207 protein-coding genes and 3 pseudogenes (1 of these 210 cut by a window edge) are annotated in these 224909 nt (G+C 71.8%); 100 read left to right on the plus strand and 110 right to left on the minus strand.

The annotated features are described in order from the left end of the window. Positions 1 to 991, minus strand: the 5' portion of a protein-coding gene (locus AC068Z_RS18480; protein WP_478556458.1) for an acyl-CoA synthetase. Its footprint begins 563 nt before the window's first position; only the first 991 of its 1554 coding nucleotides appear in the window; its start codon is at positions 989 to 991; the stop codon falls past the left edge of the window. Further along, positions 988 to 2097 carry an NAD(P)H-dependent flavin oxidoreductase gene (locus tag AC068Z_RS18485; protein ID WP_478556460.1) on the minus strand — a complete coding sequence of 370 codons (1110 nt, stop codon included), beginning with the start codon at positions 2095 to 2097 and terminating at the stop codon, positions 988 to 990. The genes AC068Z_RS18480 and AC068Z_RS18485 overlap by 4 nt, the downstream gene beginning before the upstream one ends. A gap of 213 nt (positions 2098 to 2310) precedes the next feature. Here AC068Z_RS18485 and AC068Z_RS18490 point away from each other — a divergent pair, with 213 nt between their 5' ends. Further along, positions 2311 to 4077: a serine hydrolase domain-containing protein gene (locus AC068Z_RS18490; RefSeq protein ID WP_478556462.1), complete on the plus strand. Its 1767-nt coding sequence runs from the start codon at positions 2311 to 2313 to the stop codon at positions 4075 to 4077. 276 nt (positions 4078 to 4353) lie between these two features. On the opposite strand, the gene AC068Z_RS18495 is transcribed toward AC068Z_RS18490, so the two are convergent. Next, complete coding sequence (locus AC068Z_RS18495) at positions 4354 to 4569, minus strand: hypothetical protein (RefSeq protein ID WP_478556464.1); 216 nt, start codon at positions 4567 to 4569, stop codon at positions 4354 to 4356. 96 nt (positions 4570 to 4665) lie between these two features. Continuing rightward, complete coding sequence (locus tag AC068Z_RS18500) at positions 4666 to 5517, minus strand: helix-turn-helix transcriptional regulator (RefSeq protein ID WP_478556465.1); 852 nt, start codon at positions 5515 to 5517, stop codon at positions 4666 to 4668. 87 nt (positions 5518 to 5604) lie between these two features. On the opposite strand from AC068Z_RS18500, the gene AC068Z_RS18505 reads away from it, so the two are divergent. Beyond that, positions 5605 to 6384 (plus strand): SDR family NAD(P)-dependent oxidoreductase, encoded by a 780-nt coding sequence (locus tag AC068Z_RS18505; protein ID WP_478556466.1) that lies wholly within the window; start codon positions 5605 to 5607, stop codon positions 6382 to 6384. A 34-nt stretch (positions 6385 to 6418) separates the two neighbouring features. Here the strand turns inward: AC068Z_RS18505 and AC068Z_RS18510 are convergent, their stop codons facing one another. The 5 genes from AC068Z_RS18510 to AC068Z_RS18530 all read right to left on the minus strand — a co-directional run bounded on the left by AC068Z_RS18510 (position 6419) and on the right by AC068Z_RS18530 (position 15203). Further along, positions 6419 to 7990, minus strand: a complete 1572-nt coding sequence (locus tag AC068Z_RS18510) for a phytoene desaturase family protein (protein ID WP_478556468.1) — start codon at positions 7988 to 7990, stop codon at positions 6419 to 6421. An 84-nt stretch (positions 7991 to 8074) separates the two neighbouring features. Then, the gene (locus tag AC068Z_RS18515; protein ID WP_478556470.1) at positions 8075 to 10312 is read right to left on the minus strand and encodes a serine/threonine-protein kinase; all 2238 of its coding nucleotides are present in this window, start codon (positions 10310 to 10312) and stop codon (positions 8075 to 8077) included. Further along, positions 10294 to 11241 (minus strand): oxygenase MpaB family protein, encoded by a 948-nt coding sequence (locus AC068Z_RS18520; RefSeq protein ID WP_478556472.1) that lies wholly within the window; start codon positions 11239 to 11241, stop codon positions 10294 to 10296. Before AC068Z_RS18520 ends, AC068Z_RS18515 begins: the two co-directional genes overlap by 19 nt. Positions 11242 to 11800: 559 nt before the next feature. Beyond that, entirely contained in the window at positions 11801 to 13975 is a 2175-nt protein-coding gene (locus tag AC068Z_RS18525; protein WP_478556474.1) for an FUSC family protein, read from the minus strand. Positions 13976 to 14099: 124 nt separating this feature from the next. After that, positions 14100 to 15203 (minus strand): hypothetical protein, encoded by a 1104-nt coding sequence (locus tag AC068Z_RS18530; RefSeq protein ID WP_478556476.1) that lies wholly within the window; start codon positions 15201 to 15203, stop codon positions 14100 to 14102. Between the two features lie 495 nt (positions 15204 to 15698). Here AC068Z_RS18530 and AC068Z_RS18535 point away from each other — a divergent pair, with 495 nt between their 5' ends. Further along, complete coding sequence (locus AC068Z_RS18535) at positions 15699 to 16148, plus strand: DUF1931 family protein (RefSeq protein WP_478557261.1); 450 nt, start codon at positions 15699 to 15701, stop codon at positions 16146 to 16148. An 82-nt stretch (positions 16149 to 16230) separates the two neighbouring features. Further along, entirely contained in the window at positions 16231 to 17424 is a 1194-nt protein-coding gene (locus tag AC068Z_RS18540) for a PP2C family protein-serine/threonine phosphatase (protein WP_478557263.1), read from the plus strand. A gap of 72 nt (positions 17425 to 17496) precedes the next feature. Here AC068Z_RS18540 and AC068Z_RS18545 read toward each other — a convergent pair whose 3' ends face one another. The 11 genes and pseudogenes from AC068Z_RS18545 to AC068Z_RS18595 all read right to left on the minus strand — a co-directional run bounded on the left by AC068Z_RS18545 (position 17497) and on the right by AC068Z_RS18595 (position 28307). Further along, positions 17497 to 17889: a DUF2267 domain-containing protein gene (locus AC068Z_RS18545; RefSeq protein WP_358314782.1), complete on the minus strand. Its 393-nt coding sequence runs from the start codon at positions 17887 to 17889 to the stop codon at positions 17497 to 17499. Positions 17890 to 18308: 419 nt separating this feature from the next. Beyond that, positions 18309 to 18586: pseudogene (locus tag AC068Z_RS18550) on the minus strand (Hsp20/alpha crystallin family protein); the annotation flags it as partial. Positions 18587 to 18745: 159 nt separating this feature from the next. Then, a complete protein-coding gene (locus AC068Z_RS18555; protein WP_478556479.1) occupies positions 18746 to 20527 on the minus strand; it encodes an FAD-dependent oxidoreductase in 1782 nt (593 codons plus the stop codon). Beyond that, the gene (locus AC068Z_RS18560) at positions 20527 to 20790 is read right to left on the minus strand and encodes a UBP-type zinc finger domain-containing protein (RefSeq protein ID WP_478556481.1); all 264 of its coding nucleotides are present in this window, start codon (positions 20788 to 20790) and stop codon (positions 20527 to 20529) included. The genes AC068Z_RS18555 and AC068Z_RS18560 overlap by 1 nt, the downstream gene beginning before the upstream one ends. A 5-nt stretch (positions 20791 to 20795) precedes the next feature. Next, positions 20796 to 21242, minus strand: a complete 447-nt coding sequence (gene trxA, locus AC068Z_RS18565) for a thioredoxin (protein WP_478556482.1) — start codon at positions 21240 to 21242, stop codon at positions 20796 to 20798. Then, positions 21239 to 23878 carry an ATP-dependent chaperone ClpB gene (clpB, locus tag AC068Z_RS18570; RefSeq protein WP_478556484.1) on the minus strand — a complete coding sequence of 880 codons (2640 nt, stop codon included), beginning with the start codon at positions 23876 to 23878 and terminating at the stop codon, positions 21239 to 21241. Before clpB ends, trxA begins: the two co-directional genes overlap by 4 nt. Continuing rightward, positions 23869 to 24276 carry a chaperone modulator CbpM gene (locus tag AC068Z_RS18575; protein WP_399900707.1) on the minus strand — a complete coding sequence of 136 codons (408 nt, stop codon included), beginning with the start codon at positions 24274 to 24276 and terminating at the stop codon, positions 23869 to 23871. The genes clpB and AC068Z_RS18575 overlap by 10 nt, the downstream gene beginning before the upstream one ends. Next, positions 24276 to 25223 (minus strand): DnaJ C-terminal domain-containing protein, encoded by a 948-nt coding sequence (locus AC068Z_RS18580; RefSeq protein WP_478556487.1) that lies wholly within the window; start codon positions 25221 to 25223, stop codon positions 24276 to 24278. The genes AC068Z_RS18575 and AC068Z_RS18580 overlap by 1 nt, the downstream gene beginning before the upstream one ends. Before the next feature lie 6 nt (positions 25224 to 25229). Then, positions 25230 to 25847 carry a nucleotide exchange factor GrpE gene (locus AC068Z_RS18585; RefSeq protein WP_478556489.1) on the minus strand — a complete coding sequence of 206 codons (618 nt, stop codon included), beginning with the start codon at positions 25845 to 25847 and terminating at the stop codon, positions 25230 to 25232. 9 nt (positions 25848 to 25856) lie between these two features. Further along, complete coding sequence (dnaK, locus tag AC068Z_RS18590) at positions 25857 to 27767, minus strand: molecular chaperone DnaK (protein ID WP_478556491.1); 1911 nt, start codon at positions 27765 to 27767, stop codon at positions 25857 to 25859. Between the two features lie 51 nt (positions 27768 to 27818). Further along, entirely contained in the window at positions 27819 to 28307 is a 489-nt protein-coding gene (locus AC068Z_RS18595; RefSeq protein WP_478556493.1) for a YflT domain-containing protein, read from the minus strand. Between the two features lie 223 nt (positions 28308 to 28530). Here AC068Z_RS18595 and AC068Z_RS18600 point away from each other — a divergent pair, with 223 nt between their 5' ends. Then, the gene (locus AC068Z_RS18600) at positions 28531 to 30303 is read left to right on the plus strand and encodes a PucR family transcriptional regulator (RefSeq protein WP_478556495.1); all 1773 of its coding nucleotides are present in this window, start codon (positions 28531 to 28533) and stop codon (positions 30301 to 30303) included. Between the two features lie 174 nt (positions 30304 to 30477). Here the strand turns inward: AC068Z_RS18600 and AC068Z_RS18605 are convergent, their stop codons facing one another. Next, complete coding sequence (locus AC068Z_RS18605) at positions 30478 to 31656, minus strand: acyl-CoA dehydrogenase family protein (protein ID WP_478556497.1); 1179 nt, start codon at positions 31654 to 31656, stop codon at positions 30478 to 30480. Positions 31657 to 31756: 100 nt separating this feature from the next. Further along, complete coding sequence (locus tag AC068Z_RS18610) at positions 31757 to 32131, minus strand: four-helix bundle copper-binding protein (RefSeq protein WP_478556499.1); 375 nt, start codon at positions 32129 to 32131, stop codon at positions 31757 to 31759. Positions 32132 to 32202: 71 nt separating this feature from the next. On the opposite strand from AC068Z_RS18610, the gene AC068Z_RS18615 reads away from it, so the two are divergent. Further along, positions 32203 to 32571 carry a DUF6479 family protein gene (locus AC068Z_RS18615; RefSeq protein ID WP_478556501.1) on the plus strand — a complete coding sequence of 123 codons (369 nt, stop codon included), beginning with the start codon at positions 32203 to 32205 and terminating at the stop codon, positions 32569 to 32571. 92 nt (positions 32572 to 32663) lie between these two features. Here AC068Z_RS18615 and AC068Z_RS18620 read toward each other — a convergent pair whose 3' ends face one another. Continuing rightward, entirely contained in the window at positions 32664 to 35048 is a 2385-nt protein-coding gene (locus AC068Z_RS18620; protein ID WP_478556503.1) for a phosphoketolase family protein, read from the minus strand. A gap of 49 nt (positions 35049 to 35097) precedes the next feature. Between AC068Z_RS18620 and ppk2 the strand changes: the two genes are divergently transcribed. Next, positions 35098 to 35901 (plus strand): polyphosphate kinase 2, encoded by an 804-nt coding sequence (ppk2, locus tag AC068Z_RS18625; RefSeq protein ID WP_478556505.1) that lies wholly within the window; start codon positions 35098 to 35100, stop codon positions 35899 to 35901. Positions 35902 to 35906: 5 nt separating this feature from the next. Here ppk2 and AC068Z_RS18630 read toward each other — a convergent pair whose 3' ends face one another. Then, the gene (locus AC068Z_RS18630) at positions 35907 to 36812 is read right to left on the minus strand and encodes a universal stress protein (protein ID WP_478556507.1); all 906 of its coding nucleotides are present in this window, start codon (positions 36810 to 36812) and stop codon (positions 35907 to 35909) included. A 245-nt stretch (positions 36813 to 37057) separates the two neighbouring features. On the opposite strand from AC068Z_RS18630, the gene AC068Z_RS18635 reads away from it, so the two are divergent. Together AC068Z_RS18635 and AC068Z_RS18640 are read left to right on the plus strand one after the other, a co-directional pair. After that, entirely contained in the window at positions 37058 to 37522 is a 465-nt protein-coding gene (locus AC068Z_RS18635; RefSeq protein WP_478556509.1) for a Crp/Fnr family transcriptional regulator, read from the plus strand. Between the two features lie 126 nt (positions 37523 to 37648). Further along, positions 37649 to 38368 carry a response regulator gene (locus tag AC068Z_RS18640; protein WP_478556511.1) on the plus strand — a complete coding sequence of 240 codons (720 nt, stop codon included), beginning with the start codon at positions 37649 to 37651 and terminating at the stop codon, positions 38366 to 38368. 31 nt (positions 38369 to 38399) lie between these two features. Here the strand turns inward: AC068Z_RS18640 and AC068Z_RS18645 are convergent, their stop codons facing one another. Further along, complete coding sequence (locus tag AC068Z_RS18645) at positions 38400 to 39281, minus strand: universal stress protein (RefSeq protein ID WP_478556513.1); 882 nt, start codon at positions 39279 to 39281, stop codon at positions 38400 to 38402. Between the two features lie 210 nt (positions 39282 to 39491). On the opposite strand from AC068Z_RS18645, the gene AC068Z_RS18650 reads away from it, so the two are divergent. Then, positions 39492 to 40295 carry a universal stress protein gene (locus AC068Z_RS18650; protein WP_478556515.1) on the plus strand — a complete coding sequence of 268 codons (804 nt, stop codon included), beginning with the start codon at positions 39492 to 39494 and terminating at the stop codon, positions 40293 to 40295. Positions 40296 to 40313: 18 nt separating this feature from the next. Here AC068Z_RS18650 and AC068Z_RS18655 read toward each other — a convergent pair whose 3' ends face one another. Together AC068Z_RS18655 and AC068Z_RS18660 are read right to left on the minus strand one after the other, a co-directional pair. Then, a complete protein-coding gene (locus tag AC068Z_RS18655; RefSeq protein WP_478556517.1) occupies positions 40314 to 42683 on the minus strand; it encodes a glycoside hydrolase family 65 protein in 2370 nt (789 codons plus the stop codon). Next, positions 42680 to 43420, minus strand: coding sequence for an HAD family hydrolase (locus tag AC068Z_RS18660; RefSeq protein WP_478556519.1), 741 nt, complete (start codon positions 43418 to 43420; stop codon positions 42680 to 42682). The genes AC068Z_RS18655 and AC068Z_RS18660 overlap by 4 nt, the downstream gene beginning before the upstream one ends. Positions 43421 to 43806: 386 nt before the next feature. Here AC068Z_RS18660 and AC068Z_RS18665 point away from each other — a divergent pair, with 386 nt between their 5' ends. Continuing rightward, positions 43807 to 44535, plus strand: a complete 729-nt coding sequence (locus AC068Z_RS18665; protein WP_478556521.1) for an SCO2400 family protein — start codon at positions 43807 to 43809, stop codon at positions 44533 to 44535. A 44-nt stretch (positions 44536 to 44579) separates the two neighbouring features. Here the strand turns inward: AC068Z_RS18665 and AC068Z_RS18670 are convergent, their stop codons facing one another. After that, complete coding sequence (locus tag AC068Z_RS18670; RefSeq protein WP_478556523.1) at positions 44580 to 46310, minus strand: sensor histidine kinase; 1731 nt, start codon at positions 46308 to 46310, stop codon at positions 44580 to 44582. Positions 46311 to 46460: 150 nt separating this feature from the next. Further along, positions 46461 to 47156: a response regulator gene (locus AC068Z_RS18675; RefSeq protein WP_478556525.1), complete on the minus strand. Its 696-nt coding sequence runs from the start codon at positions 47154 to 47156 to the stop codon at positions 46461 to 46463. Positions 47157 to 47398: 242 nt separating this feature from the next. Between AC068Z_RS18675 and AC068Z_RS18680 the strand changes: the two genes are divergently transcribed. Next, positions 47399 to 47845 carry a pyridoxamine 5'-phosphate oxidase family protein gene (locus AC068Z_RS18680; RefSeq protein WP_478556527.1) on the plus strand — a complete coding sequence of 149 codons (447 nt, stop codon included), beginning with the start codon at positions 47399 to 47401 and terminating at the stop codon, positions 47843 to 47845. Positions 47846 to 47981: 136 nt separating this feature from the next. On the opposite strand, the gene AC068Z_RS18685 is transcribed toward AC068Z_RS18680, so the two are convergent. Then, positions 47982 to 48848 carry a LysR family transcriptional regulator gene (locus AC068Z_RS18685; protein ID WP_478556529.1) on the minus strand — a complete coding sequence of 289 codons (867 nt, stop codon included), beginning with the start codon at positions 48846 to 48848 and terminating at the stop codon, positions 47982 to 47984. A gap of 69 nt (positions 48849 to 48917) precedes the next feature. Between AC068Z_RS18685 and AC068Z_RS18690 the strand changes: the two genes are divergently transcribed. Continuing rightward, positions 48918 to 49820, plus strand: coding sequence for an EamA family transporter (locus AC068Z_RS18690; protein WP_478556531.1), 903 nt, complete (start codon positions 48918 to 48920; stop codon positions 49818 to 49820). A gap of 18 nt (positions 49821 to 49838) precedes the next feature. Here the strand turns inward: AC068Z_RS18690 and AC068Z_RS18695 are convergent, their stop codons facing one another. The 4 genes from AC068Z_RS18695 to AC068Z_RS18710 form a co-directional block, all read right to left on the minus strand. Continuing rightward, a complete protein-coding gene (locus tag AC068Z_RS18695) occupies positions 49839 to 50129 on the minus strand; it encodes a DUF1876 domain-containing protein (RefSeq protein ID WP_478556533.1) in 291 nt (96 codons plus the stop codon). Between the two features lie 72 nt (positions 50130 to 50201). Continuing rightward, positions 50202 to 50624: a PPOX class F420-dependent oxidoreductase gene (locus AC068Z_RS18700; protein WP_478556535.1), complete on the minus strand. Its 423-nt coding sequence runs from the start codon at positions 50622 to 50624 to the stop codon at positions 50202 to 50204. 20 nt (positions 50625 to 50644) lie between these two features. Next, complete coding sequence (locus AC068Z_RS18705) at positions 50645 to 51529, minus strand: NAD(P)-dependent oxidoreductase (protein ID WP_478556537.1); 885 nt, start codon at positions 51527 to 51529, stop codon at positions 50645 to 50647. A gap of 33 nt (positions 51530 to 51562) precedes the next feature. Further along, on the minus strand, positions 51563 to 52078 hold the full coding sequence (locus tag AC068Z_RS18710) for an SRPBCC family protein (RefSeq protein ID WP_478556539.1): 516 nt from the start codon (positions 52076 to 52078) through the stop codon (positions 51563 to 51565). Positions 52079 to 52171: 93 nt separating this feature from the next. On the opposite strand from AC068Z_RS18710, the pseudogene AC068Z_RS18715 reads away from it, so the two are divergent. Next, positions 52172 to 53101: pseudogene (locus AC068Z_RS18715) on the plus strand (LysR family transcriptional regulator). Between the two features lie 5 nt (positions 53102 to 53106). Here AC068Z_RS18715 and AC068Z_RS18720 read toward each other — a convergent pair. Beyond that, positions 53107 to 53448, minus strand: a complete 342-nt coding sequence (locus tag AC068Z_RS18720) for an ArsR/SmtB family transcription factor (RefSeq protein ID WP_478556541.1) — start codon at positions 53446 to 53448, stop codon at positions 53107 to 53109. 94 nt (positions 53449 to 53542) lie between these two features. On the opposite strand from AC068Z_RS18720, the gene AC068Z_RS18725 reads away from it, so the two are divergent. From AC068Z_RS18725 to AC068Z_RS18745, 5 genes are all read left to right on the plus strand, one after another. After that, a complete protein-coding gene (locus AC068Z_RS18725; protein WP_478556543.1) occupies positions 53543 to 54520 on the plus strand; it encodes a quinone oxidoreductase family protein in 978 nt (325 codons plus the stop codon). A 64-nt stretch (positions 54521 to 54584) separates the two neighbouring features. Beyond that, the gene (locus AC068Z_RS18730; protein ID WP_478556545.1) at positions 54585 to 55718 is read left to right on the plus strand and encodes a PP2C family protein-serine/threonine phosphatase; all 1134 of its coding nucleotides are present in this window, start codon (positions 54585 to 54587) and stop codon (positions 55716 to 55718) included. Between the two features lie 79 nt (positions 55719 to 55797). After that, entirely contained in the window at positions 55798 to 56790 is a 993-nt protein-coding gene (gene dhaK / locus AC068Z_RS18735) for a dihydroxyacetone kinase subunit DhaK (RefSeq protein WP_478556547.1), read from the plus strand. Between the two features lie 47 nt (positions 56791 to 56837). Further along, positions 56838 to 57437, plus strand: coding sequence for a dihydroxyacetone kinase subunit DhaL (gene dhaL, locus AC068Z_RS18740; RefSeq protein WP_478556549.1), 600 nt, complete (start codon positions 56838 to 56840; stop codon positions 57435 to 57437). After that, entirely contained in the window at positions 57430 to 57840 is a 411-nt protein-coding gene (locus tag AC068Z_RS18745; RefSeq protein WP_478556551.1) for a PTS-dependent dihydroxyacetone kinase phosphotransferase subunit DhaM, read from the plus strand. The genes dhaL and AC068Z_RS18745 overlap by 8 nt, the downstream gene beginning before the upstream one ends. Positions 57841 to 57968: 128 nt before the next feature. Here AC068Z_RS18745 and AC068Z_RS18750 read toward each other — a convergent pair whose 3' ends face one another. Further along, the gene (locus AC068Z_RS18750; protein ID WP_478556552.1) at positions 57969 to 58607 is read right to left on the minus strand and encodes a TetR/AcrR family transcriptional regulator; all 639 of its coding nucleotides are present in this window, start codon (positions 58605 to 58607) and stop codon (positions 57969 to 57971) included. 129 nt (positions 58608 to 58736) lie between these two features. Here AC068Z_RS18750 and AC068Z_RS18755 point away from each other — a divergent pair, with 129 nt between their 5' ends. Further along, the gene (locus tag AC068Z_RS18755) at positions 58737 to 59489 is read left to right on the plus strand and encodes an SDR family NAD(P)-dependent oxidoreductase (RefSeq protein WP_478556554.1); all 753 of its coding nucleotides are present in this window, start codon (positions 58737 to 58739) and stop codon (positions 59487 to 59489) included. 9 nt (positions 59490 to 59498) lie between these two features. Here AC068Z_RS18755 and AC068Z_RS18760 read toward each other — a convergent pair whose 3' ends face one another. Next, positions 59499 to 60194 carry a glycoside hydrolase family 75 protein gene (locus AC068Z_RS18760; protein WP_478556556.1) on the minus strand — a complete coding sequence of 232 codons (696 nt, stop codon included), beginning with the start codon at positions 60192 to 60194 and terminating at the stop codon, positions 59499 to 59501. A gap of 414 nt (positions 60195 to 60608) precedes the next feature. Here AC068Z_RS18760 and AC068Z_RS18765 point away from each other — a divergent pair, with 414 nt between their 5' ends. From AC068Z_RS18765 to AC068Z_RS18775, 3 genes are all read left to right on the plus strand, one after another. Beyond that, on the plus strand, positions 60609 to 61607 hold the full coding sequence (locus AC068Z_RS18765; RefSeq protein WP_478556558.1) for a fibronectin type III domain-containing protein: 999 nt from the start codon (positions 60609 to 60611) through the stop codon (positions 61605 to 61607). A 170-nt stretch (positions 61608 to 61777) separates the two neighbouring features. Further along, complete coding sequence (locus AC068Z_RS18770) at positions 61778 to 62320, plus strand: hypothetical protein (RefSeq protein WP_478556560.1); 543 nt, start codon at positions 61778 to 61780, stop codon at positions 62318 to 62320. Positions 62321 to 62421: 101 nt separating this feature from the next. Further along, the gene (locus AC068Z_RS18775) at positions 62422 to 63027 is read left to right on the plus strand and encodes a DJ-1/PfpI family protein (protein ID WP_478556562.1); all 606 of its coding nucleotides are present in this window, start codon (positions 62422 to 62424) and stop codon (positions 63025 to 63027) included. Here the strand turns inward: AC068Z_RS18775 and AC068Z_RS18780 are convergent. From AC068Z_RS18780 to AC068Z_RS18795, 4 genes are all read right to left on the minus strand, one after another. Continuing rightward, a complete protein-coding gene (locus AC068Z_RS18780; RefSeq protein WP_478556564.1) occupies positions 63005 to 63547 on the minus strand; it encodes a PadR family transcriptional regulator in 543 nt (180 codons plus the stop codon). The genes AC068Z_RS18775 and AC068Z_RS18780 overlap by 23 nt on opposite strands. Before the next feature lie 42 nt (positions 63548 to 63589). Next, positions 63590 to 65605: an NADPH-dependent 2,4-dienoyl-CoA reductase gene (locus AC068Z_RS18785; protein WP_478556566.1), complete on the minus strand. Its 2016-nt coding sequence runs from the start codon at positions 65603 to 65605 to the stop codon at positions 63590 to 63592. Between the two features lie 89 nt (positions 65606 to 65694). Then, positions 65695 to 66066 carry a hypothetical protein gene (locus AC068Z_RS18790; RefSeq protein WP_451723214.1) on the minus strand — a complete coding sequence of 124 codons (372 nt, stop codon included), beginning with the start codon at positions 66064 to 66066 and terminating at the stop codon, positions 65695 to 65697. A 119-nt stretch (positions 66067 to 66185) separates the two neighbouring features. Further along, positions 66186 to 67058: a hypothetical protein gene (locus AC068Z_RS18795; RefSeq protein ID WP_478556569.1), complete on the minus strand. Its 873-nt coding sequence runs from the start codon at positions 67056 to 67058 to the stop codon at positions 66186 to 66188. A 703-nt stretch (positions 67059 to 67761) separates the two neighbouring features. Between AC068Z_RS18795 and AC068Z_RS18800 the strand changes: the two genes are divergently transcribed. Together AC068Z_RS18800 and AC068Z_RS18805 are read left to right on the plus strand one after the other, a co-directional pair. Beyond that, positions 67762 to 69798 carry a SpoIIE family protein phosphatase gene (locus tag AC068Z_RS18800; RefSeq protein WP_478556571.1) on the plus strand — a complete coding sequence of 679 codons (2037 nt, stop codon included), beginning with the start codon at positions 67762 to 67764 and terminating at the stop codon, positions 69796 to 69798. A 94-nt stretch (positions 69799 to 69892) separates the two neighbouring features. Then, positions 69893 to 70507 (plus strand): hypothetical protein, encoded by a 615-nt coding sequence (locus AC068Z_RS18805; protein ID WP_478556573.1) that lies wholly within the window; start codon positions 69893 to 69895, stop codon positions 70505 to 70507. Positions 70508 to 70758: 251 nt separating this feature from the next. Here the strand turns inward: AC068Z_RS18805 and AC068Z_RS18810 are convergent, their stop codons facing one another. Then, positions 70759 to 71538: a putative protein N(5)-glutamine methyltransferase gene (locus AC068Z_RS18810; protein WP_478556575.1), complete on the minus strand. Its 780-nt coding sequence runs from the start codon at positions 71536 to 71538 to the stop codon at positions 70759 to 70761. 202 nt (positions 71539 to 71740) lie between these two features. Between AC068Z_RS18810 and AC068Z_RS18815 the strand changes: the two genes are divergently transcribed. Then, positions 71741 to 72169, plus strand: a complete 429-nt coding sequence (locus AC068Z_RS18815; protein WP_478556577.1) for a MarR family winged helix-turn-helix transcriptional regulator — start codon at positions 71741 to 71743, stop codon at positions 72167 to 72169. Positions 72170 to 72188: 19 nt separating this feature from the next. Here AC068Z_RS18815 and AC068Z_RS18820 read toward each other — a convergent pair whose 3' ends face one another. Then, positions 72189 to 72899 (minus strand): GNAT family N-acetyltransferase, encoded by a 711-nt coding sequence (locus AC068Z_RS18820; protein ID WP_478556579.1) that lies wholly within the window; start codon positions 72897 to 72899, stop codon positions 72189 to 72191. Between the two features lie 140 nt (positions 72900 to 73039). Between AC068Z_RS18820 and AC068Z_RS18825 the strand changes: the two genes are divergently transcribed. From AC068Z_RS18825 to AC068Z_RS18835, 3 genes are read left to right on the plus strand one after another with little or no spacing between them, the layout of a single operon-like run. Further along, the gene (locus AC068Z_RS18825; RefSeq protein ID WP_478556581.1) at positions 73040 to 73645 is read left to right on the plus strand and encodes a sulfite oxidase-like oxidoreductase; all 606 of its coding nucleotides are present in this window, start codon (positions 73040 to 73042) and stop codon (positions 73643 to 73645) included. Further along, positions 73638 to 74390: a ferredoxin reductase gene (locus AC068Z_RS18830; protein WP_478556583.1), complete on the plus strand. Its 753-nt coding sequence runs from the start codon at positions 73638 to 73640 to the stop codon at positions 74388 to 74390. Before AC068Z_RS18825 ends, AC068Z_RS18830 begins: the two co-directional genes overlap by 8 nt. A gap of 22 nt (positions 74391 to 74412) precedes the next feature. Next, the gene (locus AC068Z_RS18835; RefSeq protein ID WP_478556584.1) at positions 74413 to 74994 is read left to right on the plus strand and encodes an Rv1733c family protein; all 582 of its coding nucleotides are present in this window, start codon (positions 74413 to 74415) and stop codon (positions 74992 to 74994) included. 257 nt (positions 74995 to 75251) lie between these two features. On the opposite strand, the gene AC068Z_RS18840 is transcribed toward AC068Z_RS18835, so the two are convergent. Next, a complete protein-coding gene (locus AC068Z_RS18840) occupies positions 75252 to 75461 on the minus strand; it encodes a hypothetical protein (RefSeq protein ID WP_478556586.1) in 210 nt (69 codons plus the stop codon). A 103-nt stretch (positions 75462 to 75564) separates the two neighbouring features. Between AC068Z_RS18840 and AC068Z_RS18845 the strand changes: the two genes are divergently transcribed. Together AC068Z_RS18845 and AC068Z_RS18850 are read left to right on the plus strand one after the other, a co-directional pair. After that, positions 75565 to 76533, plus strand: a complete 969-nt coding sequence (locus tag AC068Z_RS18845) for an acetylxylan esterase (RefSeq protein WP_478556588.1) — start codon at positions 75565 to 75567, stop codon at positions 76531 to 76533. 135 nt (positions 76534 to 76668) lie between these two features. Next, the gene (locus AC068Z_RS18850) at positions 76669 to 77412 is read left to right on the plus strand and encodes a GntR family transcriptional regulator (RefSeq protein ID WP_478556590.1); all 744 of its coding nucleotides are present in this window, start codon (positions 76669 to 76671) and stop codon (positions 77410 to 77412) included. Here the strand turns inward: AC068Z_RS18850 and AC068Z_RS18855 are convergent. Both AC068Z_RS18855 and AC068Z_RS18860 read right to left on the minus strand, forming a co-directional pair. Then, positions 77382 to 78125 (minus strand): class I SAM-dependent methyltransferase, encoded by a 744-nt coding sequence (locus tag AC068Z_RS18855; protein WP_478556592.1) that lies wholly within the window; start codon positions 78123 to 78125, stop codon positions 77382 to 77384. The two genes, AC068Z_RS18850 and AC068Z_RS18855, sit on opposite strands and share 31 nt — an antisense overlap. Positions 78126 to 78130: 5 nt before the next feature. Then, positions 78131 to 78694: a PadR family transcriptional regulator gene (locus tag AC068Z_RS18860; RefSeq protein ID WP_478556594.1), complete on the minus strand. Its 564-nt coding sequence runs from the start codon at positions 78692 to 78694 to the stop codon at positions 78131 to 78133. A gap of 69 nt (positions 78695 to 78763) precedes the next feature. Between AC068Z_RS18860 and AC068Z_RS18865 the strand changes: the two genes are divergently transcribed. The 4 genes and pseudogenes from AC068Z_RS18865 to AC068Z_RS18880 form a co-directional block, all read left to right on the plus strand. Beyond that, on the plus strand, positions 78764 to 79162 hold the full coding sequence (locus tag AC068Z_RS18865; RefSeq protein WP_478556596.1) for a nuclear transport factor 2 family protein: 399 nt from the start codon (positions 78764 to 78766) through the stop codon (positions 79160 to 79162). Positions 79163 to 79201: 39 nt separating this feature from the next. Further along, positions 79202 to 80029, plus strand: a complete 828-nt coding sequence (locus AC068Z_RS18870; RefSeq protein ID WP_478556598.1) for a class I SAM-dependent methyltransferase — start codon at positions 79202 to 79204, stop codon at positions 80027 to 80029. Between the two features lie 237 nt (positions 80030 to 80266). Beyond that, complete coding sequence (rho, locus tag AC068Z_RS18875) at positions 80267 to 81394, plus strand: transcription termination factor Rho (RefSeq protein WP_478556600.1); 1128 nt, start codon at positions 80267 to 80269, stop codon at positions 81392 to 81394. Positions 81395 to 81609: 215 nt separating this feature from the next. Further along, positions 81610 to 82305, plus strand: a pseudogene (locus AC068Z_RS18880) (D-alanyl-D-alanine carboxypeptidase family protein); the annotation flags it as partial. Between the two features lie 86 nt (positions 82306 to 82391). Here the strand turns inward: AC068Z_RS18880 and AC068Z_RS18885 are convergent. The 3 genes from AC068Z_RS18885 to AC068Z_RS18895 form a co-directional block, all read right to left on the minus strand. Beyond that, positions 82392 to 83768 carry a glycosyltransferase 87 family protein gene (locus AC068Z_RS18885; RefSeq protein WP_478556602.1) on the minus strand — a complete coding sequence of 459 codons (1377 nt, stop codon included), beginning with the start codon at positions 83766 to 83768 and terminating at the stop codon, positions 82392 to 82394. Then, positions 83765 to 85159: a polyprenol phosphomannose-dependent alpha 1,6 mannosyltransferase MptB gene (gene mptB, locus AC068Z_RS18890; protein WP_478556604.1), complete on the minus strand. Its 1395-nt coding sequence runs from the start codon at positions 85157 to 85159 to the stop codon at positions 83765 to 83767. The genes AC068Z_RS18885 and mptB overlap by 4 nt, the downstream gene beginning before the upstream one ends. A 197-nt stretch (positions 85160 to 85356) precedes the next feature. Further along, positions 85357 to 86655, minus strand: coding sequence for a tetratricopeptide repeat protein (locus AC068Z_RS18895; RefSeq protein ID WP_478556606.1), 1299 nt, complete (start codon positions 86653 to 86655; stop codon positions 85357 to 85359). Positions 86656 to 86906: 251 nt separating this feature from the next. On the opposite strand from AC068Z_RS18895, the gene AC068Z_RS18900 reads away from it, so the two are divergent. The 4 genes from AC068Z_RS18900 to AC068Z_RS18915 all read left to right on the plus strand — a co-directional run bounded on the left by AC068Z_RS18900 (position 86907) and on the right by AC068Z_RS18915 (position 92551). After that, positions 86907 to 88007: a UDP-glucuronic acid decarboxylase family protein gene (locus tag AC068Z_RS18900; RefSeq protein WP_478556608.1), complete on the plus strand. Its 1101-nt coding sequence runs from the start codon at positions 86907 to 86909 to the stop codon at positions 88005 to 88007. A 108-nt stretch (positions 88008 to 88115) separates the two neighbouring features. Next, positions 88116 to 90005 carry a glycosyltransferase family 2 protein gene (locus tag AC068Z_RS18905; protein ID WP_478556610.1) on the plus strand — a complete coding sequence of 630 codons (1890 nt, stop codon included), beginning with the start codon at positions 88116 to 88118 and terminating at the stop codon, positions 90003 to 90005. 35 nt (positions 90006 to 90040) lie between these two features. Further along, positions 90041 to 91063 (plus strand): UDP-glucose 4-epimerase GalE, encoded by a 1023-nt coding sequence (gene galE, locus AC068Z_RS18910; protein ID WP_478556612.1) that lies wholly within the window; start codon positions 90041 to 90043, stop codon positions 91061 to 91063. Positions 91064 to 91117: 54 nt separating this feature from the next. Next, entirely contained in the window at positions 91118 to 92551 is a 1434-nt protein-coding gene (locus AC068Z_RS18915; RefSeq protein ID WP_478556614.1) for a UDP-glucose dehydrogenase family protein, read from the plus strand. Between the two features lie 84 nt (positions 92552 to 92635). On the opposite strand, the gene AC068Z_RS18920 is transcribed toward AC068Z_RS18915, so the two are convergent. The 12 genes from AC068Z_RS18920 to AC068Z_RS18975 form a co-directional block, all read right to left on the minus strand. Next, entirely contained in the window at positions 92636 to 94273 is a 1638-nt protein-coding gene (locus AC068Z_RS18920; RefSeq protein WP_478556615.1) for a right-handed parallel beta-helix repeat-containing protein, read from the minus strand. Between the two features lie 165 nt (positions 94274 to 94438). Further along, on the minus strand, positions 94439 to 95380 hold the full coding sequence (locus AC068Z_RS18925) for a glutaminase (protein WP_478556617.1): 942 nt from the start codon (positions 95378 to 95380) through the stop codon (positions 94439 to 94441). A gap of 28 nt (positions 95381 to 95408) precedes the next feature. Then, positions 95409 to 96836, minus strand: coding sequence for an aspartate ammonia-lyase (aspA, locus tag AC068Z_RS18930; protein ID WP_478556619.1), 1428 nt, complete (start codon positions 96834 to 96836; stop codon positions 95409 to 95411). 115 nt (positions 96837 to 96951) lie between these two features. Then, complete coding sequence (locus AC068Z_RS18935) at positions 96952 to 97974, minus strand: asparaginase (RefSeq protein ID WP_478556620.1); 1023 nt, start codon at positions 97972 to 97974, stop codon at positions 96952 to 96954. Between the two features lie 166 nt (positions 97975 to 98140). Next, positions 98141 to 98827, minus strand: coding sequence for a FadR/GntR family transcriptional regulator (locus AC068Z_RS18940; RefSeq protein WP_478557265.1), 687 nt, complete (start codon positions 98825 to 98827; stop codon positions 98141 to 98143). A 144-nt stretch (positions 98828 to 98971) separates the two neighbouring features. Further along, on the minus strand, positions 98972 to 99808 hold the full coding sequence (locus tag AC068Z_RS18945) for an undecaprenyl-diphosphate phosphatase (protein WP_478556622.1): 837 nt from the start codon (positions 99806 to 99808) through the stop codon (positions 98972 to 98974). A 64-nt stretch (positions 99809 to 99872) separates the two neighbouring features. Further along, on the minus strand, positions 99873 to 100223 hold the full coding sequence (gene crcB, locus AC068Z_RS18950; protein ID WP_478556624.1) for a fluoride efflux transporter CrcB: 351 nt from the start codon (positions 100221 to 100223) through the stop codon (positions 99873 to 99875). Beyond that, on the minus strand, positions 100220 to 100672 hold the full coding sequence (crcB, locus tag AC068Z_RS18955; RefSeq protein ID WP_478556626.1) for a fluoride efflux transporter CrcB: 453 nt from the start codon (positions 100670 to 100672) through the stop codon (positions 100220 to 100222). Before crcB (AC068Z_RS18955) ends, crcB (AC068Z_RS18950) begins: the two co-directional genes overlap by 4 nt. 61 nt (positions 100673 to 100733) lie before the next feature. Beyond that, the gene (locus AC068Z_RS18960; RefSeq protein ID WP_478556628.1) at positions 100734 to 101696 is read right to left on the minus strand and encodes an SMP-30/gluconolactonase/LRE family protein; all 963 of its coding nucleotides are present in this window, start codon (positions 101694 to 101696) and stop codon (positions 100734 to 100736) included. A gap of 13 nt (positions 101697 to 101709) precedes the next feature. After that, positions 101710 to 101997: an ArsR/SmtB family transcription factor gene (locus tag AC068Z_RS18965; RefSeq protein WP_478556630.1), complete on the minus strand. Its 288-nt coding sequence runs from the start codon at positions 101995 to 101997 to the stop codon at positions 101710 to 101712. A gap of 229 nt (positions 101998 to 102226) precedes the next feature. Next, positions 102227 to 103786: a glycoside hydrolase family 53 protein gene (locus AC068Z_RS18970; RefSeq protein ID WP_478556632.1), complete on the minus strand. Its 1560-nt coding sequence runs from the start codon at positions 103784 to 103786 to the stop codon at positions 102227 to 102229. A 425-nt stretch (positions 103787 to 104211) separates the two neighbouring features. Continuing rightward, positions 104212 to 106233, minus strand: coding sequence for a beta-galactosidase (locus tag AC068Z_RS18975; protein WP_478556634.1), 2022 nt, complete (start codon positions 106231 to 106233; stop codon positions 104212 to 104214). Positions 106234 to 106417: 184 nt separating this feature from the next. On the opposite strand from AC068Z_RS18975, the gene AC068Z_RS18980 reads away from it, so the two are divergent. From AC068Z_RS18980 to AC068Z_RS19010, 7 genes are all read left to right on the plus strand, one after another. After that, complete coding sequence (locus tag AC068Z_RS18980) at positions 106418 to 107737, plus strand: ABC transporter substrate-binding protein (protein ID WP_478556636.1); 1320 nt, start codon at positions 106418 to 106420, stop codon at positions 107735 to 107737. Continuing rightward, positions 107734 to 108660: a carbohydrate ABC transporter permease gene (locus AC068Z_RS18985; RefSeq protein ID WP_478556638.1), complete on the plus strand. Its 927-nt coding sequence runs from the start codon at positions 107734 to 107736 to the stop codon at positions 108658 to 108660. The genes AC068Z_RS18980 and AC068Z_RS18985 overlap by 4 nt, the downstream gene beginning before the upstream one ends. Beyond that, a complete protein-coding gene (locus tag AC068Z_RS18990) occupies positions 108657 to 109562 on the plus strand; it encodes a carbohydrate ABC transporter permease (RefSeq protein ID WP_478556639.1) in 906 nt (301 codons plus the stop codon). The genes AC068Z_RS18985 and AC068Z_RS18990 overlap by 4 nt, the downstream gene beginning before the upstream one ends. Then, the gene (locus tag AC068Z_RS18995; protein WP_478556642.1) at positions 109559 to 110590 is read left to right on the plus strand and encodes a LacI family DNA-binding transcriptional regulator; all 1032 of its coding nucleotides are present in this window, start codon (positions 109559 to 109561) and stop codon (positions 110588 to 110590) included. Before AC068Z_RS18990 ends, AC068Z_RS18995 begins: the two co-directional genes overlap by 4 nt. 183 nt (positions 110591 to 110773) lie before the next feature. After that, positions 110774 to 111124, plus strand: a complete 351-nt coding sequence (locus tag AC068Z_RS19000) for a VOC family protein (RefSeq protein ID WP_478556644.1) — start codon at positions 110774 to 110776, stop codon at positions 111122 to 111124. A gap of 72 nt (positions 111125 to 111196) precedes the next feature. After that, positions 111197 to 111586 carry a MarR family winged helix-turn-helix transcriptional regulator gene (locus AC068Z_RS19005; RefSeq protein WP_478556646.1) on the plus strand — a complete coding sequence of 130 codons (390 nt, stop codon included), beginning with the start codon at positions 111197 to 111199 and terminating at the stop codon, positions 111584 to 111586. A 78-nt stretch (positions 111587 to 111664) separates the two neighbouring features. Continuing rightward, positions 111665 to 112663 (plus strand): AraC family transcriptional regulator, encoded by a 999-nt coding sequence (locus AC068Z_RS19010; RefSeq protein ID WP_478556648.1) that lies wholly within the window; start codon positions 111665 to 111667, stop codon positions 112661 to 112663. Positions 112664 to 112898: 235 nt separating this feature from the next. Here AC068Z_RS19010 and AC068Z_RS19015 read toward each other — a convergent pair whose 3' ends face one another. Then, a complete protein-coding gene (locus tag AC068Z_RS19015; protein WP_478556650.1) occupies positions 112899 to 113300 on the minus strand; it encodes an SseB family protein in 402 nt (133 codons plus the stop codon). 191 nt (positions 113301 to 113491) lie between these two features. Between AC068Z_RS19015 and AC068Z_RS19020 the strand changes: the two genes are divergently transcribed. After that, positions 113492 to 114070, plus strand: coding sequence for an AMIN-like domain-containing (lipo)protein (locus tag AC068Z_RS19020; RefSeq protein WP_478556652.1), 579 nt, complete (start codon positions 113492 to 113494; stop codon positions 114068 to 114070). Positions 114071 to 114131: 61 nt separating this feature from the next. Here the strand turns inward: AC068Z_RS19020 and AC068Z_RS19025 are convergent, their stop codons facing one another. The 3 genes from AC068Z_RS19025 to AC068Z_RS19035 all read right to left on the minus strand — a co-directional run bounded on the left by AC068Z_RS19025 (position 114132) and on the right by AC068Z_RS19035 (position 116399). Further along, positions 114132 to 114596 (minus strand): SRPBCC domain-containing protein, encoded by a 465-nt coding sequence (locus tag AC068Z_RS19025; RefSeq protein WP_478556654.1) that lies wholly within the window; start codon positions 114594 to 114596, stop codon positions 114132 to 114134. A gap of 18 nt (positions 114597 to 114614) precedes the next feature. After that, a complete protein-coding gene (locus AC068Z_RS19030; RefSeq protein WP_478556656.1) occupies positions 114615 to 115535 on the minus strand; it encodes a zinc-binding dehydrogenase in 921 nt (306 codons plus the stop codon). Between the two features lie 93 nt (positions 115536 to 115628). Beyond that, a complete protein-coding gene (locus tag AC068Z_RS19035; RefSeq protein WP_478557267.1) occupies positions 115629 to 116399 on the minus strand; it encodes an isoprenyl transferase in 771 nt (256 codons plus the stop codon). 220 nt (positions 116400 to 116619) lie between these two features. Between AC068Z_RS19035 and AC068Z_RS19040 the strand changes: the two genes are divergently transcribed. Genes AC068Z_RS19040 through AC068Z_RS19055 form a run of 4 tightly spaced genes read left to right on the plus strand, consistent with a single transcriptional unit; the run spans position 116620 to position 122348 of the window. Next, entirely contained in the window at positions 116620 to 117951 is a 1332-nt protein-coding gene (locus AC068Z_RS19040) for a hypothetical protein (protein WP_478556658.1), read from the plus strand. Next, complete coding sequence (locus AC068Z_RS19045; RefSeq protein WP_478556660.1) at positions 117948 to 119351, plus strand: radical SAM protein; 1404 nt, start codon at positions 117948 to 117950, stop codon at positions 119349 to 119351. The genes AC068Z_RS19040 and AC068Z_RS19045 overlap by 4 nt, the downstream gene beginning before the upstream one ends. 10 nt (positions 119352 to 119361) lie before the next feature. Beyond that, a complete protein-coding gene (locus AC068Z_RS19050) occupies positions 119362 to 121245 on the plus strand; it encodes a LodA/GoxA family CTQ-dependent oxidase (RefSeq protein ID WP_478556662.1) in 1884 nt (627 codons plus the stop codon). Then, a complete protein-coding gene (locus AC068Z_RS19055) occupies positions 121242 to 122348 on the plus strand; it encodes a hypothetical protein (RefSeq protein ID WP_478556664.1) in 1107 nt (368 codons plus the stop codon). The genes AC068Z_RS19050 and AC068Z_RS19055 overlap by 4 nt, the downstream gene beginning before the upstream one ends. A 72-nt stretch (positions 122349 to 122420) precedes the next feature. Here the strand turns inward: AC068Z_RS19055 and AC068Z_RS19060 are convergent, their stop codons facing one another. After that, positions 122421 to 123137 (minus strand): AfsR/SARP family transcriptional regulator, encoded by a 717-nt coding sequence (locus tag AC068Z_RS19060; RefSeq protein ID WP_478556666.1) that lies wholly within the window; start codon positions 123135 to 123137, stop codon positions 122421 to 122423. Between the two features lie 278 nt (positions 123138 to 123415). Here AC068Z_RS19060 and AC068Z_RS19065 point away from each other — a divergent pair, with 278 nt between their 5' ends. From AC068Z_RS19065 to AC068Z_RS19100, 8 genes are all read left to right on the plus strand, one after another. Continuing rightward, positions 123416 to 125932, plus strand: coding sequence for a cyanobactin maturation protease PatG family protein (locus AC068Z_RS19065; RefSeq protein ID WP_478556668.1), 2517 nt, complete (start codon positions 123416 to 123418; stop codon positions 125930 to 125932). A gap of 30 nt (positions 125933 to 125962) precedes the next feature. Then, positions 125963 to 126142 (plus strand): hypothetical protein, encoded by a 180-nt coding sequence (locus AC068Z_RS19070; protein ID WP_478556670.1) that lies wholly within the window; start codon positions 125963 to 125965, stop codon positions 126140 to 126142. 62 nt (positions 126143 to 126204) lie between these two features. Continuing rightward, positions 126205 to 126396: a hypothetical protein gene (locus tag AC068Z_RS19075; RefSeq protein ID WP_478556672.1), complete on the plus strand. Its 192-nt coding sequence runs from the start codon at positions 126205 to 126207 to the stop codon at positions 126394 to 126396. Positions 126397 to 126478: 82 nt separating this feature from the next. After that, on the plus strand, positions 126479 to 126688 hold the full coding sequence (locus AC068Z_RS19080) for a hypothetical protein (RefSeq protein ID WP_478556674.1): 210 nt from the start codon (positions 126479 to 126481) through the stop codon (positions 126686 to 126688). Between the two features lie 34 nt (positions 126689 to 126722). After that, entirely contained in the window at positions 126723 to 126923 is a 201-nt protein-coding gene (locus AC068Z_RS19085) for a hypothetical protein (protein WP_478556676.1), read from the plus strand. A gap of 64 nt (positions 126924 to 126987) precedes the next feature. Further along, entirely contained in the window at positions 126988 to 127287 is a 300-nt protein-coding gene (locus AC068Z_RS19090) for a hypothetical protein (RefSeq protein WP_478556678.1), read from the plus strand. Positions 127288 to 127378: 91 nt separating this feature from the next. Next, positions 127379 to 129382 (plus strand): trypsin-like serine peptidase, encoded by a 2004-nt coding sequence (locus tag AC068Z_RS19095; RefSeq protein WP_478556680.1) that lies wholly within the window; start codon positions 127379 to 127381, stop codon positions 129380 to 129382. 171 nt (positions 129383 to 129553) lie between these two features. Beyond that, the gene (locus AC068Z_RS19100; RefSeq protein WP_478556682.1) at positions 129554 to 129730 is read left to right on the plus strand and encodes a hypothetical protein; all 177 of its coding nucleotides are present in this window, start codon (positions 129554 to 129556) and stop codon (positions 129728 to 129730) included. A 98-nt stretch (positions 129731 to 129828) separates the two neighbouring features. On the opposite strand, the gene AC068Z_RS19105 is transcribed toward AC068Z_RS19100, so the two are convergent. The 4 genes from AC068Z_RS19105 to AC068Z_RS19120 form a co-directional block, all read right to left on the minus strand. Further along, positions 129829 to 131070 carry a serine hydrolase domain-containing protein gene (locus AC068Z_RS19105; RefSeq protein WP_478556684.1) on the minus strand — a complete coding sequence of 414 codons (1242 nt, stop codon included), beginning with the start codon at positions 131068 to 131070 and terminating at the stop codon, positions 129829 to 129831. A 178-nt stretch (positions 131071 to 131248) separates the two neighbouring features. Then, entirely contained in the window at positions 131249 to 131407 is a 159-nt protein-coding gene (locus tag AC068Z_RS19110; RefSeq protein ID WP_478556686.1) for a hypothetical protein, read from the minus strand. A 194-nt stretch (positions 131408 to 131601) separates the two neighbouring features. Then, positions 131602 to 132024 (minus strand): hypothetical protein, encoded by a 423-nt coding sequence (locus AC068Z_RS19115; RefSeq protein ID WP_478556688.1) that lies wholly within the window; start codon positions 132022 to 132024, stop codon positions 131602 to 131604. A gap of 109 nt (positions 132025 to 132133) precedes the next feature. After that, the gene (locus tag AC068Z_RS19120; RefSeq protein ID WP_478556690.1) at positions 132134 to 133330 is read right to left on the minus strand and encodes a serine hydrolase domain-containing protein; all 1197 of its coding nucleotides are present in this window, start codon (positions 133328 to 133330) and stop codon (positions 132134 to 132136) included. Positions 133331 to 133538: 208 nt separating this feature from the next. On the opposite strand from AC068Z_RS19120, the gene AC068Z_RS19125 reads away from it, so the two are divergent. After that, on the plus strand, positions 133539 to 134405 hold the full coding sequence (locus AC068Z_RS19125; RefSeq protein WP_478556692.1) for a class I SAM-dependent methyltransferase: 867 nt from the start codon (positions 133539 to 133541) through the stop codon (positions 134403 to 134405). Between the two features lie 212 nt (positions 134406 to 134617). Continuing rightward, positions 134618 to 135997, plus strand: a complete 1380-nt coding sequence (locus AC068Z_RS19130; protein WP_478556694.1) for an MFS transporter — start codon at positions 134618 to 134620, stop codon at positions 135995 to 135997. A gap of 43 nt (positions 135998 to 136040) precedes the next feature. Here the strand turns inward: AC068Z_RS19130 and AC068Z_RS19135 are convergent, their stop codons facing one another. The 4 genes from AC068Z_RS19135 to lnt all read right to left on the minus strand — a co-directional run bounded on the left by AC068Z_RS19135 (position 136041) and on the right by lnt (position 141070). Further along, positions 136041 to 137978, minus strand: a complete 1938-nt coding sequence (locus AC068Z_RS19135; protein ID WP_478556696.1) for a helix-turn-helix domain-containing protein — start codon at positions 137976 to 137978, stop codon at positions 136041 to 136043. Positions 137979 to 138056: 78 nt separating this feature from the next. Then, the gene (locus tag AC068Z_RS19140) at positions 138057 to 138860 is read right to left on the minus strand and encodes a 3-hydroxybutyrate dehydrogenase (RefSeq protein ID WP_478556698.1); all 804 of its coding nucleotides are present in this window, start codon (positions 138858 to 138860) and stop codon (positions 138057 to 138059) included. Between the two features lie 54 nt (positions 138861 to 138914). Beyond that, a complete protein-coding gene (locus tag AC068Z_RS19145) occupies positions 138915 to 139394 on the minus strand; it encodes an NUDIX hydrolase (RefSeq protein ID WP_478556700.1) in 480 nt (159 codons plus the stop codon). Between the two features lie 68 nt (positions 139395 to 139462). Continuing rightward, entirely contained in the window at positions 139463 to 141070 is a 1608-nt protein-coding gene (lnt, locus tag AC068Z_RS19150; protein ID WP_478556702.1) for an apolipoprotein N-acyltransferase, read from the minus strand. Positions 141071 to 141368: 298 nt separating this feature from the next. Between lnt and AC068Z_RS19155 the strand changes: the two genes are divergently transcribed. Further along, positions 141369 to 142361, plus strand: coding sequence for an O-antigen ligase family protein (locus tag AC068Z_RS19155; protein ID WP_478557269.1), 993 nt, complete (start codon positions 141369 to 141371; stop codon positions 142359 to 142361). Between the two features lie 2 nt (positions 142362 to 142363). On the opposite strand, the gene AC068Z_RS19160 is transcribed toward AC068Z_RS19155, so the two are convergent. Continuing rightward, complete coding sequence (locus AC068Z_RS19160; RefSeq protein WP_478556704.1) at positions 142364 to 142909, minus strand: hypothetical protein; 546 nt, start codon at positions 142907 to 142909, stop codon at positions 142364 to 142366. 87 nt (positions 142910 to 142996) lie between these two features. Then, complete coding sequence (locus AC068Z_RS19165) at positions 142997 to 143782, minus strand: glutamate racemase (protein ID WP_478556706.1); 786 nt, start codon at positions 143780 to 143782, stop codon at positions 142997 to 142999. A 39-nt stretch (positions 143783 to 143821) separates the two neighbouring features. On the opposite strand from AC068Z_RS19165, the gene AC068Z_RS19170 reads away from it, so the two are divergent. Beyond that, entirely contained in the window at positions 143822 to 145003 is a 1182-nt protein-coding gene (locus AC068Z_RS19170) for a glycosyltransferase (protein ID WP_478556708.1), read from the plus strand. Here the strand turns inward: AC068Z_RS19170 and AC068Z_RS19175 are convergent, their stop codons facing one another. Then, positions 145004 to 146284, minus strand: a complete 1281-nt coding sequence (locus AC068Z_RS19175) for a TerD family protein (protein ID WP_478556710.1) — start codon at positions 146282 to 146284, stop codon at positions 145004 to 145006. Between the two features lie 313 nt (positions 146285 to 146597). Between AC068Z_RS19175 and AC068Z_RS19180 the strand changes: the two genes are divergently transcribed. The 5 genes from AC068Z_RS19180 (at position 146598) to AC068Z_RS19200 (ending at position 151893) form a co-directional block, all read left to right on the plus strand. Further along, positions 146598 to 147026, plus strand: a complete 429-nt coding sequence (locus AC068Z_RS19180) for a DUF6643 family protein (RefSeq protein ID WP_478556712.1) — start codon at positions 146598 to 146600, stop codon at positions 147024 to 147026. 42 nt (positions 147027 to 147068) lie between these two features. Further along, complete coding sequence (locus tag AC068Z_RS19185) at positions 147069 to 147896, plus strand: MOSC domain-containing protein (RefSeq protein WP_478556714.1); 828 nt, start codon at positions 147069 to 147071, stop codon at positions 147894 to 147896. A 308-nt stretch (positions 147897 to 148204) separates the two neighbouring features. Then, positions 148205 to 148813 carry an Rv1733c family protein gene (locus AC068Z_RS19190; RefSeq protein ID WP_478556716.1) on the plus strand — a complete coding sequence of 203 codons (609 nt, stop codon included), beginning with the start codon at positions 148205 to 148207 and terminating at the stop codon, positions 148811 to 148813. A 181-nt stretch (positions 148814 to 148994) separates the two neighbouring features. Beyond that, positions 148995 to 151436, plus strand: coding sequence for a right-handed parallel beta-helix repeat-containing protein (locus AC068Z_RS19195; RefSeq protein WP_478556718.1), 2442 nt, complete (start codon positions 148995 to 148997; stop codon positions 151434 to 151436). A 70-nt stretch (positions 151437 to 151506) separates the two neighbouring features. Beyond that, positions 151507 to 151893 carry a VOC family protein gene (locus AC068Z_RS19200; protein ID WP_478556720.1) on the plus strand — a complete coding sequence of 129 codons (387 nt, stop codon included), beginning with the start codon at positions 151507 to 151509 and terminating at the stop codon, positions 151891 to 151893. 1 nt (position 151894) lies between these two features. Here AC068Z_RS19200 and AC068Z_RS19205 read toward each other — a convergent pair whose 3' ends face one another. Beyond that, positions 151895 to 154192 (minus strand): hypothetical protein, encoded by a 2298-nt coding sequence (locus AC068Z_RS19205; RefSeq protein ID WP_478556722.1) that lies wholly within the window; start codon positions 154190 to 154192, stop codon positions 151895 to 151897. 288 nt (positions 154193 to 154480) lie between these two features. On the opposite strand from AC068Z_RS19205, the gene AC068Z_RS19210 reads away from it, so the two are divergent. Both AC068Z_RS19210 and AC068Z_RS19215 read left to right on the plus strand, forming a co-directional pair. Continuing rightward, positions 154481 to 155317 (plus strand): DeoR/GlpR family DNA-binding transcription regulator, encoded by an 837-nt coding sequence (locus tag AC068Z_RS19210; protein ID WP_478556724.1) that lies wholly within the window; start codon positions 154481 to 154483, stop codon positions 155315 to 155317. A 51-nt stretch (positions 155318 to 155368) separates the two neighbouring features. After that, on the plus strand, positions 155369 to 155845 hold the full coding sequence (locus AC068Z_RS19215; RefSeq protein WP_478556725.1) for an SRPBCC family protein: 477 nt from the start codon (positions 155369 to 155371) through the stop codon (positions 155843 to 155845). Between the two features lie 4 nt (positions 155846 to 155849). Here the strand turns inward: AC068Z_RS19215 and cds1 are convergent, their stop codons facing one another. Beyond that, the gene (gene cds1 / locus AC068Z_RS19220) at positions 155850 to 156983 is read right to left on the minus strand and encodes an L-cysteine desulfhydrase Cds1 (protein WP_478556727.1); all 1134 of its coding nucleotides are present in this window, start codon (positions 156981 to 156983) and stop codon (positions 155850 to 155852) included. A gap of 372 nt (positions 156984 to 157355) precedes the next feature. Between cds1 and AC068Z_RS19225 the strand changes: the two genes are divergently transcribed. Both AC068Z_RS19225 and AC068Z_RS19230 read left to right on the plus strand, forming a co-directional pair. Continuing rightward, a complete protein-coding gene (locus AC068Z_RS19225; RefSeq protein ID WP_451732752.1) occupies positions 157356 to 157679 on the plus strand; it encodes a hypothetical protein in 324 nt (107 codons plus the stop codon). A gap of 185 nt (positions 157680 to 157864) precedes the next feature. Continuing rightward, the gene (locus tag AC068Z_RS19230; RefSeq protein WP_478556730.1) at positions 157865 to 158404 is read left to right on the plus strand and encodes an ATP-binding protein; all 540 of its coding nucleotides are present in this window, start codon (positions 157865 to 157867) and stop codon (positions 158402 to 158404) included. 289 nt (positions 158405 to 158693) lie between these two features. Here AC068Z_RS19230 and AC068Z_RS19235 read toward each other — a convergent pair whose 3' ends face one another. Beyond that, positions 158694 to 158978, minus strand: coding sequence for an SHOCT domain-containing protein (locus tag AC068Z_RS19235; RefSeq protein ID WP_478556732.1), 285 nt, complete (start codon positions 158976 to 158978; stop codon positions 158694 to 158696). Between the two features lie 186 nt (positions 158979 to 159164). On the opposite strand from AC068Z_RS19235, the gene AC068Z_RS19240 reads away from it, so the two are divergent. From AC068Z_RS19240 to AC068Z_RS19250, 3 genes are all read left to right on the plus strand, one after another. Beyond that, a complete protein-coding gene (locus tag AC068Z_RS19240; protein WP_478556734.1) occupies positions 159165 to 159734 on the plus strand; it encodes a TetR/AcrR family transcriptional regulator in 570 nt (189 codons plus the stop codon). 27 nt (positions 159735 to 159761) lie between these two features. Next, a complete protein-coding gene (locus tag AC068Z_RS19245; RefSeq protein ID WP_478556736.1) occupies positions 159762 to 160337 on the plus strand; it encodes a DUF4865 family protein in 576 nt (191 codons plus the stop codon). Between the two features lie 320 nt (positions 160338 to 160657). Then, positions 160658 to 160834 carry a DUF1272 domain-containing protein gene (locus AC068Z_RS19250; protein WP_478556738.1) on the plus strand — a complete coding sequence of 59 codons (177 nt, stop codon included), beginning with the start codon at positions 160658 to 160660 and terminating at the stop codon, positions 160832 to 160834. A 34-nt stretch (positions 160835 to 160868) separates the two neighbouring features. Here the strand turns inward: AC068Z_RS19250 and AC068Z_RS19255 are convergent, their stop codons facing one another. Continuing rightward, entirely contained in the window at positions 160869 to 161576 is a 708-nt protein-coding gene (locus tag AC068Z_RS19255) for an SDR family NAD(P)-dependent oxidoreductase (RefSeq protein ID WP_478556740.1), read from the minus strand. Positions 161577 to 161678: 102 nt separating this feature from the next. On the opposite strand from AC068Z_RS19255, the gene AC068Z_RS19260 reads away from it, so the two are divergent. Then, positions 161679 to 162518: a helix-turn-helix domain-containing protein gene (locus AC068Z_RS19260; protein ID WP_478556742.1), complete on the plus strand. Its 840-nt coding sequence runs from the start codon at positions 161679 to 161681 to the stop codon at positions 162516 to 162518. Here AC068Z_RS19260 and AC068Z_RS19265 read toward each other — a convergent pair. Together AC068Z_RS19265 and AC068Z_RS19270 are read right to left on the minus strand one after the other, a co-directional pair. Continuing rightward, positions 162504 to 163748, minus strand: a complete 1245-nt coding sequence (locus AC068Z_RS19265; RefSeq protein ID WP_478556744.1) for an ROK family protein — start codon at positions 163746 to 163748, stop codon at positions 162504 to 162506. The genes AC068Z_RS19260 and AC068Z_RS19265 overlap by 15 nt on opposite strands. A gap of 36 nt (positions 163749 to 163784) precedes the next feature. Continuing rightward, the gene (locus tag AC068Z_RS19270) at positions 163785 to 164474 is read right to left on the minus strand and encodes an alpha-ketoglutarate-dependent dioxygenase AlkB family protein (RefSeq protein WP_478556746.1); all 690 of its coding nucleotides are present in this window, start codon (positions 164472 to 164474) and stop codon (positions 163785 to 163787) included. Positions 164475 to 164540: 66 nt separating this feature from the next. On the opposite strand from AC068Z_RS19270, the gene AC068Z_RS19275 reads away from it, so the two are divergent. Next, a complete protein-coding gene (locus AC068Z_RS19275; protein ID WP_478557271.1) occupies positions 164541 to 165674 on the plus strand; it encodes a methyltransferase in 1134 nt (377 codons plus the stop codon). Between the two features lie 18 nt (positions 165675 to 165692). Here AC068Z_RS19275 and AC068Z_RS19280 read toward each other — a convergent pair whose 3' ends face one another. The 3 genes from AC068Z_RS19280 to AC068Z_RS19290 all read right to left on the minus strand — a co-directional run bounded on the left by AC068Z_RS19280 (position 165693) and on the right by AC068Z_RS19290 (position 167949). Further along, a complete protein-coding gene (locus AC068Z_RS19280; RefSeq protein WP_478556747.1) occupies positions 165693 to 166088 on the minus strand; it encodes a hypothetical protein in 396 nt (131 codons plus the stop codon). Between the two features lie 86 nt (positions 166089 to 166174). Further along, positions 166175 to 167047: a class II fructose-bisphosphate aldolase gene (locus AC068Z_RS19285; RefSeq protein WP_478556749.1), complete on the minus strand. Its 873-nt coding sequence runs from the start codon at positions 167045 to 167047 to the stop codon at positions 166175 to 166177. Positions 167048 to 167067: 20 nt separating this feature from the next. After that, entirely contained in the window at positions 167068 to 167949 is an 882-nt protein-coding gene (locus tag AC068Z_RS19290; RefSeq protein WP_478556751.1) for an SIS domain-containing protein, read from the minus strand. A 145-nt stretch (positions 167950 to 168094) separates the two neighbouring features. On the opposite strand from AC068Z_RS19290, the gene AC068Z_RS19295 reads away from it, so the two are divergent. Both AC068Z_RS19295 and AC068Z_RS19300 read left to right on the plus strand, forming a co-directional pair. Beyond that, positions 168095 to 168874, plus strand: a complete 780-nt coding sequence (locus AC068Z_RS19295; RefSeq protein WP_478556753.1) for a DeoR/GlpR family DNA-binding transcription regulator — start codon at positions 168095 to 168097, stop codon at positions 168872 to 168874. A gap of 77 nt (positions 168875 to 168951) precedes the next feature. Next, a complete protein-coding gene (locus AC068Z_RS19300; protein ID WP_478556755.1) occupies positions 168952 to 170790 on the plus strand; it encodes a glycoside hydrolase family 15 protein in 1839 nt (612 codons plus the stop codon). 2 nt (positions 170791 to 170792) lie between these two features. Here AC068Z_RS19300 and AC068Z_RS19305 read toward each other — a convergent pair whose 3' ends face one another. Beyond that, on the minus strand, positions 170793 to 171731 hold the full coding sequence (locus AC068Z_RS19305) for a hypothetical protein (RefSeq protein WP_478556757.1): 939 nt from the start codon (positions 171729 to 171731) through the stop codon (positions 170793 to 170795). Between the two features lie 165 nt (positions 171732 to 171896). Here AC068Z_RS19305 and AC068Z_RS19310 point away from each other — a divergent pair, with 165 nt between their 5' ends. Further along, entirely contained in the window at positions 171897 to 172118 is a 222-nt protein-coding gene (locus AC068Z_RS19310) for a heavy-metal-associated domain-containing protein (RefSeq protein ID WP_478556759.1), read from the plus strand. A gap of 27 nt (positions 172119 to 172145) precedes the next feature. Beyond that, positions 172146 to 174377 (plus strand): heavy metal translocating P-type ATPase, encoded by a 2232-nt coding sequence (locus tag AC068Z_RS19315; protein ID WP_478556761.1) that lies wholly within the window; start codon positions 172146 to 172148, stop codon positions 174375 to 174377. A gap of 437 nt (positions 174378 to 174814) precedes the next feature. On the opposite strand, the gene AC068Z_RS19320 is transcribed toward AC068Z_RS19315, so the two are convergent. Continuing rightward, entirely contained in the window at positions 174815 to 175834 is a 1020-nt protein-coding gene (locus AC068Z_RS19320; protein WP_478556763.1) for a saccharopine dehydrogenase NADP-binding domain-containing protein, read from the minus strand. Positions 175835 to 175977: 143 nt separating this feature from the next. Between AC068Z_RS19320 and AC068Z_RS19325 the strand changes: the two genes are divergently transcribed. Further along, positions 175978 to 177027 (plus strand): glycerophosphodiester phosphodiesterase family protein, encoded by a 1050-nt coding sequence (locus AC068Z_RS19325; RefSeq protein WP_478556765.1) that lies wholly within the window; start codon positions 175978 to 175980, stop codon positions 177025 to 177027. On the opposite strand, the gene AC068Z_RS19330 is transcribed toward AC068Z_RS19325, so the two are convergent. The 3 genes from AC068Z_RS19330 to AC068Z_RS19340 form a co-directional block, all read right to left on the minus strand. Continuing rightward, positions 177012 to 177266 carry a hypothetical protein gene (locus tag AC068Z_RS19330; protein WP_478556767.1) on the minus strand — a complete coding sequence of 85 codons (255 nt, stop codon included), beginning with the start codon at positions 177264 to 177266 and terminating at the stop codon, positions 177012 to 177014. The two genes, AC068Z_RS19325 and AC068Z_RS19330, sit on opposite strands and share 16 nt — an antisense overlap. A 1225-nt stretch (positions 177267 to 178491) precedes the next feature. Next, positions 178492 to 179343 (minus strand): helix-turn-helix domain-containing protein, encoded by an 852-nt coding sequence (locus AC068Z_RS19335; protein ID WP_478556769.1) that lies wholly within the window; start codon positions 179341 to 179343, stop codon positions 178492 to 178494. A gap of 9 nt (positions 179344 to 179352) precedes the next feature. Continuing rightward, a complete protein-coding gene (locus AC068Z_RS19340; protein WP_478557273.1) occupies positions 179353 to 180108 on the minus strand; it encodes a DUF6879 family protein in 756 nt (251 codons plus the stop codon). 176 nt (positions 180109 to 180284) lie between these two features. On the opposite strand from AC068Z_RS19340, the gene AC068Z_RS19345 reads away from it, so the two are divergent. Next, entirely contained in the window at positions 180285 to 180491 is a 207-nt protein-coding gene (locus AC068Z_RS19345; RefSeq protein WP_478556771.1) for a hypothetical protein, read from the plus strand. Between the two features lie 603 nt (positions 180492 to 181094). Here the strand turns inward: AC068Z_RS19345 and AC068Z_RS19350 are convergent. From AC068Z_RS19350 to AC068Z_RS19375, 6 genes are all read right to left on the minus strand, one after another. Further along, positions 181095 to 181847, minus strand: a complete 753-nt coding sequence (locus tag AC068Z_RS19350; protein WP_478556773.1) for a cupin domain-containing protein — start codon at positions 181845 to 181847, stop codon at positions 181095 to 181097. After that, entirely contained in the window at positions 181841 to 182770 is a 930-nt protein-coding gene (locus AC068Z_RS19355) for a DUF6807 domain-containing protein (RefSeq protein ID WP_478556775.1), read from the minus strand. The genes AC068Z_RS19350 and AC068Z_RS19355 overlap by 7 nt, the downstream gene beginning before the upstream one ends. Continuing rightward, the gene (locus tag AC068Z_RS19360) at positions 182767 to 183885 is read right to left on the minus strand and encodes a Gfo/Idh/MocA family protein (RefSeq protein WP_478556777.1); all 1119 of its coding nucleotides are present in this window, start codon (positions 183883 to 183885) and stop codon (positions 182767 to 182769) included. Before AC068Z_RS19360 ends, AC068Z_RS19355 begins: the two co-directional genes overlap by 4 nt. Before the next feature lie 253 nt (positions 183886 to 184138). Then, a complete protein-coding gene (locus AC068Z_RS19365) occupies positions 184139 to 184378 on the minus strand; it encodes a hypothetical protein (RefSeq protein WP_478556779.1) in 240 nt (79 codons plus the stop codon). A 480-nt stretch (positions 184379 to 184858) separates the two neighbouring features. Then, positions 184859 to 186088 (minus strand): DegT/DnrJ/EryC1/StrS family aminotransferase, encoded by a 1230-nt coding sequence (locus AC068Z_RS19370; protein WP_478556781.1) that lies wholly within the window; start codon positions 186086 to 186088, stop codon positions 184859 to 184861. A gap of 166 nt (positions 186089 to 186254) precedes the next feature. Then, positions 186255 to 187394 carry a GNAT family N-acetyltransferase gene (locus AC068Z_RS19375; protein ID WP_478556783.1) on the minus strand — a complete coding sequence of 380 codons (1140 nt, stop codon included), beginning with the start codon at positions 187392 to 187394 and terminating at the stop codon, positions 186255 to 186257. 278 nt (positions 187395 to 187672) lie between these two features. Between AC068Z_RS19375 and AC068Z_RS19380 the strand changes: the two genes are divergently transcribed. Beyond that, entirely contained in the window at positions 187673 to 189892 is a 2220-nt protein-coding gene (locus AC068Z_RS19380; RefSeq protein ID WP_478556785.1) for a WD40/YVTN/BNR-like repeat-containing protein, read from the plus strand. A 51-nt stretch (positions 189893 to 189943) separates the two neighbouring features. Here AC068Z_RS19380 and AC068Z_RS19385 read toward each other — a convergent pair whose 3' ends face one another. After that, complete coding sequence (locus tag AC068Z_RS19385) at positions 189944 to 191569, minus strand: thiamine pyrophosphate-binding protein (RefSeq protein WP_478556787.1); 1626 nt, start codon at positions 191567 to 191569, stop codon at positions 189944 to 189946. Then, on the minus strand, positions 191569 to 192351 hold the full coding sequence (locus AC068Z_RS19390) for a cyclase family protein (protein ID WP_478556789.1): 783 nt from the start codon (positions 192349 to 192351) through the stop codon (positions 191569 to 191571). Before AC068Z_RS19390 ends, AC068Z_RS19385 begins: the two co-directional genes overlap by 1 nt. 148 nt (positions 192352 to 192499) lie before the next feature. On the opposite strand from AC068Z_RS19390, the gene AC068Z_RS19395 reads away from it, so the two are divergent. Further along, the gene (locus AC068Z_RS19395; protein WP_478556791.1) at positions 192500 to 193009 is read left to right on the plus strand and encodes a hypothetical protein; all 510 of its coding nucleotides are present in this window, start codon (positions 192500 to 192502) and stop codon (positions 193007 to 193009) included. Here AC068Z_RS19395 and AC068Z_RS19400 read toward each other — a convergent pair. From AC068Z_RS19400 to AC068Z_RS19410, 3 genes are all read right to left on the minus strand, one after another. After that, complete coding sequence (locus AC068Z_RS19400) at positions 193004 to 193600, minus strand: TetR/AcrR family transcriptional regulator (protein WP_478556793.1); 597 nt, start codon at positions 193598 to 193600, stop codon at positions 193004 to 193006. The two genes, AC068Z_RS19395 and AC068Z_RS19400, sit on opposite strands and share 6 nt — an antisense overlap. A gap of 81 nt (positions 193601 to 193681) precedes the next feature. Continuing rightward, entirely contained in the window at positions 193682 to 195739 is a 2058-nt protein-coding gene (locus AC068Z_RS19405) for a galactose-binding domain-containing protein (RefSeq protein ID WP_478556795.1), read from the minus strand. A 425-nt stretch (positions 195740 to 196164) separates the two neighbouring features. Next, complete coding sequence (locus AC068Z_RS19410) at positions 196165 to 196611, minus strand: DUF6069 family protein (RefSeq protein WP_478556797.1); 447 nt, start codon at positions 196609 to 196611, stop codon at positions 196165 to 196167. Between the two features lie 220 nt (positions 196612 to 196831). On the opposite strand from AC068Z_RS19410, the gene AC068Z_RS19415 reads away from it, so the two are divergent. Continuing rightward, positions 196832 to 199429 (plus strand): NACHT domain-containing protein, encoded by a 2598-nt coding sequence (locus AC068Z_RS19415; protein WP_478556799.1) that lies wholly within the window; start codon positions 196832 to 196834, stop codon positions 199427 to 199429. 16 nt (positions 199430 to 199445) lie between these two features. Here AC068Z_RS19415 and AC068Z_RS19420 read toward each other — a convergent pair whose 3' ends face one another. Continuing rightward, a complete protein-coding gene (locus AC068Z_RS19420; protein WP_478556801.1) occupies positions 199446 to 199907 on the minus strand; it encodes a helix-turn-helix domain-containing protein in 462 nt (153 codons plus the stop codon). An 80-nt stretch (positions 199908 to 199987) separates the two neighbouring features. Here AC068Z_RS19420 and AC068Z_RS19425 point away from each other — a divergent pair, with 80 nt between their 5' ends. The 9 genes from AC068Z_RS19425 to AC068Z_RS19465 all read left to right on the plus strand — a co-directional run bounded on the left by AC068Z_RS19425 (position 199988) and on the right by AC068Z_RS19465 (position 213363). Further along, positions 199988 to 200821 carry a class I SAM-dependent methyltransferase gene (locus AC068Z_RS19425; protein ID WP_478556803.1) on the plus strand — a complete coding sequence of 278 codons (834 nt, stop codon included), beginning with the start codon at positions 199988 to 199990 and terminating at the stop codon, positions 200819 to 200821. Positions 200822 to 201042: 221 nt separating this feature from the next. Beyond that, positions 201043 to 201222 (plus strand): hypothetical protein, encoded by a 180-nt coding sequence (locus AC068Z_RS19430; RefSeq protein WP_478556805.1) that lies wholly within the window; start codon positions 201043 to 201045, stop codon positions 201220 to 201222. Positions 201223 to 201266: 44 nt separating this feature from the next. Beyond that, positions 201267 to 201914 (plus strand): RNA polymerase sigma factor, encoded by a 648-nt coding sequence (locus tag AC068Z_RS19435; protein WP_478556807.1) that lies wholly within the window; start codon positions 201267 to 201269, stop codon positions 201912 to 201914. Further along, the gene (locus AC068Z_RS19440; protein WP_478556809.1) at positions 201911 to 202885 is read left to right on the plus strand and encodes a CU044_5270 family protein; all 975 of its coding nucleotides are present in this window, start codon (positions 201911 to 201913) and stop codon (positions 202883 to 202885) included. Before AC068Z_RS19435 ends, AC068Z_RS19440 begins: the two co-directional genes overlap by 4 nt. Before the next feature lie 50 nt (positions 202886 to 202935). Beyond that, positions 202936 to 203676: a hypothetical protein gene (locus tag AC068Z_RS19445; protein WP_478556811.1), complete on the plus strand. Its 741-nt coding sequence runs from the start codon at positions 202936 to 202938 to the stop codon at positions 203674 to 203676. Positions 203677 to 203916: 240 nt separating this feature from the next. Next, positions 203917 to 209469, plus strand: a complete 5553-nt coding sequence (locus AC068Z_RS19450) for a glutamate synthase-related protein (RefSeq protein ID WP_478556813.1) — start codon at positions 203917 to 203919, stop codon at positions 209467 to 209469. Then, entirely contained in the window at positions 209466 to 211181 is a 1716-nt protein-coding gene (locus AC068Z_RS19455; RefSeq protein WP_478556815.1) for a diflavin oxidoreductase, read from the plus strand. The genes AC068Z_RS19450 and AC068Z_RS19455 overlap by 4 nt, the downstream gene beginning before the upstream one ends. Positions 211182 to 211183: 2 nt before the next feature. Then, positions 211184 to 212089 carry a hypothetical protein gene (locus AC068Z_RS19460; protein WP_478556817.1) on the plus strand — a complete coding sequence of 302 codons (906 nt, stop codon included), beginning with the start codon at positions 211184 to 211186 and terminating at the stop codon, positions 212087 to 212089. Positions 212090 to 212187: 98 nt separating this feature from the next. After that, entirely contained in the window at positions 212188 to 213363 is a 1176-nt protein-coding gene (locus tag AC068Z_RS19465) for an MFS transporter (protein WP_478556819.1), read from the plus strand. 6 nt (positions 213364 to 213369) lie between these two features. Here AC068Z_RS19465 and AC068Z_RS19470 read toward each other — a convergent pair whose 3' ends face one another. Further along, the gene (locus AC068Z_RS19470) at positions 213370 to 213936 is read right to left on the minus strand and encodes a DM13 domain-containing protein (RefSeq protein ID WP_478556821.1); all 567 of its coding nucleotides are present in this window, start codon (positions 213934 to 213936) and stop codon (positions 213370 to 213372) included. A 124-nt stretch (positions 213937 to 214060) separates the two neighbouring features. Here AC068Z_RS19470 and AC068Z_RS19475 point away from each other — a divergent pair, with 124 nt between their 5' ends. Further along, complete coding sequence (locus tag AC068Z_RS19475) at positions 214061 to 214801, plus strand: maleylpyruvate isomerase family mycothiol-dependent enzyme (protein WP_478556823.1); 741 nt, start codon at positions 214061 to 214063, stop codon at positions 214799 to 214801. Positions 214802 to 214849: 48 nt separating this feature from the next. Here the strand turns inward: AC068Z_RS19475 and AC068Z_RS19480 are convergent, their stop codons facing one another. Further along, positions 214850 to 215227 (minus strand): MarR family winged helix-turn-helix transcriptional regulator, encoded by a 378-nt coding sequence (locus AC068Z_RS19480; protein WP_478556825.1) that lies wholly within the window; start codon positions 215225 to 215227, stop codon positions 214850 to 214852. Positions 215228 to 215312: 85 nt separating this feature from the next. Between AC068Z_RS19480 and AC068Z_RS19485 the strand changes: the two genes are divergently transcribed. Next, positions 215313 to 216797, plus strand: coding sequence for an MFS transporter (locus AC068Z_RS19485; RefSeq protein ID WP_478556827.1), 1485 nt, complete (start codon positions 215313 to 215315; stop codon positions 216795 to 216797). A gap of 74 nt (positions 216798 to 216871) precedes the next feature. After that, positions 216872 to 217180 (plus strand): DUF6332 family protein, encoded by a 309-nt coding sequence (locus AC068Z_RS19490; protein WP_478556829.1) that lies wholly within the window; start codon positions 216872 to 216874, stop codon positions 217178 to 217180. Here AC068Z_RS19490 and AC068Z_RS19495 read toward each other — a convergent pair. The 3 genes from AC068Z_RS19495 to AC068Z_RS19505 form a co-directional block, all read right to left on the minus strand. Further along, positions 217141 to 217806, minus strand: a complete 666-nt coding sequence (locus AC068Z_RS19495; protein ID WP_478556831.1) for a response regulator — start codon at positions 217804 to 217806, stop codon at positions 217141 to 217143. The genes AC068Z_RS19490 and AC068Z_RS19495 overlap by 40 nt on opposite strands. Then, positions 217803 to 219083 carry a sensor histidine kinase gene (locus AC068Z_RS19500; protein ID WP_478556833.1) on the minus strand — a complete coding sequence of 427 codons (1281 nt, stop codon included), beginning with the start codon at positions 219081 to 219083 and terminating at the stop codon, positions 217803 to 217805. Before AC068Z_RS19500 ends, AC068Z_RS19495 begins: the two co-directional genes overlap by 4 nt. A gap of 188 nt (positions 219084 to 219271) precedes the next feature. After that, on the minus strand, positions 219272 to 220006 hold the full coding sequence (locus AC068Z_RS19505; protein WP_478556835.1) for a TetR/AcrR family transcriptional regulator: 735 nt from the start codon (positions 220004 to 220006) through the stop codon (positions 219272 to 219274). Between the two features lie 366 nt (positions 220007 to 220372). Between AC068Z_RS19505 and AC068Z_RS19510 the strand changes: the two genes are divergently transcribed. Continuing rightward, positions 220373 to 220822, plus strand: a complete 450-nt coding sequence (locus AC068Z_RS19510) for a nitroreductase family deazaflavin-dependent oxidoreductase (RefSeq protein ID WP_478556837.1) — start codon at positions 220373 to 220375, stop codon at positions 220820 to 220822. Here AC068Z_RS19510 and AC068Z_RS19515 read toward each other — a convergent pair. Beyond that, on the minus strand, positions 220819 to 222102 hold the full coding sequence (locus AC068Z_RS19515; protein WP_478556839.1) for a geranylgeranyl reductase family protein: 1284 nt from the start codon (positions 222100 to 222102) through the stop codon (positions 220819 to 220821). The genes AC068Z_RS19510 and AC068Z_RS19515 overlap by 4 nt on opposite strands. A 192-nt stretch (positions 222103 to 222294) precedes the next feature. On the opposite strand from AC068Z_RS19515, the gene AC068Z_RS19520 reads away from it, so the two are divergent. After that, positions 222295 to 223650 (plus strand): M20/M25/M40 family metallo-hydrolase, encoded by a 1356-nt coding sequence (locus AC068Z_RS19520; protein ID WP_478556841.1) that lies wholly within the window; start codon positions 222295 to 222297, stop codon positions 223648 to 223650. Between the two features lie 114 nt (positions 223651 to 223764). Here AC068Z_RS19520 and AC068Z_RS19525 read toward each other — a convergent pair whose 3' ends face one another. Then, the gene (locus AC068Z_RS19525; protein ID WP_478556843.1) at positions 223765 to 224802 is read right to left on the minus strand and encodes an NUDIX hydrolase; all 1038 of its coding nucleotides are present in this window, start codon (positions 224800 to 224802) and stop codon (positions 223765 to 223767) included. Positions 224803 to 224909: the final 107 nt, after the last annotated feature.

A 224909-nucleotide genomic window follows, 5' to 3' on the forward strand; every position in this document is an offset into this window, starting at 1 on the left:
TTCCCGGCTTCTTCAGCCAGTCCTCCGCGGTCGCGAAGGCGCCGCCGCCCTCGCTGGCGGCGTAGTACTCCTCCACGCACGGACCCCACCAGTCGAGCATCGCCCGCTTCACATGGTCGGGGCAGGGCGCGGCGCCGTGGATGGCGTGGCGCATGGAGGACACGTCGTAGCGGTCCTTCACCTCCTGCGGAAGCGCCAGCAGCCGGTGGAACTGGGTCGGGACCATGTGGGTGTGGGTGCAGCGGTGGACGTCGATGAGCCGCAGCATCTCCTCGGGGGTCCACTTGTCCATCAGCACCAGCGGGTGGCCGATGTGCAGGGACGCGCCCGCGAACTGGAGCACCGCCGTGTGGTACAGCGGCGAGCAGACGAGGTGCACATTGCCGTCGTACGGCTTGATGCCGAAGATGCCGAGGAAGCCGCCGAGGTAGGCCTCCTCGGGGGACTTGCCGGGCAGCGGGCGGCGGATGCCGCGCGGGCGGCCGGTGGTGCCCGAGGTGTAGTTCATCACCCAGCCGAGGGTGCGGTCGTCCGGCGCCGACTCCGGTTGTCCGCCGAAGAGTTCGGCGTACGGCCGGAAGCCCTCGACCGTGCCGACGCCGTACCGGTGGGTCGGCGGCAGGCCCGCCTCGTCGGCCGCGTGGCGGGCGGGTTCGGTGAACCGCTCGTGCGCGATGAGGACCTTGGCGCCGGAGTCGGCGACGATCCAGGCGATCTCGGGCCCGACGAAGTGGTGGTTGACGGGCACGAGATAGAACCCGGCCTGACTGGCGGCGAGATAGGCGGTGAGGAGCTCGATGCCGTTGGGCAGGACGACCGCGAAGGCGTCGCCGCGCTCGAGTCCCGCGGCGCGCAGTCCGTGGACGAGGCGGTTGGCGGCGGAGTGCAGCCGTCCGGCGGTCCACTCCTCGCCGTCCGGGGCGACGAGGACCGTGCGGTCGGGGTCCTGGGTGGCCTGGGCCCAGAAGCCCACGGGCGGTGTGCTGGTCACTGGCCGCTCCTTCCGGCGATGCGGTTGACGCGGTCCACCGCCTGCTCGAAACCCCGGGTGAGGTCGTCGAAGACGGCCTGGACACTGCGTTCGCTGGTCATCCGGCCGACGATCTGGCCGACGGGAGTGCCGAGCAGCGGCTCGACCTCGTGCTTCTGGATGCGCGAGACCGCCTCGGCGACGAGGAGCCCCTGGAGCGGCATGGGGAGCGTGCCGGGTCCCGCGGGGTCGTCCCAGGCGTCGGTCCACTCGGTGCGCAGCTGGCGGGCGGGTTTTCCGGTCAGCGCCCGGGAGCGGACGGTGTCGCCGGAGCCCGCGGCGAGCAGCTTGCGGGTCAGGGCCGGTGAGTGCAGATCGGCCTCCGTGGTGGTGAGCCACAGGGAGCCCAGCCACACCCCCTGGGCGCCCAAGGCGAGGGCCGCGGCCACCTGTTGTCCGCTGCCGATGCCCCCGGCGGCCAGGACGGGCAGCGGGGCGACGGCCTCGACGACCTCGGGTGTGAGCACCATGGAGGCGATCTCCCCGGTGTGGCCGCCGGCCTCGTAGCCCTGGGCGACGACGATGTCGATGCCCGCCTCCTGGTGCTTACGGGCATGACGGGCACTGCCCGCGAGGGCGGCGACGAGGATGTCCTGGTCGTGGGCACGGTCCACGACGTCGGCGGGCGGGGAGCCGAGGGCATTGGCCAGCAGTCTGATCGGGTAGTCGAAGGCGACGTCCAGCTGGGTGCGGGCGACCTGCTCCATCCAGCCCGTGATCCGCCACCCGGCCGCCTCGCCCGCGGCCAGCTCGGGCACGCCGAACTTGGCGAGGGTGTCCTGGACGAACTGGCGGTGCCCCTCCGGGATCATCGCCTCGACATCGGCTTCACTGACCCCTTCCACCTTCTTCGCGGGCATGACGACGTCCAGGCCGTAGGGCTTGCCCTCGACATGCGCCTCGATCCAGTCGAGGTCGCGTTTGAGGTCGTCGGGGGCGGTGTAGCGGACCGCGCCGAGCACGCCGAAGCCGCCGGCCCTGCTGATGGCCGCGGCGACGGCGGGGAACGGCGTGAAGCCGAAGACGGCGTGCTCGACTCCCAGTTGCTTGCTCAGCTCCGTCTGCATGGGCGCAGGATGCCGGAGTCCTCCGGAGGACGGAAGGGGTTTCCTGATGCATCGTCAGATCTGTCCTGATGCACGGCCGGGTCATTACTGATCGACCGTCAGATTTATGGGGGTGAACGCCCGGTTGACACGACCCCCGTCTGACACGAAAGTTTCAGCGCGCACGGTGATCCCGGAAAGATACTTTCAGGCGGACTCGCGGGAGGAACCCCGATGACCGACGACAGACGCGGCCTGACCCGGCGTCAACTGACCCGAGCGGCAATGGCCCTGGGCGGCGCGCTGGCCCTCGCCCCCTTCCCGGTGGGCCCGGCGGCAGCCGCTTCCCCCGACCGCGGCACCCTGCGCCACGGCTCCCCGGAACGGGCCGGCCTGCTCCCCTCCCACCTGCGGAAACTCGTCACCGACGCCGAGGCCTTCCTCGGCCCCTCCCCCAAGCACCCCTGGTACGCGGGCGCCGTGCTGCTCGCCGGGCGGGGCGGCACCGTGGCGCTGCACGAGCCGATCGGCATGGCGGTGCGCTACTCGGCGTACGACGAGAAGACCGACACCGGCGTCGAGTTCCCGGCCGGCCAGCAGATCCCCATGACCGAGGACACCGTCTTCGACCTTGCCTCGGTGTCCAAGCTGTTCACCTCGATGCTCGCCGTGCAGCAGATCGAGCGGGGCGCGCTGGAACTGGAGGCCACGGTCGCCTCGTACCTGCCCGAGTTCGGCGCCGCCGGCAAGCAGGACATGACCATCCGGCAACTCCTCACCCACACCTCCGGATTCCGCGCCTGGATCCCGCTGTACAGCGCGCCCACCCACGAGGCCAAGCTCCAGCTCATCTGGAACGAGGCCCCGTTGAACCCGCCCGGCACCCGGTACCTCTACTCCGACCTGAACCTGATCTCGCTCCAGCTCGTCCTGGAGAAGATCACCGGCCGGCCGCTCGACACCCTGCTCCACGAGGAGATCACCGGCCCGCTCCGCATGGACGGCACCCGCTACAACCCGCCCGCCTCCTGGAAACCCCGGATCGCCGCCACCGAGGACGCCCGCAAGCCCTGGTCGGGCCTGGACCGGGGTCTGGTGTGGGGCGAGGTGCACGACGAGAACGCCTTCAGCCTGGGGGGCGTCGCCGGACACGCGGGGGTCTTCTCCTGCGCCTGGGACCTGGCGGTGCTCGGCCGCACGCTGCTCAACGGCGGAGTGTACGGCCGCACGCGCATCCTCGAACCGGAGTCGGTGGAGCTGATGTTCACCGACTTCAACACCGCCTTCCCCGGCGACGAACACGGATTGGGCTTCGAGCTCTACCAGCACTGGTACATGGGCGCGATGGCCACTCCGCGCACGGCGGGCCACACCGGCTTCACCGGCACCTCGCTGGTCCTCGACCCGACGACCGACTCGTTCCTGGTCCTGCTCGGCAACTCGGTGCACCCCGTGCGCAGTTGGCGGTCCGGCTCGGCCCCGCGCGTGGCCGCCGCCAACAACCTGGCCCGAGCCGTACCGGTCCGTCCCCGCCACGGCCGTACGGCCTGGTTCTCCGGCATGGCGAGCTCCGCCACCGCCACCCTCGCCCTGCCCGCGCTGGACACCTCGGACGGCGGGGCGCTGCTGCGCTGCGGACTGTGGTGGGACACCGAGCCGCAGGCGGACGTCCTCGTCCTGGAGGCCACCACGGACGGCGGCGCGACCTGGCAGCCGGTGCCGTTCACCACCGACCGCCCTGGCGAACGGCCCCAGGAACGTCCGGCGGGCTCGGTCACCGGCTGGTCGGGCCGTGTCTGGCACCGGCTGACGGCGCGGCTCCCGGCCGCCGACGCGCTCGCGGTGCGCTGGCGTTACGCCACCGACCGGCTCTACGTCGGCCGGGGCGCCTACGTGGACGGGCTGCGCGTCGAGGACCCGGACGGCACCCTGTTCGACGAGACCCGACCGGCGGACGCGGCGCGGATCACGGCGACGGGCTGGACGGCATCCGCCGACTGAGGCGGGCAAGCGGCCCCTGGCCCGTCGGCGGGTAATTCAGATGCCGCCCGACAAGGCGCCCTCGTACTGTGGGCGTTGTTCAGGTGCGCAGGCTGCGGCTACTTCGCCTCTTCAGCGGGTGACGCGGGTTCGAATCCCGTCGCCGGTACCTTGCCGGTGTCGTCCAGTGGCCCAGGACGCCTACAGTGCGCCGCCGCCGAATCGGATCTCTGGACACCTCGTCACGAGCCGCCCGCCGAATCCCGGCGGGCGGCTTCGCGTACGTGGCGCGCCCTCTCAGGTCTCCCACACCTCCGGTCCGCCGCCCTGCCACTCGATCAGGGGGGACTGGACCACGTCCATCTCGTCCCAGTCCTGCAGCCCGGCCTCCTGGAGGAACGCCGTGACGTCGAGGAGGTGGTAGGCGATGCCGACGTATCGGCCGTCGATACGGACGCGTCGGCCGCCGTCCGAGGTGGGCGGGAGCACTACGACAGGGTGATCGGTGGCCATGAGCCCAACCTCGCCGCAGGACGGGCCGGGCGCACGACGGACTGGTCCGGATGCGGGAACGGCAACGGGCGGGCCCCCGGCGAGTTGAGCGAGTTCTCACCCAGGGACGTCCATCCGCTGGGTGCCGACCACCGAGAGCAGCCGCAGCGCCTCCTCGGAGCGTGAGCCCGGCTCGGCGGTGTAGATCACGACCCGCTGGTCGCGGTCGGTGATGTCCAGGACGTCGCAGTTGACGGAGACCGGCCCGACCAGCGGGTGGTCGAAGGTCTTGTGCAGGGCGGACCGGGTGATCACGCAGTGCTGGGCCCAGAGGCGGGCGAACTTCTCGCTGCCCGCGAGGAGTTCGCCGACGAGACCGGAGACTTCCGGGTCGCCCGGATAGCGGGCCGCGGCGGCGCGCAGGTCGTTGGTGGCCGAGGCGGCGAACTCGTCGGCGTCCGAGACGCCGTACAGCGGCCGCCCTTCCCGGTACGGGCCGAGGAAGCAGCGCCGGATCAGGTTGCGGTCTCGGCGGGGGAGCGCGGAGAAGTCCTCCATCAGGGCGGCGGCCAGGTCGTTCCAGGCGATGACCTCGTACGTCGCCGAGATCACGATCGCCGCCGCCTGCGGCAGCCGTCCCAGCAGGTCGACGATGCTCTGGCGGACCTCGCGCGAGGGGCCGGGCGGCGGCGCGGGCGGGGTGCCCGCGAGGTGGTGCAGGTGATCGCGCTCGGGGTCGGACAGCCGCAGGGCACGGGCGAGCTGGGCCAGCACCTCCCGCGAGGGGTGCGGGCCGCGGGCCTGTTCGAGCCGGGTGTAGTACTCGGTGGAGATGTACGCCAGCTGCGCCACCTCCTCGCGGCGCAGCCCCGGCGTGCGGCGGCGCGGCCCGGCGGGCAGCCCCACGTCGGCGGGGGTGATGCGCTCGCGCCGGCTGCGCAGGAAGTCGGCCAGTTCTCGTCGGTCCACGCCTCCAGTGTGCGCGGGCCCGGGTGAGCGCAGCCAGGTACTGGCGGTGCCTGGATGGGCGTCGCGCCCGGTCGCAGGCTCGACGGCATGACAGACACCACCGCAATCACTCCCCTGCTCGCCGGCAAGGTCGCCTTCGTCACCGGTGCCGGACGGGGCATCGGCGCGGCGGCCGCGAAGCTCTTCGCCCGCGAAGGCGCCCGCGTCCTGCTGGCGGCCCGCACCGAGTCCCAGCTCAAGGTGGTCACCGAGGAGATCACGGCGGCCGGGGGCGCGGCCGACCACTTCGTGTGCGACCTGGCGGACCCGGAGAGCCTGCGCGCCGCCGTGGACCGGGCCGTCGAGCTGTACGGACGGCTCGACATCGCCTTCAACAACGCGGCGACTTCCCAGCCGCCCGGCCCGATGGACCAGCTCCCCGAGTCCGACTTCGACCGGCTCTACACCGTCAACCTCAAGGGCGTCTGGCTCGCCATGAACGCCGAGATCGCCGCCATCCGGGCCACCGCCGGCAGCGGGGCGATCGTCAACACCTCCAGCGTCGGCAGCCTCATGGCCAACCCCTGGCTGCCCGCGTACGGCGCCCTGAAGCGGGCGGTCAACAGCCTCACCGCGTCCGCCGCCACCACCTACGGCCCCGAGGGCATCCGGGTCAACGCCGTCTCACCGGGCACCACACTCACCGAGATGCTCCACGAGTGGGACGCGAACACGCCCGGCACCATCGACCAGCTCACCGCCCAGGCCCCCTTGCGCCGCGCCGCCGCCCCCGAGGAGGTCGCCGAGGCGGCGGCCTGGCTGCTGAGCGACCGCGCGTCGTACGTCACGGGAACGGTCCTGCGGGTCGACGGGGGAATGTGGGCGTAGAGCCTGGGCGGGGGCCATGAGGGCACTGGGAGGCTCAGGAGCCCTCCAGCACCGCCATCGCCGCGTTGTGCCCCGGCACCCCGCTCACCCCTCCCCCGCGCACCGCGCCCGCCCCGCAGAGCAGGACGTTCGCGTGCTCCGTAGCCACGCCCCAGCGGCCGGTGCCGTCCTGGGCGTGGGGCCAGGACAGGTCGCGGTGGAAGATGTTGCCGCCCGGCAGGCGCAGGTCCCGCTCCAGGTCAAGCGGGGTCTTCGCCTCGATGCACGGCCGTCCCTCGGCGTCGGTCGCCAGACAGTCGGCGAGGGGTTCGGCCAGATGGGCGTCGAGCTGCGCCAGCGTCGACTTGAGCAGCTCCTCGCGTACGGCGTCGTTGTCCCGCGCGAACAGCCGGGCCGGCGTGTGCAGTCCGAACAGGGTGAGCGTCTGGTAGCCGCGGTCGACGAGGTCCGGGCCGAGGATCGTGGGGTCGGTGAGCGAGTGGCAGTAGATCTCCGCGGGCGGGGCGGAGGGCAGTGCGCCCGCGGCGGCCTGGGCGTGGGCGGTGGCCAGCTGTTCGTAGCCCTCGGCGATGTGGAAGGTCCCGGAGAACGCCTCGCGCGGGTCGACGGAACTGTCCTTCAGCCTGGGCAGCCGCTTGAGCAGCATGTTCACCTTCAGCTGGGCGCCCTCGGCGGGCTCCGCGGGCGTGCCTCCGGTCAGCGCGGCCAGTTCCTGCGGGGAGGCGCCCACGAGGACGTGCCGGGCGGCGGCGACGCCTTCGCCGTCGGCGGTGCGGTAGGTGACCTCGGCGGTGGTGCCGTCCGTGTCGATCCGTACGGCCTCGTGGCCGGTGGCGAAGACGACGCCCGCCGCGCGGGCCGCCCCCGCGATCGCGTCGGTGAGGGCGCCCATGCCGCCGACGGGCACGTCCCAGGCGCCGGTGCCGCCGCCGATGACGTGGTAGAGGAAGCAGCGGTTCTGCTTCAGGGAGGGGTCGTGGGCGTCGGCGAAGGTGCCGATGAGGGCGTCGGTGAGGACGACTCCGCGCACGAGGTCGTCGCTGAAGCGGTCCTCGATGGCCGCGCCGATGGGCTCCTCGAACAGGATCCGCCAGGCCTCCTCGTCGTCGACACGGCGGCGCAGCTCCTCGCGCGTGGGCAGCGGTTCGGTGAGCGTGGGGAAGACCCGCCGGGCGACCTCGCCGGTCAGGCCGTAGAAGCGCTGCCAGGCGGCGTACTCGCTCTCGCCGCCGGTGAGCTTGCCGAAGGCTTCCCGGGTGCGCCGTTCACCACCGCCCACCAGCAGGCCGGTGGACTGTCCGGCCCGCTCGACGGGGGTGTACGAGGAGATGGTGCGGGTGCGGACCCGGAAGTTCAGGCCGAGGTCCCGCACGATCTTCTTGGGCAGCAGGCTGACCAGGTAGGAGTAGCGGGACAGCCGAGCGTCCACGCCCGCGAAGGGGCGCGTGGAGATGGCGGCGCCGCCGGTGTGGTCCAGGCGCTCCAGCACCAGCACGGACCGTCCGGCCCGGGCCAGATAGGCGGCGGCGACCAGGCCGTTGTGGCCCCCTCCGACGATGACGGCGTCGTACGCGCGATGTCCCGGGTGGTCCTCGTGTGCAGGCATGGTCCTTCGTAACACGAGATGATCTAGGTCGGCCAGGGCTGCGGAGCGAACAGGTCCGGTCGGCTCCGGTGGCCGGAGCCGGGGTCAGTGCCCGCCCGTCGCCCCCTGCTGCCGCAGCGCCGCGACCCTGCGGTACAGGTCGACGGCCTCGGCGGCGCGGCCGAGTTGTTCCAGGCAGTGCGCCTCGTCGTTGCGGCTGGCGAGGGTGTCGGGGTGGGCCGCGCCCAGGACGCGCTCGCGGGCCTGGGCGACCCTGCGGTACTCGGTGAGCGCGTCGGGCCAGCGGCCGAGCCAGCCGAGGCCGACGGCGACCTCGCGGCGGCTGACGAGGGTGTCGGGGTGGTCGGCGCCGAGAACGCGTTCGCGGATCGCGCAGACGTCACGGGACTCGGCGAGGGCCTCCTCCCAGCGCCCGAGCCGGCCGAGGTTGACGCCGAGGCCGTGGCGGGCGCGCAGGGTCTCGGGGTGGGTGGGGCCGTGCACCCGGGTGCGGTCGTCGATCAGCTCGCGGTACAGCTGGAGGGCCTCCGCGCTGCGGCCGAGCCGGCCGAGGCTGATGCCGACCTCGTAACGGGCGGCGAGGGTATCGGCGTGGTCGGGGCCGAGCGCCCGGGCGCGCGCCTCGGCGACCTCGTGGTAGGTGTGCAGGGCCTCCGCCCAGCGGCCCAACTGACCCAGCGCGTAGGCTACTTCGTACCGGGTGACGAGGGTTTCCGGGTGCTCCGGGCCGAGCACCCTGGCCCGTGCGGCGGCGACCTCGCAGGCCATGCGGTACGAGTCCTCCAGGCGGCCGAGCCGGCTGAGGTTGAAGGCCAGGTTGTGGCGGCAGCGCAGAGTGTCGGGGTGGTCGGCGCCCATGCTCCGCTCCCGCGCGGCGAGCACCGACTGGTACACCTGGTGGGCGTCGAAGTGACGGCCCAACTGGCCCAGCACATAGGCCATTTCCTGGCGGGCGGCGAGGGTTTCCGGGTGGTCGGGGCCGAGCGCCAGGCTCCTGGCCCGGGCGACGTACTTGTACTCGCGCAGCGCGTCGGCGGCGCGGCCGGTGCGGCTCAGGGTGAAGGCGACCTCGAAGCGGCTGGCGAGGGTGTCGGGGTGCTCGGGTCCGAGCAGGTGCTCGCGCTCGGCGGCGACCGCCCGGTGGACCTCCCCGGCCTCCGCCCAGCGGCCGAGGCGCCCGAGGCTGAGCCCGGCGTTGTGGCGTCCGGCGAGTGCGGTGAGTGCGGCCGGGTCAGGGGCGGGCGGGTCCTGGATGACGGGTTCCTCGGGCCGGCCGCCGGACGGGCGGGGGATCCACTCTCCGGTCAGTCCGGCTCCGGCGTCGGGGGGTGTGGTGCGCAGCCCGGCGCCGGTGGCCTTGTGGCCGGTGGTCATGCCCTGGGTCCAGGACGGCAGCCGAGTCTCGCGGCCGGCCGGCTCGGGCGGGCGCGGCGCGGGGCGGGGGGTGACGACAGTCGGCACGTACGTCGGGGTGCCGCGCCCGAGGCCGATGCGGCGGCCCACCTCGCGGGCGTCGTGCGGCCGGTCCTCGGGGCGCTTGGCGAGCAGGTCGAGGATGACCTTCTCCAGGTGGGCGGGGAGTTCGGAGCGGTGTTCGCGGGGCGGTCGCGGCGGGGTGTCGCGGTGGCCGACGAGTACGGCCCAGGCGTCGTCGAGGTCGAAGGGCGGTACGCCGGTGGCGATCTCGTAGAGCACACACCCCAGCGAGTACAGGTCGCTGCGCTGGTCCACCTCCGCGCCGCCGATCTGTTCCGGGGACATGTAGTGCGGGGTGCCCATGGCGATGCCGGTGCCGGTGAGCCGGGAGGTGAAGCCGATGTCGGCGCCGAGGCGGGCGATGCCGAAGTCGCAGATCTTCACGGTGCCGTCGGTCAGCCGCACGATGTTCGCGGGCTTCAAGTCGCGGTGCACGATGCCCTGTTGATGCGTGTAGGCGAGGGCGGCGGCGACCTGGTCGGCGATGTCCACGACGGCCGGGACGGGCAGCGGGTGGTGCTTGTTGTCCTCCAGCAGCTGACTGAGGTTACGGCCCTCCAGCAGTTCCATGACGAGGTAGAGGACGCCGTCGGACTCGCCGAAGTCGTGGACGACGGTGACCCCGCGGTGCTGGAGCGCGGCGGCCACCCGGGCCTCCCGCCGGAACCGCTCCCTGAGGACGCGGGTGAACGACTGGTCGTGGTGCGGCCCCAGCGGCTTGAGGCACTTGACGGCGACGTGCCGGCCCAGCGACTCGTCGCGCGCCCGCCACACCTCGCCCATGCCGCCGCGCCCGATCGGATCCAGCAGCCGGTAGCGGCCCTGGATCAGCCTGCTGTCCCCCATCTCCCGCGCTCGCCCCCGTCGCTGTGATGGCCGCCCTCCCCTGGCTCGTCCAGTATGGCGAGCTGTCGTCCGAGTTTGTACGGTGCCGGGCGCGCGCCCGGGCCGAGCCGGTCCATGGCCCGCAGGATGTGTTTGGGCGGCAGTTGCCAGCGCAGCCGTGCGGGAATGCGCCGCAGCAGAATGCCCGCGGCACGCAACTGACGGGCGACGGCGGCCGGTTCGGGGGCCGGTCTGCCGTACAGCTCGTGGGCGTACGGCGGCAGGGCGGCGTACGCCAGATGCGCCACGCGGCCCCACACCAGGGCGCGCGCCGGGACCAGCAGGGGGTGCGCCGGCGGACGGAGCAGGAAGTCGTCCACGGCGCGTGCCTCGGCTCCGGCGGCCAGTTCGGGGCGCACCTTCTCGAAGTACGCCGCCATCTCGGCCTGGTCGGCGGGGACGTCCTCGGGGTCGAGCCCCACCAGCCGTGCGCTGACGCGCTGTTCACGGATGTACCGGTCGGCCTCGGCGTCGGTGAGCCGGAACCCCGAGCGCCGCGCCACGCCCAGGTACGAGTCGATCTCGGCGCAGTGGACCCACAGCAGCAGCTCGGGTTCGTCGACCCCGTACTCCTCACCGGTGTCGGGGTCTGTGGCCCGCAGCTTGGCGTGGATCCGCCGCACCCGGGCACCGGCCTTCTCGGCCGCCTCGCCGGTGCCGTACGAGATGGTCCCGACGAAGTTCGCGGTCCGCAGCAGCCGCCCCCACGCGTCGTGCCGGAAGTCGGAGTTCTGCATGACCCCGCGCACCGCCCTCGGGTGCAGGGCCTGCAGATAGAGCGCGCGGACTCCGGCGATCCACATCATCGGATCACCATGCATCTGCCAGGTCACCGAGTCCGGCCCGAACAGACCGGGGTCGGGTGTGCGGGAGTCGTCCACATGCGCCATTCTGTGCGGACCGCGCCCGGTCATCAAGAGCCGGCGAGGGGGCACCATCGGTGTCCATTTGGCGGTGCGGCGGCGCGGTTCCTCCCGCAGGCCGGGGCGAGGTCCCGGGCCGAATCGGAGGGCAGACCCCGGTCCGGCGCCAGGACGGGCCGCAGGTTCCTGCCCTGGCTGCCACGACAGTGAGGGATCCGCCCGTTCATCCGTTCGTCCAGCACGCAGCGTCTGCGGGCCGGGGCACTCCTGACATGGCGACTGGGCGACCCGTTCTCCCGAAGACCGTGGGCGGTCGGGTACCGGGCCTGCAGCTCATCGAGGACCGGACCGCTCGACGCGGAGCCGTTCCTCGTCGTCGGCCTGATTGCCGGCATCCGCGAGGTGCTCATCGTGACGGCCGAGGCGGAGAAGTCCTTCCGGTGGAACGTCGAGGGGATCGAACTGCTCGTCCTGGCGGGGGCTGATTCTCGTGACGGCGGCAGTGGTGTACGTGCGGCGGCGCTCGACACGGCCGGGAGACTGCGTCCCGCTCCAGGAGGCGCGGCGCTCACGGTCGTCGGAGCCGTCAGCCACCGCGGTGCGCGGGTCCTGATCCGTCACCTTCCCCAGCCACGGCCGCCCGCACCCGTTGCTCCTCGCGAGCGGAGTTGACGTCCCGTTCCAGGGGTGTGCGGCTCACTGCTGCCGCGAGGTCCTCGAGGGCCCGCTTCTGCAGCTCTGCCCCGCGCCGTAGCACCGGGCTCCGGTCGCCGGCGGCGCCCTCCCACGCGTCGAGCGCCTCCTCGACGCGCCCCCAGTCCGGATTCCTGTGCTCACGCACATCGACTGCCGCCCGTGCGGTATCGGCCTCCAATGCCTCGGCGAACCGCTCCGCCTCGGGGGCGAAACGACCGCCGGCCCGCGGGACGTGGCTCTCCATGAGCATCGCCGCCCGGTCAAGTCCCTTGAGCGCCTCCTGCGCCTCTTCCGCCTCGCGCGATGTCAGACCTCTGGGGCCGACCGGTTCCTGCCTTGCCTGGTCGTAGGCCGCCTGCCAGGCGGCACGTGCCTCCCTGCTCGCCAGCAAGGCCCTGCGCATGTCGGCGCGATGCTCCCGGGTCGGTTCGGCGTAGCTGCGGAGCACCGCGGCCGCGTAGCGGCCGTTGGCGGCGAGCCAGTCCGCCAGCCGTCCCGTTAGCCGGGGGGTCTCCCATGCGGGGAACACCACGTACGCCAGCATCGCCAAGGCCCCGCCGAGCAGGGTGAGCACCACCCGCTCCGGGACCGTCTGCTCCCATGCCTGGCCGCCCATGCCGAGCAGGAAGACGACGTACGCGGCAGTGAAGCACTGGGAGTAGGCGTAGCCGGTACGGAGCAGCGTGTACGACAGGGCCGCCGAGACCACCGCCAGTGCGCCGAACACAGGGGCGTCCGGGCCCAGGGCCTGCACCATCCCGGTGGCGAGCGCGACCCCCGCCAGGGTCCCGGCGAGACGGCCCACCGCACGCGCGTACGTCCGGTGGAAGTCCGGCCGCATCACCATCACCGAGGCGATGGGCGCCCAGTAGCCGTGCTCCAGGGGCAGCCGGGAAGCGATCAGATAGCCGAGCGTGGCCACTGCCGCCAGACGGACGGCGTGCCGGAACACGGGCGAGTCCCGGCGAAGCTCCCGGCGGACCGCCCGGACGACGACCGGGAGCAGCCGGAACATGGTCGGGCGCACCAAGAACTGGGCGCTCGCAGGCCCGGGCGGCGCAGGCGCCTTGTCGCGCGCCCCGCCGCTCCCGGCGATTTCCAACGCCTCGGCGAGCAGTTCCACGAGCCGTTCGGCAGCCTGCCGGGCGGGTCCCTCCAACACCTCGCCCTCCTCGTCGACGCGCAGGACCTCCGCGCTCCGGGGCGGTACCTCGGCGAGAGTTCCGCGGCGGATCGAACGGGCGGCCGCGTCCAGGACGTCGGCCGCCGCGTCGAGCAACTCCCGTGCGCGGTCCCGCCCGGATCCCTCCGCCGGGGCGCCGATGTCCGGGTCGGCGAGCGCGGCGACGACCGGCAGGATGCGCTCGGCGAGGCCCCGCGGGCCGTGCAGGACGGGGGGCCGGGTGCGGGCCTGTGATGGCGTCACGGCGGCCGCGTCCCGGGCTGTCATCAGCGGCTCCGGGTCGAACAGCGCGGTCGGGTCGTGCCGCAGCCGGCGGGCGTAGTCAGCCACTGCGGCCAGAGCGTCAGCCAGCGCGTCACGATGCGCACCCCAGCGGCGAATCGGGAACAGCAAGATCAGCACGGCCTGCGCCAGGCCTCCAAGCGCGATGACCCCGGCATGTTCCAGGGCACGCCCGACGCTGGTGGGCAGGGTGATGGTCACCAGCATGCTGCCGACCGTCGTCGCTGCGACGATCCCAGCAGTCGATCCGAGGGACCACGCCATCCCTGCGGCAAAGGCCCATACGGCCAGCAGCGGGAGGAGTGTCACGAGTCGCCCCGCCGCCAGGTAGCCCACGAAGGTGCTGAGCGCCAGACCCGCGCCCGCGCCGAGCGCGATCACCTTGCGCGGACGCCAGTTGCGCTGGAAGGTGGCCGCACCCGCGGAGTAGGCACCGAGGGCGGCGGACGCGGCGTACGCAGGCGAGGCCAGCCACAGCGCCGGTCCGATGACGATCGCCACCCCAGCAGCCGTACGCAGCGCGAGCAGGGGCTCCAGCCGCGCCTCCTCGATCGTGAGCCCGGATCGCACGACCTCCCCGAAGGTCCGCAGCCACCTCACCCGTGTGAGCCTAGCCGGAACGTCCCGCCGGGGCGCGTCGGCCGCGCCGCCGCCTCCTGACGGCACCGCGCCCGGACGCGCGGCCCCGGGCCGACGTCGCGCTGCCGGTTGCGCCGGTATCGGTTCACGTCGAAGGCTGGTCACCGTGGTCGTCTTGGAGGGCGTGACGACGTTCCTGTTCGCGCTTGGAGTAGGCGGCTGCGCGGATCGCGTCGTCGCTCTCCAAGCCTGATCCCAGCGCGCCGCCCACGGTGGCGACCGAAGCGACGAACCAGGACAGCGTCAAGTACTCCGTGGCGTGGAGCGGGGTTCGCGTCATGGAAGCGAACACTTGGTCGTTGAGGATGAACAGTGCCCACACCAAGTTGATGACCATCAAACCCAGGTAGCAGACGAGCACGCCGATACCCACGGTCGCGACCGTCGAGGCGTTGTAGAGCCTGGCCCTCTGCCTCGCCTCCGGTGAGCCTTCTGTTGATCGATGCCACAGCTCCCCGTCCACGATCAGCCAGCCGATCATGAGCCCGACGGACCCGACCATGGCGATCACAAGGCGTGGCGCGCTCAGGGCCCCAGCGAGGCTCCAGGTGGTGGAGTCCAGGGTGGCGATGGCCCCCGTGGCGAGTGCGGCCGCCAGGGCTTTCGACAAGCCCGTCACCAATCGCCACGGCCGATTGGCGCGAACCATGCCGAAGAGCACTCGCAGGTAGCCGCGCGGCCCGCCGACGACGTACCGAAGACCGTCGGTCTCCCTCTCACCGAGCGGGCCCGGATGAACAGGCGCGAGACGATTGACGAAGGGCCCGAGAAACGGCCTCCTTCGCGGGGGTGCTTCAGCCCCAGTGGCGTGCGGGCCTATCAGGTCGAGCACGGCATCTTCGACGGCCCGCCGGGCCCTCGTCTGCAGCCGCAGACCCCCCAGTGAGGGAAGAGAGAGCAGCGCCAAGCCGCGTTCGTGATTCAGATTCACAGCGAGCCTGCGTCCGTGTGAGTGCAGCGGAAGGTCGGTGAGGGCAACGACGACGTCCCAGTTCTCCGCACTGCCACGGTCCATGATCCGGCGCATCAAAGTGGGCGGGTCCTCCGTCCCGGAGGTGAAGGGCTCACTGACCACCTCGACGTCGAACCGTCGTCCCTGGCCCGACTTGTCGGCGAGCCGAGCGGAGAGTGTCCGGGCCATGCGCTGCGCGATCTCCGTCGGCGCGTCCGGATCCGCCAGGAGAGCCACGACCGTAACGCCCTGAGACGACACTCGCATGAGGGAACCTTCCTCGTCGGCTGCCCCGCGATCCCAAGGGCCCACAGACGCCACCGAGGCAACGACGACAGCCGCGTGACACGCTGACCTCCGCCAGCAGGTGCGGGCGCTACGGCCGGATCTCCTCATCTTCCCAGCACAGGGCCCGCTCCCACGACCGGGCACGATCGCGTGGCAGGACTTTGCCGGACTCGGGCTCCGGGACAGACACCGAAGCGGGGTGGTCGGTGGCGCGGCGTGCGGGCGTGCCGGGGGCGCGTGAGCGGGTGTTCGCGGTGGCGGACGCTGTCGCTCCGCACGCCGTCCCGACAACCCGGGCAGTCGGACGTCTGGGCCTGGCAGGGCAATACAGGGAGGGCAATTGGGCCCGACATGCGCATGCGTTCGCGCGCCCTCGTCGGCCAGGCTGACTGGGAAGCCCTGGGGCCGGGAACCGCCCGGCTCCCGCAGCCGGAGGTTGCCGTCATGACCGTGATGTCCATTGCCAGGTTCGAAAGGTTCTTCCGTGCGGCCGCAGGGCTGGACGTCGACAAGAACGATCTCAAGCGCCACAGCGACTTCGTCGACGCCAAGCTCTACGATCTGCTCACCGTCGCCCAGGCCACGGCCAAGGCCAACGGGCGCGACATCATCCGGCCCAGCGACCTGCCGATCACGAAGGGCCTGCAGGAGAGCATCCACCACTTCCGGAAGATCGACCAGGAAATAGAACTCAAGCCGATCCTGGAACGGCTCGCCACCCATCCCGCTCTGGACCGCACGCCCGATGAGGAGACCGAGGCGGCCTATCCGGACATCATCGGCGGACTCAGCCTGGCCCTTGCCCAGAGCTTCAAGATTCTCCACCCCGACCTGAAAAACCCCCAGACCCAGCACTGGGACGAGGCTCGAGCCGTCTTCGACCTCCTGCTGTGAGTGGCGACCGGAAGGGGCGGTGCAAAACACGGGCGAGCAGCGTCAGCGCGTGACGTCTCGTCTTGAAGGGATCATCGAAAACATGGACAGGGACATGTCCGTCGGGTCCGGTGAGCGGCTGCTGGAGGAACTGGTCAGAGCAGCCCAGCCGGCATCACCTGCGGAGCTGGCCGTGGCCCTGAACCGGTATGCCGAGGCCATGGGTATGGGCAGGGCGGTTATCTACCTGATCGACATCCAGCAGAGACTGCTGTTGCCGCTCGTCGAAGGCGAGCCGGAACTGCAGCTCGACACTTCGCTGGCCGGATGGACCTACCGCACCGACTCTCTCCGAGTGGAAGAAGTGCCCTCCGGCGGGCTGAAGGTATGGCTGCCCCTGGCCTACGGAGCGGAGCGGCTGGGCGTCGTGGAGCTGAACATGAGCACCCTGGACGGGCTCAAGCTACGGCGCTGCCGAACGACGGCGCTGCTCCTCGCACTGATCATCACGTCCAAGCGCACCTACAGCGACACCCTCGCGCAGCGCATGCGTACCAGGCCGATGCACCTGCCCACGGAGATGGTGAGGGCATTTCTCCCTCCCCGGTCGATCGGCACCGGGCGGGTCGTGTCGACGGCGGTTCTGGAGCCCGCGTACGAACTGGGCGGCGATGCTTTCGACCATGCGTTCACCGAGGACGTTCTGCACGCCGCGGTACTTGAGGGCATGGGGCACGACCTGGCCTCCGGACTTGCCACCTCTGTCGCCATGGCAGGCTGCCGTAACGCCCGGCGCAACGGGGCAGACCTGAACGAACTCGTGGACACCATGGACGAGGCGTTGGCGAAATGGCTTCCGGACCAGTTCTGCACGGGTGTCTTCACCCAGTTGAACATGCCCACGGGTGTGCTGCGCTGGTGCAACTGCGGCCACCCGCCTCCGTTGCTCATCCGTCGACACCGCCTGCTCCACAAGGCCTTGGAGCGGCCACCGGAGCCTCCTTTGGGTCTGCCCGCCAATCTCGCCGGGACCGCCCGTCAGGTGCACGACGTCAGCCTGGAACCCGGTGACCGAATACTGCTCTACTCGGACGGCGTCGTGGAGTCACGCGACGAGGCGGGCGAGGAGTTCGGCCTGGAGCGCTTCACCGACTACATCATCCGGTCGACCGCAGCAGGGCAGAGCGCCCCGGAAGTGCTGCGCCTGCTCATCCATGCCATCCTCGAGCATCAGCACAACGAACTCAGCGACGACGCCACGATCTTGCTGTTCGAGTGGCAGCCCCCTGATCCGTGACCGCCCGCGACCTGGTACTGGGGCGGCCGGGGCGCCGCTGCGTGGGCCTTTCGTTCTGAGCGCTGCACAAGCTCAGTCCGCGAGGTCAGCCTTTCCGAACAGGACCGCGTAACTGGAGGGGAGTTGGCTGATGATCTGATTCAGTTCTCCGCCGGTCACAGCGTCGGCGACGGTGGTCAGGACCGCGCTGGCGTCCCACTGTGCCGTACGCGGCCGGGCACCCGTGCGCTCGGCGACCCGGCGGTAGAACTCTTCGATCCCGAAGCTCTGCGCCCGCTGGGGCGTTGCATGATCCAGAACCTGTCCCAGCGGGCCGGGCATCTGGGATGCGAGGTCCTTGACCTCTCCCGGGCTGATCCGTTGGGCCAGCACTTCCAGCACGGCGTTGGTGACGTCTGCGGCTTCGTCCGGGTTCTTGTATTCGCCTCGTTCGCGTACGTGGGCGAGGAATCCGTCGTATTTCATCGCTGCCTCCTTCTGCGCCGGTCATCGCTGGTCATGGGGTCGCCTGGTGCGCTGTCGAGCCCGCCGAGTGCTTTTGGCATGGGGGCGACACGATGCTCTGGCACTGCGCGCGCGGGTGCGGAGCGGAGGGCAGCAAGCGATATCCCACGGCCCAGGACGCCGAGCGTTACGCACGGGCATTCGACCGCGAGGACCAGGCGGACATGGGCCGGCGAGCACCGCTGGGTCTGCTCCCCCTTCGGCTGCTGCGCGCCTGGCGTCTGCGGCGCCGAAGGGAGGCCGGTGGGGAGCCGGCTCCCGAGTCTCCGCCGCGGTGAGGGCTTGTGATACGGGACGTCATTCATGGGTCACCCCGGATGTCGAGCTCGCCGACCCGGCCGCGGTGCCGGACGGGTGTCCGGAACCGCGGCGTTCGCGTCTCAGCCGCTGCTCCCGGTGCTTTCACTCGTCTCGCTGATGTCGACGTGCCGGGGCTTTGCGACCTCGGCCTTGGGGACGGTGATGGTGAGCACCCCGTCCGACATCCGCGCGTTGATCTTTTCGGTGTCGACTTCTCCGGGCAGCCGCAGCCGGTACTCGAAGGCTCCGGTGCGGCGGGTGCTCCGTCGCAGGACGCTTCGCGTTCCTTCTCCTTGATCTCGCCGGTGACCACCAGCTGCTGGCCGTTCGCTTCGACGTCGATGTCCTTGCTCTTGAGCGGACGTCACGGAGGCCGACGACGCCTTCCTCATTGGGATTGAACTCCCCGGCGCGTGCCCAGCCAAGCGGCCTGACCTGCATTGCGGCACCCCGCTGGTGCCGGACGGGCGTAGTCATTACCGTCGCCTTCTTCTCGTGATCTCGTCTCTCTTTGAAGTCATCCGAGCCAAGCGGATTCCTTCGGGCGGGTGTGCGGGGAGCTGTCGGTGCCACCGGGCGCGGCCGTATGGCCCAGGTAACGGTGGACGAAGTGGATGCTCATCGCGCCTTCGCCGACCGCGGAAGCCACGCGTTTCACCGAGCCGCTGCGGACGTCGCCGGCGGCGAAGACGCCCGGCAGGCTGGTCTCCAACGTCAGGCAGTCACGGCCCTGGCTCTGCCACAGTCCGGGGACGGAGCAGGCCTGCGCCTCCGCCCCGGTGAGGACGAAGCCGCGCGCGTCGAGGGCGAGCGCGTCGGACAGCCACTCGGTGTGGGGCTCGGCGCCGGTGAAGACGAACAGGGCGCGCACCGCGAGGTGCCGATGCTCGCCCGTACGGCGGTCGACCACGGTGACCGCCTCCAGCACCTTGTCGCCGAGTGCCTCGGCAGTCTCGGTGTGCAGCAGCACGCGCACCCGCGAGTGGCGCTCGACCTGATCGATCAGATAGCGGGACATGTGTGCCTCCAGGCTTGACCCACGGACGAGCAGATACACCTGCGGTGCGTACCCGGCCAGGAAGAGCACGGCCTGGCCCGCGGAGTTGCCTCCGCCGACGACGGCCACCGGGTCGGTGCGGCACTGCTGGGCCTCGTAGACGGTCGCCGAGTAGTGGACGCTCGTTCCCTCCAGGCGTTCGATGCCGGGCACCTCAAGGCGGCGGTAGCGAGCGCCGGTGGCCAGGACGACTGTGCGGGCGGTGATCTCGCTGCCGTCGGCGAACCCGACGGCGTAGAGCCCGCCCCGCGGTTCGAGCCGAGCCGCCTCCGCCGGGACGCTGATCCTGGCGCCGAACTTGTCGGCCTGGAGCACGGCGCGTTCGGTGAGTTCGGCGCCGGAGATGCCGGAAGGGAAGCCGAGCAGATTCTCGATGCGGGACGACGTGGCGGCCTGGCCACCGCTGGCCATGGCCTCGACGACGGTCGTGTCCAGGCCCTCCGAGGCGGCGTTCACCGCGGCGGCGAGACCGGCGGGGCCGGAGCCGACGATGAGGAGATCGCCGCGGCCGTTGCCCGACGGCAGGGGCGGCAAGCCGATCAACCGGGCCAGTTCGGCGTTGCTCGGATTGCGCAGCAGGGTGGTGTCACGCCAGATCACCAGCGGTGTCTGCTCCGGACCGACCGCGAAGCGGCGCAGCAGTGCCTCGGCCTCCTCGTCCGTCTCCAGATCGATCCAGCGGTGCGGCAGCCGGTTGCGGGCGGCGAACTCGCGCAGCCGTCGGGTGTCGGATGAATAGCGCGAGCCGATGATGCGGAAACCGGCGCCCTGCCCGACGAGCAGGGCACGGCGGCCCAGGCAGGCGCGCAGCACCACATCGCCGAGGGCGGAGTCCCGGGTCACCAGGTCACGCAGCTGGTCCATGGACAGAGCGAGGACTTCACCGAGGTCCCTGACCAGGGCGGTGTAGAAGGACACCTGTCCGTTCAGGAGGCCGAGTTCGCCGATGAAGCGGCCGGGGCCGTGCACACGCAGGAGGCGTTCGTCGGGCGTGCCGTAGCCCTCGACGATGGCGACCGAGCCACTGAGGACGACGTAGAAGGTCTCGCACCGCTCCCCCTCCCGGATCAACACGTCACCCACGTCGACCGCGCGCCGCCGGCCATGCTGCGCCAGGCGGTCCATCTGGTCGTCCGACAGGCGGGGATAGGCGCCGTAGATGTCGGGCGTCTCGAAGGGGACGCTCTCCTCCGTCTCGTCCGGCACAGGCGCTGCGCTCGGCCGCGTCTCGTCGCCGGGCATCAGACGAACGCCTCGTGGACGTAGCACCAGCGCCAGTCCTCGCCGGGCTGGAACGACCGCACGATCGGATGGGCGTCGGCGGCGGCGTGCCTGCGAGCGTGCTTGTTCGGCGAGGAGTCACAGCAGCCGACGTGGCCGCAGGTCAGGCAGAGCCGGAGGTGGACCCACGGGGATCCGAGCCGCAGACACTCCTGACACCCCTGGGGGGTCAGTGGCTGGACCGGCCGGACGAGCGCGAGGTGGGGGTCTGCGTGCAGGGTCATCCGGATCACCCTTCCCTGGGCGTGATCGACTTCTCCACCCACTGGCGCAGAACGGGGGCGGGCGCCGCCCCCGCCTGCCGGGCGATGGTCTGCCCTTTGTCCAGGATCAACAGCGTCGGTACCGCCTGGACCTCGAACCGCTGCGCCAGGCGCGGGTTCTTGTCGATGTCGACCTTGACGAGTTTGATTCGGCCGGCGAGATCGGCGGCGACCTTCTCCAGCGCCGGGCTGACCATGCGGCAGGGGCCGCACCATGTGGCCCACAGGTCGACCACGACGGGCACGTCGGCCCGCTCGACGACCTCGGCGAAGTCGTCGTCGCCCGCGTCCACCATCCACGGCAGCGGCTGCTTGCAGTTGCCACACCTGGGGCGGCCCTCGGCGGACACGGGCACCCGGTTCTTGCGCCCGCAGTGCGGGCACGTGACGTTGGTGGCCTGAACGGTACTCATGCCGTCTGCGCTCCCTGCACGTCCTCGGGCTGGTCGTAGGTGACCACCAGCTCTCCGGCCTGGGCGTCTACGCGGACCGTGGCGCCGTCCTGGACGTCGCCGCGCAGCAGAGCGCGCCCGACGAGTGTCTCGACCTCGTGGGAGATGTAACGCCGCAGCGGCCGGGCCCCGTAGACCGGGTCGTAGCCCTGGTGGGCGATCAACTCTGTGGCTGTCTCGGTCAGTTCAACGGTGATGCGACGCTCGGCGAGGCGGCGTCGCAGCTCGTCGAACTGCAGCTCCACGATCCGCTCGATCTGCCGCTCACCGAGCGGCTTGAACAGCACGATGTCGTCGACGCGGTTGAGGAACTCCGGGCGGAAGTGCCCGCGCAGCTCACCCATCACCAGGGCGCGGGCGTCCGGCTTGATCTCGCCCTCGGCGGTGGCGCCGTCGAGGAGGTGCTCGGAGCCGATGTTGGACGTCATGATGATCACGGTGTTACGGAAGTCGACGGTGCGGCCCTGGGCGTCGGTGATGCGGCCGTCGTCGAGGATCTGCAGCAGGGTGTTGAAGACATCGGTGTGCGCCTTCTCGATCTCGTCGAACAGCACGACCGAGTACGGCTTGCGGCGTGCGGCCTCGGTGAGCTGACCGCCCTCCTCGTAGCCGACGTATCCGGGCGGGGCCCCCATCAGCCGGCTGACGGTGTGCCGCTCCTGGTACTCGCTCATGTCGAGGCGGACCATGTTCTCCTCGGAGTCGAACAGGGCTCGGGCCAGGGTCTTGGCCAGCTCGGTCTTCCCGACGCCGGTGGGGCCGAGGAAGATGAACGAGCCGATGGGGCGGCGAGGGTCGCGGATCCCGGAGCGGGCGCGGATGATGGCGTCGGCGACGAGCTGAACGGCCTCGTCCTGGCCGATGACGCGCTCGCGCAGGATCTCGTCGAGGCGCAGCAGCTTCTCGCGTTCACCCTCCTGGAGGCGGGCGACGGGGACGCCGGTCCAGGCGGCGACGATCTCGGCGATCTCCTCCTCCGTGACGACCTCGCGCAGCAGCCGGTTCTCCCCTTGCTTCGCGGCCAGTTGCTCCTCCTCTGCGGCGAGCCGGCGCTCCAGGTCCTGGAGGCGGCCGTAACGGAGTTCGGCGGCGCGGTTGAGGTCGTAGGCGCGTTCTGCTTCCTCCGCCTCGTGGCGGACCTGCTCCAGTTCCTGGCGCAGTTCCTGCACGCGGCGGATGGCCTGCCGCTCGGCCTCCCACTGGGCGTGCTTGGCGTCGGCCTCGCCGCGCAGGTCGGCCAGTTCCCTGCGCAGCTCCTCCAGGCGGGTTTTGCTGGCGGGATCGGTCTCCTTGGAGAGGGCGGCCTCCTCGATCTCCAGGCGGGTGACGCGGCGGGTGATCTCGTCGAGTTCGGCGGGCATCGAGTCGATCTCGGTACGCAGCCGGGCGCACGCCTCGTCGACGAGGTCGATGGCCTTGTCGGGCAGGAACCGATCGGTGATGTAGCGGTGGCTGAGGGTGGCCGCGGATACCAGCGCGGTGTCCTGGATCTTCACGCCGTGGAAGATTTCCAGGCGTTCGCGCAGTCCGCGCAGGATGGAGATGGTGTCCTCCACGCTCGGCTCCTCGACCAGGACCTGCTGGAAGCGGCGTTCGAGGGCGGCGTCCTTCTCGATGTGCTTGCGGTACTCGTCGAGGGTGGTGGCGCCGATCATGTGGAGTTCGCCGCGGGCGAGCATCGGCTTGAGCATGTTGCCCGCGTCCATGGCCCCTTCGGCGGCGCCCGCGCCTACGACGGTGTGGAGTTCGTCGACGAAGAGCAGGATGTGCCCCTGGGCCGCCTTCACCTCGGACAGCACGGCCTTGAGGCGTTCCTCGAACTCGCCCCGGTACTTTGCCCCGGCCACCAGGGAGCCCATGTCGAGTGCGAACACCGTCTTGTCGCGCAGGCCCTCGGGGACGTCGCCGCGGACGATGCGCTGGGCCAGGCCCTCGACGATGGCGGTCTTGCCGACGCCCGGGTCGCCGATGAGGACGGGGTTGTTCTTGGTCTTGCGGCTGAGGATCTGGGTGACGCGGCGGATCTCGGCGTCCCGGCCGATGACCGGGTCGAGTTTGCCGTCCCTGGCCTCGGCGACCAGGTCACGGCCGTACTTCTCCAGCGCCTCGTACGCCACTTCGGGGTTTGCCGAGGTCACGCGCTGGTTGCCACGGACCTGAGTCAGCGCGCTCAGGAACGAGTCCCGGGTGATGCCGTGCTCCCTGAGCAGCCGTCCGGCGGCGGTGGACGTGCCCTCTTCGGCCAGGGCCAGCAAGAGGTGCTCCACGGACACGTACTCGTCCTTGAGGCGCTTGGCCTCCCGCTCGGCCGTGTCCAGCAGCCGGGACAGGCGCTGGGTGACGAATACCTGGCCCGGCGCCGCACCCGGGCCGGTCACCTTGGGCCGGCGGGAGAGCTCCTCACGCACAGCCGCACGGAGCTCTTCGGGCTCCCTGCCCGCCTGTTGCAGCAGCCGCGGGATCAGGCCGTCCTCCTGGTCGAGGAGCGCGAGCAGCAGGTGCTCACCGTCGACCTCGGTCTGGCCCATGCGGACGGCGGCGGTCTGCGCCTCCTGGAGGGCTTCCTGTGACTTCTGGGTGAGACGGTTCATGTCCATGGGGGTGAGTCACTCCTCCTGCCGCGGTCGCGCAGTGCGGCTTCGAGCAGGCTGATGCGGTCGAGCAGGTCGAGCACCAGACCGATGGATGCGTAGTTGAGGCAGAGTCCGGAGCGCAGCCGCTGGACGCGGGCGAGCACCGCCGGGGCGGCGGGGTCGAACACGAGGTGCCCCGCGGCGTCGCGCTCGGCGTCGACCAGGCCGAGGGCGACGAACCGGCGGACCAGGTCGGGATGGAGGCCCGAGCGGCGGGCCACGGTGTCAAGGGAAAGCCTGGGCACGGGGACGAGCGCGTACCGCACGGCCGTGGACCCGGCGCTCGTCCGTACGGGACGCCCGCCCGCGTCGGCCCGGGCGGCCTGACCGCCGGTCGCCGCCCATGAGGGTCGGTCGCTCATCACGTCCTCCTGGGGTCGTACGAAGAAGTGGCGGCGAGCTCCTCGAACAGCTCGCGCTCCCGGTCGCCGAGGGCGGGCGGCACCATGACGCGGAGTTCGGCGTACAGGTCGCCGTTCGCACCGCGCGGGTTCGGCATGCCCTCGCCGCGCAGCCGCAGCCGCCGGCCGCTGGAGGAGCCCGCGGGCACCGTGACCTTGGCCGTGCCGCCGCCGGGGGTGGGCACCGGCACGGTCGCACCCAGGGCCGCCTCCCAGGGGGTGACGGGGACCTGTACGTGGACGTCGCGGCCGTCCAGCCGGAACCGGGGGTGGGGCTGGATTCGCACCCGCAGGTACAGGTCGCCCGCGGGTGCGTCACCACTGCCCCGGCCGCCCTCGCCCGCCAGGCGGATGCGCAGCCCGTCGGTGACCCCGGGCGGTACGTCGACCTCGTACCGTCGCGGCTGCCCCGTGGGGCCGGCGAGCGTGACGGTGCGGCGGCCGCCCCGGTAGGCCTCCTCGACGGTGAGCGGCAGCTCGGCCTCCTGGTCGGCCCCCGGTACACCGCCGCGGGCGGCGCCTGCTCCGAAGAGCGAGCCGAGCAGGTCGTCGATGTCGACGCCCTCCGCTGCGAAGTCGTCGCCGAAGCCGGTGTACCGGACGTGGGGGCCGCCCGCACCAGCGGTCCTCCGAGCGCGGGAGCCGCCGCCCGCTCCGGCCGCGACCCGTTCGTCGAAGTCCTCGGGGATCTTGCGGAAGTCCTCTCCGAAGCGGTCGTAACGGGCCCGTGTCCTGGGGTCCGAAAGGACGCTGTACGCCTCGTTGAGGTCCTTGAAGCGTTCCTCCGCCCCCGGGTCCTTGTTGACGTCCGGGTGGTACTTGCGGGCGAGTTGGCGATATGCCTGCTGGATCTCGTCCTGGCTCGCGGTCCGCGACACGCCCAGCACCTCGTAGAAGTCCCGTGCCATGACCGGTCACTCCCGCTTCGCGACAGTCACGGCGGCGGGCCTGAGCTGCCGTTCCCCGTCCCCGTAGCCCGGGCGCAGCACCTCGACGACCGTGCCCGGTGGGGCCTCGGGGTCCTGGACGACGCCGACCACCTCGTGCCGGGCCGGGTCGAAGGCGACGCCGGTTTCCGCGTGCCTCGGGTAGCCGAGCAGTTCGAGGACGTTCACCGCCTGGTCGCGGACCGCCCGGACGCCCTCCACGATCGCGCCGGGGTCGGATCCGGCGTGGGTCAGGGCGAGTTCGAGGTTGTCCAGGACAGGCAGGAAAGCGGCCGCCGTGCGGGACCGCTCGGCCGTCCGCTCCCGCTCCAGTTCCCTGGTGTGGCGCTTGCGGAGGTTGTCGAGGTCGGCGAGCGCGCGCCGCCAGCGGTCCTCGAGTTCCTTCAGCTCGGCCGTGTGCTCGTCCTCGGACGGTACGGGGCCGCCGGCCGCGTCGGGGCCGGGTTCCTCGTCCGTCTCAGGCCCCGTCCCGGTCGGCGGGCCGGAGCGCGGAAGGTTTCCTCGGAGAGGGCGTACGGCGCCCTCCGGAGCCGGGTGGGCCGGGTCCGGCACGGCCGGGTCGGGTTCCCTGGGGTGGATCGGCATGGCGGTTCCTCAGTCCTTGTCGAACTCGGCATCGATGACGTCGTCGTCACCGCCACCGCCGCTCGGGCCGCCGCCGGTCGCACCGTCCCCGGTGGTGCCCTGATCGGGACCGCCCGTGGTGGCGCCGCCCTGATGCGCCGACAGCCCTGACAGCACCTGCTGGAGTTCGGAGGTCAGAGGCCGCACCCGCTCCACGCCTGCCTCCTCCTTGACCGCCGCCCGGGCATCCGACGCCAGCATCTCGGCGCGTGCCTTCTCGTGCGCGGGTGCGGCGTCGCCCAGCTCGGCGAGGCGCTTGTCGACCTGGTATGCGACGGCGTCGAGCTCGTTGCGGGCGTCGACGGCCTCCCGCAGGGCCTGGTCCTGGCCCTGGTTGCGCTCGGCCTCCTGGACCATGCGCTCGACCTCGCTACGGTCGAGGTTGGAGCTCTCGGTGATGGTGATGCCCTGTTCCTTGCCGGTGTCACGGTCTCGGGCCTTGACGTTGACAATGCCGTTGGCGTCGATGTCGAAGGTGACCTCGACCTGCGGTTCGCCGCGCGGCGCCGGACGGATGTCGGTGAGCTGGAAGCGGCCGAGCACCCGGTTGTCGGCGGCCCGTTCGCGCTCGCCCTGGAGTACGACGATGTCGACGGCGGGCTGGTTGTCCTCGGCGGTGGAGAAGGTCTCGCTGCGGCGCACCGGGATGGTGGTGTTCCGCTCGATGATCTTCGTCATCACGCCGCCGCGTGTCTCGACACCCAGCGACAGGGGCGTGACATCGAGCAGCAGGACGTCCTTGACCTCGCCCTTGAGCACCCCGGCCTGGATCGCGGCACCCAGGGCCACGACCTCGTCGGGATTGACACTCATGTTGGGTTCCTTGCCGCCGGTCAGCCGGCGCACAAGGGACTGGACGGCGGGGATGCGGGTGGAGCCGCCGACGAGGATGACCTCGTCGATGTCGCTCTCGCCGACCTTGGCGTCGGCCATGGCCTGCTGGACCGGTCCCAGGCACCGCTCCACCAGGTCACTGGTGATCTGATCGAACGTGGACCGCATGACCGAGTCGGTGAGGTGCTTGGGGCCCGAGGCATCGGCGGTGATGAACGGCAGGCTGACCTGCGTCTGCGTCACCGAACTCAGCTCGGTCTTGGCCTTCTCCGCCGCCTCGAACAGGCGTTGCAGGGCCTGCGGATCCTTGCGCAGATCGATGCCGTTCTCCTTCTGGAAGTCGTCCGCGAGGTAATCCACCAGACGGCGGTCGAAGTCGTCACCGCCCAGGTGACTGTCGCCCGCCGTGGAACGCACCTCCACCACGCCGTCGCCCACGTCGAGGATGCTCACATCGAACGTGCCGCCGCCGAGGTCGAAGACCAGCACCGTCTCGTGCTGCTTCTTGTCCATGCCGTACGCCAGGGCGGCCGCGGTCGGCTCGTTGATGATCCGCAGCACCTCCAGTCCCGCGATCCGCCCGGCGTCCTTGGTGGCGGTGCGCTGGGCGTCGTTGAAGTAGGCGGGCACGGTGATGACCGCCTCCGTGACCCGTTCCCCGAGCTGCTTGGACGCGTCGTCGGCGAGTTTGCGCAGCACCTGAGCGCTGATCTCCTCGGGCGCGTAGAGCTTGTCGCGCACCTTGAAGCGGGCGACGCCGCCCTCACCCTCGACGACGTCGTACGCCACCGCTCTGGCCTCGTCCGGGATCTCGTCGAAGTGCCGGCCGATGAACCGCTTGGCCGAGTAGATGGTGCCCTTGGGGTTGAGGATCGCCTGGCGCCGGGCCAGCTGGCCCACCAGCCGTTCCCCGGTGTCGGTGAAGGCCACCACGGACGGTGTCGTACGGTTGCCCTCGGTGTTGGGCACGACGGAAGCTTCGCCGCCCTCCCACGCGGCGATCACCGAGTTCGTGGTGCCCAGGTCGATGCCCACTGCCTTGGCCATGAGGAACTCCTCCCGTGCGGCGGCAAGCGCCGGCACTGCGGATCCGGTCGTTCAGGTATGGGCGGGACGTCCGCCGGCACCGGCGGTCGGCAACCCGCCGAGCAGCCGTACCGCCTCGTCGGCGACCGCTTCGTCCACGACGACGTCGTACCGGCTGGGCTGCATGGAGCGGACGGAGGCGAAATCCCGTCGACCGCCCTGCAGGGCGTACAGCAGCAGGCCGAACAGCGCGCCCGCGATCGCTCCGAAAATCAGGCCGTAGAAGGCGACGAGCAGGGCGGAGACGAGCGGGTCCACCCAGTCGACCAGGCCGAAGAGCCAGCCGATCAGCGCCCCGGGAAGGGCCCCGCTCGCCGCTCCGTGCAGGGCGGCCCTGCCGTAGTCCATCCGGCCGACGACCTGCTCGACGAGCCTGACGTCCTGTCCGATGATGGCCACCCGCTGCACGGGAAACCCTTGGTCCGAGAGGTGGTCGACGGCGCGTTCGGCTTCCTGGTACGTCTCGTACGTGGCGACGGGCCTACGAGGCTGCTCGCTCATCACCCAGTCCTTCCTGCCCGTGTGCACGGCGGCCCCCGGCACGCCCCCAGACTCGCGAACCGAGCAGCTCTGCGCCTGCACCCGGCAGGTCAAAGAACAACGGAGCCCGTCCCCCCGCGAGCACGAGAGGGACACACCGGATATCTCGGGTACTTTGGTCGGGGACGGCGTAGAGGAAGAGTCGCTGTCACCTCTCTGGGGGCTCAGGGAAGGGAGCAATCCCATGGCCGGCTTCAGGGGTCGGAGCGTGTACCGACGCCGTCCCCACCGGGAAGGCGGCCTTACGCCGGGCCGTCTGGGACAGCACCCCACGATCTCGCGGCGCGAGGCTCGCCCGCCGCTTTCCCCCCTGGCATCCCACAAGTGGCCGGCAGTCTCTCGCGCCCTGTTCGACACTCGGGACGAAAGCGAGATCCTGAGCCTGGCCATGAGCCACGTGTCGACTGTCGGCCCGTTCAGAGCCGAGGCCGGATACCTCAGGGTGCACGGCCATATGGTCCCCAGCCCGCAGGTCGGGCCGGGTCATGTGTCAGCCGTGGACCGGACGGTGCGAGAGCTGACAGGGCGGGACGTCCCCGTGACCGTTCCCGGCCGGTCCAGGGGCCGGGCCTTGGCCCTGCACGGACCCGGGGGCCTGCACGGCTACCTTGTGGTGACATCTCGCTCCCGGCCCACCGAAGCCCAGCACTTCCTGCTCGCCACGCTCGTACGCCTCACCGCCGCGGCCCTGTCGGTCGCCGTCGCGCACCGCAGGCAGCGGGAAGACGCCCTGGAGCTGCACCGACTGCGACGGGAACGGGCAGCCTTCCAGGGGCGGCTGATCTCTCTCGTGGTCGAGCTGAGATATCGGCGGGCCGTGCACGAGGCCCTCGCCGAGGTCGCGGCCTCGGGCGGCGGCGAGGAGGCCATCACCAGCGCACTGCATGAGCTCACCGGATTTCCCGTGCTGGTGGAGGATCGCTTCGGCCGACTGCGGTCCTGGACCGGTCCCGGCCGGCCCGACCCCTATCCGGAACCGGACCCCGCACGCCATGAGGAGATGCTCCAGGGGGTCGCCCGGAGAGGCGGGCCCGTGCGCATCAACGACCGGCTGATCTCCCTGGTACGCCCCCGCGGTGAGGTCCTCGGAGTACTGGCCCTGGTCGATCCCAAGAACGACGCCGACGAGTACACCGTGTTCGCGCTGGAGCACGCCACCACGTCACTCGCCGTGGAACTGTCGCACCTGCGCCATCTGGCGGAGGCCGAGCTGCGACTGCGCCGCGAACTGGTCGACGATCTCCTGGGGGGCACGGACGAGGCGAGCGCCTACGCCCGGTCCGAGGCGTTCGGACACGACCTGCATCAAATCCAGTACGTGGTCGTCGTGCAGTGGAGGAACCAGGCCGCGGACGACGCTTTCGCACGGACCGTGGGCCGGGCGGCTTCGGCCGTGGGCATGCCGTCGCTGGTGACTCGGCGTTCCGACCACGTGGTCCTGATCGCCGAGGGCAGCCCCCACGACCACGCCTTGTACGAGACGCTCGCCCGGGAGACCGGAACACCGGAGGGGACGATCGGCGTGAGCGCCCGCTGCGACACCCCGGACGGTATCCCCGGCCGCTACCAGGAAGCACTGCGCGCCCTGGAGGTTCGCCTCCGGTCCCGAAGGCGATACGGCACGACGTTCTTCGACGATCTGGGCCTCTATCGCATCCTGGGGCCTGGAAACGAATACCAGGAGCTGGAGGCGTTCGTTCGGGAATGGCTCGGTTCCCTCGTCGACTACGACGGCCGGCACCGTACGGCTCTCGTGGAGACCCTGTCCCGGTACTTCGACTGCGGTGGCAACTACGCCGAGACCGCCGAATCCCTGGCGATCCACCGCAGCACGCTGCGCTACCGGCTCCAGCGCATCCGTGAGATCAGCGGCCATGACCTCACGAGCGTGGAGGACCGCCTCAACCTGCAGGTCGCCACCCGGGTGTGGAAGATCATGCTGGGCGGACCGGGTTGAGGAGCCCACGCACCCCTCGTGGCCACGGCGCGAGCGCAAGCCGGCGCGCAGATGAGCCTCGTCCGGCCCGAGCCACATGCATAGAGGTGATGCGCGAACACCTCTGAAAGCCTGGTGATCTTGGTGTCAACCACCCCTCTTTTGTGCCAACCAAGAGTCCTCGTCACAAGCCGGTCACCGCCGTACCCGAGGCATCCCCAGGCCGATCCAGGAGATGATCTCGCGCTGGATCTCGTTGTTGCCGCCGCCGAAGGTGAAGATGACGGCGGAGCGGTAGCCGCGTTCGAGTTCGCCGTGCAGGACCGCGCCCGCCGAGCCCTCCTTCAGGGCGCCCGGCGCGGCGACGATCTCCAGGAGCCAGGCGTAGGCGTCGCGGCGGGCCTCTGAACCGTAGACCTTGACGGCGGAGGCGTCCTGGGGGGTGAGGGTGCCGTCCTGGACGGCTTGCACCATCTGCCAGTTGAGGAGTCTGAGGGCGTCGAGGCGGACGTGGGTCTGTGCCAGGCGGCGACGCACCCAGGGCAGGTCGACGACCCGGCGGCCGTCGGCGAGCTTGGTCTCCGTCGCCCAGCGCTGGACGTCGTGGAAGGCGCGGATCGCCATCGTGCCGTGGGCGGCGAGGGTGACGCGCTCGTGGTTGAGCTGGTTGGTGATCAGCCGCCAGCCCTGGTTCTCGGCGCCGACCCGGCGGGAGACGGGCACGCGGACGTTCTCGTAGTAGCTGGCGGTGGTGTCGTGGCCGGCGAGGGTGTTGATCAGGGTGCAGGAGTAGCCGGGGTCGGTGGTCGGGACCAGGAGCATGGTGATGCCCTTGTGCGCCGCGGCGGACGGATCGGTGCGCACCGCCAGCCAGACCCAGTCGGCCGTGTCGCCGTTGGTCGTCCAGATCTTCTGGCCGTTGACCACGTACTCGTCGCCGTCGCGGACCGCGCGGGTGCGCAGGGACGCGAGGTCGGTGCCCGCGTCGGGCTCGCTGTAGCCGATCGCGAAGTCGATCTCGCCGGAGAGGATCCGCGGCAGGAAGTACGCCTTCTGCTCATCGGTGCCGAACTGCATGATCGTCGGGCCGACGGTGTTCAGCGCCATCAGCGGCAGCGGTACGCCCGCCTGCGCCGCCTCGTCGAAGAAGATGAACTGGTCCATCGCGCTCAGGCCGCGGCCGCCGTACTCCTTGGGCCAGCCGACGCCGAGCCAGCCGTCGCCGCCGAGGCGCCGGATCGTCTCGCGGTAGAACCGCTTCTGGGCGGCCGGGTCGGCGTGCCGTGCGAGGGCGGTGTCCGGTACCAGTTCGGCGAAGTAGGCGCGCAGTTCGATGCGCAGCCGCTGCTGCTCGGGCGTGTGGTCGAGATGCACGGCGCCTCCAGGTCTCCCTCGGCCGGTCCTGACGGCGCACACCGTAGAACGTGTTCCAGAAATAGGGAATGCCGGGGACGCCCCGTACTCGGGCACAGGCTCAGTTCAGCGACTCCAGGAAGTCCGTGCAGGCCTGCGCGCACTCCCGGCAGGCCTTCGCGCCGTCCTCGGCGCCGAGATGCCCGTCGAACGCGTGCGCGCACTCCAGGCACACCGTGCGGCACCACTCCAGTTGGACGCGGATGCTCTCCTCGTCCATCAGGCCGTGCTCGGAGAGCACCCGGCAGGTGGCGTCGCACACCTCCGCGCACATGATGCCCTTACGCCGTACGAGTTCCTCCTCCGCCGACCCGTCCGGTGCCGCCTGGCTCGCGCGCAGCGCGCAGGTGCGCGCACACTCGGTGCACGCCTGCGCACACGCGAAGCGGTCCTCCAGGTACTGGAAGAGCTGCTGCTGCGAAGTCGTCGAGGTCACAGGGTGCGGGTAGCCGGGCCAAACGGTGTCAAACCCGGTTCGTGAAGTGCGCCGGGGGTACTCGCGCCCCCATGAACAACACCACCTGGCTGAACATGGCCGCCGAGAGCGGCGCACTCGGGATCGGACTGATCGTCGCGGGCGTGGTCGTCGTGGCGCTGTTGCTCGGCGCCTTCGTCCTGGGCGCACGGGTACGGCGCCGGGAACCGGGGCCGCCGCGCCCCGAGGACCAGCCCCACCTGCCGCCCGAGGGTGCCACGCGCGAGACGACCGAGATGCGGGAGCCGGACGAGATGCCGCGCAGCGACCACCGCGTCCTGCCGCACGAGATGCCCGCCCACGGCAACATCCCCTCCCGCCCGAGCCCGTCGAAGAAGCGGCCGCGCTGGGGCGGAGGCAGCAGCGGCTCGTTCGGCAGCGGGGGTCCGGGCAAGGCCTGACGAGGCGGTCCGGCGCCCGCCCGAGGTTCCGTCATCGGCCCCGGACAACTCAGGGCCGATGACGGCTTCGCCGCCCGCTGGGCGACCCGGGTTCAGCCCATCCCCCAGCTCCACTCCGCGATCTCCGGCAGATCCGTCCCGTGCTCGCGGATCCAGGCGTGGTGGCGGGTGCGGGCGTCGGCCATCTCCTGGCGTACGGCCGCGGCGCGTACCGCGAGGCCGGGAACACGGTCGATGACGTCCATGACCAGGCGGTAGCGGTCCAGGTCGTTGCGGACGACCATGTCGAAGGGCGTGGTCGTGGTGCCGGACTCCTTGTAGCCGCGGACATGCAGATTGCGGTGGCCGTTGCGGCGGTAGGAGAGCCGGTGGATCAGCCACGGGTAGCCGTGGTACGCGAAGATCACCGGCTTGTCGGCGGTGAACAGGCCGTCGTACTCGAAGTCCGTCATCCCGTGCGGGTGCTCCTCGCGGGGCATCAGCCGGGCGATGTCGACGACGTTGACGACCCGTACCGCCAGTTCGGGCAGATGGCGGCGCAGCAGCTGGGCGGCGGCCAGGACCTCCTGGGTCGGTACGTCCCCCGCGCACGCGAGGACGACGTCCGGTTCCCCGCCGTTCTCGCTGCCCGCCCAGTCCCAGATGCCCGCTCCCCGGGCGCAGTGGGCGCGCGCGGCGTCCATGGAGAGCCAGTCGAAGCAGGGCTGCTTGCCGGCCACGATGACGTTGACGTAGTCCCGGCTGCGCAGCGCGTGGTCGGCGACCGACAACAGGGTGTTGGCGTCCGGCGGGAGGTAGACCCGGACGACCTCGGGGCTCTTGTTGAGGACGTGGTCGACGAAACCGGGGTCCTGATGGGAGAAGCCGTTGTGGTCCTGGCGCCACACATGTGACGTCAGCAGGTAGTTCAGGGACGCGATCGGCGCGCGCCACGAGAGCTCCCGCGACGTCTTCAGCCACTTGATGTGCTGGTTGACCATCGAGTCGACGATGTGCACGAACGCCTCGTAGCAGGAGAACAGCCCGTGCCGGCCGGTGAGGAGATAGCCCTCCAGCCAGCCCTGACAGGTGTGTTCCGAGAGGATCTCCAGCACCCGGCCGTGCCGGTCGAGGTGCTCGTCGACCGGCAGGGTCTCGGCCTGCCAGGCCTTGCCGCTGCTGTCGAACACGGCCTGAAGACGGTTGGAGGCGGTCTCGTCGGGACCCACGACACGGAAGTCCCGGCGGTCCTCGCTGTCCTGCATGACCTGGGCCAACAGGTCGCCGAGCACCCGGGTCGGCTCGTGCAGCGTCGTGCCGGGCTTGTCGACCGGTACGGCGAACCGGTCGAGGGAGTCGATCGGCAGCTCGCGCACGAGCAGGCCGCCGTTGGCGCGCGGGGTGGAGCCGAGGCGCCGCAAGCCCTCCGGGAGGCAGGCCAGGACGTCCGGTACGGGACGACCGTCGGCGTCGAACAGCTCCTCGGGGCGGTACGAGCGCAGCCACTGCTCCAGCTGGCGCAGGTGCTCGGGGTTCTCGCGGACCCCGGCGAGCGGCACCTGGTGGGCGCGCCAGGTGCCCTCGACCGGGACACCGTCGACCTCCGCGGGGCCGGTCCAGCCCTTGGGGGTGCGCAGCACGATCACGGGCCACCTCGGGCGCTCGGTGACACCGTCCTCCCGGGCGCCCCGCTGGAACGCGGCGATGCGGTCCAGGGCGGTGTCGAAGGCCTCGGCCATCGCGCGGTGCACGGCGGCCGGGTCGTCGCCGGTCACGTGCAGGGGCTCGTGGCCGTAGCCGCGCAGCAGCTCGTCGAGTTCCGGCTCGGGCAACCGCGCGAGCACGGTCGGGTTGGCGATCTTGTAGCCGTTGAGGTGCAGGATCGGCAGCACGGCGCCGTCGTGCACCGGGTCGAGGAACTTGTTGGAGTGCCAGGAGGCGGCAAGCGGCCCGGTCTCCGCCTCGCCGTCGCCGATCACGCAGGCGACGACCAGGTCCGGGTTGTCGAAGGCGGCGCCGTACGCGTGGGAGAGCGCGTAGCCCAGCTCACCGCCCTCGTGGATCGAGCCCGGCGTCTCGGGCGCCACATGGCTGGGCACCCCGCCCGGGAAGGAGAACTGCCGGAACAGCCGCCGCATGCCGTCCGTGTCCCGCCCGACGTCCGGGTAGATCTCGGTGTAGCTGCCCTCCAGCCAGGAGTTGGCGACGACGGACGGCCCGCCGTGTCCGGGGCCCCACACGCACAGCGCGTCGAGCCCGCGCGCCTTGATCACGCGGTTGAGGTGGGTGTACACGAGGTTCAGGCCGGGCGAGGTGCCCCAGTGGCCGAGCAGCCGCGGTTTGATGTGCTCGGCCTTCAGCGGCTCCCTCAGCAGCGGGTTGGCCAGCAGGTAGATCTGTCCGGCGGCCAGGTAGTTGGCCGCGCGCCAGTGGGCGTCCAGGGTGCGCAGCTCGTCGTCGGTCAGTACCGTGCTGTTCTGGTGTTCGACCTTGGACATGGAGTGACTCCTGGGTCATCGACAGGTTCGACCGGCGGTGGGAGACGGCATGGCCGGCAACAAGGCGGAGAAGCTGCCGCGCAAGACGTACGAGAAGGAACTGCTGCGTCTCCAGACGGAGTTGGTGCGACTTCAAGGATGGGTCCGCGCCGAGGGTGCCCGACTTGTCGTCATCTTCGAGGGGCGGGACGCGGCGGGCAAGGGCGGCACCATCAAACGGGTCACGGAGCATCTCAACCCGCGCGTGGCGCGGATCGCGGCCCTTCCCGCGCCGACCGAGCGGGAACGCACCCAGTGGTACTTCCAGCGGTACGTGCAGCATCTGCCGGCCGCGGGGGAGATCGTGCTGTTCGACCGCAGCTGGTACAACCGGGCCGGTGTCGAGCATGTGATGGTCTTCTGCACCAAGGGGGAGTACCAACTCTTCCTCCGTCAATGCCCCGTTTTCGAGCGGATGCTCGTGGAGGACGGGATCCTGCTGCGCAAGTACTGGTTCTCGGTCAGCGACGAGGAGCAGCAGGAGCGCTTCCGGAAGCGGCTCGAGGATCCGCTGCGGCGCTGGAAGCTGTCGCCGATGGACCTGGAGTCGGTCACCCGGTGGGAGGAGTACTCCCGAGCCAAGGACGAGATGCTGGTCCACACCGACCTCGCGGAGGCTCCCTGGTACCTCGTCGAGAGCGACGACAAGCGGCGCGCCCGGCTGAACATGATCGCCCACCTGCTCGGCTCGGTGCCCTTCCGGGACGTACCGCCGCCGGTGCTGGAGCTGCCGGAGCGTCCGCCGTCGACCGGGTACGAGCGCCCGCCGCGCGAGCTGCAGACCTACGTCCCGGACCACGCCGCGAGCCTGTGAGCCGCTCACGCCGACTGCGGTACGACGGCGACGGGGGCGGTGGAGTGGTGCAGGACGGCGTGGGCGACCGGGCCGACGTGCGCGCCGATCGGGCTGTGCCGGATCCGGCGGCCGATCACGACCAGCGAGGACTCGCGGGCCGCGGCGACCAGCCGGATGCCGGGGCTGCCGGACAGGCTCTCCTCGATGACCTCGGTGTCCGGATACTTCTCTCGCCAGGGGCGCAGGGCCTCGGCGAGGATCCCGGCCTGCTGAGCGGCGACCTCGTCATGGAAGCCCAGGTCGGCGGCGAGGCCGTAGACGTAGTACGGCGGCAGGCTCCAGCCGTGCAGGACGCGCAGGGCCGTGCCGCGCCGGGCGGCCGCCTCGAAGGCGAACTGGACGACCGTTCCGTTCGGGTGGGCGGTGTCGAGGCCGAGGAGGACGGGCCGGGGCGTGGCGGCCGACGGGGTGCCGGCCGGGTCCGGCTCGTGCTCGTCGGCGGCCAGCTCGCCGGCCCGGACGAGCACGACGGGCCGGGTGGCGCGGGCCACGACGGCGAGGCCGACGGAGCCGACCATGAAGCCGACGACACCGCTGAGGCCGCGGGAGCCGAGGACGAGCAGTTCGGCGTCGTCGGCCGCCCTGGCGAGGGCCTCGGCGGGGCTGCCGGAGAGCTGTCGGCCGGTCACCTCGAGGCCGGGGTGGCGCAGCCGCAGTCCTTCGGCGGATTCGCGCGGGACGCGCTCGCTCCAGTGCTGGTGCGTCTCGGGACCGAGCAGCGGGGCCTGGGCCAGAGGGTCCGGCACCTGCTCCCGGACGTGGGCGAGCTTCAGCGGCAGGCGCAGCAGCTCCGCTTCGCGGGCCGCCCACTCGGCCGCGGCGCGGCTCTCGGGCGAGCCGTCGAGACCTGCGACGACAGTGCGCACCATGGTGATGCCTCCTGATCGGTCGATCCGTCCTCAGCCTCGGCCCGGCAGAGCTCGGCGGCCAGGGGCCATCAGTCCCGGACGGGGCCCGACCGGCCCACGCGGCGGGCTCGCCAGTACCGAGACCCAAGGGCCCGCTCGGGCCGGGGCGATCGGCCCGGCGACAGGGCCGGGCGGCCCATGGCCCGGGAACGGATGGGCGGACACGCTGGTGGTGGTAGCTCCGTACGTCCGTCAGGAGGCCCGCCATGAACGCTCCCGTCACCATGAGCCTGCCGCGGGCGCTGCCTGCCGAGCAGCGGCAGCGGCTGATGTCGTTCGCCCGCGACGTGTCGTTCCCGTCCGGGACACGGCTGTTCGAGGAGGGCGGTCGCGCCGACCGTTTCTGGATCGTGCGTACGGGCACGGTCGAGCTGGACATGCGGGTGCCGGGCCGCCGGGCCGCCGTGATCGAGTCCATCGGGCACAACGAACTGGTCGGCTGGTCCTGGCTGTTCGCCCCGCATGTCTGGCATCTGGGCGCCGAGGCGGCGACGCCGCTGCGCGCGTACGAGTTCGACGCCGAGGTCGTACGGGCTCTGTGCCGGTCGGACCCCGAGTTCGGCCGTACCGTCGCCCGCTGGGTGGGCGCGGTTGTTTCCCATCGTCTCCAGGCGGCCCGTACCCGGCTGCTGGACCTGTACGCGCCGTACGGCGCCGGGGACCGGCGCTGACCGGAGGCCGCCCCACGAGACGACGAGATCCGGCGCGGGTTGGGCCGGTCGGCCCTGGTGTCCGGGGCCCCCGAGGGGTGACGATCGTTGTGTGGACGACCGCGCACCGGGGACCGAGGGGTCGAGATGACCGAGCCGCGTACCTTCACCGCGCAGGATCCGATCCGTGTCTTCCTGCTGGACGACCATGAGGTGGTCCGGCGGGGTCTGACCGATCTGCTCGACGCCGAGCCGGACATCGGCGTGGTGGGCGAGGCCGGGAACGCCGAGCACGCCCTGGTCCGCGCCCCCGCCGTGCGGCCGCATGTGGCCGTCCTCGACGTGCGGCTGCCCGACGGGGACGGCATCACCGTCTGCCGCGAGCTGCGCGACCGCATGCCCGGGCTCGCCGTGCTGATGCTGACGTCGTTCGACGACGAGGACGCCCTGCTGGACGCCATCATGGCCGGGGCGTCCGGCTATGTCCTCAAGCAGATCCGCGGCTCGGACCTGGTCTCGGCGGTGCGTACGGTCGCCTCCGGCCAGTCGATGCTGGACCCCGCGACGACGGCCCGGCTGATGCGGTCGCTGCGCACCGCACCCGCGGCGAAACCGGCCGAGGCTCCCGAGCCGGCCGGTCTGTCACCCCGCGAGCGGGAGATTCTGGCGCTCGTCGGGGACGGACTGACCAACCGCGAGATCGGCAAGCGGCTCTACCTGTCGGAGAAGACCGTCAAGAACCACATCTCCCGGCTGCTGGCCAAGCTCGGTGTGCAGCGGCGGGTCCAGGCGGCGGTCCTCGCGACCCACCTGGAGCACCCGGACGAGCCGGAACGGCACCGGACCGGGGAGCACATGGGCCACTGACCCGGAGCGCACCGGTCATTCCGCTCCGCGCTCACTCCCCTTCGGCGCGTACGACGGCCACCGGGCAATGCGCGTGGTGCAGTACGGCCTGGCTGACCGAGCCGAGCAGCAGCCCCGTGAAGCCGCCCCGGCCGCGGGCGCCGACCACGACGAGACCGGCGTCGGCGCTGGCCTCGATCAGCGTGTGCCGGACCCGGCCGCGCACCAGCCGGCGCCGCACCTCCACATCCGGGTACCTCTCGCGCAGTCCGCCGAGCGCTTCGGCGAGGAGCCGCTCCTCCTCGTCGTGCAGCCGGTCCTCGTCGTAGGTGACGAAGGGCGGGTCGCCCGGAGCCTCGTAGACCCGTTCGGTGTGGGTGTGCCAGGCGTGGAGTGCCTCCACGCCGGTGCCGTGCAGGGCGGCGTGGGCGAAGGCGAACTCGACCGCGGCCGCGGAGCGGGGCGAGCCGTCCACGGCCAGCAGGACCGGGCCGCCCGTGCGGGGCCTGCCCCGGACGACCATGACGGGGCAGCGGGCGTGGGCGGCGAGGTGGGCCGCGGTGGAGCCGAGCAGCAGGCTGCCGAAGCGGCTCATGCCCCGGCTGCCGACGATGGCGAGGGAAGCGGTGCGCGTCTCCAGTTCCAGCACCATCACCGGCTCGCCGACGACCACTTCGCGGCTGATCTCCATGTGGGGTGCGAGTGCCCGCGCCCGCCGTTCGGCGTCGGCGAGCGTGCCGTCGATCAGCTCGCGCACCCCGGCGCTCGCCCCGGTCCAGGGAGGCACCCGGGGCGGTACGTGCCCCGAGGGCCAGCCGAAGGCGTGCACCAGCCGGAGCCCCACGCCGCGCAGGGCGGCCTCCCGGGCGGCGAGCTCCACGGCGATCAGGCTCGGCTCCGATCCGTCCACTCCCACCACTACAGGACCGCTCATCGCCGGCCTCCCTTCTGCGGGCTCCGCCGGTGTCCGGGTTTCCGGGGGTCCGGATTCCAGCCTCACCCCGTACGGCGGATCCCGCACAGGGCCGTACGGGCCGCGGAGTGCCCCGGTCGGCCCTCGCCCGGGCAGCCGGCGTGGGCAGAGGCTGAGGTGAGGGGGTTCCGCGTCGGCAGGACGCCGCCGCGCCGGCACCGGAGGTGTGTCATGAACGGACCGGTCGTCGTCGGACTCGACGGTTCCCCCGCAAGCGTGACAGCCGCCCGCTGGGCCGCGCGCGAAGCCGCGCCCCGGCGGCTTCCCCTCCTGCTCCTGCACTCCTGGACCACTCAGCCGCTCGACGTGCCGACCGCCCAGGAGGCGGAGCGGCGGCAGCGGGACGGCCAGGAGATCCTGCGCCGGGCGGCGGCCGAGCTGCTGCACCGCCGTCCAGGCCTCCGCCTGACCACGGAGCTGGTCGAGGCGCCCGCCACGCAGGCGCTGCTGGACCGCTCCGCGGATGCCTCGCTGCTCGTGGTGGGGGCGCGCGGCCAGGGCTCGGTGGCGGGCTTCCTGCTCGGCTCCGTCAGCCTGCACGTCCTCGGCCTCGCCCGGTGCCCGGCCGTCGCCGTGCGGGCGGACGCCCCGGACCGGGGAGAGACGGACGAAATCGTCGTAGGGATACGGCGGACCGGACCGGCCGCGGACCCGCTGCTGGAGTTCGCCCTGGCCACGGCCGCGGCGCGCGGGCTGCGCGTGCGGACCGTGGCAGCCGTGGCCGGGACGGGCGCCGGGGCGCGGCTGGCCGACACCCTGGCGCCGTGGCGGGAGAAGTTCCCCGAGGTGCCCGTCGCGGAGCAGGTCGTGGTCGGCCCGGCCGCGCAGGTCCTGCCAGCCGCCGCCGCACGCGCCTGCCTGACCGTCCTGGGGCGCGGGCACCGGCCGGCGCACCCGGTCTGGAAGCTCGGGCCGGTCGCCCACGCGGTCCTGCATCACGTGCCGGGCCCGGTCGCCGTCGTCCCGTACGGGTGAGTACGGGTGTACCCGCGCTCAGTCCGGCAGTGTCAGCCGCGCCGTCTTCCCCGGCTCGACGACGACCGTGCGGTCCGGCAGCCGTACGTCGATCGGGGACGCGGAGGAGGACGGGACCGCGATGTCCAGCTCACCGCGTTCCAGGTGCAGCCGTACGCCCCAGTGCCCCTGGTAGCGCAGGGCGAAGCCGTACGAGGAGAGTTCCGGCAGCGGCACCGGGTCGAGCCAGAGCGCGCCCTCGCGGGTCTCCAGGCCGGTCAGTCCGCGCTGGACCAGGTCGAGGGTGCCGGCCATGGCGCCGAGATGGATGCCCTCACCGGTGGTGCCGCCCTGGATGTCGGCGATGTCTCCCTGAAGGGCCTCCTGGCAGAACTTCCACGCCTCGGCGCGGCGCGCGCGGGCCAGCACCCAGCCGTGGACCAGGCCGCTCAGGGTGGAGCCGTGGCTGGTGCGGTGCAGGTAGTAGTCGACGGTACGGTGCCAGAGGTCGTCGTCGAGATCCGTCCCCAACCGGCGGAACAGGCCGCGCAGTTCGGCGGGAGAGAAGAGATAGCCCAGCATCAGGACGTCGGCCTGCTTGGAGGCCTGGTAGCGGTTGACGGTGTCGCCCTCCGCCTCCAGGATCCGGTCCAGGCGGCGGATGTCGCCGTAGCGCTGCCGGTACTCCGACCAGGGCAGCTCGGCGAGATCGCCGTACCCCTCGAACTGGCTGATGACACCGCGGTGGAAGGGCACGTGGAGGGTGCGGGAGACGTCCTCCCACCGCTCCAGCTCGCTGCGGTCGAGGCCGATGCGTTCGGCGAGTTCGCGATGCCTCGGCTCCGGGAGGATGTCGACCAGTTCCAGCGCCCGGCTGAGCACCCAGGCGGCGGTGACGTTGGTGTAGGCGTTGTCGTCGAGGCCGGGCCCGGTCGCGTCGGGGTAGGCCTCGTGGTACTCGTCCGGTCCGACCACGCCCCTGATGCGGTGCCGACCGAGACGGTCGTCGTACTCGGCCGCGTCCGCCCAGAAGCGGGCGATCTGCAGCAGCATCTCGGCGCCCTTGGTGTGCAGGAACTCCATGTCGCCGCTGGCCTCGCAGTACTGCCACACGTTGTACGCGATGGCCGAACCGACGTGGTACTGCAGCCGGGAGTGGTCGGGCAGCCAGCGCCCGGAGCGGGGGTTGAGATGGAGCTGCTGGGTCTCCTCGCGGCCGTCGCTGCCGCTCTGCCAGGGGTACAGGGCGCCCCGGCGGCCGGCGGCGAGCGCCGAGGTGCAGGCCTGTTCCAGGCGGCGGTGGCGGTAGCGCAGGAGGGCTCGGGAGACCTCGGGGAAGTGCAGGTTGAGAAAGGGCAGCACGAACAGCTCGTCCCAGAAGACATGGCCCCGGTAGGCCTCGCCGTGCAGTCCCCGGGCGGGTACGCCGACGTCCAGGTCCGCGGTGTGCGGGGAGAGGGTCTGGAGCACATGGAACAGGTGCAGGCGCAGGATGCGGCCCGACTCCCCGGCGACGTCGAGGGCGGCCCGGCGCCACAGCTGGTTCCAGGCCGTGCCGTGGGAGGCGAGCAGGGCGTCGAAGCCGGGGACCCGGCCGACCCGGTCGATCGCGGCGTGCAGCGGATCGCTGATGGCCGGGTCGCGCGAGGTGTGCAGGGCGACGGTCTTGTCGACGGTCCGGGTCCGGCCCTCGGCCAGGGACAGAACGGTGTGCTGGGTGGTGCGCGGGTTCTTGTTCCGGACGGTGACGAGCGCGTCGGAGGTCAGCCGGGCGGCCATGCCGACGCGGAGGTCGGAGGTACGGGTGCGGCAGCGCAGCCACACCGTGTCCGGGGTGGCCGTGCCCGCCTGCACATGGATCAGGTGGCGGCCGTCGAGGTCCCGGTACCGGGCCACACCGGAGTTGGTCACCCCGCCGTCGAGGGAGGCCTCCACCTCCAGCTCACCGGAGAAGCCCGCGGCGGTGAACTCCGTGCGCAACGCGGCCAGATGAGGATCGGCCATGTGCACGATGCGCAGCTGACGCACCGCCAGGACCCGCCCTTCGCCGAGGTCGTACCGGGTGTGGCGTTCCAGCATCCCGGCGTCCAGGACGAGCTTCATGCGGTGCTCCAGCACCGGCGCCGTGTCGGGGGTGAGCCATGACCCGCCACGCAGCCGGAAGCGCAGCGGCAGCCAGTTGGGGAGGTTGACCATGTCCTCGTTCTCGACCCGGCGCCCGGACACGTCGGAGGTGAGCCGGTTGTAGCAGCCCGCGACGTACGTCCCCGGGTAGTGGGTGTCGTCGGCGGAGCACTCCGGCAGCGCGCCCCGGGTGGCGAAGTAGCCGTTGCCCAGGGTGCACAGGGACTCGCGCAGGCGTTGGTCCGCGGGCTCGTAGCCCTCGTACTCCCAGGTCCATTCCGTCACCGCGACTCCTCACCCAGCAGTTCCGCCAGATCCCGTACGACGATGTCCGCGCCGTGGCGGAGCAGTCCGGCCGCCGAGTCCTCCGTGGCCGCCCGGTCCACGCCCACCACGAGCGCGAACCCGCCACGTCTGCCCGCCTCCACGCCGGCCAGGGCGTCCTCCACGACGGCGGCGCGGTCGGCGGGGACTCCCAGCCGGTCGGCCGCGGTGAGGAAGAGGTCCGGGTGCGGCTTGCCCGGCAGGCCCAGCCGGGCCGCCTCGCCGCCGTCCACGAGCACGTCGAACAGGTCACGTACCCCGGCCGCGTCGAGCAGTTCACCGGCGTGCCGGGAGGCCGAGGCCGCCGCCACCGGCACGCCCGCCCGGCGCAGGGCGCGGACGAGCCGGACCGTGCCGGGAAAGGCCTCCACGCCGTGTTCGCGCAGCCGCCGGGTGAACAGTTCCTCCTTGTCGGCGGCGACTGCCTCGACGGCCCCGTCCGAGGTGTCGATGCCGCGTGCGGCGAGGAAGGCGGCGGCGCCGTCGAGACGTGACTTGCCGTCCACGTGGCGCAGATAGTCGTCCCGGACGTCGAACGGGCGGCGCTGCTCGGGGTCGGCCGGCGGATGCGCCCGCAGGTAGGCGTCGAACGCCTCCTTCCAGGCCGCCGCGTGCACCCGTGCCGAGTCGGTGATCACCCCGTCCGTGTCGAAGACGACGGCGCGGACCTCGCTCAAGGGGGTGTCGAGCTGCTCCATGGCGCCCACCGCCTTCCGTCGGGCCGCGGTGCGCGGCCCCCGATACCCGCCATCAACGGTCGCACGGTCCGCCGGGTCACCGCAGTACGAGATCGACCCTGGTGGTTCCACGGGGGGTGTGGTCTGCTGGAAGTGACGGAAAGGACCCGTATCGGACGCGGAGAAGCGGCTTCGGGCCGTGCACCGCGCAATCAGGATCCGCGAGAAGCGGATGGGCCCTTTCCGCCCTTTCGCACCGCCTTCGGGGCAGCCCCGCGAGTTCTGTGCAAGAGCGGCACACAGGCTGCACACGGCCTGTCCAAAGCCTGGCTACGGTTCTGGCCGATCGACCCCTCGCGTCCGGCCGGTCGGCCCCTCGTGCGAACACCGAATCAGGAAGACCGCGGATGGACTACTGCTCCACGTGCCGTCGGCACCTCAACGGTGCCCTGGTGTGCCCCGGGTGCGGCGCCTACGCCCCGGACATCGCGCCTCCCATGGCGATGGCTCCCGCGGCTCCCGTCGCCCACGACCCGTGGCACGAGCCCGATCTCCCCGCGACGGAGCCCGCCGAGGTTCCCCGCGCGGAGCCGCCGGCACCCCTGGCCGCCGCGCCGCAGGGCCGTGCGGCGCGGCGGCGGCAGCGGGCCCGTTGGAAGAAGAACCAGCGCAAGGCCGTGGTGGCCACCGCGGTCGCCCTGGTCGGCGGCGGTCTGACCGTCGCCTCGCTGAACGGGCAGTCCGCGGACCGGGCCCAGGCGGCCACGGCTCCGGACAACACGGCCATGGGCGCGACCGAGGAGCAGGCGACGGAGCTGCCCACGGGGACGTCGACACCGACCGCCACGCCCCCGTCGCGGCCCGGAACCCCGTCCGCGCCGCCGTCGGCCACGAACGCGCCTCGCGAGCAGTCCGTCGCCACCACGCCGGCCACGGCTCAGCCGGGCACCCCCACCTCGCCCGCGCCGACGGCGACCCAGGCCGCCCAGTCGCAGCCGGTCACCGCCACGGTCCCGACGCCCACGGCCGTACCGACCCCCTCGGCCACCACCGCCACGCCGTCCCCGCCGGCGACCCCCTCACCCTCCGCGACCTCGCCCTCGGGTGTCTGCCTGCTGGTGCTGTGCATCAACTGACGTGGTGAGCCTCAAGCACCGGGGCGGCGCAGCACCTACCCGCCCTACCTCTCCTCGGCCCGTACCGGAACCCGCCACACCAGCCGCGTCCCCCCGCCCTCCGGGGTGCCCAACTCCAGCTCGCCGCCGAGCTGTCGGGCTCGCTCGGCCATGTTCCGCAGGCCGCTGCGCCGGCCCTCGGGCGGGATGCCCACGCCGTTGTCGGTGACCGACAGCCGCACCTCACGGCCGTCGGTCTCAAGCACCACCTCGGCGCGGCCCGCGCGGGCATGCCGGGCGATGTTGGTCAGCGCCTCGGAGAGCACGGCCATCACCTGGTCGGCGGTCCCCCGGGGCACGTCCGTGTCGACCAGGCCCTCCATCCGCACGCTCGGCGCGAAGCCCAGCACGGGGGCCGCCTCTCCGACCGCCCGCACGACGCGGGCGCGCAGCCCGGTGCCGGCCCCCTCCTCGCGCGCCCGCAGCCCGAAGATCGTCGACCTGATGATCTTGATGGTCTCGTCCAGGTCGTCCACGGCCCGCGCCACCCGGTGCCCGGCCTCCGGGTGCTCGATGAAGCGCCCCGCGCTCTGCAGGGTCATACCGGTCGCGAACAACCGCTGGATCGCGAGGTCGTGCAGGTCACGGGCGATCCGGTCACGGTCCTTCAACACCGCGATCTCCTCGGCGTCCCGGCGTCGCTCGGCCAGCTCCATCGCGATCGCGGCCTGCGCCGCGAAGCCCTGCAACGGCTCGGTCTCCTTGGCGGAGAACACCGTCCGGCCCGCCTCCCGCACCAGCAGCACCACACCGCGCACACCGTCGCCGGTCCCGATGGGCACGGCCACGGCCGGGCCCAGCCCGGTGAACCGGGAGCCGGGATCCGCGACGCGCTCGTCGCGGGTGACGTCCGGGCTGTCGACCGGCGCCCCGGTGGAGAAGGCCCGGCCGATGAGGCTCTCGTCCACGGGCAGGATCAGCCCCCGATGGGCCTCCGCGCTCTTGCCGACGGCCAGTTCCACCCGCAGCGTGTCCGTGTCCTCCACCGGCATCGCCACCACGGCGAGCACGGCACCGGTGATCTCCTTGGCCCGACGGGCGATCAGCCCGAGCGCCTCGCCGCGCCCGGCGCCCGACATCAGGCTGTGGGTGATCTCGGCGTTGGCCCGGAGCCAGCGCTCGCGCAGCCTCGACTCCTCGTACAGGCGGGCGTTGTCGATGGCGACACCGGCCGCCACCGCGAGGGTCGACAGGACGGACTCGTCCTCCTCGTCGAACTCCGCCCCACCCGCCTTCTCGGTCAGATACAGATTGCCGAAGACCTGGTCGCGGACCCGGATCGGGACGCCGAGGAAGGTGTTCATGGGCGGGTGGTGGGGCGGGAAGCCGTAGGAGGCGGGATGCTCGGAGAGCTTCGTCAGACGGAGCGGCTCGGGGTGGCGGATAAGCTCGCCCAGGATGCCGTGGCCCTCGGGGTACGGGCCGATCCTGGCGATCTGTTCCTCGCTGACGCCGATCGTGTGGAAGGCCGACAGCCGCTTGCCGTCCGCCCCGATCACCCCGAGCGCCGCGTACTGGGCGTCGACCAGCACCGCCGCGGCCTCGACGATGCTGTGCAGCGCCTGTTCCAGGTTCAGTTCCCGCCCGACCGAGAGCACCGCCTCCAGGAGGCTGTGCACCCGGTCCCGGGTGCCGCGGGCCGCGTCGAGGCGGGCCTGGAGCTCCTCCAGCAGTTCGTCCAGTTTCAGCTGCGGCAGCCGTACCCGGGCCTGGCCGGCCTGCTCCTGGCTCTCCACCGTGCTCCTCCACGTCCCCTCGCGCCGACGCCTCGAATGCCACGGTAACGGTCCGACGCATGCGGTGACCCGGCATCCGGCCAGGCCTACAGCGCGAGGAGTTGCGCAGGTCAGCGACGCCCGCCCCTGGCGCGGCCGTGCCTCCCGGGGCTAGTGCCCCTCCTGGCGCCACAGTCGCTGCTGGGCCTGGGTGGCGATGACGGCCGCCTGGATGCGGCGCTCCACGCCGAGTTTGGCCAGGAGGCGGGAGATGTGGTTCTTCACCGTCTTCTCCGCGAGGTGGAGCCGCTCGCCGATCTGGCGGTTGGTCAGTCCCTCGCCGATGAGGTCGAGGATCTCCCGCTCGCGCCCGGTCAGGCCGGACAGCTCGTGCGGCTGCTCCTCCTGCCGCCGGTCGACGCGCAGTCGCGACATCAGCCGCGTGGTGGCCCTCGCGTCGAGCAGGGACTGGCCGGCGGCGACCGTGCGCACCGCCGACACCAGGTCCGAGCCCTGGATCTGCTTCAGCACGTAGCCGGAGGCCCCGGCCATGATCGAGTCGAGCAGGGCGTCCTCGTCGTCGAACGAGGTCAGCATCAGACAGGCCAGCTCCGGCAGGCGGGACCGCAGCTCCCGGCAGACGGTGACCCCGTCCCCGTCGGGCAGGCGGACGTCGAGCACCGCGACGTGCGGGCGCAGGGCGGGTACCCGCGCCAGGGCCTGCTCCGCCGTGGCCGCCTCGCCGACCACGCTGATGCCGGGCTCGTCGTTCAGCAGGTCGTGCACTCCGCGCCGGACCACCTCGTGGTCGTCCAGCAGAAAGACCCGGACCGGGTCGTCGGGGCGCGGCCCTTCGCCCTCCGCCATCGGTTGCTCCTTGTCGTGTTCGGCAGTCCGCCTGCTCGGCAGTTCCGTGCTCAAGTCGATCCTCGACCGACGAGGGCCGAAGGACCAGGGCCGGTCGGCCCTGATGGGGGCGAAGGGGACGGCCGGAGTGGAGGTGGGGCCCGAAGGGCCCTGGCCCGGCCCGCCCGCCCCGGTTCGAATGGCCTGATCGAACACAGACACGACGAGGGACCACTCGTCCGCGACCCATACGGAAGCCCGCCATGCCTCACGACAACAGCCGGCCGGCCGTCGCGGCTCCGCGCCGGAGCATAGATCTCGACAGCGCCGAGGCCCTGCGGCTGCTGGGCAGCATGTCCTACGGACGGATCGTCTTCACCGAGCACGCGCTGCCGACGATCCGCCCGGTCAACCACGTCATGGACGGCGGCGACATCGTCATCCGCACCCACGACGGCGCGGCGCTGACCTCCCGGACCCGGCAGGCCGGCATGCCCGGTGTGGTGGTGGCGTACGAGGCCGACGCCATCGACCCGGACACGCACCTGGGGTGGAGCGTGGTCGTCACGGGCTACGCCCATCTGGTCACCGACGCCGACGAGCTGGCCTGCTACGCCACTCTGCTGCACCCGTGGTCGCAGCAGAGAATGGACCACGCGGTGCGCATCCGCCCGGACCTGGTCACCGGGATCCGCCTCCTGGCCGCCTGACCCGGGGCCGTCGTCGGAGCGCCCACTGACCGGGGCGAACGCGCCGTCGTCGGAGCGCCCACCCCCGGCCCGTCGGAGATCCGGCCCGCCGACCCGGAGCCCACTCCCTGACGGGCCCCGGATGGGCGCGCCGCCCTCACCGTCCCGCTGTGTCGCCCCGGTACAGCGCCGTGAGCAGTTCCACCGCCGCCTGGGTGGCCGGATGCGGGTCGTCGCGCCACCAGCCGAGCCGTACCGCGATCGGTTCGGCGTCCCGCACCGGCCGGTAGACCACTCCGGGGCGCGGGTACTGGTGGGCGGTCGCCTCGGCGGTCATCCCGACGCACCGACCGGTGGCGATCACGGTGAGCCAGTCGTCGACGTCGTGGGTCTCCTCGGTGGCGGGCCGGGCGTCCGGCGGCCACAGCTCGGCGGTCGTGGTCCCGGTACGGCGGTCGACGAGCAGCGTGCGCCCGGCGAGGTCGGCGAGCCGCACCGAGCGCCGTCTGGCCAGCGGATCGTCGGCGGCCACGGCACACAGCCGCCGCTCCAGGCCGACGATGGCCGAGTCGAACCGCCGGTCGTCCAGCGGCCTGCGGACGACGGACAGGTCGCAGGCGCCTTCCGCGAGGCCGGCCGTGGGCGAGTTGACACGGACCAGCAGCAGGTCGGTGCCGGTGTGCGCGGCGGCCCAGCGGCGCTGGAAGGCCGGGGTGTGCCGGCCGAGGGCGGCCCAGGCGTATCCCACCCGCAGCCGCTCGTGCCCGGAGGTGGCCTCCCGGACCAGTTCGTCCACCTCGCCGAGCACCCGGCGGGCGTGGGCCAGCACCCGCAGGCCGGTCCCGGTGGGCGTCACCTCGCGGGAGGTACGACGCAACAGCCGTGCGCCCAGGGCTCGTTCGAGCGAGGCGAGGGTGCGGGAAACGGCGGCCTGGGAGACGCCGAGAGCCATGGCCGCGTCCGTGAAGCCGCCCTCGTCGACGATCGCCACGAGGCAGCGCAGCTGACGGAGCTCGATATCCATGACCCAAGCGTATAGATCGTGCAGCATACGCATTTTGCGTATGGATCCGGGAGGCGCACCATCGCTGTCATGCGCGCCCGAACCGCACCCGCCCCCGCCCTCGAAGTCGCCCTCCCGCGACCGGAGTCGGCCCGCGCCGGCCTCGCCGGTGTGGCCACGATGGCCGGCAGCGGCCTGGCCAACCAGACCGGTGCCGCGATCGGCTCGCTCGCCTTCCCCGTGCTCGGCCCGGTCGGGGTCGTCGCGGTACGCCAGTACGTCGCCGCCGCCGTCCTGCTGGCCGTCGGCAGGCCGCGGCTGCGCGCCTTCACCTGGCGGCAGTGGTGGCCGGTGATCCTGCTGGCCGTCGTGTTCGGCACCATGAACCTGTCGCTGTACACGTCCATCGACCGGATCGGCCTCGGCCTCGCGGTGACGCTGGAGTTCCTCGGCCCGCTCGCCATCGCCCTGGCGGGCTCACGCCGTCGGGTGGACGCCCTGTACTCGCTCCTCGCCGCCACGGGTGTCGTGGTCCTGATGCGGCCGCAGCCCTCCGCCGACTACCTCGGCATGGCCCTGGGCCTGCTGGCGGCCGCCTGCTGGGCGTCGTACATCCTGCTGAACCGCACGGTCGGGCAGCGCCTGCCGGGTGCGGAGGGGGCGGGGGCCGCGGCGGCGCTGTCCGCCCTGCTGTTCCTGCCGGTCGGCATCGTGCTGGCGGTACGGCAGCCGCCGACGGCCGGTGCCCTCGCCTGCGCCGTCGCGGCCGGGATCCTCTCCTCGGCCGTCCCCTACCTCGCGGACCTGTTCACCCTGCGACACGTCCCGGCCCGTGCCTTCGGGCTCTTCATGAGCGTCAACCCCGTCCTCGCCGCGCTCGTCGGCCTCGTCGGCCTCGGGCAAGGACTGGGCGGGCCGGAGTGGCTCGGCATCGGGGCGATCGTCGCCGCCAACGCGCTCGCTCTCCGGGGAAGCGGACGGCGGGACCGCTGACGCTCGGGGCGGGCGGTCTCAGACCGGCCAGCCGACCGTCGGACGGGACCCCTGACCGGACTCGGCGGCCCCCATCGCCTCGATGTCGTGCGTGGCCGCACTGACCAACTGCCCGGCGAGGTCGTTCAGGGCCCGGCCCGCCGCCAGCTCGTCACCGATCTCCGGCACGTCCGCGTCCTCGGGGTTGCGGTGCGCGACCCCACGACCGGTGAGCGACGTGCTCCCGGTGTCCAATACCACCCGCGCTTTCGTGGTGCCCTCCTCCTCGAAGAGGTAGAGGCGGACGTTCCACTCCATGGTGTGAGACATCGTGTCCTCCTCCCACACGTCCCCCTCCATGGTGGAACCGGACCCGGGCAGCCGCCACGGGGCTCGCGCCGCTCAGGTGGACGCCTGGCCGCTGTCCTTGTGCGCGCCCCAGCCGTGCCAGCGCTCCACCTCGATCCACGCGCTCACGCGAGTGCGGACCCGGTCCGGGTAGGGCTTGCCGGTGTAGTGCGTGGCGATCCGGTCGATGTCGGCGAGGCCCTCGTCCTCGTACGTCTCGACGACGCGGCCGATGAGGGTGAGATGCGTGCCCCAGTCCTCGCCGTCGAGGACGGTGAGCGTCACGCGCGGGTCGCGGCGCAGGTGTTTCAGGCGGACCCGGCCCTCGTCCAGGCTGATCAGGGCGCGGCCGTCCTCCCACACGTACCAGGTGGGCGTGGAGACGGGCGCGCCGTCGGCGCGGAGGGTGGCCATCACGGCCGGGTTGGGGCGGCGCAGCAGTTCCTGGGCCTCGGGGGGCAGCGGCGGCTTGGACATCCTGGGTTCCTCCTGGGTGGTCAGTGCTCTTCGTCGAAGCTGGCGAAGTACGCGGCGGCCATGTCCTCGTCGCCGTGTCCCTGCGCGGCGGCGCGTTCCAGGCGGGCGGCGCCCGCGGCGGCGACGTCGAGGCGGACCCCGCCGCGCTCTCCGGCCTCGACGATCAGCCGGGCGTCCTTGGCGGCGGTGCCCACGGCGAACTGGGCCGGGGAGAGCCGGTCCTCGAGGATCAGCCCCGACTTGGCGCGCAGATAGCCCATGTCGAGCGGTCCGCCCTCGATGAGGTCGAAGAAGCGGCGCGGGTCGACGCCGAGGGCCCGGGACAGGGCGAGGGTCTCGCCGGCCGCGGCCGTGGCCGCGATGACCCAGCTGTTGGCGACCAGCTTCAGCCGGGTCGCCGTGCCCGCGGCACCGTCGTCGCCGGTCCACACGGTCCTGGCGCCGACAGCCTCGAAGACGGGCGTCACCTTCTCCCGGCCGTCCTCGGGCCCGGCGGCCAGCACGGTGAGCTGACCGGCCTCGGCGGGCTGCCGGGTGCCGAGCACGGGGGCGTCGTAGAAGGTGAGTTCGTGCTCGCGGGCGAAGTCGGCGAGGCCGGGCAGGGCGTCGAGGCCCGCGGTGGTCGACTGCACCCATGCCGTGCCGGGACTCAGCGCGTTCGCGGCCCGGCGCATCACGTCCAGGGCGGCGGGACCGTCGTGCAGCACGGTCAGCACGACGTCGGCGCCCCGCACGGCCTCGGCCGGGGTGTCCGCGACGAACGCGCCCTCGGCAGCCAGCGGTTCGGCCTTGGCCCGGGTGCGGTTCCAGGCGCGTACCTCGTGTCCCGCGCGGGCGAGGTTACGGGCCATCGCGGCCCCCATGATGCCGGTGCCCAGCACCGCGACCGTGAGCTTCTCGGTCATGACGTTCGCCTTCCTGTCTCGTCCTCGGGTACGTCAGCGGCGGGCGGCCCGGACCAGACCGTCCAGCCAGGCCTGGTGGCCGTTGAGCATCGGGTTCGGCCGCTCCTCGGCCAGGGCCGCGGCGGGCTCGCCGATCTGCGTCTCCTGGGTGAGGATCCGTACCCGTCCACCGGGCAGATCCTCCACCAGCCAGGCGTGCAGTACGTCGAGCCGCTCCGCCGGGGTGCCGTCCTGCTTGGCCGTCCAGGACAGCCGCCCGGGCTCGCCGTCGGCCGGGGCCCGGAACTCCACGACCTCGGCGTCCAGGGGCGGGAAGCCGAAGGTGCCGAAGCTGAAGACGGTTCCGTCCTTCAGCCCGGGTCCGCCGCCGTCGGGGAAGGAGATGCCGGCGACGTTGTCGTAGTACGACTCCCAGGCCGAGGTGTCGGTCAGGTACCGCCAGACCTGGGCGGCGGTGACGCCCTGGACGATCACCTCGTTGGAGACGAAGTTGTCGCCGGTGCCGGGGAGGTACTTCTCGGGCCAATTGATCGCGTTCTGCTTGCTCATGGGGGCCTCTCGGAGGGGGTGACGTGCACGACCGTAGGCCTGGATGCCATCCGCCCACCAATAGGAAGGCCGATTTCTGATATCGGTGCCCCGATGGATGCGGTCGTTAGGCTGGACACCGTGAAGCACCCGACCCAGCTCCCCGCCCACGCGGATCTGAACCTGCTGCGCACCTTTCTCGGGGTGTACCGCGCGGGCTCGTTCACGGCCGCCGCGCCCCGGCTCGGGCTCTCCCAGCCGACCGTGACCGCGCAGATCCGCACGCTGGAGCAGCAGACCGGGCGTGACCTGTTCACGCGGCTGCCGCGCGGGGTGGAGCCGACGCCGTACGCCCATGAGCTGGCCGCGCGGACCGCGGGTCCGCTGGACGCGCTGGCGACGCTGGAGGACTCCGGCGCGGCGACGGCGCCCGTACACCTGGCCGGGCCCTCGGAACTGCTCTGCGTCCGGGTGCTGCCCGCGCTGGCGCCGCTCGTCACCGACGGCGTCCAGCTGCGGGTCACCCAGGGTCTGCCCGAGCCGCTGCTGGAGGAGATGCGCGCCGGACGCCACGACCTGGTGATCACCACGCGCCGCCCGCGCGGCAGGGGATTCGATTCAGCTCCCCTGGCCGACGAGGAATACCTGCTGGTCGCGGGCCCGGTCTGGGCCGAGCGGGTGGCGAGGGCCGGTGATGTGTGCGCGGCGCTGAGCGGGGTGCCGATGGTGACGTACGCCGAGGATCTGCCGATCCTGCGCCGCTACTGACGCACCGTCTTCGGCAAGCAGCTCACGGCCCGCGCGGCGGTCACCGTGCCCAACCTGTACGCGGTGCTGTCCGCGGTCAACGCGGGTGCGGGCTACAGCGTCCTGCCCCGCTCGCTGTGCCAGGAGTACCTGGACTCCGGCCGCCTCGTCCTCCTGCACGCCCCGGAGGAGGCCCCGCTGAACACGCTGTTCCTCGTCCAGCGGCCGGGCACGGACGCCCATCCCGACGTGGTGCGGGTCCGTGACTGCCTGCGGCAGGCGGCCCTGGCCTGGTAGGCCGGTCAGTCGCCGCGCAGGATGAGGTCGAGCAGCCCGGGGAAGCGCGCCTCGAACTCCTCGCGCCGCAGCCGGTTGACGCGCTTGGGCCCCTCGTCCCGCTGTTCGACGAGGCCCGCTCCGCGCAGCACGGAGAAGTGATGACTGAGCGCGGCCTTGCCGACCGGCACGTCGAAGCTGCCGCAGCTGCGCGTCCAGTCGGCCGAGCCCGCCAGCTCTCGGATGAGCTGCATGCGGACGGGATCGGCCACCGCGGAGAGCGCGACCTGGACGGAGACGTCCTCGGGATCCGTGTGCACCGGTGCGGCCCGATGACTGCCGCCCCCTCCGGCCACCTGCTGCGCCATGCCCGCTCCCCGTCTCGCTTGCCGAGTGTTCGATCCGTATCTTACAGTCCGAGTGTTCGCTTTCCATTGAACACCTTGGATCGAGGGGTCACCCATGCGCGCAGTCGAATTCCGGGAGTACGGCGGTCCCGAGGTGCTGGAGGTCGTGGAGACCGACGCCCCCGAGCCCGGCCCTGGGCAGGTGACCATCGACGCCGCCTTCGTGGGCGTGAACTTCGCCGACCTCAAGGCACGCTCCGAGGGCTACCGGGTGTCCTCGCTGCCCCACCGTCCCGGCCTGGAGCTCTCCGGGCGCATCCGGGCCGTCGGTGAAGGCGTCGAGGGCCTGCGCCCCGGACAGGAGGTCGCCGCGCTCGTCGGCGGCGGCGCCTACGCGGAGGTCGTCGTCGCCGACGCCGCCACCGTCCTCCCGCTCCCCGAGGGCCTGAACCTGCGCACCGCCGCCACCCTCCCCACGGTCCTGCCGACCGTGCACGCGCTGCTGCACGAGGTGGGCCGGCTGCGGGCCGGGGAGAGCGTGCTGGTGCACGGCGCGGCGGGCGGCATCGGCACCGTCGCCGGACAGCTGGCCCGGGCGGCGGGCGCCGGGGCGGTGTACGGCGTGGTCTCCTCGGCGGACAAGGCCGCGTACGCGCTCAAGCACGGCTACGACGAGGTGTTCACCGCCGACTCCTTCGCCGAGGACGTCCGCCGCGCCACCGGCGGCCGGGGCGTCGACCTCGTCCTCGACCCGGTCGGCGGCGACACCCTGCGCCGGGGCCTCGACACCCTCTCCGTCTTCGGCCGCCTGGTGTCCTTCGGCAACGCGAGCGGAGAGACGCCCTGGCAGGTCGGCCAGCCCGAGCTCTACGGCCGGGGCCGCTCCGTCGCGGGCTTCTCCGTCCTGTCCCTCGCCCAGTCCGCGCCTCGGGAGCTGCGAGCGCTGGCCGAGCGGGCCTTCCGTACGGTGACCGACGGGATGGTCGAGCTGCCGATCACCGCGGAGTTCGCCCTGTCGGACGCGGCCGGGGCGCACCGGCTGATGGGCGGGCGCACCTCCACGGGCAAGCTGGTCCTGCGGGTCGGCGAGTGAGCCGCCCCCGCGACTCGGCGGGCCGTCTCGGGCCCGTGGCCCCGGCTGCGTAACGTGAACAGGGATGAGCACCAGACCCTCACCGCCCAGGAAGCCCTCCGAAGACTTCGACACCGGCGCGCCGTTGAGCAACGTCGAACTCGTCGCCGGTGTGGTGTCCGTGACGGTCCTGGTGGAGGTCCTCGGCGCCCTGTCCGGCTCCGGGGTGTGGCTGCTCGGCCTGCTGGTGTTCCTGCCGGGAACGGCGTCGGCGCTGTGCACGGAGCGGCAGACCTGGTTCGTGTCCGCGTGGACCGCCGTGGTCGTCACGGTCTCGGTGCTGACCCGCCCGGCCGGCACCGAGCACTGGCTGGACCGCCTGCTGCTGGTGCTGCTCACCCTCGCGCTGGGCGTCACCTCCGTCTACGCCTGCCGCCGACGCGTCCAGCGCGAGCGGGAGATGCTGAGCCTGCGCTCCGCCGCCGCGGCCATGCAGCGGCACATCCTGCACCCCCTGCCTGTGGTCAGCGAGGACGTCATGGTGAACGGCGTCTACGAGCCGGTGCACGAGGACCGGCTCGTCGGCGGCGACATCTATGACGTCGTCGACTCGCCCTGGGGCACCCGGATCCTGATCGGCGATGTGCAGGGCAAGGGCCTGGCCGCCGTGGGTGCCGCGTTCGCCGTGGTCGGCGCCTTCCGCGAGGCGGCCTACCGGGAGCCCACGCTCACCGCGCTCGTCGACATCCTGGACGCCGCCGTCGTTCGCCACAACGCGCAGGCCCACCAGAGCGGCGACGACGAGCGGTTCGTCACCGCGCTCATCCTCGGCGTCGACGCGGACACCGAGGTGCAGGCGGTCAACTGCGGGCACATCCCGCCCCGGCTCCTCGCCGGCGGCCGGGTCACCGTGCCACCGCTGGACTCCGGGGTGCCGCTCGGTCTGGCCGAACTCGCCGTCGAGCCCACGACCGTGGACTGGTTCGACTTCCCGCCGGGCGCCACGCTCCTGCTGACCACCGACGGCCTCACCGAGACCCGCGCCGCGGACGGCACGTTCTACCCGCTGGACGAGCGCCTCGCCGAGCACCTCGCCCTGTCCCCCACCGGACTGCCCCGCGCACTGCGCGACGAGGCCCGCGCTTTCGCCGGGGACACCCGCCGCCACGACGACATCGCCGTCCTGACGGTCCGCCGCTCACCCCGCGCCCTCCCGTGACCTACTCGGCCACAAGGTCAATACTGCCTCCGTAGGCACTCGTCCGTACCCGTCCGGCCCATCCACCCAGGAGGTACCCATGAGGATGCTCATCAACGTCGCGGAGACCGTCGTCGCGGACGCGCTGCGCGGCATGGCGGCCGCTCATCCCGAACTCACCGTGGACGTGGAGAACCGGGTGGTCGTACGGCGGGACGCGCCCGTGGCCGGGAAGGTCGCCCTGGTCTCCGGTGGCGGTTCGGGGCACGAACCGCTGCACGGCGGTTTCGTGGGGCCCGGGATGCTGTCTGCGGCCTGTCCGGGCGAGGTGTTCACCTCCCCGGTGCCGGACCAGATGGTGCGGGCCGCGGCGGCCGTGGACAGCGGCGCGGGCGTGCTGTTCGTCGTGAAGAACTACACCGGCGACGTCCTCAACTTCGACATGGCCGCCGAACTCGCCGAGGACGAGGGCATCCAGGTGGCGAAGGTCCTCGTCGACGACGACGTGGCGGTCACGGACAGCCTGTACACGGCCGGGCGCCGCGGCACCGGCGCGACCCTCTTCGTGGAGAAGATCGCGGGCGCCGCCGCCGACAAGGGCATGCCGCTGGAGCGGGTGGAGGCGATCGCCCGGCAGGTGAACGAGAACTCCCGCTCCTTCGGTGTGGCGCTCAGCGCGTGCACCACGCCCGCGAAGGGCAGCCCGACCTTCGATCTGCCCCCGGGCGAACTGGAGTTGGGCATCGGCATCCACGGCGAGCCCGGCCGGGAGCGGCGGCCCATGATGACCTCGGGCGAGATCGCCGACTTCGCGGTGCACGCGATCCTGGAGGACATGCTCCCGCGCAACCCGGTACTGGTCCTGGTCAACGGCATGGGCGCGACCCCGCTGCTGGAGCTGTACGGCTTCAACGCCGAGGTCCAGCGGGTGCTCGCCGAGCGGGGGGTCGCCGTCGCCCGCACCCTCGTCGGCAATTACGTCACGTCCCTGGACATGGCGGGCGCCTCGGTCACCCTGTGCCAGATCGACGAGGAGCTGCTGCGGCTGTGGGACGCGCCGGTGAAGACGGCCGGGCTGCGCTGGGGCAAGTGAGCGGGCGTCGCTCGGGTGTCAACGTACCTACCACGCAAGGAGATCCCGTGCTCGACGCCGACTTCTTCCGCCGCTGGATGACCGCGACCGCGGCCTCCGTGGAACGAGAGGCGGAACGGCTCACCGCCCTCGACTCGCCCATCGGAGACGCCGACCACGGCAGCAATCTGCTGCGCGGCTTCCGTGCCGTGACCGCCACCCTGGACAAGGAGTCCCCCGACACTCCCGGCGCGGTCCTGACCCTCGCCGGACGGCAGCTGATCTCGACGGTCGGCGGCGCCTCGGGGCCGCTGTACGGGACCTTGCTGCGGCGCACCGGAAAGGCGCTCGGGGAGGCCGCCGAGGTCGACGAGGCACAGTTCGCGACCGCGTTCCGCACCGGGGTCGAGGCGGTGATGACGCTCGGGGGTGCCGCGCCGGGCGACAAGACCATGATCGACGCGCTGTTGCCGGCCGTGGACGCGCTCGACGGCGGTTTCGCCGCGGCGCGGTCCGCCGCCGAGGAGGGGGCGCTGGCCACGACTCCGCTCCAGGCGCGCAAGGGGCGGGCGAGCTACCTCGGCGAGCGCAGCATCGGGCACCAGGATCCGGGGGCGACCTCCTCGGCCCTGCTGGTCGCGGCGCTGGCGGAGGCGAACGGTGAGTGAGGACAAGCGGGTCGGGATCGTGCTGGTGTCGCACAGCGCCGAGGTGGCCGCGTCGGTCGCCGAGCTGGCGAAGGGCCTCGCGGGCGGCGGGACTTCGGTGCCCGTGGCCCCCGCCGGCGGCACCGAGGGCGGCGAGCTGGGCACCAGCGCCGAACTGATCGCGGCGGCCGCGGCGGCCGTGGACCGGGGCGCGGGGGTGGCCGTCCTGACCGACCTGGGCAGCGCGGTCCTGACCGTCAAGGCGCTCCTGGCCGAGGGCGACGAACTCCCGGACGACACCGTGCTGGTGGACGCCCCGTTCGTGGAGGGCGCGGTGGCGGCGGTGGTCACGGCGGCGACGGGCGCCGACCTCGCGACGGTACGGGCGGCAGCGGAGGAGGCGTACTCCTACCGCAAGGTCTAGGTCCGTCGTCACCTTCCCGTCGTCCGCCCGGAGGGCGGGCCTGGCGGTGGCGATGGGGGTCCCCCCTCTCGGGGAGTGCGTGCCAGGCGCCGCGCGGCAGGCGGGAATTCGACGACAGGGCCCAGCGGCTACGCGATGCCCTGCGCCGCCACCGTCAGGGCCGTGCGCAGCATCGTCTCCAGTTCGGCCCTCGACGCCGTCGTGTCGGGGGCCGGCTCCGTGGTGTGCCACGCGTGCTGTTCCACGGCCGCCCGCAGGGCCGCGTTGAACATCGCCGCCTGGATCACCGGGCGCGGATCTTCGGCGGGCAGTCCGGCCCGTTCGGCGAGCGCCCGGGCGAAGGCCGGCTCGGCCTCGTCGTACGTCTGAAGCCATACGGCGCGCAGGCCGGGCTCGGTGCGGGTGAGCCGTACCAGGGCGCCGACGGTGGCGCGTTCGGGGCCCTGGGCGATGCCGTTCCCGGCCATGAGGCTGTCGTCGAAGATCCGCTCCAGTGGCTCGCCCGGCCGCCACTGCCGCAGGCACTCGGCGATCACGTCGATCCCGGCCGAGAACAGCGGCCGCACACAGCTCTCCTTGCTCGGGAAGTAGCGCCACACGGTCCGCGCGGAGACGCCGACCGCATGTCCGATCTGTTCGCCGGTGGTCGCCGTCACGCCCTGTTCGACGAACAGGTCGACCGCGGCCCGGGCGATCTCCAGCCGGATCTCCGCCTTGCGTTCCTCGGTCAGCGGCGGTCGGCCCGTACGCGTGCGGGCTGCGCTCATGTCGTCCTCCGGCTCCGGTGATCGCTCTCCCCGGAATTCTCCACCACGACTTTATGTCACTCACAGACATTAAGTCGTAGAGTGTGCGCCGCAGGGCACTCGGCCCGCACGCACGAACAGGAGCAGCACATGACCGACGGACGCAGCGTGATCGTCACGGGAGCGGGTTCGGGCATCGGCCGGGCCGCGGCGCTGGCCTTCGGCGCCCAGGGCGACCGGGTCGTGGCAGCGGACCTCAACGCCGAGGGCGCGCAGGCCGTCGTCAAGGAGATCGAGGAGGCGGGCGGCACGGCGGTCGCCGTCACCGGGGACCTCAGCGAGCAGTCGGTCGTCGACGCCGTGGTCGCCGCCGCCGTGGAGCGCTTCGGCGGCGTGGACGTGCTGGTCAACAACGCCGGGATCATGGACCGCATGTCGGCGGTCGCGGACGTGAGCGACGCGGAGTGGGAGCGGGTGATCCGGGTCAACCTCACCGCCCCGTTCCAGCTCACCCGGGCCGTCCTGCCGCACATGCTGGCCGCGGGCAGGGGCGCGATCGTGAACACCGCTTCCGAGGCGGGCCTGCGGGGCAGCGCGGCGGGCGCCGCGTACACGGCCTCGAAGCACGGCATGGTGGGCCTGACGAAGAACCTCGCGGTGATGTACCGCAAGCAGGGGATCCGCGCCAACGCCATCGCGCCCGGCGGCACTCAGACGGGCATCGTCGTCGACGCCGAGCAGAACGCGCACGGGCCCACGGCGCTCGGCCCGCACTTCGTCAACGTCGGCCGGCTCGCCCAGCCCGAGGAGCAGGCCGCGGCCATCGTGTTCCTCGCCTCGGACGCGGCGAGCAACATCAACGGCGTGGTGCTGCCCGTGGACGACGGCTGGTCGGCGGTCTGAGGCCGGATGTCAGGGGGCGAGCAGGAACTTGCGCGCCAGCCGCTCCCCCACGGCGTCGGCGGCCTCGCGGTCCTCGATCGGGTCCACCCGCGTGTCCTTGAAGACGATGTAGGTCACCCCCGAGTCGGTGCCGCCGCCGTGCGGGTCGGGATTCACACCGAGTTCCTCGGCGGCGGCGTAGGAGGCCTCGCCGATGATGTCGGCGGGCCCCACGTCGCCGACGACCGCGTACCGCACGCGGTCCCCGTGCACCAGGGCGACCACCGAGCCGCCGCGGATCCCATGGTCCCGGTAGTCCCAGATCGGGCTCGGCGCGGGCACGACTACGTACGGGAGGGTCTCGGCGTCCAAGTGGCGCCCGTCGGACTGCTGGAAGGCGGTCGCGTCGCTGAAGTGCGGGTCCGTGCCGCTGTTGCAGCGGCGGCCCGGCCGTCCGTCGCAGTCGATGTCCAGATCGGCCTGCCAGAAGACGGCCTCCCGGGTGCCGCAGACCGGGATCGTCGCGGGCCCGCCGGAGTCACCGCTGTACCGGCCGTGCGAGATCTGGGCGCACTCGCCCGCCTTGGCCAGCAGGTCGGCGGCGCGGACCTCGCCCAGCGGGCGCACCTCGGGCCACTCCTCGGCTGGCGGTGGGGCGTCCGGCAGGGCGGTCGGGGCGAGAAGGGCGGCACTGGCCGCGACCAGCGTCAACGACTGGACACGCACGATAAGGGACCCTCTCCGGGGGAGCACTGACGAACACTCAGCCCACCCTGGTGCCTGGTCGATCATGCGGCCACCGTTCGGGGGCCAGACGGTGCACGCGTCCGCACGTGCGGCGGTACGGCGCGCCGAACTTCCGGCAGCGGCCGGGAGTATGAGCCCGTGTCGGCTCGGCCTCCCGGCCGCGCACGGCCGGCGCGGGAACAGCGACGACAGCGGTCCGCGCCACCGGCATGAACTCCCGAGCCCTCAGAGGGAGTTCAGCCGCGAGGGTCAGCATACGTAACCATCGCGAACACACATCCACGACCGCCCTCTTGATGTGATCGCGTCAGCCGCGTCATATTGGTCCGGACCATTGCCGCGCCGATGTCGTCACCCCAACGGCCGCGGCCCCTGATCCGGGGAGGCCATGTCGTGCGACGCGTTCCCGTACCCGCCCGCCCGCGCCGGCTCGCGCTGCTGTGCGGCGCGCTCGCCCTGATCGCCTCCTGCGGCTGGCAGGGCCGGACCGACGAGGGCCCGCTGCCCGGCGCGCCCCGGGGCGTCACGGCCGAGGCGGGCAGCGCGACCAGCGTGCACGTGATGTGGAACGCCGTGGCGGCGAGCCAGGGCATCGACGGCTACGAGGTGTATCGCGGCACCACAAAGGTGAAGGACGTGCCGGGTGACGAACACATGGTGGATGTCACCCGGCTCCGCCCCGGCACGGCCTACGTCTTCCACGTCAGGGCCCGCGACACCGACGGCCGCCTCGGACCGCCGAGCCAGGAGGTGCGGGCCACGACCCCGGCCGCCGGCCCGGCCGACCGCGCGGCACCGACCGCGCCGGGCGCCGTCCGGGGGCGGGCGGTGGGCAGCCGGGCGGTGCAGCTGTCCTGGTCCGCGGCCGAGGACGACCGAGGAGTGGTGTCGTACGACATCCAGCAGGGCGGCACGAAGATCCACAGTGTGGGCGGGAACCAGACCGCGACCGTGGTCACCGGACTGCGCCCCGGCACCCGCTACACCTTCACGGTCCGCGCCCGGGACGCCGCCGACAACGCCTCGCCCGCCGGGACGCCCGTCCGGCTCACCACCCCCGGCACCGACGACGGCCGCGGCACCGCACCGGCCGACTTCGGCGCCACCACCCACCTCGACAAGGCGGAAGGCGCGTACTACATCGACCTGAGCTGGGTTCCGCCACGCACGGACGGCGTGGTCACGGAGTACCAGGTCCATCTGGACGGGCGGTCCGCCACCTCGGTGGTGTACGGCGGTGACGCGCCGCGCGAGCGGGGCACCTACAGCTTCTACGCGGGCACCGAGGCCGGGGTGAGCCACCGGGTGAAGCTCAGGGCCCGGCTGCCCGACGGGACCTGGGGCGGGTTCTCGGCGGAGCGGACGGTGACCACGGGCAAGGCGGCACCGTGATCCGGCGCCGTCCATGGGCCGGACGAAGGAATCCGTCACCTGCCCGGGGGCGGTCCGCGTGCGGGACGGGCCGGGTGCGCGTTGGCTGCCCCTGAGGCAGCGCGGACGTTTCCCGACCCTCGGCGGCGCAAGGGATGTACCGCCAACCGTGCCGCCGGAGGGCAGTCCACATGCGCAACTCATCGCCACTCCTCCGCTCGGGGCTGATCGTGGCCGCCGCCGCGCTTCCGCTCGCCCTGACCGCTCCGACGGCCGGCGCGCAGTCCGGGATCTCGGTGAGCACCAGCGGCTCCACCGTCTCGGTCACCACCAGCGCCTGCAACCAGACCAACACCAGCGGCAGCTGGGGCACCGCCTCACTGCTGACCAGCAGCCAGGCCAACTTCGCCCAGGGCCGTCAGGTGGCCCTGTCCGGCAACACCAACCAGCAGTCCGCCGCCTGGTCGGGCGTCAGCCCGGGGACGTACACCGTCATCGTGCAGTGCGCGTTCAACAACCAGACCGCGGGCACCCAGTCCGTCGTCGTCTCCGCGGCCTCCACGCCCACCGTCTCCGCCACGGCCTCGCCCTCGCGCGGTGTCATGGGCGGCCTCGGCGGCGCCGCCGAGGACTACGGCGCGGTGACGCTCGCGGCGGGCGGCGGCCTGGTGGTGCTCGGCGCCGCGGCCACGGTCTGGTTCCTGCGCCGCCGCTCGCGGCCCTACCGCCTCTGAGCGGGGCCACGGCCGAGCCACCGGCCCCGGATTGGCCCTCGACCGCGCACGGCGCGCCGGGGAAGACTCATGGCTCCCGTGCCGTAGGCGAAGGAGTCGTGATGAAGCAGGTAGCCGTGGTCACCTTCGACGGGTTCAACGAGCTCGACAGTTTCATCGCCGCCGCGCTGATCAACCGGTGCCGCAAGGACGGCCTGGAAGCGTTCATCACGACGCCGACACCGGTGGTCACGTCGATGAACGGCGTCGAGGTGACCGGGCAGCGGCCGATGGAGTTCGTGACCGAGGCCGACGCCGTGCTGGTCGGCAGCGGCGTGAAGACGCGGGACGTCGTCGCCGACGACGAGCTGATCTCCCGGCTGCCGCTCGACCCCGGGCGGCAGTTGATCGGCGCGCAGTGCTCGGGCGCGCTGGTGCTGGCCCGGCTCGGGTTGCTGGAGGACATGCCCGCGTGCACCGACCGGACGAGCCGGCCCTTCGTCGAGGCACGCGGGGTCACGGTGCTGGACGCGCCGTTCCACGCCGAGGGGAACATCGCCACGGCGGGCGGCTGTCTGGCCTCCCAGTACCTCGGCACCTGGGTGATCACCCGGCTGCTCGGGGAGGAGGCGGCACGGGGCGTCCTCGACTACGTGGCTCCGGTCGGCGAGAACGAGGAGACGGTCGAGCGCGCCCTGCGTGCCGTCACGGCTGTCGCAGTTCGCTGAACTCCTCCAGCGCGTGGGTGAGCCACCGGGTCCAGAAGGTCTCCAGGTCGATCCCCGCCCGCAGGACCAGGTGGCGCAACCGGTCCTCGGGGCCGTCCTTGCCCGCCGGGAAGTCGCGCTGCTCGATCTCCTCGTACTCCGCCAGCTGCCGCCGGTGCAGTTCGAGATGGCGCCGCAGGTCCGCCTCGATGCCCTCGGTGCCCACCACGGCCGCCGCGCGCAGCCGCAGCAGCAGCGTGTCCCGGTGCGGCTTGGGCTCCTGCGACGCGGCGCTCCAGCGGGCCAGTTCGGCGCGGCCCGCGGGCAGGACCTCGTAGCTCTTCTTCTGCCCGCGGGCCGGCTGCTCGGACGGCAGGGTGCGGATGAACCCGTCGGCCTCCAGTTTTCCCAGCTCGCGATAGATCTGCTGATGCGTCGCGGACCAGAAGTACCCGATCGACTTGTCGAAGCGCCGGGTCAGCTCCAGCCCCGAGGACGGCTTTTCGAGCAGGGCGGTGAGGATCGCGTGCGGGAGTGACATGACGTCATCCTAGGGACGGCCCCTGTGGCCGGGGACGGCCCCTCAGAGGGCCGCCGCGATCTCCGTACCCTGCTTGATGGCCCGCTTGGCGTCGAGTTCGGCGGCCACGTCGGCGCCGCCGATCAGGTGGGCGCTGCGGCCCGCGGCCACCAGCTCCTCGTACAGGTCGCGGCGCGGGTCCTGCCCGGTGCACAGGACGATCGTGTCGACCGGGAGGACCGTGCTCTCCTCGCCGACGGTGACATGCAGTCCGGCGTCGTCGATCCGGTCGTAGCGCACCCCCGGGACCATGCTGACGCCACGGTGCTTGAGCTCGGTGCGGTGGATCCAGCCGGTGGTCTTGCCGAGGCCCGCGCCGACCTTGGTGGTCTTGCGCTGGAGCAGGTGGACGGTGCGCGGCGGGGCGGGTCGTTCGGGGGCCGTCAGTCCGCCGGGGCCTTCGTAGGCCATGTCGACGCCCCACTGGCGGAAGTACGTCTCCGGGTCCTCGTGCGCCTTGTCGCCGCCGTCGGTGAGGAACTCCGCGACGTCGAAGCCGATGCCGCCCGCGCCGAGGATGGCGACCCGGTCGCCGACGGGGGCCTTGTCGCGCAGCACGTCCAGGTAGCCGACCACGCTCGGATGGTCGATGCCGGGGATGTCCGGGGTGCGGGGGGTGACGCCGGTGGCGACGACGACCTCGTCGTACCCGGAGAGGTCCGCGCCGGACACCCACGTGTTCAGCCGTACGTCCACGCCCTGCTCGTCGAGCCGGTGGCGGAAGTAGCGCAGGGTCTCGTCGAACTCCTGCTTGCCGGGGACCTGGCGGGCTACGTTCAGCTGGCCGCCGATCTCGCTCGCGGCGTCGAACAGGGTGACCTCGTGGCCGCGTTCGGCGGCCGAGACCGCGCAGGCCAGACCGGCCGGGCCCGCGCCGACGACCGCGACCCGCTTGCGCAGCCGGGTCGGGGACAGCACCAGCTCGGTCTCGTGGCAGGCGCGCGGGTTCACCAGGCAGGAGGTGATCTTCAGGCTGAAGGTGTGGTCCAGGCAGGCCTGGTTGCACCCGATGCAGGTGTTGATGGCCTCGGGGCGCCCCTCGGCGGCCTTGTTCACGAAGTCGGAGTCGGCGAGCATCGGGCGGGCCATGGAGACCATGTCCGCGTACCCCTCGGCGAGCAACTCCTCGGCGAGCTCGGGGGTGTTGATACGGTTGGTGGTCACGAGCGGGACCGACACCTCGCCCATGAGCCGCTTGGTGACCCAGGTGTAGGCGCCGCGCGGCACCGACGTGGCGATGGTGGGGATGCGGGCCTCGTGCCAGCCGATGCCGGTGTTGATGATGGTCGCCCCGGCGGCCTCGACGGCCTTCGCGAGGGTGATGACCTCGTCCAGCGTGGAGCCGCCCGGGACCAGGTCCAGCATGGAGAGCCGGTAGACGATGATGAAGTCCTCGCCGACGGCCTCGCGCACCCGGCGCACGATCTCGACCGGGAAGCGCATCCGGTTCTCGTAGGAGCCGCCCCAGCGGTCGGTGCGGTGGTTGGTCTGGGTGACGATGAACTCGTTGATGAGGTAGCCCTCGGAGCCCATGATCTCCACGCCGTCGTAGCCGGCCTGCCGGGCGAGACGGGCGGCGCGGGCGTAGTCCTCGATGGTCCGCTCGACGTCCGCGTCGGTGAGCTCGCGCGGTGGGAAGGGGCTGATCGGCGCCTGGACCGGGCTCGGCGCGACCAGGTCCTGGTGGTAGGCGTACCGGCCGAAGTGCAGGATCTGCATCGCGATCCGGCCGCCCTCGGCGTGCACGGCGTCGGTGATGACCCGGTGCTGCTCCGCCTCCGCGTCGGTGGTGAGCTTGGCGCCGCCCTCGTAGGGCCGCCCCTCGTCATTGGGGGCGATGCCGCCGGTGACGATGAGGCCCACGCCGCCGCGCGCACGCTCCGCGTAGAAGGCCGCCATGCGCTCGAAGCCGCGCTCCGCCTCCTCCAGACCGACGTGCATGGAGCCCATGAGGACGCGGTTGGGCAGCGTGGTGAAGCCCAGGTCGAGCGGGTTCAGCAGGTGCGGGTAACGGCTCATCGGGCCCCTCCGTGCGCGGTGTCGTCCCTCATGTTGTAGAGGACCGCGCACGGTTTATGCAACTAGTTGCACAACAGGAGAGACCCAGGTCACCGGCTTTCCAGGCGGACGTGCAGCTCACGCTCCTGATCGCCGGAGGCGGTGCTGAGGTCGTGCACCGTGAACAGGTCGTCCAGGGTGCTGCGGAAGCGGTCGATGGCCCAGTAGCCGCCCTGCACATCGGCCTCGACGGACCGGGACAGCCGAGCGCTGGGACGGCCGCCCGCGTGCGGTTCGGAGACGTCGAAGGTGCCCAGCCACACCGTGGGCCGGGTCTCGTGCCACTCGCGGGGTACGTCGTCGGAGCACCGGTCCGAATCGAAGTACGCGCACAGGGCGTCGAACACGATCCGGGCGTCCTCCTTGCTGCATCCGCTGATCTCCACCGAGACGGATTCCGGGTGCAGTCGCTCACTGTCCATCGTGATCGCTCCTCTCGTGGCCGCGCCGCGTCACGGCGCCGGGTTCCCCCACGACACCGTGTCGCACTCCCAGAAAACCACTACATTCCGGGATGTACAGCCCCGAGAGGAGCGAGAGGTCAGCTCCGGGTGAAGCGGTAGGTCTTGCTGTCGGTCAGGATGCAGAAGCCCGGCGACAGCACGATCACCCGTAGGGTGCCGCTACGGCGGTCGTAGTCGACGCCCTCCGTCTCGAAGCTGCCCGAGCAGCCGCTGCGCAGCGGGAGCTGGCGCAGGGCGGTGACGCGACCGGTGACGTCGGAGGAGCCGGGCTCGGCGGACAGGTCGACCTGAAGCAGCGGCTTGGTCATGCCGAAGAGGGTGCCGGCCGGGTCGTCCGAGGAGCACAGCAGGGTGGTCGGGCCCGAGAAGTCGCAGCCCTGCACATCCCGTACGGCGCGGTCGAGGCGGACGGTGGAGGCCTGCGGGAGGTTCGCCGAGGGGGAGGTGCTCGCGTTGACGCCCGGCGTCGGGAAGACGAGCAGGCGGTTCATCGTGCCCCACTCCCCCGCCAGCATCCACTGGCCGCCGGGCGAGACGGCGACCCAGGAGTTGTTGAGCGCCTCGCCACCGCTGAGCTGGTGCACGTACTCCGACCAGGTGCCGCCCGGCGCCTGCACGCGGAACATCTTCGCGGTGCCGGAGTCGGCCTGGTAGGGCTCGATGTAGTAGCCGTTGTAGGAGGCGTCCGGGTCGCCGACGTGGTTCCAGCCCCGGCTGCTGACGCCGACGGGGATGGTGCCGATGCCGGTGTAGCGGTTGGGGCTGTTCGCCGGGACCTCGACGGAGGTCAGGCCCTGGCTCTCGGTCAGCGGGTCGGCTCGGTCGGAGCCGACCTCGGTCCAGGTGTCGGCGGCGAAGGCGGGCGGTGCGGTGGACAGGACGGCGGCACTGGCGAGGGCGACGAGGCCGGTCAGGACGGCGTGACAACGTTGCCGGGCGCGCAGGGACATGAGCCGACTCCTCGGTTGGGGGGGTGGGGTGTCGCGTGCTCGGCGGACAGTCTGGCGGCGCCGGGTAGTCATGTACAGACCAAGAGCGGAACGGCAGTGGTCATCTTCGTTGCGCTTCCCCGGACGATCGGGGTGGTGTTGAGGGATGGTGGAGGTGAGCGACGCGAGAGGTCCCGGAGACGGTTGAGCGCGGTAGAACAAGGGGAGTCGGCACGGGGGACGGCGTGCCGCGAGAAAACGGCGAAGGCGGTGCGTGGGCATGACTCCAGCCGGATCTCCGGTGGCCCGGGGCGACGAGCCGGTACCGGGCGAGGCTCCGCTGCCCGCGTCGGCGCCGACTGACGGGCCCGCTCACGGCGACGCGTCGGCGCCGACTGACGGGCCCGCTCACGGCGACGCCTCGGCGTCGGCTGACGGGCCCGCTCACGGTGACGCCTCGGCGGCCGGTGCTGCATCGGCGCCCCGGGGCTCGTCGGCACCGGGTGATGCTGCCGTCCCGGGTGAAGTTTCCGCGCCCCGTGATTCGTCGGCGCCCGGCAACGCGTCGGCTTCCGAGCACGCTTCGGCACCCCGTGATTCGCCGCCGTCCGGCAACGCGTCCGCTCCCGATCACGCTTCGGCGCCCCGTGACGCTTCGGCGCCCGGTGACGCTTCGGCGCCCGCACCGCCGCCCGCTGCGGCTTCGGCTCCGGGTGAGGAGCGGGTGCGGGGTCCTGTGCGGCCCAGTGGGCTGCTGGACGTGCTGGGCGTGGGGTCCGTGGTGCTGGACACCGAGGGCCGGATCGTGCTGTGGAGCCCTCAGGCCGAGGAGCTCTTCGGCTATACGGCACAGGAGGCACTGGGCCGGTCCGCCGTCCAGCTGATGATCCACGAACAGCACCTGGACATGGTCGTCAAACTCTTCGCAGACGTCATGGAGACCGGCGAGAGCTGGGCCGGGGCCTTCCCGATCCGCCACAAGGACGGCAGCACGCGTCTGGTGGAGTTCCGCAACCAGCGGCTGCTCGACGACCGCGGCGATGTCTACGCCCTCGGCCTCGCCGCAGACCAGTCGACGGTGCGCCGGCTGGAGCGGGACGTCGCGCTGTCCACGCGGGTCGTCGCACAGGCCCCGCTCGGTCTCGCCGTCCTGGACACCGACTTGCGGTACGTCTCCGTCAACCCGGCGCTGGAGCGCATCAACGGCGTACCCGCCAAGGCGCACCTGGGCCGCACGGTCCCGGAGATCCTGCCGGACCTGGACACCGCCGCCCTGGAGGCCGCGTTCCGGCAGGTGCTGGAGAGCGGGGTGCCGCTGGTCGACCAGTTCACGGTCGGGCGCACCCCGGCCGATCCGGACACGAACCACGCCTGGTCTGTGTCGATGTACCGCCTGGAGGACGCCCTCGGGACCGTACTGGGCGCGGCCTGCATGGTCGTGGACGTCACCGAGCAGCATCACGCCCAGCTCGAGGCCGAGGAGGCGCGCAGACGCCTCGCCGTCATCGCCGACGCCTCCACCCGCATCGGCACCACCCTGGAACTGGACCGCACGGCCCATGAACTCGCCGACGTCGCCGTCCCGGAGCTCGCCGACATCGCGGCCGTCGATCTGCTGGAGGCCGTGGTGGAGGGCCGACGCAGCAGTCTCGGCCCCGCCGAACCGGCCGTGATCCGCGCCCTGGCCGTCCAGGCGGAGCAGCCGTCGGAGGCGCTGGACGCCGCCGATCCGCCCGGGCAGATCGCCCGGTACGGGCCCGACCGGCTGGTCACCCAGTGCGTGCGCACCGGCAGCCCGGTGCTGGTCGCCGAGGTGGAACCCGCCGACCTGCCCCGCATAGCCCGCTCCCCCGAGGCGGCCGAGCGACTGGCCCGCGCGGGGGTGCACTCCTATCTGGCCGTGCCGTTGATCGCGCGGGGCGAGGTACTGGGCGCCCTCGATCTGAAGCGGATATCCAACCCGCTGCCGTTCGGGGACGACGATCTGCTGCTGGCCCGGGAGTTGGCGGCGCGCGCGGCCGTCCAGATCGACAACGCCCGCTGGTACCAGAACGCCCGCGACACCGCCCTCACCCTCCAGCGCAGCCTGCTGCCCAGCCATCCGCCGGTGACCGGGGGCCTGGAGGTCGCCTCCCGCTACCAGCCCGCGGGCGCGACGGCGGAGGTCGGCGGCGACTGGTTCGACGTGATCCCGCTGGACGGCGGGAAGACCGCGCTGGTCGTCGGGGATGTCATGGGCAGCGGAGTGAACGCCGCCGCGACCATGGGCCGGCTGCGGACCGCGACCAACACCCTGGCCAACCTGGATCTCGACCCGGCCCGCCTGCTGGAGCACCTGGACCGGACCACGGAGGGCCTGGACCACTCCATCGCCACCTGCGTCTACGCCGTCCACGACCCGCATCTGCGCCAGTGCCGGATCGCCAACGCCGGGCATCTGCCGCCGGTCCGCCTCCGCGAAGGGCACACCCCCGAACTTCTCGAACTGCCCACCGGGGCGCCGCTCGGGGTGGGCGGGGTGGAGTTCTCCACCACCACCGTGGCACTGGAGCCCGGCGACCGGCTGGTGTTCTACACCGACGGCCTGGTCGAGACCCGCCAGCACCCCCTCGACGAACGGCTCGACGCGCTCCTGGAACTCCTCGACGGCCCCGACCGGCCCCTGGAAGAGGTGTGCGACCTCCTCCTGCGCACCTTGCACCAGCCGGACAACACTGATGACGTGGCGCTGCTCATCGCCCGAGCTCAGACGCCTGGTTGACCTTCGCAGCGGGGCGGCGAGTCGCTACCTTGGTCTTACGGCCCGCACCCCATGGCGTGCCGACGCCGGATGCCGTGGCCGCTGGGAGCGAGCCATGGCGCACGATCCGGATCGAGAACCGACACCCCCCGAGGTCCTCACCGGAGGGTCCGAACGCACCCCGCTCGGTGAGCGCTGGCGGGGGCTGTCCCGGCGGACGCGGACGGTGACGACGGCGGTCGCGGTCGCCGTGCTCGCCCTCGGCGGCACCTACGCCTTCGACGCGGCATCCGGCGGCGGGACCGGCGGCACGACACCGGCGGCCTCGGGATCCGCCTCGGGCTCCGCCTCTGGGTCCGACGCGTCCGACCGGGGCGGCGACTGGTACCGGAGCCTGTGGTTCGGCCTGGCCGTGCACGGAGAGTCGACGGTGAAGGACCCGGACACCGGCGACTGGGTCGTCCGCGTCTGGCAGTGGGGCACCGCCGAGGAGGTGGACGACGACCGGGTCACGGTGCGCAGCGAGGACGGCGCCGAGTGGACCTGGACGCTCGACTCGCACACCACGGTCCACCGGGAGGGCTCCGGCGGCCTGACGAACGGGGACGAGTTGTACCTGGCAGGCACCCGCTCCCCCGAGGGCAAGCACTCCGCCGACCACGTACTGGCGGGCCCATGGGAGAACCGCACCGGGCCGAACGACCGCCCGGATGGAGACGACCCGACCTGACGCCGTCAACGGGTACCCGCGCCGATGGGGACGGTCCGCCCTGACGGCACTGGGGACGCCTGCACCGACAGGGAGGCGCCGACCCTCGCCGCCGACAGACGCCCTCACCGCCAGGGAGCGGCACCGACGGCGTCACCGGACGCCGACAGGTACCGCCCTGTCCGGCGCCGCCGGCGGACGCTCTCACCTGGAGGGGCCGGCCGTCCCCGTCAGCGGACGCCTCACCGACGGGGACGGCCGGCCCGTCGCCGTCAGCTGGTGCCTATGACCACCTGGGCGTACCGCTCCTCGCACGCCGCCGTCCGGGGCGTCAGGCCGCCCCGGGTGAACGCTTCCACGGCCGCCGCTGTCTGCCGCTCGCTCGTCTCGACCAGCAGGCAGCCACCCGGCGCCAGCCAGTGCGCGGCCTCGGCGGCGACCCGGCGCAGCAGATCCAGCCCGTCCGTGCCGCCGTCCAGCGCGGTCAGCGGTTCGTGGTCGCGTGCCTCGGCGGGCAGCAGGGCGACCTCGCCGGTGGGTACGTAGGGGACGTTGGCGGCGAGTATGTCGATCCTGCCGCGCAACGCGTCGGGCAGCGCGTGGAACAGGTCCCCGGCGTGGACGTGGCCGCCGTACGCGGCGACGTTACGGCGGGCGCAGCGCACCGCGACCGCGTCGATGTCGGCGGCGTGCAGTTCCACCGGGCCCAGCGCGGCGGCCAGGGCGGCGCCCACGGCACCCGAGCCACAGCACAGGTCCACCACGACCGAGGCGCACGGGACGTGGGCGAGGGCCTGCTCCACCAGGAACTCGGTACGCTGGCGGGGGACGAAGACGCCGGGCTCCACGACGATCCGCAGGTCGCGGAACTCGGCCCAGCCGAGGACGAGTTCGAGGGGATGACCGGCGGCCCGCCGGTCCAGCATGGCGGCCAGCTCGCCCGGAGAGGCGGCGGCGGCCATCAGCAACCGCGCCTCGTCCTCGGCGAACACGCAGCCCGCGGTGCGCAGCGCGACGACGAGGGAGTCGTACGGCAGGGAGAGAGAAGACAACGGGGATGCCTTTCGAGATCCGAAGGGCGCTCCCTCGGTCACCGACGACCGGCGACCGTACCGACTCGTGGGGAGAGCACCCGACCTGACACAGCGGTAATGGGTCTCACCCCCTCGTTTCGACACGTCCGGGACGCTCCACGGACGGGCCGTCAGCGTACCCCAGTGATCACGCGTCCACGCTGAGTTGTACTCTGCAACCATGAGTACCAGGGACGTTTCGGACACTTCCGTGGAGATCATCCAGCGCGAGATGACGGCCTTCGCCCGCCGCGCCCGTGCCTCGGCGGGGCGGATGCACCCGGAGCTGTCGCTGGTGTCGTACACGCTGCTCGGTCACCTGGAGGAGAGCGGCGGCTGCCGGGCCACCGACCTCGCGGCGCACTACGCGCTGGACAAGTCCACCGTGAGCCGTCAGGTGGCCGTGCTGGAGCGGGACGGGCTGATCGGGCGGAGCCTCGACCCGGACGACCACCGGGTGCAGGTGCTGCACCTGACGGACGCCGGGCGCCGGCTGCTCGCCCAGGTCACCGAGCGGCGGCGGGAGGTCGTGCGGGAGCGGCTCGCCGACTGGTCCGACGAGGACCTGGAGCGGTTCGCCGGGTACCTGGTGCGCTACAACGCGGGTTGAGCGGTTCCGCCCCCACCGTTCAGGCCGCCGGCTCCAGGCGCTCGTCCGGGATCCGGGTGCCGAGGAAGACGGTGGTGCGGCGGTGCCGGAAGCCAAGGGACTCGTAGAGCCGGATCGCGCCCGTGTTGTCGGCACCCGTGTGCAGGAAAGGCGTCTCGCCGCGCTCCCGAATGCCGTGGGCGACGGCCAGCACCAGCCGCTTGCCGAGGCCCTGGCCGCGCACGGCCGGGTCGGTGCACACCGCGCTGATCTCGGTCCAGCCGGGCGGCCGCAGCCGCTCCCCCGCCATCGCGACGAGGGCGCCGCCCCGGCGAATGCCGAGGTAGGTGCCGAGCTCCAGGGTGCGGGGCAGGAAGGGTCCGGGGCGGGTCCGGGCGACCAGGTCGAGCATCTCCGGCACGTCGTCCGGACCCAGGCGTACCGCTTCCGCGTCCGGTGCGCCGGCCACGTCCTCGCCGACGAGCTGCACGCCCTCGGCGCGGAAGACGGTCTCCCAGTCCTCGGGCGTCCGCCCCCGGAAGCCGATGATCAGAGCCTCGTTGCCGGGACCGGCGAGCGCGGCCACGTCCGCCCAGTCGGCGGTGTCCGGCTCGTCGGGCAGCGCCACCCACGGGGACACGTCGACGGGGTAGCGCAGCACCCGGCCGCGGGCCTCGGCGAACCGGGCGTGCGGGCCGGTCAGCGCGGCCAGGGTCGGATTGTCGAGGACCCCATCGAACGCGTTGGACATCTGCTCCCTCTCTCGTGCGCTGCCACAAGATCCAAGCAAGACCGGCGGCCGGCTATTCCCGTACGTCCGAACCAGTACGGTTGAATGTGCAACGTACTGATCACGGCCGTCGCGCACGGCGGTCTGGAGGCACCACCCGCATGAACGTCACCCGAGGCTTCACCGGGCGCCCCCGCGTCGACAACCCCGGACTGCCACCGGGCCAGTACGACGCGGGCGACGACTGGCCCGTCCTGTCCGCCGAGGTCACTCCCGACCTCGCGCCCGACGCGTGGACGTTCCGCGTGGACGGCCTGGTCGAGGCCCCGCGCACCTGGACCTGGGACGAGGCCCACGCGCTGCCCGGTTCGGTGTACGAAGGCGACATCCACTGCGTGACGAGCTGGTCGAAGTTCGGGGTGCGGTTCGGGGGCGTCTCCCTGGACGCCTTCCTGGATGTGGTCCGCCCCCATGCTTCGGCCACCCACGCTGTGGCGTACTCCCACACCGGGTACACCACGAACCTGCCGCTCGCGGACCTCACCGGCGGGCGGGCCTGGATCGCCTGGGAGTACGAAGGACGGCCGCTGGCTCAGGAGCACGGCGGTCCGGCGCGGCTGCTGGTACCGCATCTGTACTTCTGGAAGAGCGCCAAGTGGATCGCGGGCCTGCGCGTCCTCGACCACGACGAGCCGGGCTTCTGGGAACAGAACGGCTACCACGCGCGGGGCAACCCGTGGGAGGAGCAGCGGTACTCCGGTGACTGACACGACCTTCGCCACGCGATTCGCCGTACCCGGCCGGATCGCGGTGAGCAACACGACCGCCACGACGTGGCAGACCGCCACCGTCACCGAGATCCGGCGCGAGACCCCGCGCGCGGCCACCGTGCGGCTCGCGGTGCCCGCGTGGGCGGGGCATCTGCCCGGCCAGCACCTGATGCTGCGGCTGACCGCGGCGGACGGGTACTCGGCCCAGCGGCACTACTCGATCGCGTCCGCGTCCGACGGCTCCGGGCACATCGAGCTGACCTTGGACCACGTCGAGGGCGGCGAGGTCTCCGGCTGGTTCCACACCGTGGCCAGGACCGGCGACCAGGTGGAGGTGCGCGGCCCGCTGAGCGGCTTCTTCGCCTGGCCCGGTGACCGGCCCGCGCTGCTGATCGGCGCCGGATCCGGGGTCGTACCGCTGATGTCGATGATCCGTCATCACCGTGCGCACGGCCTGGACGTGCCACTGCGGCTGCTGGTGTCGGCCCGCAGCCCCGAGGAGCTGATCTACGCGCGGGAGTACGGCGTGGAGACGACGCCCGTGTTCACGCGGAGCGCCCCGGCCGGGGTGCCGGTGGGACGTGTGTCGGCGGCACATGTGGCGCCGCTCCTCGCTGAGCCGCCGCCGGGTGGGTGGGAAGCCTATGTCTGCGGCTCCAACGCCTTCGCCGAGCACGCCTCGCGGCTGCTCGTCGAGGCGGGGCAGCCGGTCGATCGGATCCGGATCGAACGCTTCGGCTGACGTTCGCGGGTACCCGTGGGGTGTGAGGACCCAGGTACTTGGCTGGCGCCGGCGGCACAATCCGCTTCGGCGCCGGTCGGACGTCATAGAGGGATGGACTGTGCTGGCCGTGGCCGCCCTGCTGTTGCTGGGCGCGCCGCTGGCCGGAGCGGTGGCCGGGTGGTGGGCCCATGAGGACGCCCGGGCCACGGCCACGGCTCAGCGCGCCGACCGGCACCGGGTGCGGGCGGAGGTCGCCGGGCGGGCCGACGCGCCCCGTCCCGCGGTTCAGAACACCGAGCGCAAACACCGCGCCACGGTCCGCTGGACGGCCCCGGACGGCACCCCGCGCACGAGTACGACCCTGGTCCCGGTCGGCAGTCACCCCGGTGAGCGCGTCGACGTGTGGCTCGACTCCACCGGCCGCCTTGTGCCACCACCACCCGGCGAGGCCACGATCTGGCAGCACACGGTGACGATCGGCGCCTGCGCCGCCGTAGGCGCGGGAGGCCTGATCCTCCTCGCCCACACCATGGTCCGCCGCCGCCTCGACAGGCACCGGCTGGCCGAGTGGGACCGTGAGTGGGCACGAACGGAACCGGAGTGGAGCCGCCGAGAGGCGTAAAGACGGCGGCACCCGCGCGCCGGCCCCCCACCACCGTCGCCCACGCGCGGGCGGGGGCCACAGCGCAGCCGGCCTTCCACCGGGTCCGTGCTCGGGCAGTGCGCGACCCAGATGCGGTCGGTCATCGAAGTACTCCACGGGCCGGCAGCCGTAGGTCTCCAGGCAGTACGTGTCCTCGTCCCGGTCGGTGGCGGTCATCAGCTCGTGCCTCACCAAGAACGTCCGAGGACGTGGTGCAGCGACGTGCTGACGCGTGTTTACCAGGCCCGGGGTGACGAGCCGTCCGGCCGCGGGGAGGTCCGGTCGGCCTCGGGCTCGCTGCCCGCCGGGCCGACCTCGGTGACCCGACCACCGGCGACGGCCACCCAGCCGCCCGCGATCTCCCCGCCGTCGTCCACGACGAACAGCTCGGCATCCCTGACCAGCGGTTCCGCAGTTCCGACGCGCGCGTCGGCGGCAGACGCCATGGCGCCATCGCAGGACCTGACCCGGGGTATGACCTGGCGAAAGGTCCGATCACCCACGTACCGTGTGATCATCCGCACCCCCTCTTCACCAAGGTGGTCATCGATGGCCCTGTTCGACCTTCCGCTCGACGAACTGCGCGAGTACCACAGCGATTCCGTGGCCCCCGAGGACTTCGACGCGTTCTGGTCCAAGACGCTCCAGGAGGCCCGCGAGCACGATCTGGACGCCCGCTTCGAGCCGGTGGACACGGGTCTGTCCACGGTGACGGTGTACGACGTGACGTTCGCCGGGTTCGGCGGCCACCCGGTCAAGGGCTGGCTGACGCTTCCGGCGGCGGCCGAGGAACCGCTGCCGCTGGTCGTGGAGTTCGTCGGGTACGGCGGCGGGCGCGGGCTGCCGCACGAGCATCTGCTGTGGGCGTCCTCGGGCCGGGCGCACTTCGTGATGGACACCCGCGGCCAGGGCAGCGCCTGGGGCGGTGGCGGCGGTACGGCGGACCCGGTGGGCGGGGCTCCCGCGTATCCCGGCTTCATGACGCGCGGGATCGACGCGCCCGAGAACTACTACTACCGGCGGGTGTTCACGGACGGGGTGCGGGCCGTGGAGGCGGCCCGTTCGCACCCGCTGGCCGACGCCTCGCGGACGGTGGTGCTGGGTTCCAGCCAGGGCGGCGGTATCTCGATCGCGGTGGGCGGACTGGTGCCGGACCTGACGGCGGTCGCCCCGGACGTACCGTTCCTGTGCGACTTCCCGCGCGCGACGACCCTGACGGACCGTCACCCGTACCGGGAGATCGCCCTGTTCCTCAAGACGCACCGCGGCCGCACCGAGGACGTGATGCGCACCCTCTCCTACTTCGACGGCGTCCATTTCGCCGCCCGCGGCCGGGCCCCGGCCCTGTTCTCGGCCGCCCTGGAGGACCAGACCTGCCCGCCCTCGACCGTGTTCGCCGCCTTCAACGCCTGGGCCCACGAGGACAAGGCGATCGAGGTCTACGAGTTCAACGACCACGAGGGCGGCGGCCCGTACCACGACGCGGCGAAGCTGCGCTGGGTGCGGTCGCACATCTGACGTCACGTCACGATCCGCGGGCCGGTTTCAGCCGAACCGGCCCGCCGCCCTTCCCTAGTGGTTTAGACCAATGCTAGATCTGGTGGCGCAATGAGTCGGCACGACTACGGCACGTCATCAACAGGAGGGCGCGGCATGGCCCGCACCACCCCGCACGACCACCCCTTCACCGAGGGTCAGCCCCTGTACTGGCGCATCGCGACCCAGCTGCTCGGCGAGCTGCGCGACGGCACCATTCCGCCCGGCGAACGGCTGCCGGGCGAACGGCACTTGGCGCGGCACTTCGGGGTCAGCAGAGAGACCGTACGGCAGGCGCTGGAGGTACTGCGGTGCGACGGTCTCGTCGCCACCGACCGGCGCGGCAGCCACGCCACGCTGCCGGGCCTCCCGGTGGAGAACCCGGCGGCACTCACCTTCCCGGTCGGCGCCCGTACGGCCGATCCGGGTGCCGTCGACCGGACCAGGGTCACCTGGGAGACGCCCCCGCCGGGCCACGCCGAGGCGCTGGGGCTCGCCCCGCACCGGCCGACCCTGGTGCACCGCTACGAGTCCGCCGGCGCCGACGGCGAGGGCCGCCGGACGGCCGTGACGTCGTTCTCCGCCGTGGCGCTGGCCGAGGTCGAGCAGCTCCGCCGCTACCGGGAACGCGCCGACGGCTCGACCTCGGCCCAACTCCGGCGCGCCTACGACTGGATGCGCAAGGCGGGCCTGGCCCTGCACCACCGCGACTCCATCACCCCGCTCGCGGGCGCCCCCTCGGTCCGGGTCACCCGACGCGTTCACGACCAGTACGACCGCCCGCTGGAGATCACCGACCTGGTGGTGGACGCCCGACAGGACGCGCTGGTCTACGAGTTCACGCTGCCGGCGGCCGTCTGAGCCCCGGGCCGCCGGGCGACCACCATCCGCACCCGGGGGCTGCCGTCACGGCGCTGCCCGAACTCGGGCAGCGCCGTCAACTCCACGTCCAGCCCAGCCCGTTCCAGCTCGCGGCGCACCTCGCCGAGCCGGAAGGCCCGGTAGTACATGACGAACGGCGGGCGCCAGACGGCGTTGCGGACCCGCATCACCGCGTCGAAGCCCAGCAGCATCCAGTACTCCGGGGACCCGGGCCGGGGCGGGGCGACCACGGGGAACACGAACGCCCCGCCGGGGCGCAGCACCGAGCGCACCTGGGCGAACAGGTTCGGCAGTTCGCGCGGCAGGAAGTGCCCGAACGCCCCGAAGCTCACCACCAGGTCGAAGGCGGGGGCGAAGGGCAGGGCGCGGGCGTCGGCACGGACGTAGGAGACCCCGCCGTCGCGCTCGCGCGCGACCTCGAGCATGCCCGCGCTGAAGTCGACCCCCACGACCGGCCCCTCGCACACGCGCGTGAGCACGTCCATCCCGGCGCCCGTGCCGCAGCACAGATCGAGCCCGGCACCGAAGGGGCCCATGAGCTCCAGTGCCGCGGCGACGGCGTCGAGCACGGAGTCCGGGGTGCGGAAGGGGGTGTGGTCGAACTTCGGGGCGAGCAGGTCGTAGCCGCGCTCGACGGAGGACAGGGCCTGGACGGCGAGTTCGCGCAAGGAGGGGCCCTCGGGGTCGAACATCCGCGTCACCCCAGCGGGGCGCGCTGCTCGACGACGGTGAGGACGCGCGCGCACCAGGCCACGTTCTCCCGCTCATAGGCGATCCCGGCCACCAGGGTGAGATACGGGCCGACCCGGTCGGTCTCGCGCAGGTACTCCTCCTCGGCCCGTCCGGCCAGGAGCCGGTCCCGGACCCGCTCGTAGCGGGCGAGCTTGCCGTGCGCCCAGGACATCCGCTCCTCGACGAGCGCGCGGGTCGCCGCGGGATCCGACTCGTCCATGGCCTGGATCTTGATGAGCAGTTCGTCGCGCATCGCGGCGGGCCTGCGGACCGGTTCGGCGGCGAAGGACCGCAAGTCGTCGCGTCCGGCCTCGGTGAGTGTGAACATCCGCTTGTTCGGCCGGCGTTCCTGCTGCACCAGCCGGGCCTGGACGAGGCCGTCCTGCGCCAGCCGCTCCAGCTCCCGGTAGAGCTGTTGCGGGGTCGCGGCCCAGAAGTTCGCGAGGGACACGTCGAACAGTTTGGACAGCTCGTACCCGGACGCCTCCCCCTCCAGGAGGGCGGCCAGGACGGCGTACTTCAGCGACATGTGGACACGCTAGCAGGAGGTGACTAATCTCTTCCGCACCTACTCAACAAATTGACTATGGAGGCTGCGATGCGGGCGTTCCGCGAGGCGATCGAGAAGGGGGACCTCGACGCCGCCGAGGCCCTGCTGGCGGAGGACGTCGTCTTCACCAGCCCGGTGGTGTTCAAGCCGTATCCCGGAAAGCCGATCACGGCGGCGATCCTGCGCGGGGTGGCACGGGTCTTCGAGGACTTCCGCTACGTCCGGGAGATCAATGACACCGATGGCCGCGATCACGCCCTGGTGTTCACCGCGCGCGTCGGCGACCGCGAGATCCAGGGCTGCGACTTCATCCACGTCGACGAGGACGGCCTGATCGACGACTTCACGGTCATGGTCCGCCCGCTCTCCGCCGCGCAGGCACTCCAGGCCGCCATGGGCGCGCAGTTCGACCGGATCGCGGCGGAGGCACAGGCGCGTTCCGTGTGACGGGCCCCCTTCCGCGCCCGTTCGCGGTTGGATGTCCTCATGAGCGCCGACGAGCACACCCGGCTGATGCGGGCCAACCAGGCGAACTGGGACGCCCGCACCCCCGTCCACCTCGCCAGCCGCTTCTACGGCCTCGACCAGGACCTCGACCCCGAGCGCTGGTTCGCCCCCTTCGAGTGGACGGACCTGGGCGACCTGGCCGGCCGTGACGTGCTCCATCTCCAGTGCCATCTCGGCACCGAGACGATCGCCCTCGCCCGGCGCGGGGCCCGGGCGGTCGGCCTCGACTTCTCCGCCGCCTCCGTCGCCGCCGCACGCGACCTCGCCGGGAAGACGGGCGCGGACATCACCTACGTGGAAGCGAACGTGTACGACGCCGTGGAGGCGCTCGGGCGGGAGCGCTTCGACGTCGTCTACACCGGCAAGGGCGCGCTGTGCTACCTGCCGGACCTGCCGCGCTGGGCGGGCGTGGTCGCCGAACTCCTGCGCCCCGGCGGCCTGTTGTACATCGTGGAGTTCCATCCGCTGCTCAACTCCCTGGGCCCGAAGCCCGCGCCCGGGGAAGGGCCCGAGCTGCTGCTCCGGCACGACTACCTGGGCGGCGGCGGTCCCGTGCACCGGGACGCGACCCACACCTACACGGACGGCCCGGCCGTCGAGGGCGCCACCGACAGCTTCGAGTGGATGCACGGAATAGGAGAGGTCGTCACCGCGTTGGACGAGGCGGGACTGACCGTCCGGCGGCTCCGCGAGAGCGATGAGCTGCCCTGGCAGCGCTGGCCGCGGATGGTCCCCACGCCGTCCGGCTGGTGGCGGCTGCCCGAGCCGCGCATCCCCCTGCTGTACGGACTCCTCGCCACACGCTGATACGGCGTGGTACCGTCCCGTTAGCACTTGTGTACGCCCCGTCCGGGGCGCCGGTGCCAGTTCTCCTCAGTCAGCCGGTTTCCGCACCGGCTTTCTCACCACCTCATGACCCGCGGTTCCGCTGTGTCCGAGGTGTTGTTCCCGCCGCCCGAAGGCGCTCTGTCCGCCTCATTCTCTTCCGCGGCTCCCTCCCCTTCGCATGTCTCATGCCGTACGTCCGTGAAAGGACCCCCTCTCATGACCACCACACTCGAACCCCCCGTACAGAAGTCCGCCCCGCAGACCGTCACCGGTGTGCTCGACGTCGATGCGAGCGGGAAGGGGCACCTGCGCGCCGACACCCTGCTGCCCACCTCCTCCGACCTCCAGGTCTCCGCCGCCCTGATCCGCCGCCACGGCCTGCGCAAGGGCGACCGCGTCGAAGGCGTACGAGGCGCCCAGCGGACCCTCTCCGACATCGCCCGCGTCAACGGCCGGGCACCGGAGAAGAACCGCCGCCGGTTCGGCGACCTGACGCCGGTTCACCCGAGCGAGCGGATCCGCCTGGAACACCCGGGCGCCGGGCTCGCCGGGCGCGTGGCCGATCTGATCGCGCCGGTCGGCAAGGGCCAGCGCGGGCTGATCGTGGCCCCTCCCAAGACCGGAAAGACCGTACTTCTCCAGCAGATCGCCGCCGCGGTGGCCGGCAATCACCCCGAGTGCCGCCTGATGGTGGTGCTCCTCGACGAACGCCCCGAGGAGGTCACCGAGATGCGGCGCTCGGTGCGCGGCGAGGTGTACGCCTCGACCTTCGACCGGGCGCCCAAGCAGCACATCGCGCTCGCCGAGCTCGTCATCGAGCGGGCCAAGCGGCTGGTCGAGGCGGGCGAGGACGTCGTGATCCTGCTCGACTCGCTGACCCGGCTGTGCCGGGCCCACAACAACGCGGCCGCCGCCGGGGGCCGCACCCTCAGCGGCGGTGTCGACGCCACCGCGCTCATCGGCCCGAAGCGCTTCTTCGGCGCCGCCCGGGCGACCGAGGAGGGCGGCTCGCTCACCATCCTCGCCACCGCCCTGGTGGAGACCGGCTCCCGCGCCGACGACTTCTTCTTCGAGGAGCTGAAGAGCACCGGCAACATGGAGCTCCGCCTCGACCGCGAACTGGCCTCCCGCCGCGTCTTCCCGGCCGTCGACATCACCCCCTCCGGCACCCGCCGCGAGGAACTCCTCCTGACCCCGGCCGAGTTGACGACCGCCCGCGGCCTGCGCCGCGTCCTCCAGGCCAAGGACGGCCTGGAGACCCTGCTGGAACGGATGCGCCAGACGCCGGACAACGCGACGTTCCTGCGGCGCGTCCAGCCGACACTGCCCGCGGATCCCGGCTGACGTGCGGCATCCGGGTGCTCGCGGGCGACGCTCCGTCAGGGCAGCGCGGTGTGTCGGCGAGGCCTTTCTACGTTGATCATATGAAGATCGGATTCTCTTCCCGGGTGACCGTCTCGGCCTGTGTGCTGTGCGTGGCGGGCCTGTTGGGGCTCGCGCCCGCCGCGGTCGCCGACCGGGGCGGCGCGGAGCCCGTCGAGCATCAACGGGCGCGGACGATGCCGCAGCCCTCCCTGCTGCATCGCTCCGGCACGCAGGTACGGCCACGGGCGGGGGCGCCCCGGCTGCCGCGGGTCTCCGCGCTGTCCTGGGTCGTCGCCGACGCCGGGACCGGCGAGGTGCTCGCCGCGCACGACGCGCACCGCAGACTGCCGCCCGCCAGCACCCTCAAGACCCTGTTCGCGCTGACCGTGCTGCCCGTCCTGCCCGGCGGGATCCGGCACACGGTCGACGAGGAGGAGCTGTCGGACATCGGGCCGGGCAGCAGCCTGGTCGGGGTCGCCGAGGGCCGCACGTACCAGGTGTCCGATCTGTGGCACGGAGTCTTCCTCAACTCGGGCAACGACGCCGTGCACGTCCTCGCCCGCCTCAACGGCGGCTGGCGGGCCACCGCCGCGCGGATGCAGGCCAGGGCCCGCGCGCTCGGCGCCCTCGACACCCGGGTGCTGTCACCGGACGGCTACGACACCCCGGGCCAGGTGTCCTCGGCGTACGACCTCGCCGTGTTCGGCCGGGCCGGGCTGCGCAACAAGGACTTCGCACGGTACTGCGCCACCGTCGAGGCCAGATTCCCGGGCCGCGGCGGCTGGTCGTACCCCATCCGCAACACCAACCGCCTGCTGACCGGCGCCGACGGAGTGAAGCCCTACCCCGGCCTGATCGGCGTCAAGAACGGCTACACCAGCAACGCCGGGCACACCCTCGTCTCCGCCGCCCGCCAGGGCGGCCGCACGCTCGTCGTCACGGTGATGAACCCGCAGTACGGCGGCGGCCGCGCCGTCTACGAGGAGGCTCGGGAGCTGCTGGACTGGGGATTCGCCGCCGCCGACCGGGTCGACCCGGTGGGCTCGCTGGACGCGCTGCGAGCCAAGCCGCGCCCAGGCCCGGAGCCGGCGTCCACCTCGGCCGCCGCGCCGACGCCGGCCGCCGAGGGACCGGGCTGGGCCGAGGCCGGTATGGTCGCGGGCGCCGCCGGGCTCGGCGCGGGTGCCGTCGCGGTGACGCTCCGCCCCAGAAGGAGCCGTACGGCGGGAAGTTGACGTCCGGCGGGGATCTGGCCCACCGGCAGCCACAGCAGCAGACCGAGCGTGATCCAGACGTAGGTGTTGGAGCCGAGGAACCCGTCGATGCCGGAGGAGTCGTCGAACCACAGCCACACCACGCTCGTGCACAGCACCGCGTACAGGGCTCCCGCGACGCGCGGGTGCCCGGCGCGGATCAGCACCGCGAAGGCGGGCAGCAGCCACACCAGGTGGTGCACCCAGGTGATCGGGCTGATCAGACAGGCGGTCAGGCCGGTCAGGGCGAAGGCCGCGATCCACTCCCCCGCGGCGACCGCCCGGCCCGCCCGCCACGCCCACACGCACAGCACCAGCAGCACGGCGACCGCCCACAGCGGGCGGTCCGTCTCACCGAGCCGGGCCAGGACGCCTTGCAGGGACTGGTTCGAGACGTAGTCCAGGCGGCCGATCCGGGTCGTGTCCCACAGGGCCTGCGTCCAGTAGAACCGGGAGGCGCCCGGGGTCACCCAGGCCGCGAAGGCGGTGGCGCCGAGGGCCACGGCCGTCGCGACACCCGCGGCCCGCCAGCGGCGGGAGAGCAGGAGCAGCCCGATGAAGATGGCGGGCGTGAGCTTGATCGCGGCGGCGAGGCCGATCCCGAACCCCGCCCAGCGTTCCCGGCCGGTGGCCAGCAGCCACGCGTCCGTCAGCACCAGCGCCAGCAGCAGGACGTTCACCTGGCCGAAGCTGAAGGTGTCGCGCAACGGCTCGAACAGCGCCAGCGCACAGGCTCCGAGGGCGACGCCGAACCAGCCGTGGCGCCGCCAGTCCCGTCCGGCGAGGATGCGCAGCACCACCGCCAGCGCGGCGAGATTGAGCAGCAGGGCGACGGCGATGGCGGCGGGCAGGCCCAGCAGGGCCATGGGCAGCATCGCGACGGCGGCGAACGGCGGGTAGGTGAAGCCGTACGTCGTACCGGGCACCAGGTAGTCGTAGATACGGCCGCCGTGGTGGACCCAGGTGTCCACGGTGCCGTGGTAGACGCGCAGGTCGAACCAGTCGCGCAGCAGCGGCACGGTCGCGGTGAACGCGGTCACGGCGGCGGCGAGGACGAGCACCAGCAGCAGCCGGCCGCGGTCGGTCGAGGGCAGTCTCATGCGGTACGCCCCCAGGCCGGCGCGAGTTCCGCCTGGTGGGCCTGCCACAGCACGACCACGGCCAGCACCCCGCCGGAGACCGCGAGCACCAGCTGACCGGCGTCCGCCGGGCCACCGCTGGGCAGCGTGGCCAGCGCCAGTACGCCCGTCACGGCCGCCACCCGGTGCCGTATCGAGGCGCTGGGCGCCGCGGCGGCGATGAGGAACAGCCCCCACAGGGCGTACCAGGGGCGGATCGCCGGGCCGAAGGCGGCCACGGCGGCGAGGCTGAGGCCGAGCGCGTACACCGGGCGCAGCCTGAGCCGTAGCCATATGACGGCGATGGCCGCCACGGCGATGACAATGCCGAACGCGTGCCAGGCGGGTACGGCGAGCGGCGCCAGGTCGCTGCCGAGCCCCTCCAGCAGCGCGCGGGTGGCGCGGCCGAGGAGGCTGGTGAGCGCCCAGTTCTGCGGGGAGACCGGGGTGTTGAGGGCGCCGATCCAGCCGTATCCGGTTCCGGCGACGGTGGTCGCGGCGACCGTCGTGGCGGCGGCCGCGGCGGTGGTCGTCAGGACGGCCTTGGCCGGACGGTGGCCCGCCCGGACCTGGAGCACGACCACCGCGGCCAGGCCGAGCACGGCGGGTGCCTTGACCAGGGCTGCCAGGGTGACGAGTACGGCGCCCAGCACCGGCCGGCGGCCCAGCGCGGCGACCAGCCCGAGGCCGAGCAGGCCGAGCATGACAGCGTCGTTGTGGGCGCCCGCGACCAGGTGCAGCAGGACGAGCGGGTTCAGGGCGCCCAGCCACAGCGCGGCGGCCGGGTCGGCGCCGCTGTGCCGGGCCAGCCGGGGCAGCGCGGCCGCCATCAGGGCGACCCCGAGCAGGGCGACCACACGCATCCCGAAGAGGCCGGCGGGCAGTTCACCGCTGGTGAGCGCGGACAGCGCGGAGGCCAGGGCGAGGAAGACCGGCCCGTACGGCGCTCCGGTGTGCTGCCAGAGCGGGGCGACCTCCTCCGCGAGCGGGCCGCCGAGGTGGGCGGGGCCGTGGGCGTAGACGTCCATGTGGGCGTCCACCATGGCGCCTTGCGCGAGGTAGCTGTAGACGTCCCGGCTGAACAGCGGCGGTGCGAGCAGCAGCGGGACCGCCCACACGGCGAGCGTGACCAGCAGGGCGCGCGGTGCCGGCGGCTCGTCACCGAGCAGCAGGCGGCCGAGGAGCGCCCACGCCGCTATCAGCAGGACGACGCCGAAGTACACGCCGATCAGCCCGAGGGCGGCCTCGGCGGAGGACGGAGCGAGGAGGTCCCGGACGGGGAGCGCTCCTGCGGTTCCGCCGCCTGCCGCGAGAACGGCGGTACCGGCAAGGCCGAGCACCTGGCAGCGGCGGAGATCGACGGGAAAAGCCATGGCCAACACTCGGTCAGCGTGTCAACTCCGGGTGGCCGGAAATCGACGCGGGGACCTCCGGAGGGAAGCCTGAGTGTGTCGGGTGCGTGGCTGATGCAGGGCTGTTGTTCGCATCGCCGCCGACCGGCGCCCAGGCGGGCCGCTTGACCTGGTCTCGCCGCACGATCGCCGCCGCGGGGATACCGTCTCGGTGCCGCTCAGATGAAGCGGGAGCTGGGGACCGGTCCGGAGGACGGCAGGTGGGCGCGGTCGCCCTGGAGCCAGGTGTCGCGTACGGCTGTGACGAACTCCGTCAGTCGCTCGTCCGGGTCCGCGGGGGTCTCGCCGTCGCCGTCGTCCGGGGCGGGGTCGGCGGCGACGATGTCCGCGGCGATCTCCGCCTCGGGGCGGCCGTCCGGCGCCGAGCGCTCGACTCCGCCGTCCTCCGACTGGCGCAGCACGCCCTCCCAGGGCGCCGTCGCCGACTGGTGGAGCAGCGTGACGCTGTCGGGGGTCACGGCCGGGGCGTCGGTCCAGCAGCCCGCGTGCTCGTGCAGGACCTGCCCGGACGTACGCGCGAAGAGCCGGCCGACGAGTTCGGGGGCCACGTCGTTCAGGTCGTACGCCACGACCACGGTGTCCGTCCGGTCGGGCTCGAAGTCCACCGCGGGGAGTCCGAGCACCTCGGCCGCGGCCAGCCCGAGGATGCGGCTGTTCCGGTCGGGCAGGAGGGAGACGGAGGTCGGCCGGACCGCTGCCGCCTCGAGCACCGCCTTCAGGCGCACCAGTCCGCGCAGGCACTGGTCGTAGGTGTCCTGCAGCCACGCGTACCGCCCGTTCATGCCCGCGCCGAAGCCGTACGGGGACAGGGTGCCGAGGACGGTGCCGCCCAGGACGTACTGCCACCCGCGCAGATCGGTGCGGTCCAGCGGACCGGCCGCACGCGCCGCCCGCTCCAGCATGCGGTTCTGGCGGGCCCGCGCGGGTTCCCACTGCGGGTCCTCCGGCTCGGCCAGCAGGGCGTGCTGGCGACGGGCCAGTTCGAGGTCGCCGGCCATGAGGGCGTTGTGGACGAGCAGATACCGGTCGGGCCAGTCGGCCAGTTCGCTCTCGTGCGCGGCCAGCACCTCCACGGCCTCGCCGTGCCGCTCCTCGCGCTCGTACGCGGAGACCAGTTCACGCAGCGCGGCCGTGGATCCCGGCACCAGCCGCAGCGCCTCCCGCAGCGCGGGGACCGCCAGATGGGCGACTCCTCGCTCCACGCACGCGTACCCGAAGTCGTAGAGCTCCTGCGGCCTGTCGGGACGGGCGGCGAGGGCGTCGGCGGCACTCTTCAGGTCGTCGAAACCGGCGGCCTCGGCGGCCCGGGCGACGACGAGCGCCACTTCCGCGAGCGGCAGGTCGTCGGTACCGGACCGCAACTGCCGCAGCGCGCCGGGTATGTCCCCGGAATCCAGGGATTCCCAGGCCTTGAGAAGTGCGGGGGATTTGGGGCGGCGAGGCTTGCGCGAGAACATGCGGCGATCCTCTCCCGCGGCCGAGCCCGCGATCAACCGCATTTGACGGCTGCTCAGACGCCGTCTCGCGCCCGGTGTTTCGCCCGGGGATCGGTGAGTGTTTCCAGGACGCGTCGGCCAGATGGCCTACTTCCGGTATTGCACCACGGAAAAACACTACATATGTCCATATGCTCACCCTGCGTCATCGGAGAGAACCCCCACTCGCCGAGCCGTTTGGCCATTTCGCTTTCTCAATCCGGGAGAAACAGATGCGCGTTGCCGTCACCGGTGGCGGTGGTTTCCTTGGGTCTCACCTGTGCGAAGCGCTCTTGCGGCGCGGAGACTCGGTCGTGTGCCTCGACAATTTCTCGACAGGCGATCCCGAGAACATCACACATCTGCTGTCCGACCCCAACTTCGAGTTCCACCACGCCGACGTCAGCGTGTCCGTGGAGATCCACGGCCGCGTCGACGCCGTCGCCCACCTGGCGTCCCCCGCCTCCCCGCCGGACTATCTGCGCCAGCCGCTGGAGACCCTCGCCGTCGGCAGCCGGGGCACCGAGAACGCCCTGCGCCTGGCCCGGCGCCACAACTGCCGCTTCATCCTCGCGTCGACCAGCGAGATCTACGGCGATCCGCTGATCCACCCGCAGCAGGAGGACTACTGGGGCAACGTCAACTCCATCGGGCCCCGCAGCGTCTACGACGAGGCGAAACGCTACGCGGAAGCGGTGTCCGCCGCATACCGCCGCACCCACGGCGTCAACGTGGGCATCGCCCGGATCTTCAACACCTACGGACCGCGGATGCGACCGCACGACGGCCGTGTGGTGTCCAGTTTCATCACCCAGGCGCTGACCGGTGAACCGCTCACCATCTACGGTGACGGCACGCAGACCCGCAGCTTCTGCTACGTCGACGACCTCGTCCGCGGTCTCGTCGCGCTCCTGGACTCGTCGGAGCTGGGACCCTTCAACCTCGGCAACCCGGTCGAGCGCACGGTCTCCGAACTCGCCCAGATCGTGCGGGAGATGACGGGATCCTCCTCTCCGGTGAAATACCACCCGCTGCCCGTCGACGACCCCGTCCGCCGCCGCCCGGTGATCACCCGGGCCCGGGAGACGCTGGGCTGGCAGCCGGAGATCGACATCACCGAGGGCCTGCGCCGGACCGTCGCCTACTTCCGCGCCCGCCCGGACCGGCTCGGCGCCTCGGCCGCCGCGATCCGCGGCGGCCAGGACGAGACGGTCCCGCTGACCACCGCGGCGATCCCCGTGGGCACCGCCCAGACGATCCCCGGCCCGGCGACCGCCGCCACCGGCCTGCCGGCCGGCGCCGTGTCCGCACCCCCCTCCGTTGCCGACAACTGACGCGCACCGGGCCGCGCGGGTGCACCCGACCCGACGCGGCCCGCTGCCTCCCTCCCCGTCCCCGACACGCAACGGCCCGCTGTCGCGCCGCCCGGAGAACTCGCTGTCATGACGTCGTTGGAGCAGGGTCCCGTCCGAGGGACCCGTACTGTCCCGAGTCCCCCGCATCCCACACCCGCTCCCGGCACCCCTGCGGAGTGGGCCGAGCTGGGCGAACAGATCCGCTACCTGTCCGGCGGCGCCGTGGCGTCCATCAGCCCGGAGGGCCCACGCCTCGCGAGACCGACGCGCGGGCACAACGTCCGCCCCTCAAGCCACGTGCGGGCGTTCTCGCGCCTCGACCGCCTGCTCGTCGTGTTCCTGTCCCTCGGCTGGAGCGCCTGCTTCGTCTGGTTCTGGGTCTGGTGGCTCCAGCCCTCCCACCGCATCGGCTGGCCGGGCCTCGTCATCAACAGCGCGCTGCTGCTGTACCTGACCTACCTGCCGATGCACTTCCTCGTGGCGCTGCTCCGGATCCGGCGCGTCAATCCGGCCGTCGAGGTGCCGGCGCTGCGCACCGCGTTCGTGGTCACCCGTGCTCCGTCGGAGGGCTGGGACATCGCCCGCACCACCCTGGAGGCGATGCTCGGCCAGAACTTCCCGTACGTCTACGACGTCTGGCTGTGCGACGAGGACCCGTCCGAGGAGATCCTCCAGTGGTGCGGGGCCCACGGCGTACAGGTCTCCTGCCGCCGCGGCCGCGCCGACTACCACCGCGCCGAGTGGCCGCGCCGCACCCGGTGCAAGGAGGGCAACCTCGCCTTCTTCTACGACCACTGGGGCTACGCCCACTACGACGTGGTCGCCCAGCTCGACTGCGATCACGTTCCCGGCCCCGGGTACCTCGCCGAGGTCGTCCGTCCCTTCGCCGATCCGGGCATCGGCTACGTCGCGGCTCCCAGCATCTGCGACTCCAACGCCGACGAGTCCTGGGCCGCCCGCGGCCGGCTGCACCGCGAGGCGATGTTCCACGGACCGGTGCAACTGGGCCACTCCGCCGGGCTCGCCCCCGTCTGCATCGGCTCGCACTACGCCGTACGCACTCAGGCGCTGCGGGACATCGGTGGCCTCGGCCCGGAGCTGGCGGAGGACTTCTCCACCACGTTCCTGCTCAACTCGGCGGGCTGGCAGGGGGCCTTCGCGATCGACGCCGAAGCGCACGGCGAGGGTCCGCTCACCTTCGGCGCGATGATCACGCAGGAGTTCCAGTGGTCCCGCAGTCTCGCCGTCATGCTGCTCGGGATGCTGCCGCGCCACCTCGGCCGGATGCCGCTGAAGCTGCGCCTGCGCTTCGGCGCCGCGCTGATGTACTACCCGCTGCTGGCCGTGGCGACCATCATGGGCATCCTCCTGCCGCCGATCGCCGCCGTCACGGGTGCTCCCTGGATCAACGTCAACTACCTGGAGTTCCTCGGGCACTTCTGGAGCATGTCCGTCTGGCTGATCCTGCTGACCCTGCTGTGCCGCCGCCGCGGTCTGCTGCGTCCCAAGGACGCGCCGATCTTCAGCTGGGAGATCTGGCTCTTCGGGCTCTCCCGCTGGCCCTACGTCGCCTGGGGCGTGCTGGCCGCCGTCGTGCAGAAGCTGCGCCCCCGCCAGATCACCTTCAAGGTCACCCCGAAGAAGCGGGACGGACTGGAGCCGCTGCCGCTGCGCACGATCGCTCCGTACCTGCTGATCACGCTCTTCCTGTCGGGCTCCGCCCTCGTCGGCCAGTTCACCGGCCCCGCCGTCGGCTACGTCTTCCTGTGCCTCCTCGGTGCCGCCTCCTACGCCGCCACCACGCTCGCGATCGGCGCCCTGCACGTCAGGGAGACCAGGCGCGCGACGGGCGCCTCGTTCTTCCGTGCCCTCGGCACAGCCGCCCTTCCGCTCGGCGCGGGCCTGGTGTCCCTGCTTCCCCTGGCCCTGGCGGCCTTCGTCTTCCCCACCTATCTCACCGGCTTCATCGCCTGGTGACGGCCTCCTCGGCCGATCGAGAAATGAGGTTCCACGTGTCCCAGACGGTCCTGGTCACCGGGGGCGCCGGGTTCATCGGCAGTCACACCTGTGTCGAACTCCTCCGCTCCGGCCACGAGGTCGTCGTGCTCGACGACCACTCCAACAGCTCGCCCGTAGCCCTCGAACGCGTCGAGAAGATCGCGGGCCGTCCACTCGCCTCGGTCCACGTCGCGGACGTACGGGACCGGCGGTCCCTGGACGCGGTCTTCTCCCGCCACCCGATCGACGCGGTGATCCACTTCGCCGCGAAGAAGGCCGTCGGCGAGTCGGTCCGGATCCCCCTCACGTACTACGACATCAACGTGGGCGGCACCACGGCACTGGTGTCGGCGATGCACGACCACGGCGTGCACCGGCTGGTCTTCTCCTCGTCCTGCTCGATCTACGGCGACGCGACGACCGTCCCGCTGACCGAGGAGTCCCCGGCCGCGCCCACCAACCCCTACGCCACCACCAAGTGGACCTGCGAGCAGATCCTCGCGGACCAGTGCCGGCACGTGCCCGAACTGCGGGTGCTGGCGCTGCGGTACTTCAACCCGGCGGGCGCGCACCCCACCGGCCTGCTCGGCGAGGACCCGCGCGGAGTACCCAACAACATCATGCCGTTCCTCACCCAGATCGCCGTGGGGCGCCGCGAGGAGCTCAGCGTCTTCGGTGACGACTACCCGACGCCGGACGGCACCGGGGTCCGCGACTACCTGCACGTCGTCGACGTCGCCGAGGGACACCGGGTCGCCCTGGACCACATCGACGACGAGCCCGGCATGCGGGTCTTCAACCTCGGCACCGGGTACGGCGCGTCCGTCCTCGACCTCGTGCGCCTCTTCGAGGAGGTCTCCGGAAAGCCGATCCCCTACCGCATCACCGAGCGCCGCCCCGGCGACGTCGCGGAACTCGTCGCCGATCCGGCGAAGGTCACCGCGAAGTGGGGATGGACCGCCCAGCGCGACCTGGCCGCGATGTGCCGCGACGCCTGGAACTTCCAGCAGCACAACCCGTATGGCTACGGCCCCTGACACGTCCCGTACGCCATCTCACCAACCTCTCTGCTCCAGACAGGAGAACCAAGCATGCGGTTGACCGTCATCGGTACGGGATACCTAGGAGCTGTGCACGCCGCGTGCATGGCCGACATCGGGCACGACGTCCTCGGAGTGGACGTCGACGCCGAGAAGATCAGGGCACTCGCCGAAGGCCGGGCCCCCTTCTACGAACCGGGCTTCGACGAGGTCCTGACCCGGGCGCTGGCCTCGGGTCGGCTGCGCTTCACCACCAGCCTGCGCGAGGCCGCGGCGCACGGCGAGGTCCACTTCCTGTGCGTCGGCACTCCGCAGCGGACCGACGGCCGGGCGGCGGACCTCCGCTATGTGGACGCCGTGATCGACGGGCTCGCGCCGCACCTGACCGCGCGCTGTCTGGTGGTCGGCAAGTCCACCGTTCCGGTGGGCACGACCTCGCGCCTGACCGACCGCATCGCGGGGCTGATCCCGCCCGGGGCGCGGGCGGAGGTGGCCTGGAACCCCGAGTTCCTGCGGGAGGGCTTCGCCGTCGAGGACACCCTGCGTCCGGACCGTCTCGTCGTCGGCGTGACCAGCACGGACGCGGACGCCCTGCTGCGCGATGTGTACGCGCCGATGCTGGAGGCGGGCGTGCCGTACATCAGCACCGACCCGAACACCGCCGAACTCGTCAAGGTCGCGGCCAACTCCTTCCTGGCCACGAAGATCTCCTTCATCAACGCGATGGCGGAGGTCTGCGACGCCGCGGGCGCGGACGTCGTCACGCTCGCCGACGCCCTCGGGCACGACCCCCGGATCGGTCGCCGATTCCTCAGGGCGGGCCTGGGCTTCGGCGGCGGCTGCCTGCCCAAGGACATCCGGGCGTTCGCCGCCCGCGCCCAGGAGCTGGGCGTCGGCCCGGCGGTCTCGTTCCTCTGCCAGGTGGACGAGATCAACGAACGGCAGCGGTCCCGGACGGTCGCGCTCGCGCGTGAGATGGTCGGCGGCGACCTCGACGGACGCAGGGTCGCCGTCCTGGGCGCCACCTTCAAGCCGAACAGCGACGACGTACGCGATTCTCCGGCGCTGGCCGTCGCGTCGGCGCTGCATCTGGAGGGTGCCGAGGTCCGTGTGCACGACCCGGTGGGCGCCGCCAACGCTCGGCTCGCCCACCCTCAACTGCACTGCGGTTCGGAGCTGCTGACCGCCTGTCAGGGCGCCGACATCGTGCTGCACCTCACCGAGTGGGACCACTACGGCGCGCTGGACCCGACCGAGCTGGCCCTGATCGTGAGCCGACCGCTCCTCATCGACGCGCGCAACGCCCTCCCGCACGACGAGTGGCGGACCGCCGGCTGGACCGTCCGGGCGCTGGGCCGGCCCACCCCGGCGGACCGCCTGCCGGGCGTCCCCGTGGCCGAGCCGCTGCGGACCACGATCGCGTCGCAGACCGTACCGGCGCACCGCGCCGAGACGGCCCCGGCGCTGCCGGCGGGCACGCCGTAGCCCCTCCCCGAAACGCCTCTGCCCTGCTGCCACGATCCTCGACCGTGAGAGCAGGGCAGAGTCATGCGGGGCCGCCCGCCCCGCTCAGGGAGTGGTGCCCAGCTGCGCGGCTCCGGCCGTCAGCGACGGCGGGAGGGCCTTGCCGAAGTAGTCGGCGCCACCGAGTTCGGGGCCCAGGGTCTGCGGGCCTACGACCGCCGGCGCCTCGACCTGGCAGCGGGGCACCAGGTTCCCGGCGCGCACCCGATCGGTGACCGGGACCGCGAGACCGGTCAGGCACGGGTCGTCAGTGGTGCCGGTCGGCTCACCGGAGAGGAACTCCTGCTGGGAGGAGAGGCGCCACTCCTCCAGCGACGTGAAGCTCTGCGGACCCCACTGGAGCGACCAAGGGCCCGTGCTGTAGTAGTTGTTGCCCTGGAGCAGGATCCTGCTCGGGTCGTACGCCGACTCCGTCACCACGACAGGGCCTCCGTCAGTCGCGAGGATGTTGTTCCGGACGCGCACGCCCCGCATGCCGTCGCGCAGCCGCAGTGCCGGAGGCCGGCTCCCGGCCGCCTCCGCAGAGGCCAGGCCCGTCGAACGCATCACCACCGTGTTGTGGTAGATCTCCAGGTCCATCATCCGTGTGCCGTAGGCGACGATGCCGCCGTACTCGGGCAGCTTCCGGGCGTCGTCCCAGCTCATGTTGAAGCGGACGACGTTGTCCCGGTGGGCGCCGGTCGACTGCCCGGAGTAGACGAGGAAGCCGGGTCCGTCGTTGCCGTAGGCGAGGTTGTACTGCATGACGGAGGAGGACACGTTGTTGTCGAGGCCGAAGCCGCCGCCGTCGACCCGCGATCCGGTGCGGTTGCGGTACGACCTGTTGTTCTCCAGCACGACTTCGGTGGAGTCGTAGACCCACATGCCCTCGGGGCCCTCCTCGGCGTCGGCGGCCGAGCGCGACCCGTTGTCGTGGGCCACCGAGTGCCTCACCCGGGCGTTCTCGACGCTGCCGAGCGTGATGCCGCTTCCGGTGTTGCGGTCGTCGCTCTCGGGGTCGCCGGTGTTGGCGTACGCCTTCACGCGCTCGATGCGCAGGCCCTCGTGCGCGTAGGCGGGGCGGTCGGCCTCGAACTCGGGACCGTAGAAGGCGAGTCCGCTCTCGAGGTTGTGGTGCACCGACACATCGGAGATCCGTACGTCGTCGAAGCCCGCGACCGCGCCCTTCTCGGCTCCGAAGCTGATGCCGTTCTGAAATCCCTTGGCCTCGACGTTCGAGATCGTGACGTGGCTGAGCCTGCGCGTGCCCGGAAGCGTGGTGCGGACGTCGATCCCGACGCCCTCTCGCCGCGCCTTGCGGTCCCCCACGAGGGACAGGTTCCTGATCTCCACCCCGGCGGTGTCGTGCACGGTGATGGCGGACCTGCCGCGCGGCAGCACGGTGGCGCGGCCGGTGCCGTACGTTTCGATGACGACCGCGTTCCTGGCGTTGCCCGCCTCGTCCTCGCCCAGCGTGATGCTGCCGCGGAACCGCTCGCCTCCCTCCAGCCGGAGCCGGTCACCGGGCCGGTAGCGGACGCTGTTGGCGTGGTCCAGGGTCCGCCATGGTTTCTCCGGGGACAGGCCGTCGTTGTCGTTGTCGCCGTCGGGACTCACGTAGAAGGTGTATGGACCGCCCGAGGCCGGGCGCGCGGGCCGGTAGACGCCCGGCATCTCACAACCCGTCAGCAGCAGAAGCACCACCGCCGAGATTCCTGCGGCAGTACTCGTCACCCGGCTCCGCTTCACCGCGTTCAAGCGCACCCCTTAAGGACATACCCGTGCCATTCTGAGCAGATTTAGTGACACAGTCTCAGAAAAAGGGTGAATCACTCATAGAGGCGCGACAGTGCCGTCACCCGTGTCTTCTCAGAACACCGACAGGCCGGTGAGCGTCGTGAAGCGGTCCAGGGCCGCCACCCCCGCCACCGAGTTGCCGCGTTCGTCCAGGCCGGGGCTCCAGACGCAGAGCGTGCAGCGGCCGGGGACCACCGCGATGATGCCGCCGCCCACGCCGCTCTTGCCGGGCAGGCCCACGCGGTAGGCGAAGTCACCGGCCGCGTCGTACGTGCCGCAGGTCAGCATGACCGCGTTGACCTGCTTGGCCTGGCTGCGGGTGAGGAGGCGGGAGCCGTCGGCGCGGACTCCGTGCCGGGCCAGGAAACCGGTGGCCAGGGCAAGGTCGGCGCAGGAGGCGCGGATCGAGCACTGGCGGAAGTACTGGTCGAGCAGGGCCGGCACGTCGTTGTCGATGTTGCCGTACGACGCCATGAAGTGGGCGAGGGCGGCGTTGCGGTCGCCGTGCGCGGACTCGGAGGCGGCGACCTCCTGGTCGAAGTCCAGCCCTTCGTTGCCGCTCTCCGCCCGCAGGAACGCGAGGAGTTCGCCCGCCGCGTCCTCGGTACGGGTCTGGAGGCGGTCGGTGACGACGAGGGCGCCGGCGTTGATGAACGGGTTGCGCGGGATGCCGTTCTCGTACTCCAGTTGGACCAGTGAGTTGAAGGGGTTGCCGGAAGGCTCGCGGCCCACGTGCTCCCACAGTTCGTCGCCCTCGCGGGCCAGGTCCAGCGCGAGGGTGAAGACCTTGGTGATGGACTGGGTGGAGAAGGGCTCGCGCCACTCCCCCACCCCGTACACCGTCCCGTCCAGCTCGGCGACGGCCATGCCGAAGCTGCGCGGGTCGCAGGCCGCGAGCGCCGGGATGTAGTCGGCGGCCCGGCCCCGGCCCGGGGTGCGCCCGATCTCGTCGGCGATGTTCTCCAGGACCGGCAGGAAGGTCTGGGACGACGGCGGAACACTCATGATCACCATTGTGCCTCCGGGCCGGTCCTGGCGCGCATCAGCGGGCCGGGGCAGGTCGGACGAGCGGCGAGCCGCTCCCCGCGAGGATCTCCGGGCGCAGCAGATCGGCGAGCGTCTCGGCGGGCAACAGGCCCTTCTCCAGCACGAGTTCGGCGACCCCTCGACCGGTGGCCAGAGCCTCCTTGGCGATGTCCGTGGCGGCCGTGTACCCGATGTGCGGGTTGAGAGCGGTGACCAGGCCGATGGAGTTCTCCACCGTCCGGCGCAGCTCCTCGGTGTTGGCGGTGATCCCGTCCACGCAGCGCTCGGCGAGGGTGAGGCAGGCGGCGCGCAGATGCGTGATCGACTCCGACAGGGAGTGCAGGATGATCGGCTCGAACGCGTTCAGCTGGAGCTGGCCGGCCTCCGCCGCCATGGTGATGGTGACGTCGTTGCCGATCACCTCGAAGGCGACCTGGTTGACGACCTCCGGGATCACCGGGTTGACCTTGCCCGGCATGATCGACGAACCGGCCTGCACCGGCGGCAGGTTGATCTCACCGAGTCCGGCCCGCGGACCGGAGGACAGCAGCCGCAGGTCGTTGCAGCTCTTCGAGAGCTTGACCGCGATCCGCTTCAGCACGCCCGACATCTGCACGAACGCACCGCAGTCCTGGGTCGCCTCGACCAGGTTCGCGGCGGTCACCAGCGGCAGCCCGGTGATCGAGGCGAGGTGACGGCGGGCGGACTCGGCGTATCCCGCGGGGGCGTTGAGTCCCGTGCCGATGGCCGTGGCCCCCAGGTTGATCTCATGGATCAACTGGACCGCCTCGTCGAGACGGTGACGGTCCTCGTCGATCATGACGGCGTAGGCCGAGAACTCCTGCCCGAGCGTCATGGGCACCGCGTCCTGCAACTGCGTACGGCCCATCTTGAGCACATCGCCGAACTCGACGGCCTTGCGGGCGAAGGAGTCCTGCAGCACCGCCATCGCCTTGAGCAGCCCGCGCACCGCGAACACCGTCGCGATCTTCACGGCGGTCGGGTAGACGTCATTGGTCGACTGCCCGAGGTTGACGTCCTCATTGGGGTGCAGGTGCCCGTACTGCCCCTTCTCGTGCCCCAGCAGCTCCAACGCCCGGTTGGCGATGACCTCGTTGGCGTTCATGTTGGTCGAGGTACCGGCCCCGCCCTGAACGACATCGACGACGAACTGGTCGTGCAGCTTGCCGCCACGGATCTCCCGGCAGGCGGCGACGATCGCGGCGGCCTTCTCCGACTCCAGCAGCCCCAGCTCCTCATTGGCCAGAGCGGCGGCCTCCTTCACGGCGGCCAGCGCGTCGATGAGGTGCGGGTACGCGGAGATGGCCGTACCGGTGATGGGGAAGTTCTCGGTGGCCCGCAGGGTGTGAACACCCCAGTAGGCACCGGCGGGGACGTCACGGTCACCGAGCAGATCGTGTTCGCGACGGGTGAAGAGGGTCATGAGGAAGGAGTCCTATGTCAAGAAGGGTGAGGGTGAGCGCCCCGAAGGGGCGCGGGGAACTGCGCGACCAGCCGCAGCGCACCGGCAGCCGCGCGACAAGAAATGCGGCAGATCCCTAGGCGCACCCAGCAACAGCAACAGCAACAGGTTCCAGCGACCGAACAGGCCGCACACACCCCACAGCCCGCCCACCCCCAAGAAGCGCCTCACCCTGAAACTCGGTGAGCAACGCAGGATCGACCCCGGCCCACGCCAACGCCGCCGCCCCGACAGGGACCCGCGCCCGATTCGCCCCGTCCGAGATCTTCACGGCAACAGCCCGACCGTCAGGCAGCGCAGCGACCTGCACTCCCTCGAAGCCGTCCTTCGCCAGCAGCCCCGGCACCGCCCGCATCAGCGCGGCCACGTCCCGCCCGGACCCGGAGGCCATCTCCGCATGCCGACGCATCGCATCGGCGACCCGGGCCTCCGGCGTACCCGGCGCCGCCGTGATGATCCGCGCCGCCGCCCGAGCCAGACCGTGCAGCGACACCGCGAACAGCGGCGCCCCGCAACCGTCCACCGTCACCTGTGCGATCCGCTGCCCGGTGAGGTCCTCGACGATCTCGGCGATGGCCTGCTGAAGCGGATGCCCGGGGTCGAGATACCCCTCCAGCGGCCAGCCGTTCAACCGGCAGGTGTACAGCATCGCCGCGTGCTTGCCGGAGCAGTTCTGGGCGAGCCGCGACGGCAGCCGGCCCTCGCGCACCCACGCGTCCCGTACGACCGGGTCGAACGGCATGTCGGGCACATTGCGCAGGTCGCCCTCGGAGACGCCGGCCAGTTCCAGGATCCGCCGGGTGCCCTCCAGGTGCCGCTCCTCGCCGGAGTGGCTGGCGGCGGCGAGGGAGAGCAGCTCACCGTCGAGGGGCAGCCCGGCGCGGACCATGGCGACGGCCTGGACGGGCTTCAGCGCCGACCGCGGATAGAAGGCGGCCTCGATGTCGCCGAGCTGGAAGCGGACCTCGCCCTCGGATCCGAGGACGACGACCGAACCGTAGTGGATCCCTTCCACGACCCCGCCGCGGATGAGGTGGGCGACGGGGGCGTGGAGGGGTTCACGGACGAGGGAGGCGTCCGCGAGGGAACTGCTGTGCATCACTGCCTGATTCTCGGGGTGGGTGGTGGCCGGGGCGCGGTTCACGCGACGGCCTTGGGCACTTCGGAGCCCGCGCCGCGACGGCGGGAGGACTTGCTGGAGCCCGCGGCTGCGGCGTTCACATGGCTGGAACGTTTCTGCACACCTTCGCGCAGGGACGGCTCGCTCAACGCTCCAGCCCGCCTTCCGTGGTGCTGCTCGTGCGCGGCGTGCGCGACGGGCGCACGATGTCGGTGAGGGTGGTCTCGACGCGGTCGAGGTGATGGGACATGGCCTCCACCGCGTCGTGCTCGGACCCGTCGATCAGCGCCTCGACGATGGCCCGGTGCTCGCGGTTGGACTGCTCACGGCGGCCGCCCAGCTCGTTGAGGAAGGCCGACTGACGCGCCAGTGCGTCCCGGATCTCCTCGATGACCCGGCGGAAGACCGGGTTCTGGGCGGCCTCGGCCACGGCGAGATGGAAGAGGGTGTCCATCGCGACCCACGCGGTGGTGTCCGTCTCGCGTTCCATACGGTCGAGCAGATGGGCCAGGTGGTCGAGGTTCTCCGGGGTGCGACGCACCGCCGCGTATCCGGCGACCGGGATCTCGACGTGCCGACGCACCTCCAGCAGGTCGCTGGCCGCGTAGTCGCCGAAGGTGGGGTCCTCGACGGTGCTGGCGACCACGAAGGTGCCCTTGCCGGTCTTGGAGACGGTCAGGCCCATGGTCTGCAGGGCCCGCAGGGCCTCGCGCAGCACCGGGCGGCTGATCTCCAGGGTGCGGCACAGCTCCGCCTCGGAGGGGAGCTTGTCGCCCACGGCGTACTCGCCGCGCTCGATGGCGGCGCGCAGGTGAGCGAGCACGGCCTCCATGGCGCTGACGCGCCGGGGAGGCTGTCCGGCTGTCCGGCTGTCTGACAGGTTCACGGGGGTGATGATCCGGGTGGCGGGAGGGCCCTGTCAAGGCGGCCGAAAGGAGAGTTTCAGCGCACTGCGGTGATGAAGGCCGATTCGCCGTCAGCTGGTGAGTTCTCCCGTGCCGAGCAGGGCGAAGAGCAGCAGGCCCACGGCGACTCGGTAGACGACGAAGGCGTCGAAGGTGTGCTTCGCCACGTACCGCAGCAGCCAGGCGATGGAGGCGTAGGCGACGACGAAGGACACGAGCGTGCCGACGATCAGCGGCGCCGTGCCCGCCCCCGCGCCGAGGGCGTCCTTGAGCTCGTACAGCCCGGCGCCGGTCAGGGCGGGGATGCCGAGGAAGAACGACAGCCGGGTGGCCGCGAGCCGGTCCAGGTCGAGGAAGAGGGCCGTGGACATGGTGGCGCCGGAGCGGGAGAAGCCGGGGAAGAGCAGGGCGAGGATTTGTGAGCTGCCGACGAGCATCGCGTCCTTGAACGAGGTGTCGTCCTCCCCTCGCTTGTGCCGTCCGATCCGGTCGGCCACCCACATCACCGCGCTGCCGCCGAGCAGCGAGGCCGCGACCACCCACAGGGAGGCCAGCGGCCCGGTGATCAGGGGCTTCGCGGCCAGTCCGACGATCACGACCGGGATGGTCGCCCAGATGACCCACCAGGCGAACCTGTAGTCGTGGTGGTCCCGTTCCTCCGGGTGGCGCAGCCCGCGCAGCCAGGCGGAGACGATCCGGACGATGTCCTGGAAGAAGTAGACGAGGACGGCGGCGATCGCGCCGACCTGGATGACGGCGGTGAAGCCGATGACGGCGTGGTCGTCGACGTCGATCCCCATCAATCCCTCGACGATCTTCAGATGGCCGGTGGAGGACACGGGCAGAAACTCGGTCACCCCCTCGACGACTCCGAGGACGATGGCCTGACCGACGGTGATGGCGCTCATGGGGTCCAGTTCTCGGGAGGGGCGGTACGGCTCACAGTCCTACAGCCCGCCGGTGTGACCCGCCCTAACCCCACACCGCCCCGGCGAGCCATACCCCCGCGAAGGCGGCGCCCAGGCCCGCCGTCACGCTCCCGGCGACGTTGGCGACGGCGTACAGCCCCGCCCCCGTCTCGGCCAGCCGCAGGGTCTCGTACGAGAAAGTGGAGTACGTCGTCAGTGCCCCGCACAGACCGGTGCCGAGCAGCAGCTGGAGGTGGGAGTCGGCGGTTCCGGTGAGCAGGCCGAGGGCCAGGCAGCCGGTGACGTTGACGGTGAAGGTGCCCCAGGGGAAGCGGCGCCGCCGCAGAGCGCGGTCCGTGAGATAGCGCAGCGGGGCGCCGATCATGGCGCCCGTCACGACCAGCAGCCAGTTCACGACGACTTCTCACCTCTCCGCCGCAGGACGCGGCGCGTCGCGAGGGTCGCGAGCCACACCGCCGCGAGGGCGCCGAGGAGGGTCGCGGCGAGGTAGGCCAGGGCCGTGCCAGGGTGGCCGGAGCCGAAGAGCTTTCGGATGTCGACGGCGTACGTCGAGAAGGTGGTGAAGCCGCCGAGGACGCCGGTGCCGAAGAAGGGGCGCAGGAGGGGGTGGGGGGACCACGCCTCGCTGATGAGCACCATGAACACGCCGATGACCGCGCAGCCGACGACGTTGGTCCAGAAGGTCGCCCAGGGGAATCCGCCCGGCTGGAGGGGCCACCAAAGGGTCAGGGCGTAGCGGGCGGTGGCGCCGAGGGCTCCGCCGACGGCGACCGCGGCCACGACGGACGCCTCGCCGACGCGTCCTGCGCGGGCGCCGGGCGTCTCGGTATCCGAGGCTGTCATGGTCGTACGTCTCCTGCCGTGGCCGTGTCCGGTCACGGCCGGTCAACAGGGTAACGCCGGGTCACTTCGGGGCGGGCGGCTCGCACAGGGCCACGCCGGGCTCCCACAGGCTGCCCAGGACCAGGTGGCCACCCGCCTCGCAGACGCTGGTGACCATGCGGAAGGGGGAGCTGCCGTGGGTGAGGTGATGGACGGTGGCGCCGGTGTCGTCGAAGGCCAGGGCGCCGATCATGCCGGTCGGGCGGAAGGGGGCGCTGACCGCGACGCGGGCGGCGGCGCGGCGGACGGCGGGTGTGGCGCGGTGCAGCAGGTCCAGGGGCGGAACGCGGGGGCCGGCCAGGGCGACCCAGAAGGGGGCGTCGGGGGCGCCGCGCCAGAGGTTGTCGGGCATGCCGGGGAGGTTCTCGGCGAAGGGCTCCGACCGCCCCGCCTTCGGGCCGGTGAGCCAGTAGCGGGTGAGGCGGTACGCACCGGTCTCGGCGACGACCAGGAAGGACTCGTCGGCGCTCGGGGCGAGGCCGTTGGCGAACTGCAGGCCCTCCAGAAGGATTTCGGGGCTGTCCTCGCCGGGCGCGAGGCGCAGCAGGCGGCCCGTTCCGGTGTGTTCGGTGATGTCGCCGATCCACTGCTCCAGGGGGTAGCGGCGGCTGGAGACGGTGAAGCAGACGCTGCCGTCGGCGAGGGCCACGGCATTGCTGCAGAACCGCAGCCGCTCCCCCGCCACCGAGTCGACGAGCACGCGGACGGAACCGTCGGTGAGGTCGACGCGCAGCAGGCCCCGTTCGGCGTCGCACACCAACAGGGCTTCGTCGGGGAGGAGTTCGAGTCCGAGCGGGCGGCCACCGGTGTGGGCGAGGGTCTCGACGCGGGCGTCCTCGGGATCGGTCAGGCCGTCCAGGCGCAGGATGCGGCCGTCCGCGACGCCGGTGAGCACCCGGCCGCGGGCGTCGGCGACCACGTCCTCGGGGCCACGGCCGCCGATCGCGACGCACCGGTGCGGGACGAGTGTCCGGGGACGGTCCATCGCAGTCCTCTCCCTACCAGCCCTTGTCGAACATGCGCGCCACCTCGGCGATGCGTACCTCGTCGCGCCGGTAGTAGGTGCGGCGCCCGATGCGACGGGTGCGCAGCAGACCGATGGCCGCGAGCAGGCTCAGATGGGTGTCGGCGACCGGACGGGGGACCCCCAGCTTCTCGGCGACGGCGTCGGAGGTGACGCCGTCCTCGACGAGGTCGCCATGGCGGACGGGCCGGAAGTGCGCGGGCGGATCCTTCAGCCACTCCAGTATGTCCAGGCGCCTTTCGCCCACCGGAGTCCTCAACATCGCGTACCCTCCGTCCGATTCCTCCTCGACAGCGCGTGTTCCCACTGTCCCGCAGCCGATGCCGACATGTCCGGCACTCTCCGCGTCTTGGCCGGTACCGAACTCTCGTACGAGACACAGCCGTTCGGCTCGTGCGGGAAGATCGGGGCCGGGTCCGCACGGCTTTTGAGGCGACGAGCAGGGCCCGGCCGCACGTTCCCGCGGCCGGGCCCTGTTCGTCAGAGCGGGGTCAGCGGTGGCTGAACCACGCCATCGCCGGGAGCGCCTTGTCGTCGTAGCCGAACAGGGCCTGGTTCTCCCAGCCGTTGCCGGAGGAGGCGTCGGTCGGGTCCCAGCCGTTGCCGGTGACCGCGGTCCAGGTCGACTCCCAGTAGAAGACGCCGAGTCCGCGGCCGTTCGGGACGGCCTCGACGATGCTCGCGATGTCGTTCATCCACCGGGTCTGGCCCGCCGTGGTGGCCGGGTAGCCGGAGACCAGCTCGCTGTCGAGGTCGATGATGTTCTCGTGCGAGTCCTCGCTGTCCAGCCGGAAGGGGTAGGCCGTCTCGGCGACGAAGACCGGCTTGCCGTAGCGGGCGGCCGCGTCGTCCAGGGTGGTCTGGAAGTCGTAGAGCGTGCCGTGCCAGTAGCCGTAGTACGACAGGCCGATGACGTCGAACTTCACTCCGTTGGCGACCGCGCTGTCGAACCACCAGCGAGTGCCCGCCAGGTCACCGCCCTTGGCGAGGTGCAGCGCGACGGTGGTGGAGGAGTTGACCGCCTTGACCGCGTCGTAGCCGGAGTTGAGCAGCCCGGCCAGCTGCGACCAGTTGTCGGTGGAGCCCTCGGACCACAGCATGCCGCCGTTGATCTCGTTGCCCACCTGCACCATGTCGGCCGTCGTGCCCTGCGCCTTCAGCGCGTTCAGGACGTCGTACGTGTGGTTGTACACGTCCGTCTTCAGCTGGCTGTAGGTGTGCCCCGCCCACGCGGCCGGCTTGGACTGGGCACCCGGGTCGGCCCAGATGTCGGAGTAGTGGAAGTCGACCAGCAGCTTCATGCCCTGCGCCTTGATCCGCTTGGCCATGGCGAGGACGCGGGCCTTGTTGTTGTAGCCGTCGGCCGGGTTCACCCAGACCTTCAGGCGGGCGTAGTTCTGCCCGGCGGACTTGAGCACGGCGAGCGGGTCGGCGGTCGTGCCGGAGCTTGTCTTGTAAGTCCCGCCGTAGGCCTCGCTCTTGGCGATCGAGGAGACGTCGGAGCCCTTGATCGTCGTACCGCCGGTGCCGGACGCGAAGGTCAGGTCGTCGACGTTGATCCAGTTGCCCGCGTTGGCGTCGCTGTAGACGCTGATCGTGCACTGGTTGTTGGTGACGCTGACCGGCACGACGATCCGTAGCCACCCACTGGCGGAGACCGGGAGGTTGGTGCGCTGTTCGGTGCCGCCGCAGTTCTTCAGGGCTATGTAGGCGGAGTTCTGCCCGCCGCCGGACCGGACCCAGGCGGTGAGCTTGTAGTTGCCGTTGGTCAGCCCGGACAGGTACTGGTACGTCTCCACCTTGTAGGCGGAGGAGGCCCAGTGGCTCAGCCGGTAGCTGCCGCCGTGCCCGCCTGCCTCGCTGAACGAGGCGCCGGTGGAGCCGTATTCGGACCAGCCGGCCGGGGTGGCGGAGCCCGCGCCGTCGGACTCGAAGCCGCCGTTGGTGAGGGTGCTGGCTGCCTGGGCGGTCTGCGCGGGCAGGGCGGTGAGGGCGAGCCCGGCGGCGAGCGGCAGCAGCAGGGCCCTGAGGGTGCGTCTGGGATGGAACATCTTCGTCCGTCGTCCCTTCGACATGAATGGGGATGGGGTGCCCCTCGCCGAGCGGCCGGTACGAGCCTGCTGACACAGGCTCCGAGGGGCCCCCTCCGCCCACGGCTCTCGTGGCACGCGCGGGCGAAGGGGAGTCGGATTCAGCCGTCGGGGCGGGAGGACCCTGACGGTTCTTGCGGGCAGTCCGGCGTAGGACCCTGGCGGTTCTTGCGGGCAGTCCGGCATAGGACCCTGGCGGTTCTTGCGGGCAGTCCGGCATAGGACCCGAACGGCCCTTGTGGCGTTTCGGCCCCGGGTCCCGCACGGCCCTCGCGGGCCCTGCGAACGAGTCCACGGCTCACTGAGCCTGTCGAGCGGTACGACTCGACAGGCTCCCGCGGGCACTCGCGGCCCGTACGCCCGCGGCTCGTACGCCCGCGGCTCGTTCAGCCGTCGAGCCGTACGACCCGCACGGCCCCCGCGGGGACTTCGAGGCGGCCCGCGGCTCGTTCGCCGGTGAGGAGTTCGGTGCCGGACGCCTCCAAGGGGACCTTGGCGTCCGACGGGCTGTGGTTGATCGCGAAGAGGTAAGTGCCCGACTCGCCGGTGCGGCGCACCACTTCGACGTCGTGCGGCAGGTCGGCGCGCGGCGCGATCCGGGCGTCCTCCGCGGCCCAGCCGAGCAGGGCGTCCAGGCCGTGCGGGTCGAGGCGGGTCGACACGTACCAGGCGGTGCCCTCGCCGAGCCGGTGCCGGGTGACCGCGGGGCGGCCCGCGGTGAGTCCGTCGGCGTACGTCCACACCGTCTCGGCCTCGCCGGGCACCACGAACTCGCTCCACACATCGCCGGTCAGCTCGGAGCCGTCGGGTCCGGTGATGCGGACGGTGTCGCCCTGGAGGAGCGGCGAGAACTCCTCGACGGTCAGCCCGAGGACGTCGCGCAGCGCGCCGGGGTAGGCGCCCTCGTGCACGGCGTCGTGCTCGTCGACGATGCCGGAGAAGTACGACACGACGAGGGTGCCGCCGTTCTCGACGTACTCCTTGAGGTTGTTCCCGGCAGCCTCCGTCATCAGGTAGAGGGCGGGGACGACGACCAGGGGGTAGCCCGACAGGTCGGCCTCGGGGTGGGCGAAGTCGACGGTGAGGTGGCGGTCGTAGAGGGCCTCGTAGAAGGCGTCCGCGCGCTCACGCGGGTCGTGGTCCTCACTGGGCCGCCAGTCGAGGTTCTGCGCCCACCAGGAGTGCCAGTCCCAGAGCACCGCCACGTCGGCCCGAGTGCGGGTGCCGCGGATCGGGCTCAGCGAGTCGAGGGACGCGCCGAGCTCGACGACCTCGCGCCACACGCGGGTGTCGGTGCCACCGTGCGGGACCATCGCGGAGTGGAACTTCTCGGCGCCGCGCCGGGACTGGCGCCACTGGAAGAACATGGCGCCCTCGGAGCCGCGTGCCACGTGGGCGAGGGAGTTGCGGGCCATCTGGCCGGGGGCCTTGGCGGGGTTGCGGGGCTGCCAGTTGACGCCCGAGGTGGAGTGCTCCAGCAGGATCCAGGGCGCTCCCCCGGCCACCGAGCGGGTCAGGTCGGCGGCCATGGCGAGGTTGACGTGGGTGCGGCGACCGTCGGTGATCAGGTAGTGGTCGTTGGTGACGATGTCGACCTCGCGGCCCCAGGCCCAGTAGTCGACGGAGTCGCACTGGCTCAGGGCGGTCATGAAGTTGGTGGTGACCGGGACGCCGGGGGTCAGGCGGTGCAGGATGTCGCGTTCCATGACGAAGTTCTCGCGCATGGTGGCGTCGGCGAAGCGCCGGTAGTCCAGCGCCTGGGCGGGGTTGCCGACGGTGGGTGTGGTGCGCGGCGGGTTGATCTGCTCGAAGTCGGTGTAGCGCTGGCCCCAGAAGGCGGTGCCCCAGGCCTCGTTGACCGCCTCGACGCTGCCGTACGCCGTCCGCAGCCAGCGGCGGAAGTGGGCGGCGCAGGAGTCGCAGTAGCAGGCGGAGACGGGGACGCCGTACTCGTTGTGCACGTGCCACATAGCCAGGGCGGGGTGGTCGGCGTAGCGGCCGGCGAGCTGCGTGGTGATGTTCGCGGCGGCGGCGCGGTAGTCGGCGTTGCTGTGGCAGATGGCGCCGCGTGAGCCGAACTCGAGGCGGACACCGTCGGCGGTGACCGGCAGGGCGTCGGGGTGCTCGCGGTAGAACCAGACCGGCGGGACGACGGTGGGCGTGCCGAGGTCGACGCGGATGCCGTTCTCGTGCAGCAGGTCCAGCAGGCGGTCCAGCCAGCCGAAGTCGTAGACACCTCGTGAGGGCTCCAGCAGGGCCCAGGAGAAGATCCCGGTGCTCACCATCGTGACGCCGGCCTCCCGCATGAGCCGGACGTCCTCGTGCCAGACGCTCTCCGGCCACTGCTCGGGGTTGTAGTCCCCACCGAAGGCGAGCCTGGTGAGGCCCTTGGGGGTGGTCTCCGGCATGGAATCTCTCCCGGGTAATCGATCATTTGGGAACGTGCACACACATCATCGGCGGTGCGAGCCCAACATAACCGCACAGCAACAACCATTGACAAGTGTCCGGGATGTTTCTCTACTGTGAACGCTCACAGAAGCATGGCAGGTCCTCGCGACGGGCGAGGACCCCAGGTCAGGGGAGAGATCCATGCCCAACATCAAGCGTCGGCGCCTCGTGGCATCCACCATCGCCGTGGCCCTCGGCGCCACCGCCCTCGCCGCTTGTGGCTCGTCCGACGACGACACCGAGGCGGAGTCCGGTCCGGTCTCGCTGACGTACTGGACGTGGACGCCCGGCATGGACAAGGTCGTGGACCTGTGGAACGACGGGCCGGGCAAGAAGGACCAGATCAAGGTCACGGTGAAGAAGCAGGCGTCCGGCGACACGCTGGTCACCAAGATCCTCACCGCGCACAAGGCGGGCAAGGCCCCCGACCTGGTCCAGGCCGAGTACCAGGCGCTGCCGACGCTGGTCAGCAATGACGCGCTGGCGGACATCTCGAAGGAGACCGTCGACGCGAAGAGCAAGTTCGCCGACGGTGTGTGGCAGCAGACCACGCTGGGCACGGACGCGGTCTACGCGGTCCCGCAGGACATCGGCCCGATGATGTTCTACTACCGCGAGGACCTGTTCAAGAAGTACGAGCTCGAGGTCCCGAAGACCTGGGAGGAGTTCGCCGAGACCGCCCGGAAGCTGAAGAAGGCCTCCCCGGAGACGGACCTGACCACCTTCTCCGCCAACGACTCCGGCCTCTTCGCGGGTCTCGCCCAGCAGGCCGGCGCCCAGTGGTGGACCACCGAGGGCGAGCAGTGGAAGGTCGGCATCAACGACGCGGCGACCCAGAAGGTCGCCACGTTCTGGGGTGACCTCGTCAAGGACGGCGCCATCGACAACCAGCCGATGTACACCCCGGCCTGGAACAAGGCGCTCAACACCGGCAAGCAGATCGCCTGGGTCTCCGCCGTGTGGGCCCCGGGCACGCTGACCACCGCCGCTCCCGACACCAAGGGCAAGTGGGCCATGGCCCCGCTCCCCCAGTGGTCCGAGGGCGAGAACACCACCGGCAGCTGGGGCGGCTCCTCCACCGCCGTCACCACCGACTCCGAGCACCAGGCCGCCGCCGCGAAGTTCGCCGCCTGGCTGAACACCGACGACGCGGCCCTGCAGGCGCTGGCCAAGGAGAGCGGCATCTACCCGGCCGCCACCAACGCCCAGACCTCCGGCGCCTTCACCAACCCGCCGGAGTACTTCTCGAACCAGGCCGACTTCTACACCCAGGCCGCCGAGATAGCCAAGAGCACCGCCCCGTCCGCCTGGGGCCCGAACGTGAACGTCGCCTACACGACCTTCAAGGACGCGTTCGGCAAGGCCGCCAAGGACAAGTCGGACTTCGTCGCCGCCCTGAACACGATGCAGGACGACACGGTCGCCGACATGAAGAAGCAGGGCTTCGAGGTCGCGGAGTGACAACCCCCGCACGCCGGAGGCCGTACGGGGTCAAGGGGGCCCCGTACGCCTTCCTCATCCCCGCGACGATCCTGTTCCTGCTCTTCTTCGCGCTGCCCATCGGGTACGCGATCTGGCTCAGCTTCCGCAAGGTGAAGGTCTCCGGGCTCGGTCTCGGTTCCGGCGCCCGCACCGAGGTCTGGGCCGGCCTGGAGAACTACACCGACGCCCTCTCCGACAGCGAGCTGGTCGACGGCGCGCTGCGTGTGCTCGGCTACGGCTGCATCGTGGTCCCGGTGATGCTGGGCCTCGCCCTGCTGTTCGCGCTGATGCTCGACTCCGACAAGGTCCGGCTCGCCCCCTTCACCCGGCTCGCGATCTTCCTGCCGTACGCCATCCCCGGTGTGGTGGCGGCGCTGCTGTGGGGCTTTCTGTACCTGCCGGACGTCAGCCCCTTCTACTTCGTGCTGGACAGGCTGGGCCTGCCGCAGCCGGATCTGCTGGACGGCGGTCCGCTCTATCTCGCCCTGTCGAACATCGCGGTGTGGGGCGGCACCGGCTTCAACATGATCGTCATCTACACCTCGTTGCAGGCCATCCCGGCGGAGGTGTACGAGGCGGCGAAGCTGGACGGCGCCACCCCGCTGCAGATCGCGCTGAAGATCAAGATCCCGATGGTGGCGCCCTCGCTGGTGCTGACCTTCTTCTTCTCGATCATCGCCACGCTCCAGGTGTTCAACGAGCCGACCACCCTCAAACCGCTCACCAACTCCGTGTCCACGACCTGGAGTCCGCTGATGAAGGTGTACCAGGACGCCTTCGGCAAGGGTGACATCTACGCGGCCGCCGCCCAGGCCGTGATCATCGCCCTCGCCACACTGCTGCTGTCCTTCGGCTTCCTGCGGGCCGCGAACCGTCGTCAGAAGCAGGAGGCAGCACGATGAGTTCTCTTGCCGTCCGCAAAGCCGGGCCGGCGGCGGGCACCACGCCCGGCACCGCCCAGGGCCCGCCCCGGCGCAGCCGGATCGCGCTGCTGCCGACGATCACACTGCTCATCGGCGCGCTCTACACGCTGCTGCCCGTGGCCTGGGTGGTGATCGCGTCCACCAAGTCCGGCAGCGAGCTGTTCTCCACCTTCACCTTCCTGCCGGGCTCGGGCTTCACCGACAACCTCTCGGAGCTGAACGCCTACCGGGACGGCGTCTACTGGCAGTGGATGGGCAACTCCGCCCTGTACGCCGGTCTGGGCGCCCTGCTGTCGACCTGCGTCTCGGCGTTCAGCGGCTACGCGCTCGCGACCTACCGCTTCCGCGGCCGGGAGACGTTCTTCAACGTCCTGCTGGCGGGCGTGCTGATGCCGCCGGTCATCCTCGCCATCCCGCAGTACCTGCTGCTGGCCGAGGCCGACCTGACGGACTCCTACTGGTCCGTGCTGCTGCCGCAGATCCTCTCGCCGTACGGCGTCTACCTGGCCCGCATCTACGCTGCCGCCGCCGTGCCCGCCGACGTGGTCGAGGCCGGGCGGATGGACGGCGCGAGCGAGTGGCGGATCTTCACCCGGGTCGCGCTGCCGATGATGGTGCCCGGCATGGTCACCGTGTTCCTGTTCCAGTTCGTGGCGATCTGGAACAACTTCCTGCTGCCGTACATCATGCTCAGCGACGACGAGAAGTTCCCGATCACGCTCGGTCTGTACACACTGCTGGAGCAGGGCGCCAATACCCCCGCGCTGTACACGCTGGTGATCACCGGCGCCTTCCTCGCGGTGTTCCCGCTGGTCGCGCTGTTCCTGGTCATCCAGCGTTTTTGGTCCCTCGATCTGCTGTCCGGGGCCGTAAAGTCATGACCATGAGCAACACGGGGGGCCGACGCAGACCGCCGACGATCCATGACGTGGCCCGCGAGGCAGGGGTCTCGCGCGGCACCGTCTCGCGGGTGCTCAACGGCGGGCACTACGTCAGCCCGGCGGCGGCGGAGGCGGTCAACGCCGCGATCCGCAAGACGGGTTACGTCGTCAACCGGCACGCCCGTTCGCTGATCACCGGACGCTCCGACTCGGTCGGCTTCCTGCTGACCGAGCCCCAGGAGCGGTTCTTCGAGGACCCCAACTTCAATGTCCTGCTGCGCGGTTGCACCCAGGCGCTGGCCGCGCACGACATCCCGCTGCTGCTGATGCTGGCGGGCACCGAGGACGAACGGCGGCGCATAACGCGCTACATCACCGCGGGCCATGTGGACGGGGTGCTGCTGGTCTCCAGTCACTCCGGTGACCCGGTCGCCGAGCGGCTGCGGGAGGCCGGGGTGCCGCTGGTGGCCTGCGGCAAGCCGATCGGCCTTGCCTCCAAGGTGAGTTACGTGGCGGCGGACGACCGGGACGGCGCCCGGGACATGGTGCGCCATCTGCTGTCGATCGGCCGCCGCCGGATCGGTGTGGTCACCGGTCCGCTGGACACCCCCGGCGGTGTGGAGCGCCTCGCCGGCTACAAGGAGGTGCTCGCCGAGGCGGGCGTCGAGATCGACGACCGGCTGATCGTCTCCGGCGACTACAGCCGGGCCAGCGGCGAGGAGGGCGCCGAGCGGCTGCTCGCCCAGGCGCCGGACATGGACGCCGTGTTCGTCGCCTCCGACCTGATGGCGCAGGGCGTGCTGACGGCGCTGGAGCGATCCGGGCGCCGGGTGCCGCAGGACGTCGCGGTCGGCGGCTTCGACGACTCCCCCGCGGCGCTGGCCGCCCGCCCCGAGCTGACCACCATCCGCCAGCCCTGGGACCGGATCAGCACCGAGATGGTCCGGGTGCTGCTGGCCCAGATCGGGGGCGAGGACCCGGCCGCGGTCATCCTTCCCACCGAGCTGGTCAAGCGCGAGTCGACCTGACCGGTCCTCCGCCGCCGCGAGAGCGCGCCGCTCGGCTGCCCGCCGACGGCGCGCTCTCGCGTCAGGGCGACGGTCACCGATGGAGCAAGCGGTCAGTTTTGAAGAAGCCCCGGTGGGGTCACCCGGCCTAGCGTGAGAGCACCGACGAAGACGCGTCGGACCAGATCTCTCCAGGAGTACGCCATGACCGCCGGTGTTCAGACGATCATCTACCCCGTGAAGGACCTCGCCCGGGCCAAGGCCGTGTTCGGCGCCCTGCTCGGCACCGAGCCGTACGCGGACGAGCCGTACTACGTCGGGTACAAGGACGCCGGACAGGACGTCGGCCTGGACCCCAACGGCCACGCGAAGGGCATGACGGGACCGGTGCCCTACTGGCACGTCGACGACATTCGCGCGACGCGTTCCGCTCTGCTCGAAGCTGGCGCAGAATCGCTGCAGGACGTACAGGACGTGGGCGGCGGCCGGCTGATCGCCTCGCTCAAGGACGCGGAAGGGAACCTGATCGGCCTCGTGCAGGACACCGAGAGCTGACGGGCCAGTTCCGATTGCACATGCACTAGTTGCACAGGCAACCATCTGAAAAGGTGGTGTTACCGTGCCTTCATGGCAGCAGTCATAAGGGGGGCCGCTCTCGAGGAAGAGTGGCGCAAGATTCTTTCGGTGCATGCGCGAACGATTTGCGAACTCGATCGTGTGCTGCACCCCCACGGGCTCGGGGCGAGCGATTTCGAAGTGCTCGAAATCCTCGCCACCGCCACGCCCGAAGAGGCCGGGCACTGCCGGGTGCAGAACCTCGCCGGCCGGGTGCACCTGAGCCAGAGCGCCCTGTCGCGGCTCATCGGACGGCTGGAAAAGGACGGTCTGGTGGAACGCTCGGCCTGCAGAGAGGACCGGCGCGGGGTATGGGTCACCCTCACCGCCAAGGGCCGCGCGCTGCACGCCGAGGTGCTACCGCTTCAGCGGGCGGTGCTGGCCCGCATGCTCCAGTCCTGATCCACAGCCCGGCGGGTCGTTCGAGGTCCCGGCCTCCTGGGCATCATCACTCCCAAAAACCCGGTGAGGGGACCAGGAGTGACCGCCTTGGCCGTGGACGACGACGGTGGCGCCGAGTTCATCACGTACTCGACGCGCTCAGTGGAGGAGAGCCACGAGGCGATAGCGGCCCACTACTACGACCTCCGCCTCGAAGTGACGGGCCCGGCAACGGAGTTCCGCACCAGGCTCAGCGTCGTCGACCTCGGCTCCCTCGTCGTCGGTGACGTCAGTTTCGGCACCGGCATGCGGATGAGCTTCGGCGAACCGGGCGTCTATCACGTGGCCGTGCCGCTGCTCGGCGGCTTCTCCGTCCAACAGGGCGGCGGCGACGTCCTGTTCACCACCGCACAGCAGGCCGTCCTGTTCGATCCCGGGTACGACATCCGCATCGACGAGTGGTCGCCGGACTGCCGCTCGCTGACGGTGAAGATCGACAAAGAGGCCGTACTGCACAGCCTGGAAAGCCTGTTGGGCAGACCGGTGCGGCGCCCGCCGCTCTTAGAGCCGTTCATCGACGTCACTCGGGGAGCCGGCCGCAGCTGGGCCCAGCTCGTGCGCTGGTTCCTGCTGGACAAGGACGTCTCGCACGGACTGCTGCACCGCCCCCTGATCCGCGGCCGGCTGGAACAGACGCTCCTCGAAGGCCTGTTGCTCGCCGCGGACCACTCCTACCGGGCGGAGCTGGAGGGCCCGCCGCCACCGATGCGGCCGGCCGCGGTGAAACGAGTCATGGACGCCGTACAGGAGCTGCCCGCCGAGCCGTACGACGCCGCCCGGCTCGCGGCCATCGCGCAGGTGAGTGTGCGCACCCTGCAAGAGGCGTTCCGCAAGCATGTCGGGGTGCCGCCGATGACGTACGTCTGCGAGGTGCGGCTGCAACGCGTCCACGGCCAGCTCAGGGCGTCCGCGCCGGGATCGACGACCGTGGCGGACGTGGCGTACCAGTGGGGCTTCGCCCACCTCGGGCGGTTCGCGCGGCGCTACCGGGAGCGGTTCGGGGAGTCGCCGTCGCAGACGCTGCGGGCGTCGCGGTGATCGGCTGCGACCTGGTCCGACTGATCCGCCGCGTACGTCCGGACGGGCGCCGTACAGGCCCGCGTACGTCGCGCTGAACGGCCGCGTTTTGCGGACAGCCGCCGCGCAAGGGGGAGCGACGCGGACCCCACGTGGTCCTATCGTCATGAGGTCAGCGATCGTGGCCGCGCGGGCCGAGCGGAGTCGGTGCCACTCGGCCCTTGCGCGCAGCGTCGCCGGGAGGGCCCGGCCGGGCTCAGGGCCTGGCCAGCAGCGTGCGCACGCCCTCGGAGGTGAGCGTGAGGGGGTGCGGGGAGCCCGCGTCGATGATCAGGGACAACTCGTCGGCGGGCCACTGCGCGGCGAGCGCGCCCAGCGGCACCAGACGGTAGCGGCCGACGAAGGGCAGCAGCTCGGCCATCGCGGGCTCCGACGTGAACACCGGAACGACGGGATCGCCGTCCGGCTGCTCCAGCACGGGCAGGGCGACGGCGGCCGGGTCGGTCGCGTCCTCCTCGCTCTCGTCGTCCGGGACGGGCACCAGCACGTCGCTCCCGGCGAGCGAGTCCAGCGCGGCGATGTCCTCATGGTTGTCGGCCAGGGCGTCCAGCGCCTTCCGGGCCGGGGTGGCGGTGTCGCGGTTCTCGGGAGTCTCCATCACAGGTCCCCTGGTAGAGGCGGCGGTCGTGCGGGCCGCGTACCCGATCCGGAGTGGAGCATTCATCGGCCCGGACTCCAGTGGCGGCCCGGCCCTGAGGCCCCCACGCCGGTTTCGGGATCTACCGCAACCATTCCCGCAAGACGACTGTCTCCCCTGATATCAGAACGACGCACACGTCGGGGGACGCAATGCGAAGAATCAGAACATCATGGGTTGTCCTCGCTGTGACTGCCGCCCTGGGGGTGCCGGCGCTGCCCGCCGCCACCGCCTCGGCCGCCACCGCGCAGACCACGGTGTGCCCGACCGGCTGGGGCAGCCTGCCCGAGGTCCGGTCGACCTCCACCACGACGCCCGTGAAGAACATCAGGACCGGCCGCCACACCTGCTTCGACCGGATGGTCGTCGACCTGCCCGGCGCGGGCCGGGCCGGACTCGGCTACTCGGTCCGCTACGTGAAACAGCTGTACCAGGACGGCTCCGGCCGTCCGATATCCGTCGGCGGCGGTGCCGTCCTCGAGGTCCGGGTGGCCGCGCCCGCCTACGACCCCGAGACCGGTGCCCCCACCTACCCGGGCCGCGTGAACAAGCCCCTGCCGGGGGTCGACCTCACCGGCTACCGCACCTTCCGGGACACCCGGTTCGCCGGCAGCTTCGAAGGGGAGACGCTCGTCGGGCTCGGGGTCCGCGGGCGGCTGCCGTTCCGCGTGCAGGTGGTCACCGACAAGATCATCCTGGACGTCGCCCACAACTGGACCGGCGCCCGCTGAACCAGGGGCCCTGCTGAACCAGGGTCCGTGCCAAGCCGGGGTCCGTGCTGAGCCACGGCTCTCATGGAGCCCCTTCCACGAGCCCGGCCAGCCTGGCCAGGGCCATCCGCGTGCCCGTCTCGTTGTCCGCGGCGGGCACCGCGTCCGGCAGCCCCTCGTGCAGCACGTGTACGTCCGTACCGCCGCCGTCCGCGTCGGCGAGTGTGGTCGTCATGGTCATCGTGCCGCCCATGGCGGGATCCGGGGTCTCGAACTCCAGCACCTCCACCACCTTCTCGTCGGGCACCAGCTCGGCGAAGTGCCCGTGGTAGGTGTCGGTGTGCGCGTCCGACTTCCCGGTACCGGTCGGCAGGTCGTAGGTGAGCGACACCCGGAAGGCACCGCCCACCCGCGCCTCGAAGGTGTGCACCTGGGAGGTCATCCCGTCCGGAACCCGCCAGCGCTCGACCGCGTCGGCGTCCAGGAGCGCCCGGTAGACGGCTGAGCGCGGTGCGTTCACATGCCAGGAGACCCGAGTCGTCTGCATGCTCCGAACATAGCCGTGTCAGTCCCGGGACACGTCGAGCACGGCCTTGCCTGCCACCCGGCGCCCGCGCAGCGCGTCGGCGGCCTCGTCGAACCGTTCCCAGGATCCCTGCCAGCCGATCTCGACGGTCAGCGCGCCTTCCGCGGCCAGCTCGGTGAGCACGGCCAGGTCGGCGCCAGCGGGGCCGTCGTTGACGTAGGAGGTGAGCGACTTGGCCGGACCGACGGTCGCGTACGGCGGGAACACCGCGGGCTCCCCGGAGGTCCATCCGACGCTCTGGAGGCTGCCGCCGGGGGCGAGCAGATTCCAGGCGGCGACCATCTGCGGCCCGCCCACGCTGTCGATGACGATGTCGACGGGCCGGTCGATCCCGTCGATTCCGACCAGCACCTCGTCCGCGCCGGACTGGACGAGCCCCGCTCTCCTCGCCGCCGAGCCCACCGAGGCGATGACGTGCGCCCCCGCACGCGCCGCGAGCTGGACGGCGAACCGGCCGACACCGCCCGAGGCCCCGGTGACCAGCACCCGCTTGCCCGACCCGAGCCCGGCGGCACGCAGCGAGCGCAGGGCGGCGATCCCGGCGACGGGCAGTGCCACCGCCCGTGCCGGATCGAGGGACTTGGGCACGACGGCGAGCGCGGCCACGTCGATCGCGACGCGCTCGGCGAAGGCACCCGGGGTCATCGCGACGACCTGGGTGCCCGCTGCCGGCCCGGACCCGTCGGCCGCGGGCTCGACCACCACCCCGACGGCGTCCGACCCGAGCACGGCGCCTTCGGGAACGCGCCCGGAGCGGGCGTCGTTGAGGTCGCCGTAGTTGAGGGAGGCGTGGGAGACGTCCACGAGCACCTGCCCCGGCCCCGCGACGGGATCGGGGACTTCGGCGAGCCGGACGGCGGTGGATACGGACGGATCGACGACCAGAGCGCGGACGGACATCACAACTCCCCTTGGATCACGATGTATTGCCCTCATCATGATCGAAACCTCAGCCGCATGCCCGAGAGTTGTTCAAGCCGGGTCGCCCTCAGGTCATCTGCCGTAACGCCGGTCCCGTACGGCGTACGACCGCAGCGCGCGCAGCAGGTCTATCTGACGGAAGGCGGGCCACAGGACCTCGACGAAGTGCACCTCGGCGTAAGCGGACTGCCACAGCAGGAAGCCGGACAGGCGCTGCTCGCCGGAGGTGCGGATGATGAAGTCGGTGTCGGGGCCCGCCGGGGAGTAGAGGTTGTCGGAGATGTGCTGGAGGTCGAAGTTCTCGGCCAGTTCGCGCGGGTCGCCGCCGCCGGAGATGTGCTTGTCGAAGGCGGACCGGACGGCGTCGATGATCTCCCGGCGGCCGCCGTACCCGACGGCGACGTCGACCTTGAGCCCGGTCCGGCCGCTGGTGCCGGCGACGGCGTCCTTCAGGACGCGCGCGGTGTCGCCGGGCAGCAGGTCGAGCGCGCCGATGACCTCGATCCGCCAGTTCTCCTCGGCCGCGCAGATGCTGGCCACGGTCTCCTCGATGATCTCGAGGAGCGGGCCGAGTTCGGCCGGCGGCCGGTGGAGGTTGTCGTCGGAGAGCATCCAGAGGGTGACGTGCTCGATGTCGGCGGCGTCGCACCAGCGCAGGAAGTCACCGACCCTCGCACCGCCGACGCGGTAGCCCTCCCGCACGTCGTCGTGCCCGGCGCCCCGGGCCCAACGACGATTGCCGTCCAGCATGATGGCGACGTGCCGTGGACGCGGCTTGCCCTCCAGCTTGCGCGCCAGACGCCTGACGTACAGGGCTTCCAATCCCGCGCGAAGCGCCCTCAAGGCCACGTGCCAAGTCCCTTCGTCCCCACCGACCGCTAGTGGGAGCCACCGTATCGCCCGGCACGGAGCTTCAGCCATTGAGGCAGTTCGGGGCGGCGCAGGGGACACGGAAGGGCGTCGGCCCCGCAGATCCCGTGCGCGTCGACAGTGACAGAGAGTCACGAATGGCGTACGATCGATTACGTTCCGTCATCTTGTCGCCGACCGCTAGGAGATGCCGGTGATCGAGCAGCTCTGGCTCCAACCCCCGCTCGCCTTCGCGCGGTTGGGTCCGTCCAGTACGCCCTGCGACAACTACAGCTGGGGGCCGAGCGATCTCACCCCGCGCGGTACCGGCAAGACCACGGTCGTACCGCAGCCGACCCTCGACCTGGACGCCGACGGCGAACTCACGGAACGGACGCCCGAAGAGGTCCGGTTCAAGGACGCCGAGGGCTGGCGCCCCGTCTGCCCGTACTTCGAGGTCCACGGCACCTGGTCGCTCGACGGACAGCGGCACAGCGGTCCGGTGACCCGAGAGGTGCTGCGGGAGTTCGGCCTGGACCTCGCCGACGTGACCTGGACCGTGGCCGTGGCCAACCTCAAAGCGCACCACATGACCCAGAGCGAGGGCGACCGGATCGCCGCGCGGGTCGAGGTCCGCGGCGACGACAACCTGCGTCACCCGCTCGACGGCACCTCGCCCCAGGACGAGCCCGAACCCCTGGTCCCAGCCGGCAGCAGCGTGCGGCTCGGCTCCGTCCAGGTCCCGGTGCCGAATGAGAGGTTGCCCGAGTTGCGGCTCCGGTTCACACCCGCGGCGGGAGTGGTCTACGGACCGTCCGACCTGCCCCCGGACAGCGACTACCGGGTGGAACCGGGCCGACGGATCCTCAACCCGGACGCGGAATGGTGCGGCTGGCCTCTGCGGGACACGGATCTCCGGACCGTGCCGGGCGGACTCTTCGCGGGCGCCGAGGACCAGGAATCGGTGGGTCTGGTCGACGACGTCTGCGACGGCCTGGTGACCGTGGCCCTCACCGGCGGCCCCAGTGCCACGGCCCGGGTCGTGGCCTGCCCACCCGTCTTCTCCCCGGACCGCAGACCTTTCATCTCCATCGCCGACGGACTGGCCGACCGTGTCCAGCGCGACGACGTGCACGAACCCGAGTACCTGGCGGACAGGGACCTGACGGCCCGCGAGATGCGCGATCTGTTCGAGCGGATCCTCGAGACCATGGGCAATGTCAATCTCGACGTGATGAACGGCATCTTCCAGGCCTTGCCCCGTGCCGTGCCGCTGGACGGCGTACTCCTCGGGCTGACCGAGCAGGGCAGACGGCACCACCGCAGGTTCGTGGCACTGGAGATGCTGGAGGATCTGCTGCGAGAACGGCCGGACCTCATCCGGGCGGTGATCCGCGAACCCGCGGGAGATCCCTCGTTCAACGCGCAGATGCCGGTGGACATGCGCGGCGCGGACGGCGCCGCCATGCACCTCACACGCCGTCAGTACGACCTCCTGGAGGGCTGGGCACGCTCGCTGCGCGAGGCCACGGAGGCCGGCACATGACCGTACTGCTCCAGATCGGCCGGCGCCCTCCCGAGGAACCGACCCCCAGCGCTCCCCCCGACGTCTCGGCCGAGGTCAAGGTCTTCCGCAGCGCCCATGGCGCGCATCTCTTCGTGGCCGACGGCAGCCGGGTCTACGACCTGCCCGAACGACTCGCCGCCCAGGTGGAGGAATGGACCAAGGTCCCGCACGAATCGGTCACGGAACTGGCCCGTGCACTGGATCTGCCGCTGTGGGGTGAGCGCCGCATCGACGGCACCCCGGCCGAGCCCCCGCCCCTGGCCTCGATCTCGCTGAACATCATGCAGGCCTGCAACCTCAGCTGCGGACACTGCTACGCCGACGAGGGCCGGTTCGGCGGCAGCGCTCGTGCCATGTCCCGCGCCACGGCGTTCGCCGCGGTGGACCGGCTGCTCGCCGAGGCCGCGCCCGGCGCGGACGTGGTGGTCGGGTTCATGGGCGGTGAGCCCCTGCTCGCCCGGGACCTGGTGCACGAGGTCGTCGCCCACGCCACCTCGGCGGCGGCGTCCGCCGGTAACCCGGTCCGCTTCGCCCTGACCACCAACCTGACGACCGTACGGCCCGAGGACGCCCGGCTGTTCGCCGAGCACCCCTTCACCGTCACCGTCAGTCTGGACGGTGACCGGACAGGGCACGACGCGCTGCGCCGCGCCCCGGGCGGGGCCAGCGCCTACGACCAGCTGCGCGCCGGACTGGCCGTACTGGCCCGGCACGGCCGGCCCCGCCACCTGAGCGCACGGGTGAGCGTCACGCCGTACACCGGACGACTGCTGGACATCCTGGAGCACGGGATCGGTCTGGGCTTCGACGAGGTCGGCTTCGCCGCGGTGGTGAGCGCGCCCGATCCCGCCTACGAGGTCGACGCGGGGGCGTTCCAGGATTTCCTGGCGCGGATGGTGGAGTGCGGGGAGACCGCGCTGCGCGAGCTGTCGGCCGGACGGCACTACCCCTTCGGGAACTTCCAGACCGCTCTGCGTCAACTGCACCGGGGCACGCATCGCCCCTACCCCTGTGGGGCGGGCGCCGGGTACCTCAGCGCATCGGCCGAGGGCGGTCTGTACGCCTGCCACCGCCTCGTCGACGACCCTGCCTTCGCCATGGGCTCCGTCGCGGAGGGCAGTGACACGAGCCTGCGTCAGCGGCATCTGACGGAGCGCCACGTCGACCGGTCGCAACCGTGCCGCTCCTGCTGGGCGCGCTATCTGTGCGGCGGCGGCTGTTACCACGAGGTGAGCCGCCGAGGCCGCCCGGGCTGCGACTACATCCGCGGCTGGCTGGCCTTCTGCCTGCGTGCCTACGTCGAACTCGCCGAAGTCTCTCCCGGGTTCTTCCAGCAGTCCGACCCGTACCCCGCCACCAGCACCGTCAGCACCGTCTGAAGGATCAGCCATGCCCGACCTGCCGCCTCCCGGCGAGAAGATCTTCCCGCGCAATCTCACCGCCCGCGCCGACCACATCGTGCGCGGCAATCCGTCAGGTACCCGCCCGGAGAGCGGTGTCGACAACTGCTTCCCCGGGCTGGAGCTCGACCAGCGCAACTTGGACAAGCGGTTCTTCCCCGGCCTCCTCGTCGACTTCCACCGACGTGAGGGCTCGCGTGTGCTGGAGGTCTCCGGCGGCGTGCCCGAGGCCGAGGGACTCACCACCGCCGACCTCACCGACCCCGACCGTCCGCTGTACATCTGGGCGGTGTGCGGGCGTACCACGGTGGACCAGACCGAGGGCCAAGTCGTCCCGGTCGACTGCCGCGGCAGCTCGGGGCTCGGTGCGTGGCGCGCGGTGCACGACCTGCTGCCCGGCACCATCGCCGTCCTGCTGGGCCCCGGCCCGGGTAACCCCTCCACCGGATCGTCCACCGTCGCCGGGCTCAACCAGCGGCGGACGGACAACGACAGCTTCGTCCTCCGGGGCCAGGGCGGCCGGGTCAGACTGGCCGTCCTGGTCACCGAGCGGGCCGAATACCTCACCCCCGAGGGGGTGATCGACCCGGAGGCCTACGAACCCGGTGACCTGACCCGCAGCATGTGCGCACCCTGGCAGTACGACTTCCGCGACTGCATGTGCTTCTACTGGGCGTCCTCCAAACCCGATGTCACCAGCAGCGCGGACGGCGCCGTCCCGCAGATGAACTTCCTCCGCAAGGACCGCACGCCCGTGCCGGACCTGGACAACGACGACAGTCCGCCCAACCTGGAAGGCCCGCGCAGGAGGAGCGAGTTCACCTATGCGGACCTCATCGAGGACTGGAACGTCCTTCCGGTCGTGCTCAACGACCGCGAGGACGACAGCAGGGGAATCGAGGAGCCCCCGGCAGCCGAACTCCTGAGCCGAGCCGTGGTGATCGACAAACTGCGCACCCTCGCCACGGTGGAACACGCGCTGTGCATGGAGTACCTCTACGCGCACTACTCGCTCAACGCCCCGAGGGAGTTGCCGACCACGCCGGAACCAAGTCGCCTCACCCGGGCCGCGCACCGGGCCGCCCAAGAGGTGTTCCAAGTGGCGGTCGACGAGATGCGGCATCTGCGCTGGGTCAACGAGGCGCTGGGCACGCTGGGGCAGCCACCGGTCGTCGGCCGCGCGGCCACCATCGACCGCGACGGGGAACACACGGTGGACCGGCGCCCGCTCACCCCCGAGCAGCTCGACTGGTTCATCAAGGTCGAGGCACCGAGCCGGAACGCGGGCACGGGCGTCGACGGCATGTACGTCCAACTGCACCAGAGCCTCGTGCGGCAGCCGGAGCTGTTCCCCGAGCACGACCGGCTCTCCCATTTGATCAAGCTGATCATCGACGAGGGTGGGGACCACTTCCATCGGTTCACCGCCGTACGGTCCCACCTGGCGCCCTTCGCCCCCACGCAGTACCTGCGGTCCCTGGGCGCCGGTGACGGAAGCCCGCTGCAGACCCAGCTGCTGACCCTCAGCGACCAGTACTACGCCCTGCTGCTCGGGCTCCTGCACAGCACCTTCGCCTTGCAGGACCGGGCCGGTGGCGTGCTGATCCAGCAGTCCCGGACGGCCATGGAGAACCTCCATCAGATCAACCACATGCTGGCGGCCCGCGGCGTCGGACCCAGGTTCACGCTGCCCGCCGCCTTCGCTCAGGCGGGGGCTCCCGCGGCGGCGGACGGGGAAGTCGCGCGGGACGCCGCGCGCGCTGCGATCGAGGCGCAGCGGGAGCTGCGCGACCTCGCCGATCTGCGGACGCGGCAGATCATCATCGCCCAGCAGAGCCAGACCGAGGCCCTGCTCGCGCTGCTCGACGCATGAGCGGGGCCGGGGTCGCGGTCACCGGTTCCGGTCTCGCCGAGCTCACCTGCGCCCGGCTGCTCGCCGCTCGCGGGCACCGGATCCGGCTCGCCCCGGAGCCCGCCGCGGCCGGTCCCCGGCCCCTGCTGCTGACCCGACCGACGCTGGATCTGCTGCGCTCCCTGTGGGGCGTCGGACTGCTCGACGGCACCTGGGAGTTGAGCAGTCGTGAGGTGACATGGGGCACGGCGGATCCAGCTCGCTTCCCCCAACCCGCCCGCGTCGTGGACGGGGGGCTGCTGGCCGCCCGAATGCGGTCACGGCTCGACACCCTCACCCACGGGCGCGCTGAGCCCTGGCGGGAGGAGCCGGAGCGGCGCGTCGGGCCCGGGTGGCGGGAGGAGCCGGAGCGGCACGGCGGGCCCGGGTGGCACGGCGGGCCCGGGTGGCACGGCGGGCCCGGGTGGCGCGGCGGGCCCGGGTGGCACGGCGGGCCCGGGTGGCACGGCGGGCCCGGGTGGCGGGTGACGGCCGAGGCTCCGGGCAGCGTCCAACGGACGTACGGGCGGCGCGTCTTGCTGGCCGGGACAGCGCCGCTGGCTCCCGGCGGGGACGAGCGTACGGCCCGGCTGGCCACCGCCCGTCTCGGCTGGGTCCAGCTGACGCCGCTCGGCGGCGGCCGGTGCCTGGCGCAGGGCATGGTGCCCGGCCCTGCCGCCGATCCCGCCGGGCTCCTGTCCCGGCTGCTCGACGAGAGCGGACTGAGCCCTGTCCTGCGGCACCCGCCGCGTACCGCCGTAGCCCTCCCGGCGTCCCCCCACCTGCATCCGGCCCCGGCGCGGCCGCCGTCCGACGGGGTGGACGGGTGGCTGACCGTCGGCGCCGGCGCCCTGCGCTGCGACCCCCTCAGCGGCACAGGCACGGCCCAGGCCCTGCGTACCGGAATCCTCGCCGCCGCCGTGATCGACGCGGCGACGAAGGGTTCTCCGGTGAACGCCCTGTGCGCTCACTACGCCGAGCGGCTCCGTGCGGCATTCGTCGAGCATCTGTACAGCTGCGCCCGCCTTTACACGGCGGCCTTCCCGGATCGGGCGTGGCGGGACGAGATCGTCACCCGGATCTGATCGCGCTGGCGCCGGTGCCGTCCGCAAGTGCCGTCCCGGCCGGTGATCCGCACGGGTCGACCAGCCCACCCCTCATGCCGTCGTCAACTCCCGGATCAGCTCGGTCATCCGCTGGGACGGCGAGACCCTGAGTTCCTGCTGCAGGAGCCTGCGGTAGTCCAGGTAGTGCTTGACCGCGCAGGCGACATTGCCCTCCGCCGCGTGGACCTCGATGGCGATGCGGTGGGCGGTCTCGCGGAACGGGTCGACCGCGGTGGCGGCGAGGGCCGCCTGGTGCGCGGCCAGGAACCGGTCCACGGCGAGGAAGTGCTGCGCCAGGTGCTCCAGCGCGTACAGACGCATCTGGTCCCAGCGTTCGCGTTCGAGTAACAGCCACTCGTCGTCCCACCCCAGGAGCAGGGGCCGACCGAGATCCTCCACCAGCCGGTCGAGGTCTTTGGGGAGGGCCTGTAGGCCGTCCCCCGGCTCCAGGAGCCGACGGGCGATCCTGCAGATCTCCCAATGGTCGACGGCGATGCACGGCGACAGGGCGAGCCGGTGACCCTCGCAGACCACGACGTTCCGCGGGCCGATCTTCCGGCTCTGACACAGGGCCGACCTCAGGTTCGCCGCGGCCCGCAGCGGGGTGCACTCCGGCCAGAGCTGCTCCGCGGCAGCCCGCCGGTGAATCCCTTCACCGCGCACGGCAAGGAGGCCGAGCAGACGCTGAGCCCCCGCCGGGACGGCGACCGAACGCCCGTCACGGATTAATTCAAATGGTCCCAGGATTTCGAGCTGGACTGCGTTCATCACAGCTAACACTGTGCTCGACGCGTTTTTCCGCTGCAACCGCTGTGACCCCCTCGGACCAGGCATGGCTGCAACGTCGAGTACTTCAAGAATCACCAAAACGGCATCGGTCAAATAATTTCGCGACACATCGAAAACGGATTCTGAACGCTCCTCGAACGCACCCGAGATGCGTCTCAAATAGATATTCCATATTCCGTCGAATATCTGCGGAACATCTTTGTGGGAAACCTGATTCGCAACCGAAAGGATCACGAGGTCGGGGAACGGAGGATCGGATGGACGTCCGGTCGGTACTTCGCGCGGTTCCCGGTGAGACCGGGCTTGTGGGCACCCCGGCGGTTCGCGTCGCCGTGCTCGACGGCCCCGTCGACTTCGGGCATCCGTGTTTCGCGGGAGCGGATCTCACGCGCCTCGCCACGCTTGTGCCGGATGCCGCCGGTTCCGGACTGATGTCGCTGCACGGCACGCATGTGGCCAGCCTTCTGTTCGGACAGCCCGGATCTCCGGTGACCGGTCTTGTACCGCGATGCCGCGGTTTGGTCCTGCCTGTGTTCCGTGAGTCCCCCAACGGAGGTGTGGCCCGGGTTCCGCAACTCGACCTCGCGCGGGCGGTGGAGCAGGCCGTGGAGGCGGGAGCCCATGTGATCAACATCAGCGGCGGCGAGCGCAGTGCGGACGGCAGGGCGGAAGCCATGCTGGAGCGGGCCCTGCGACGGTGCGCGGAGAACGGGGTGTTGGTGGTCGCCGCGGTCGGCAACGACGGCTGCGACTGCCTCCAGGCTCCGGCCGCCACGCCGTCCGTGCTCGCCGTCGGCGCGACCGACGCCGCCGGCGACCCGCTGGACCTCAACAACTGGGGTCCCGCCTACCGGACGAACGGCGTCCTCGCTCCCGGCCGGGACATCGAGGGCGCGGCGCCCGGCGGCCGGCTCGCGTCGCTGACCGGCAGCAGCTTCGCCACCCCGGCGGTGACCGGTGTGGCCGCGCTGCTCGTCGCACAGCAGATCGCGCAGGGCCGTGATCCGGACCCGCTCGCCGCCGGCCGGGCCATCCTCGCCTCCGCGAGCCGCCCGCCGTGCACCCCGGACGACGCGCCGCAGTGCCGCCGTCTGCTGGGCGGCCGCCTTTCCGCCGCGCGGGCTTTCGAACTGATCAGGGAAGAGGGCTCGGTCGTCCCCCGGGCAACGCGGGGCGACTCCGTGAACATCATCGGCGGCCCCTCGACGACTCGGACGACTCACGCCGAACCGAAAGGAACAGCCATCGTCATGGACACGAACGCCGTACACGCGCACGCCGGGGAGGCGGCCGAGGGTCTGTCCGCGGCCGCGACCCCGCCTCCCGCCACCGGAGCGGCCCCGGCCGCAGCCCCCACGCCGACACCACCTCCCGAGCAGCCCCCGGCTCCGGCTGTGCCGCCGGTCCCGCAGACGGCCCCGGCCGCAGCCCAGGCGCCGGCCGCCTGGCCCGGGGCGATGCCGCAAGCGCCCCAGCAGATGGCGGCGCCGGCCCTTCAGCAGGCGGTGCCCCCGGCCGGAGTCCAGCCCGCCGCACAGCCGCCGGCACCGCCCGTTCCCCCGGCGGACGCCCCTCAGGCACCGCCGATGACTCAACCGGCGCCGGTCCCCGTCGAACAAGGCGTACGCCCCTCGTGCCCCGACTGCGGCGGCACCTGCGGCGGAAACGCGAGCGGGGGCACGTCGGCGAGCATGGGCACGGTCGCGAACGGCAACGGCAACGGCAACGGACGCCAGCTCATCTTCGCGATCGGCACGATCGGCTTCGACTACCGGACGGAGGCCCGCAGGGACAGCTTCCGGCAGCAGATGCCCGATGTGTTCAGGCCCGCCACCTCCGAGCATCCGGAGCAGGAGGTCGCACCGAACGTCTACGACCCCCGGCAACTCCACGACTACCTGGCCAAGAACCCTTGGGCGTGCGACAAGCTCACCTGGACCCTGAACATGGACGCCACGCCGATCTACGCCCTGGAGGCGGAGTCCCCGGTCGGCATGGACTGGACCCAGCCGATCATCACGAACCGCGAGGCGCAGCCCGACGCGGTGCGCGGCAACGCCGAGAAGGCCGTGAACGACGTGGGGTCCCAGCTGACGGACATGCTCGCGACCCTGTCCTATCCCCCGGTGTCCACGGTCTACCGGACGTTCCGTGACGCCATCGTCGGCCAGATCGAGGACCGGGAGAGCCCCGCACACGTCTCGCGGGTCTCGGTGCCCGGAGTGCTGACCGACCGGACGGTGCGCCTGTTCTCCGGCCAGGTCGTCCCGGTGGTCGAGGTGAAGAGCCGTGGTCTGTACACGTGGAACGAGCACGTCTTCGTCGACGCGGTGACGGCAGCGCTGAAGAAGGACCTGGAGCGCCGCAAGATCCGGGTCGAGGGCGAGAAATCGCCCGACCCGGCAAAGACCATCCGCGCCTTCCTGGACAAGATCTACTGGCAGTTCCGCAACCTCGGACAGAGCTCCGCGGACCGGGCGATGAACTTCGCCGGCACCAACGCCTTCGAGGTCGGCAAGGAGATGGCCGAAGGCATGCTGGCGGCCAACCAGGTCCCCGGCGCCAACGACGAGCACCTCTACTCCCTGGACACCATCACGGTCACCAAGAGTCCGTTCTGCCGTCCGGGTTCCGACTGCCAGGACGTCGTCATCACCTTCTTCGACCCCGAGAACGACCGCAGGGCGAATCTCTCGTTCCTGTTCACCTACGACGTCAGCGACGAGCTCCCGGTGAGCCTCGCGCCCGTCCACAAGTTCATCGGCGGCTTCTGACCGCCGTACCCCATCCATCAGGGAGACGTCATGCACGACTCACCACCTCGCCCCCAGCTCTCGGTTCCCCCGCAAGCCCCGGCGGTGCACCGCGAACAGTGGCAGGCGCCGGCCGACGGTGCCGAGGGCCACGGAGCGGAGGCCGCCAGGTCGATGTGCGCGGACCTGACCGGTTCGGCCCGTGACATGTGCCGGGGCATGGGCGGCTAGCAACGCAAGACGTCCGGCGGCGATCGCGCGCCGGTCCAACCCACAGGTGAGAGGAGAGAACCATGCACGACCCGCAATTCACCCTCGAGGAGAGGCCCACGCGGCCCGCGGCTCTGCGCACTCCGTTCCAGACGCCCGCGATCGACCGGAACCCCACCGTGGCCCGCGGCGCCGACGGTGACGACGCGGGAGGCGTCGAGGCCGACTTCGGCTTCGGCAACCTCCTGAAGACGGCAATGAGCCTCCTGGGCTGAGGGCTCGAGGAAGCGCCCAGCACGTCGGCGAGCGAGGCCGTCCGCCCCGCTCACCGGCATCCGGATCGGAAAGGACAGCATCATGACCGCGACCGAGAAGTGGCGTGAGGGCTCTCCCTCACCCGCCACCGCACTGCGGACCCCGTACCAGACGCCCGCGATCGACCGGGCTCCCGCAGGCCCGGCCCCCCGGGGCGACGCCGACGGCGTCGAGGCCAACTGGGGTTGGGGAGACATCCCGTGGGCGTCCCTGGGCAAGGCCGCTCGGGGTGCCCTGGACGCCGTGCTGTAGGCCGGGCGTTCCCATACACTGAGAGGACAGCGTCATGAACGACGAGCTCACACCGCGGCGGCCCGCCACCGGGCCGGTCACCGCGCTTCGGACGCCCTTCCAGACGCCCGCTGTCAACCGCACCCCCACCGACTGCGACGGGCAGCGGGACGATGCCGACGGCGTCGAGCCCAATCTGCCCATCCTGCCGCTGCTCGGTCTGGCCGGCTCGGCGATCGGCTCACTGTTCGACTGAGTTCCGTGTGCCGGCGGCGCGGCCCACGGCCCACCGCCGGTGCGGCGGCTGAAAGGACATCAGGATGAACGAGGAGCCCAACAGGAGCCGGCCGTCCGCATCACGCGGCGCGGCGGGCATCCGCCTCGAACTTCCCATCCAGGCGTCCACCATCGAGCGCAGGTGGGATCTCTACGAGCCCTATCTGGTGGTCGTGGGGACGTACGACCCCGTCGACCAGCCCGAAGGAGTCATCGGACACTACATGGAGTCTCAGTTCCCCGCCGGCCACCACGTCGCCGACCCCGTCACCTCGGCCGGTCGCGACACACGCGGATGGAGCTGCCCGCCCGGGGGCCCGTGCGTGTGGGTCGGCATGGTCTAGGCGGCTGAGAGATCCAGGCGACGGCACGACGCCGGATTCCCCGGCTCCGTGCCGCCGCCGCACATCCGTACGCACACGGAGGTGGGAAGAGATGCCCACGATTGACGTGCCGGAACTCGAGAAGTCCCAAGAGGAACAGCGTCGCCAAGTCGCCGACACCGCAAGGCGGTACCGCGAGTCGACGGAAGCGCGCGAGCGGGCCGAGGCACGGACCGCGGAGGGTGTGTCCTTCCCCGACACACCGCAGGCGCTGGCCGCCCGGGCCGAGCGCATCCTCAGCCGGGGCGGCGTGGCCGCGGCGGCCGTCGTCGCTCAGATCCACGCCGAACCGCTGGACCTCCCGCAGGCCCATGAGCGGATCATCGGCCTCTCCAACGACCTCCAGGCGGCGAACTTCCTGCCACGCGGCGCCCGCGCGGCCAGAACGGTCGCACGTCTCACCCTTCGCCGCGCGGGCCGCGAACTACCGCTCGGCACCGGCTTCTTGGTCTCGCCCAGGCTGCTGATGACCAATCACCATGTCCTGCCGCAGGCCGACTTCGCCAAGGCCTGCTTTGCGGAGTTCGACGCCCAGATCGGCGTCGACAGCGCTCCCGACGACGTCGTCCGGGTGGAACTCGCCCCGGACGACCTGTTCCTCGCCCATGAGCCGCTGGACTTCGCCCTGGTGGCGCTCGCCCCGGCCGACGGGGACGTGCCGCCGGGTGAGGTGTTCGGCTGGAACCGGCTCAGCGTCCGCACCGGGAAGCTGGTCGTCGGCGAGCTGGTGAACATCATCGGCCACCCCAGCGGCCGGCTGAAGGAGATCGCGCTGCGCGACAACAAGCTCATCACGCGGCTCGACGATTTCCTGCACTACCGAACGGACACGGAGCCCGGCAATTCGGGCTCTCCCGTCTTCAACGACCAGTGGGAGGTCGTGGCCCTCCATCACATGGGCGTGCCCGACACGGACGCGAACGGACAGCCCCTGCGCAAGGACGGCACGGCGTGGCAGCCGAGCGACGGCGAGGACACCCTGTCCTGGGTGGCGAACGAGGGCGTACGCATCAGCTCCGTCCTGCGCCATGTGGCGTCCCTGCGGCCGACGCCCGCACAACACGCGCTGCTGGCGGAGATGGGTCCCGAGTCCGGGCTCGGCAGCCCCGTGCCCCAGGAAGCGCCGGGGCGCACGCAGAACGCTGCCGCGATCACGCGACCCGTAGGCGTCGGCGTGGCGGAACGAGCGGCCCGCACCGGACTCCCCGGCCGCGACACCGCCTTCGGCGGCACCCGCCGACTCGTGTTCCTGCACGGCAGGAGCCAGCAGGGCAAGGACCCCGAGGCTCTGCGCCGCGCATGGGCCGGAGGGCTCAACCAAGGCCTGACCCACGCCGGCCTGCCCACCGTCGACCCGGCCGACGCCTGGTTCCCGTACTACGGCGACCGGCTGGCCGAACTGATGGGCACGCACGAATCCGTCGCCCACACCCCACCGGCCCAGGACGCCGAGGCGTACGAGCAGATGCTCCTCGAGGCGGCGACCAGGACCGGGATGCCGGAAGAGGTGTACACGGCCGACGAGAGCCTCGACGGCGCGGTCCGCACCTTCCGGCGCGCACTCGGCTGGGTGGCGGCCAGGTCGGACGTCGACGAGTGGACCATCGACACGGTCTTCAAGGACGTGGCGAAATACCTGAGCGAGCCGCGCGTCCGGGAGGCGGTGCTGGACGCCGTGTCCGCGACCCTGCCCGCTCAGGGTGATCTCGTCTTCGTCACGCACAGCCTGGGCACCGTCGTCGGCATGGATCTGCTCGGCCGGCTGCCGGCCGGGATCGGCCAGGTCGTGCTCGTCACCGTGGGCAGCCCACTGGGCATGGACGCGGTCAACAGCCGCCTGCTGGCCCGCGGACCGCACCGGCCCACCGACGTCCGTGCGTGGGTGAACGCCTTCAGCCCGGCCGACGCGGTCGCCATCGGCTGTCCGCTGCGCGACAAGCGATGGGGCAAGGTGGACCAGCCCGAAGTCACCAACGCCAAGGACAAGGCGCACGACATCGCCCAGTACCTCTCCCACGCGAGCGTGGCCGGTCCCATCGGCCAGGCCCTGCGCTGACACTGTTCACGTCACGCGCCGGAGCGCAGGGCGCGCTGTGCCTCGCCGATGACGGCGATGCCCTCGTCGATCTCGTTACCGCGGACCAGCGGCGCTGGCCCTGGGCTGTGAGGCCGCGTCACGCTGAGCGCGGTGCCGGTGCTGCGCCGACACGGCCCGTGGGGTGTGTCCTTGCACGCGACCTGGCAGGGCGGGGTGGCCGCCGCCTACCTGGCGCTGATGATGACGGCGGTCTCCTTCGTCCTGTGGAACTCGACCGTACGCTCGCCCGGCGCCGGGCGTGCCGGACCGCTCACCGGTTTCGCTCCGCTCGCCGCGCCGTGGGTGTGGCTCGGCATCGCGTGGTGATCGTCGGTCTGGTGGTGGCCCTCGGCCACGAGGTGCTCCCGCTGTTGCTCATACGGTCGCCAAGGCACCTGTGTCCGAAGGTCCCCCGAGCCGTGGGGTCAGCCGAAGTCGGGGATCTGGTGGTCCGGGGTGAGCGCGGCGGCGATGCGCTGGACGACCGTGTGGGCCGAGTGATCGTCCGTGGCCTTGGTGCCCTTCGTCGTCGAGACCGCGATCGACAGGCGCTCGGACGGCAGGTACGCCATCGAGGCGGAGTAGCCGAAGAACAGCGGGTGTTGGGCGATCCAGTCGCCCAGGACGAGGACGCCCAGGCCGTAGTGGGTCTCCTCGGTCTGCGCGAGGCAGACCGTCGCCGGGCACTTGGCGGTCTCGTGGCCGAGGCCGACCGTCCCCGGGTTCAGCAACTCCTCGTAGGAGGACGGGGAGATCAGCTCACCCGAGCCGATCGCGGAGGCCGAGCGGGCCAGGTCGCAGATGTCGGTGGTCTGCACCGCGCCGGGTGCCGTGGTCCACGAGGGGTTCCAGAACGTGGACTCCTCATAGGTCCCGCGGTCCGAGGTGAAGGCGTGCAGGACGGGCGTCGGGATGTCGGGGGTGAAGCTGTTGCGGGTCTCGCGCAGGCCGAGCGGGCCCATGATCTCGCGGTGCAGCAGGTGGTCCAGCCTGGTGTGGGTGATCTTCTCCAGGGCGGCGCCGAGGAGGACGAAGTTGGCGTGCGAGTAGTTCCAGTTGGTGCCCGGCTCGTACCACCGCTCCTGGCGGGTGGAGATGTTCACGAGTTCCTTGGCCGTCCAGTGCCGGAACGGGTTCGCGACCACGGCCTCGACGAAGCCCGGGTCGGGGACGTAGTCGCGCAGGCCGGTGGTGGAGGCGGCGAGCATACGGAGGGTGATCCTGTCGCCGTCCTTCAGGCCGGGCAGCCACCGTCCGACGGGGTCGTCCAGGTTCACCTTGCCCTGGTCGACCAGACGGAGGAGGGCGGTGCCCATGTAGGAGATGGCGATGTTGCCGTTCCGGAAGTGCATGGCGGGTTCGGCCGGGACGCCGGTCATCGATTCGCCGAGCGCGGTGGTGACGACCTCGTGGCCGTCGACGCTGACCCGCAGGATCACCGACTTCAGGTCCAGTTCGGACTTGGCGCGCTGGGCGATGCGCAGGATCTCGCGTGCCGGGCCGTCGTCGGGCACGTCCGAGCCGACGCAGGGCCGACGGTGGTGACCGCCGCCGTCCGTCGCGCTGCCTGCGACGGCCGGGGTGCCGAGGGCTAGGAGGGCGAGGAGGGCTGTGACTGCGGTGGCCGCGACAAGGCGCGACCGTGCTGTGGAACGGGCTCGTCTCATGGCCGGAGTATTCGCCGGGCCCGCCCGCGCGGCGGACCGGGCGTCGCCGACTCGCACGAAGATCACCCGTCAGGCCCGACTGGGTCTTGGGGCAGTCCAGTGCCTGGTACAGCGTCTCCGCCTGACCGGCGGTCGGATTGCCCTCGCCGGCGGTGAGCAGCGTCGGGCAGCTGATGTTCTATACGACGTCGGAGAGCCCGTAGCGGTCCAGTTCGACGACGTACTCGCCCAGGCTCTTCAGCCCGTGCACCCACAGTCCGCGCTGTACCAGCCGCCAACGCGTGGCCGGAGACTCGGCCGGCGACGCGAGGTACGGCTCCAGCTCGGCGGGATCCACGTCGGGCAGACGGTCCGGTCCGGGTCAGGGGCTGGCCCTGGCCGGGCAGGGGCTGACGATGCGCCCCGGCTGGGAGAACGTCCTGCGGCCCCGTGATCGACCACGCGGTGACGCTGCCCGAGGTGGACGCCGCCCGGCTGGCGGTGATCGGCTGGAACCCATGGGCTCGCGGACGAGGTCGCCCGCACCGCCCCCTACGCGGGGCACAGGTAGCCGTTCAGGTACGTCCCCTCGAAGGGCACCCTGACCGGCTGGAGCGGCGGAGCGCACAACTCGGCGAAGCGGGCGAGGCAGTCCCGCTCCCGCGTGGCCGCGTCGGTGAGCCGGGGGTCCACGGGCGCGCCGAAGAGCGGGTAGTAGGCGCTACGGAAGTAGGTGGAGGCCCGCAAGTACGCCTCACGGGCGCTGACCCGGTGGCCGGCCCCGGCGCTCTCCTCCGCCCAGTCCCGCACCATCGCCGCGGTCGCCGTCCACTCCTCGAACCAGCTGTCGGGGTCGCCGTCGGTGATCCGCCGTGCGGTGAGCTCGCACTCGCCCCACTCCGCGCCGCCGCCGGTCATCGTCGCCAGGGCACGCTCGGCGAACATCTGGAACAGGGCGTCGTCGAACAGCCGCATGGGCACCTCCGGGGCGTCGGGGAGAAGGCCGACGCCGGCACGACCCGGGCGGGGCTGTGCCGGCGCGGTCCTGGCGGGTGTCGCTGCTGCGCGAGTCGGCGGGGCGCCGCTACCGCGTGTGGACGGGGTCGTACACGTTCTTGGGCGTGACGATCTCGGTGATCGTCCGCGCGACCAGGGAGGACGGTTCCTGGCCCTGGTAGAGGATGTCGGTGTTCATCATCAGCACCAGCGTCGCCTTCTTGGAGGGCAGGTACACGGTCACCGTCTCGTAGCCCGGGATGGAGCCGTTGTGCCCGATCCATCCGCCGCTGTTCATGATGCCCAGACCGTAGCTGGTGCCGGGGATGCCCGTCGGCAGCGTCTTGAGCCGCTCCGCCTGGGTCTTCGGGCTGAGCAGCGTGCCGGTGGCGACGACCTTCGCCCAGCGGCGCAGGTCGTGCAGGTTCGAGATCATGGCGCCGGCCGCCCAGGCCCAACTGGGGTTCCAGTGGGTGGAGTCGGTGACCTCGCCGGTCAGCGTCTGGTTGGTGTAGCCCTGCGGATGCGGGTCGGGGATCTCGGCGTTGTCCGGGAAGCTCGTGTGATGCAGGTCTGCCGGGCGGAGCACGCCCTTGTGGATGACCTCGGCGAGCGGACGACCGGTGACCTTCTCGATCACCAGGCCGAGCAGGATGAGGTTGCTGTTGGAGTACTGGAACTGCGTGCCCGGGGCGGAGGTGTTCTTGTGCTTGTAGCCGTAGGCGAGCAGCTCCTGGGGCGTGTACGTGCCGTTCGGGTCGCTCATCAGGTCGTACTGGAAGTCGGAGTCGAACGTGTAGGGGTACAGGCCGCTGCGCATCTCGGCGAGGTGACGCAGGGTGATCTTGCGGCCGTTCGGCACGCCCTTGACGTACTTCGCGATCGGGTCGTCCAGACCGACCAGGCCCTCGTCGACGAGCTTGAGCAGCGCGGTGACCGTGAACGTCTTGGTCTCGCTGCCGATGCGCACGTACATGTCGCTGGTCATCGGCCGTCCGGTGGCGGTGTCGGCGACGCCGGTCGCACGGACGTAGCGCCCCTTGCCCGGCATCCACAGCCCGACGACCAGGCCGGGGATCCCGGTCTTGCGGCGGACGTCCTCGATGGCCTTGTCCAGCCGGGCGGTGAGCTCGGGCCCCAGACCGTGCTGCGAGGGGTTGTCGTTGTCGTGCCGGTGGGCGCCGGCGGCGGGGACGGCGGTGGCCGGCGTGACCGCGAGCGGGGTGAGCATGGAGGCCACGAGCAGGGCCGCTGCGAACACACGGCGGGAGGGGGGACGGCACACGGCGGGGGCACCTCTTCTGGTTCAGGGGGGATCTGACGGGAACCTCACCCATCGGTTACCGGGCGGAAGCGCGGTTGCAGCACCCGTTCAGGGGAGTCCACTCAATCGGAGCCGCCCAGGTCGCTGAGGCGGCCCTGCCGGGTCTGCGGACGCCGAACCCCGCGCGCCCCCGATGGCCGTGCCCGGACGGCGGCTCTAGCGTCGGACCATGCACTCGACGGATCCCTCGGCCCACGGTGGCGCGGACGGCGGGCACGGTGGCCAGGGCTCGGCCCACGCTGACGCGGACGCCGGACGCGGCCGGTACGGCGAGACCCTGTTCGACGCGGAGCACCCCCGCGAGGCAGAGCGCATCGATGATGCGGCACTGGTCTACGACCCCGTCACTACCCACCGCCTGCGCGCGCTGGGCGCCGGACCGGGCCTGCGCTGTCTGGAGGTGGGAGCCGGTACGGGAACGGTGGCGCGCTGGCTGCTGCGGGAGGCCGGGGTGGCGGAGGTGGTCGCCCTGGACCGCGACACCAGCGCGCTGACCGGACTCACGGAACCCGGCCTGCGGGTGCTCACGGCGGACCTCACGGACGAGACCCTGGACCTGGGCACGTTCGACGTCATCCACGCCCGGTTCGTACTGATGCACTTGCCCGGACGCCGTCGCCTGATCTCCCGGCTGGCGGGCCTGCTGAATCCGGGCGGCCGGATCCTGCTCGGCGACGCGGTGGAACTGCCCGACAGCCTCGACGGCTCCTCCCCCTACCGGCACACGATGGACGCCATGTGGGAAGCCCTCCGCACGACGATCGGCACCGACATCTCCGGCGTACCGGCCTACCCCCACGCGCTGCGGGAGGAGGGCCTGACGGACGTAGCCGCGGAACTGTACTGCCCGCCGCTGATCCCCGACGGTCCCCTGGCCCGCTTCTGGTCCCAGACGTGGCAACGGATGCGCCCCGCGCTGGAGGAGACGGGCCGGGTGGACACCGCGACCGTGGAGAAGGCCTTGGACTACCTGGCCTCGCCCGGGCTCGCGGAACTGGGCCCGGGGATGCTGATGGCGTGGGGCCGACGCCCCTGACCGTCCGCGCGGGCTGACCAGGTCAGGGTGGACGAGTGCACGGACGCGCAGCCGGATACACCGAGTGCGACGACCGACACCAAAAGGCATGGTGGCAGCACGCATAGCCACTCCCAGAACTATGTTGCCCCACCACATGTGCCCCTGACCTGCACGTTCCTACCGTGTGCGAACACGTACCCGTCCCCACCGCACACGAGGAAGTGGCGCACATGGCCTCCGCAGCAACCGCTCCCCCAACGCCCGGCAATCTCAAGCGCATTGTCGCGGCCAGCCTCATCGGCACGACGATCGAGTGGTACGACTTCTTCCTGTACGGCTCCGCCGCCGCCCTCGTCTTCAACAAGCTGTTCTTCCCGGACTCCGACCCGCTGGTCGGCACCCTGCTGTCCTTCCTGACGTACGCCGTCGGATTCGCCGCGCGTCCGCTCGGTGCCCTGGTGTTCGGGCACTACGGTGACCGGCTCGGGCGCAAGAAGCTGCTGGTGCTGAGCCTGCTGCTGATGGGCGGGGCCACCTTCGCGATCGGTCTGCTGCCCACCCACGCGACCATCGGCACGGCCGCTCCCGTGCTGCTGACCGTGCTGCGCCTGGTGCAGGGCTTCGCGCTCGGTGGCGAGTGGGGCGGCGCCGTCCTGCTGGTCTCCGAGCACGGGGACGCACGACGGCGCGGATTCTGGGCGTCCTGGCCGCAGACCGGCGCGCCCGCGGGGCAGCTGCTCGCGACCGGTGTGCTGTCCCTGCTCACCGCGACCCTCTCCGACAGCGCCTTCACCAGCTGGGGCTGGCGCATCCCGTTCCTGCTCTCCGGTGTGCTCGTGATCGTCGGTTTGTGGATTCGTCTGTCTGTCGATGAATCGCCCGTTTTCAAGCAGGCGTTGGCCCAGGCGGAGGCGCGCAAGTCCGACGCCGCGGAGAAGCTGCCACTCGTCTCCGTGCTGCGCCACCACTGGCGTGACGTCCTCGTCGCGATGGGCGCGCGCATGGCGGAGAACATCAGCTACTACGTCATCACCGCCTTCATCCTCGTCTACGCCACCACCGCGGCCGACGTCTCCAAGCAGACCGCGCTGAACTCCGTGCTCATCGGGTCCGCCGTCCACTTCGCGTCGATCCCGCTGTGGGGCGCCCTGTCCGACCGCGTCGGACGCCGACCCGTCTACATGCTCGGCGCGGCCGGAGTCGGCCTGTGGATGTTCCCGTTCTTCGCCCTGGTCGACACCGGCAGTTTCGGCAATCTCGTCCTCGCCGTGACCGTGGGACTGGTGCTGCACGGAGCGATGTACGCGCCCCAGGCCGCCTTCTTCTCCGAGATGTTCGCGACGCGGATGCGCTACTCCGGCGCCTCCATCGGCGCCCAGTTCGCCTCGGTCGCGGCCGGCGCCCCCGCGCCGCTGATCGCCACCGCCCTGCTCGCCGACTACGACAGCTCCACCCCCATCACCCTGTACGTCATCGCCGCCGTCGTACTGACTCTCATCGCGGTCGGCGTGGCCAAGGAGACCCGCCACCGGGACCTCGCCGACATCGACTCCGCCCCCGAGGACGCCGAACCCGCCGCGGTGCACCCGGAGGACGCTCACACCCGCTGATCCCGGCCCGAGCCCGGCCCCCGTACGCACCTGCGTACGGGGGTCAGTGCGTTGTCGCGGGCGCGGACAACCGGTGCAGTCTCAGGGCGAGTTGGATCTCCAGCGCCCGCGCCGGGCTCTGCCAGTCGTCGCCCAGGAGGCGGCCTACGCGCTCCAAGCGCTGGGCGACCGTGTTCACGTGGACGTGCAGGTCGTCCTTGGTACGGGCGGGGCTCATGCCGCTGGCGAAGTAGGCGTCCAGGGTACGGACCAGGTCCGTGCCGCGCCGTTCGTCGTAGGTGACGACCGGGCCGATCGTACGGTGGACGAACCCGGCGATGTCCCGGTCCCCCGCCAGCAGCAGGCCGACGAACCCGAAGTCCTCCGCCGCCGCGCCGTCTCCCGAGCGGCCGAGCAGCCTCAGGGCGTCCAGACAGCGCCGGCCTTCCTCGTAGGCGGCGGCGACGGCGTCGGGGTAGGTGGCGAGGTCCTCGACCGGGGCGGAGGCACCGACCGTGACCGCCTCGTGGACCGCCCCGCCCAGTATCTGAGCCGTCCGGCGGGCGATCTCCGTCGCGCTGTCGCCGTGTTCCAGGGGCAGCAGCAGGACCGTACCGCCGTCCCGGGCCGCGGCCAGGCCGTGCCGGGTGGCGGCGAGATGGGAGGCCGCGGACCACAGGCGGCGGCGGGCGGCGGCTTCCTGTTCGGCGTCGTCGGACCCGCCGTCGAGGCGGGCCGCGAGCACGACATGGGTGGCGTCCAGGTCGGCGTCGAGCCGGGCCGCACGCTCGCGCAGCAGGCGCGGGTCACGGTCACGCGAGTCCAGCAGGTCGTCCAGCAGCTCGCCGCGCACCCGCTGTTCGGCCTCGGCGGCCGAGCGCCGGGCGAGCAGCAGCAGCGAGGTGACCATGGCGGCGCGCTCCAGTGTGCGCTGGTCGACGGGGTCGAGACCGGGGTGGCCGCGCAGCACGAGAGCGCCGAGGAGTTCGCCGCCCGCGGCGACGGCGGCGATCCAGTCCTCCTGGTGCCGTACGGCGTGTCCCTCGGCGCGGGAGGTCTCCACGGCGCCGGCGGGGGCGTACTCGGTGAATTCGACGGTGCCGTCGAGGACTTCGGAGACCGCCGCCGCCACGTCGTGCACCCCGCCGCCGCGCAGCACGAGTTCGGCGAGCCGGTCGTGGACGTCGGAAGCGCGCTCGATGACCCCGCTGCGGTCCTGGATGATCTCGTTGGCGCGCTCGAGGTCGGCGAGGGCCGAGCGGGTTTCGGTGAGCAGGTTGGCGGTGTCGATGGCGGCCGCGGCCAGCGCCGCGAAGGAGCCGAGCAGGGCGATCTGCTCCCGCTCGAAGACCCGGGCCCGCCGGTCCGCCGCGAACAGCACGCCGATGACGTGGTGCCCCAGCATCAGCGGCACCCCGCAGATCGCCACCAGGCCCTCGTCCCGCACTCCGGAGTCGATGCTGATGGTGTGCCGGAACCGGTCGTCCTGGAAGTAGTCGTCGGTGACGTAGGGGCGGGCCGTCTGGGCGACGAGTCCGCCGAGGCCCTCCCCCATGCCGAGGCGCAGTTGCTGGAAGCGGGCCGCGACCGAGCCCTCGGTCACCCGCATGTAGGTGTCGCCGCGCTGGGGGTCGTTCAGGCTGAGGTAGGCGACATCGGTGCCGAGCAGCGAGCGCGCGCGCTGCACGATCGCCTGGAGTACGGCGTCCAGGTCCCGCAGGCCGGCCAGGTCGTGGGCCGTCTCGAAGAGCGCGGACAGTTCGGCCTCTCGCCTGCGCCGGCCCTCCAGCTCGGAGCGGACCCGCAGGGCGAGGAGCTTGGCCGCCTCCAGCGCGGCGATCCGCTCGGCGGGCTGTCCCTCGGCGCGGGCGCGCAGCACCGGCTGCTCGTAGGCGTCGGCCGAGGCGCCTCGGGCCAGCAGCTCGAGGAAGGGCGCCTCGGCCCCGCCGTCCGGTGAAGGGCCGGCGGAGCGCTCTGCGGACTGCACGTGATCGCGGGACATGCGCACAGGATTACTCATCACACCGTCGCCCTGTCAGCCCCTGTGGACAACCAGCCCTTGTGGATGAACGCCGATGTCTCAGTGCGCCGTCCAGCCGCCGTCCATGACTATCGAGGTGCCGGTGACGAAGGACGCCTGCGGACTGCACAGATACGCCACCGCCTCGGCGACCTCGTCCGGCTCGATCAGCCGCTTCAGCGCGCTGTCCTGGAGCATGACCTCGCTCAGGACCCGTTCCTCGGGGATGCCGTGCGCCCGCGCCTGGTCGGCGATCTGCTTCTCGACGAGCGGGGTGCGCACATAGGACGGGCACACACAGTTCGAGGTGACGCCGTGGGGCGCCCCCTCCAGGGCCGCCGTCTTGGACAGGCCCTCCAGACCGTGCTTGGCGGAGACGTAGGCCGCCTTGTAGGCGGACGCGCGCAGCCCGTGGACCGAGGAGACGTTGACGATACGGCCCCAGCCCTGGCCGTACATATGGGGCAGGGCGCCGCGGATGAGCCGGAACGGCGCTTCCAGCATCACGGTGAGGACCGTGTGGAAGACGTCGGGCGGGAACTGCTCCAGGGGTCGCACCAGTTGCAGTCCGGCGTTGTTGACGAGGACGTCGGTGCCGGCCGCGGCGAGTTCGGCGGCGTCCAGGTCGGTGAGGTCCAGGGGGTGGGGCTCGACGGTGCCCGCGAGGCCCCGGCACCGCTCGGCGAGTGCCTCCAGGCCCGCGGCGTCCCGGTCGACCGCTCTGACCTTTGCCCCCGCGGCCGCGAGCCGCAGGGCGCAGGCGCGGCCGATGCCACCGGCGGCGCCGGTGACGAGGGCGGTGCGGCCGCCGAGGTCGAGCGAGGGGGCGGAGGGTGCCGGAAGAGCGGCGCTGGACGGGGTCATGCCCCGACCCTAGGCAGCGCTCCCGCCGCGCCCCATGTGGTCTGAACCCATACTTCAGTCGCTGGTCGTGGGTTGGAACCATGTGGGCTCGTCCGACAGGGCCTGCTTGATCCGGAACAGCTGGTACTCGCTGAGCGGGGGCAGGGCGTCCACGTCGAACCAGCCGACCTCGATCGACTCGTCGTCGTTGACCCGCGCCTCGCCGCCGACGGCCCGGCAGCGTATGCAGACGTCCATGAACTGGCAGATGTCACCGTTCTCGAAGGTGACCTCCCCGCCCGACTTCACCATCACGATCCGCTCGGGGACGCAGTGCACGCCGGTCTCCTCGTACACCTCCCGCACGGCACAGGCGGCAGGCTGCTCGCCGGGGTCCGGGATGCCGGAGATCACGGCCCACTGCTGGTTGTCGGCGCGCTGCCCGAGGAGAACTCGTCCCGCGTCGTCGAAGACGACGGCACTGACACCGGGCATCCAGAGCAGCTGCTGCCCGGCCGCGGCCCGGATCGTGCGGATGAAGTCAGGAATGGCCATGGTCACGACCCTAACGGGCCACCATGGCCACCTGCGGTGCTTCTTTCGGGAGTACGGCGGGCGTACGGTTACACGTCACCCGCGCGTCGCCCGCGCACACCGGCGCCGATCGCCCAGCCCAGGCCGCCCGCCGCGACGAGCACCAGGGCGATCTCCGGCAGGATGCCGAGCTGGGTCGCGGGCGTCTCGGAGGAGCGCAGGGGCACCTCCTGCACCAGCGAATCGGCCACGAACATGCCGGTCTTCTGGGTGATCTTCCCGTCCGGCATGATGATCGCGCTGACGCCGCTGGTCACCGGAACCGTGACGGTCCGGCTGTGCTCGACCGCCCGCACGCGCGACATCGCGAGCTGCTGGTAGGTCATCTCGCTGCGGTCGAAGGTGGCGTTGTTGCTCGGCACGGAGATCATCTGCGCGCCGTCGGTGACGGTGTCGCGCACGGCCCAGTCGAAGGCGGCCTCGTAGCAGGTGGCGAGGCCGATCTTGGTGCCGTCGACGGTGAAGACGCCCGGCTCGTCGCCCCGGCTGAAGTCCTGGCGGACCATCGAGGTCCACTCGGAGTTGATCGCGCCGATCATCGACCGCAGCGGTAGGTACTCGCCGAACGGCTGGATCTGCCGCTTGTCGTAGGTCTGCAGCGGGCCCTTGACCGGGTCCCACAGGATCTGCTCGTTGAGCAGCTTGCCGTCGCGCTTCACGACCCCGCCGACCGAGATCGGCGCACCGATCGCCTTGGCCGCCTTGTCGATGACCGTACGGGCGTCGGCGTTGGCGAAGGGATCGATGTCGGAGGAGTTCTCCGGCCAGAGCACGAAGTCGGGCCGGGCGACCTTGCCCGCCTCGATCTCGGCGGCCAGCCGCTCGGTCTCCCGCGCGTGGTAGTCGAGCACGGCCCGGCGCTGCGAGTTGAAGTCGAGCCCCGCGCGCGGGACGTTGCCCTGGATGACCGCCACGGTCACCGTGCCGTCCTCGGCCTGGTCGCTGACCAGAGGCTGGGCGGCGAGCGCGGCGGCGAAGGGGACGGCGACGCTGAGCAGCGCCACCGCGGCGGCGGACCGCTGGACGGCCCGGGTCCGCTGCCGGTCGACGGCGAGCCGGACGACCTCGTACAGGCCGAAGCCGCACAGGACGACCGCGAAGCCGAGCACCGGTGTGCCGCCGACGGCGGCGAGCGGCAGGAACGCTCCGTCGGCCTGGCCGAAGGCGATCTTTCCCCAGGGGAAACCGCTGAACGGCGCACGCGCGCGTGCCGCCTCTCCGGCGATCCACAGGGCCGCGGCCCACACGGGCCAGCCAGGAAGCCGGGACACCGCGGCGACGCCCGCGCCGACCAGCGCGACGAAGACCGCCTCGATGACGACGAGCGCGATCCACGGGCCGGGGCCCACCTCCACGCCGGTCCACACCAGCAGCGGAAGCAGGAAGCCCAGACCGAAGAGGTAACCGAGACCGAGTCCCGCCTTCCAGCTCCGCCCGCGCAGTACCCAGCCGAACACGGCGAAGGCGGGCAGGGCCAGCCACCACAGGGTGCGCGGCGGGAAGCTGACGTAGAGCAGCACTCCGGAGAGCGCCGCGGCGAGAGCGGGCCACAGGCGTGCGAGCCACACCCGGCGTCGGGCGGGCACGAGCGGCTTCACCTGGTCCGACTCGTCCACGGAAGTTGCGGTGACGGTCACTCCGGGAGTGTACGGCGGTTGACCTTCACCCCGACAGCGCGGTCCCGGGGCAGCGGCGGCCCGGTGTGCCGTAACGCTCCTGCCCAAGACGTCCACAAATCGTCCATCAGCCGTTACGGTGTGCCGGAGCAAGTGTCGTACGAGCCGGTCAGGCCGGTGTCGAAGGGGTTCGGCACGGTCGGGGGACGACCGGGTTGCGGGGGTCGGGGTGGGTGCCACAGGGATGACGTCTGCGGCCGGTTCTGAGAGCGCCAGAGACATCGGAGAAAGACGAAACGTTTCTGACGCGGCGGGCGTCATCGTGCTCGGCGCCTGCGCCACCTGGTCCCTGGTCACGGCCACCGTCCAGGACGGCCGGCCCGAGGGCGTCCTGCTCGCGATCCTGGCGGTCGCCGCCGGCTACGCGGCCGGCCGCATCAGCGGCGCCCTGCTGCCGGTGGCCGCCCCGTGCGCCGCGGCCCTCGGCGGAGTCGCCCTCACGATGACCCTCCCGCACCTGGGCCCGGACCCCGCCATCGTTGCGCCGCTCGGCCAGGCCGGGGCGACCGCCGCCCTGCTCACCCTCTCGGCGGGCGCCGCCTGCTGCGCGGCCTGGGCCGCCACCGCGCCCGCCCTGCGCCTCGCCCTGCGCCTGCTGGCCGCCGGCATCGCGGTGACCGCGGCCGCCCTCGGTTCCACCACGGGTCTCGTGGCCTGTTCCGCGGTGCTGTTGTGCTCCCTCGCCGCCGGCCGGATGCCCCACCGGGGCGTGGGCATCGCGGGGCTGGCCCTGACCACGGCCATGGTGACCGGTCTGACCTGGGCGATCGCCGGAAAGGCGGTACCGGACGGGCTGGCCGCGTCGCTGGAGGGCCGGCTCACCGGGCACCGGCTGGACCTGTGGCAGGACGCCCTGCGCCTGGCGGAGCGGGATCCCGCCCTGGGGGTGGGGCCGGGCCGCTTCGGAGAGCTGTCCACGACGGCGACCGGCACGCTGCTCTCCGACGGCAAACCGCACTCGGCGCCCTTGCAGCAGGCGGCCGAGCAGGGCGTCGTCGGGGTGGTGCTGCTGGCGGCGGCGTTCTGCTGGGTGCTGTTCGCGCTCTGGCGCGCTCCGCGCCCGACCCCGGTCGTCCTCACCGCCGGCGCGGCCCTGACCGGTCTCGCGGCGATCGCCGCGGTAGGCAACGCGCTCAGCTTCACCACGGTGTCGGTCGGCGCGGGACTGCTGGCGGGCCTGGCCACCGCCCGCCCGATGCCGGACGCGTCAGCCGCCGGCGTGCTGGAGGCACGCCCGCCCCGACCGGTGTGAGGTCAGTGCGCCGCGCCGGTGGTCCCCGCGCGGAGCCGGTCCCGGATGACCCGTACGGCGGCCTCGGCGTCGTCGATGGTGATCGTGAACGTGTGGCCGTCCCACAGCCGCAGCACGACCCCCTCCCCACGTCGTACGACGACCGCGGTGCCCTTCTCGGGCCGCCAGCGATAACCCCAGCCGCCCCAGTGGCGCGGGGTGACGAGCGGAGCGAAGTCGGCGCCCGCGACATGCGACAGCGGGATCCGGCGGCGCGGCACACCCATGTGGCCGCAGCGCACCTCGAGGCACTCCAGGTCCACCTTCAACGCGACGTGCACGAACGCCAGGGTGCCGAACAGCACCAGCAGGCCCGCCGCGATGCAGCCGACGACGGCCATCGCGAGGGGGGCGACGCCGGAGGTCCAGGCCGAGTCGACGGCCAGCTCGATGCCGAGCGCCATGCACGCGGCCCCGACGAGCGCCAGCAGCCACTGGACGCGGTTGGTGGCCCGTCCGGTCCAGACGTCGGGGTGCGGCGCGTGCGCGCCGTGGGGGTGGTCCCTCATGGCTATAAGGTACTCAGGTTTCGCTGCGCGGGTACCTCGTCGCGCACGGTGACTGGGCCGGCCGGGGGTTCTTGGCCGGATCCGCGGTCACCGCGCGGGCATGGCCGCCTGGAGCAGCTGTCCCTCTTCGTAGGCGAGGGCGGGCTCGGGCAGGGGGCCCTCACGTCCGCTCAGCAGCACGGTGACGGTGCCGTCGACGTCGGCCTCCGGGGCGGGCAGCGCGCCGATCCGGCGCAGCGCCTGGGCGGCGACCGCCCCGGCGGAGCCGTGCAGGACGAGCGGCGGGCGGTTCGGGCGCTGCACGGCGGCGCGGATGCGCTCGGCGACCAGTTCGTAGTGGGTGCAGCCCAGGACGACGGTCGTCACGTCCTCGGGCGTCAGGGCGGCCGCCGCGGTGACGGCGGTGGCGATGGCGTCCTCGTCGGCGTGCTCCACGGCCTCGGCCAGCCCGTGGCAGGGCACCTCGGTGACCTTCACTCCGTCGGCGAAGGCCTCGATCAGATTCCGCTGGTAGGCGCTGCCGGTCGTGGCGGGGGTGGCCCAGATCGCGACGGGTCCGCCGCCGGCCGCCGCGGGCTTGATCGCGGGAACCGTGCCGATCACCGGGATCTCGGGCTCCAGACGGGTCCGCAGAGTGGGCAGGGCGTGCACGGTCGCGGTGTTGCAGCCGATGATCAGAGCATCGGGCCGATGCGCGGCGGCGGCCTCGGCGACGGCGACGGCGCGCCCGATGAGGTCCTCGAGGGTCCGCACTCCCCAGGGCATGCCGTCGGGGTCGAGGGAGAGAACGAGATCTGCGTCGGGCCGCAGCCGTCGTACCGCGGCGGTGGCCGCCAGCAAGCCGATTCCGGAGTCCATCAGCGCGATCTTCACCCGGCCACGATAGACGATGGCCCCTTCCCGGCCGGTCCGGTGGGGCAGACTGCGCGGGTGAGCGCCTTCGTGTGGATCGCCGCCGGATCACTCGCCGCCTGGCTGTGGCTGCTGCTCTGTCAGGGCTTCTTCTGGCGTACGGACGTACGGCTGCCCGCCCGGCGTGATCCCCGCGCGTGGCCGTCCCTGTGTGTCGTGGTCCCAGCGCGGGACGAGGCGGCCGTACTCCCCGACAGCCTGCCCTCGCTGCTGGCCCAGGACTATCCGGGACGGGCGGAGATCTTCCTCGTGGACGACGGCAGCCGCGACGGCACCGGACAGCTGGCGCGGGAGCTGTCCGAGCGGTACGGCGGGCTCCCGCTGACCGTGGGCTCGCCGGGTGAGCCGCCCGCGGGCTGGACCGGCAAGCTGTGGGCGGTGCGGCACGGCATCGGACTGGCACGCGCGCGTGACCCCGAATATCTGCTGCTGACCGACGCCGACATCGCCCACGCGCCCGACAGCCTGAGACAGCTCGTCGCGGCGGCGGCCACCGGAGGCTTCGACGCCGTGTCCCTGATGGCCCGGCTGCGCGTGGAGAGCGTCTGGGAGCGGCTGGTCGTGCCGGCCTTCGTCTACTTCTTCGCGCAGCTGTACCCGTTCCGCCGGATCGGTGAGAAGGGGACGCGGACGGCCGCCGCTGCGGGCGGCTGTGTGCTGCTGCGCGCGGACACCGCCGAGCGGGCCAGGATCCCGGACGCCATCCGGCACGCCGTCATCGACGACGTGGCGCTGGCCCGGGCCGTGAAGGGCGGCGGCGGGCACATCTGGCTGGGCCTCGCCGACCGGCTCGACAGCGTCCGGCCGTATCCGCGCCTGCACGACCTGTGGCGCATGGTCTCCCGCAGCGCCTACGCGCAACTGCGGCACAACCCGCTGCTGCTCGCCGGTACGGTCGCCGGGCTGGCGCTGGTCTATCTCGTACCGCCCGTGGCAGTGGCCACCGGGGATCCGGCGACCGCGATCGTCGGCGGGCTCGCGTGGCTGGTGATGACCGGGACGTACATCCCGATGCTCCGCTACTACCGCCAACCGCTGTGGCTCGCTCCCCTGCTGCCGTTCACCGCGTCCCTCTATCTGCTGATGACGGTCGACTCTGCGGTGCAGCACTACCGGGGCCGGGGTGCGGCCTGGAAGGGCCGCACCTACACGCGTCCGGACGCGGTGCCCGACGAGGGCTGACTACTTGCGGCCGGGCGTCCAGTTCATGCCCCAGCCGTACGCGTAGTCGACCGTCCGCTGCGGGCTCACCCCGCGCTCGGGCACCAGGTAGCGGGCCTCGCGCTGGACCACGAGATCGCTGCCGGTGTTGGTGATCAGGGCGAGCGCGCACACCGTCGAGGGGACCGTGCACTCGTCGAGCGAGAAGTCGACCGGGGCGCCGTACTGCGGACTGAGGGTGACCGTGGCGTGCAGGTCGGCGAAGGAACGCGCGCCCTCGTAGATGGTCACGAAGACCAGGATGCGCCGGAAGGCACGCTGGAAGTCGAGGTTGACGGTGAGGTTCTCGCCGCTGGCGACGGCGCCGGTGCGGTCGTCGCCGTCGAGGTGGATGTACGGCGGCTGGTGCAGGGCGCCGAAGGCGTTGCCGAGCGCCTGGACGACACCCTTGCTGCCGTCGGTGAGCTCGTACAGGGCGCACAGGTCGAGGTCGAGGTCGTTGTGCATGGCGACCGGGCGGCCCAGCTTGCTCGCCCAGCCCGAGAACTGCTTGCGCACCTCCCAGTTGAGGTTCACGCGCAGGGCGCCGGACGTGCCGCCCTGCTTGGTCAGGGAGACCGCGGGGGCGGCCTTCGTGAGCGTGACCTTGCTGAGGCTGACCGGCGGGGCGGCCGTGGGAGGCGTGGCGGGCGGGGGCGGCATGGTCGCCGCGGGAGCGACCGGCGGCGCCACGGGCGCCGGCACGGGGGGTGTCATGGGGGGCGTCATGGGGGCGGCCTGCTGAGGCTCGTCGACCGTGATGCCGTAGTCGGTGGCCAGTCCCTCCAGGCCGCTGCTGTAGCCCTGACCGACGGCGCGGAACTTCCAGGCGCCCTGGCGGCGGTAGAACTCGCCGAGCACGAAGGCCGTTTCGACGGTGGCTCCGGTGCTGTCGAAGCGGGCGACCGAGGTGCCTTGGGCGGCGTCCTTGACCTCGATGGCGAGATCGGGGACCTGCCCGAAGGAGCCGCCGTCGGCGGAGGCGGCCAGGATGACGGTCTCGATCGCGGGCTCCACGCGCGCGAGGTCGACGAGGAGGCTGTCGGTCACCCGGCCGCCGGCGTCCCGCTTGCCCTCGTGGCGGACCGCACCGGAGGCGTGCACCGCCTGGTTGTAGAAGACGAAGTCCGCGTCGGAACGGACCTTGCCGCCGACGAGCAGCAGCGCCGAGGCGTCGGCGTCGGGCACCCCCGGCCCGGAACGCCAGCCCAATTCGACGCGCAGCGCCGTCGTCGGCACCGGAACGTTGGATCCTTTCGACATTGACATGTCCGCCCCCATCACGTGTCAGCGCGCCAGGTCACGCCCCGGCAAGTCCATTCGGTTCCGCACCTCGGTTCCGTACGGGTCAACCTATTCCCAACGAGCGGTGAACCTCCATGAGGAGTCCTCAGAAGATCGCTGGCCAACCGCCGGTAACCCGCTCGGAACTTGGCCTTTACCGCATCCGCACGCCGATCCGCGCCCCTTTTTCCCAAGTTCGCTCGCATTGGGGATCCCAGGTCACCGCCGACACGGAAAACAACCCTCTTATCGGTCTCCCCAACCAGCACATCGTGGGCTTAACTTATGTGCCATGACCTCCCCCCGCTCCACCTATGGCGGCGGCTACTACTCCGCCTCCTTCCCGGACACCCCGATCTACGACTCCCTCGTGGCCGAGCGGGGAACCCCGCAGATCGCCCCGATCCGGGTCCCCGCCGCCTACGACACCCCGGGCAGCCACCTGCCCGCGCTGCCGTCGGCGCTGCCGGCTCTGCCGGCCGCCCCCTCCCAGCCCTCGTACGGCTACCCGCAGGCGCACCAGCCCGCCCCGCTGCAGCAGGCCCCCGCGGCCTACATCCCGCAGCAGGCGGCCGCGCCACGTGGCTACCCCGGCCCGCAGCCCCAGCAGCCGCGTCCCGCGGCGCCCACGGGCTACGAGGCGATGCGTCCCGCGGCGCCCCGGCCCGCGGCACCCATGTACCAGGACCCGTACAACAACCAGCAGTACCGCGGCTACTGAGCCGGTCCCCCGCCGGTCGGTGCCACCTGGCACGATGGCCTCATGGGGAACCCGCGACTGCAGTCGATTCACGTTCATCCGGTCAAGGCGTTCCGGGGCTTCGCGCCCCGGCAGGCCGCCGTGGAGCCCTGGGGGCTGGCCGGTGATCGTCGCTGGATGCTGATCGACGACGGGGGAAAGGTCGTCACACAACGCCAGCAACCGCGCCTTGCCGTGGCCGCCGCCGAGCTTCTGCCCGGCGGCGGCCTTCGGCTGTCCGCGCCGGGCATGGACCCGCTGACCGTGCCGGTGCCGCGGCCGGGCACGACCGTCTGGGCGGAGATCTTCCGGGACAAGGTCGAGGCCGTGCCCGCCGAGGACTCCGCCGTGCACGCCTGGTTGAGCGCCTACCTGGGCGCCGGGGTGCGGCTCGTGCACATGGACGACCCGGCCACGCGCCGGCCCGTCGACCCGGAGTACGCGCAGCCCGGTGAGACCGTCAGCTTCGCCGACGGCTACCCGCTGCTGCTCACCTCGACGGCCTCCCTCGACGCCCTCAACTCCCTGATCGCCGACGGCGATCACGCGGGCGAGGGTCCGCTGCCCATGAACCGCTTCCGGCCGAACGTCGTCGTGTCCGGCACCGACGCCTGGGCCGAGGACGACTGGACGCGCGTCACGATCGGCGAGGTCGCCTTCCGGGTGGCCAAGATGTGCGGCCGGTGCGTGGTCACGACGACCGACCAGGAGACGGCGGGGCGGGGCAAGGAGCCGCTGTCCACACTGGGCCGGCACCGGCGCATCGGCGGCAAGCTCGTGTTCGGGCAGAACCTGGTGCCACTGACCGGCGGCACGATCCGGGTCGGGGACCCGGTCGAGGTCCTCTCGTAAGCCCCCGATCCGGATCGGGGACCCGGTCGAGGTCCTCTCGTAAGCCCCGGCTCCGGTCAAGGTCCACGCCTGAGCCCAGTCCTGGTCCTCTCCTGAGCCCCGGTCCAGCCCCTGCCTCGGCCCCGGTCAGGGCACTCTCGTAAGCCCTCGCCGCGTGCGGGAACCCCGGCCGTCGGCCTGCTCGTTGAGCGTTTCGCGAGCAGTTCATGAGAATCTCGGCCCGGGTGATTTCGCTCTCTCTTCGGCCGGGATCGCGCGTGAGCGGCTCCGCGGGGGGTTATCACGGAGCGGGAAGGGGGTGCGGGACGGTGCGAGCGATCTGCGGGCTCTGGCGCTGGCGGCACAACCCGCTGCGCCGGCCGACCGACCTGGCCGAGGCCTGGGTGGGGCTGTCGGCCCTGCTGCTCGTCCTCGTCCTGGCCCCTGTGTCCGGCGCCCTGACCGGTGGCCTCGCGCAGGACGCGCTGCAGGAGTCGGTGCGCGAACAGCGGGCGGCCCGCCACCAGGTGACCGCCACCGTGGCCCGTCCCCTCGGCGACTCCCCGTTCAACGCCGATCCCGAGGCCGCCGCCTCCGGCCGGGAGGTCCGCACCCGCGTGCTGGCCGACTGGACCGCCCCGGACGGCACCCACCGGCACGGCCCGGTCACGGCCCGGATCGACGACCCGGAGCCCGGCCAGCGCTTCTCGATATGGACGGACCGTCAGGGCCGCATAGCCGCCCGCCCGCTGGACTCCGCGACGGCCACCACCCATGCCGTGCTGGCCGGGTTCGGCGCGGCCCTGGTGGTCATCGGCATGGTCGAGTGCGCCAGAAGACTGATCGTCTGGCGCATGGTCCGTCGCCGGTACGCCCGTTGGGACCAGGCCTGGGACCGGGCCGGACCGGACTGGGGCCGCACCGGCACCGGCAGCTGACCGGGACGGGTACCGGCAGCTGACCGCCTTCCGGCTCTGGTCAACCCCGGACCTGCGCGCACGCTACGGTGGACCGGCCGAGTCATCGGCGACGACCCGCGCGAGCAGCCGCAGGGGTGGCCGACGCGCCCCGAAGGTGAACGAGGCATCAGTACGACCGAGGTGGGGGCACAGCAACGCCATGGCACAGGGCACGGTCCAGGTGACGCACACCGGCACATCACGGTGGCGGCGCCGCACGGGTGAGTACGCGTCGCTCGCCGCAGCGCTTCAGGCCGCGGCCGACGGTGACGTCCTCACCATCGCGCCCGGCACCTACCGGGAGAACCTCGTCATCCAGCGGCCGGTGACCCTGCGCGGCCCCGAGGGCTCCCCCGGCTCGGTGCGGATCGCTCCCCTGGACGGTGTGCCGCTGACCGTGCGCGCGTCGGCCGTGATCCAGGACCTGCACGTGGAGGGCCAGGACGCGGCGGCGCCCGCGGTGCTGGTGGAGGAGGGCGCGCCGGAGCTGGTGGACCTGCGGGTCGTCACCCGGTCCGCGGCCGGCATCGAGGTGCGCGGCGGCGCCCGGCCGGCCGTGCGGCGGTGCACCGTCGACAACCCCGCGGGCATCGGCATCGCCGTGGTCGACGGCGGGGGCGGGGTGTTCGAGGAGTGCGAGGTCGTCTCCGCCGGTCAGTCCGGTGTCTTGGTGCGCGGGGGCGGCCATCCCCGTCTGGAGCGCTGCCGGGTGCACCACTCCTCGGGCGCGGGCCTGGCCGCGACGGGGGAGAACTCCGCGCTGGAAGCGGTCGGTTGCGAGGTCTACGAGGTCCGCGGCAGCGGCGTGCAGATCACCGGCCGGGCCACCGCCCATCTCACCGACTGCGATGTCCACCGCACCACCGCGGACGGGGTCACGCTCGACACGGACGCCGTGCTGACGCTGGCCGACTGCCGTATCCACGACATCCCCGAGAACGCGGTCGATCTGCGCTCCCGTTCCGTGCTGACCCTGACCCGCACCACCGTGCGGCAGTTCGGCCGCAACGGCCTGTCGGTGTGGGACCCGGGCACGCGCGTGGACGCCAACCAGTGCGAGATCTTCGACTCGACCGGCGACTACCCGGCTGTCTGGGTCAGCGACGGCGCCACCGCCGTCCTGGACTCCTGTCGCGTGCACGACGTGCCGGACGCCCTGTTCGTGCTCGACCGGGGCTCGCGCGCGGACGTCGTCGACAGCGACCTGACCCAGGTCCGCAACACCGCCGTGTCGGTGAGCGACGGCGCCACCGCCCAGCTCGACGACTGCCGTATCCGGGACGCGGCGACCGGCGCCTGGTTCCGCGACCACGGCAGCGGCGGCACGCTGGCCAACTGCACCCTGGACGGCGTGCAGACCGGGGTGATCGTCACCAAGGGCGCCGACCCCACCATCGAGCGCTGCACCGTCGACTCCCCCGCGGAGGCCGGCTTCTACGTCTCCGCGGGCGGCCGGGGCAGCTTCCTCAACTGCCGGGTCACCGGCAGCGCGGGGTACGGCTTCCATGTCATCGACGGCTGCCGTACGACGCTGAGGAAGTGCCGCACCGAGCGCTGCGCACGCGGGGGTTACGAGTTCGCCGACGGCGGCCCGGACGCGGGCTCCGGGTCGGGGCCGGTGGTGGAGGACTGCACCAGCGACGAGAGCGCGGGGCTGGGCCGGCCCGCCGCGCCGCGCGAGACGGCCGTGCAGACGGCGAGCCAGTCGCCGGGCCTGCTCGGCGCCATCCCCGGGCAGCGCGCCACCGAGCAGGAGCCGCTGATCGCGGCCCCTGCGCCGGAACCGCCCGCCAGGACCTCCAAGGCCGTCCTCGGTGAACTGGACGCGCTGGTGGGCCTGGACAGCGTCAAGCGCGAGGTACGGGCGCTCACCGACATGATCGAGGTGGGCCGGCGCCGCCAGCAGGCCGGCCTGAAGGCCGCCTCCGTGAAGCGGCATCTGGTCTTCACCGGCTCCCCCGGCACCGGCAAGACCACGGTCGCCCGCCTCTACGGCGAGATCCTCGCCTCCCTCGGCGTCCTGGAGAAGGGGCACCTGGTCGAGGTGTCCCGGGTCGACCTGGTCGGCGAGCACATCGGCTCGACCGCGATCCGCACCCAGGAGGCCTTCGACAAGGCGCGCGGCGGCGTGCTGTTCATCGACGAGGCCTACGCGCTCTCCCCGGAGGACTCCGGCCGGGACTTCGGCAAGGAGGCCATCGACACCCTGGTGAAGCTGATGGAGGACCACCGGGACGCGGTGGTCGTGATCGTCGCGGGCTATACGGCGGAGATGGAACGGTTCCTTTCCGTCAACCCGGGTGTGGCCTCCCGCTTCTCGCGGACCATCACCTTCTGCGACTACACGCCCGAAGAGCTGCTGCGGATCGTGGAGCAGCAGGCCGACGAGCACGAGTACCGGCTCGCGCCGGGCGCCGACGAGGCGCTGCTGGCGTACTTCACGGCGATGCCCAAGGGGCCCGCGTTCGGCAACGGCCGCACCGCGCGGCAGACCTTCGAGGCCATGGTGGAGCGGCACGCGGGCCGCGTCGCCCAGCTCGCGGAGCCCAGCACCGACGACCTGACCCTGCTCTACGCGGAGGACCTGCCCGAGTCGCCGTGACCCCAGCCCCCTGAAACGATGGTTTCCGTGACGAGGTGAACACGCACAGCGCGCACGGAAAGGCACGGCCATGCTGGGACAGAGCAAGGCGTTCAGCGGTTTCTCGGTGGACGACATCGGCAGGGCGAAGGAGTTCTACGGCACCACCCTCGGCATCCGGGTGTCGGAGGAAATGGGCAACCTGGTCCTGCACCTGGGCGGGGACACCACCGTGTTCGTCTACGCGAAGGACAACCACACGCCGGCCACGTTCACGGTCCTCAACTTCCCCGTGGACGACATCGACAGGGCCGTCACCGACCTGGGCGCGCGCGGTGTGACGTTCGAGCGGTACGACGGCTTCGGGCAGGACGACCAGGGCATCGCCCGCGGCGCCGGCGACGGCACGGGACCGGACATCGCCTGGTTCAAGGACCCCGCCGGCAACGTCCTGTCCGTGCTGTCGGGAGCCATGTGACTCAGGGCTCGGCCCGCTGCACGGGCAGCTCGGGCCGCAGCCGGGCCAGCAGTCGTTCGCGTTCCTCGGCGAAGGCCGGGTCGGCCTGGTAGTCGGAGTGGCCGAGGATCGGCGCGGGCAGCGGATGCAGCTCGGTGCGGCCGTAGGCGAGGGGGTCCTTCAGGGCGTCGCGGTCCACCTCGGGGCCGCAGGCGCCGGGCAGCAGGACGGGACCGCCGATGGGGTCGGTGGGCCGGTGAAGATTGCGCCAGCAGTCGACGTCGTGGTGGAGGGCGCTGAGCGCGGCCGGGCCGAAGTGAGCCGGAAACCAGCGGCCGTACAGGCGCTCCAGCGGGGAGCCGTAGGTCAGCAGGGCGACGCGTTTGCGGACCGATGGCTTCAGCTGCCAGGCGGCGGCCGCGGCGAGGACGCTGCCCTGGGAGTGGCCGGAGAGCACCAGCCGTCCGCCGGTGGCCCGGGTCCAGGTCGCCATCCGCCAGGTCAGGTCGGGCACGGCGCGCTCGGCGTAGCAGGGCGGCGCGAAGGGGTGGGCGGCGCGCGGCCAGAAGGTGCCCACGTCCCACAGGATGCCGATGGTGCGGCGGGCGGAGGCGTCCTTGTAGGCGCGCCGGCCCCAGGTGACGAACAGTATGAAGCCCAAGCCGATCAGCCAGGACCCGAGCGCCTGGGCCGTCTCGGCGGCGCCCTGGACGAAGGCGTGCCCCGGTTCGCTCGCCTCGGCCGGCGTCTCGTCGGTGGCCCAGGCGCCCACCAGGGCTCCCGCACCGAGCAGCAGGGTCGCGGTGGACACGACGGCGACGAGCAGGGGGCCGCGGTCGGTGAGGGTGGCCATCGCGCGGGTGCGGGCGATACGGCGGGTGCGCGTGCCGTCCTCGGGCTCGCCCCGGTGCTCGCGTTCCACCGCGGCCCGTTCGGCGCGGGCCAGCCGCAGGGTCCGTCGGCCGAGCCAGCCGCACAGCAGGAGCACCAGCACCAGCAGCGGCGGGATCACGGAGGCCTGCCAGGTCAGCAGGACGGGCGGGCCGGGGATCGAGGCACGGGTGCCGTCCAGCCAGTCGGCGACGCGCTGGGCGAGGCCGCCGGACATCACTCCGCCGAGGGCGCAGGCCAGCATGGCGACGGCGGGCCCGCCGAGTCCGCGCATCGCGGCTCGCGCGTCGGGGTGGGTGCGGTGCAGGACGTGGGCGATCCCGGCGAGGACGATGACGAGCAGGCCCTGCGTGAGGGCGAGCGCGCCGAAGGTGGCGTCGCCGGGCAGCCGGCCGCTCGACACCCACTCCGGCCGCCCCCAGCCCGCGTACACCAGGGTCAGGGCCAGCAGGGCGAGACAGGCGAGCGGCAGCCGCCGTACGAGATGGTCGTCGGGGTTCTGGTCGATGCGGTGCTCGCTGCGGCCCCGGCGGCACACGACCCACGCCACGCCGGCCGCCGCGAGCAGCAGGGCCGCCTCCAGGAGGCGGCCGAGGGCGTCGAGGGTGGCGGGGCCGCCGGTGCGGTGGTCGAAGCGGGCCGCCGGCAGACCGGCCGCGGCGGCGACCGTCAGCAGGCCCGCGGCGGTGTGCGCGGCGCGCAGCCGGGCCACCAGGCGGCGGCCGTACCAGAAGCCGGGACGGCCGAGCGCGGTGCGGTCGGTGTCCTCGTCGGGCTCCGGGCCCTGCGGCAGGGGTTCCTGGGACTCGTACGCGCTCCAGGTGCGGTGGGAGAGGTACCAGAGCAGTCCGGTCAGGGCGAGCGGCACCAGCGCGGCGAGGGCGAGGCGGCGTCCGGGCAGGCTCCACCAGCCGCCGTGTGAGATCTCGGGCGACAGGAAGCCCAGCCACGAGTTGCGCTCTGCGCACGCGCGCGTGCCCGCGCACTGCCAGGCCGCCAGATCGAGCGCCACCTCGCAGGCCGCGGCGACCAGCAGCACCGTCAGGGACAGCCCGGCGAGCCGGACGAGCACGCCGTAAAGGCGTACCGTGCGCACCCGGCCGCGGGTGCAGGGGCGCATCCAGTGGGCGAGGTTGACCACCATGAACGGCAGCAGCAACAGCCACAGCGCGCGGGTGCCGTTGCCGGAGGTGAGGTTGCACCACACGTAGGCCTCGGGCACCGGCCGGTCGCGGTAGTCCTCCGGGCGGGACTCGGCGTCGGCGTCGTCGGCCCGCCGGAACATGGCCGCGGTGTCGTCGCCGGTGATCCGTACCGTGCGGGGGTCTCCGAGCATGTCCTGGGGCGTGGTGCCGCCAACTCCGTGGACGAGTAGTTCCAGGGCGGTCTCGGACCCGCCCGTCGAGACACGTTCTGACGCACGCTCCACTGTTCGCACTTCCCCCGTGACGAGCCGTCGCTTGTGTCCGTGCGGGCACCAGGATCGCCGCTGCGCGGGCGGCTCACACCCCTCGTCACGGAATCTCCCCGATCCGGGTGACGAGCGGGGGACGGATGAGAGGCAGGTGACATGCGCGCGTCGGGCCGGTCGGTGGCGCGTGCCGTGCCCCGGCGTGCGAGGATGGGACGTCCGCGGACCCGAACAGGGAGAACGTCCTGGCGAAACGGGTGCCCGAGGCGGGCGAGACGGCTTGAGGCGAAAGGAACCGGAGCGTACGTGAGTGAGAATCAGAACCTCCTCGCGGAGCAGCGGCGCGCCCTGATCCTGGACGAGGTCCGGCGCCGCGGCGGGGTCCGGGTCAACGAGCTCACCCGCAAGCTGGGCGTGTCGGACATGACCGTACGACGCGACCTCGATGCGCTGGCCCGCCAGGGCGTGCTGGAGAAGGTGCACGGGGGCGCCGTCCCGGTGGTGGAGGCGAGCACCCATGAGCCGGGCTTCGAGGCCAAGTCGGGCCTGGAGCTGACGGCCAAGGAGGACATCGCGCGGGCCGCGGCGCAACTCGTCGCCCCGGGTGCGGCGATCGCGCTGTCGGGCGGTACGACGACGTACGCGCTGGCGCATCAGCTGGTGGACGTGGCCGATCTGACCGTCGTCACCAACTCGGTACGGGTGGCCGATGTCTTCCACGTCGCCCAGCGCACGTCGGGCCCCCGGCAGGGCGCGGCCACGGTCGTGCTGACCGGCGGCGTGCGCACCCCCTCCGACTCGTTGGTCGGACCGGTGGCCGACCAGGCCATCGCCGCCCTGCACTTCGATGTGCTGTTCCTCGGCGTGCACGGGATATCGGTGGAGGCCGGCCTGTCCACCCCGAACCTCGCCGAGGCCGAGACCAACCGCCGGCTCGTGCAGTCGGCGCGCCGGGTCGTGGTGGTCGCCGACCACACCAAGTGGGGTGTGGTGGGCCTGAGTTCGTTCGCGACGCTGAACCAGGTCGACACACTGGTCACGGACCGCGGGCTCGAGGCCGAGGCGCGGGCGCAGGTGTCGGAGCAGCTGCGGCGGCTGGTCGTCGCGGGTGAGCCGGAGGAAGAGGACGCTACAGACAGCTGACGCGCTGTCAGCTAACGTGACCCCTCCGGCCATTGCCAGGGGGTTGTGTTCATGCTCCGCCGACTGCGGCACGAAGAGCTCGGCTTCGCCGAGACCGCTCCGGTACGACTGATCTTCGCCCGGGAGATCTCCGCGTCGCCCGAAGCCGTCTTCCACGCCCTCGCCGAGGACGTGCCCGGCTGGGCCGAGTGGTTCTCGGCCGTGGCGCACGCCGAGCCGGTCGAGGACGCCAAGGCCGGCCGCCGAATCCGCCTGCGCGGCGGCATCCGCTTCGAAGAGACCGTCCTCGCGGCGGACCCGGCCGAGGTGTACGCCTATCGCGTCGACGCCACCAACGCGCCCGGCCTGCGTGCCCTGGTCGAGGAGTGGCGCCTGGCCCCGGCCGGGACGGGCACCCGGGTGCGGTGGACGTTCGCGGCGGACGGCCCGGCGCCCCTGCGGATGATGCTGAAGGCGGCGCGTCCCGGTCTGGGCCGGTCGTTCCGCGACGCGGTCATCGCGCTGGACCGGCGACTCGCCAGGCCCTGAGGGGTCAGGACGGCCAGACGCCCGTCTCCAGCAGCGACTCGATCGCCTCGGTGTACGGCTGGATGTCCAGCCCCTGCTCGGCGAGCCAGGCGTCCGAGTAGTACTTGTCCAGGTACCGGTCCCCCGGGTCGCACAGCAGCGTCACCACACTGCCCTGGCGCCCCTCGGCCACCATCTCCGCGACGATCTTCAGCGCGCTCCACAGCCCGGTGCCCGTCGAGCCGCCCGCCTTGCGGCCGATGGCCTTCTCCAGCGCCCGCACCGCGGCCACGCTCGCCCCGTCCGGCACCTTCATCATGCGGTCGATCGCGCCCGGCACGAAGCTCGGCTCCATCCGGGGTCTGCCGATGCCCTCGATACGCGAGCCGCAGTCGCAGGTGACGTCCGGATCGCCGGTGGTCCAGCCCTCGAAGAAACAGGAGTTCTCCGGATCGGCCACACAGATGCGGGTGTCGTGCTGCGTGTAGTGGACGTAGCGGGCGATGGTCGCCGAGGTGCCGCCGGTGCCGGCCGTGGCGACGATCCACGCGGGCACCGGATAACGCTCCAACTCCAGCTGACGGAAGATGGATTCGGCGATGTTGTTGTTCCCGCGCCAGTCCGTGGCCCGTTCCGCGTAGGTGAACTGGTCCATGTAGTGGCCGCCGGTCTCCACCGCGAGGCGGGCGGACTCCTCGTACATCGTGCGGGGGTCGTCCACGAAGTGGCACCGCCCGCCGTGGAACTCGATGAGACGGATCTTCTCGGCGCTCGTCGTGCGCGGCATGACGGCGATGAAGGGCACCCCGATCAGCTTCGCGAAGTACGCCTCGGAGACGGCGGTGGAGCCGCTGGACGCCTCGATGACCGGGCGGTCCGGCCGGATCCAGCCATTGCACAGGCCGTACAGGAAGAGCGAGCGGGCGAGGCGGTGCTTGAGGCTGCCCGTCGGGTGCGTCGACTCGTCCTTCAGGTACAGGTCGATGCCCCACTGCTCGGGGAGCGGGAAGCGGAGCAGGTGCGTGTCGGCCGAGCGGTTCGCGTCGGCCTGCACCTTGCGGACGGCCTCTTTCAGCCAGGCCCGATAGCCGACGTCGGTGTGGTCGACATCGAGGGTGTCGAGGGTTTCGCCGGTGCGGGTCTTCTGGGGGGTGCTCACGGCGGGCTCCTAACGCTGCGCGCCGTGCGGGTCGCGGCGCGGCCGACGCCCCGATCATAGACACCTTCCGCACGCTTCTCACCTGCATAAACAGGGCTTTGAGAGCCTCAAAGGCCACGCTGGGGGCGGGGTGCGCCGAGCGGTCGCGGAGCCGGCGCGGACCGGCCGGGGGCGCATTCGGCGAATGCTCCGGTCCCGGCCGCCCACCTCGCCGTACGCACTGGTGCTCCCGCCTGGGTGCGGGCAGACTGCACCGAGGGCGCACACTGGATCACGAACACCCAGGGCGCACTGGAACACGACACGAGCCGGACCTCGCCCACGCAGGCCCTGCGGTCCGGCAGACCGACACGCGCAAGGGGGCGGGACGGCATGGCAGAGCCGGAGTTCACGGCCACGGGCGTGCGAATCGGGAAGCGGCTGCGCTCGCTCACCCGGGCCGGACAGGTCCGGATCAGCGGCGGTCGGCTCGAACTGCTCACCAGCTACGGCAGCGAGATCGACAGCGCGCCGGTCCAGGCGGTACGGGCCTCCAAGCCCTGGTTCGCCCCGGACGACCGAGCGCTCGCGGACCTCAATGGCAAGCGGTATTTGCTGACCCTGGGCGACCACGACCCGGCACCCGGCGAGCCCGGGCCGCCCGCCGCGCGCCGGTTCATCGAGGCGGTACGGAAGGCGGCGGGGCGTAACCGCTGACGTACGGCGAGTTGCGGTACCGCAGCCCCTGCGTCACGCTGGTCTCACGTCACTCAGGGTTTACCGGCGATAACGCTGCGAACCAGCCGCCGGCCACGACAGCAGGCGGCCGTTGGACACAGGCACCCTGCTGGATCGATCCGAATCCCGTGTTCTTCCGGACCTCAAGTCGGGGAGTCGCAGCCGTGATCAGTCACCCAAGCAGGCACTGCACGGTGGAGCTCCAAGCCCTGCCGTCGCGGATCGGCCAGGTCCGCAGAATCGTATCGGCGCAGTTGCGCTACTGGCATCTGGATCCCTTGATAGACCGGGCGGCGCTCGGTGTGACGGAGCTGTTGACCAACGTCCACCAGCACGCACAGCCCGACAAGACGTGCACCGTGGAGATCGAGCTGCTGCTCGACCGGCTGATGGTCTCCGTGCACGACCACGACCCGCGTCTGCCGGTCGTGGAGGACATCGAGACCGTCGCGCCGATGGCCACCTGTGGGCGAGGGCTCGCGATGGTGGCCGCGGTGAGCGAGAGCTGGGGCGTACGGCCGGACGGCGAGTCGGGCAAGGTCGTGTGGTTCACGCTTCCGACGCCCACGTCCGCGCGTGCGACGGCGCGTCCGCCTCGGCGGACGGTGCTGGACGCTCCCGCGCACCGCTTCACGAGTGTCGGGCCGCGTGTGGATCTGCGCAGGCCCGAGAGGGCTCCCGCCCGGTCGGCCGTTGTGGGTTGATCGGGCGGTGAGAGTTCCCAGTGGCCCGTGAAGGCTCCAGTGAGCGGTGACGCTTTTACGTGCCCTCAGCCATATTGGGGCGGTCGCCTGCGGGGCGCTGTGTGCCGATGTCGAGACGGCGATCGTGCTCAGCCCTTCGGGCCTCCGCGCGTTCGCCGTCTCGACACCGGCGCGCCCCTCCGGCTCCCTCCCGGCCGGTGGCCGGGGTGCGGTGGCCCTTGGTTGGCCCGTTGGCGTCAGTCCGTGGCTATGGCTCGCAGGGAGGAGGCGCTGAGTCGGAAGGTCGTGGTCATGCCGCAGCGCCCTTGCCGGTACGGCCGAACTGCTCGTCCAGGACGGAGAGTCGGCGCCAGTACTCGTCCTCGTCGATCTCGCCGGAGGCGAAGCGGTGGCCGAGCACGGTGATGGGTGAGTTGTCGTCGACGGAGGGGCGACGCGGGCCGCCGCCTCGGCCGCGCCGGACCGTGCGGCGCAGGAGGGTGATGCCGCCGATGACCACGGCTGCCCAGACGAGGGGGAAGAACAGGATCCAGGGGCCGGGGCCGCCGTCCGCGAAATGTGCCAGGGTCTGCATCTCGAGTCATCTCCCGAGTCGGTTCGGAGGGACCTATTGGTGAGGCCTCGAGCCTCGCTCCGGGGCGGGGTCCGGATCGTCGTACGAGCAGCGGCAGTGCGCCTACCTCCCCGGGAGTAGGCCGCGGTGCTGGGGCTGCTCCTTGGGGCGCGGATTCTGTAACTACTAGTATGTACAGTGATGTGCGTGAGCACTTCGGAGCGGTTGATCGAGTCCACACGTGAGCTGTTGTGGGAGCGCGGGTACGTCGGCATGAGCCCCAAGGCGATCCTGGAGCGCGCGGGGGCCGGGCAGGGCAGCATGTACCACCACTTCAAGGGCAAGCCCGATCTCGCGCTGGCCGCGATCCGTCGTACGGCCGAGGAGATGCGGGCCGCCGCGGAGGCGGTGCTGGGGGCCTCGGGGACGCCGTACGAGCGCATCGAGGGGTATCTGCGGCGGGAGCGCGATGTGCTGCGCGGGTGCCCGGTCGGGCGGCTGACCATGGACCCGGAGGTCGCGGCGAGCGAGGTGCTGCGGGCGCCTGTCGACGAGACCCTCGACTGGCTGCGCGAACGGCTCGCCGGGATCGTCGAGGAGGGCAAGGAGCAGGGGCAGTTCGCGGCTCGTCTGGACGGCGAGGAGATCGCCGCGGCGATCGTCGCGACGGTTCAGGGTGGCTATGTCCTCGCGCGGGCTTCGGGTTCGCCGGCCGCCTTCGACAGCGGGGTGCGGGGGCTACTCGCCCTTCTTCGTCCGGCTGATCAATCCGAGTGAGCAGTCCGACTGACCAGGGGGCTTGTTGTGCATGCGATGCAGTACGAGATCGGTCTGCCCGCCGACTACGACATGGGCGTCATCCGGCGGCGCGTCGCCGATCGGGGGCATCTGCTCGATCAGTGGGAGGGGTTGGGGGTGAAGGCCTATCTGATGCGGGAGCGGGGGGTGCACGGCTCGGCGGTGAGCCAGTACGCGCCGTTCTATCTCTGGAACACCGTCGAGGGCATGAACTCCTTTCTATGGGGCGGTGGTTTCCAGGGGATCTGCGATGACTTCGGGCGGCCCTCCGCGCGGCAGTGGACGGGGGTGGCCTTCGAGGAGGGCTCTTCCTCCCGCGCGCGGACGGCTGTTCGGCTTCGGAGGGCCGTGCCGGACGGGCGGGTGATGGCCGACGTCGTCGCGGAGGCGGTGGATGAGGGGCGCCGGCTCGCGGCGCAGGACGGTGCCGTGCTGGCCGCGTGCGGTGTGGACACCAGGGCCTGGGAGTTCGTGCACTTCTCACTGTGGGAGCACGACTCGCCCAGGGCCGAGGGGGACGTGTTCGAGGTGCTGCATCTGTCCGCGCCGGGGCGGGAAGGGCTGAGGCGAGGGAAGCTGTGATGGCCGCTACCGGGTTGCCGGCGGCTTTCATGTGCTGGACGTTCACGCGCTGTGCGGGGAGTCGGGGGTGCCGCCGGAGCGGGTAATCCTCGGGCAGCTCCATCGCTGTCCCGATGGTGTGATGCGGCGGCTCGCCGCTCAGGCCAGACGCCCTCTGGCCTGCTTCTTGGTGGTGACACAACTGCGCGCGCCTTCGCCGTCGACTGGGCATGAGCGTGGCCCGATCGTGTTGATCTTTGGCCCGTCGGATGCTTTCGGCCAGGTCTGATGTGCGGAGGATGGGAAGCGAACGGACGATCCGAGGAAAGGTGCGTGCGGACATGGCGCTGGAGATGCGCGAGCTCTGCGAGCGTTGTGAGACGGCCGCTCTTCCGGCCGACGGGCCCGCCCGGATCTGTTCCTACGAGTGCACCTTCTGCGTGCCGTGCAGCGAGGCCATGCGGGACGTCTGTCCCAACTGCGGCGGGGAGCTGGTCCCGAGGCCTCGCCGGGTCTAGGCCGTCGTCGCGATGTCCACAGGCGTACGGCCCGCTACCAGGGGATGGGGCCCTCCGCCGAGAAGTAGCCGCCCGTGGGGCCGTCCGGTCCCACCTGGGCCATCCTGACGATGATCTCGGCGCCCTGCTCCACGGTCTGGGTGCCCGTGCGGCCGTTGAGGTCCGTCGCCGTGTAGCCGGGCTCGACGGCGTTGACGCGCATCCGTGGGAACGCCTTCGCGTACTGGACAGTGATCGCGTTGACCGCGGTCTTGGAGGCCGGGTAGGCCAGGCCGGGGTAGAAGTGCGTCGGTGACGTCGGGTCGGCGAGCAGGGACAGGGAGGCCAGGCCGCTGCTGAGGTTGACCACGACGGGGGCCGCGGACCTCTGGAGCAGCGGCAGGAAGGCGTGGGTGACGCGGACGACGCCGTAGACGTTCGTCTCGAACAGTGTCCGCAGGGCGTCGGCGGTGGTGTCCTCGGCGCTCAGGATGCTGTTGTCCTCACCCCTGCCCTCGATGCCCGCGTTGTTGATCAGGACGTCCAGGCCTCCGTCGGCCTCGACCGTCTTCGCGGCGGCCTGGACGGAGGCGTCGTCGGTGACGTCGAGCCGGACGAAGCGGGCGCCGAGCCGGTTGGCGGCGCTCCGGCCGCGTTCGGCGTCCCGGGCGCCCACGTACACGGTGTGACCTGCGGCGATGAGGCGGCGGGCGGTCTCGAAGCCGAGGCCCTTGTTCGCCCCGGTGATGAGTGTGGTCGTCATGTCCTCAAGGCTGCGGCGACGCGTCCTGGGCAGCCAGGCGTCCCGTCTTCCTGGGACTGCCGGTACCAGGCAGTCGTACGGCGGACGGTGTTCACTGGGGGCATGACGGCCACGGACTTCGGGCAGGCGCTGCGGCGCTGGCGGGATCGCGCGGCGCCCGGTGCGGCGGGGCTGCCGGCCGGCGGACAGCGGCGGGCGGCCGGGCTGCGGCGGGAGGAACTCGCACTGCTCGCGGGGATCTCCGTCGACTACGTCACCCGCCTCGAACAGGGCCGTGCGGCCCATCCGTCGGCGCAGGTCGTGGAGGCGCTCGCGCGGGCGTTGCGGCTCACGGTCGACGAGCGGGCGTACTTGTTCCGGCTGGCCGGACTCGTCCCGCCGGGTCCGGAGACCGTGCCCGGGTTTCTCACGCCCAGTGTCCAGCGGCTGCTGGACCGGCACGCGGACACTCCGGTCGGGGTCTACGACGCCGCCTGGACGCTGCTGACGGCCAATCCGCTCTACGCAGCGCTGATGGGCGATCCCTCGGGTTGGCGCGGCTTCGAACGCAACGGCGTGTGGCGCAACTTCCTCGGTCCCGGCAGCCGGGTGCGGCAGACGCCGCAGGAGCGACGGGAGTTCGAGGCCGTCCTCGTCGCCGATCTGCGCACGACCGCCGCCCGGTATCCGGCGGACCGTCAACTGCGGCGGCTGGTGGCGGAGTTGCGGGCGGGCAGTGAGCGGTTCGCCGAGCTGTGGGACGCGGGTGTGGTGGGGACGAACGCGGGCGGGCACAAGACGATCGAGCATCCGCAGGTCGGCCCGGTGACCCTGGACTGCGACATCCTCACGGTGGCGGGCAGCGATCTGCGGATCATGTTCTACACGGCCGAACCCGGCACCGAGGACGCCGAACGGCTCCGGCTGGTCGGGGTCCTCGGGACGCAGTCACTGGTGGGTTAGGGCGCCGATCGGATCGTCCAGCACCGGCTGCCAGGCCAGTTCGGCGGCGCCCACCAGGCTGTTGTGGTCGAGCGTGCAGGCGAGGATCGGGACGCCGCCGCTCTGCCCCCACAGGCTGCGGTCGGCGACCACGGCACGCAGCCGGTGCGGGTCGGCGTCCAGGAGGGTGCGGTGCAGGCCGCCCAGGATGATGCGGTCCGGGTTGAGGATGTTCACCAGGCCCGCGAGGCCGAGGCCGAGGCGGTCGATCAGTTCCTCGGTGGCGGTGCGGACGGTCGGGTCGTCGTAGTGGTGCCGGATCAGGTCGTTGGCCTGCTGGAGCAGCGACACCTCGGGGCCCGGGTCGCGGCCGGCGGCGGTCAGCAGGGCCAGCGGGTCGGCCTCGACGTCCAGGCAGCCGCGGCTGCCGCAGTGGCAGGGGCGGCCCTCGGGGTTCACGGTGAGGTGGCCGACCTCCAGGGCGAGGCCCGAACTCCCGGTGTGCAGCCGCCCGTCGAGCACCAGCGCGCCGCCCACTCCCCGGTGCCCGGTCGCCACGCACAGGAGGTCGCGGGCGCCGCGTCCCGCGCCGTGCCGGTGCTCGGCGAGCGCGGCGAGGTTGACGTCGTTGGCCGCGAACGCCGGTCCGGTGATCCCGGCGGCGCGGACGCACTCGGCGAAGATCCGGCGGACCGGGGCGCCGACGGGCCAGGCCAGGTGGAGGGGGTTGAGCGCGAGCCCGTCGGGTTCGGCGACGGCGGACGGTACGGCGAGTCCGGCGCCCACGCAGCGCCGCCCGGTCGCGCGCAGCAGGTCCGCGCCCGCCTCCACGACGGACCCGAGGACCTTCGCCGGGTCGGCGTCGACGGTCTCGCAGCCCGGCGCGGTGGCGACGATCCGCCCGCCGAGACCCACCAGCGCGGCCCGGAAGCCGTCGGAGTGCACCTGGGCGGCGAGGACGACGGGACCGTCCTCGGCGACCTCCAGCCGGTGCGAGGGGCGGCCCTGGGAGCCGGCCGCGGCGCCGGGCCGGGCGTCTACCCGGATCAGTCCCAGCGCCTCCAGCTCGGCGGCGACCGCCCCCGCCGTGGCCCGGGTCACACCGAGCTCGGCGGTGAGCACGGCCCGGGTGGGGGCGCGTCCGGTGTGCACGAGCTCCAGGGCGGGCCCGAGCGCACCACGTCCCCGGTCCAGCCGCGTCCTCGAGGTGGTCCCTTCCCCCGCCGGCCGGGGGTCAGCCTTGCCGCTCATGAGGGCGAGTCTCCCATGATCCGCAGGTGGGATGACCTACCGGCCACTCACTCTGAGCGTGACGTTCAACCGACCGGCCAGACCCAACTCGGGCGGCGCCGTGCCCGGGTACACCTTCGGCACCCCGTGGTACGCGAGCCGTGCCGGTCCCCCGAAGACGAACAGATCCCCGCTGCGCAGCTCCACGTCCGTGTACGGCCGGGTCCGCGTCTCGGTGTTGCCGAACCGGAAGAGGCAGGTGTCCCCGAGGCTCAGGGACACCACGGGGGCGTCCGCGTGCTCGTCGCTGTCGCGGTGCATGCCCATGCGGGCGTCGCCGTCGTAGAAGTTGATGAGTGCGATGTCGTACGGCGGTGTGTCCGTGATGTCGTACGGCGATGTGTCCGCGGTGTCGTACGGCGGCGCATCGGAACCCAGAGTCTCCCGGACCGCGCTCCGGCCCAGCTCCCCCAGCCAGTCCGGGAACGGCTTCACGGGGGCGCCGTCGCCGTCGACGACGGTGCGGGCGTAGCCGTACGGGTACCAGTGCCAGCCCAGACAGACCTGCCGCGCGGTCATCGTGCCGCCGCCGGGGGTGCGGACCGTGCGCAGCCCCGCCGGGGGGCGGGCCCACTCCCGGCAGGCCTCGAGCAGCGCGCGCTGGCGGTCGGTGTCCAGCCAGTCCGGCACGTGCACCGCGCCGGGCGCGATCGTGGCCCGGGGCCTGGGGAACAGCTCGGCGTCCATGCCTCCATCCTGCCCTGAGGGCCTGAGCTGCGGCTCCGCTAGCCTTGACGCACGATGAACGACCGTATGACGACTCCGTGGGGCGAGATCGCGCTGTCCCGTTTCCCGGAGGATCCGCGCGATCAGCTGCGTGCCTGGGACGCCTCCGACGAGTACCTGCTGAAGGATCTCGCGGAGCGAGAGATCCCGCTGTCCGGGACGGTCGTGGTGGTCGGGGACCGCTGGGGCGCGCTCGTCACGGCGCTCGCGGCGCACCGGCCGGCCCAGATCACCGACTCCCACCTGACGCAGGAGGCGACCCGGGCGAACCTGGCGCGGGCCGGGGTCGAGCCCGGCGCGGTCCGGCTGCTCACCACGCAGGATCCACCGCCCGAGCGGGTCGACGTGCTGCTGGTGCGGGTCCCGAAGAGCCTGGCGCTGCTGGAGGACCAGCTGCTCCGGCTGGCCCCGGCGGTGCACGCGGACACGGTCGTGGTCGGCACCGGGATGGTGAAGGAGATCCACACCTCGACGCTCCAGCTGTTCGAGCGGATCATCGGCCCGACCCGGACCTCTCTCGCCGTGAAGAAGGCCCGGCTGATCTTCTGCACACCGGATCCGGCGCTGGAGCGCGGCGCCAACCCGTGGCCGTACAGCTACGCGCTGCCCGACGGCGTCGGCCCGGTCTCCGGTCGTACGGTCGTCAACAACGCGGGGGTCTTCTGCGCGGACCGGCTGGACATCGGCACCCGCTTCTTCCTGGGGCATCTGCCGAGCGGCCGGGGCAGCCGGCGGGTGGTGGACCTCGGGTGCGGCAACGGAGTCGTCGGTACGGCGGTGGCGCTGGCCAATCCGGAGGCCGAGGTGCTGTTCGTCGACGAGTCCTTCCAGGCGGTGGCGTCGGCGGAGGCGACGTACAAGGCGAACGGGGTGCCGGGGCACGCGGAGTTCCGGGTGGGCGACGGTCTGGCCGGGGTGCCGGCCGGGAGTGTCGACCTGGTGCTCAACAACCCGCCGTTCCACTCCCACCAGGCGATGACCGATTCCACGGCGTGGCGGATGTTCACCGGGGCGCGGCGCGCGCTGAAGCCGGGCGGCGAGCTGTGGGTGGTCGGCAACCGGCATCTCGGCTACCACGTCAAGCTGCGCCGCCTGTTCGGCAACTGCCAACTGGTGTCCGGTGACCCGAAGTTCGTGGTCCTGAAGGCCGTCAAGCGCTAGGAAGGCCCGCGGGGGGACTCATCGGTAGCCGCGCAGCGCCTTGTGGGCGCCGTAGGCCTCGATCAAGCCCTGGATCGGCTCCACGTCGTGCGCGAAGCTCGCGGGCCGCCACTTCGACTTGCGGCCGTCGAGGTAGCGCAGGTCGATCCAGGTGGAGACGTAGGCGGACGAGTCGGAACTGGACACGCGCAGCTTCATCCCGGCGAGTTCGTGGAAGAGGACGATCGCCAGCGGCTTGCGTTCACTGATGTACTCGACCGCGCCGTCCGGCGTGATCACCAGCAGCGGGTCCGGGTCGTCCGAGGTACCGCGGAAGAACCCGGACAGCTTGCCCCGTCTCTTGGTGAACACGCGCCAGTCGGCGGGCGCGGGACCTTGGCGTGCCTGCCACAGGATGGTTCGCGGATCGGTCATGGCACCTCCGCAGGACAGGAAGTCCGTCCAGGAGAGATTGTCCGCTCGGAGCCGGACGCACGCCAACGCGACGCCGCGCGGAATCGTCACCCGTGCTCCTGATCAGGAGAGCCGGTCAGTACGCGGATGATTCCGGACACCGCCCGTACCATCGCCTCCCTTCCGACGCTCAGGTACGTGCGGGAGTCCACCGCCTCCGGGTGGGCCGCGAGGTAGGCGCGGATGGCGCCGGTCATCGCGATGTTGAGGGCGGTACCGATGTTGACCTTGGCGATGCCTCCGGTGACGGCCGCGGTGAGTTCGGGGTCGGGGACGCCGGAGGAGCCGTGCAGGACGAGCGGGACGTCGAGGGTGGCGGCGAGGCGTTTGAGGCGCTCGTGGTCGAGGGTGGCGGTGCGGGTGGTCATGGCGTGACTGCTGCCGATGGCGACGGCCAGGGCGTCGACACCGGACTCGGCGACGAAGGCGCGGGCCTCGGTGGGGTCGGTGCGGGCGCCGGGGGCGTGGGCGTCGAGGGCGGGCTGTCCGGCCTTGCCGCCGATCTGGCCCAACTCGGCCTCGATCCAAAGCCCTTGGGCGTGCGCCCAGTCGGCTGCGGCCCGGGTCGCGGCGAGGTTGTCGGCGTAGGGCAGCCGGGCCGCGTCGTACATGACGGAGCTGAATCCGGCGCCGGGCGCCTGGCGCAGCAGGTCGTCGCTCTGGACGTGGTCGAGGTGCAGGGCGACGGGTACGGCGGCTTGTTCGGCGGCGGCGACGGCGGCCCGGGCTAGCGGGAGCAGTCGGCCGTAGCGGAACTTGACGGCGTTCTCGCTGACTTGGAGGACGACGGGCGCGTCCACCGATTCGGCGCCGGCGACGACGGCCTCGACGTGTTCGAGGGTGATGATGTTGAACGCGGCAACGGCGGAGCGGTGTTCGGCGGCACGGGTGACGAGCTCGCCGGTGGTGACGAGGGGCACGGCTGGTCCTTCCGCGGGCTTCAGGGGGCGAGGATCACCGAGCGGGTCAGGTGGCGCGGCCGGTCCGGGTCGAGGCCTCGGGATTGGGCGACGGCGACCGCGAGGCGCTGGGCGCGGATCAGGTCGGCGAGCGGGTCGAGGCCGGCCGCGACCCATGTGCCGCCGGTGGCGCGGACCTGGTCCGCCAGGCCCTCGGGGGGCTCGCCGAGCATCCAGGTGGCCGTGCCTGTCGTGGTGATGCTGATCGGGCCGTGCCGGTACTCCATCGCCGGGTAGGACTCGGTCCACGCCTGCGCGGCCTCCCGCATCTTCAGCGCGGCCTCGTGGGCGAGGCCCACGGTCCAGTCCCGGCCGAGGAAGGTGAACTGCGCGCTGGCGACGAGGCCTTGGGGCAGCGGGTCGGCCAGGGCGGCGCGGGCGTCGTCGACGACGGCTTCGGTGTGCAGGCCCAGGTGGGCGCGGAGCAGGGTGAGCGCGGTGGTCGCGAACCGGGTCTGTACGACGGAGCGTTCGTCGGCGTAGTCGAGGACGACCAGGTCGTCGGCGGCCGCCATGACGGGGGTCCGCGGGTCGGCGGTGATCGCGGTGGTGCGGGTGCGGCCCCTCAACTCACCCAACAGCTCGAGCACTTCGGTCGTGGTGCCGGAGCGGGTGAGGGCGACGATCCGGTCGTACGTCCGTCCGCGCGGGAACTCCGACGCGGCGAAGGCGTCGGTCTCGCCCTGGCCCGCGCCCTCCCGCAGCGCGGCGGCCGACTGGGCCATGAAGTACGACGTGCCGCAGCCGACGATCGCCACCCGCTCGCCCGGCGCGGGCAGCGCCCCGCCGTGGGTCGGTGCCTCAGTCGCGGCCCGGGCCCAGCACTCGGGCTGGCCGGCCAGCTCCTCCTCCACGTGGGTCATGCCCACCCCTCCCCTTGTTCGGATCCACCTTGATCCATCGTTTGATTTTTCTTGCAAGATATAGCGAGCTTTCGAGCAGAATCAAGCATTCCGGCAAAGTGCGGGTGCGCTAGGGTCGCCGGGAGGTCGAGGAACGGAGGCGCGGATGTCGCGCGACGCCCGCTGGAAGTCACTGCTGGAACTGCTCGTGGAACGCGGCCGGCTGGACGTCGAGGAGGCCGCGGCCGAACTGGCCGTCTCGGCCGCCACGATCCGGCGCGACTTCGACCAGCTGGCCGAGCAGCAGATGCTGGTGCGCACCCGGGGCGGCGCGGTCGTCCACGGGGTCTCCTACGAGCTGCCCCTGCGCTACAAGACCGCCCGGCACGCCTCGGAGAAGGAACGCATCGCCAAGGCCGTCGCCGCGCTGGTCGCACCCGGCGAGGCGGTGGGCCTGACCGGCGGCACCACGACCACCGAGGTGGCCCGCGCCCTGGCCGTACGCGGCGATCTGGCATCCGGCTCCCCCGCGCTGACCGTCGTCACCAACGCGCTGAACATCGCCAACGAACTCGCCGTACGCCCCCAGTTCAAGATCGTGGTGACCGGCGGAGTCGCGCGCCCGCAGTCGTACGAGCTCATCGGACCGCTCGCGGACGGAGTGCTCGGGCAGATCACCCTCGATGTGGCGGTGCTCGGTGTCGTCGCCTTCGACGTGGCGCACGGAGCGGCCGCCAACGACGAGGCGGAGGCCGCGATCAACCGGCTGCTGTGCGAGCGCGCCGGACGGGTGGTCGTCGCCGCCGACTCCAGCAAGCTGGGCCGCCGGGCCTTCGCCCGGATCTGCGCGGCCGACGCCGTGGACACGCTGGTCACCGACACGGCGGCCGGTCCCGAGACCGTAAGGCGGTTCACCGAGGCCGGAATCGAGGTCGTCACGGTCTGACGCCATTGCGCGCCACGGAGGGGTCCCTTTCCGCCTAGGCTGGTGCCGAGGCGGTGTCGGGGGCCAGGGAGGCTGCGATGAGCGGATCAGCACCGAGCGACCAGGACGCCCCGGGGGCGTCGCGTTACCTGCCGATCGCCGAGCACGGGCTGATCGGCGATCTGCGCAGCGTGGCCCTGGTGGGGACCGACGGCACGATCGACTGGTACTGCTGCCCGTCGTTCGACGCGCCCAGCGTCTTCGCCTCGATCCTGGACGCCGAGCGCGGCGGTTCCTTCGAGCTGGCGGCGGCCGTACCGGCCCGGACCAAGCAGTTCTACTTCCCCGACACCAACGTCCTGATCACCCGCTTCTTCACCGAGGACGGCGTCGGTGAGGTGCAGGACTTCATGCCCGTCGACGGCGACTCGGTGGAGACCGAGCGGCACCGGCTGATCCGGCGGGTGCTGTGCGTGCGCGGCTCGATCCCCTTCCGCACGCGCGTGGCCCCCCGGTTCGACTACGGCACCCAGCCGCACTCCGTCCGCATGGTCGGCGACGTGGCGGTGTTCGAGTCCGCCAAGTTGTCGCTCGGGCTGACCTCGACGGTGCCGCTGGAGCCCGACGGCCCGGACGTACGGGCCGAGTTCAAGCTCGCCGAGGGGGAGTCGGCGGTGTTCGCGCTCGACCAGGTGGGCGGCGAGGTCACCCCGCGCCGGTGCGCCCGCACCGAGGCGGAGGAGCAGTTCAGCACCACGGTCGCCTACTGGCGGCACTGGCTGTCCGCGTCCAAGTACCGGGGCCGCTGGCGGGAGATGGTGCATCGCTCCGCACTCACCCTGAAGCTGCTGACGTACGCGCCCACGGGGGCGATCGTCGCCGCGCCGACGACCAGCCTGCCCGAGCAGCTCGGCGGCGAGCGCAACTGGGACTACCGGTACGTGTGGGTGCGCGACGCCGCTTTCTGCGTCTACGCGCTGCTGCGGCTCGGCTTCACCGGTGAGGCCGAGGCGTTCATGAACTTCGTGACCCGGCACGTCAGTCCGGGCGACGGCAAGCCCTCGGGCCCGCTCCAGATCATGTACGGCATCGACGGCCGCACCGACCTCACCGAGCGCGAACTCGACCACTTCGAGGGCCACCAGGGCTCCGCGCCGGTCCGCATCGGCAACGCCGCCGCCGAGCAGCTCCAACTCGACATCTACGGCGCCCTGATCGACTCCATCTACCTCTACGACAAGTGGGCCAAGCCCATCTCCAGCGACCAGTGGGACGACGTGTGCGCGCTGGTGGACTGGGTGTGCGAGCACTGGGACCAGCCGGACGAGGGCATCTGGGAGACCCGGGGCGGGCGCAAGAAGTTCCTGTACTCACGGCTGATGTGCTGGGTGGCGATCGAGCGGGCGATCCGCATGGCCAACCGGCGCGGCCTGCCCGCCGACATCGTCCGCTGGCGCAACTGCCGGGACACCATCTACCGGCGCATCATGACCCACGGCTGGTCCGAGTCCCGCCAGGCGTTCGTCCAGCACGAGGACGACGACGTGCTGGACGCGGCCGTACTGATGATGCCGCTCACCAAGTTCATCGCGCCGACCGACCCCAAGTGGCTGTCCACCCTGGACGCCCTCACCCAGGACCTGGTCTCCGACTCACTGGTCTACCGCTACGACCCGATGGCGAGCCCCGACGGACTGCGCGGCGACGAGGGCACGTTCTCGATCTGCTCCTTCTGGTACGTCGAGGCCATGGTCCACGCCGGTCGTGTCGACGAGGCCCGCCTGGCCTTCGAGAAGATGCTCACCTACGCCAACCATCTGGGCCTGTACGCCGAGGAGATCAGCCACACCGGCGAGCAACAGGGCAACTTCCCGCAGGCGTTCACCCACCTCGCCCTGATCAGCGCGGCCTTCAACCTCGACAAGGCTCTCGGCTGACCTCAGTGGCCGTGTGAGGGCGCCTCGTCGTGTGCGGGCGCATCCTCCTGCGGCGCCGCTTTCCCGGCCCGGACCGTGAAGGCCGCGGTGTGGACCTTGCCCTCGTGCTTGAAGTCCAGGAACAGGCGGTAGGTGCCACCGCTGGGCGCCGTCGCGGTGAAGGAGACGCCGGGGCCGGGCTTGGTCCTGCCGTCGCCGGGCTCGCCGTTCGGGTGGACGTGGAGGTAGGCGAGGTCTCCGGAGCGCAGGGCCACCAGGTGGCCGTAGGCGCCGAGGTAGGGCTGGAGGTCGGTGACGGGCTTGCCGTCGCGCGACACGTTCAGCTTCAGCTCGCTCGCCGCGCCGGGGCGCAGACCGCCGTCCAGGCGGACCTCGTAGCCGTTGACCTCGGCGATGGCCTTCGGCTCCGGAAGGGCCTTCGGCTCGAACGCGCCGGAGGCGGCCAGGTCGGCGCCCAGCGTCAGGTTCTCGGCGCCCTTCTTCGCCGGGGTGAAGTCGGCGAAGACGCGGTAGCCGCCCGCCTTGGGCAGGTCGACGGGGGTGCTCCAGGTGCCGTCTGCGGCGCGGGTGGGGTGGAGGTGGCGGTAGGTGACCAGGTCGCGGGAGGCCACGATGAGGTGGAGTTCCTTGTCGTGTTCGCGCTGATAGGCGGTGACCGCGCGGCCGCCGCTGTCCCGTATGACGAACCGCAGGTCGGCGTGCTCGCGGGCGGCGACGGTCGGGGTCTTCAGGTCGAGGGTGTAGCCGCGCTCGGCGATCTGGAGGCCGCCGGCCACCTCTTTCCCCTCCCCTCCTTCCGGGCTCACTGAACTGTGGCTCTCGTGCCGCGCGGGCGCGGGGTCGTCCTCGACGGGGCCGACACCCTTGCCCACCCCGTAGGCGGTGCCGAAGGTGGCGGCGAGTCCCGTGGCGAACGCGGCGATCTTCAGTCCGGCATGCATGGCGATCTCCTCGGTGTGGGTCCTTTTGCCGCTCACAATACCCCTAGGGGGTATCAAGTCAACCTCGGATCGCGCTTGCCTTTGATACCCCCCATGGGTATACATGGAGTCGTCGGCGGGGATACCCCCACCGGGTATTGACCGAGCTTATCCAGGAGGCACCTCATGTCCACCCAGGCCCTCACCACGTACGCGGTCTCCGGCATGTCCTGCGGCCACTGCAAGGCCACGCTCACCAAGGTCGTCGGCGAGCTGGACGGCGTGACCGGCGTCGAGGTCGACCTCGAGAAGGGCCAGGTCACCGTCAGCAGCAGCGCCGAGCCGAACGACACGCTGATCGCCGAGGTCGTCGACGAGGCGGGTTACGAACTCACCGGCCGAGCCTGACCCCGCACGCCCACACGAGGAGCAGAGATGACCACCACGATCGACACAGAACTCACCATCGGCGGCATGACCTGCGCCTCGTGTGCGGCGCGCATCGAGAAGAAGCTCAACCGCATGGACGGCGTGACCGCCACCGTCAACTACGCCACCGAGAAGGCGAAGGTCAGTCACGGCGGTGGTGTGTCCGTGGACGATCTGATCTCCACGGTCGAGGCGACCGGGTACACCGCCCGGGTGCCCGTGCCGGAACCGGAGGAGAAGGCGTCCGAGGACGACGGGCTGCGGTCCCTTCGGGAGCGGCTGATCACCGCGGTCGTCCTGTCCGTGCCCGTCGTCGCGATGGCGATGATCCCGGCCCTGCAGTTCGAGTACTGGCAGTGGCTGTCCCTGACCCTGGCGGCACCGGTCGTGACGTACGCCGCCTGGCCCTTCCACAAGGCCGCCGTCACCAACGCGCGGCACGGCGCGGCCACCATGGACACGCTGATCTCGGTAGGCACCTCGGCCGCGTTCCTGTGGTCGCTGTGGGCGCTGTTCCTCGGCACCGCCGGGGAGCCCGGCATGACGCACCCCATCGAGCTGACCATCTCCCGCAGCGACGGCTCGGCGAACATCTACCTGGAGGCCGCGGCCGGGGTCACGGCCTTCATCCTGGCCGGCCGGTACTTCGAGGCGCGCTCGAAGCGGAAGGCGGGCGCGGCGCTGAAGGCACTGCTGGAGCTGGGCGCGAAGGACGTCACGCTGATACGGTCCGACGGCACGGAACGGACTGTTGCGGTAGGTGAGTTGAAGGTCGGCGACCGCTTCCTCGTCCGGCCCGGCGAGAAGATCGCCACCGACGGCACCGTCGTCGAGGGCTCCTCAGCGGTGGACGCCTCGATGCTCACCGGCGAGTCCGTGCCGGTCGAGGTCGGCGTCGGCGACCCGGTCACCGGCGCCACGCTCAACGCGGGCGGACGTCTCGTCGTCGAGGCCACCCGGGTCGGCGCCGACACCCAACTGGCCCGCATGGCCAAGCTGGTGGAGGACGCGCAGAACGGAAAGGCGGCGGCCCAGCGGCTCGCCGACCGGATCTCGGCCGTCTTCGTGCCGATCGTGATCGCCCTGGCGCTCGGCACCCTCGGATTCTGGCTCGGCAGCGGTGCCGGTCCCGCCGCGGCCTTCACCGCCGCGGTCGCCGTTCTGATCATCGCCTGCCCCTGCGCCCTGGGCCTCGCCACCCCGACCGCCCTCATGGTGGGCACCGGGCGCGGCGCCCAGCTCGGCATCCTGATCAAGGGCCCGGAAGTCCTGGAGTCCACCCGCAAGGTCGACACCGTCGTCCTCGACAAGACCGGCACCGTCACCACCGGCCAAATGACCCTGCTGGCCGTGCACACCGCGGCCAACGCCGACGAGGCCGAAGTCCTGCGCCTGGCGGGGGCGTTGGAGCACTCCTCCGAGCACCCCGTCGCCCGGGCCGTCGCCGACGGCGCCCTGGAGAAGCTGGGTTCACTGCCCGCCCCGGAGGACTTCGCGAACGTGCCGGGGCTCGGCGTGCAGGGCATCGTCGACGGCCACGCGGTCCTGGTGGGCCGGGAGCGGCTGCTGGCGGAGTGGGCGATGGAGCTTCCGGCGGAACTGGCGCGGGCCAAGTCCGAGGCCGAGGCGGGCGGTCGTACCGCCATCGCCGTCGCCTGGGACGGGGAGGCGCGGGCGGTCCTGGAGGTCGCCGACGCCGTGAAGGAGACCAGCGCCGAGGCGATCACCCGGCTGCGGGCGCTCGGCCTCACGCCGATGCTCCTCACCGGTGACAACCGGGCCGTGGCCGAGTCGGTGGCCCGTCAGGTGGGGATCGCGCCCGAGCACGTCATCGCCGAGGTGCTGCCGCAGGACAAGGTCGATGTCGTCAAGCGGCTGCAGGGCGAGGGGCGTTCGGTGGCGATGGTCGGCGACGGCGTCAACGACGCGGCCGCGCTCGCCCAGGCGGACCTGGGGCTGGCCATGGGCACCGGCACGGACGCGGCGATCGAGGCCGGGGACCTGACCCTGGTCCGGGGTGACCTCAGAGCCGCAGCGGACGCCATCCGGCTGGCCCGCCGCACCCTCGGCACCATCCGCTCGAACCTGTTCTGGGCCTTCGCCTACAACGTGGCCGCGCTCCCGCTCGCCGCGGCCGGCCTGCTCTACCCGATGCTCGCCGGAGCGGCCATGGCCTTCTCCTCGGTCTTCGTGGTCGGCAACTCGCTGCGACTGCGGTCCTTCAAGGCCACGGACTGAACGGGGCGGGACAGCCCGGTGCCCGGCCGCTCTGTCTTGAGCGGCCGGGCACCGGGCTGTGTGGCGTCGGCATGGCGCCGAGGTGGCCGAAGGGCGGCCCGGGGACAGGAAGGGCCGGGGACGGCGGGACGCCGCTGCGTGGCGTCGGCACGCCTGCGTGGCGTCGGCACGCCTGCGTGGCCGCAGGGCGACCCGGAGACAGCAACTCGCCCCGGACAGCCGGGTGCCGGGGCTGCGTGGCGTCGGCATGGCGCCGACCTGGCCGGGGGGACTCTGAGACAGCAACTCGCCCCGGACAGCCGGGTGCCGGGGCTGCCTGGCGTCAGCATGTGGCCGCAGGCGGGCCGGCGCCGAGACGCGGCCGGAGCGGCCGAGGCGCCGGGCTCACGACCGCCACGCCCCGGGCTCCGGCCACGGCGGACCAGGTCTCGCGGTCTTCAGAGGCGATCGCGTCGCAGTAGCCGCACCCCGTCCCCGGCCAGTCGCTCGGGCAGGTCGGCCAGGGCGGGCAGTTGCTCGATGTGGCGCACCCCGGGCGGCAACGATCCGCGCAGCAGCTCGCGGGCCACTTCCGCGGCCACCAGCCCGGTCACCCGGCTCTGCTCGCGCCCGGTCAGCGCGACCGAGGCCGCCGTATCCCCACGGTGGGCGTCGGCCCGCAGAGCGAAGGCGTCCCCGCCCAGGTGGACGCGGCTGAAGGCCCCGGTCAGCAGTCGCCGCGTCCCCGGCGCGCCCCGCACCACCCCCGTCCCGCGCAGCGCGAACAGCGCGGCGGTCAGCGGCCGGGAGTCCAGGCACAACCGCGTCGTCGCCTCCGGGACGCCGAGCGTCCGGCGCAGGGTGTGCTGGTCGGAGAAGGGGAACGGATGCGCGCGGTGCGTGCCGTGCCCCGGCAGGAAGACCGTCCGGGGTCCGGCCGTCACCGGCTCCGCGAGCCCCTCGACCGTCCAGCGCACGGCGTCGGTGCCATGGCGCTCACCGGAGCCGAGCAGCACCGTCACGTCGATCCGCTCCGCGCCGCCGACCGCCTCGTGGGCCCGGTGGGCCAGCAGGTTCGTGAGCCCGGGAGCGACACCGACACTGAGTACGACCGCGGCCCCGGAATCGACGGCGATCCCGTCCAAGTCCGACACCGCGTCCAGCAGTTGATACGACGCGCCCACATCGACCAGGTGGACACCCCGCTCCACGCAAACCCGCGCCAGCGACGCGTCCCCGGGCTCGACGCAGAGCACCACCGCGCTCACGTCACCCAACTTGTCCAGTACCCGCCGGAACCCGTCCAGGTCACCGACGTCGACCCGCACCCCGCCGAGCCGACGGGCCCGTATCTCGTCCCGGCCGGCCGGAACCACCCGCCCTGGGAACCACTCCCCGAGCCGCGCGGACACCGCGGCACCGACGGCGCCGTAGCCGCCGATGACGAGGATCCTCCCCCGTGCATCACCAGTAGTCATACGCGTCAACGTACGGCACCCTGGGTGCGCCGCGAGGCGTTCGCCCATCGTTCACGGGCCCCTCATGCGAGGGAAGTCGAGCGCGTCCGCCGTCGAACTAGCGTCGTCTGGTCGTCCGAACCCACACGATCGAGGTTGCGATGATGTCCGCAAGACATGTCCTCGCCGGTCTGGCCCTGGTGCCGGTGTTCACCGTTCCGGCCGTGGCGCACGAACCGGGCGCCCACCACCGGCCGTCCTTCGACCTCCAGGCCCACCGCGGTGGCCTCGGCATGACGACCGAGTCGTCGCTCGAGGGCTTCGCCAAGGCCCTGCGGCTCGGTGTGTCCACGCTGGAGCTGGACACGCAGATCACCAAGGACGAGAAGGTCGTCGTCACGCACGACCGGCAGGTCAGCGCCACCAAGTGCCAGGACACCGCACCCCTCGTGCCGGGCGACCCGATGTATCCGTACGTCGGCAAGTACATCAAGGACCTGACGCTGGCCCAGATCAGGACCATGAACTGCGGCTACCAGCAGCTGCCGGGGCATCCCGAGCAGGAGCAGATCGACGGCCTGCGGATGATCGAGCTGAAGGACGTGCTGAACCTGGTCAAGCGCTACAAGGCCCGGCAGGTCACCCTGAACGTCGAGACGAAGGTCGAGGCGGGCGCCCCCGAACAGACCGCGCCGCGCGAGCTGTTCGTGCGCCGGGTGTACGAGGAGATCCACCGCTCCGGCATCGAGCGGCAGGTCACCGTCCAGTCCTTCGACTGGGGTGCGCTGAAGGCGATGCACAAGCTGGCGCCCAAGTGGCCGCTGGTGGCGCTCACCAACTACGACTTCCTCCAGGTCGGCAAGCCGGGTGCCTCCCCCTGGCTGGGCGGCATCGACGCCGACGACTACGACGGCGACTTCGTGAAGGCCGCCGCCTCCCTCCCGGGGGTCACCACCCTCTCCCCCAACTACGGGTTCCCGCAGAGCGGCAAGGTCGGCGACCCCGGCTTCCGCTTCTACGCCGACGCCGCCATGGTCGAGGCGGCGCACGCCCGGGGCCTGAAGGTCGTCCCGTGGACGTGCGACGACCCGGCCACGGTGGAGGCGCTGATGGACGCCGGGGTGGACGGCATCATCACCAACTACCCCAACCGGGTACGGCAGATCATGGCCGACCGCGGCATGCGGCTGCCGAAGGCCTACGAGCCGCGCTGACCCGCCGGACATACACCTCCTTGCCGTACGTCGATCGCGGTGAGCGCCAGGGCCAGCGGCCCCGGCACCAGGAAGGCGAGCGGCAGCAGCATCCACTTGCACACGGCGGCCGTCGCCACCGCCAGCAGCACCAGCGCGCAGCCGCCTGGGTCCCGTACAGCGTCCCGGGCGGCCTCGCGCATCGCCGCCCGCCAGTCGGTGAGCGACTCGGGGCGGGCGCAGGCGCGCAGGACCACCACGGCGGCGGACAGACAGATCGCCGCGGCGGAACGCCGAACGGCCCGGCCCCGGGCAGCCCGGCGCGGGCCAGGGCGAGGTCAGCGGCCCCCAGCAGCAGTGCGGCGAGCGCCAGCGAGCCGGGCGCCAGATCGCCGATCCGCAGCCTCTGCCGTAGAAGAGCGAAGTACTGGCCCGCCGTGGCGGGGCGGTCCTCGCCCGCGCCGCGTAGGACCGCGCACGCCGTCGACAGGGCGGCGGGTGCGGTGAGCAGCGGGAGGCAGGCCACGGCGGTGGCGAGGCCGTCACTCAGTATGTCGGCGAACAGGGTCATCCGAGCCCTGACGGTCAAGCAGCCTCACGCGGCGCTGATCGTCGCCGGGTCGAAGAAGATCGAGAACCGGTCGTGGCCGCTGCCCGCCGGATTCTCGGGGCCGCTGATCGTCCATGCGAGCAAGGGCGATGATCCCGACGGCTGGTCGGCCGCCGTTCGCGAAGCCCTCGAAGGCGTGGTAGTTCGTCTACGGGGCTCTCGTCGCCGTCGTCGGCACGGTCGGCTGCCACTGGGGCGAGGACTGCTGCGCCGATCGCTACGGCGAACTGGGTGCTGGCACTGGGAGCTCGGAGACGTCATCGCCCTGTCGCGACCGATCACCGCAACCGGACGACTGAGGACGTGACGGCCGACACCCGAAGCCGTCAGCGCTTGCCTGGCGGGCTCGCAGAGGACCGGCGGCGTCATACCGATGGAACTGCTCAAGATCCTTCGCAGAGCGTACAGCGTCTTCCCGGCGATACCGCGTCTCTTCGACACCACCGAGGAATCACACCCGCACCGGGGATCAGGTGCCAGCGCGGTGATCTCCAGCCACGCGTCGGCAGCTGGCGTCATGGCGAGCTTGAGCGCCTCGTCGTCGCGGCGTTCGGCGGAATCGTGCAGTGCACGGGCGACCTCACGCCGGTCTTCGTGACGGAACCAGTCGGAGCGCTTATCGCCGATCTCCGCTAGGAGGGAGCGGTACTGGACGAGTTGCGCGCGGAGTGCCTTGGCCTCGGGGCCAGGCGCGAGCTTGAAGCGATTACGGACCCACCAGCGCCAGCCGCCGGTGAGGAGAGTGACAGCGAACGCAGCCCAGCCCGCCAGCTTGGGCCAGTCCGCGTACCAGGGTTCAGCACAGCAAATGTGATGTTCGCGGGGCTGAAGTGCTCGCCGGCTCGGGCACACCTGCCGACACGGCATGTCTGCGCTCAGAGGATGTTGAGCGCCCGCCGTGCGTGGCTGATCAGATTCTGGGCGTCGGCCCCGAACACCGCCGACTCGCGCAGCGTCTTCCAGACCTTGAGGTGCGTGGCGACGCTGTCGGCGTCGTCAAGCCATAGTTCCGCGTGCCAGTTCTCGACCACGACCTGTTGTTCGTCGTAGACCCAGAACCCTCCGCCCGGCGGGATCTTCAGAGAGGCGCCGATCGGCACGATCCCGAGCTTGACCGTGTCCAGGCCGATCACCCCGGAGAGGCGGTCGAGTTGCGCGGCCAGCACCGAGGGCGGACAGATCAACGCGCTCAGGACCGGCTCCCAGAGGAGGATGTGGTACATCCGGCCCGCGCTGTAGAGGCCCTCCTGACGCCTCATGCGGGAGCGCACGGCCTCCTCGATGTCCCGGACAGAGCCGTGCAGTTCGGTGAACCGGCTGAGAATCGACCGCGCATAGTCGGGCGTCTGGAGCACGCCGACGATCCATGACGACTCCCAGGCGTGGAGGACTGCCGCCCGCGCCTGAGCCTCGTTGTGCGCGTCCTGGACGGCCTTGTGCCCGGCGGCGAGCTGGCGCCGCCAACTGCGGATGTGGGACTCCAGCCCCCGGAGGCGGGCGAGGAGTTCCCCGTCCGCCTCCGGCTGGCCGGTCGCCTCGGCCCAGGCCCTCAGTTCGTCGGCCGTGGCCGTCTGCTTGCCGTTCTCCAGCTTGCTGATCTTCGACTGGGGCCAGCCCAGCCGCTGGGCGAGGATGGTGCCGGTGAGCCGACCGCCGGGGGCGGACTCGCGGAGCTCTCGCAGACGCTCACCAAGCGCCGCGCGCGCCTGCTGGAAGTCGGTGCTCACAGGTCCTTCTCACTGCCCCTCGGTGTCCACGTCGGCCGCGAACTCCTCGTACGGGACAGCGTGGTGCATGGCCGCGTCCCGGACCATCAAGTACCTGATCACCTCGGCCGGTTCGGTGACCAGATCGACGTCGGTGAAGTTGTCGTCGGCGTCGAAGTTGAGCAGAGCGACCAGCCGCGAGTCGAAGATCCAGAAGTCCTCGGCCGGGAGACTCAGACGATCAGCCTCGGCACGCAAGAGGTTGCGGATGTCCTCGCCCAGCGCGGCGTTCTTCTCGGCGTGCGCGAGCAGATAGCGCTGCCCGTCCGTGGCGGGCGAGTCGACGATGCGCACCCGGCCGACGCGCGCGCCGCCTGCGGTCTTCTCACGGATCGTCACGGACCACGGGGTGGTCAGGTCCCAGGTCGGCATCTCGCCCCGAGTGAACTGCGCGTAGGTCTCGGTCGCCTCGTCGGAGGCATACCGACGGCGGGTCTCCAGCCGCCAGGCGGTGTGCTCGAACCTGTCGAAGAGCTGCCCGAACGCGTCCAGGTCGATGATCTTCGCTTGCCGCGTCACGTCTTTGGGTCCCCAGTCGGTGATCAGTTCACGAGGTACGACGATCGGCACCTCCCCTTCGGACAAGTGCCTGAGCTGCGCGATGTCTCCCTGATCAGTGAGCGGCGGGCCGTGAACGATGATCTCGCCGCTGTCCAAGTCCTCGTGCACGGACGGGCAGCCGCCCTCGCCGCTGCCGGTGCCGTTGAAGCGAATCCGCCTCATGATCAGTGCCCCTCTCGTCGGGTGTGGATCACTGCGTGTCAGCGTTCCGCTTCCGCTTGCTCGCGGGCTACGGCTCGCCTCCTGCCTCGCGAGAAAGACCGTGCATACCTGAAAGTTACCCATGAATATCCATGAATATCCGCTAGCTGGCTCAACGAGCGCTCACCAACGCTGAGTTCATGACCACTGCACAGAAGTCGGGCACGACTGAAGCCATCGAGGCGGTCGAGGTGCTGCGTGGAGCGCTGACGGCGGCGGGGATCGTCCTGCCGTTCCTGGGAGCCGACACGGCCTCCCCTGAATTGAATCTGATCACCCTGGGGCGGGTGCGCGCCGACGTCGCGCTCAGGCTCGCCGATGTCCTCCGGCGGGGGCGCGCATCGTGAGTACCCGGATCGCTTCCGAAGAGGTGACGCTGAGCGCGGAGTGCTCCCTTGCCCGGCGACCGGACTACCGGGATCTTCACCGCGAGTGCAGGCAGACCAAGAACGTGCCGCTGCCGCACTCGCGCGGTGTCCTTCTCGTGCGCCGCTGCGAGTGCTCCTGCCACCGCTGGGGTGGTGCGAGGTGACCACATCCCTGTACGTCTGCCGGGCCTGCGACGAAGTAGTCGAGAACCCTGACAACGGTGCGGTCGTCGCTCATGAGCTCGGCAACTCCGGTCCGGGCTGAGACGTTTGGGCGCACCGTGAGCACGCCGACGACGTCGAGCTGATCGACCCGGACCTGCTGCGGATCATGCTCCGCATCTGGGCCGCTCACCGTCAGTTGAGTTCACCTCCCAGGGTGCTCCGGGGTACTCCGCCAAGAAAATTTCGGGAAGCCGAGCGTGGGGGAGCGTGCGATCGCAAGGCGCCGGAGCGTCCGCGTGGCGGAGCCACGTGGGCGGTTCGGCAACGCGGCTGGGGTCCCCCCTCTGGGGGAGTGCGCAGCAGACGCCGCGAGGCGGGCGGGAATTTGACGACAGGGCCTCCGGCCCCCGGTACGGGTCACTCCCCCTGGTACGGCAGCGTCGTCCCCGGCAGCGCGTACTCGTCCCGCCGGCCGCACATCCCGAAGCCGCCGAGCCGGGTGGGCGCGGCCTCGTGCGCGGTGGCCTCGGACAGGTAGGCCGGTTCGCCTTGGGCGAGCGCGTCGAGCTGGGCGCCGGTGCGTTCCGCCGTGGCGAGTGCGCCCTCCCGCCACAGTTCGCGCCAGGTCGGCACCTTGTCGCGGACCAGGCGGGCGGCCGTGCGCTGGAACTGCAGGTACGGGCCGTTGTCGCCCGCTTCGAGGGCCTCGCGCAGGGTGAGATAGCCCGCTACGGCGAGGTCGCGGCGGCGCCGGGCGGCCTCGGCGGTGTCGGCGCCGGTACCGGGCGGGAGGGTTGCCGCGGCCGTGTACTTCTCGGGGTCGGCCAGCACCTCGGGCGGGAAGGTGAACACCGCGTCGCCCGCCTCGGGCAGCCCGCTGTTCTGCATCAGCACGGTGATGCGCAGGTCCCCGCCCTGGACCATGCGGTGCACGGTGCCTGGAGTGAACCAGGCGACCGAGCCGGGCTCCAGCGGGATGTCCCGGTAGCCGTCGGGGCTCAGGGTCTGCACGGCGCCCCGGCCGCCGGTGACGACGTACGCCTCGGTGCACACCAGGTGCAGGTGCGGGCTGCCGCCGCAGACGCCGTCCGCGGCCTCCCAGTCGTAGGCGCTGAGGTGGGACAGGCCGACGGCGCCGGGCAGCGGGTGGGGCAGGGCGGGCTTCACCACGGCAGGGTCTCCAGGTGCGCGGCGACCCGTTCGGTGTCCCAGGCCCCGTCGGCGATCACCACCCGGTAGCGGTAGCCGAAGGACTCGCCCGGCGGCAGCTCGAACTCCTCGAAGAAGGCCCAGGAGAAGGCGACCGTGGGGAAGGGCTCGGAGCGCACGAACCAGTGGGACTCGTGGAGGGCGTCCTCGTTCTCCGGCGCGTGCGCGAAGACGATCGTGGAGTGGGCGTCGACGTCGTCGTGCTCGGTGGTGAAGGCGAGCCAGGGGCCCTGGGAGCCCATGAGCTTCTCGGTGTCGGTGTCGGTGTCGGTGTCGGTGCCGGGGGCGAGGACCGTGCCGCCGGTGAAGTCCCGGGGGCCGCGCCACTGCAGGCCGGTGTAGCCGGCCATCTCGCGGCCGGCCGTGGTCGGGGAGCCGAAGGCCAGGGGCTCGTCGCGGACGTTGGTGAGGCGGATCGACCAGTCCAGGGCCCAGGAGCCGGACGTCTCGTCCACGGAGTGGACGGTGATGCCTCGCTCCTCGCGCGCCCATTCCTGGCCGTCGTTCGCGACCCAGGTGAGGTCTTCCGCGAGCGTCAGGGTGTCGTCCTCGACCTCCAGCACGGGGAATCCGTCGTGGCGCATCGAGCCGACCCGCTCCGGCAGGCGCAGGTAGCCCTCGCCGTGGACGTAGCTGTTGCCGCCCCAGAAGTTCTGCCCCGACAGATGGCTCGCGGTCATCTGCAGGCCCTTGTGCCAGCGGTGGTCGCTGGGCCGGTATCCGGTGACCGTGTTCCCGGCGAGGGTGCGCAGGGGGTGCGCGTACGGCTTGCGGGACTCGAAGGCTTCGGGGTCCGGGCGGTAGACGTAGCGGAGGATCTCCGTGCCGTTCGGCGCGGCGACCGTGATGTGCTCGCCGTACGCGTGACTGACTCGGATGCTCATGCGCGCTCCTTGGGGGCCCAGTGGGGGTGGTCTCCGTGCATCGCCGCGTAGAAAGGATCGCCGGGCGCGATCTCGCCGGCGCGCACCGGCAGGCCGGTGAACGCCGACTTGTACAGGGCGGCGGCGAATTCGAGCGTGGCGCGGGCGTCCGGACCGCTGCCGGGGGGCCGTACGCCCGCGTCGTACGCGTCGAGCAGGCCGCCGAGCTGGGCGGTGTGGGAGCTGGGGACGTCGGCGGCGGGGGTGCGCCAGGCGTCGGCGCGGTCGGCGGTGACGTGGGGGGCCGGGGTGTAGACCCAGTCTTCGTTGCGGTGGCCGTACAGGTGGGTCAGTTCGAGGGTGGCGTCGGCGCAGTCGAGGCGGATGCGGCTGACCTCGTGCGGGGAGAGGACGCTGTTGACGACGGTGGCGAGGGCGCCGTTCGCGAACCGGACCAGGGCGGTGGAGACGTCCTCGCTCTCGGTGTCGTGGACGAGCCGGGCGGCCATCGCGCGGATCTCCTCCCACTCGCCGAGCAGGTGGAGCAGCAGGTCGTACTGGTGGATGCCGTGGCCCATGGTGGGGCCGCCGCCCTCGCTGGCCCAGCGTCCACGCCAGGGCACCGCGTAGTAGGCGGCGTCCCGGTGCCAGGTGGTCTGGCAGTGGGCTACCAGGGGGGTCCCGAGGGCCCCGCTGGTGATGAGCTCGCGGGCATGGGCGGAGCCGGAGCCGTAGCGGTGCTGGAAGATCACGGCGGCGTAGGCGCCGGACGCCTGCTCGGCCTCGGCGATCTCGTCGTACTCGGCGAGGGAGAGGGTGAGCGGTTTCTCGCACAGCACCCAGGCGCCCGCCTTCAGCGCGGCGACCGTCTGTTCCCGGTGCAGGGCGGGCGGGGTGCCGATGAGGACGAGGTCGGGGCGTTCGGCGTCGAGCATGTCGCCCATGGAGGTGTACCCGGTGACGTTGCCGCCGGCCAGCTCCCGGAAGGCGTCGAGTCTGCCCTGGTCCACATCGACGGCGGCGACCAGCTCCGTCCGGTCGGCGTGGTCGGTCAGCGCGGGCAGATGGCTGCCGCTGACGATGGCTCCGGTGCCGACGACGGCGACGCGGCGGCGGACGGGGTTCCCAGGGGACATGCGGCGCTCCTCGAACGGCCGACGGACATGCCTGCAGAAAGCGCTTGCTCTCAACGGCAGACCCTAGGCGCCGAGGCATTGTCCGAACAACCCCTGTACCCGGACATTGGCGAGGTCTTTTGTGAGGTCAGGGAGGTGAGGGGCTGGGAGGGGAGTGCGGGCGGAGCTTGAGGGGCAATGACCGGCACCACGAGCGGGCGGGCTGACACCGACGGGGGCGGCGCCTGCAGGCGGTACGGCGGGCCTCACTCGGTCACTCAGGCGCGCGGTCCACCCTGAAAGCCTGCGCGATCATCGCGTAGTGGGCGGCGATCTCCAGCTGGCGAGTGCTGTTGATCGCGGAGTTCGTGGCCTCGGCTCGGGCCAGGAACGCGCGGGAGCGGCCGAGGCAGTAGGAACGCACCTCGGCATCGGAAGCGTCGGCGAAGTCGAAGTCCTCCGGCGCGGGGGCCTCGGTGAACTCCGGCCGGTTCCATGGTCGCTTGCTCGTCACGGCGGTCCTCCTGTCCTGCCGGATGATCAATGGCGGCCGAGCCGTCACGCAGCGCGGGGAGCGGCGGGGCGATGGTCCGGCACCGACTAGTGCCCCAGCGGCGCAGGTGGGTTGGCGTCCTTGACGGCCGTGGGAAACGCGGGCCCTGCCGTCGTGGCCCGCTCCCGAGTGAGGGCGCCCGTCATGCGGCGGGCCAGAAGCCACGGTCCGGCACCGACTACTGCCCCAGCGGCGCAGGTGGGCTGGCGTCCTTGACGGCCGTGGGAAACGCGGGCCCTGCCGTCGTGGCCCGCTCCCGGGTGAGCGCGCCCGTCATGCGGCGGGCCAGGGAGCGACGGTCCGGCACCGACTACTGACCCAGCGGCGCAGGTGGGTTGGCGTCCTTGACGGCCGTGGGAAACGCGGGCCGAGCCGTCGTGGCCCGCTCCCGAGTGAGCGCGCCCGTCATACGGCGGGCCAGAAGCCACGGTCCGGCACCGACTACTGACCCAGCGGCGCAGGTGGGTTGGCGTCCTTGACGGCCGTGGGAAACGCGGGCCGTGCCGTCGTGGCCCGCTCCCGGGTGAGGGCGCCCGTCATGCGGCGGGCCAGGAGCGGATCGGCCGGCAGGACATGTGCGGCGAACCAGCGGGCCGCTCGGGGGTCGGGGGACGGTTCGACGAACTCGGCGCCCGCGTAGTCGTCGAGCGGTGGATCGTAGACGTAGCCGCAGACCATGCCGTGGTCCACCATCCGTTCCAGGAGGGTGTCGCGGTCGTGGACCAGGAGGGGGACCCGGAACAGCGGGAGGGGGCCGTCGGGGAGCGCCCGTTCGCGCAGGGCGGCCGAGGCCCACGCGGTGCCGGAGAGGAGCGCGACCCCGGCCCTGCGCCGGGCGAGGTCGTCGTCGAGGCGGGACATGCGCGCGGTCAGTGCTCCGCGCACCAGGGCGCCGTGGCGGACCCGGAAGCCGTGCAGGTCGACGCGGACCCAGGGTTCGTAGGCGGTGAGGCTGGGTGCCGAGCGGGCGGACGCGGTCAGGCGGGGGGCGTGCAGGGCCATCCGGAACTCGTCGCGTTCCAGGAGCCCGAGGCGCTGCATCGTGCGCCACACCGGACGGACCAGACGGAGAGTGCGGACTGTGGAGCGGGCCAGCGGGCGCAAGGTCACCTCCAAGTCCTCGCGCAGGCGACGCGGGGTGAGCAAGTCGTCGCGCAGGCGCTCCAGTTCGCGCCGGGTGCGGGCGTCCTCCACGGCGAGGAAGCCTCCCGCCATCGCCGCCACGTGCTTGGAGAGGCTGAACGCGGCCGCCGTGCCGAAGGTCCCGATGGGCCGGCCGTCCACGTGGGTCCCGATGGCGTGGGCCGCGTCCTCGATCAGCGGGATGCCCAACTGCTCGCAGCGGCGGCGCAGTTCGAGGACCCTGTCCGGTATGCCGTACAAATTGGTGGTCAGGACGGCGTCGATGTCGCGCCAGGTGGACTCCGGTACGGCCGCGGAGTCGATGTTGCCGTCCCAGACGGAGACGGGCGCCTGCACCGGGCGGCAGCCGGCCGCCAGCACCACGAAGAGGATCACGTCGTCGTTGACGGGCGACATCAGTACCCGGGCTCCGGGCCGGCACCAGCGCCGCAGCGCCAGATAGAGGGCGAGACGCGCCGAGGGCGTGTAGACGCATTCGCGTCCGAGCCGCCGCGTCATCGTCGCGGCGAGCCGCGATCCGTACGACATCTGTCACTGCCTCCGTCGAGGGTGGGTCGGACGCACAGGGGCGCACGGGAGCGCGGGCGCGAGTCGCGGACGGTGAGGTTCCGGTCGCGGCCACACGCGGCGCAGCGGCGCGCTGATACAGCCCGCGCCCCGCGAGGGGACCGGGGTGGTGCCGGAACGGCCGGGCTCAGGGCGTGCGTGCTCGCGCGCCGCCCCAGGCCGCCCGGCGTGAGGAGCGCAGTGAGCCGACCGTCTTCAGCAGCCGGTCGGCGGGCTCCCGCAGGCCGGGGTGGGCGAGGACGGTGTTGCGCAGCCCGCGTACGGGTCTGCGCCACATCCGGTGCGCCGCCGCCACGGGGTGCGGCCGGGTCGCGAACCCCTCGCCCACCCGCAGCTCCCGCGTCTTGAGCCAGTCCTTGTACTCCTTGTCGCCGCGCCCGAGGTCGATCAGCCGCACCCCGTGCCGGGCCGCCGCCTCCGCCGTGCGCAGATGCATCATCAGGCCGGGCGAGTAGTAGTGGAACTCGGGGTCGTAGGCCGTGAACCAGGCCGCGAGGACGGTCCGCGACCTCGGTCCGAAGTGGGCGGCCACGGGACGGTCCCCGGCGTAGAGCACGGAGAGCACGCCGGTGAAGTGGTCCTCGCGCAGCCGGAACAGATGGCCGACGAGGTCCACGATCCAGGGCCGGGCGAACCGGTCCATCCGTCCGGTCCTGCGGTACTGGGCGGACTTCCACTCCATGAGCCGCCGCAACACCCGCGGGTCCCGCTCGTCGAACACGAACCGCACGTCGCCGAAGTCGCGGCCCAGCCGGCGTTCCTTCTTCAGCGTGGTCTTGGCCTGCCCGGGGTAGGTGGCGCGCAGCCACGCCGCGTAGTCGCCGTCGCCGGGCTCCAGGTCGATCACCGGGGAGGCGAACATCCCGGTGACGTACCGGCCGAACGGCTTCTGCTCCTCCACGAGATGGTCGAACTCGAAGCTGGCGAGCCCGCAGCCGCGCAGCAGTTCCTCGGTGTCCCAGATGGCCCCAGGCCGGTGCACCAGGGCCTGGCGGTCGGAGAGGCCGAGTCCGATGGCCCGGCCGACGCCGAGGACATTGCGTTCGTACGGCAGGAAGCCGACGGGCTCGCCGTGTTCGTGCAGGACGCCGATCTCGACCCCGCCCCGGTGCCGGCCGACGCCGACGGCGAACTCCGGGGACAGGAACGGGTTGGCGTACTCCGGTGACTCCTCCATGGCCCGGTGCCAGGCCGCGCGCAGCGGGGCGCTCAGCTCGCCGGGTCTGTGAACGGTTATCTCGGTATCGGTGCTGCTCATGGATCGCATGGGCGACCGCTCCCCCCAGTTCCCCCCTGTGACGCGCGGCCCGCGTCACGCCCCTCCTGTCGCCGACCGCCCGACCGAGATCGGAACAGTCCGACAAGGATCAAACGTGGCGAAACCGCACGCAGACTGTCAAGACCGTCGCTCGTAAAGGAACGGCATGTTTCGGATGACCATCGCCCTGACACCCCAGAGCTGTCCGGACTGCGCTCTTCTGCTCAACTCATGTCTCCCGTACCGTCGTTGGCGTTTGTCGCGGCCATGACTACAAAGGGGTGTTCATGGGCAGAGGTCTGCTGTCGCTGATGCTCGCCGCGGTCACCGGAGCCGCCCTGCTCGCGGCGCCCGCGTCCGCGTCGCCACCACCCCCGCCGACGGATGTGTACCGCCCGGTCCGGGGTCCCGCGGCACCGGCCGAGTACCGCTCTCTCCAGAAGACCCTGCCGGGCGAGGCATTGCCCCGGCACGCCCACGCCCTCGCCGCGGCCGAGGCTCGCGAGCTGCCCACCGTGGGCGGGCGCTGGAAGAACGTCGGGCCGACCAACATCGGCGGGCGGATCGTCTCCCTGGCCCTGGACCCCAAGCGCGCGGACACCCTGTACGCGGCGGCGGCCAGCGGCGGCCTGTGGCGCAGCACGGACGCCGGGCAGAGCTTCCACTCGGTGTGGCCGGACAGCTGGACGCAGGCGATGGGCGCCGTGGCCACCGCCCCGGACGGCACCCTGTACGTGGGCACCGGCGAGCCCAACCCCGGTGGCGGCAGCATCACTTACGAGGGCACAGGCCTGTACCGCAGCAAGGACGGCGGCCGCAGCTGGCGGCCGCTCGGCCTGCGCGACTCGGGCGCGATCAGCGCCATCACCGTCGACCCGGCCAACCCGCGCCGCATCTACGTCGCCGCGGCCGGTTCGCTCTACAACGGCGGCGGCGACCGGGGCGTCTACCGCTCCGAGGACGGCGGCGCGACCTGGCGGCGCATCCTCGCCGGCGCGAACGAGTTCACCGGCGCCACCGAGATCGTCAAGGACGGCGACCGCCTCTACGCCGTCCTCTGGGACCACCGCCGCCGCCCCGACCTGAGGACGTACGGCGGGGTCGGCTCAGGGGTCTTCCGCAGCGACGACGACGGCGCGACCTGGCAGCGCCTGGGCGGCGGACTGCCCGCCGAGGGCCCGGACGTGGGCCGCATCGGGCTCGCCGTCGCGGGCGAGCGGCTCTACGCGATCGTCAACAAGGCCGGCGGCGCCTTCGAGGGGTTCTACGCCTCCACCGACGGCGGCGACACCTGGAACCGCACTCCGGCCAACACGGATCTGGCCAACTCCCAGTCCAGCTTCGGCTGGTGGTTCGGCAAGGTGTGGATCGACCCCCGCGACACCGAGCACGTGCACGTGGCCGGAGTCGCCCTGCTGACCACGAAGGACGGCGGACAGACCTGGTCCGCCGACAGCACGAGCATCCACGTCGACCATCACGCCATGGTCTGGGACCCGCGCCGGCCGGGCCGCGTGTACCTCGGCAACGACGGGGGCGTCTACCGCTCCGACGCGGACGGCGACGGCGGCTGGGTCAAGGCCCGGCACGAGCCGTACACCCAGCTCTACAGCGCCGCGATCAGTCCGCAGGACGTCACCCGGATCTCCGGCGGCTCCCAGGACAACGGCTCACTGCGCTCCTGGGGCGGGGAGCGGTTCAACGAGTACCTCGGCGGCGACGGCGAGGAGAACCTGATCGATCCGACCGACGTGAACAAGGTCATCGCCTGCTACCAGTACGGCAATTGCTTCCGCTCCACCGACGGCGGCGACACGCTCACCTACTTCGCGAACGGCACGACGTTCAAGCGCCGCAACTGGTTCACGCCCGTCGTCCACGACCCGAGCGACCCACAGATCCTCTACTACGGCGCCGAGGTACTCAACCGTTCCACCGACGGCGGCGTGACCTGGCAGCCCATCAGCCCGGACCTGACCGGCGGGCCCGGCGCTGACCCCGTCTACACCAACTTCGGGACCATCACGTCGATCGCGCCGGCCTCCGACGGGCGCACGGTGTACGTCGGCACGGACGACGGCCGCGTCTGGGTGACCGAGGACCTCGGCACGACCTGGACCAAGCTCGCCGAGGGCCGCCCCTGGGTGACCCGGGTGGTCGTCGACCCCAGGAACCCCGACCGCGTCTGGACCACCCACTCCGGCTACCGCTCGGGCTCCCCGCTCCCCCACGTCTACGGCAGCACCGACGGCGGCACGCACTGGCGCGACCTCTCCGGCAACCTGCCCGCGGCCCCCGTGAACGACCTGGTCGTCGCCCGGGGCGGCGCCCTGTACATCGGCACCGACCAGGGCGTGTTCGCCGGCTTCAAGGGCGGTGGCCACTGGATGCGGCTGGGGCGCGGAATGCCCGCGGTGCCGGTGGACGACATCGAGTACGACGCCGGGCACCGGCGGCTGGTGGCGGCGACCTTCGGGCGGGGGTTCTACGAACTCTCGGTGAGCTGAATCAGCGGCATCCCGGCCGTGTGCGGCACGGACACCCGTCGTGCTCGGAACTCAGTGGCCGCGGAACGCCTCCTCCAGCCACCAACTCCCCTGCTCTTGAACCACCTTGGCGTCGACCAGCAGAGGTGCCGAGCGCGGGCCGGTGAGCCAGTCCGTCACCGGCTTCAGGTCGGCCCGCGTCCGCACGGTCACCGCCTCGAAGCCGTGGCCGCGTGCCACGGCGGCGATGTCCGTGTCGGGGAAGCGGACCGTGTCGAGGGGGTGGCCGTCGGGGCCGAAGTGGTGGACCTCCGCGCCATAGGCGTCGTCGTTGTAGACGACCACCACCATCGGCAGACCGAGGCGGCGGACGGTGTCCAGTTCGGCGGCGGCCATCAGCGCGCCGCCGTCGCCGAGCGCGGCCACCGTGAGCCGGTCCGGGCGGGCCAGGGCCGCGCCGATCGCCGTCGCGAGACCCAGGCCGATCGACTGGAAGCCCTGGGTGAAGCACAGGCCGTGCTCGTCGGGGACCGAGAGGAACATGGTCGGGTAGCCCATGAAGTTGCCCGAGTCGACCGCGATCACCCGCTCGGCGGGCAGCAGGTCGTCGAGGGCGACGCTCAGCGTGCGGGGGTCGATCCGGTCGCGGGTGCCCGTGTCCTCGTACGGCACGTCCCGCCAGCGCACACCCGCCGCCAGCGCCTCGGCCTTCCCGGCGGTCCGGTAGCCCTCCTGGGCCGCGCCGTCCCCCTCCAGGGCCCGCCGCGCCGTACGTTCCACATCGCCGGTGACGCCCAGGTACGACTCCCGCAGCGCCGTCGCGTCGTCATCCACCTGTACGACGGTGGCGCCGGGCCCGATCAGGCGGCCGTGCCGGGTCGTCCACCCGGTGAGCGTGCAGCCCCAGGCCACGATCGTGTCGGCCCCCGCGATCAGCTCGGCGGCGATCGGCGAGGCGAACCCCCCGGCCACGTCCAGCGCCCACGGACTCCCCCGGAACAGCCCCCGCGCCACGGCCGACGTCGCCAGTAGCGCCCCGTACCGCTCGGCGAGGGCTTCCAGTGCTCGGCGCGCCCCGGGCGAGCGTGCGCCCCGGCCGGCGATGAACACCGGCCGTCGAGACCGCCGTAGCACCCGCGTCAGCGCCTCGACGTCTGCTTCCGTCGGTTCGAGGGCCGCCCGTGCCTCTGGCGGGGCTGCCGCCACCGGGCCCGGGACTTCAGAACCCTGCACGCCCAAAGGCAGGTTGAGCAGCACCGGCCGCCGCTCGTGCAGCGCGCGGCGCACCGCCTCGCACGCCACCCCGACCGCGTCCCCCGCTGCCTCGACGCGCAACACGTCGGCACCGACCGACCTCGCCAACCCCTCCTGGTCCACGTGGAAGTTGGAGCGCGGATCCGTCACCTCCCCCGCCAGCACCACCAGCGGGGTATGGCTCTTGGCCGCCTCGGCGATCCCGGTCAACGCGTTCGTCAGACCCGGCCCCTGATGGACAGTCAGTGCCGTCACTGTGCCGCTCATCCGCGCATACGCGTCCGCCATCGTCGCCGCGCCGCCCTCATGGCGGGCCGCCACGAAGCGCGCCCCCGCCGCCACCATGGCGTTGGTCGCATGGAAGTTCCCGGATCCGACCACGCCGAAGACCTGCCCGACCCCGGACGCCACCAGCGCCCGTCCGACGGCCTCGGCGGCCTTCATCAACGCTCCACCAGGGCCAACACCCGCGCGGGAGAACCAGATCCCGTGACGATGGGCAGCGGTCCGGCGATCACGACACAGCCCGTCGGCGGGAGCAGGGCGAGGTTCTGCAGCTGGGTCAGGCCGTACTTGGCGTTGCCCATGAGGTAGGAGTGACAGGGGAAGGCCGGTTCGAAGGCGTGGCCACGCCCGGCGTCCGTGCCGACCGTCTCCACCCCCAGGCCGATCACCGGCGCCTCCTCGGCCAGCCAGCGGGCGCACTCCGGCGACAGACCGGGCGTGTGCGGGCCGTTCTCGTCCGCGTTCAGGAACTCCTCCTGCGACTGGGCGCGGGCGTCCCAGCCGGTGCGCAGCAGCAGCCAGCCGCCGTCGGGCAGCGGGCCGTGCTCGGCCTCCCAGGCCTTCACATGGTCCGCTTCCAGGAGGAAGTCCGGGTCCCGTTCCGCCTCGTGCGTGAAGTCCAGTACGGCGGCGGGCGCGATCAGCCTCCCGGCCGGCACGGACGCCACGTCGGCGAGATCCTTGCCGGTCACCCAGTGGTTCGGGGCGTCGAAGTGGGTGCCGGTGTGTTCACCGGTACGGAAGTTGTTCCAGTACCAGGCCGGTCCCCGACGGTCGTACCGGCTGATCTCCTGCAGCTCGAAGGCCGCCGTCTGCCCGAACTCGGACGGCAGTTGGATCAGCGGGGTCGCCGCGGACAACGGAGCCGTGAGGTCGACGACTTCGATCGCGCCCTCCCGCAGGGCGGACACCAGCGAGGCGAGGACGGACGGTTCGGGCATGAGGGCCTCCAAACGCCTCGGGGGCGGTACGCGGAACTCCCAGGATGGATCGATTCCGTGGCATTCACCATGCGGCGGGGTCGATCGGCGCAACCAGGCCCCCGCTCCCACCGTCTCAGACAGCGAGACGATCACTAGGAGGAACCCCATGGCCCTGGTCGGCCTGTTCTGGATCACCGAGGACTCGGTCCACGTCGGCGCGGAGCCGGTGGGCACGGCGTCCGGTGTGCGGCTGTCCAAGGACGGCGTCGAGGCCCTGGGGCTGGAGCACGGCCGCTCGTGGGGCTGGGACGAGGTGACACGGATCGAGGTCGCCGACGTGGCCGTGCGGCCCGCCTCGCGCCGCTGGGTCTCCCAGGCCTTCGACGTGGCGGTGGTCGCGCTGACCGGAAGCGGGGACCATCCGCCCGCCTTCACCGTGCGGATCGGCACGACGGCGGAGGCGACGGTGGAGGTGAGCGTGCAGACGGCCATCGCCGGGGGGATCTACGGTCCGGTGGAGTACGAGCTGTCCCGCACCCTGCTCGACCGGCTCGTCGACGGCCGCACCCACCTCGAAGACCTCCTGCGCTGGCGGCGCGACCGCGTCACTGACACCGGCCCCGGCCGCGAGGAGCGCGAGGCCCTGATGCTCCGGTGGATCGGCGAGACGTCATGAGCCGTCCACGAGTCCGGCGATGTGCGCGGTGACGGTGTCCAGCACTCCGGCCCAGACGTCCTCGTCGCCCAGCACCAGGTAGTTGAGGGTCAGTCCGTCGGTCAGGGCGGCGAGGTAGCGCGTCAACACCGGTACGGGTACCCGCAGCCTGAGGTCCATGGTCCGGCGCAGCTGCTCGATGAGCTCGGCGTAGGTGTCGCCGTAGAGCTCGTGCTGGCGGCGGGCCAGGTGCTCGAACCCGGGCTGGCGCAGGGCGTACTGGGTGAGTTCGTAGGTGAGCATGTGCTCGTCGGGGTGGGCGCGGACGTGGTCCCAGTACGCCTGGAGGCCCGCCCGGACGGTCTCCTGGAGGGTGTCCCTGGGCACCAGCGCCTTCTTCACCAGGGTCACGTAGTGGTCGGTGATGGTGGTGATGACCGACTCGATCAGGGCCTGCTTGGAGTCGAAGCAGTAGTGGAAGACGCTGAGGGACACGCCGGCCTCGGCGGCGATGGACCGGGTGGTCGTCCTGGCGACGCCGTCCCGGGCCATCGCCCTGATCGCCGCTTCCGTCAGCTGCAGTCGTCGTTCCGCCGACGGCATGCGTGCCATGTGCGTGTCCCTCGTGCTCGTTGTGGTGCTCTGGTTGTTGTGCCGCTCAAGACGCTGTGGCGCTCCAGTCGCTGTGGCGTTCTAGTCGCTGTGGACGCCGACCTCGTGCAGGGAGTACCCCCATTGGGTGCCGCGTTCCAGGCCGAGGACGCGGACGTAGCGGGCGGGTGTGCCGGTGAAGCGGGCCGTGTCCAGGCCGCCGTCGCCGGCCGTGGTGGACCAGGCGGTCTTCCAGACCTGGCCGTCGGTGGAGAGTTCGACGCGGTACGACTTGGCGTAGGCGCGCTCCCAGTCGAGGGTGACCCTGCCGACGCGGTGGGTGGCCCCGAGGTCGATCCGCAGCCACTGGCCGTCGCTCCAGTCACTGGCCCAGCGGGTGCCCCGGTCACCGTCGACGGCCCGGCCGGGCGCGTAGCTGGTGAAGAGGTTCCACTCGGTCGAACTGGCCCCGGCGGGCGCGCTCCTGGCGAGGTTCACCGCCGACTGGTGCCGCTCGGAGGCTCCCCAGGTGTCGAGGTAGGACTCGGCGCCCCGGAAGAGGTCGTCCACCACCTCCTGGCCGCCGACGCGGCGGATGTCCTCGATCCAGTCGGGCACCAGGCCGTAGTGGGCGGCGCCGTCGGTGTTGAGGTCCCAGGTGCGCTGTCCGGTGGTCTGCTTGTCGATGACGGAGCCGCCGTCGACGCTCGTGAAGGGGTACGTCACCTTGTTGGGGGCGTCCGCTCCGCGCGGTCCCGGCCAGCCGCCGACGCCGTTCATGTCGGTGCCGTAGGCGTAGCCGACGCCGTACTTGTCGCGCAGCGCCTCGGTACGCCCGGCCTCGCCGATGAAGCCCTCGGAGCCGTGCATGTACTGGGCGATGAAGCCGCCGAGACCGTAGACCCGCTCGGTCCAGTCCATGTCCATCCAGCTGTGCGAGGAGAGCACGCCGGGGTAGGACTCGGCCTCGAAGATGTCGAGCACCCGGCCGGTGGCCTTGACGCTCATGTGGTCGATCTCGAGCATCATCTTGCGCTTCATCATGCCGCGCACGGCGTACTCGCCGAGTTCGGTGAGACCGCGCACATTGCACTGCGCGCCGCTCGCGTACGAGGGCACGTCGACGCCCGCCGGGAGCTCGGACTCGGCCTCGGCGGCCGTGGCGTTGCCGATGGGGTTGTCGTGCTGGGGGCCCTTGCACTCCTCGGTCTTCCAGAAGGTGCCGGTGGACAGGAACTGGCCCACGTTGATGGCGGTGCCGAGGGTGCCGGAGTCGAAGCGGACTCCGCAGAGCGCGTTGTCGAACTTGTGGCACAGGAACATGCTGCGCACGCCGAGGTCGTACAGCTCGTCCAGGCCCCTGTCGATGTCCGCCTTGCTGCACTGCGCGATGTCGAGGATCTGCTTGCAGCCGAACGGCTCGGAGGTCTCGACACCCAGGATGACCGCCAGCTTGCCCTGTTCGATGACCTGGCGGGCCTGGGCGCTGTCGGTGACGATCCGGAACCAGCCCTTGCCGGGGCCGCCGTACATCTTGTCGATGTAGGCCTGGAGGTCGTAACTCAGCTTCGCCTGCAGGCGGATGGAGGTCATCTCGTCGCAGGAACGGTCCTTGAAGAAGTAGACCGAGCAGATCACGCCGTTGGTGACCAGGTCGTTGACCATGACCCGCTGGCCGCCGCGCCAGGCCCGCTCCACCCACGCGTAGTAGTTCTGCTGGTGGGTCAGCGAGTCATGGGCGGGCCAGTCCTTGAAGGTGGGCCAGCCGACCGGGTCGTGCTTGCCGTCGCCGCCGTTGGTGATGAAGTCGAAGATCGCGAGCGATCCGTCGGGGTAGTGCTCGGGGCAGTCCTTGAGGGCGTCGGCGATCCCGGCCTCGGAGAAGACCTTGCCGCAGATGAGCCGGCCGCCGAACGCCTCGTTGGAGAACAGGTGGTTGTGCAGGTCGGCGAAGCCGCGCACCTCGCCCTGCGCGTTGGTGCCGGTGAACGGCTCGCCGGTGACACCGATCTGGGAGTCCGGCGCCGGCCGCGCGGTGGGCAGCCACCACTCGGTCCCGGCCGCCGAGCTCGGCGCGGGGCCGAGCAGCAGGGCCAGGACCAGGAGGAGCAGCGTTCCGACGGTGACGTCCTTGCGTCTGCGGTACGGGAGTCGAGCCATGGACCACCCCTCCTGGAACGGCATGACGGCGTTGTCATGACCAGCCCAATATGTGGGGTCGAGGATGACGACTGGCTCATGACGAGTCAAGAGTCCGGGACAAGTGACCTGATGCCGGGTCACAGCAGCCGTCCGCCGAACGGATAACCGTCCACCACCGGGCCGGCTTGCCCTCCTCCAGCGTGCCGAAGTCCGCGTCCGCGCCGTACACACGCGCGGGCAGCACGGTCGCCGTCCGCAGCACCTCCGCACGCTGGAGGAGGGCAACGTAGAGGGCGGGACCCGACTCGCGGTCCCGCCCCGGCGTTTCTCGGCCGGTCGTCACCCGTCGGCGTGGGACTCCGAGTCCGTGTGCACACGGGTACGGCCTGCTGAGCGGTCAGGTCGACATTCGCGATGTGCGCCCCGCCCCAAGCGCGTTCGGCTCACCGCCGGTGCTGTGCGAGCCGCCGCGCCAGCACGGGGATGATCACCGCGGCGGCCACCACGTGTGACACGGCGAGGACGATCTGCGTGGACGTCGCCGTGTGCGGGGCGACCGCCGGACCGGCGAGCGAGAGGGCGGTGAGCGCGACGGTGGTGACGGTGAAGGTGCGGGCGGGCCGCCGGGCCCAGCGGGCGAGTACGACGGCCAGGACGATCCCGGCGACCGCCCAGAACAGCACGCCTCCCGCGAAGCCGCCCACGGGAATCTCCGCCGCTTCCTTGGCTCCTGGACTGGCCGCGTCCATCGGAACGCCGGCCGCACGCGCACCGAGCGCGAAGGCCTCGGTCACGACGGCACCGGCGAGGGTGGCGGCGATGCCGACGAGCCAAACCGGGCGCTGCGAGAGGGAGGAGTGGCTGCTGGTCCGGGTCGCGGTGATGGTCATGGCTGGGTCTCCTGATTTCCTGGGGCTTGGGCTTGGGGTCCGGGTGGGCTTTCAGTTCGTTGCCTTGCATAGAGTCAGACCGTGAAGGGCCCAGGAACTGAGCGCTCTGCTGGGGAAGTTCGGGTGGGGATTTTCCGGAGCCGACCCCGGTGTCACTCATCCGTGGGGCCCGGCCCCCGAACCGGCGTGTCCGTCACCTCCCCGCCCCGAGAATCCGGCCATGGGGACTGGTTGGCGGGCGCGGCGGGTCGGCGCGCTGTATCTCGTGCTGTCGGTCGGCGGCATGGTCGGCGCGGTGTGCATCGCCGTACGTTTCGACCTGCGGATGGCCGAGACGGTGGCCGCGCTGCTGCCGTCCGTCGGTGGGATGTACCTGTCCTGGGCGAGCCTGCGCGTGGATCACGGCCGGACGGCCGAGGCGGACCAGGCGGACGAGGTGACGCGGGCCCGGCTCGCCGACGGTCTGGCGTCGGCCGTACGACAGCAATGGGAGGCGGAGGCACGCGTACGACGCCTGAACGACCCCTACCCCCTCCCGGTGTCCTGGCAGGCGGCCGATGCTCGCTTCGGTGAATCCTGGGCCCTGCTGGAGGAGTTGGCGAGCGATCGGCCCGCAGCCCCCGGCGCCCGCCGGGCCACCGGACCGGACGGCCTGAGCGGCGTCGGTGGAGAGCTCACCGAGGTGTTGCTGGAGCGGATCCCGACCAGACGGCTGGTCGTCCTGGGCGGACCCGGCAGCGGAAAGACGATGCTGCTGGTGTGTCTCCTGCTGGCCCTGACCGCCGAGCGCGCCCCGGGTGCCCCGGTTCCGGTGCTGTTCTCGCTCGCCTCCTGGAATCCCGCTGAGCAGCCTCTGGAGTCCTGGATGGCGGAGCGGCTCGCGCGGGACTACAGCGGTCTGGACGAACCGGGAGGCGCAGCGCGGGCGTTGCTGGAGCACCGGCTGATCTGGCCGATCCTGGACGGCTTCGACGAGATCCCGGAGCCGAGCCGCGCGTTGGCCCTGGACGCCATCAACTCGGCGCTCCCGCCCGACCGGCCCCTCGTCCTCACCAGCCGGCTGGAGGAGTACGGCGCCACCCTCGCCCCGGCCCATGGGGTCCCCGTCAAACTCATCGGTGCCGCGGCCGTCGAACTGCGGCCTCCGGCAGCCCCGGACATCGCCGACTACCTCCAACGCGACGCGGGCGGCCAGGACTCCGCCACCGCGCGCTGGACCCCGGTGATCCGCCTGCTGGGCACCGAGGCGCCGGTGGCCCGCGCCCTGACGACACCCCTGATGCTGTTCCTGGCCCGCACGGTCTACAACCCCCGCCCGGGCGAACGGGACACCGCGCTGCCCAACCCCGCGGACCTGTGCGACGAGGACCGTTTCCCCGTCCCGGAGGCCGTCCGGACACACCTCTTCGACGCGTACGTGCCCGCCGCCTACCGCCCCCACCCCCGGTACCCGTCCCGCTGGACCGCCCAGGAGGCCGAGCACGCCCTGCGCTGGCTGGCCCGGCACCTCCAGCACACCAGCGACTTCTCCTGGTGGCGGCTGCGCAGGGCGCTGCCACCGCGCTGGGCGCAGGTGGTGACAGGGGCCGTCCTCGGTGTCGTGTCCTGGGCCGCCGCCACGGGCGCGGGACGGCTCACCGCCTTGTTGGCCGGTCTCGACTCCGGCTGGCTGACGGGCCCGCCCGCGGCCATCGTCGCGGGCCTGGCCGGAGGCATCGCGGGCGGCATCGGCTGCGGCTTGGTGGCGGGCGTGACCGGGGGCGTCGCCGAGGGCCTGACCCACGTACTGGCCACCGGTCAACTGCACTGGCCTGCGGCGACGACGGCCAACGGGCTGGCGTACGGCTTCGTCGGCGGCATCGTGGGCGCGCTGGCCGGGCGCCGAGGGGCGCCGGAGCCGACCGAACGCTGGGCCTGGAACGCCCGCATGAGCGCGCTCGGGCTCCTCACGGGCGCCACCCTGTTCCTCTCGTACCGCCTCAACCACGATCCAACGGCCGCGGCGGCGGGCGCCCTGACGGCGGGGGTGGCGTACGCGCTGGCGGGCGGCGCACTCGGCAACCGCGCGGGCCGCCTGTCGAAGCGCCGCCCCCGAGTCGTTCCGACCGTGCGCACCCGGTGGGCCTGGGACTGGCGGGGCTTCGCGACGGGACTCGCCGGCGGCTCCGCCCTGGGTGCCACGCATTGGGCGATCCTGAGGCTCCAGTCACTCCTCTCCGGCGCCTCGGCCTACCCCGTCAGCACGATGCTCACCTTCTCGTGCGCCTTCGGCATCACGGTCGGCGTCGCCTTCGCCCTCACCGGCAGACCGGCGGACCTGACGGCCCCGACCGGCCCCGTCACACTCCTCCACCAGGACCGCAGGATCCTCGGCCGGCTGTGGCTCGCGGTGGGCATCGCGGTCGGCGCCGCTTTCACCCTCTGCTACGGCATCGACTACGCCGTCCAGGGCGGCCTCACGTACGGCATGGGCCGCGGCACCACTGACGGCAGGGCCCTGTCGATGACCCCGGCGCACATCCTGACCCGGGGCCTGGCGTACGGCGTCACGGTCGGCCTGGCAGCCGCCCTGAGCCGGAACGCCTGGTGGTACTACACCGTCGCCCGCCACCACCTGGCGGTACGCCACAACCTCCCCCGGGACCTGACGGCCTTCCTTACCGACGCACACGAGCGACGCGGGGTGCTGCGGCAGACGGGGGCGGTCTATCAGTTCCGGCACCTCGACCTTCAGCGGCATCTGGCGGGGCCGTCCCCGCGGGCGCTTCCCGGGAGCCGTCGCAGCCGGGAAGCGGAGCGCCTGGGCCGTCGTGGTTGAGCGTCACGCTGTCGGCTCAGCGGGGCTGCGGGCCTGGGGACTGCGGCTCTGCGCATCGCGCGTCCGCGGGTCTGCGGGCGCTCGCCGGAGAGCCGGCCGCCGCCCGGAGGAGGCGGCGGAATGTCGGGCACTCCAGGTGGCTCGGGGCCGGGCAGGCGGCGGCGTGGCGGAGGGAGTCGCGCAGGACGGCGAGTTCCCTGATCCGTGCCTCCAGTTCGTCGGCCTTGGCCGCGAGCATCCCCCGGTCGAGGTCCGGTCGCCGGTCCGGGGTGACCATGCGGGCGATCTCGTCGAGGGAGAACCCCGCGGTCCGTCCCAACGTGATCAGCGCCAGGCGTTCCAGTACGCCGGGGTCGTACTGCCGGCGCAGGCCGCGCCTGCCGATCGGGGCGATCAGGCCCTTCTCCTCGTAGTAGCGCAGGGTCGAGGCGGGCAGCCCGGAGCGGTGTGCCACCTCGGCGATGTCCAGATCCGTCATCCGCTTGACCTCAAGTCGACTTGAAGTAGCACGCTGTCATCTCCGCACGCCGACCGCAAGCACGGGAGACGATGATGAGCGTGACGAACACCGGTGACGATCAGGCGGCCCGCTGGGCCCGGGCAGGTCATGTCTGGGTCCAGGAACAGGCGTTGCTCGACGACCTGCTCAGGCCCTTGGAGGAGCTGCTCGTGGAGGCGGTGCCCGCGGGGCGGGGAGGCCGCGTTCTCGATGTCGGCTGCGGTACCGGCGGCACCACACTGGCCGTCGCGCGGCGGCTCGGCCCGACGGGCAGCTGCGTCGGCGTCGACATCTCCGAGCCGATGGTCACCGCAGCACGCGAACGGGCCGAACGGGAGGGCACCCCGGCCTCCTTCGTCCAGGCCGACGCCGCGGAACACGCCTTCGAGCCCGCCGTCTTCGACATCGTCGTCTCGCGCCTCGGGGTGATGTTCTTCCACGACTCCGTCCGCGCCTTCGCCAACCTCCGGCGAGCCGCGACGGACGAGGCCGGGCTGCGGTTCATCGTATGGCGCGGGGCCGAGGAGAACCCGTTCATGACGACGGCCGAGCGCGCCGCGGCGCCCCTGCTGCCGGAGCTCCCCGCCCGACGGCCGAGCGGTCCCGGTCAGTTCGCCTTCGCGGACCCGGACCGCGTCCGGGAAGCGCTCACGGCCGGCGGCTGGACCGGGATCGACATCCGGCCGTACGACGTGACCTGCGCGCTTCCCGAACAGGACCTGGTCCGCTACTTCACCCGGCTCGGTCCGCTCGGCATGATCCTCCCGGACGTGGACGAGGAGACCCGGGAGCGGGTCGTCGAGACGGTCCGCCCCGCCTTCGACGAGTACGTCCACGGCTCGGAGGTCCGTTTCACGGCCGCCTGTTGGGTGGTCGACGCCCAGGCGTCGTAGGCGATACGGCCGACGCGCGGCGAATTGGCTCCTTCGCTTCAGGCACGACTCGCCCGACGAACCATGGGCGCTGCTGCACCATGCTGGGGGCGGTGGTCCTGGCCCGGGCGGTGAAGGACTCACCGCTGTCGGACGACATCCTGGAAGCGGCCCGCGAGGCGCTGTCCGGGCCGCCGAGGCGACCCGGACGGATCGCGAGCCGAGCGGGCTAGGTTGTGTCCGTGGCGGACGGCTCCATCACCATCAGACTCCCGCGCGATCAGGCGCTCGTCCTCTCGGACTGGCTCTACGAGGCGATGTTCCGGTCCGACGATCTGGAAGGCATCGTGCGTGACCGAGCCGTCTGGTCACCGATCCACACGAGACGAGGAGGACTGACGGAGCGAGTACGTCCGATGTGACGGGCATCACCGCAGCGCGCTCCCCGCTCAGGACAGGGAACAGTGTGGAACTCTCACTGCGCGCCCGCATACGGGCCGGGGATCCGGACGCGTTCGGCCGGCTCTTCGACGAGCACGCGTCGGCGGTGCACCGGCACGCCGTCCGGGTGACCGGCAACTGGTCCGCGGCCGACGACATCGTCTCACTGACCTTCCTGGAGGCCTGGCGCCTGCGTGAACGCGTGCTCCCGGACGGCGGCAGCCTGCGCCCCTGGCTGCTCGGCATCGCCACCAACGTCACCCGCAACACCTCACGCGCGGCCCGACGGCACCGGACCGCGCTCGCCCGGCTGCCACCCGCGGCGCCCGTCCCGGACTTCGCCGAGGAGGTGACCCAGCGGCTGGCCGACGCCGAGGAACTGGCCGCCGCGCACGCGGCGTTGAGCCGACTGCGCCGCGGCGAACGGGAGGTGTTCACGCTCTGCGTCTGGGAAGGCCTGGACGCGGCGTCGGCCGCCGAGGCACTGGGCGTGGCCGTGGGCACCGTACGAGCGAGACTCTCGCGCGCCAGAAAGCGCCTGCGCGAACTCACCGAACTGGAACTCGACCGGACCGCACGGCCCGCCGACTCGGCGCAACGCCACCCGGCGACCGGACAGATACCGGGCAGCCGCCATCAGACGGCTCGGTCCCCGCAGGAGAAGAAGCGATGAACACCCGTCCGCGACGCCACGAAGAGCCCGTCGGCCACGACGACTTGGCCGAGCTGCTGCCCGCTCCGGGCAATCCGGTGCTCCCGCAGGACCGTCACGCAGTCCTCAAGGAGTACCTGATGCGCCAGTTCACCGACGAGCGGTCCGCCCCGCCGACGCCGACCGCCCGCGAACTCCTGGAACGCCCACGCTCGAAGCGCCGACGCGTCACCCTCATCGCGGCACCGCTCGCCCTGGCCGCCGCGGTGACACTGGGAGTGGTGGCGATGGACGACGAGGTCAAGAAGTCCGCGCCGGTCACTGCGGCTCAACACCGCGAAGCCGCGCGGCTGTTGGACCGTATCGCCACGGTGGCCGCCGAACGTCCCGCGGTCAAGGTGACGGACGACCAGTACATCTACACCAGGACCCGAGGCGCCGGCTCCGTCCTGGGCATCGGCGACCACGTCCTGCGCGACCTCGTCCAGCGGGAGGAGTGGCATGCGGTGGACGGCAAGCGGGACGGCTGGATCCGCGTCGACCCCGTCGAGGGCACGCGACCGGACACCACCCAGCGGGTGGAGGGTCCCATGGACGGCGTCCCGTACCTCACTTTCCGCCAACTCCAGTCCCTGCCCACCGATCCCGACGCGCTGCTGAAGAAGCTGCGCGCCGACACGAACAGCGTGGAATCCACCCAGGAGGAGGCGATCTTCGAGTACATCGACACCATGCTCGAGGAAGCCACCCTCCTCCCCGACCTCGGCGCGGCCCTCTACCGAGCGGCGGCCCAGCTCCCCGGCATCCGGGTCGACCACCACACCCAGGACGCCACCGGCCGCAAGGGCATCGGCCTGTCCTACACGGACTCCTCGACGGGCGAGCACACCTGGGTCTTCGACCGTACGACCCTGGCCTACCTGGGCACGACGAGGACGGCGTTCCTGGGTGCAGGCGTGTCCGACGCCGTCCGTGAGGCGCCGTCGCGCTGACCCCCTGGGGCGAGTCCTGGCAGCCGCCGACGCTCTGCTTGGATCAGCACATGACGGACTGGTCCAAGCTCAGCGACGCACACGGCTCGGCGGAAGACGTCCCGGCCCTGCTCGACCGGTTCGAGGCCGATCCACGGCGTGTGTGGTCCGAGCTGATGGACCGGTTGTGCCCGATGCTGGACACCGCGTTCCCGGCGAGTTTCGCGGCGCTGCCCCGCCTCACGGAGATCGCGGCGGCCCGCGAGCCCGCCGCCCGGACCTGGGTGCTGTTCGCGGCGGGCCCGATCGTGTCCAGCGCACGCCGCTCGTTCGAAGGTGTCGCCGCACTCGAGATCCACGCACCGCAGATCGCGCGGCTGGCCCGGCTCGTCGACGAGTCCCTCCGTCTGCCGTGGGAGACGGAGGACTACGTCGGACTGCTCCAGGCGGCCCTGGCCTTCGAGGGCGTCGAGTTCTGGGACGAGCATCTGGACAAGCTCGCCCAGGGCGAATACGAGGTCGACTGCCCTCACTGCGGCGTGAACCTGTTCATCGTGATGGGCGACGAAGGCTTCTTTTCCTGCAGCGAGGACTACGCGCTGGGCGAGGTCGAGCGGACGCCGCTGTGCCCGGCCGATCCGGCGGAGCTGGAGGGCGTGGCCGAGTGGCTGCGCGACCGAGCCCTCGCCGACGGGCAGTCGGAGGTGGCTCGGCGGTTGCCGTATCTCTTCGGGCGAGCGGTGTGCGGCGACTGCGGGACGGAGTTCGCGGTGGCGGACCGCGTCGCCGCGAACGCCGCCCCCTCTTGGTGATCGAGACGCCGGCAGCCCCTTTCCGCGTTCTCCTCCCACTCCCCCGCAGGTCACATGCCGGGCACCAGTTGCGAGCGAAGTTAGGTAAGGCTTACCGTACCCAATCGCACCACTCGGGGCTACGACCGTCACACCGGTCCGCCCGCGGCGAGCGCTTCACCGACGCAGCCTGGCCGTCCTCCCCCAGCGCCCTGAGGCCTGGGAGGTACCCCCAGCCGGAACCCGCTCACAGGACCGCACTTGAACGACTCGACCTTCGGTCTGTACGACCCTGCCCGCGACCACAGCGACTGCGGCGTCGGCTTCATCACCCGCCTGGACGGGACACCGAGCCACGACGTCATCCGCAAGGGCCACGAAGCGCTCTGCGCCATCCCGCACCGCGGCGGCAAGTCCGCCGAGGGTGTCGGCGACGGCGCGGGCGTGAGCGTCGACCTGTCGGTCGAGTTCTTCGGCGCGCTCACCGGTGAGGACCTGCGGGCCGGGCACTTCGGCGTCGCGAACTGTTTCGTCCCGGCCGACGCCACACGCCGTGAGGCCGCCGTCCGCCTCGTCGGGCGCTGCGTCGCCGACCAGGGCTTCGAGACCCTGCTCGTCCGTGCCGTGCCCGTCGACCACACCGTGGCACGTCCCGCCGCCGAGCAGTACCAACTGCCCCTCGTGCAGTGGGTGTTCCGCGCCCCAGAGGCCTGGTCGCGCGCCGACGTCGACGCGGCCGCCCACCGCGCCCTGCTCGCCGTGGAAGCCGTCGCCTACGCCGACGACGACACCTACGCCGGGCTGTATCCGCTCTCGCTGAGCGCACGGACCCAGGTCCTCAAGGGACGGCTCAACTCCGGTGAGGTCATCGGGTACTTCCGCGACCTCACCGACCCCCGGCACTCGGTCCGCTCGCTGTACTTCCACACCCGGTTCTCCACCAACACCGAGCCGCACCCGACCATGGCCCAGCCGTTCCGGCTCATGGCGCACAACGGCGAGCTCAACACCGACCGCAAGAACCGCCTCTCCGACGAGGCCCTCGCGCGCGCCCGCACCCGCAGCATCGTGCGGCCGCCGGGGCAGTCCGACTCCAGCCGGCTCGACCAGACCCTGCAGAGCCGGGTGTTCGACGACGGACTGGACCTCGTCGAGGCGGTCGTCTCGCTCATGCCGCCCGCCTGGGAGAACGACCGCACCCTGCCCGCCGCCGTCCGCGACATGCTGGAGTACTTCTCCCTGTACGAGGAGAAGAACGACGGTCCGGCCGCGGTCATCTTCAGCGACGGGGACGTCGTCGGCGCCCGCCTCGACCGGCTCGGGCTGCGCCCGCTGCGTACCGTCGAGACCGCCGAGTACCTGATCGTGGCCTCGGAGGCCGGGCAGGTCGCCTTCCCCGACGACGAGGTCGTGCACCGGGGCCGTATCGAAGCCGGCGGCATGCTCGTCGTCGACCACCGCACCGGCCGCCGGATGCGCACCCGCGAGGTGCTCGACGCCCTCGCCGCGCGCCGGCCGTACTCCGAACTCCTCGCCGCGGCCCGGGTGAACCTCGACGACCTGCCCGCCCCCGACTACTACCGGGGCACGACCACACTCGGATACGACGGCGACCTCACCCTCGCCGGGCGGTACGTGGCGTACTCGCTGAACCAGGAGAGCTTCCGGTTCATGCTCGACCCGATGCTCGCCGACGGGTCGGAGCGGATCTCGGCGATGGGGTACGGCAACGCCATCAACGCGCTCAGCGACACCGAGGGCGGCATGGCGAAATACTTCTCGCAGCGTTTCGCCCAGGTCACCAACCCGCCGCTGGACAGCATCCGCGAGGCCGACGGGATGAGCATGCGGGTCGCCCTCGGCCCGAAGCCGGACGGCACCCACGCCACCAACGGCAAGCAGCTCGTGGTGAACTCGCCCGTGCTCGGGCACCTCGACATGGTGCGGCTGCGGGACCAGCGGGTCGTGCCGCTGGAGCGGTTCGCCATGCTCTACGAACCGGTCGGCGGGGACGAGTCCGCCAACGCGGACGCGCTGCGGTCGGCGCTGGAGCAACTCTGCGACGACGTCGAGCGGTTCGCCGCCGAGCGGGGCGGCATCGCGCTGCTCACCGACCGAGCGGTGTCGTCGACGCGTGCCCCGCTGCCCGTCGTCCTCGCCGTCGCCGCCGTCAACCAGCGGCTGATCGAGACCGGGCTGCGGCCGCGCGTCTCGCTCGTCGCGGAGAGCGGGCAGCTCGCCTCCTCGCACCACGTCGCGACCGCGCTCGGCTTCGGCGCCTCCGCCGTCTACAGCCTCAGCGCACGGCTGCGCGCCGAGGAGAAGTACCCGAGCGCACCCGCGCCCGCGGGTGAGATCACCGGGACCGACCGGGCGCTGGCCAAGTTCCGCAAGGCGGCCGAGAAGTCCCTCGCCAAGACCATGGGCCGCGTCGGGCTGTGCACCGCCGAGAGCTACATCGGCGGCGAGTTCTTCGAGCCCAACTACCTCGACACCCGCGACGACGTCTTCGCGCGGATCTTCCCGCACATGGAGGCGCCGGTCGGTGGTGTGGGCTTCGCCCGGATCGCGCAGGCCGCGACCGAGTGGCACGAGCGCGCCCGTACGGTCGAGAGCGAGCAGCAGATCCCGCTGCTCGGGCTGTTCAAGGAGCGGTCGGACGGGGCCGGGCACTCCTTCGGCGTCACGGCCGTGCGCGGGTTCGGCGACATGGCCGAGGAGAAGCCGCGGTTCGCCCGTCCCACCGACTCCGACGCGCTGCGGCTCCTCACCCTCGGCCGGCTCGACGACGCCTTCGGCATCACCGACGCCGCCTACCGCAACACCGGGTACGACGCCCTCAGCGACGCCGAGATCGACGCGTTCCGGATCACCCCCGGGTACCGCGCCTTCCTGCGCACCACGCACGAGGAGCGGTCCCGGCGCCCGTCCGCGCTGCGGGACGTCCTCGCACTGCCCGCCGACGTCACCGGGCTGCGTACGCCCGAGGACTTCGCCCGCGAGCTGGGCCGGTTCTCGACCACCGGCAACACGGGCGTCACGGTCCGGGGCCTGGACGTCTCCGGCACCGAGGGCACGACCGTCCGGCTGAGCCTCACCGAGGGTGGCGTCGAGCGCCACACGGCCCTCGCCGAGCGCCACACGGCCCTCGCCGACGGCCTCGCGCTCGCCTGTCCCGGTGAGGTCGTGACGCTGAAGGCGACCGAGGACGAGGTTGTCCTGGAGGTCACCGGCACCGCCGCCCGTCTCCTCGCGCTCCTCCAGAGCGCCCCCGCCAGCGTCCCCCTCGACGAGGTCCAGCCCGCCCACGAGATCACGCCCGCACTCGCCTCCGGCGCGATGAGCCACGGCGCCCTCGTGGCGACCGCGCACGAGGCCGTGGCGCACGGCACGAACATGGTCGGCGCGATGTCGAACAGCGGTGAGGGCGGCGAGCACCACTCCCGCTACGGCACCATCCGGGGCTCTCGGATCAAGCAGTTCGCGTCCGGCCGGTTCGGTATCTGGGCGGGCTATCTCGCCGACCCGATGCTCCAGGAGCTGGAGATCAAGATCGGCCAGGGCGCGAAGCCCGGCGAGGGCGGTCAGCTGCCCGCGCCGAAGGTCACGGTCGACATCGCGGCCGCCCGCGGCGGCACCCCGGGCATCGAGCTGATCTCCCCTCCTCCGCACCACGACACGTATTCCATCGAGGACTTGGCCCAGCTCATCCACGACTGCAAGGCCGCCCGCGTCCGGGTGATCGTGAAGCTGGTCTCCTCGGAGGGCATCGGCACCATCGCGGTCGGTGTCGCCAAGGCCGGCGCGGATGTCATCAACGTGGCCGGGAACACCGGCGGTACGGGCGCCGCGGCCGTCACCAGCCTGAAGTACGCGGGCCGTTCGGCGGAGATCGGTGTCGCCGAGGTCCACCAGGCGCTGGTCGCCAACGGGCTGCGCCAGAAGGTCGTCCTGCGCTGCTCCGGCGCGCACCAGACCGGCGGCGACGTCGTCACCTCCGCTCTTCTGGGCGCCGACAGCTTCGAGTTCGGCACGACCGCGCTGATGATGCTCGGCTGCGTCATGGCGAAGAACTGCAACGTGAAGTGCCCCGCCGGGCTCACCACCAACCCCGAGGTCTTCGAGGGCGATCCGCGCGCGCTGGCGCAGTACCTGCTCAACATCGCCCACGACGTACGGCAGATCCTCGCCCGCCTCGGTCTGCGCTCCCTGCGCGAGGCCCGGGGCCGCACGGATCTGCTCCAGCTCCTCGACCACCCCGCGAGCGTGGGCCGCCTGGACGTGCGGCGCCTGCTCGCGCGGGTGCCCGAGAAGCTCGTGGCGGACCCGGAGTACCTGGAGAAGGACTTCACCACCGACGACGCGCTGATCGAGCGCATCAGGGAAGCGCTCCTGGACCGCCGCGAGCCGTCGGTGCTCGTCGACGGCATCCGCCTCGGCAACAGCGACAAGTCGATCGGCGGGCAGCTCTCCATCGACATCGAGCGGCTCCTCAATCACGACGGAGTGAAGTACGGCATCGACGAGACCGTGCCCGCCGTCGTCGCCGACGACCGCGGCCGTCGCCGCCTCGTCGACGGCGCCGTCACCATCCGCACCACCGGCTCCGCCGGGCAGTCGTACGGCGTCTTCTGCAACGACGGCATCGCCCTCGAACACACCGGCACCGCCAACGACGGTGTCGGCAAGAGCCAGAGCGGCGGCCGGATCGTCGTCCGCGCACCCGGCGGCGGCAGCGCCGAGCGCGGCGGGAACGTCCTCATCGGCAACTTCGCGCTGTTCGGCGCGACCGGCGGCCGGACCTTCGTACAGGGCGAGGCCGGTGACCGGTTCGCCGTGCGGAACTCCGGCGCGACCGCGGTCGTCGAGGGCGTCGGCGACTTCGGCTGCGAGTACATGACCGGCGGCACCGTCCTCAACCTCGGCGGCTTCGGCAAGGGCCTCGGGAACGGCATGAGCGGCGGGTTCCTCTATCAGTACGACCCCTCGGGCGAGCTCGCGAACCGGGTCAGCGCCGACTCGCTGCTCGTCTTCCCGGTGACCGGCACCGAGCACGGCACCTTCCACGAGGCGGCCGTACGACTGCTGCTGTCCTGGCATGTCGAGGCCACCGGTTCGGAGTTGGCCGCGCGGCTGCTGCACGACTGGGACACCGAGCGGCAGCACATGTACTGCGGAATGCCCCGGGCCCTGCTCCTCTACCAGGACGCCGGCGAGATCCTCGCCGCCGCAACCCGCTCCGAGCTCCTCGACGAACTGGCGAGCTCGATCGCCACGGACAAGCTCCGCGCGTTCAAGGTCGACTACCGCGACCGCCGTACCGTGCTCGGCGGCCGGGCACCCGCTCTCGGCGACCAAGGCGGCGACGACATGTTCTCGCTGCTGTCGTCGTACGCGGTGCTCGGCGCCGCGCAGGACCTCGCGCTGAAGCGGGTGCCCGGGGCGAGCGGACCGGACGACCCGCGGATCGCCGAGGCCGTCCGCAAGCTCATCCTCACCGAGGACTTCTTCGTCAAGCAACGCGTGGTGAAGTACCTGCGCGGCACGCTGGACCGCTTCGACGACGGCGAACTCGCCACGCTCATCGCGGTCAAGCGCCTCGACGACTACAAGCGCGCCCTGAAGCAGCGCAACAACCTCAGCGTGGACGCCCCCGGCACCTACGGCTGGATCGTCCACCAGACCACGAAGAACGCCGGCCGCGTGCGCGCCGCCCGTTTCGACGAGCTGCTCGCGAACGCGGCACTCTCCGACATCGCCGCACTCGCGCACCGCGGCATCCCGCAGGCCCCCACCGAGGCGGTGACCCCGTGACCCCCACGCCCCCGACCGGGACCCTCATCCCGGCCGACGCGCCCTTCTCCGCCGAACAGGAAGCCTGGCTCGCGGGATTCATCGCCGGGATCGCGGCGGCCGGACAACGGGACGGCGCAACGGCGGAAGCACCCGGGGCCGTTGTCGACGTCCTGTTCGGAACCCAGACCGGCAACGCCGAGTTCCTGGCCGGCGAACTCGCCGCCGGGGCCCGCGCCCGCGGCCTCGGCGGGACCGTCACCGCGCTCGACGACGTCACACCCGAGACGCTGGCGGCGATGTCCCATGTCATCGTCGTCACCTCGACCTACGGCGAGGGCGAGATGCCCGACAACGCCGGACTGTTCTGGGAGGCGCTCCAGTCCGACACCGCTCCCCGGCTGGAGGGGCTGCGCTACGCCGTGCTCGGTCTCGGGGACCGCGGCTACGACGAGTTCTGCCAGGCCGCGAAGCTGATCGACACCCGGCTGGAGCAGCTCGGTGCCACCCGCCTGCACGAACGGCTCGACTGCGACGTGGACTTCGAGGAGCCCGCGGCCGAGTGGACGACGGCGGTGCTGGAGCGACTGGCCGCCGAGACCGGGGCCACGGGCACGGGCGAGGCGGCCCCCGCCCAGCAGCCCACTCGCTCCACCTGGAACAAGCGCAACCCGTACCGCTCGCGGCTCGCGGTGAACCGGCTGCTGTCCGCGCCGGGCAGCGCCAAGGAGATCCGGCACTTCGAGTTCGACCTCGGCGACAGCGGCATCACCTACGAGGCGGGCGACGCCCTGGCCGTCGTACCGGTGAACGACGAGGCACTGGTCGCGGAGCTGCTGGAGCAGGTGGGTGCCCGGGACGACGAACGGCTCGCCGAACTCCTGCGCACGGAACGCGAGATCCGCACGCCGTCGAAGGAGCTGATCGCCGACCTGGCCGAGCGGGCCCCGGCGAGCGAACTCGCGTCGGTCGTGGCGCACGGAGACCGGGTCGAGCTGGACTCCTGGCTTTGGGGCCGCGATGTGCTCGACCTGCTGAGGGACGCGGGAGCCGACGCGCCCGCCCGGGACGAACTTCTGCCCCTTCTGAGGCCGTTGCAGGCCCGTCAGTACTCGATCTCGTCGAGCCCGCTGGCCCACCCGGACCGTGTCCACCTCACGGTGGCGTCCGTCCGGTACGGCGGCCGGTACGAGGGAGTCGCCTCGACGTATCTGGCGGACCGGGCCGGCGGGGAAGTGGCCGTGTACATCCAGCCGAACGCCTCGTTCAGCGTCCCCGCGGACGACGACGCCCCGATGGTCATGATCGGCCCCGGTACGGGCATCGCGCCGTTCCGCGGCTTCCTGCACGAGCGGGCGGCGCGGGGTGCCGCCGGGCGCAACTGGCTGTTCTTCGGCGACCAGCACCGCGCGACGGACTTCGTGTACGAGGACGAGCTGAGCGAGCTGCAGAAGCGTGGCGTACTCACCGAACTCGACCTGGCCTTCTCGCGCGACCAGGCCGAGAAGGTCTATGTGCAGACCCGGATGCGGGAGCGTTCGCGTGAGCTGTACGCGTGGCTGGAGGACGGCGCGTACGTGTACGTCTGCGGCGACGCCTCCCGCATGGCCAAGGACGTCGAGGCGGCACTGCTGGACGTCATCGCCGGGCAGCGCGGGCGCGGTGCCGACGAGGCGGCGGAGTACCTGGCCGGCCTGCGCCGGGCGAAGCGCTACGTACGGGACGTGTACTGAGCATGACGGATCATCATTCCGAGCGTCGGTGCGCGTTCGAGGGGTGCCGCGGCCGGTGCGGCGGCAGCGTGCGGCTGATCGACGCGCGCATGCCCGAACTGGCGCGGTCCCTGACGCTCTTCCGGTACGTCCAGGCCGTCACCGGAGGCCCGGTCGCGCGGATCGACCAGGCGGGCAGCTATGACGTCCCGAGCCTGCGCGGTGACGCGTTCGGCGTCCGCCCGGGCTCGATCGCACTGCGCCTCGACGCCGACGGTGTGGCTTCGGCGGTGCTCGCGCGGGAGGAGGGCGCCATGGCCGTACACCTGCTGGACGAGGACGGCAGGACCGTGCACCAGGGGCGGCTGCTCTCCGACGGGGACCGCCTGCTGGCCGGCCTCGTGCGCACGGTGGCCCCCGGATCCCGGCCGCCCACCGGCCCGTCTCCCTTTCCCGAGGTCCCGGCGTGGGAGAACGGCGATCAGCTGGCGCAGTTCGACGCGATCCTCGCGGACGGCGGCGCCGCCCGGCGCGCGTCCTTCGCCCGCTACGGCGGCGAACACCGCACGGTCGACTCCGCCGTCATCCCCTCCGTCCTCGACCACGTCTGCGCGGTCGGACTCCCGGTCGGCGTCGCGGTGTTCGCCCCGGCGGCCATGCAGGCGTGCGCCGGCCGGATCCACGTCACCGACCGAACCGTGGCCGGCCGGGTGTTCGCGGCGCTGGCGGACAGTTCGGTGGAGCTCGACCTCGCCCGCGTCCGCTCCTGCCACCTCGTCCGCTCCACGGCGGCACACGGCCCGACCTCGGCCCTGGAACTCGACGACGAGCACGGCCGCTGCGTCGCGATCATCACCCAGCTCGGAATCGTCGGGGAGGACGTCCACACGGCGTGGGAGCACCTCGCGGCATCACTGCCCGACGCCTGACCCGCCCGGAGCCTCCGCGCAAGAGACTTGCCCCAGCCCTCCTTCCCTCCTAGCCTGACTTTGTGCCGCAAATAAACAAACCCCGTTCGCACAACGTCGTGCCCGGAACCGCGACCGACCTCACCCGCCTCCGTATCGCCCTCACCGTCTTCTTCGCGCTCGACGGCTTCGTCTTCGCCGGCTGGGTCGTGCGGATCCCCGCGATCAAGGAGCAGGTCGACGCCTCCGCGGGCACCCTCGGGCTGGCCCTGCTCGGCGTCTCCGCGGGCGCGGTCGTGACCATGACGCTCACCGGACGGCTGTGCCGTCGGTACGGCACCCATCCGGTCACCGTCGTGTGCGCCGTGCTGCTCTCCCTCAGCGTCGCCCTGCCGCCACTCACCCACTCCGTGCCCGCCCTGACGGCCGTGCTGCTGCTCTTCGGCGCCGCGTACGGCGGGATCAACGTCGCCTTCAACAGCGCCGCGGTCGATCTCGTCACCGCGCTACGGCGGCCGATCATGCCGAGCTTCCACGCGGCCTTCAGCCTGGGCGGCATGGCCGGCGCGGGGCTCGGCGGGCTGGTCGCCGGGAGTCTCTCGCCCACACGGCATCTGTTCGGGCTCACCGTCATCGGGCTGGTCGTCACCCTCTTCGCGGGGCGCGTCCTGCTCCGGATCGAGCCGCCCCGGGCAACGCGGACCCCCGAGCACGCCGAAGGCCCGCGGCGCCTGGACCGCCGTACGCGCGGACTCGTCGCCGTCTTCGGGCTGATCGCCCTGTGCACGGCGTACGGCGAGGGCGCCATGGCCGACTGGGGCGCCCTGCATCTCGAACAGGACCTGGACGCCTCACCGGGGATGGCGGCCGCGGGGTACTCCTGTTTCGCGCTCGCCATGACGCTCGGCCGGCTGACCGGGTCGACGCTGCTCCAGCGGCTCGGACGGACCCGTACCGTCGTCCTCGGCGGCGCCACCGCGGCCGGGGGCATGCTCCTGGGCTCGCTCAGCCCGTCCGTATGGGCCACCCTCGTCGGGTTCGCCGTCACCGGACTCGGACTCGCCAACCTCTTCCCGGTCGCCATCGAGCGCGCGGGCGCCCTCGCCGGTCCGAGCGGGGTCGCGACCGCCTCCACCCTCGGCTACGGCGGCATGCTGCTCGGGCCGCCCGCGATCGGCTTCATGGCCGAGTGGTCCTCCCTGCCCACGGCCCTGACCAGCGTCGCCGTACTCGCCGCCGTCGCCGCCGCCATCGGCTTCGCCACCCGGCACACCTCCACGGAGCACGCGGCCTGAACCGTCTCAGGCCCGCGCGAGTTCCGCCGCTCCGAAGGAGACGTCGAACCGGTCGCACCAGATGCTGACGCTGCTGTAGCCGTTCAGGTCCACGTCGGCCGGGACGACGTAGTTCTGGCTGCCCTTGTTCCCCTTCAGCTTGCCGAGGCTGACGTACTCCCCGTCGTCGAAGACACGCCAGCCGGCCGTGCCCTCCTTCACGGGGGCGTCGGTGAGCCACACCCGCAGGTCGGGGCCGTTGCTGGTGTAGAGGTTCTCCAGCCGGACCACATGGGAGCCGTCGGCCAGCCGTACCAGCTTCACGCTGCCCGAGGTGTCGTGCTCGTGGCTGATCAGGTCACCGCGGGCGAGGATCCGCGGCGCCGGTTCGGCGGCCGGGGCGGACGTCTCCCCGGCGCTCCCGGACGACGGCTCTGCGGCGCTCGGCGCCGACCCCACCGCCACGGGCAGCGCCTCGTCCACGGTCTCGTCCTGCCACAGCTTCCACGGCGCGAACCAGTACAGCCCGAACCCGACCGCCACGACCGCGACCACCAGCACCCCGCTGATGACCGACTTCCGCGCACGTCCCATGATCTGCCCCCGAGTTGAGAAGAGTCTGCTGTCTCCCCTCATTCCAGCGGATCACCTGGGGGTACGGCAGGCCTGAACCGATGACGAAACCCTTACGGCCGTCCTCATGAGGCAGACTCGGCCCATGGAGACTGCCGAGTTCATCCGCGTCCTGGACCGGGAGGGCCGACTGCTGGCCGAGGCGGCCGAGCGGGCCGGGACCGATGCGAAGGTGCCGACCTGCCCGGGCTGGCAGGTGGCCGATCTGGTGCGGCACACCGGGATGGTGCACCGCTGGGCGGCGGCGTTCGTCGCCGAGTGCCACCCCACGTTCCAGCCCGCCCAGGACCCGCCCGGCCTCGACGGCACCGAGCTGACCACCTGGTTCCGCGAGGGTCACCGCCACCTGGTCGACACCCTCGCCGCCGCCCGACCGGACGTCCGGTGCTGGCACTTCCTGCCCGCGCCGTCGCCGCTGGCCTTCTGGGCCCGCCGTCAGGCGCACGAGACGACGATCCACCGCCTCGACGCGGAGGCGGCCCGCGGCGGAACGCCGGGTGACACCGACCCCGCCTTCGCCGCCGACGGCGTCGACGAACTCCTCCTCGCCATGCACGCCCGCCCCAAGAGCCGGGTCCGCAGCGCCGAGCCCCGGGTCCTGCGGGTGCGGGCGACCGACGCGGACGACGCGGTGTGGACCGTACGACTGTCCGAGGAGCCGCCCGCCGCCGCGCGCGGGGCGGCCGGGAAGGCGGACTGCGAGGTGTCCGGGCCCGTCGCGGAGCTCTATGCGGCACTGTGGAACCGGGCGCCGTTCCCGGGAGTTGAGGGCGACGCCTCGGTGGCCGAGCTGTGGCGGGAGACGTCCGCGATCACGTGGAGCTGAGCGACGCGATCACCTGGAGCCGAGTAACCCGAGGCGTGCCGCCGTCAGTCAGTGCGCGAGCATCTTCGTCAGCACCGCGCGCTGCACCGGCAGCACCTCGCCGTGCAGGTCGCGCCCCTTCGCCGTGAGCGCGACCTTCACTCCGCGCCGGTCCTCGGGGCACATCCGGCGTTCGACGAGGCCGTCCTTCTCCAGCCGCGCGATCAGCCGGGACAGCGCGCTCTGACTCAGATGGACATGCTCGGCGATCTCCTGGACGCGCTGTGCGCACTCGCCGCCCGCGAGCACGTCCAGTACCTCGAAGTCGCTGCCGCACAGGCCGTGTTGATGCAGTGCCCGATCGAGTTCGCACTGCGTCCGGGCGTGCAGCGACAGGATGTCCCGCCACTGGTCAACGAGCGTTTGCTCGGCCTTGTTCGCCGCCATGGGCGCACCGTAGCAGAGAAGCGAGATTATTGCATCGGAATTAAATGTATTTGCATTCAATGCATGCGCATGTAGTGTCTGCCGCATGACCTCTCCGCTCACCGCGCCCACGTCCGACGGCCGCTGGACACCCCGGCTGTGGGGCACCCTCCTGGTGCTCTGCGCCGCGATGTTCCTCGACGCCCTGGACGTCTCGATGGTCGGCGTCGCCCTGCCCTCCATCGGTGCCGACCTGGGCCTTTCCACCTCGACACTGCAATGGATCGTCAGCGGCTACATCCTCGGCTACGGCGGACTGCTGCTCCTCGGCGGACGCACCGCCGACCTGCTCGGCCGCCGCCAGGTCTTCCTGGTCGCCCTGGGCGTCTTCGCGCTCGCCTCGCTGCTCGGCGGGCTCGTCGACTCCGGCCCGCTGCTCATCGCCAGCCGGTTCATCAAGGGCCTCAGCGCGGCCTTCACCGCGCCCGCCGGCCTGTCCATCATCACCACGACCTTCGCCGAGGGCCCCGTACGCAACCGCGCCCTCGCCATCTACACCACCTGCGCCGCCACCGGCTTCTCCATGGGCCTGGTCCTGTCCGGCCTCCTCACCGAGGCCAGCTGGCGCCTGACCATGCTGCTGCCCGCGCCGATCGCCCTCATCGCCCTGCTGGCGGGCCTGAAGCTGCTGCCGCGCAGCTCCCGCGAGAAGGACCACAACGGCTACGACATCCCCGGCGCCGTCCTCGGCACCGCCTCGATGCTGCTGCTGGTGTTCACCGTGGTCCAGGCACCCGAGGTCGGCTGGGCTTCCGCCCGCACCCTGCTGTCGTTCCTCGCCGTCGCCGTCCTGCTGACCGCGTTCGTCCTGGTCGAGCGCCGCTCGCCCGGACCGCTGGTCCGGCTCGGCGTGCTGCGCTCGGGCAACCAGATCCGCGCCCAGCTCGGCGCGATCGCGTTCTTCGGCTCGTACGTCGGCTTCCAGTTCCTGACCACGCTGTACATGCAGTCCCTGCTCGGCTGGTCGGCGCTGCACACCGCGCTCGCCTTCCTGCCGGCCGGCGCCCTCGTGGCGCTCTCCTCGACGAAGGTCGGCTCGATCGTCGACCGGTTCGGCACCCAGCGGCTGATCGCGGCGGGCTTCGCGCTCATGGTCGTCGGCTACGCGCTGTTCCTCCAGGTCGACCTGGATCCGGTGTACGCGGCGACCATCCTGCCGTCGATGCTGCTCATCGGCGCGGCCTGCGCGCTGGTCTTCCCCTCGCTCAACATCCAGGCCACCAACGGCGTCGACGACCACGAGCAGGGCATGGTCTCCGGTCTGCTCAACACCTCGGTGCAGGTGGGCGGCGCGATCTTCCTCGCCGTGGTGACGGCGGTGGTGACCGCCGGGGCGCCCGACAACCCGACCCCGCAGGCGGTCCTCGACAGCTACCGCCCCGGCTTCGTGGTGGTGGCGTTCGTCGCCGTCGCGGGACTGCTGATCACGCTCACGGGCCTGCGCGGGAAGCGCCCCGCCCAGCAGACGCTCGTGGTCGCCAAGTCCACTGTGCGGGAGGCGGAGACGGACCGGGTCCCGGTCCGCGACTAGGGGGACGCCTCCACCACGGGTGCCCGGCCGGGTTTCGCTTGCCCGGCCGGGCATCCGCCTGTTTCACTCCGTACATGAGCGTGAACCGGGGGACGGACTCGAATACCGACGGCGGACGGCGCACCAAGGCCGAACAGGACGCCTTCGTCGTCGAAGTCGGGTACGCGCTGTGCAGCGCGCTGTTCGCGGCGGGCGTGGTCTTCGCCGCACTCGCCGGTCCCGCGCTGCTGTTCGAACTGCCGTACACGGCGGAGTCGTTGCTGATGCTCGGCGGCAAGGTGGTGGCCGTGGTCCTCTTCGTCGCCCGCGTGATCAGCGTGCTGGTCCGGTTCCGGCGCTCGGCTCAGCCCAGCCAGCCCGGCCGTACCAACCCCGACTCGTAGGCCAGCACGACCAGTTGGGCCCGGTCGCGCGCGCCCAGCTTCACCATCGTCCGGCTGACGTGGGTCTTGGCGGTGAGCGGGCTGACCACGAGCCGACGCGCGATCTCCTCGTTCGACAGGCCGATGCCCACCAGCGCCATCACCTCCCGCTCCCGCTCGGTGAGTCCGGCGAGGGCGTCGGCCGCCGCGGGCTCCTTGGAACGGGCCGCGAACTCGGCGATCAGCCGCCGCGTCACCCCGGGCGACAGCAGCGCGTCCCCGGCGACCACCGCCCGTACCGCGCGCAGGAGTTCCTCCGGCTCGGTGTCCTTGACCAGGAACCCGGAGGCGCCCGAACGGATGGCCTCGAAGACGTACTCGTCGAGCTCGAAGGTCGTGAGCATCACCACCCGTACGTCCGCCAGCCGGTCGTCCCCGGTGATCCGACGGGTCGCGGCGAGGCCGTCCAGCACGGGCATCCGGATGTCCATCAGCACGACGTCCGGCGCGAGTTCACGCACCGCGCGCACCGCCTCCTCGCCGTCCGCGGCCTCACCGGCCACCTCGATGTCGGGCTGCGCGTCGAGCAGGGCCCGGAAACCGGCGCGCACCAGTGACTGGTCGTCGGCGAGCAGTACGCGGATCACCGGTCGTCCTCCTTGGCGGTCTCGTTGGCGGTGAGGGGCAGCACAGCGAGCACGCGGAAGCCGCCGTCGGACCGAGGGCCGGCCTCGATCGTGCCACCCAGGGCGGCCGCCCGCTCGCGCATTCCGGCGAGTCCGTTGCCGCCGCCGCCCGCGTCGGCGCCGGTCGCGGGACCGTCGTCGTCGACCCGGATCCGGAGCGTCCCGCCGCCGTCATCGAGGTCCACGCGCGCGTGCCGCGATCCGGAATGCCGTACGACATTGGTGAGCGCTTCCTGGACGATACGGAAGGCCGCGAGGTCGGTTCCCGGCGGGAGCGTGGGCGGTGTGCCGTGCAGATGGACCGTCAGTCCCGCGGCCGCCGCCTGATCCACCAGCTCGGGCAGCCGGTCGAGTCCTGGTGCGGGCGCGCGCGGCGCGTCTCCCGGCGCGCGAAGCGTGTCGAGCACCTGCCGCACCTCGCCGAGCGCCTCCTTGCTCTGCGCCTTGATGGTGGTCAGCGCCGTGCGCGCCTGCTCGGGATCGGAGTCCAGCAGCGCGAGACCGACGCCCGCCTGGACGTTGATGACGGAGATGCTGTGGGCGAGGACGTCGTGCAGTTCGCGAGCGATCCGCAGCCGCTCCTCGTCGGCCCGCCGCTCGGCCGCCCGCGCCCGCTCGGCCCGCTCCCGGGCCCACTGCTCCCGCCGGGTCCGCACCAGCTCCGACAGCGCCACGATCGCGAGGACCCAGGCGGCGACCACGGCTTCCTGCCCCCAGGGAGCGGGCGAGTCGCCGGAAGGCGGCAGCCACCGGTAGAGCCAGTGGGCGACGAGGACGTGCCCGGCCCACAGAGTGCCCAGCGCCGCCCAGGCGGCCCGCCGGTGCCCCGCGACGATCGCGCTGAAGCAGCTGATCGCCACGGTCAGGAAGACCGGCCCGTACGGATACCCGGCGCCCAGGTAGACCATGGCCGCGGCGGCCGTACCGAAGGCGACCAGGACGGGATACCGGTGCCGCCACAGCAGCAGAAGCCCGGCCACGAGCAGCAGCGCCCGTGCGAAGAGGTCGAGGTCGGCCCGCTCGCCCGCCTGCTCCTCGGCGGCGAAGTTCGATCCGGCGAGGACGAAGGCGGTGACGAGCAGGGTGGACTTCCAGGGCCACCGGCCCTGCTCCTCCCTCTCCCGCCACCAGGGCGGCCCACTCCGCCACCACTGCGGCGGCCCGCTCCGCCACCCCTGCGCCGGACGGCTGCGCCACCACCGCGGCGGACCTGCCCCGGGCACACGCTGCTCCTCCATGCCCGTCACGCTAGACGCCCGCCCCGCCGGGCCGCGTCACCCGCGCGTGGTGATCACACGTACTCCCGGGGAAGTACGCAGCGGTGCCCCTTGCGGCCGGTCACGCCCCTCGTGCGGCCGGTCACGCCCCTCGTGCGGCCGGTCACGCCCCTCGTGCGGCCGGTCATCCCCCCGCGCCGCGCGCCCGGTCACTCCCCCGCGCGGGCCGGGCCGGTCTGCGGATACACCAGGCCGACGCCCACGGCGAGCTGGCCCGCCGCGTGGCGGAAGAACCGCTCGCGATCCTCGACGACCCGGTGGAACTGGCCGAACAGTTCGAACCCGACCAGGCCGTAGAGCTGAGCCCAGGCGGCGACGAGGGCGGCGACCGTCTCCGGAGGGAGGTCGGGCGCGAAGTCGGCGGCCATGCGCGCCGCCTCGGGGCGCAGTTCGGCGGGGAGGGGAGGTTTCGCGAGGCCGAGCCCTTGGTGGGCGTCGCGCAAGATGCCGATGAAGACCTGGCCGACGCGGGAGGCGGCCGGGATCGTGGTGTCGGGGGCGGTGTAGCCGGGGACCGGTGAGCCGTGGATCAGCGCGTACTCGTGCTCGTGCGCGAGCGCCCAGCCGCGCACGCCTTCGCACACCGCGATCCAGCGGTGCGCGGGACCGGCGTCGGCGAAGGCGTCCCGCGCGGCCTCGGCGTTCTCCCCGACGGAGTTGTAGGCGTCGATGATCAGTGCCGTCAGCAGGTCGTCGCGGCTGGGGAAGTAGCGGTAGAGCGCGGAGGAGACCATGCCGAGTTCGCGGGCCACGGCGCGCAACGAGAGCTTGGCGGCGCCCTCGGCGGCGAGCTGTCTGCGGGCCTCGTCCTTGATGGCCGCGGCGACCTCGATCCTGGCCCGGGCCCGGGCGCCCTGCGGGGCGCTTCCGTGTGCGCTGCTCATGCGGGGCAGTGTCGCATGAAAGCGAGAGCAGTGCACACAAAGGAGATCGGCGCACTGAAGGTAGAGCGGCGCACTGAACAGTGAGCAGTGCTCTGAACAGTGAGCATCGCGCCTAAATGAGAGCAGTGCTCTTGCAATGGAGCACCGCTCTCGTCCACACTGAACACGCAGCAAGCGAGAGCAGTGCTCACACTAGAGAGCGCCGCTCACGAAACCTTGGCACTCACAGCCCGCAGAGCGCTGCTCACTAAAGAGAGCACCGCTCGCCCACACGCACCGCGCTCCACCGACACCCGGCGCTCGACGCCCGACACCTGCCGCCCGACACCCGACACCCGACACCCGACTCCCGACACTGGAGGACCCATGTCCACGCACGTCAAGAAGCCCGGCTGGTTCACCGTCAACGTCCTCAACCGCACCGTCGCTTGGCTGACCCGCCGCGGTCTCAGCGTGTGGGGCTCCCGCGTCCTCGCCGTCCGCGGCCGCAAGAGCGGCCAGTGGCGGACCACCCCCGTCAACCTGCTCAGCGTCGACGGCCGCCACTACCTCGTCGCCCCGCGCGGCCACGTCCAGTGGACGCACAACATGCGCGCGGCCGGCGGCGGCGAACTCCGCCTGGGCAAGAAGGTGGACGTCTTCACCGCGACCGAGATCGCCGACGACGACAAGGCGCCCCTGCTGCGCGCCTACCTCAAGCGCTGGAAGGCCGAGGTCGGCGTCTTCTTCAACGGCGTCGGACCCGACTCCCCCGACGCCGACCTGCGCCGTATCGCCCCCGACCACCCGGTGTTCCAGGTGACCGTGCGGAACTAGGACCCGGCGCCGGACTCCCCGCCCACGGACTCCCCGCCCACAGGCTCTCCGCCGACGGGCTCCCGGCCGACGGTCCTGCGGTCCATGGCCGTCAGGGCACGCTGGGCCATCGGATGGCTGCGCACCAGCTCGCCCAGCGACGTCGATCCGCGGGTGATCTCCATGAACGACCGCCACGCGGGCCGGAACCCGGTCAGCGCGGCATGGAACAGTCCAGGACGCCGCTCGAACACCGTCAGCAGCCGCTTGCCGACGCTCATCTCGACGCCGAGCCCCGCCTTGACCGCGAACGCGTAGTTCAGGGCCTGGCGGCGCGTGTCCACCGCGTCGTGCGCCTCGGCGATCCGCACCGCCCACTCCCCCGCGAGCCGCCCGGAGCGCAGCGCGAAGGAGATGCCCTCCCGGGTCCACGGCTCCAGCAGCCCCGCCGCGTCCCCGCACACGAGGACCCGCCCTCGCGACAGCGGCGAGTCGTCCGCCCGGCACCGCGTCAGATGCCCGGAGGAGATGGCGGGTTCGAACCCGGCGAGCCCGAGCCGGCCGATGAACTCCTCCAGATACCGCTTGGTGGCCGCGCCCTCGCCGCGCGCCGAGATCACCCCGACCGTGAGGGTGTCGCCCTTGGGGAAGACCCAGCCGTAACTGCCGGGAATCGGGCCCCAGTCGATGAGCACCCGCCCCTGCCAGTCCTCGGCGACGGTCTCCGGCACCGGGATCTCCGCCTCCAGGCCGAGGTCGACCTGGTCGAGCTTCACCCCGACATGCGCTCCTATCCGGCTGGCGCTGCCGTCCGCGCCGACGACCGCCCGCGCGAGCACCGTCTCGCCGCCCTGGAGGACGACGGCGACCGTACGCCGGTCCGGCACCGCCGAGCCGTGCTGCTCGACGCGCTGCACGGTCACGCCGGTGCGCAGTTCGGCCCCCGCCTTCTGGGCGTGCTCGACCAGCTGCTGGTCGAACTCGGGCCGGTTGATCAGCCCGAACAGCATCTGCTTGGAGCGACGGGTGCGGCTGAAGCGGCCGTTGTGGGAGAACGTCACCGCGTGCACCCGGTCCCGGAAGGGCAGTTCGAAGCCGGGCGGGAGCGCGTCGCGCGAAGGGCCGATGATGCCGCCGCCGCAGGTCTTGTAGCGCGGCAGTTCGGCTTTCTCCAGCAACAGCACACGCCGCCCCGCGACCGCGGCCGCGTAAGCGGCGGAGGCCCCCGCGGGCCCCGCGCCGACCACGACGACGTCCCACACCCGCTGCCCGTCGTCCGCCGAAGAGTTCTCGCTGCTCACGATGGTCTACTGCTCCCGATCAGCCGCCTGCCGCATCTGTCTCCCGCATCCTACGGCGGCGGTCACCGCAGGCCGCTGTGGGAGGATCGGCGATGTAGGTGCCCACCGCACCCGGCGGGGCCTACGCTCACACGATCAGCCGTACACAGAAGTACGCACAGGTACAACGTCGCACCCACGAGGAGCGTGCCCATGTCGTCGAATCCGGTCGCCGAGACCGTCGCCTCGCTGATGCCGCGGGCGTGGACGGAACTCGCCGAACTGGTGCGGTTCAAGTCGGTGGCCGACTTCGACCAGTTCCCCCGGAGCGAGAGCGAGGGCGCCGCGCGCTGGGTCGCGGACGCGCTGCGCGCCGAGGGCTTCGAGGACGTCGCGCTCCTGGACACCCCCGACGGCACGCAGTCGGTGTACGGCTACCTGCCCGGCCCGGAGGGCGCGAAGACCGTCCTGCTCTACGCCCACTACGACGTGCAGCCGCCGCTGGACGAGACGGCCTGGCGGACCCCGCCGTTCGAACTGACCGAGCGCGACGGGCGCTGGTACGGCCGGGGCGCCGCCGACTGCAAGGGCGGCCTGATCATGCACCTGCTGGCGCTGCGCGCGCTGAAGGCCAACGGCGGTGTCCCGGTGCACGTCAAGGTGATCGCCGAGGGTTCAGAGGAGATGGGCACGGGCGGTCTGGAGCGGTACGCCGAGGCTCACCCCGAGCTCCTCGCGGCGGACACGATCGTCGTCGGCGACGCGGGCAACTTCCGGGTCGGCCTGCCGACCGTCACCACGACGCTGCGCGGCATGACCATGCTCCGGGTGCAGATCGACACCCTGAAGGGCAACCTGCACTCCGGCCAGTTCGGCGGCGCGGCCCCGGACGCGCTCGGCGCGCTGATCCGGGTCCTGGACTCGCTGCGCGCGGAGGACGGCTCGACGACGGTCGACGGGCTCGCGCCGGGAACCGAGTGGGAAGGGCTCCAGTACGACGAGGAGCAGTTCCGCAAGGACGCCAAGGTGCTGGACGGGGTGGAGCTGATCGGCTCCGGCACGGTCGCGGACCGGCTCTGGTCGCGTCCGGCCGTCACGGTCATCGGCATCGACTGCCCGCCGGTGGTCGGCGCGACCCCGTCCGTGCAGTCGAGCGCCCGCGCGCTGATCAGCCTGCGGGTGCCGCCGGGCGTGGACGCGGCCGAGGCGACCAAGCTGCTCCAGGCGCACATCGAGGCGCACACGCCGTGGGGCGCGCGGGTGCGCGTCGACCAGGTCGGCCAGGGCCAGGCGTTCAGCGCCGACACCACGAGCCCGGCGTACGCGGCGATGGCCCGGGCGATGACCGAGGCCTACCCGGGCCAGGAGATGCAGTACGCCGGGCAGGGCGGCTCCATCCCGCTGTGCAACACCCTCGCGGCGCTCTACCCGGACGCGGAGATCCTCCTGATCGGCCTGAGCGAGCCGGAGGCGCAGATCCACGCCGTGAACGAGAGCGTCTCGCCCGAGGAACTGGAGAGCCTGTCCGTGGCGGAGGCACTGTTCCTGCGCCACTACGCGGCGAACTGACCGCAGGACGCGGCAGGAGGCTCGGCAGCGCGCGCCAGAGGCGGCAGCACCCGTCAGCGCTCGGTAGCGCGCGGCAGAGGGGGCGGCAGCCCGCGGCAGGCGCGGCAGCGCGTTTCAGGGGGCGGGAATCCCCGCCTCCAGATACAGCGCGGCCCCGCGTTCGCGGGCGCGCAGGGCCCAGCGCAGGCGTTCGTAGCGCACGGGCGGCAGCAGATCGGCGGCCTCCTCCTCGCTCGCGAACCGCCAGGCGCGCAGTTCGGGTCCGGGCAGCAGCAGCCGCTCGGCACGGGCGGAGTCCAGCCGGCCCCCGTCGAAGAGGAGGCGCAGTCCGCCGTAGCCGGGTGGCGCGGGTGGTTCCCAGTCGACGACGAGGAGCCGGGGTACGTCGGTGAGCCGGATCCCCGTCTCCTCGGCGACCTCGCGCATGCCCGCGCGCGCGGGCGCCTCGCCGGGTTCGACGACACCGCCGGGGAACTCCCAGCCCGCCTTGTAGGTGGGGTCGACGAGCAGGACACGGTCCTGTTCGTCGAAGAGGAGGACGCCGGCCGCCACCGTCTCGGCGGTGGGCTCGGGGGTCTGCACGATGTCGCAGGCGGGCACGTCTTCGGCGGCGACGGCCTCGGCGATGCGGGCGGCGGTCTGGTACGGGGTGAGCGGACCGTTGTCGACGGGGTAGGCGTCGGCGCTGAGCCAGGAGGCGAGCGCGGAGCGGTACGGCTCGATGTGGTCGTACGACCATTGCCGCGTCCGCAGTTCGCCGTCGGGGACGTCGGGGACCTCGCGCCGCGCTATCCGCTCGCGCAGGATCGTTTCCGCCGGGGCCAGGAGGATGTGCCGTACGGCGATCCGGCGCGCGGCGAGGCCGCCGAAGATCTCGTCGCGGTACTCCTGGCGCAGCAAGGTCATGGGAACCACGAGGGTCCCGCCGAGCTCGGCGAGCATCGCGGCCGCGGTGTCGATCACGAGGCGTCGCCAGATCGGCAGGTCCTGGAAGTCGCCGACCTCGGCGAGGTGTTTGGGCGGCAGCAGGTGCGGCAGTGCTCCGCCGATGACCTCGGGGTCGAAGAGCGTGCTGTTCGGGATCAGTTCGATCAGTTCCCGTGCGGTGGTGGTCTTCCCCGCACCGAAAGGCCCGTTGATCCAGACGATCACAGACTCCCCCTCTTCTGTTGGCCCCCTGTGGCTTGCCCGCTCCACCCTGCCACGGAAACCAGCCCCAGTTGAGGGCCCACGCACGGCGGCGCCGGTGCCCCTGGGTG

The sequence above is a fragment of the Streptomyces sp. NPDC043726 genome (assembly GCF_056436565.1).

Excerpts from the sequence above, each read along its gene's own strand:
- AC068Z_RS18485 (WP_478556460.1), bottom strand. The coding sequence starts at position 2,097 with ATGCAGACGGAGCTGAGCAAGCAACTGGGAGTCGAGCACGCCGTCTTC.
- AC068Z_RS18490 (WP_478556462.1), top strand. The coding sequence starts at position 2,311 with ATGACCGACGACAGACGCGGCCTGACCCGGCGTCAACTGACCCGAGCG.
- AC068Z_RS18495 (WP_478556464.1), bottom strand. The coding sequence starts at position 4,569 with ATGGCCACCGATCACCCTGTCGTAGTGCTCCCGCCCACCTCGGACGGC.
- AC068Z_RS18505 (WP_478556466.1), top strand. The coding sequence starts at position 5,605 with ATGACAGACACCACCGCAATCACTCCCCTGCTCGCCGGCAAGGTCGCC.
- AC068Z_RS18510 (WP_478556468.1), bottom strand. The coding sequence starts at position 7,990 with ATGCCTGCACACGAGGACCACCCGGGACATCGCGCGTACGACGCCGTC.
- AC068Z_RS18515 (WP_478556470.1), bottom strand. The coding sequence starts at position 10,312 with ATGGGGGACAGCAGGCTGATCCAGGGCCGCTACCGGCTGCTGGATCCG.
- AC068Z_RS18520 (WP_478556472.1), bottom strand. The coding sequence starts at position 11,241 with ATGGCGCATGTGGACGACTCCCGCACACCCGACCCCGGTCTGTTCGGG.
- AC068Z_RS18535 (WP_478557261.1), top strand. The coding sequence starts at position 15,699 with ATGACCGTGATGTCCATTGCCAGGTTCGAAAGGTTCTTCCGTGCGGCC.
- AC068Z_RS18540 (WP_478557263.1), top strand. The coding sequence starts at position 16,231 with ATGGACAGGGACATGTCCGTCGGGTCCGGTGAGCGGCTGCTGGAGGAA.
- AC068Z_RS18545 (WP_358314782.1), bottom strand. The coding sequence starts at position 17,889 with ATGAAATACGACGGATTCCTCGCCCACGTACGCGAACGAGGCGAATAC.
- AC068Z_RS18555 (WP_478556479.1), bottom strand. The coding sequence starts at position 20,527 with ATGCCCGGCGACGAGACGCGGCCGAGCGCAGCGCCTGTGCCGGACGAG.
- AC068Z_RS18560 (WP_478556481.1), bottom strand. The coding sequence starts at position 20,790 with ATGACCCTGCACGCAGACCCCCACCTCGCGCTCGTCCGGCCGGTCCAG.
- trxA (WP_478556482.1), bottom strand. The coding sequence starts at position 21,242 with ATGAGTACCGTTCAGGCCACCAACGTCACGTGCCCGCACTGCGGGCGC.
- clpB (WP_478556484.1), bottom strand. The coding sequence starts at position 23,878 with ATGGACATGAACCGTCTCACCCAGAAGTCACAGGAAGCCCTCCAGGAG.
- AC068Z_RS18575 (WP_399900707.1), bottom strand. The coding sequence starts at position 24,276 with ATGAGCGACCGACCCTCATGGGCGGCGACCGGCGGTCAGGCCGCCCGG.
- AC068Z_RS18580 (WP_478556487.1), bottom strand. The coding sequence starts at position 25,223 with ATGGCACGGGACTTCTACGAGGTGCTGGGCGTGTCGCGGACCGCGAGC.
- AC068Z_RS18585 (WP_478556489.1), bottom strand. The coding sequence starts at position 25,847 with ATGCCGATCCACCCCAGGGAACCCGACCCGGCCGTGCCGGACCCGGCC.
- dnaK (WP_478556491.1), bottom strand. The coding sequence starts at position 27,767 with ATGGCCAAGGCAGTGGGCATCGACCTGGGCACCACGAACTCGGTGATC.
- AC068Z_RS18595 (WP_478556493.1), bottom strand. The coding sequence starts at position 28,307 with ATGAGCGAGCAGCCTCGTAGGCCCGTCGCCACGTACGAGACGTACCAG.
- AC068Z_RS18600 (WP_478556495.1), top strand. The coding sequence starts at position 28,531 with ATGGCCGGCTTCAGGGGTCGGAGCGTGTACCGACGCCGTCCCCACCGG.
- AC068Z_RS18615 (WP_478556501.1), top strand. The coding sequence starts at position 32,203 with ATGAACAACACCACCTGGCTGAACATGGCCGCCGAGAGCGGCGCACTC.
- AC068Z_RS18620 (WP_478556503.1), bottom strand. The coding sequence starts at position 35,048 with ATGTCCAAGGTCGAACACCAGAACAGCACGGTACTGACCGACGACGAG.
- ppk2 (WP_478556505.1), top strand. The coding sequence starts at position 35,098 with ATGGCCGGCAACAAGGCGGAGAAGCTGCCGCGCAAGACGTACGAGAAG.
- AC068Z_RS18630 (WP_478556507.1), bottom strand. The coding sequence starts at position 36,812 with ATGGTGCGCACTGTCGTCGCAGGTCTCGACGGCTCGCCCGAGAGCCGC.
- AC068Z_RS18635 (WP_478556509.1), top strand. The coding sequence starts at position 37,058 with ATGAACGCTCCCGTCACCATGAGCCTGCCGCGGGCGCTGCCTGCCGAG.
- AC068Z_RS18640 (WP_478556511.1), top strand. The coding sequence starts at position 37,649 with ATGACCGAGCCGCGTACCTTCACCGCGCAGGATCCGATCCGTGTCTTC.
- AC068Z_RS18645 (WP_478556513.1), bottom strand. The coding sequence starts at position 39,281 with ATGAGCGGTCCTGTAGTGGTGGGAGTGGACGGATCGGAGCCGAGCCTG.
- AC068Z_RS18650 (WP_478556515.1), top strand. The coding sequence starts at position 39,492 with ATGAACGGACCGGTCGTCGTCGGACTCGACGGTTCCCCCGCAAGCGTG.
- AC068Z_RS18660 (WP_478556519.1), bottom strand. The coding sequence starts at position 43,420 with ATGGAGCAGCTCGACACCCCCTTGAGCGAGGTCCGCGCCGTCGTCTTC.
- AC068Z_RS18665 (WP_478556521.1), top strand. The coding sequence starts at position 43,807 with ATGGACTACTGCTCCACGTGCCGTCGGCACCTCAACGGTGCCCTGGTG.
- AC068Z_RS18675 (WP_478556525.1), bottom strand. The coding sequence starts at position 47,156 with ATGGCGGAGGGCGAAGGGCCGCGCCCCGACGACCCGGTCCGGGTCTTT.
- AC068Z_RS18680 (WP_478556527.1), top strand. The coding sequence starts at position 47,399 with ATGCCTCACGACAACAGCCGGCCGGCCGTCGCGGCTCCGCGCCGGAGC.
- AC068Z_RS18685 (WP_478556529.1), bottom strand. The coding sequence starts at position 48,848 with ATGGATATCGAGCTCCGTCAGCTGCGCTGCCTCGTGGCGATCGTCGAC.
- AC068Z_RS18690 (WP_478556531.1), top strand. The coding sequence starts at position 48,918 with ATGCGCGCCCGAACCGCACCCGCCCCCGCCCTCGAAGTCGCCCTCCCG.
- AC068Z_RS18695 (WP_478556533.1), bottom strand. The coding sequence starts at position 50,129 with ATGTCTCACACCATGGAGTGGAACGTCCGCCTCTACCTCTTCGAGGAG.
- AC068Z_RS18700 (WP_478556535.1), bottom strand. The coding sequence starts at position 50,624 with ATGTCCAAGCCGCCGCTGCCCCCCGAGGCCCAGGAACTGCTGCGCCGC.
- AC068Z_RS18705 (WP_478556537.1), bottom strand. The coding sequence starts at position 51,529 with ATGACCGAGAAGCTCACGGTCGCGGTGCTGGGCACCGGCATCATGGGG.
- AC068Z_RS18710 (WP_478556539.1), bottom strand. The coding sequence starts at position 52,078 with ATGAGCAAGCAGAACGCGATCAATTGGCCCGAGAAGTACCTCCCCGGC.
- AC068Z_RS18720 (WP_478556541.1), bottom strand. The coding sequence starts at position 53,448 with ATGGCGCAGCAGGTGGCCGGAGGGGGCGGCAGTCATCGGGCCGCACCG.
- AC068Z_RS18725 (WP_478556543.1), top strand. The coding sequence starts at position 53,543 with ATGCGCGCAGTCGAATTCCGGGAGTACGGCGGTCCCGAGGTGCTGGAG.
- AC068Z_RS18730 (WP_478556545.1), top strand. The coding sequence starts at position 54,585 with ATGAGCACCAGACCCTCACCGCCCAGGAAGCCCTCCGAAGACTTCGAC.
- dhaK (WP_478556547.1), top strand. The coding sequence starts at position 55,798 with ATGAGGATGCTCATCAACGTCGCGGAGACCGTCGTCGCGGACGCGCTG.
- AC068Z_RS18750 (WP_478556552.1), bottom strand. The coding sequence starts at position 58,607 with ATGAGCGCAGCCCGCACGCGTACGGGCCGACCGCCGCTGACCGAGGAA.
- AC068Z_RS18755 (WP_478556554.1), top strand. The coding sequence starts at position 58,737 with ATGACCGACGGACGCAGCGTGATCGTCACGGGAGCGGGTTCGGGCATC.
- AC068Z_RS18770 (WP_478556560.1), top strand. The coding sequence starts at position 61,778 with ATGCGCAACTCATCGCCACTCCTCCGCTCGGGGCTGATCGTGGCCGCC.
- AC068Z_RS18775 (WP_478556562.1), top strand. The coding sequence starts at position 62,422 with ATGAAGCAGGTAGCCGTGGTCACCTTCGACGGGTTCAACGAGCTCGAC.
- AC068Z_RS18780 (WP_478556564.1), bottom strand. The coding sequence starts at position 63,547 with ATGTCACTCCCGCACGCGATCCTCACCGCCCTGCTCGAAAAGCCGTCC.
- AC068Z_RS18785 (WP_478556566.1), bottom strand. The coding sequence starts at position 65,605 with ATGAGCCGTTACCCGCACCTGCTGAACCCGCTCGACCTGGGCTTCACC.
- AC068Z_RS18790 (WP_451723214.1), bottom strand. The coding sequence starts at position 66,066 with ATGGACAGTGAGCGACTGCACCCGGAATCCGTCTCGGTGGAGATCAGC.
- AC068Z_RS18795 (WP_478556569.1), bottom strand. The coding sequence starts at position 67,058 with ATGTCCCTGCGCGCCCGGCAACGTTGTCACGCCGTCCTGACCGGCCTC.
- AC068Z_RS18805 (WP_478556573.1), top strand. The coding sequence starts at position 69,893 with ATGGCGCACGATCCGGATCGAGAACCGACACCCCCCGAGGTCCTCACC.
- AC068Z_RS18815 (WP_478556577.1), top strand. The coding sequence starts at position 71,741 with ATGAGTACCAGGGACGTTTCGGACACTTCCGTGGAGATCATCCAGCGC.
- AC068Z_RS18820 (WP_478556579.1), bottom strand. The coding sequence starts at position 72,899 with ATGTCCAACGCGTTCGATGGGGTCCTCGACAATCCGACCCTGGCCGCG.
- AC068Z_RS18825 (WP_478556581.1), top strand. The coding sequence starts at position 73,040 with ATGAACGTCACCCGAGGCTTCACCGGGCGCCCCCGCGTCGACAACCCC.
- AC068Z_RS18840 (WP_478556586.1), bottom strand. The coding sequence starts at position 75,461 with ATGGCGTCTGCCGCCGACGCGCGCGTCGGAACTGCGGAACCGCTGGTC.
- AC068Z_RS18845 (WP_478556588.1), top strand. The coding sequence starts at position 75,565 with ATGGCCCTGTTCGACCTTCCGCTCGACGAACTGCGCGAGTACCACAGC.
- AC068Z_RS18850 (WP_478556590.1), top strand. The coding sequence starts at position 76,669 with ATGGCCCGCACCACCCCGCACGACCACCCCTTCACCGAGGGTCAGCCC.
- AC068Z_RS18855 (WP_478556592.1), bottom strand. The coding sequence starts at position 78,125 with ATGTTCGACCCCGAGGGCCCCTCCTTGCGCGAACTCGCCGTCCAGGCC.
- AC068Z_RS18860 (WP_478556594.1), bottom strand. The coding sequence starts at position 78,694 with ATGTCGCTGAAGTACGCCGTCCTGGCCGCCCTCCTGGAGGGGGAGGCG.
- AC068Z_RS18865 (WP_478556596.1), top strand. The coding sequence starts at position 78,764 with ATGCGGGCGTTCCGCGAGGCGATCGAGAAGGGGGACCTCGACGCCGCC.
- AC068Z_RS18870 (WP_478556598.1), top strand. The coding sequence starts at position 79,202 with ATGAGCGCCGACGAGCACACCCGGCTGATGCGGGCCAACCAGGCGAAC.
- rho (WP_478556600.1), top strand. The coding sequence starts at position 80,267 with ATGACCACCACACTCGAACCCCCCGTACAGAAGTCCGCCCCGCAGACC.
- AC068Z_RS18885 (WP_478556602.1), bottom strand. The coding sequence starts at position 83,768 with ATGAGACTGCCCTCGACCGACCGCGGCCGGCTGCTGCTGGTGCTCGTC.
- mptB (WP_478556604.1), bottom strand. The coding sequence starts at position 85,159 with ATGGCTTTTCCCGTCGATCTCCGCCGCTGCCAGGTGCTCGGCCTTGCC.
- AC068Z_RS18895 (WP_478556606.1), bottom strand. The coding sequence starts at position 86,655 with ATGTTCTCGCGCAAGCCTCGCCGCCCCAAATCCCCCGCACTTCTCAAG.
- AC068Z_RS18900 (WP_478556608.1), top strand. The coding sequence starts at position 86,907 with ATGCGCGTTGCCGTCACCGGTGGCGGTGGTTTCCTTGGGTCTCACCTG.
- AC068Z_RS18905 (WP_478556610.1), top strand. The coding sequence starts at position 88,116 with ATGACGTCGTTGGAGCAGGGTCCCGTCCGAGGGACCCGTACTGTCCCG.
- AC068Z_RS18915 (WP_478556614.1), top strand. The coding sequence starts at position 91,118 with ATGCGGTTGACCGTCATCGGTACGGGATACCTAGGAGCTGTGCACGCC.
- AC068Z_RS18925 (WP_478556617.1), bottom strand. The coding sequence starts at position 95,380 with ATGGTGATCATGAGTGTTCCGCCGTCGTCCCAGACCTTCCTGCCGGTC.
- aspA (WP_478556619.1), bottom strand. The coding sequence starts at position 96,836 with ATGACCCTCTTCACCCGTCGCGAACACGATCTGCTCGGTGACCGTGAC.
- AC068Z_RS18935 (WP_478556620.1), bottom strand. The coding sequence starts at position 97,974 with ATGCACAGCAGTTCCCTCGCGGACGCCTCCCTCGTCCGTGAACCCCTC.
- AC068Z_RS18940 (WP_478557265.1), bottom strand. The coding sequence starts at position 98,827 with ATGGAGGCCGTGCTCGCTCACCTGCGCGCCGCCATCGAGCGCGGCGAG.
- AC068Z_RS18945 (WP_478556622.1), bottom strand. The coding sequence starts at position 99,808 with ATGAGCGCCATCACCGTCGGTCAGGCCATCGTCCTCGGAGTCGTCGAG.
- crcB (WP_478556626.1), bottom strand. The coding sequence starts at position 100,672 with ATGACAGCCTCGGATACCGAGACGCCCGGCGCCCGCGCAGGACGCGTC.
- AC068Z_RS18960 (WP_478556628.1), bottom strand. The coding sequence starts at position 101,696 with ATGGACCGTCCCCGGACACTCGTCCCGCACCGGTGCGTCGCGATCGGC.
- AC068Z_RS18965 (WP_478556630.1), bottom strand. The coding sequence starts at position 101,997 with ATGTTGAGGACTCCGGTGGGCGAAAGGCGCCTGGACATACTGGAGTGG.
- AC068Z_RS18970 (WP_478556632.1), bottom strand. The coding sequence starts at position 103,786 with ATGTTCCATCCCAGACGCACCCTCAGGGCCCTGCTGCTGCCGCTCGCC.
- AC068Z_RS18975 (WP_478556634.1), bottom strand. The coding sequence starts at position 106,233 with ATGCCGGAGACCACCCCCAAGGGCCTCACCAGGCTCGCCTTCGGTGGG.
- AC068Z_RS18980 (WP_478556636.1), top strand. The coding sequence starts at position 106,418 with ATGCCCAACATCAAGCGTCGGCGCCTCGTGGCATCCACCATCGCCGTG.
- AC068Z_RS18990 (WP_478556639.1), top strand. The coding sequence starts at position 108,657 with ATGAGTTCTCTTGCCGTCCGCAAAGCCGGGCCGGCGGCGGGCACCACG.
- AC068Z_RS18995 (WP_478556642.1), top strand. The coding sequence starts at position 109,559 with ATGACCATGAGCAACACGGGGGGCCGACGCAGACCGCCGACGATCCAT.
- AC068Z_RS19000 (WP_478556644.1), top strand. The coding sequence starts at position 110,774 with ATGACCGCCGGTGTTCAGACGATCATCTACCCCGTGAAGGACCTCGCC.
- AC068Z_RS19005 (WP_478556646.1), top strand. The coding sequence starts at position 111,197 with ATGGCAGCAGTCATAAGGGGGGCCGCTCTCGAGGAAGAGTGGCGCAAG.
- AC068Z_RS19015 (WP_478556650.1), bottom strand. The coding sequence starts at position 113,300 with ATGGAGACTCCCGAGAACCGCGACACCGCCACCCCGGCCCGGAAGGCG.
- AC068Z_RS19020 (WP_478556652.1), top strand. The coding sequence starts at position 113,492 with ATGCGAAGAATCAGAACATCATGGGTTGTCCTCGCTGTGACTGCCGCC.
- AC068Z_RS19025 (WP_478556654.1), bottom strand. The coding sequence starts at position 114,596 with ATGCAGACGACTCGGGTCTCCTGGCATGTGAACGCACCGCGCTCAGCC.
- AC068Z_RS19030 (WP_478556656.1), bottom strand. The coding sequence starts at position 115,535 with ATGTCCGTCCGCGCTCTGGTCGTCGATCCGTCCGTATCCACCGCCGTC.
- AC068Z_RS19045 (WP_478556660.1), top strand. The coding sequence starts at position 117,948 with ATGACCGTACTGCTCCAGATCGGCCGGCGCCCTCCCGAGGAACCGACC.
- AC068Z_RS19050 (WP_478556662.1), top strand. The coding sequence starts at position 119,362 with ATGCCCGACCTGCCGCCTCCCGGCGAGAAGATCTTCCCGCGCAATCTC.
- AC068Z_RS19055 (WP_478556664.1), top strand. The coding sequence starts at position 121,242 with ATGAGCGGGGCCGGGGTCGCGGTCACCGGTTCCGGTCTCGCCGAGCTC.
- AC068Z_RS19060 (WP_478556666.1), bottom strand. The coding sequence starts at position 123,137 with ATGAACGCAGTCCAGCTCGAAATCCTGGGACCATTTGAATTAATCCGT.
- AC068Z_RS19065 (WP_478556668.1), top strand. The coding sequence starts at position 123,416 with ATGGACGTCCGGTCGGTACTTCGCGCGGTTCCCGGTGAGACCGGGCTT.
- AC068Z_RS19070 (WP_478556670.1), top strand. The coding sequence starts at position 125,963 with ATGCACGACTCACCACCTCGCCCCCAGCTCTCGGTTCCCCCGCAAGCC.
- AC068Z_RS19075 (WP_478556672.1), top strand. The coding sequence starts at position 126,205 with ATGCACGACCCGCAATTCACCCTCGAGGAGAGGCCCACGCGGCCCGCG.
- AC068Z_RS19080 (WP_478556674.1), top strand. The coding sequence starts at position 126,479 with ATGACCGCGACCGAGAAGTGGCGTGAGGGCTCTCCCTCACCCGCCACC.
- AC068Z_RS19085 (WP_478556676.1), top strand. The coding sequence starts at position 126,723 with ATGAACGACGAGCTCACACCGCGGCGGCCCGCCACCGGGCCGGTCACC.
- AC068Z_RS19090 (WP_478556678.1), top strand. The coding sequence starts at position 126,988 with ATGAACGAGGAGCCCAACAGGAGCCGGCCGTCCGCATCACGCGGCGCG.
- AC068Z_RS19095 (WP_478556680.1), top strand. The coding sequence starts at position 127,379 with ATGCCCACGATTGACGTGCCGGAACTCGAGAAGTCCCAAGAGGAACAG.
- AC068Z_RS19105 (WP_478556684.1), bottom strand. The coding sequence starts at position 131,070 with ATGAGACGAGCCCGTTCCACAGCACGGTCGCGCCTTGTCGCGGCCACC.
- AC068Z_RS19115 (WP_478556688.1), bottom strand. The coding sequence starts at position 132,024 with ATGCGGCTGTTCGACGACGCCCTGTTCCAGATGTTCGCCGAGCGTGCC.
- AC068Z_RS19125 (WP_478556692.1), top strand. The coding sequence starts at position 133,539 with ATGCACTCGACGGATCCCTCGGCCCACGGTGGCGCGGACGGCGGGCAC.
- AC068Z_RS19130 (WP_478556694.1), top strand. The coding sequence starts at position 134,618 with ATGGCCTCCGCAGCAACCGCTCCCCCAACGCCCGGCAATCTCAAGCGC.
- AC068Z_RS19135 (WP_478556696.1), bottom strand. The coding sequence starts at position 137,978 with ATGTCCCGCGATCACGTGCAGTCCGCAGAGCGCTCCGCCGGCCCTTCA.
- AC068Z_RS19140 (WP_478556698.1), bottom strand. The coding sequence starts at position 138,860 with ATGACCCCGTCCAGCGCCGCTCTTCCGGCACCCTCCGCCCCCTCGCTC.
- AC068Z_RS19145 (WP_478556700.1), bottom strand. The coding sequence starts at position 139,394 with ATGGCCATTCCTGACTTCATCCGCACGATCCGGGCCGCGGCCGGGCAG.
- AC068Z_RS19160 (WP_478556704.1), bottom strand. The coding sequence starts at position 142,909 with ATGAGGGACCACCCCCACGGCGCGCACGCGCCGCACCCCGACGTCTGG.
- AC068Z_RS19175 (WP_478556710.1), bottom strand. The coding sequence starts at position 146,284 with ATGTCGAAAGGATCCAACGTTCCGGTGCCGACGACGGCGCTGCGCGTC.
- AC068Z_RS19180 (WP_478556712.1), top strand. The coding sequence starts at position 146,598 with ATGACCTCCCCCCGCTCCACCTATGGCGGCGGCTACTACTCCGCCTCC.
- AC068Z_RS19185 (WP_478556714.1), top strand. The coding sequence starts at position 147,069 with ATGGGGAACCCGCGACTGCAGTCGATTCACGTTCATCCGGTCAAGGCG.
- AC068Z_RS19195 (WP_478556718.1), top strand. The coding sequence starts at position 148,995 with ATGGCACAGGGCACGGTCCAGGTGACGCACACCGGCACATCACGGTGG.
- AC068Z_RS19200 (WP_478556720.1), top strand. The coding sequence starts at position 151,507 with ATGCTGGGACAGAGCAAGGCGTTCAGCGGTTTCTCGGTGGACGACATC.
- AC068Z_RS19215 (WP_478556725.1), top strand. The coding sequence starts at position 155,369 with ATGCTCCGCCGACTGCGGCACGAAGAGCTCGGCTTCGCCGAGACCGCT.
- AC068Z_RS19225 (WP_451732752.1), top strand. The coding sequence starts at position 157,356 with ATGGCAGAGCCGGAGTTCACGGCCACGGGCGTGCGAATCGGGAAGCGG.
- AC068Z_RS19235 (WP_478556732.1), bottom strand. The coding sequence starts at position 158,978 with ATGCAGACCCTGGCACATTTCGCGGACGGCGGCCCCGGCCCCTGGATC.
- AC068Z_RS19250 (WP_478556738.1), top strand. The coding sequence starts at position 160,658 with ATGGCGCTGGAGATGCGCGAGCTCTGCGAGCGTTGTGAGACGGCCGCT.
- AC068Z_RS19255 (WP_478556740.1), bottom strand. The coding sequence starts at position 161,576 with ATGACGACCACACTCATCACCGGGGCGAACAAGGGCCTCGGCTTCGAG.
- AC068Z_RS19260 (WP_478556742.1), top strand. The coding sequence starts at position 161,679 with ATGACGGCCACGGACTTCGGGCAGGCGCTGCGGCGCTGGCGGGATCGC.
- AC068Z_RS19265 (WP_478556744.1), bottom strand. The coding sequence starts at position 163,748 with ATGAGCGGCAAGGCTGACCCCCGGCCGGCGGGGGAAGGGACCACCTCG.
- AC068Z_RS19270 (WP_478556746.1), bottom strand. The coding sequence starts at position 164,474 with ATGGACGCCGAGCTGTTCCCCAGGCCCCGGGCCACGATCGCGCCCGGC.
- AC068Z_RS19275 (WP_478557271.1), top strand. The coding sequence starts at position 164,541 with ATGACGACTCCGTGGGGCGAGATCGCGCTGTCCCGTTTCCCGGAGGAT.
- AC068Z_RS19280 (WP_478556747.1), bottom strand. The coding sequence starts at position 166,088 with ATGACCGATCCGCGAACCATCCTGTGGCAGGCACGCCAAGGTCCCGCG.
- AC068Z_RS19290 (WP_478556751.1), bottom strand. The coding sequence starts at position 167,949 with ATGACCCACGTGGAGGAGGAGCTGGCCGGCCAGCCCGAGTGCTGGGCC.
- AC068Z_RS19295 (WP_478556753.1), top strand. The coding sequence starts at position 168,095 with ATGTCGCGCGACGCCCGCTGGAAGTCACTGCTGGAACTGCTCGTGGAA.
- AC068Z_RS19300 (WP_478556755.1), top strand. The coding sequence starts at position 168,952 with ATGAGCGGATCAGCACCGAGCGACCAGGACGCCCCGGGGGCGTCGCGT.
- AC068Z_RS19305 (WP_478556757.1), bottom strand. The coding sequence starts at position 171,731 with ATGCATGCCGGACTGAAGATCGCCGCGTTCGCCACGGGACTCGCCGCC.
- AC068Z_RS19310 (WP_478556759.1), top strand. The coding sequence starts at position 171,897 with ATGTCCACCCAGGCCCTCACCACGTACGCGGTCTCCGGCATGTCCTGC.
- AC068Z_RS19315 (WP_478556761.1), top strand. The coding sequence starts at position 172,146 with ATGACCACCACGATCGACACAGAACTCACCATCGGCGGCATGACCTGC.
- AC068Z_RS19320 (WP_478556763.1), bottom strand. The coding sequence starts at position 175,834 with ATGACTACTGGTGATGCACGGGGGAGGATCCTCGTCATCGGCGGCTAC.
- AC068Z_RS19325 (WP_478556765.1), top strand. The coding sequence starts at position 175,978 with ATGTCCGCAAGACATGTCCTCGCCGGTCTGGCCCTGGTGCCGGTGTTC.
- AC068Z_RS19345 (WP_478556771.1), top strand. The coding sequence starts at position 180,285 with ATGACCACTGCACAGAAGTCGGGCACGACTGAAGCCATCGAGGCGGTC.
- AC068Z_RS19355 (WP_478556775.1), bottom strand. The coding sequence starts at position 182,770 with ATGAGCATCCGAGTCAGTCACGCGTACGGCGAGCACATCACGGTCGCC.
- AC068Z_RS19360 (WP_478556777.1), bottom strand. The coding sequence starts at position 183,885 with ATGTCCCCTGGGAACCCCGTCCGCCGCCGCGTCGCCGTCGTCGGCACC.
- AC068Z_RS19370 (WP_478556781.1), bottom strand. The coding sequence starts at position 186,088 with ATGTCGTACGGATCGCGGCTCGCCGCGACGATGACGCGGCGGCTCGGA.
- AC068Z_RS19375 (WP_478556783.1), bottom strand. The coding sequence starts at position 187,394 with ATGCGATCCATGAGCAGCACCGATACCGAGATAACCGTTCACAGACCC.
- AC068Z_RS19380 (WP_478556785.1), top strand. The coding sequence starts at position 187,673 with ATGGGCAGAGGTCTGCTGTCGCTGATGCTCGCCGCGGTCACCGGAGCC.
- AC068Z_RS19385 (WP_478556787.1), bottom strand. The coding sequence starts at position 191,569 with ATGAAGGCCGCCGAGGCCGTCGGACGGGCGCTGGTGGCGTCCGGGGTC.
- AC068Z_RS19390 (WP_478556789.1), bottom strand. The coding sequence starts at position 192,351 with ATGCCCGAACCGTCCGTCCTCGCCTCGCTGGTGTCCGCCCTGCGGGAG.
- AC068Z_RS19395 (WP_478556791.1), top strand. The coding sequence starts at position 192,500 with ATGGCCCTGGTCGGCCTGTTCTGGATCACCGAGGACTCGGTCCACGTC.
- AC068Z_RS19400 (WP_478556793.1), bottom strand. The coding sequence starts at position 193,600 with ATGGCACGCATGCCGTCGGCGGAACGACGACTGCAGCTGACGGAAGCG.
- AC068Z_RS19405 (WP_478556795.1), bottom strand. The coding sequence starts at position 195,739 with ATGGCTCGACTCCCGTACCGCAGACGCAAGGACGTCACCGTCGGAACG.
- AC068Z_RS19410 (WP_478556797.1), bottom strand. The coding sequence starts at position 196,611 with ATGACCATCACCGCGACCCGGACCAGCAGCCACTCCTCCCTCTCGCAG.
- AC068Z_RS19415 (WP_478556799.1), top strand. The coding sequence starts at position 196,832 with ATGGGGACTGGTTGGCGGGCGCGGCGGGTCGGCGCGCTGTATCTCGTG.
- AC068Z_RS19420 (WP_478556801.1), bottom strand. The coding sequence starts at position 199,907 with ATGACGGATCTGGACATCGCCGAGGTGGCACACCGCTCCGGGCTGCCC.
- AC068Z_RS19440 (WP_478556809.1), top strand. The coding sequence starts at position 201,911 with ATGAACACCCGTCCGCGACGCCACGAAGAGCCCGTCGGCCACGACGAC.
- AC068Z_RS19445 (WP_478556811.1), top strand. The coding sequence starts at position 202,936 with ATGACGGACTGGTCCAAGCTCAGCGACGCACACGGCTCGGCGGAAGAC.
- AC068Z_RS19460 (WP_478556817.1), top strand. The coding sequence starts at position 211,184 with ATGACGGATCATCATTCCGAGCGTCGGTGCGCGTTCGAGGGGTGCCGC.
- AC068Z_RS19470 (WP_478556821.1), bottom strand. The coding sequence starts at position 213,936 with ATGGGACGTGCGCGGAAGTCGGTCATCAGCGGGGTGCTGGTGGTCGCG.
- AC068Z_RS19475 (WP_478556823.1), top strand. The coding sequence starts at position 214,061 with ATGGAGACTGCCGAGTTCATCCGCGTCCTGGACCGGGAGGGCCGACTG.
- AC068Z_RS19480 (WP_478556825.1), bottom strand. The coding sequence starts at position 215,227 with ATGGCGGCGAACAAGGCCGAGCAAACGCTCGTTGACCAGTGGCGGGAC.
- AC068Z_RS19485 (WP_478556827.1), top strand. The coding sequence starts at position 215,313 with ATGACCTCTCCGCTCACCGCGCCCACGTCCGACGGCCGCTGGACACCC.
- AC068Z_RS19490 (WP_478556829.1), top strand. The coding sequence starts at position 216,872 with ATGAGCGTGAACCGGGGGACGGACTCGAATACCGACGGCGGACGGCGC.
- AC068Z_RS19500 (WP_478556833.1), bottom strand. The coding sequence starts at position 219,083 with ATGGAGGAGCAGCGTGTGCCCGGGGCAGGTCCGCCGCGGTGGTGGCGC.
- AC068Z_RS19505 (WP_478556835.1), bottom strand. The coding sequence starts at position 220,006 with ATGAGCAGCGCACACGGAAGCGCCCCGCAGGGCGCCCGGGCCCGGGCC.
- AC068Z_RS19510 (WP_478556837.1), top strand. The coding sequence starts at position 220,373 with ATGTCCACGCACGTCAAGAAGCCCGGCTGGTTCACCGTCAACGTCCTC.
- AC068Z_RS19520 (WP_478556841.1), top strand. The coding sequence starts at position 222,295 with ATGTCGTCGAATCCGGTCGCCGAGACCGTCGCCTCGCTGATGCCGCGG.